This is a genomic window from Chitinophaga sp. RCC_12, assembly GCF_041360695.1.
Lineage (GTDB): Bacteria > Bacteroidota > Bacteroidia > Chitinophagales > Chitinophagaceae > Chitinophaga.
Genome location: NZ_JBFUPS010000004.1, coordinates 57,672 through 288,357 on the forward strand (window position 1 = coordinate 57,672; position 230,686 = coordinate 288,357).

Here is a 230,686-nt window from a genome sequence, read left to right on the forward strand (position 1 = left end):
TAGGGAAGGAAGCGGCATTCGTATGCTTCCGGGTGTGCGTGGAAGTCGGCCCGGCTGTATGTTTTATCATCTTTCCGCAGATAGAGTTCGCCTGCTTTCAGTTGAGTATATACCGGGTAGGAATAGGTATTGATCAGGTATTCTTCCGGCGGAAGATATTTGATACCGAGCAGGCCCATGATTTCCAGTGCGCCGGAGGCTACGCGTCCTGAGCCGGTGATTACAATTTTCAGCGGAGGCAGTTTGATGCCGAAGTAATGATTGATGAGTTCCTGGAAGTCGTGGCACGTATGTACCCTTTTAAAATGAAAGGACTGTGTTTTTTCCCCGTATGCCATCAGGCCGTTATGCGCGCCTACGATACCTGCAAAGAAGCCGAAGCCCAGGATGCGTTGTCCGTCGGGGTGTACGAGGCATTCATAATCTATCAGTGTGATATTTTTTTCCAGGATGGTTTGCAGCATGTGTTGATTATGCGGCTGTTTCTTTTTGGTGTGGCTGAAGAAGAGGTATGTTTTTCCTGCGATCAGTTTATCGGTGGGAACTTCTTTGATGCCCAGCAGGGTGGTGCAGTGGGAGAGGTCTTCCTGCAGGGGGACGCCTGCTTTTTCGTATTCATCGTCTTTGAAGCATCGTAACGGGGATGGTTGTACGTAGATTTGTACTTGCGGAAAATGTTGCATGATCCATTGGCATTGTTTGGGAGTAAAGGCTACCCTGTTATCATGCGGGTGTTTTTCTTCCCTGATAAGCCCGATGTGTATCTTGTTTTCCATCTTTGAATTTAGGGTATTTTAGTCATTTGTGAGCGTCTGAAACGCCCTGTTTATGCGGGGTGCGAAATTTTTATATACAAAAATGTAAAAATTATTTGCAGATTAAATAAGAGTTTCTATATTTGCATCCCGCAATTGACGCGGCGAAGTTCATTAGTAAGATTGCCCAGATGGCGGAATTGGTAGACGCGCTAGACTCAAAATCTTGTTTCCGAAAGGGAGTGCAGGTTCGATTCCTGTTCTGGGCACCTGGTTATCAGTTAGTTACAAAGGTTCATGAAAGTGAACCTTTTTTATTTGCACAAAATTTGCACAAAATCCCAATGTGGTAAGGTGTTAAAGAACTTTGATTACAAAAATACAAAAAATCCTGCAACAATTGCTAGTAAAGGATTTCACGGTTTTATAAGGACTTAACTATGCCTAAATTGTTGATTGAATTAATCTTGAAAGATACAGTTTTTTGACTTTGTTTAAGGTAGGCACAAAAGCAAGCGTGTCGATGGTGGCTTGGTCAGAGTCTACAGGTGCCGCCATAGTCTTTTCTGGGGCATCAAAGATTATCAGATAACCATCTCGTTTGGTTGGATCTGAACTTAGAACACCTAAGTATTTATGCATAAATTTTAATAATTTGCCGTTTCCTATTATTTTCCTCTTACAATCTCTGCCTCCCCTTCAATCCAGTCCCAGAATTGGTATTCATAATATTCATCTAATAAATCGATTGCTTCCTTCCTCATCTTAAGTGCTTGTGCAAGGTTATTATAGAAATGAACATTCCCTTTATGAAGGTCTGGATGAAGTTTGGCAAAGTCATTAGGATCACTAAATTCCTTGTGATTTGATGTGACAAAGATTAAATCAGTAGCTATTTCTGTTTTCTTTTTTACATGTTCAACCGCTCCAAAATAAAGCAAAGCGTCAGCCATATTGTTTTTACTGTTATGAAAAGGAGCTTGTTTAGCTAAGGCTCGATCTGCCATTTCAATCTTTAGCTCATTATCTATTTTAAATGTTTCGGAGCCTTTAAGTAATTTTTCCACTCTGTCGAAAAATATCATTGCCAGTCTCTCTTGATCAGCTTGTAAACTTGTATATTTTTCGATAATTCTTTCAAGATCCGTCTTGTCGCTTCCAGAAAGAAGCTCTGTCATTTTCATTGCACTTTTTGCGTGACTACGAAGGTTCCAAAAGCATTGCATTACCATAAAAATAATTCTGAATGTGAGTTTTTTGAAGTTTATGAAGATACAATATTTGCTTATTTGACTGGCTTATTCTAAAGGATTCATTGAATATTGGCAAAAATTGAATCTTTTGTGCTGGTTTAGCTAAGAAAGTATTTAAATCAGAATAGAGCACAGGGACGGAAATCGTTTCTGTTTTTAGAATAACTTTTGACCTCCAAAGACTATAATTTGGCATTAAGCTTTGTTCCATTCCAATAGTAACATCTATTAAATAATTTTCGTCTTGAGAATGATTGCCTTTAATTGATTCGATAACCGGTTGCAACTCTTTCCGCAAATACTCATACATGGATTTCATCCGTATGGGATCAAGATGCTCAATATCTTTAAAGAGATCATTGAAATCCATGATATTCATTACAGAAGAGAAGGCGAAATGTGGTTCCGTAACTGTCTTTAGAGTGTAAGAAGATTGTTTGGTGGTAAGGATATAAAAGACTATTTCCAAGTTAGTCTTTCATCGATTGTTTATTCGGTTACAAATCCAATCTCAATAAGTTTTTTCTTTATAGAATTGCAATATGGGTGAGTTACTTGTCCATTTTCAGCATTTCCGATTCCTCCATCTTCAATTGCTTGCCTATGGTCGATTTGGATAGAGTTCTTATGCAAATATCCTTGACAAATTCCACATTTTAGCGCATTAGCTACTCCTTGTTTCATGAAAACTTCGTTTTTACTTTCCGTAGAAAATGTTTTCCTGTATTTTGGATCAAGCTCTTTTATTGAAGGTTTATAAAAATTGTACTCTTCATGTTCATCCAGCAATTTTAAAATTTCTTCTTTCGTTTTATTTTCCCTCAAATTCGTGATTATAAAATCAAATAATTTTGAAAGATTTACATACCCTTTTGCAGCACTTCCCCATTTGGTGGTAGCTTGATTAACTATTCCTTTATGTTCCCATAAAAATTCTTCAAATAATCTACGTACCTGGGTGAAATAAGTTATTTGTTTCCTGTTTTCATAATCTTTAACTAAATAAAGCACTGCTAAAAAAGCAGTAATTTGATATCGACCTTGTAAACTATAAAAATATATGGCAGGGTGCAATCCTAATGAAGATGATTGAGTTCCAGTTATATTAGCCAGCATCTTTTTTGTATTCTGTAAGTATTGTATCGTTTCTTGCCCATCACTACTTTCTTCTTTTATATCATTTTCAGGAAAATCTTTTGACTTTTTTATCTTACTTGAATCAACCAGTTTTATGCCATTACTGAAATTGACAATATTCAAAATAAGTTCCATTGTTTGAGCAGAGTAATTTTTACCCGCTAGGGGAATATCTAAAGTTTTTACTGGACCGTCCAATTGAGGAGTAAATAACCAATCACTGATTTCTTTTGATATATCCTCTATTATTTTTTGATTTTCCGATGAAAATTTTGCCCAATATTTATGCCCACTACCAGCTCTCATTATGGCTCGTGACGCTATGGCATTAGGTTTGTTTCTTGCATTTAACAGTCTTTTCTCAGTTGTATCTAATGGAGAGGCAGCTTCATTAATTTTAAAGAATGATTTTTCTGCGTTAACTGCGTCCCCCGGGACCCATTGTAAGTGTATCGGTTGCGAAGATAGTCTTCTTGCAATAGCAAGCTTTTTAGTATCCGCTACATTCGGATTTTCAGCTGCCCAAGTAATTTCCTGATAACTTCCAATTTCATTTTCTATGAGTTTTCGGGCTTCGTCTGCAAATTTTATTTGAGCAGTCGAAATACTTTGTCCAAAAAAAGTATTGGATAATATCTTGTCACCATAGTCATTGCATACCCAGGCAATTAAAGCGCTAAGTCTGTGAGCACCATCAATTACAAAAGTGTTTCCGTCTCCTTTCCATAAGATAATAGCAGGTATAAGATCTCCACTTGTAAAACTTTGAACTAAATTGAAAACTTTTTCAGGCGTCCATTCACATGTCTCTCTTTGAAAGTCTGGCTTCCTTAAACTTTCAAAGAAAAAGTCTCCTTTTTTCAATGCTGCAATCGTTACCGAATGAACAGCAGTTACACTTTGATATTTTTCTTCTCTAACTTCTAAATCCTCTCTTCGAATTAAGGCGTCTAAATTGACTTTGGACATTTTATATATTTTACCTCTAATATAATCCATTTTGTTTAAAAATTATTTAGTTCGAATATTTATTATCTGACTTCCTTCTAGGATTTTTGAAATAAAAAAAGAGACATGTATTAACATGTCTCTAAAGGTATCTATCGGTCCTTAATCACTTTCCTGTGCAACTTGAATATTAGTACCAAAACTAAAACCTATTCTGGTTTTGTTTTTTGTTTTAGATATGCCATTACCTCCGAATATAAGAAGTAGACGCGACCACCTTGTTTGTATGACGGCAGACCGGCCTTTTTCCAATTGTTCAATGTAACCAGGGAAACTTTAAACATAAAAGCAATTTCCTTTCGGGACATTAACGGTTCTGAATCTGAATCATCTTTCTTTAGGGCATTTCCCGGAATGAATTCTAATAGTTCTTTTAAGGCTTCCTTTATCCAGCGTTTAAAATCATTTTCATTGGGAATAAAAAACGTATCCATTTTGCCTCCTTATCTTACCACACGTTTACAATAAAATACTCCTAAGTATCATCTAATCTAATCACCAGGTTTGAATGTTTTTGGATTTGTGAGACCATATTTGCGGAGATTATCCTTTAAATCTAGCCATAACCGGATATTGAAATCAGCAATCTCATGCATTTCTTGAGCTGTTAATGAATGCGGATTACTGACCGTACCAGTAGGCTTTTCGTGATCGCTTCCGGTGCCTGCGGAGAAAAGATTAGGGGCATATCCTTCTCCGATTTCAAGAGATTTTCCAATAGCAATACTATTACCAAAAAGTTTAATGGTCTTGCCGGTACTAAGGATTAATACACGCTTCTTTATATCTGCCATAATAACTAAATTAATTTCAGTTTGAAATAATCCCATAGTGGTTGTCAATAAAAGTTTTTTCTCCAATAACGGGAACAGTCTACGGATTTAAAGCCCTTGTCTCTGTTGCTTTGCGTTTTGCTGCCCCAGTTTTAGCTCCTGCCATGCCTGTAAGGTTACTGTACAATAGGATTTAGTGAACTCATTTTCCATTGCCTTTGCTAATGCAGACATAGGATTTTTCTTCATAATTTCTTTAATGATTTGCAAAATCTCCCGCTGTTGATTTGCAGATAGTAGGTCCAGGTCGTCATGAAGAAGATCCAGTAATTTGTTTTTCGGAAGCATTGTAGCCAAAGCATCTGTTTTATAATAGCCGGTGGTACCATCAATGAAACCCACAGTCACAACGTCTTCAGCGTAAGCTGAAGTAACTTTTCCGATCTTGCCTTGCATATTCATCGGATCGGTAGTCAGATCAGGGTATACCACAACGACCCGTTCAACCATCCTGTTGTCTTTTAATTTTGTTTCCATAATCCACAATGCAGTTTATCTCGGATCAGCCCTTTGGGAATGGGTAATTGGAGGTTAATAATTCTGTCTTAAGTTTTTGATTCCCGCTTTTTGTATTAACGGTTACTTTAAGCTGCTTTTGAATGGAATCCCATTTATGCTTTTTAATATACCTGGTAAGTACATCAGATGGGTATGAGCTCAGCAAAAATTTCCCCTTAATTGTAGAAAGTAAGTTTAGCAAAGCTTCATAATCGGTCGCTGTATAACCTTTGTAATGCCCACAGTCAGATCCAATATAGGGCGGGTCACAATAAAAGAATGCACCTTCATGGTCCCTACTAGCGATGACATAAAGGGCATCTGCGCATTCTATCTGGACATGGGCAAGTCGTTCCGGGATCTCTTTAGTAAAGGAAATTCGCTTGTTGGCAATTCTCTTTGAAGTTGTGTTCTGCGTTTTATCAAATCCAAATGGCCCGTCCAGTTTACTGGCAAATCCCTGGGAGGAAATAGTCCAGATAGCCCATGCCCGTTTGATTTCATCAAACATATCCGGATTCTTATAAATAACCGTTGCCTGCCGGTAGGCATCACGGCTATGCAGGGTGCTTTGAACCATTTTTTTTAGTTTCGGGAACTGATCCCGCGCGACCCTATAAAAGTTCATTAGTTCTCTATTGGTATCATTAATGACCTCACTCTTGGACGGTTCTTTATGGAAAAGAACAGCGGCTCCTCCAGCAAATGGTTCCCCATACAATACGTGCTCTGGAAATAACGAAACAATTAATGGTGCTAAAGTCTGTTTGCCACCATAATAGGTAAGTGGCGGTTTAATGGTTTTTTTTATCATTCTATCTCTTTTCTATCAATCACAATTATTACCAATAAGCACTTTGTTTTAATTCAAGGATATTGTTCATTTACCGGCAGACTGCCACTGTCTGCAGTCTGCCGGTAAATTCAATCCGCTCTTCAATCATATTGTCGTGTGTTAGTAAATTCATCAAGGTCTAAAACCCCTACTCTGGTTCCTCTTGCCCTGGCTTACCCTTTGGTCGAACTTTTTTTTTTGATCGGGCGCCTGGTTGTGAGGATCTTGTTTATTACTCTGTTGCTGCTTTGGCCGGGCGATTGCCTCAATAACAACCGCCTCTCTGTGATCAGGATGACGGTCCCAAAGTTTTAAGCCAGCATGCTGTGGATCTACCGTTAAATATCCTTTTTGTTCTGCACCATTGTGCAGGATGGTAACTTCAAGTATATTTCCTTTTTTCAAAGCCTTTTCGGCATTTTCCCTTTGCATAGGAAATTCGAGTTCTTTTACAGGCGTCTGAAGCTGTTTCATGGCGTCCTTAACGTCGAAAGGGTCACTACCATAGTAATTCTGATGAAATGTTTTTAACGGGTAATTTCCGTATTCATCCTTTGGGGCGCCGGTATCAACACTCATCCAGGTATTGTACTTTTCATGGTTTTTATTGTAAAGTGTTTTGTGAACAGCTACATTGGTACCATGTTTGACCATCCGGAAAGCTTCTGCTGCAGTAACAAGAAACTTAGCAGGAAAATTTTGTATTCTTGGTTCCTTAGTGGTATCCCCATTTTCATAATAAGCAATGTCAAAGCTGTTGAGGTATGCCTTGTTTTGCTCACCGCCCCTTGAAAAATTGATATCGTAGGCCGCCAGATCTTCCTTAACTTTTTCATCGTGTTCGATAGTAAAGACTGGCTCACCCGAATTCAGCTTTTCTTCCAGTTCTCCGCTATGATCCGTACCGAATCCTTTACGGTACATCACTTCCTTGAGTTCTTCCAGGTTATCTGTTTCCATATTATACTATTTATAGTTGCTAAACAATGATTTTTAAAGATGCGGTCCCTGCTTTTTATCAGCATCCCATTTGCGGCCACCGAGGTCCGGGCCATAACTCTTGGGTGATTGTTGCTGACCCATGTCTTGCCCTTGTTGCTCTGACTGGCTGGCCGTTGGGGATTTTTGGCGGGTATAGAATTCGTTCATGCCTGCCTGACGAGCCATATATGCTTCATTTCTCAGCTCTGCTGGTTGCCGCATGTTGCGGATGACCCTGCGCAGCAATCTTGTAAGTAATCCAGGGTATAATGATTTTTCCAGTTTGGCCCTTTGGTATTGTAAAACTTTGAACCATACTTTCTCATCCCTGGTCACGGCATTACCGGAATAAATACTGACGATGCGATCATATTCCGAAAGGGTCAGTTTTTTAAAATCTCTGTCATCCAGACCTTCTATTGCTCCCCGCTTAAAGATTTGGGAGAGGTCTGCCTCCAGTTTACTCCAGTCATGCAATTCCGCCATGATAGAATTAGCATACGATGGTCTTGATTCATGTTCCATATTCATTGGCCATTATCGGATTGGTTATTTAATACAGGCTTCGGGCCTTGAGCAGCTTTTTTTGTTTAAGCCGGTTGGAAGGATTGCGGTCACCATCCTTTTCCATAATTTCGATGGTAAAGAGTTTTCCTTCCGCAATAGTAAATCGGGCAAATGCTGCTATGATCGTTTGACCTTTACCGGACTGCGGATCACCTGACTGCAGCACATACAGCGGTTCAACTTCCTTGTCCTGGACTGCAGTACGTTTTGACTTCTTCCGGTCCCGGATAAAAAATCTTATCGAAGAAGCATCAAAGCCGATATGGGTTTGATTGCGCAGGTGGAATTGAAAAAACAACACATCGTTTTTTATGTAGATTCCTTCTGTCTCCAGTCCCATACCATACCGGGAGAATTTATCGCCCGAAAGAAACGGTACCTTACCAGTGATGGCCTTAGCGTAATCTTCGATCTCGGTGCTGTTCAGCGATAAGCCCCGGAAGGTAACAGGGGCGTAAGGTTTAACCTTAGCCATATCAATGGGTTGACCGCTGATATTGTCGCTGTACTTTACGGTAAAACAATAGACCTTACCTCCGTTGGTTACGACCTGTAGGTTGCTTTCTTCAAAGTTTTTCTTCCCTGCTTTTACTTTCAGGATATTATCTGCCTCTTTAAACGTCTCCGCCAGTACATAGGAATCGCCCCGGTCGGCATGTTTGATTGGCTCTGGAAAAATCAACAGTTGTGTCTTATGCCAGCTCAACTCAATCGGATAGCTTGGCAGGATAGCTGGATTTGCCGGCACAGTATTGCTCTGACCAAAAGAGTGAATTGAACCTGTAAAAAAAATCAGTAATAACAATAGATATTTCATATTATAAGTTTTGATTTTCATTTAGTAATTAGTGGGATTCCTGTCTGGTCTTCTCATCCATGAGCATTAGTGGATAATCAGCCTTTACGGTAACGCGGACCAGTTTAGCCTTCTTGCCGAACAGCCCTTTGGCCACTTCAACGCCAGCGCCGGCTGCCTGGGCTCCAATAGATGGATCAAGACTCATTAGTTGCATACTTTGTAGCGTACGATCCGCCCCTTCTTTCGCAGCATCCCTAGTTAAGGCACCGGGAATAGGAATGCCCTCGAGTGCATCCAGCGCAAATACAGTCAGCGACACCGGAAATATATTGTTGCTGTACCGGATACCGGGTATTTCAATTTTTAGCCGCTCCCCACTTACAGTACAGGTACCATAGATAAATGATCCTTCAGGGATAGTTACACCATTGATGAGGATATCTTCCAGGATACGCATCTTAACGGTTGAGCCACTAACCAGGGTCTGAGTGCCGTGTATCGCTGCGGGAATTGCTGTTTGTTGTGTGTAATCATTTTCAGTTACAGACAAGCCATAAAATGCATTCCTTTCCGTTGAAGGTTCGTAAATGGGAACAAGTCCGGAATCAATCACCTTAGTGCCATACGGCGGTTGTCCATTCGGCAGATAGTCTGCCGTTGTTTTCAGCTGCGGTTTTGAAACTGCATATACCCGTCCACGATTTTTAAGACTTTGCTCTTTTAACTTCTGTTCCGCCCTGCCGGGATTTTGAATGTCAAGTATATTCTCAAGCATCCCGTTAATTTGTTGCATTTCCTTATCAGGGCCGGAAGTTGCTGTAACGGATTGCATCATTTCTTCCAGCCGTTTAATATTTTCTTCTGTGGTATTATCCACCGGTAAATCAGGCTCCTCCCTTGTTTCTGGTAATGGGCGGTTTATTGCTTCTTCAAGCCGCTGCAAACCATTTCTCACTTTGGCCTCATTGGGATCTGGTGCAGTCGACCACTGTTTAATAAGTCCACCGGTATATGGTTGCATAGTGGGTGATAGAGAATCCGGCGCCGGTACCGCAAAGGAGTCCCGATCTATAAATGGTTCGAACGAAAGCTGGCTGCGCATGCCGGCAGAATCCTTTGCCGCCTTTTGATAAATACCCATTTTATCCTTCGGCTGTACTGCCAGGTGTGCGCCAGGCAAATTGGAATTGACGCCTAGTTCCTTTTTCGTTTCTGATTGTCCGGTTTTACCACCGCCTGCTGCCCAGAAGGCAAGGGTTGCAAAGGGTAATGCCATTAATGGCAACATGAGTAAAAACTTTCTTCGTTTATTAAATTGTTCAGTGTGTTCCATACAGGATTTGTTTAGTATGAAAAATGTTTCTTCTTCTGTTTGTAATCATGGAAAGGGATGAATGCCGGGCTTTTTCCCGATGGGAAGTGTGATGTATCTTCCGGTGCTTTAAGCCACTGCGCTTTAATGGCATGGGGCTGAGGTGCAGTCAGGGCTCTGCTTAGCATTATAGCCAGGTATACAATGGCTACAATGCCGATTGAGGCGTATAGCAGCTTTCTTTGCCTTGGAAGCAGGCGCCTGTCACAATTGCATAGCCAGGTTGCAATCTTATGCTGCCACGAAACGATAGCGGAAGCAATAGAAGCCGCTGCTTTATCTGAGAATTCATCCCTTTCTTTTTTGTTAATAAATCTCATGACTATCTGCTTTTTACTTCCAGGTCACGATTGTCGATGATGCGCCAACGTTCAATCAGAAAGCCGTGGGGATTGGCGTCTGAGCGGTCAACGTTGCGTAAGTAACCTTCGGTGATCAGAATGCGGTCCAGTACCGCAGTTGGCCTGATTATTCTTTGCTTTCCATAATACCTGAAGTAGTAAGGCATCGTATTCAAATTGATGGTTATAGAATCGGGTTCCACCTTCTGGCTAATATTGCCTGATATAATACCGCCGTAGTAGCCGCTTTCAGTTAAGTCATCATATTGCTTTTTCGCAGACGCATCTGCCAGGTACAGCGCTTTGCCGATATTGGTAGCAATTACTTTATCATCCGGATCGAGTGAGAAAAAGTAGTAATGAAACATCCTGATGTGATCGCGTGCCTCGACAGGTATGTTATCTTTACGCTCTGCTGAAAAGGCTTCGAGGGCTTTGCCGTTGGCAAGGATATAGATCCGCCGTTGCGTTTCGCTGACCATTTTATAGCTTTCTACGATTGCAAAACAAGTAATGGCCATGCAAGCAGCTATAAGCACAAATGAGAATAGACGTACATGCCGGAAAGCAGTTTCGATATTTTGAAATTGCCGGAACATTTACTATTGTTTTTAAAGGATTCAGATTAGCTTTCCCATCGCAGCGGCGGCACCTTTACCAGCCGTCTGGGTCATGTTGTTGATTTTGTGCAGGAGCGTATCTTTACCTCCAGCCTGAACGATGTAGCTGGCAACATTGGGGACTGTTGTATAGCCGACGATAGAGATGATCATAAAAATGATATAGGCAGTGCTGCTAAAAAAATCATGGTCAAGGGTCATCATGTTTTCCAGTATTTTGGAAGTAATGGCCCCGAATAGATTTGCAACCGGTAACCACATGTAGACATTTATATACCTGGCAAACCAGGATGATAGCGCGTTTTGAAAACCATCGAAAATGGAAAGGCCAAATACAAGTGGGCCAAGAATTGCCAATATCAAAAGGTAAAATGTCCGGATAGTATTAATGCAGAGGCCGATAGCAGTATAAATAATCTGGACAACTTCAACGATCAGCATTTTGATCATGCCTTTGATATTAAAAATCGAAAAAGCATTTTTCAATCCTGAAAAGGGACCTTCTTCGCTACTGCCGTCCGGTTGTTGATATTTGTCCATATCACTTCCCTGGTCGGGATAAATACCGGCAGGTACATCTTTTTTTAATGCTTGTTCCTGTTGATCAATGTTGTAAAGGATTGCTTTGCTGGCGTCACCGCTCATTTCGCGGGTCGCAGCCTCGACCGGTTTTAAAACCCCGTTTATAAGGGCAATGCAATCAGTAAACAAAAAGATTGCAAGGCCAATAGCAAAAGGACGCAGTAAAGGAAAAAAATCTATGCCTTCAGCTCGTGCAATATGTTTCCAGACACGGACACCAATATAGGAAAGCGCGGCAAAGCCACCGATAACACGACCTATATCCATCATCCGCTTGCACATAGGGAGCATTTCATCAAAAAGGCGTTCTAAAACCTTATGAAGGCCATAAATATTTGCACTCGGGGTTTGTGCATAGCTAGCAAACGGAATAATAATAATCACTAAGGCAATAAAAAGCCTGTACCCACACTTTTTCATAATCACATTTATTACCTGTTATCAATTACCTACTGAGCATAAATGGAACGGATTTCTCCGATGTCCTCCAATGCTTTTTTCCTTTGATTGTCAATTAAAGATGCATTCTTATTGAAGGCCCTTAAGAAAGAGAGTTTGTGTTGCATCTCTTCATGTAACCGGTCAATGGCCCGGAGCCTTTCATCATCTGTCATACGAAGCTGGGAGGCGGTTATTACCATCGTTAATTCATCAATATTTTCCATGCTTCGGTTAAAAAGGTTACTGTATACTTTCGAGATGTAGGATAGCTCATTGGGGGTAAATCGCCCACCCTGTCTAATCCGGTTCCAGGTATTACGGTACTCATTAAGGATATTGATCTGATTGTCTATTATCGCAGGAACCTTACTGTATTTGGCGATTTTTGGATTAACGGCCATAAGACCATCTAAAAAAACTTCATGGATTTTAAAATTACCCTCTGTGATATCTTTAATTTTTGTGTAGCCCTTACTGACAAGGTCGTAGCCCTTTTTCATATTAGAAAGTATCGACTTTAACTGGGCCAGTTTTTCTATATTGAGGGCTAACTGTTCTAACTCCGCCACTTGGGCGGAAGCCAGTTGTAGCTGCAGGCAGCAGCCTATGGTCAACAAAAGGGAAAGAAGAAATTTCATGAGTCAAACAGTTTTGGTGCGCAAAACGGAGCATCCGTTTTGCGCGGCATTTTAGGATCAGCCAAAATCAGATATGGCAGTTACCGGAACATTCACCCCAGGCTTGGGACTGCCTGGGATCAAATCCGACCTCCTTAAGCGGAGTACAACTACGGTGGAGGAAAACCGGGTTTTTAATCCCTTTATGGGAACTATCCCTTATGGCTTCATCAATGTTTACAGCAGCAGCAAAATCTTCGGGGGCAAATTCTCTCTGCTCGGCCCATGCTGCATCTGACTTATAGGGACAGAAAACACAGGCACTTTTTGTGGGAATGGGTAAATCATGTAAGACCAGCCACCGGACGACATCCTGCCGGCTCATTGGTATACCCCAATTAATATGGTTACACTCTCCTTTATGGGTAGTATAATAGCCAAGCAGCGGATAAGTATTGATACGCCAGGCTTCTGAGGGAAACGCCATCCTTTCCATTTCATCAGTAGTAATTCCCATCCAGACAGCAGTTGGTGGCCTTCTTGATCCTTTGGGGAGATTATAGATATGGTCACGGATGTAGTCGCTGGTAACCTGAATTTTGTATTTATGGGTGCATTGCCGGCGAAGCATACCTATACTGCCATCTTCGTTGGCGGTAAAAGCAGGTATGGATACTTCGTGTCCATCTTCAGCTGTGCGTAATAGATCTTCATATAGATTCTTATCCCGGCAGACGATAATGGGTATGCCACCGTTACTTTGCTGCCAGGTTAGCAGAAAGTCGAGGTATTTGTAAGTTGCTGCGGCCTCCATCCCGGTATCAGAAAAGATGGCGTAATCCGCTTTTGGTAATATGTCCATGCAGGACATAAAATATAAACCGGTGCTTTGAAGGCCCAGCCCAAGTGATATAATCCTCACCATAACATCTGCACATTTAATCCTGTTATATCACAGGCGTTATAAATACTATTCTAATTTTCGTTGCTGGTCTATGTCTCGTTTTAATCGCTCCAGATAGCTGATAAGCGATCGGGTACGGTTAAATAGTTCCCGTTGCCAGGCCCAGGATTTCTGTACCCGCTCATAAATCTTTCCAATCCGTTCGATCCTTTGATCCTCGGTCATTTCAATGCTGCCATCTTCCATAACCATAAGGATTTCGTCCAGGTCCAGTTTAGATTGTGCCGCAATAGATTGTAATACACCGGAAAGGTCTGTTGCCTGGGCTTCCGGTAATAATGGAGATAACGAAGAGAATTTGCCTCGCTGAATACTGATATCAGATAGCATATTATAAATAGCTGCTGCCTTAGGATGTTTTCTCACCGCTCCGCTGACGGTATTTAAGCTGCCGAAATAATTTTTATGAAGTCCGAATTCCCCATTTTTAATATCATTAATGAGTTTGGTGCCATCCTTCACAACTGAATAGCCCTTTTTGAGATAGTCCGTATACACTTTTAATGCAGCTATCTGCTGAAGCATATACTTTGTCTGGGTAGATTTTTGATTAAAGATGCTGATCTGCGCATGCGCCGCATTACTGCACAACAGCCCAATCATAATTGGGCAGATGAGCCGAAGTTTCCAGGTTTTTAAAAATTGTTTATAGGTCATTACCTTTTCTTTTGGAGGGCTTCCGTTTAGTGTTTATATTATTGGTACACTTCCGGTAATTAAGAAATTCTTCATAGAGTTCCTGACTGCTGGGAAAACTGCTGTTTATCAGGGGGACGACAATGCCATTTTCAAAAGGAGTTTGAATGGCAATTGATTTTAAATTGATAGTTTGTATTTCCCGGTTGTAATCAAAGGTGAACTTCATTTTTACATGCTCTTTCTCTAGCCCGAATTTTCCGAATATGGTAAATGAAACGGAATGCACGTCTTCGGAATTTACCAGCGAAGTAAAACCACTGCGGACCATCCGATTTAATGTACCATCTGGGACGTCGTTTTTCAATGCCGCTTCGCCATATCCTTTCTCATCAAATAAATCCTGAAAGGATTTTATGTATTCGTCAAGTCTGTTCTGTTCCATAATGTTTAGTTAAGGCCGAAATCTTTTCCCTTTAAAAAAATCGTCCCAGGGCTTCTTTTTTGGAAACAAACCATATAACGAGCTTGCTCCGGGGATTTGAAGATTGCTTTGAATCCCTTGATATTTGCGCTTTTGCCGGGATGCCAAATCCACGATCCGCATTGCCTTTATCAAAAAGCCTTTAACTGGATCAAATTGAAGGTCTAAACTGCAGTATATATTAGGTTCATAAGGTAGACTAGTACTAAGCTTGATCTGCACATGTTGCGAATTATCAGGATGCAGCTTAAAGAACTGTTTTAAGCATTCGCTGAGATTACCGCTAAAAAATATTCTTTCTGTTACAGTATGGACCAGTGCGAATTTTGCTCTATAACCCTTTTGATACATGAATGTGGTAAAATCCGAAATGGCTTGTTCAATCTGGTGTTCAGTCATACATTAGTAATTAATCCAGGCCGTAAATCTTCTTCAGAATCTGGACCTGATGTGCATCAGTGGTTCGGGAAATACTGATGCGAAAATTCTGATTGTTGAATTTTCTTAAGTCAACGAGATTTTGTTCCAGGTTGGCATCGGCCTGGGTGATGAGTTCAAGCCGTTTGCCGTCACTCATCTGTGTAGCAAAAGAATTAGCCACCAGTAACAGTTCATCAATGTTTTTGAGGCTTTCGTCGATGATGCCGGAATAGACACGGAACATTTGCCGGATTTCGCGCGGGGTGAAATTTTCATCCCGTTGCAATAAGGTCCACGCATTCTTATATTCCTCCACCAGCAGCAACTGCCGGTTAATAATACCTTTGATCTTCTGATAAGTGGCGATAGCGTTTTTTACTTTCCACAACTCCTGAAAATACTGATCATAAAGCTTGCGCTGTTTTTCTGACCACTCGGAAATTTCATTAAGTTTTAATTTTCCCATTGCATTCTCCAATGACTTCTGGGCGTTCTGTAACCAGATGACCTTGTTTTGTTGTTTCTGGATGGCAAGGTCGGCAGCTTTGATTGCTTTTTTGATGGCTGCTTTCGCCACCCACCACCAGATGGCATGGCTTTGCTGCGTGGGGGCAAGCGTTAACCCGATACAGAGAATCAACATCATCAATCTCTTCTTCATCGCTCTGCGTTTTGTTTAAAAGTATTTTAAGGTCTGGGGTTCAGCTACCAACTAAGCCGCAAGGTCTTTAACCAGCTCACGCAGCCCGCGGCGAATATCGCCGCCATACCGCTCCGTATATTCCTGTACTTTCATCTTATCCTTTTGTTCTGTGGAGTAGGCGTAGTATTCCTCTGGCGATGGCTCGAAGCGGTATACCTTCATCAGTGTGTTTCCTAACTCAATATATATTTCACGGTATTGCTTGCCTGGCTCATTGGCGCGGTTTAGTGATAGAACAAGATCCCGTCCCTTATCGGTCATGCCCATTGCAGATTGGATAGCATCGAATTTGTTGGTAAATTTTTTCAAGTCCAAAATGACCTTGCAGTCAGCATTATTAATGATCGATTCTTTAATAACCGGACTGCTGACCAGATCATCTATTTCCTGCGTAACGGTGATTGCCTCACCAAAGTGTTTCCTTACGGTCTTATACAAATACTTAATAAATTCCGCCATACCTGCTTTGGCAATGGCTTTCCATGCTTCCTCAATGACAATTACTTTGCGAACGCCTTTTAACTTTCTCATCTTAGAAATAAAAAGCTCTGCTATGGTAAGCGTTATTATACTGAAGAGGACGGGATGATCCTTTAATGCATCCAGTTCAAAGACCACCATAGGTTGCTGGAGTACATCCAGGTTTTCAGTAGCATTAAGGATATAATCAAATTCCCCACCTGCATAAAATGGCCGCAGCACATACAGAAAATTGTGGATGTCAAAATCCCGGTCTTTTACTTTATCTTTTTCTAATTCATGAGTAAAGTGCGTTTGTAGGAATTCATAAAAAGAGTTGAACGAGGGAAAGATTTGCGGGTGCTCAGATAGATAGTTATAATAGGATTGCAGGGCGTTACTTATGGCAACATATTCGGACCTGCGAAACGATTCATCCTGTTGTTTCCATAATCCTACCAGTAAAGTTTTTATGCTTTCCTTCTTCTCCGTATCCATGTAGTCACCATCGGAGAGATAAAAAGGATTAAATTTTATGGGTTTGTCTTCCCGGTAGGTAAAATAATAGCCACCAAGCAGTTTACATACACCTTCATAACTATGACCGACATCAAGAATTACGCAATGTGCGCCCTGTTGGACATAACTATGTACAAGGTGACACATGAACATCGATTTTCCAGATCCTGAGCCTCCGACCACCAGCTTATTGCGATTTGTGCACACTGTTTTCATGGGCTCATCACTAAGGTCGACGTGTAGCGGAACGCCTGTGAGTCGGTCGCCAAGCCGTATTCCGAAGGGGCTTTTAGAAGAACGGTATGCTGTCTCCATGTTCAGGAAGCAACTTGCCTGTTCGGCGAAAGTGTGAAAACATTCATTATCCGGAATTTCAGCTTCGTTGCCTGGAATGCCGCTCCACCATAATTGTGGCGCACCTACTGTTTCTTCATGTGCAATTACTTCCATAGCAGCCAGTGCGGAAGCAGTAGTGTTTCTGATCTCTTTGAGATCATCTTCCCTGTCCGTCCAGCAAAGGAGGTTAAAATGGGCGCGTATTGGCGTCCTGGCCTGGGATACGGCCTCGTTTAAGAAATCGGCTGTTGCATCGCGGCTTATGGTATTTTCCCGGCTATAGGTACTCAGGGATTGAAGCCTCCTGCGCTTGGCCTCCATGTCCTTTAAGGTTTTGGAAGTATCGCCGATAACCATGTACTGATTATAAATATGGTTAACCGGCAGGAGCTGGCCTACAGGAGAGCTGTAGCCAACGGAAAAACGGGTGCGGTCGGTCGTGTATTTTTCGTAGTTGACCCTGGGGGCGCAAACGGCAGGTAATTTATCAGCATCAGCCAATGTAAACAGCATGCAATGCTGGCTGCCGATTTTCAGGCTTGGTTTGAAAGTGATATCCTTTAAAACAGGCTGATGTCCCTCGGAGGAGAGGGTCAGGTACCTTTCAATGATACCCTGCTTATCTTCTGTGCCTAAAATATCAGCAGCCGGTAGTAAGGATATTTTAATAAAGCCGGAATCTGTAAGGATGCGACTGAATTGACCGATACAATCCTTTAACTTATGATTCAGTACTACGCTGGAAGATGTTGCCGGAATTATCGTTTTTCTCAGCAGGCTGGAAAACGCAGAGGTAGCGGCTTTCCTATCGCTTGCACTCAGGGTAATGAATACATAGCTCTGATGGGAAAGAAAAGGACGTTCATTGAAAAACAGGTCGCTGCTCCGCTTAAGAAAATTTTCACTGTCGGTAGCAAAATCCGGCTTGTATTTTTCCTGTATAAACCAATCCTGTTTATGGAACACAGTTCCGGGAGGTAGTACTTTTATGGCCTTCAGCCATGCAAAATGCAGCGCTTCATATTCCTCATCGGAAAGCGTAAAGATCTCTGGCAGTTCCAGCTGTAAGGCAATAGTTATATCGCCTTTTTTACTGAGTATCGCATTTTGCTCCAGCTTCCACAATGGAAAGATTTCAGCAAGATCTTTTTCCTTTTCTTTATACTCCCATTCTTTAAGCAATACGGCAGCAAATACTACCGCACACAGCACCAATATAATAGTCATCTGTTTTCACATTTTCAATTATCACTTTCCTTTCCAGATATTTTTTTAACAGTCTTCCTTGTAAGGCAAAAAATAGCAAAAGGTACCTGCCGGCGGGCGAGCGCTTTCATAAGCCCATGTTCGCCGAACCTGTGACTAAGCCGGTACACACCTGCAAACAAACCAAACCCTGCTATTCCAATTACCGGCAGCAGCAGGTAGACAGGCACCTTTGCTATATAGAGTATGGAGAAAGCAATAAGCAATACAGCCAGGCCGATGGCAAGCGTATAAATGTATTGCCCCTTAAGGCCGCGGAATTCTACGGGCCTATTTACTCCTTTGTTGATGGTATATTTTATCCTTTCCATCAGCGCAATAATCCAAATCCTTTTTTCCTTTTCATTTGATGTCGGGAGGTATTGGACCGGACAAGGTCCGGTATAATTGTCTGTTCCAGTGGCACTGTCCTTGCTTTCAAATTCAACTGTACAGGATGCAGATCAAACCAACCCATTTGCTGTTGCCAGCCATATTGCAAGGCCAGCGCATAAGGGTCAAGAAATTCAATGGCAGGGACCTCTATTCCTACTACATTTTCGGGAACTGTTGTCATCGCAGGATTTATTTCAATTTGTTGCCGTTTATTGCGGTCATAAAAAAAGAACATGCGCGTATAGGAACGGTCCAATACCATTTTTTCAATATCCAATCCAGGATGTCTATTGTCATCACATGGAAGTAACAAACGCCTCTGCCAATCAACGAAGAACCCGGAGCCTTCAATGGAAATAACCGGCAGCCTTCCAGCTTTACGTTGATCCAACAGATAACGGTCACAGTGAAGTAAGGCATCATTTTCTGGCAGGTCCTCAACAGTAAGGTTAAACTTTGCGGCCATAGCTTCGGGGTCAAGCTTTACCATGGAGGGAACCATTATTGTTTGCTGCCTGAGACTTCCCTTAACAAACTTTGTTGATTGAAAATTGCGAAGGTCATAAGTTACCGTATAAGTGCCGTCCTCATTTCTATTTCTGCCACTAAGGTTAAAGAATATGTTCCTATCCAAAGGATGCCTAAGTATACAGCATTGAACGTCCACAATGAAATCCACTTGCCTTATTCTGTATGTGGGAAGTCTATCCATGGCAACATTTCATTTTTCCAACAAATCTTTTTTACCGGTTCTTATCCAAATCCCTAATAAGGAGCTACTGGTTAATACAGGTCCTGCTCCGGCTCATCTTCATCATCGACATTAATCCCCGCAAGTTCCGGGCAAAGCACTTCCAGTGGAATATTGTATTTTAATGCTATACCGACCGGATCAAGTTCCATTAATGCTGGCAGCGTTACCCACACGTACCGATCTCCATATTCTGAAATAGTAGCGGGGTCTTCCGGCGTATTCAGCAGCTGCGTATCATAGAGGAAGGTATAACCATCGCCTTCCTGGTAGAAGGCATTAAAAGAGATGCGGTTTTTTTCATTGCCCTTCTGCCGCAAATCCTCATGCAGGACATCTACATAGAATGCAGTTCCTCTCACATCAACTACGGGCCTTTGTCTTTCCATTTGAACTGCATTTTATACTCCGAAAAAGCTTTTTAAAACTGTAGCAACAACAACAAGAAAAATACAAGCGCCAAACCAACTGCTGGCAACTTTTGCGGTGTCTGGCTCACCAGCACTCCATTTGTTATAAACTTTTATTGCTCCCACGAGTCCTACCACAGCACCAATGGCATACATTAGGTTGGTACCAGTAGCGAAATATCCTTTAACCTTATTTGTTGCTTCTGTAATTCCTGCGTTTCCATCCTGCGCATTGACGGTAATTGCTGTTACTGTTACAACCATTATAATAACCGCAACAGTTATATAATGCTTTCTTCCACATACTCTTTCCTTCATAAATGCACCTTTTAAAAGTTAGGTGCATGGCCATGCATATATTAAATTACTGTACAGTCTATGTTTTAAAAATTAGCGGGGTAGCCCCTCCAAGGCAACTCCAAGCTCCTGCTCACTAATAGCCACCCCACTAATACGTTCTGAATTATTAACGACATAATTTAAAAGGGCAATCCTGAAGGCAGTATTACGTAACCCGTCATAGCTTGCCAACCTATCGGCGAGCTGCCCCAAAAGCTCATCCTTGTTGACCTTGTTATTGCCTGCCTTTTCCAGGATTGCCCTAATATCAGCCACCACCGGTTTCAGGTCCTTTATTGTGGGACCAGCCAACCTTTCGTCCATTTTCCCCATCTTTACAGGTAGTGGCTTTACATTGCGCATGAGATGGAAAATCTCGGCGCGATAAAATATAATTGCTACGATTGTGTAGTAAAGTAAAAGCAGTAATATTGCTCCGATAAAGTAATCCGCCCAGGAGATATTGCTCAGCATAATTTTTAGTTTTGTATAGTATCAATGATGAGAGCAAAGTTGTATCAGCCACCTTTCTGTTTGTATATCTATCGTATTAGCTAATTAATTTTTATTTTTTGTTAATCTTCTTTTATGACCCTAAGTGAAGAATTGCTGATGATCGTCCTTGACTTCTATCCCGATTGGGGACATAGTCCTGAACGTTTTTTAGAGTTTATCAAAGTCCTGGCGGGCTTGTCTGTAGCGCACGGACACGCAAAGGACCTAATGGGAGTGGAGGTAAGCGAAGCAGAACTCGCGACAGTATTTATTGATGTTTTTAAGGTTGATCTCAAGCCTTACAAAAATTTTGAGCAGCTATCCAATGAAGCAAATATTTCATTTGACCTGGTCGCTATTTTTATGCGAATGAGGCAGCAAAATCAGGCCGAGGATGAATTCTATGACCTGGTAGATGAAGGTGGTCTGCAATTAAGTACAGAAACCATATTGGAGGAGGGCTTTACGGAATACAAATCCAGGACCATAGTTAATTTACTAAGACCCTATATTCATTTCCTCAAATAGTTATCAACCGAACTATGTCAATTTCGACATGATGTATTCGATACCAGCGCGATTGCTTTTTTTTCTTAAAGCAACTTTTTTTGTAACGGCATAAAAGGTATTATTGCTTGTTTCTGTTTTTAGCTCAAGCCATTCAATTTTGCGTATAATTTCATCTCTTTCCGATAACTGAGATTTATTTACTTTCAAGACCTTGCTTCGCTCTATTTGAATGGTAGCGTCTTTACTTTTTTTACGAGGAAATTTTGCTGAACCATAAGTTGCTGCCTTCGTCAAAAATGGCAGTAACCGCTGGTATGCCCATATTTTTGCGAGATTGTAACTGAAGAAATTAAAATACTCGGCGTAGTGGAAATTTATGTTGTCAGGATAAACAGAAAGTTCATCAGGAGGGAGACGGAAAAGGATGTGGTCCAGATAGGTGCATTTAAGTTTATCATAGGTGACGAAAGGCTGCCTTGCGGCAAGATAAACGTTTATTTGGTTGATGGCACGCTGGTAATATAATACCTGTCCATTATAGCTACCAGCAACCTTTTCACGTTCGAGTCGGGCAATGTAATGGTAGTAAAGTAGAGCACTGAAATACTCAGGTTGTATTTTTTTGAAAAATAGTATTTGATCACAAACATTATTTAGCGGAATGACCTTTATTGCCGCTTTCAGGTTTAATAAATGTCCTGCAGTTTTGATGAGTGCAAGATCGGCGATCTCTAAGGCTGAAAGGTTGTGGTTGGATTCTATAGCCTTCATATCAGCATGTAGCATACTGAGCAACGTGTTTGGGTCCTTTGCCATAATTTCAGATTTATAGGTAACGAAAGCCTACTTACGGCCTTTGGGATGTAGGTCTGTTTCTTCCCATTGGTGCAGCAGCGAGGATTTCATAAGATCTAGCGTTGGCGTCATGTTTTTTTTCCGCAGGCGCATGGCCTGTTGATAGGCATAATAATTTCCTGGTTTAATATCCAGAAAGAAACCAAAGTATTCCATGGCCGTTTTAATATCGCCGGAGATTAGCCTTGCTTCGTGAAGCGATAAAATTACTTCGTAGAACGATGCCTTATTGCCTTCCCAGCGTGCTTTTTTTATTTTGCTTTCTATTTCTCCGTGGGTATTTTCGCCTTTTTCCAGGGAAGCAATCCTGCCTTGAAGATAAACTGTAAGGTTTTCGAGCGCTTGGATTTTTGATAATTTGTAACTATAAATATTGGCAAATTTATCGTCACATTCCAGGTTGTACTCTGGCAAAAATGGTATTTCTTCAGGTTGTCTTATAAAAAGGGATTGGTCCAGATAGGTCTTCTCTGTATGATAATAAAGCAGCAAAAATTCATTTCTATCAAAGAAAATGTTAAGTTCATTTATTTGAGAGATATAATATTCTATCAGTAATTGTTTGGCGCCAATGGGTGTTTTAGCTTCAATTTCAAATAGTCGTTTGTAATAAATTAATTCCATTAAAAACATCGGTTTGGTTTCCTTAAAAAAGGCGACCTCTTGCTCCTTGTCCTCAAATTCAAAGGAAGAAATATAGTCCTTTAGTTTTCTTAGGTAAAGGTTGCATACTCCGATGGCTTTATCGGCCATCTGTATTATAGGGTCACCCTGTTCAGTTAGCGTCCTGAGCTGATGCTGAAATTCAGCATAAAGCGTTTTACAAAATTGCACCATAGGATACGATTTAATAATCAGATATGGTTTCGAAGGTTAACGGGATAGGACATTTGTATACAAAAGACGGGGAATCTCAAGGTCAATACAAATTTTCAGGGCTTTTATAATTGCGAAATGGTAAATTTCAGGGTTTGAATGTCAAGCTGCTTTCTGTAATGAGCCAGTTGGTGGGCTAATCTCATGCTCTTAAAAAATATTCCAAGTATCACGATGCAACCTTTCGGATTCTACTCAATTATAGTCTGTATTGTGTCAGTTATAAAGGCGACAAACCTAATTAAACCCGCTGTTTTTATTTTATTAAAATTTATATCCGTTGCCATTTTGCAGAAATCCGCTAGGAATTGAACCAGTTTTTGAATTCCCTGGCTTGGAGCTTACTTACGTTTAATTCCTCTTTGAAAGGCGGCTTGAGCTCAATACCTATTTTGCCGAAATTCAGAGGAAAATAGCGAACAATGGCTTTGTGATTTACGATAACATGCCTGGCAGCGCGGAAAAAACTTTTATTGTTTAGCATTTGCTCAATTTGATCAAGGCTTTGGGCGACAAGCTGATCAGTTCCCATAAAAGATCGAACATAGACCCGTCCGGAGGTTCGGTAAAAATAGGCAATATTGGAAACCGGCATTTGGAAACTTCCAGTTGGTGTATGAATGGTGATAGCGGCTTTGGCTTGTGTTTCCTGTGATGGCTGATTTAAATCTGGAGTTTCAATTGTATTCTGATTTTCAAGCTGATGCTTATAGGCAAGCTTATCGGCATGCAGGTACCGGACTAGGTAATAGATATTAAAAATGGCAATGAGGGAAACAATAAATGGAAATGCATAGAGGTGGTAGTTATAATCAAGGATATTTGCCCCGTATAAATAGAAATATAGCGCAGCCAGCAAAAATGTTATAACTGACGGTAAAACAAGACCTAAGAGCAATTGCATCATAAACCTGACCAGGGTCTTTTCATTCCAGTCAAAGCGTTGGTCAAGAAAGGAGGTGATTTTAAATACTAGATAAGTTATAAGGAAAGTTATAATTAAAGTCGATCCGAATTCCTGATAATAGTCAGCGGTGAATATTCTCTTATACCAAGATTCCCTTCCCCCGTACTCGGTTACAATATGGGCGGCAATTATAGAAATTGCAAACCTTATCCAACCATCCCTGTATTGATAAGGCTTTTCATAACGATGAGTTTCCATTTAGCTACTTGTAATGGGTTAATTAATGGTTTATAATAAATATAATTAAATAATATTTTTCTTGCAAGCCCACAATGGTTTTGGTATATTTATTTGCATTGATTGCCGAAGATTTTTAACCCAATTAATATATACCATGACCCAACAACCTTTTACCCAAGCGGGCGTTCAATTAAAGCTACAGGAACTTTATGCCTTACCGGACGCAGCTTTGCTGGCTATATCAAAGAGTATTAGTTTTGACTTGACAGCTTGGTTATCGGCGAATTTTATTTTTACCGCAGATCAAAAAAGTTATCTTGATACGGTGCCAGAACGAGTCCTCGTTTATTGGGCAGGGCTAATATCATCGACGGTAATATCAAAAGGTACTATTGTAGTTCCCAAGCCGGTAAAGTATGATCCACCAAGGAGGACTAAAGAATTGACTCTGGAAATAAATGGCGAGAGTGTGTTCATGCCACTACCCAATGGAAATTACTCATTCAGCGCCCTACAAACAATCAATATTGATTTCAGATCCATCGACCTTCCTTGATATTGCCTTAGCGTGAATAAGTAAAATAAACTGAACAATCAAATCCTATATTACACAGCCCTCAATGCTTTCAGGTGATTTTAAACTATATTGCCTGTAAGCATTGAGGCAATTATGTGCCTCTGGTTTATTGTACATTATAATCTGTATAATGAGTAATGGGGATATTATTTCGGGCTTTTCAATAGAGGCCCTAAGGCGTGGGGATGAATCATCCTTTCGTATGTTATTTGAGTACCTATATCAGCCTTTATGTTATTTTGCCCTAAAGATCACAGGTGATCTATCCGTAGCAGAAGAAATTGCCGGTGATAGTTTTTTGAAACTATGGCAGCGGCACAAAGGTTTTGATTCCTTGGTAGCCATTAAATCTTTTCTTTATATCTCAATCCGCAATGGATGCCTGAACCATATAAAAGGGGAACAGCGCCGGATCAGGCGGGAAACCGATTGGGGTAGCGCTCAGGGTAGCTACGAAGATCCCAATATCATCGGTCAAATAATCGCCACCGAAGCCTTGTTAGAAATCAGGACCGCCATTTCCGGTCTCCCGGAACATTACAAACGGGTGCTGCATCTTGCCTTTAATGAAGGGTTAAAGAATACGGAAATAGCCGCAAAATTGGGACTGCCCCAAAGCACCGTTGATAATCAGAAAGCAAGGGGAATCCAGCTGCTGCAGAAAACACTTTCAAAGAAAAATTTTCTCGCCTTACTCTATATTCTGCATTTGGGCAGTCTATAGTGGCTGGTATCATTTTATCCTGTTTGGGTCGCCTTTAATAAAATCTTGACTATTTAATACTGGTTCATAAATAATTGCGAGGAAACTTCCATCGGTGTTGTTTTCTTATTTACCCGATAGGGAAATCTGCATTATGAAGGAGAAGGACCAAATAAAACATACTTTGAAGTTAGGGACATTAATTGGCCGTAAAGCTCTCGGACAGGAGCTCTCGACAGAGGAGAAGTCACTGTTGGAGCAATGGGTAAATGATGATGAAGCTAACCGGAAATTAGTTGAGAAAATCTACAACGAAGACTTCCGGGAACGGGAGCTGGTACAGATGAACCAGATTGATATTGCAAACGGCTGGCAACGTCTATCAAAGAACAGGAAAGTTCGTATCCTTCCATTTAACCGCAGAACGATTTTATACAGCGTAGCAGCCTCGGTCACGATTTTAATAACCCTGGCGATAGGTTACCAGTTACTCCAACCGGACCTTTCCAACACCAGGCGCCTGTCCCAAACTGATTTAGCCGGCGCTTATATTGAACCGGCCACCAGTAAGGCCACACTTTCAATTGCTTCAGCTAAACCGATCCCTCTGGGCGATACTACCCTCTTTACCGAATCCGGAAAGTTAACCGGTAAAAATGGAGCGCTAATATTGGACAGGCCAGGTACTTCCGAGGGAGTGGCTACAAAGCTGATAGTGCAAACACCAAAAGGAGGGACCTATTTTGTGAGGCTTTCCGATGGGACGAAAATCTGGCTTAATGCGGATAGCAAATTAAGTTTCCCTGACCGGTTTTCTGCCAGCGAGCGTCAAATCAGCATCTCCGGTGAAGCTTATATGGAAGTGGCCGCAGATGCCGGCAGCCCGTTCACAGTCCATACTTCCAAAGGGGCTATCCATGTCCTTGGTACCGCCTTTAATATAAGGTCTTATCCGGGGCAGCAATACGAACAGGCTACTTTACTTTCAGGTAAGATAGCAGTGCAGGCAGCGGATAAATATAAAATCATAAGGCCGGCAGAGATGGCCAGCACCGGTAACGGCACAATAGAAGTATCTGTAGTAAATCCAGAAAATAGCTTAGCATGGAAAAGCAGCATTTTCCTGTTTAGGAACGCTCCGGTTACCGAAGTACTGGAAGAGATTGGCCGTTGGTATAACCTTGACATTGTCTATGATCCATCCTTTGCTGAAAAAACAGCGGGATTCACAGCACGTATAAACAGGAACGAGCGATTAGATAAAGTGCTGGCAGTACTGGAAAGTTCGGCTTTGGCAACTTTTAAGATTCAAGGTAGGAACCTGATCATTTTACCCGGCAAAATCAGGGCAGCAGAAAATCAACCATAACAGGCCGCAGAGGGCAGAAAATTAATTGTCATGAAAAATGTAGTCATCCCTACACCCTTTAATCGGAGGGTGGTGAAATTGTATTGGAAAAAAGTAAGACCATTTATAGTCTGGTTTTTACCACTTTTCTTGTATTCTACAGCAAGCGAAGCTCAATCCAGCCTCTATACACTTACTTTCAAAAATCATCCGTTTGGTAGTGCATTGGATTCTATAGAAAAGCAAAGCGGCAATACGATAAGTTTTATTTACAAAAACGAAACGATCCGAGGTGCGAGACCTGTTACCTTTTCGGTAAATGCCGTACCGCTGTATGGCTTATTGAATAAGCTTTTTGCCGGACAGCCATTGTCCTATGAAGTTAAAGGGTCTTATATCACTATTGTTCCCATAAAAACATCTTTGCCAAACCCTAAAACCAACCTGCCAGCGATGCCCGGCCTTGATACAATTTTAGTATCAGGTCGGGTATTTGCTGCTGATAGTAAAATGTCACTAATCGGGGCAACGGTAAAGATTAAAGGGACTGCCATTGGTGTAACTACAGGGCCTTCGGGAATGTTTTCATTATCTACTTTACCTAGGTATTCACTGGTCATTAGTAATATAGGTTATACTCCAAAGGAAATCGGACTGAGTGAGGTAGGATCGCAATCCCTTATGGTTAGTCTTGATCCATTGCAAACCCAACTTGAGGCTGTCAGTATTGTATCTACAGGTTATCAGACTATAGCAAGGGAACGGGCAACCGGTTCCTTTGCGTTGATTAAAAGCGACGAAATAAGTCGAAAGCCAACTACAAACTTTCTTGAAAGGATAGATGGCATGGCCAGTGGAGTTTCGTTTAACAATCAAGCTATCGGTACTATTGGCGGGCCAGATCCTCAATCTAAAAACCTCGGCTTAAATATTCGCGGACAGAGCACAATTAACAGTTCAAGGAACCCGCTCATTGTCGTGGATTTTTTTGCATACGACGGGGAACTTTCCAATATCAATCCCAACACCATTGAAAGTATAACTGTGCTCAAAGATGCGGCAGCGGCCTCTATATGGGGCGCCCGTTCGGCAAATGGTGTAATTGTCGTTACTACGAAAAAGGGAAGGCGTAATGAAAAAATGAGTGTGGAGGTAAATACAAACATTACTCTAAAAAATAAACCTGACCTTTTCAAAGATAGAAATTACCTGAGCACCCAGGATTACATTGATGTAGAAACCCTGCTGTTTAATAAAGGATTCTTTAATTCGGATCTTAACAATGTTACGGCAATGACACCGGTTTCTCCATTAGTAGACATCCTTTCCCGGCGAAAGGCCGGATTGATTACGGAAACTGAAGCCAGTCAACAGATCGAACGGTTACAGGGCAATAATGTCCGCCAGGATTTTTATGACTATGTTTATCAAAAAGCCTTTAACCAGCAATACGCTATTGCCTTAAGGGGTGGTGGCCAGAAGGTTTCTTATGCTCTGGCATTCGGCCACGATAATAACAGGGACAATGTTATCCGCAATGGTTTTGTCCGAACTACGGTAAACAGCCAAAGTACCTATTATCCGTTAAAAAATCTCGAAGTTTCAGCCGCCCTGAATTATAGCAGCAGCAGTACCCTACTCAATAATACTGAAAACCTTTATGGAAGCGACTTTTCGATTAATACAAAATACCGTAACCTATACCCTTATGCAAAACTCAAAGATGAAGTGGGCAGGAACCTGAACATAATAAAAGGATATAAACCTTCTTATATACAACAAACCGCGGACATGGGATTTCTGGACTGGAATTATAATCCGCTGGATGAGATTAAAAATGCTGATTTCAAAACCGCAGTCAGGGACATGGTGCTTCGTATTGGGGCTAAGTATAAAATCCGGCCCTTTCTCAATATGGAGGTACACTATCAGAACCAGGTGCAAAATAGTGATTCCAGGAACCTGCATAAGCTCCAGTCTTATTATACCCGTAACCTGATCAACCAATTCGCTCAGTATGATGATGCTACAGGTTCCATTAATTATATTTTGCCGTTAGGAAGTATTGTTGGTACTGAATCCTATCAGATGCGTGCCCAAAATCTTCGGGGACAGATCAATTATGATCAGAGTTTTGCTGGTCATAACATAACAGCGATTGCTGGAACTGAAATCAGACAATTAGAAACAGAAGGTTTTGCAAGGTCCCTATACGGCTACGATGATCAGTTTGGAACAGCAAACAACACCTTAGATTATATTTCTGCGTTCCCATTAAATCCATCCGGTTCAGCAATGATCCCTGCGCCAGAAAGCGGCATTAATGGTACAACTTACCGGTACCTTTCTTACTATGCCAACGCTGCTTACAGTTATAAGGGCAGATATACTTTTACCATAAGCGGAAGAAAAGATGGGGCTAATATTTTCGGTGCACGGACTAATGATAAAATAACACCGTTATGGTCAACAGGTATAGGATGGTTGGTAAGTGAAGAAAGCTTTTATAAGATGGGTTGGTTACCTTACCTACGGTTACGGGCCACCTATGGGTACAACGGCAACGTCAATAATGGTTCTGCATATCTTACCGGCGGATACTGGGTTGCCGAGCCAACAGGCTTACCTTATATCTCCGTTAATACGGCGCCTAACCCACAGTTGCGTTGGGAAAAAGTAAGAAATGTCAACCTCGGTGTTGATTTTGCTACCAGGGGGGACCTTATTAGTGGCTCCATAGAATTTTATGAAAAACAAGGTCTAGATCTGTTGCAAAAGACACCGCTTTCCCCGCAGACCGGTTTCCCATCTTTTATGAGCAATCGGGCAAGCACGCAGACGAAGGGAATCGACCTGACCTTGCAGACATCAAATTTACACGGAGCCTTAAAATGGAATACGATACTGCTGGCAAGTTTTATCACAGATAAGTTAACACACTATGATGTCGCCCAAACTTCAACTTCTCTGCAAACCAGCCTGGCAGCTGCTGTAGGTAAGCCACTGTATAGCATCTTCAGTTATCGATGGGCCGGCCTTGATGGCGCAACTGGTGATCCGCGGGGTTATCTTAATGGGAAGGAAAGCAAAGACTATGCGGGCATAATCAACAATTTCAATCCGGACAGTCTAGTCTTTAACGGATCTGCAAGGCCGAAATTTTTTGGTTCCATCCGTAATGAAATCAGCTTTAAAAGATTTTCACTGTCTGTTATAATTGCATACAAGCTGGACTATTGTTTCAGAAGGCCATCAATCAGGTTAAACTATGCTGATATGCTAAGTTATTACGGTAACGCTGATTATGCTTACAGGTGGCAAAAGCCAGGTGATGAGCGTACAACAGAGGTCCCGTCACTCGTATACCCGGCAAATGCCAGAAGAAACACATTTTATACCTATTCTGAAGTCCTGGTAGAAAATGGCAGCCATATCAGATTGCAGGATGTTCGCCTTAGCTATGATGTTGCTATTAAAGGCATACAGGTAAGCAAAGTCCTTGACAAATTGCAGGTGTATGGCTACGCCAACAATCTCGGTATAATATGGAGGGCCAATAAAAAGGGCATTGACCCTGATGCCTATGGCTCCGGGATGAGCCATGAGGTAGCGTCCCCTTTTTCATTCTCCTTTGGTATTAATGCAACCTTTTAAGTTTTTATCATGAAAACAAAATTAAACTACTATTCCCTATTGATTTTACATCTGGTGCTGATTTCATCTGCGTGTAAGAAGCAAAATGACTGGCTGGATGTAAAGCGTTCCAAAAGTGATGTGCGCCCTGAAACCCTAAAAGACTTTCAGGCGCTGATGGATAACTATGTTGTTATGAACAACTCAGCCCCGACCATCGGCCTTCTTGGCACCGATAATCTTGTTATACCAGATGAGAACCTAGGCTCACTATCTCAGATTGAGCAGAATGCCTACGTATGGGCAAAGGATATCTGGATCATTAACCAGTCCTATGACTGGAGCTTGCCCTATAAAACTATCGAATACGCCAATGTTGCACTCGATGGTATTATAAAAACTGACAGGACAGATGCATCATACAATAATGTATTGGGTCAGGCCTACTTTCATCGGGCGCTGGCATTGTACAACCTGGCGCAGCTTTTTTGCAAGCCATATGAGAGGCAAACGGCATCTCATGATCCGGCAATACCAATAAGACTTAGTTCTGATGTCAATATACTATATCCCCGTTCAACTGTAGAGAATCTTTTTGAGCAACTGATCCATGATGCCGGATTGGCAGCAGCGTTGCTTCCTGAGTTTCAAAAGACCAATTTTAGGCCGAATAATCGCGCTGCCTTTGGCCTGCTGGCTAAGATATATCTCAATATGGGAAACTATGGGCAGGCGATCGCTTTTGCAGATTCAGCCCTTAATAAAAACAATAAACTACTGGACTATAATAGCGATCTGGTCTCACTAGACCAGACCTACAGGTTTCCGGTCTTTGGCAGGGGCAATCCAGAAGTGCTGTTCTATTGCCAGGGTGGCTACCCATCCACCTGGCCCTCGACCTATTCCTTTCAATATATACCCAAAGAACTTTATCAAAGTTACCAACAGGATGACCTGAGAAGGCAATATTTCTTTGAGGATAATGAGGGTGCGGATAAACTTAAATATAGGGGAAGCTATAGTGGAGGAGATAATAATTTTTGTGGTATTGCTAATAATGAACTAATCCTTATCAGGTCGGAAGCATATGCGAGGACGGCTAAAATTTCCGAAGCTATGAAAGACCTAAACTATCTACTGGTCAACCGCTATAAAACCGGAACCTTTACCCCTGTAATTGCGAACAATCCTGATAGTGTGTTAACCTTGATACTCAAGGAGCGGCGGAAGGAATTGCCATTAACTGCTAATATCAGATGGGAGGATTTAAGGCGGCTAAATACAGAAAACCAATTTGCAATAACAATTGAACGTAAGGTAAATGGTAAGACCTACCGATTGTTACCCACCAGTCTTAATTACATATTACCTATCCCTGATGAAGAAATACAGCTTAGTGGGCTTGAACAGAATCCAAGAAATTAAAATCCGAAAGTATATGAAACCGAGAATAATCAGAACAGCCATATTAGCTATAATCTGCCTACAGATCTGGTACCACAGTGCTGGCGAAACACTTACTACGCAAGCCCCAACTGCGGGTTATATTAACCTTGTTGTTAATTTTTCGCAAGGCAACAAATACGATACGTTAGAACTTGTCCTTATTAATAGGTTTTATGTTTATAATACAGGTTCCCTTAAAATATATCCATCCATCAGTAGGGGTGATGGTAATTTCCAATTTCAAATACCTGTTAGTCAAACCTGCGGATATTGGCAATTGTACTTACGCACCCCTGAAGGCTATGGGGATAAAAGAGAAATAACAGAAAAGTTTTTTTGGGAAATTGGTGACAGTGTTACTTTAAAGTTATCGAATAAACAAAATTCAGCACTTACAGGAATAAATTCCAGCTATGACTTTTCTGGTAGAGGCGCTGAAAAATACAACCTGAGAAACATACTGATGTATCAGAAGAGCGGAGTTGTCAAATCAGGATTGAAACCAGGTGATTATTTTTTTACCAGGGATCTTGACAACAGGAAATCAGAGGTACTCAAACAAATGAAAGATAAAGTGTCAGGTCTTAGTTATGACGTAATGAAGGCTGACCTTATATTTCAGAGGGCTGCAAATAATCCCATGTTCTACGTTGGAGCCAAACATGAAAGCAATTCCAGAGCTATATCAGCAGGGTTTGATTTAAGTGATGCAATAAGCCTTTCAAGTGAGGGCATAACAGAATCTTATTTTTCCCTAGTGTATTTATATAAGAAATTTCGGTTTGATAGTTTTAACGCGACGTCCAAAATCGATATGGATTGGATTTTCGGTCACATCGGGGAAATTTCCAACAAAGCGTTAAGAGACAAATTGTTTGTATATACACTTTGTCAGGGACAAAACCCCAACCAAATGGATAGCTTAATCGCTTTGGCAGATAAAAAAATAACCGACAAGGAGTCCAGGGGGGAGTTGGACCACTTAAAAGCTAAATCAAAAAAGAGTATTTATAGCTATCAGTTGGAAACATTAAACGGGGCGACAAGGTCTCTGGCTGATTTTGCGGGTAAAGTTGTCATTATGGATTTCTGGACATACGGTTGCGGGCCATGCCGCGCATTGTATGATAGTGTTATAAGTAAAGCAGAGCTAAAATACAAGGGTAATAACCAGGTGGTCTTTATCTCGATAGGATGTGATTTTAAGGACCGTTCCAAAAAAGGGGTTAAGGAAGGGCTTTATGCTTCTGCAAGTACTACAAATCTTTTTACTACAGACCGATACTGCAAGATCATCGATGACTTTAATATTGGAAAAGTTCCGACAGTTCTTGTTGCCGATAAGAATGGGAAGATTGCATTATTTGATGTTGAGGCACTTTACCGCCTACCAACTTTTTTAACGAGCATTGAGGCTGTCTTAAACAAAACTGAATAAAACTACAGGGGTTGAAAACCCCTGTAGTTTTAGGATTATAACGTCCTTTTGGTATTTACAGTAACACCGACTCCATTGTCCACATCGCTTTGAGAAATTTCCATAGATGGATGGGCGAGTGTGGTTGTTATCTGGCAAGGATCGGGGCCGCTTAAACCACAACCAGGTTGAGAGGTTGTTGACAGTTGGTAAGTACCTTCATCATCGTCCCGGCTTACCACATAATAAATAAACGCTGTAGTTTGAGATTTGGCTTCTGAAGGCGAAATGGAGGTTTCATTCACAGTTTCATTCTCTTTGGTATCAGATTTAGGTCCGGCACCAAAAGCCAAGGAGGAAGCAGATACAAATACTGTGGCTAACAAAATTTTAATGGATTTCATAATTGGTTATATTTTGAGGTTAAAAAATGTGTTGGTCATCGCACTGCTGTCACCAATGCCTTTAAGAACCTGTGAATAAATTGGTTACAAATGAATAAACTATAGTAATGCAATTCGGATGAAATATGTAATTTCGTTTATGCGTATAGGTTATAATAATGAAGAGGTGGGTAACAATAGTAATATTTGAGGATAGGAATCAAGTGAGGGCCAAGTAAAGGTTTCCATTTATATTTCAAATCACGGTAAGCTGGTACCGATTTCAGCTTACCGCAGATTTGAATTTTTACCTTGCCAGTTTTAGTGGCTTGTGCAAGTGAAACTCACTGTAGGTTGAGTTAAAGTAATTGTTGGGTCACAAGTCAAGGAAATATCCGCTGTTTTTACCTGGCTCGATTTAAATTTAAATACTGGCTTCACTGCCAATTGGGACAAAGTCTTCGTTTGTTTCATGTTTTAAAGTTTGATTGGTTTTATGTTTAATTTATAGATGACTAATCAGTAAATTCTGTTTTTCTTAACCCCTTTAATTGCCAGTGCAAGTAAAACTTTGAGTGGGCAGCGTTAAAGTAATTGTGGGGTCCCAGGTTGTTGATACATTTTTAAAACTCGTCTGAATGGCTTTAAATTTAAACACCGGTTTTACCGCTAATTGAGATAAGATCTTTGTTTGTTTCATGAATTAAGGTTTGATTGGTTTACTGTCTATTCAATACTGGATTGTCAATAATTTCTGCTTTACCTTGTCAGGTTTAGTGGCTTGTACAAGTAAAGGTTGCAATTGTAAAAGTCAATGTTACTGTAGGATCGCACGTTGTAGAAACATCTGCTTTGGCTGTCTTATGAGTTTTAAATGTGAATATTGGTTTCACTGCTAATTGGGACAAAGTTTTCGTTTGTTTCATGATTAAAGGTTTTGATTGGTTCAATCTATTTCGAAGATAAAGCATGGAAATGGCCATCTGCGCTGATATTATGTAAACACCCATTATTGTTTTGTAAACGGGCATTATTTAACCGTCAACTGATTTTTGAATTGATGAGCAAGGCAAATATTCGCATTGTAGGGATACATATCGTAATAGTTATTACACTGATTATTTTTGAATTTTTTAGTCTTCATATCACAGGAGCGAACTTCAATCCTGTTGTCATTGGTGTTTTTTACTTCTATAATGTAATTTTTTTCTATTTTATCTCTTTTGGCTATTTACCCTATTTGGAGAAGAAATTTTCAGATATTTTGATAGTTATAGATCTCCTTCTGTTTATACTTCTTATTTACTGTTTTATATCTGGTGTTATAGCCCTCTTGCTAGAATATGTATTCTTTGATTTGTGGAATATTAAAGTCGCCATCCGACTGTCTATTTTATTGCTTTCTCGCGGGCTATTATTTTTTTGTGCTGCCTTGGCTTATTGGTTTGCGATGTACAGTATACGAAAGGCCAATGATGCCAAGGAACAAGAACTATTGAGGCATGAAGCCGAGAAAAGAGAAGTAGTGATGGAAAGTCAATTTCTCCGATCTCAACTTGATACGCATCTGATGGGAAACATGTTAAATACCGTGTATTCAGCTATCCAAAAGACGGTGCCGGATCAGGCTGAAATCATTTTACTTGCTGCTGATACTCTTACTTATTGCGCGCGCCATAACGATGAAAGTGGAAGAGTGACTTTGCATGAAGATATGGGGCAACTTAACCGCATTATTAAATTACGCCAAGCTATCGGGGATAACCGGCTACAGGTAATATTTTCTACCGATATCAGAGGTAAGGATAATGCGATAAGAATTCCTCCTTTGTTATTTTCAGACCTTGTCGAAAATGTTTTTAAGTATGGCAATTTGCATGATCCCGATAGCCCTGCCAGAATAAAAATTTCCGTCTTAAATCAGGTACTATATTTTAGAAGCTGGAATAAGCATGTACCCGGTTCAAAGCTTCACGGCAATGGTATTGGATTGGCAAACACCAGGCAGCGATTGCAAAAGCACTACGGTGACGCCCACAACTTATCTGTCGAAAATAATGAGGACTACTTTCTGGTTGAATTAAATATAAGATTATGAGAAGTCTAATAGTAGATGATGAGCCAGCGGCAGGTGAACTCCTTGAGCGGTATGTTCTGGAGAACCCCTACCTGAGCTTCGCAAGCTATGAACAAAATCCAATCAGGGCGCTTGAAAAAGTCAATTCTGGACAGTTGGCGGTTGATCTTATCTTTCTTGATTTTGAAATGCCCGGCTTGCATGGATCAGAGTTTGCCAAAGCGATAAAGTTTGAGCCATTAATTGTATTTACTACCGCCCATCGTGGATTTGGCCCGGAGGCATTTGAGGTAAACGCAGCAGACTATCTAGTTAAACCCATAAGTTATCCGGTATTTTCGAAGTCGGTTGAAAAAATAGTTCAACGATTGACGAATACACCTGATAAAGCAGACGAAGACCTACCGTATTTTTTTATAAATCGTAACGGCAAGTATGACCTGGTAAAGATCTATAAACAAGATGTACTCTGGATTGAAGGAAATGCTGCCTATATTACTATAAAAACCAAAGGCCATGATTATCTCAGCACTGACAAATTAAAGCAGATGGAGCGCCTGCTACCCCCGCCTGGTTTTATACGTATTCACAGGTCTTACATCGTTAACCTTGATGTGGTAGAAGAGGTTAAGGCATCAGAAGTTGTATTATCCAATAAAACCAGTCTGCCTGTTGGAGATGCGTACCGCGAAGCGCTATTTAGCATATTGAAGCGGTACAGGCCAGGGCGCTAAATCCCGGCCTGTTTTTCCTTGCTGCCTAAACTTCGCACATGAATGCCATGATACCAGTCCCGGATTAGCAAATAATAAATTACCATCTCATGCGCACGCTGGTTTTCAGAAAACAGGCGATTTACATGCATATGAAGCAGGTCAATGAGTAAGCGCCTCCGTTCCGGAACCGGCCTTTGAAATAAAGCATCGATAAATGACTCTTTAAATTGCTGAAGATAATGAGCAGTCCCAGGACTTAATGGAACGGCGGGGTGTTCGAGCAATGTGTCATAACGGACGGCGATCTTTTTTGTCGTTTCTGCATTGACATTAAATTCATTTCGGAAAGATTCATACACTGATTTAACTAAGGCCAGATACGGTTCTGCCTCCAGCACGCCTGCAGACTGTATATCTCTCATCAAATCCAGGCATAGGCCGTACTTTTGATCATCCGTTAATGAACATTGAAACAATGTAAAAACATATGTACTGTCGTTAAAAAAATGACATTCTATTTCCTCAATGAAATCCGGTCCATATCGTTCCATTTCCCGTTCATAAGTCCTAATTTGAATATCGGTAACTGTGCCCGACTCCAATTCCGGTCCAAGTAATTTGTGAAATTGCTCCATCAGGTCGCCAGAAAGTGTCCCTTCTTTTACCTGTAGCCGTAACCGGAGGTGATCCCCACCCTCGTTGTACCGGATAAAGAACCATTTATTGATCAGCTCGTTATTTTGATTCAAAAATGGTTGAATGTATTCAGTCAATATGTAGTCAGACCGCATTGGATGGGTATGGATCTGAAAAAACAACCATTGACTGCCGGGGTGAAAGCTCCTGACCTTTTCCGCGCCATTATATGCTCCGCTAACTGGAGGGTATATACTTTGTTTATGGAACAAGGTAATCAGAAACTGGCTATAGAAAGGGTTTCCGGATTGATCCTGTAATACTTGTGATTCATCAATAAAGGCTTCTTCCAGCCAGATTAGTCTTGCTTTTTTTAATTCGGCGTAGAGCATTTCTATATCGTCTGCGTTTTCCAAATTGATGACAAGCTTTTGGTCTGCCTTCCCAAATTTAGCATGGCGGGTCGTGATATGGCTTTGGATGTAGTTTAAAAGCTCCGCCCTGGACGAAAGAGCCTTGTCTTCTACTACCACAGATGCAGGGGTTACAACCAGGTTTTTAAATTGAATGCGGGGATAATAATGAAAACCAGGACAAATAGACCGGAGGTCCAGATTCAAGTTCCCCTGAATATCCTGGTAGGACAGATCGCAAAGAAAGCGGAATAAAGCCAGGTCTGAGCGACTGTAATTATACGCTGAAGCATGCCGGGGAATAACCCGTTTACTGCGCGATTTAGACCGCAGTATAATGTTGTTATTGCGCACGCACACCAATATATCATCTGCGGTTAAGGGATCATCTGTGGTATCATAATTCAAGATATTTAATTGCAACGGGTATATATTGTCTCTTCGGTTAACGTTGTCCACCTTAAGTTCCGAGGTATAACCAATATCAAAAAACAAAACATCACTGTTGGCATCTTGTTCAAGCCTTGCTATTTCTAAGGCATGCTTGTAAATAGATCCGTCTATCCTGGTAAACCTGCCTGCAAGAGCTGTTGCTGTGGCACTACCAATATGCTCTACAATAATATCGTTGCCACATTGGGTTAAAATAACACTTAAGGTATTGGGTAATGGAAGTAGCGCTTCTTTTTGAACAGGTTTAATATTTTCAAGATTAATAATTTGCGACGGGACTGTTAATTGACCCATAAATACCGATTTAAAATCCTGCTCAGATTGCACTTTTGCTTTTTGCAATGCGATAATTTGCTGAATAAGGTCGTCTCCCTGGCTGCTTTGGGTGGTATTGTTGTAACCAATTCCCAATTCCGGGTCAAGTGCTATCATAAGTGGCACTTCTCTTTGATCAAATTTTTTTAGAAACCTGGTTTTAAAATCTTCCAACGGAGCTAAAGTAGCTTTAGGACACAGGTGCTGCAGTAGCGAAACCAATTCAGGAAGATGTTTTAATAACCGGATATCGAGATTTCCGTATTCTGGCTGCCTTTCAGCTATGGTGTACCGATTATCCGGTAGTATATTACCGCTGTAATTCATCCGCTGGAAATAATCGGGGCCAATTATATTTTTGTCGAGTTCTGTAATGAGTAATCTGGCGGCAATCATTTCCTCAATGAGACCCATGGTAGACGTTTGGTCTTGTAAATCAGGCGCCGGCTCACCAATCAATAAGCTATAGGGCGTGGGCTTTTTGCAATTCTGTAAAATACATAATATCGAAGGGCTTGAAGGTAGTTCAGCTAGTTCATAACTACCATCCTGTTTTTGGCATATATACCTGATGTTTGTACCAACCGGGTACCATGTGCTGTTTGCAAATATTTTTGCATTCCTTGCCACAACTTCGTCAAATTCATATTCCAGTTCGTTAACAGAAGCCCAGTCTGCAAATGAGTGAAGGAGTGTCTCATTTTTAAGTAAAACTGGTGCTGTTCTTGAATCTAAATTGACAGTTCCGACAGAAGCAAATGAACCATAAGGTACCGGACGGAACTTTGCCCGGTTGAAATACTTTGCTATGGTGTGTTTAATCTTTTCAGGCTGTTTAGAATAATCTTTGTACTCCAGGTCCTTGATTACCTCATAAAAAGCTGGCGATGACTCCTCAATTGCCTGTTTTAGTACCGACCAATTATCTTCAAGCCTGGCATTGATAGGAAATTTAGGTATGCGGAAGATGGCCGTGGAAAGAATAGAAACCTTGTTTATGACAGACATTTTATACCCAAGATAATTGAAGAACAATTATGGATAAAGCATGACCTTACCAACTAACCTTATTCTTTTTTAAGTGGGTAGAAATTCAATATAAACCCAGATAGCTTGATAAGTTTACTGTGCAGGAATTAGGCCGAGCGTTATGCCCTTACGAACCAGCCCGGCACTATTTTTTACATGCAATTTTTGAAAAAGATCAGTTCTTAAGGTCTCGATTCGCTTCGTACTCAAATGCAGTTGGGTAGCGATCTGCCTGGTCGTCAATTCCTGCGATATCAGCTCCAGTATTTTCTGCTCGCGTTCGGTTAATAGGGGCAGGCCATCATCTGTTCCTAAGAAGATGTTACAAATTTCATCCCGCAAGGAAACATCTATATATTGAATGCCCTCGGATACGGTAACAATGGCCTCCACTAATGTGCTTTGATCGATGCCTTTTAAAACATATCCATCCACACCGGCAACCAGCATTGTCCTTGCTGTAAATACCTGATCCATATTGGTTAGCACCAGGACTTTTAAAGATGGTTTTATGGACTTTATAGTCTTTAAAAGCTGCACAGGATCTACACCAGGCAACTGGAGATCAAAGAGCAAAACATCTATTTCACTACCGGGTAGAAATTCAAGTAACTGTTGGTAGTCGCCAAATGCACCTGTGATAACAACCTTTGGATGGCCTTCCAGTAACTGGTGGAGTCCAGCTAGTACAATAGGGTGATCATCAATTATTGCCAGCTTTATCATAGTATATAAGTCTTTAAATCGATTTCAAAATAGATGCTGCTTCCTTTGCTGGGTTGCGAGGTTATCTCAAAAGTGCCGTCTAATTGTTCGATACTTTTTTGAACATGTAGTAAGCCCATTCCAGCAACAGATCGGTTCAGTTCTGCCGGCATGCCATTACCCCAGTCCTGAACGGTGACCATTATGAGCTGGTCGTGGCAACTTAGCTGCACCAGTATTTTTGAAGTTCCCGAATGCTTTACAGCGTTTTGTATTAGTTCCTGGATATTACGGTAGATTATTAGATCCAACTGTTTATGGCCAGAGGCCCATACACCCAGGTAACGGAACCCTACCTTTATTGCTGTGGAACGCTCCACATACTGACAATGATTTATCAATGCCGTAGGAAGCCCTTGATGTAAAATTAACTCTGGCGTTAATTGATGGGCCATCGATCTTACATCCTTTATTGTCTCATCCAGCTTGCTGAGCGGGCCGACATAATCTATGTCCTCCGGGGATTTGCTAAAATTGGTTTTCAGATTGCCCAACCATGACCTTATATTAGTCAATGCACCCGCAATGTGGTTATGTAGGTCACGTGCGACTTCTGATCTAATCTTTTCTTCTCCTTGGAGGGTTGCCAGCCATAGGGCCTTTTGTTGGGCTTTCTGCTGCCTTACCAGCCTGTTACGTAAATAAAGGAAAAGGAGCAAAGCGATAAGTATGCAACTAATGGCCGCAATTACAATCAGTAGTCGATTGCGATGGATTATGGCCTGCTGTTTGGTAATTACCAATTGCTTTTTAATTAGTTCGTTGTTATAGCTGGCATCCCTATTTATTGCCTCCAGTTCATTGATGCGTTCATTTGCTTTTTTTCCCCAAAGGCTGTCGCTAAGTTTAACGTATCGATCAAAATAATGTACAGCTAGTTTGAAGTTTCCTAATTCCTTATTTGCTTTGCCCAGGTAGCGATAAAAATCAACCAGGTAATCTGGCGGAGGTGTTATAGCCAGGGATTTAATCAATCCTTTATGCAAAATACTGTCCGCTTTCAAATACTTCCCTTGTTCTATGTATACTTGTCCAAGGCCAATGAGCGGTATCAGGTCATCATAGATGATTCCCATCCGATATTTTAACGCATGCTCATAATTTTGAACTGCCTCATCAAGCATACCTTTTTTTTCTGATATCACACCCAGGCTGTAAAATGCTTTATGGACAATGTCAGGCCGGTTTTTACTGCTGACTAATTGGATAGCTTGCCTCAGGTATTGCTCAGCAATTATCATATTGTCCTTGTCGTTCGCATGCAATGTCCCAATATTAAGCAGGACAGCCGCCAACATACCAGTGTCTTTTTCCTTCAGGGAAAAGCGCCTTGCCATTTGATACGCTTCTGTTGCCTCATCAGTCCTGCCAAGTCTCTGGTAGAGAAGCCCCAGATTAGTATAGGGCAAAGATTGTGAAGTTATTGATCCAAACTGCTGCTGACTGGTAACGGCACGCTGGTAATAAAATAGTGAAGAATCATAACGTTGCGTTGATTGATAGCAAATCCCCAAATTGTTATAGAGCAGCGAGATTTGGTTATGCTCGGCCTTACTGCGAAGAGCAATAGCAATGGCTTCATGCTCGCATGCGATCATAGCCTTGTTATTGCCTATGCTGAAGTAGCGCTGCCCAAGCAGGTTTAAGGCCCTTATTGTTCCATTGGTATATTGAATCTCCTTGCATTGCTTGAGCAATGGAATAAAAGCGGCAATGGCCTTTTCATTGTCCATAGAGCTAATACTGCGAATACGAAGATTAATTACCGCAGTATCATTTGTGGTAACGGCATTGAGCGTATAGAAACCAGAAAGCAATACGATAAATATGATCCTTGCTACAGTTGAAATGGGAGAGGAGCGCTTCATAAGTAACCGGATGATTTTAATAGTCAATGAGCAGGATATACAAAAATAGATTAAGCTTTCTGAAAAAATGCGACTGTTGAAAAAACAAGGGAAAACCCTTGCCAATAAGGATTTAATCCTGAAAATACAAGCTTTTTCCCCTCAAAAAAGAGGGTTTACCCTTTAGTATTTTCAGAATCACCATTCTAGTTTTGCACCGAACATGTTCTCACTTTTGCTAACCATTAAATTTCCCCAAAATGAAAATCCATATTCCACTAATACTACTACTTCTTTTAACCAATTCGCTCTCCTTAACTGCAAACAATGTCGTCACTTGGTCATCCTATTTTGGTGGCTCGGATTACGATGACCTGCGTAAAATAGCTGTCGGCCCCGATGGAAGTATATACGTTGCTGGTAGTACAAATAGCGCAGGTAACATAGCTACTCCAAGCAGTTTTCAGCAGGTATATAAAGGCGGTTCTAATTTCTCTGGCTCAGATGCTTTTCTGGCACGCTTCTCAGCAGATGGAACGCTACTCTGGTCAACTTATTATGGTGGTGAAAATTCAGATCTAGCTACAGCCCTGACCATCGCTGCCGATGGAAGCATTTACCTGGCGGGATGGACGGCCAGTGATACCGGCATCGTAACAGCAGGAGCCTACCAAACGATCCGGGCAAGTTCATGGGCTGGCCCGGATCGCTATGATGGCTTTATCGCCAAATTTGATTCCACCGGAAACCGGCTGTGGGCAACCTATGTGGGCGGAACGAGTGATGGCTTTATTAATAGCCCAATGGACATTGCCACCGATGCGGGAGGTAATATTTTCCTTGCGCTGACAACAGAATCTACAGATATGTCAGTTTCAATGGGAGCGCACCAGAGCACAAACTCAGGAGGACTGGACGGGTATCTGATTAGCTTCGCACCGAATGGAACAAGGCGCTTTGCTACATATTTTGGAGGCGATGCTGATGATCGCGCGACAGCTTTAGCTACAGATCCGGATGGTAACATTTTCCTTGCAGGCTATAGCTCAAGCACTTCAGGGATTGCTACTGCGGGTAGTTTTCAGACTGCATCTGCGGGCGGGCAGGATGCTTATGTGGCAAAGTTTGGCACCAATGGTAACCTTTTATGGGCCACATATTACGGGGGACTCGGCCTCGACCGGGCTGCGGGTCTTATAACTGATAGCACCGGTAATTTATACCTCGGCGGATTGACCACAAGTACCTCGGCAATAACCACTGCCGGAACCTTCCAACCTGTTTATGGTGGCGGCATAAACGGTGACGGATTTGTTACCTCCTTCACTCCATCCGGAATAAGGAATTGGTCTACCTACATCGGTGGTACAGGTAGCGATCAGGTTAATGCCTTGAAGTGGCAAAGCGGATGGCTATATATTGCAGGGTCAACAGATAGCGAGGATAGTATTGCTACCAGCAACGGTCCACAGCAAACCTTCGGTGGTACGTCGGACGGATTTATGCTCAAACTGAACGATGTAGGTACCAACCGGGAATGGACAAGTTACTACGGCGGCGTTGACGCAGATAACATCAGGGCGGTTTCTTTAAACCCGGATGGAGATATTTTCTTCTGCGGCAGCACAACAAGTGCAACCGGTATTGCTACCGGCGTAGCACATCAGCCAAATTTCGCAGGTGGTGGCAGCGACGGTTTTTTGGGTAGAATAACGGATTGTCAGCCCCTTGCCCCTATCATCGTACAAAACGGCAATATCTTATCTACAAGCCTTCCCTATGCAGGTTATCAATGGAATAAAAATGGCGTACCTATCGCTGGCGCCATTGGTGCAACCTATACAATTCCTGAAAATGGTTCTTATTCAGTTACCGTTACCTCGTCAGCAGGATGTAGCGGAACCTCTGCCGCATTACAAGTCAATATTACAGGATTCGACAACCTGGCCCCAGATGGAATTTATGTATTTCCCAACCCGGTATCAGATAGGCTAAGCATTATATTACCAAAGCCGGCCCTGATTACTTTGGCTACTTACGATGGGAGGACTTTATTACAAAAGTACAGTTCTGGTACCAATGTGGAACTGAGTCTCGGCAAGTTCAAAAATGGCCTTTACTTATTGCGGGTACACGACAATAAAGGAAATATAATTCTTAGCCGAAAAATTGAGAAGGTAAGCCCATAGTCTTTTACCAACGTGAATATTCCCAAAGTATAACCTATGAAAAAACTGATTGGATTGTTGATGATGTTTTGGCCGTTACTGATACGGGCGCAGGGAGAAAATAATATCTGGGCTTTTTCAGAAGTCGGTGGAGCGGGAATAAAAGTTATAAATTTTAACTCATCTCCACCTGGAATTTCAACTTCATTCATAACAAGCTCGAATTACCTTGATGTCTATAGTTCAGTAGTTTGTTATCCTAGTGGCCAACTTCGATTTTATGTTAGACTTACTGAGTATGCACCCTGGGGACCGCCGCAAATGAATATCTTTAAAGCAGATGGAACGCCAATTCCCAATAGTAACCTGTATTGCGGCATAATGAACGAAGGTGCGCATCCTGTGGTAATACCCCACCCTGGAAACCCGGACCAGTATTATATTTTTTATGCCTATAGTCGTGGGATATTATATTCCTTACTGGATATGAGCATAAATGGTGGAAACGGCGGCATAGTAGCCGGACAAAAAGATGTCGTACTGGCGCCATACGGAACGGTAATTTCCCAGAAAATGGTCCCTGTGATTGGTTGCGATGGTGTGTGGCTGGTGATCCGGTCCAGAATTATGAACGGTTATTATAGCTACCACATTACCCGCAATGGGATTGATATGTCCGGGGTAGAATCCCATGCCGGGCTTTTTTCCCATTATGATGATATGGGATTTATCAAGGCATCACCGGATGGCAGGCTACTGGCGCTCAGCAGCTACTATGGTCTTGAATTATACACGTTTGAAAAGTGTAGTGGAAGATTAAAAAGTTTCGGAATTATTGACAGCACCCATAACGCACTGCCATATACGCAGTCATTTTACAACAATGAGCGTTTTACTGGCGTAGGCTTCTCCCCGGACAATTCTAAATTATATGCAACATATAACGGCAATCATCCTTACCAGACAGGGTATACGAGTGATTCAGGTAAGCTATATCAGTATGATGTAAGTATATTAAACCTATCGTCCATCTCCGCTTCAAAGGCCATGGTTCTGACCAATATTCATTCCATAATAGGTGATATCAATTCCTGTCTCGCCCACACGTCAAATCCTTTAGGGGAAATCAAAACCGGTCCGGACGGGAAACTATATATTGACAATGGCAGCACGACCTGCCGGACACCGGGAAATGTCCCACCAGGATTCAATCCCGGCCCAGGGTTTCACTGCCTTCACTTTCCCAATCTTTCAGGCCCTGCCTGTGGCCCTGAGTTGAATGTACTGGATGCTAGTTTTCCAAACTATTATGGTGGTGATTTCTACAAGGGAGGTGAAGGTGGCGCATCTTACTTACAACAGGAAATTGTTATTGGGCCACCGGTTCCGGATACAGTGGCCGGGACTACTAGAAACATCTTCTTTTGCTTTATGGATACAGGAAAGGTTTGCGCAAATGAGGATGGCGCCTGTTTTACTTGGGATGATAATACCGGGGACCGATGCAGAAAAGTAACTAAAGATGGCAAGTATTATGTTCGTTATTTTAAGGGTTGCTCAGTTACCACGGATACTTTCTACGTCAGTATGGTAGAAGCGCCGGTACTAATCTCATCTAAAGCCTGCCCCGGAATGTTTACCGGCACCTTGATAGCCACTGTTCCGACGGAAGCGAACTTGTCATTTAAATTTACCTGGCTTTCTGAAGACGGTTCGATACTTCGTCAGCAGGAGAACAAAACATCGGATACGATAACAGGTCTTAATACCGGCAAATATAGTGTTACAATATCCGGTAATGGATGTGATACGACTTTAGTAGCTACGGTCGAAAATTATCCTGCGGCTGATATCTCAGTCCTTCCTCCCAACGCCACTATTAACTATGGCGATAGTATAACCCTGCATGCCTCCGGTGGCCTGTTGTATGTTTGGAGCCCATCCGGTTCGCTGGATACTACGACTAGCCCGAATCCCGTGGCTCGACCATTACAACCAACAGAATATATGGTAATCGGCTTCAACGAATATGGTTGCAGAGATACCGGATACGTTAGGATAGATGTTGATTATAACATGAATGAAATGATCCCGAACGCTTTTAGCCCAAACGGGGATGGGCTAAATGATATTTTCCGGATAGAGGGCATAAAATACCAACGCATTAACCAGTTCAGCATATTTAACCGCTATGGTCAGCCTGTATTCTCATCAACAGATCCTGGCGCTGGATGGAATGGGATGCAAAATGGAATACCATGCGATGCCGGCACTTACTTTTATAGCATCACTTTATCCTATCCTAATGGTAAGACAAAAACATACAAGGGAGATCTCCTGCTAATCAGGTAATAACAAAGGGCCGGCCCTTAAACAAGGAGGCCCTGATTTTTTCTTTGATTGTTAACCTATAAGTCTAAGCCCCATGTTAGTTGCAATAAACTTTGTTCTGAGCACACCAATCTGTCCAACCCTGCAACCAGTCTGTTGCGCCAAAGGCCCCTCTATAAGTTGGGTGGCTAAATTGGCCTCCGATATCCCAGGAGTAGTTTGCACTGGCCAGTGTAGTGGTTCCGAGGGTAAAGTTCTGCGAGAACCCGGAACAGAAGGTGGAACAAAAACTGGTGTTATACCCCAGGGTACTTACAGAGAATTGATTACCTGTTTCATCGCAGGGAAGACCACCAGATCCCGTGATCCATAATGGCATATTAGCTTCGCAAGCTAATGCCCAACCAGGGTTATTACTGTATGGCGTAGCTCCCGCATTATGAAATGAATTGTATGAGAACTCAACATCGTTAGTGGTAGTCTTAGAAATGGATTGTGTTGATTCAATTCTGAACCCAGATGCCGTTGTCGTACCATGCCATGAAGAAAGTACACTATTAAATACTTTACCAGCACCCTGATCGAATATTCGAACGGCATATTGATAGTTGATATTTACTGGATTACTATTGCAGTAATTTGGCCCGATGGCTGTAAAATTTGAGATCACTGGCTGAGTAACTAATGTGGCTCCAGAGCTATTCCTATTATTTCTTATTTCAATTCCATATGCATTGGCTGAAGGAATAGCGGTATTATTTAGTCTCATAGCAGCAAGGAACTGGGAGTTACCCTTATAACCGAACTCGTAGCGAAAATCAGTCCTGTCCGTGTTATAGCTGGCAACATTAGTGAGTTTAACCAATCCACCGAATATGGCCATTGCGTCATTGAGGGAACTACCGATCTGTACATGATCAAAGGTAGTTCCAGTACCGACAGAGTTGAGCATAATGGCAGCCTGGCTAAAGTCGTTTACTCCAGCTACTCCACCAGCAAAATGTACCTGAAAGTATTGCATGCTACCGGAATTGTCCGCTGTAAGGGTACCGCCTCCGGTATATATAGCGCAGCCCAGGTCGAGGTTGAGTGCATTGGCGTTGTTGTTAGGGGCCTGACCAAAAATCCGGATACCTGCCCAATCACCGGGGAGCCGGAAGCCTGCACCCTGGTCAGAAGTGAAAATTACAGGCGCTGTTGCGGTACCATTAATGTTAAGTTTGGCACCCCGTTCAACAATAAGAACACTTTTACCTCCTGCGCTCGGGGTTTTCATGCCCTGGATCAGGGTATTTGCTGGAATGGTCAAGGTTGCCCCGCTTTTTACCGTGACACAACCATCCAATTTGTAGACAATGGCTGATGAAAGTGTTCTGTTTGCTGTGATGTTACCAGAGAGCGTTTCAAAGACGCAGGCTTGCAAAGCCCTGGCCTTAGACAGATTGTTTAAATCCCGGTTTTGGGAGTCCTGCTGAAAACTTTTTTTACAGGCCAGTAGCGACATACAAATAAATGCCGCAGCGCCCAAATTGATCAATAGTTTTTTCATACAACGTGATTTTGGGTTTGTTAAAAAGGGTATCCAGGCTAAGGTAAAGAGAGCCAGTAAACAGGAAGGAAATTGGATGCCCAACATTAGCTAAGATGGTAAACCTCAGTGTTTAAATGTCAAATGCCACCTGAAATGCCATGTGAAATGGATGGCTTTAAATAGGAATGTTGAGGCTTGGTCAAGATGTGGTTATGAATTGAAATTTCAGACAGGGGAAATTTCCCCTGGAAAGAATCCGGGATTCCCCCCTTGTATTTGGATTGCCATTCCGCAATCTTTGTCTCGTGAGAGCTAAGACCATAATGTATCGGAATGAAAAAGTCTTTTTTCTTAATCGCTGCCCACCAACCATTGGGTGGCAAACATTAATAACATGAAAATTTTCTTTATAGGAATATGTTCATTTTTTCTGCTGCTTATCGTATTGATCGCTTTTGCAATCCAAAAAACAAAGCAAACCCCATTAAGCGTAGAACCTATGATTAAGGATTCGTTACATTGCCCCAACCAGGTATTTTTACGTGTATTCAAATATAAAATTTAACATAAGTTTGCAGCTGTTTTATCCGGCCCCTTCTGTTCCCTACCCGTTCCCGATCCTAATAATTGATTCGTCTTTTTATACCATGAATTAGTGAAAGCAATACTATATCAGTTTAGCCTGTCTCTTATGCTGTTTCTCCTGTTTCCCACAGTAGGAGCCAATGGGCAACAAGAATCGGCTGATGAACAGGTTGCAGAAAGCTATTTAAATACACGCACATCAGCCTTGGACAAATACCTGAAACGTTCCCAACGGATACAGCAAAAACTGCTGCACCGCCTGAAAAAGCAGGAAGCGCGTATGATGAAACAACTAGCTGCGAAAGATTCTACACGATACAAACAATACCTCGATATGCCGCTTACCTATGATCCTATTGCCAGCTTATCGAAAGATACGGCAGTACTGAATCAAAGAATAGGAAGGCGGAATGCTACTATCGATAGTTTGAAGGGCATTCAGCAATTTATACAAAAGCAAAGTGGTAAACTGAATTCGGTAGCCGGCCTTGCCGGCAAAGAGTTGCCGGGTAGCGACTATACCTCAAAGATTTCGGAGCTTCAATCCAAACTGAATGCAGAACAACAGGTCAAAGACCTCATCAAACAACGCAGCAATGCCCTGGAACAATTGGCTGGTGGTAAAAATATTGCAGGCCTGAAAAACATACAAAAGAACGTTTACTATGCCCAGGAAAAAATGAAAGCCTGGCGCGAACTGGCGGACGATCCGGATGAAGCGGAAGAAAAAGCAATGGAATATTTGCAAGGGATAGAAGGCTTTGACAATTATCTCAACACCAATAAAAATGCCTTTGGCGGACTCGGCAATAATGCTACAGCCGCAGATCTGCAAAGCATGGGTTACCAGACCAAAAGCCAGATGGGTAAAATGTTGCAGGACAAGTTTGGCAACAACCTGCGGGCCGTACAACAAAGTATGGGCGAGCAGGTACAGCAGTTCAGTGAAAAACTGAATGGCATAACCGATAAAGTAAAAGAAGCAAAGAATGCTGCAAACGAAGCCAAACAAACCCTTGTGGAAGCGAAAGCAGCGAAAGACAAATTAAAACATATTGAGAAACCCGCATTCACAAAAAACCCGGAACGTGGAAAACCTTTCTGGCAAAGACTGGAAACGCAGTATAACTTCCAGACCATGAGGGCTATGCCCGATGGCCTGCGCCCGGCCATGCTCGAATTGGGGGCAGCTGTAGCTTTTAAACATACACCAAAACTCAGCTATGGTATAGGCTTAGCGGCCAGTATAGGCCTGGGGCAGAACTGGCAAAATATTAAGCTGACCTATGAGGGCATCAGTATACGGGCCTATGCAGACTGGACTGTCCTTTATGGCTTCAGTGTGCAGGCGGGTTATGAACAAATATTCCGTCCCCTAAACCGTCCTTACCTGGAAGAACAAGCAGACCCTAATAATCCACAGCCACAACAAAGCGATAATGCCTTGAAAGCCGCTTTCGGCGGCGGGCAGCAGTCAGCTTATGTGGGTATTATGAAACGCTACCGTTTGAGTAGCAAGTGGAGCGGCACTTTTCTTATTGGCTATAATGGCCTGTGGCAGCAAAATAATTTGAGAACACCCTTTTTGATCCGGTTTGGATGGAATAAATAAGAATTAATAATAGAGTCGGCCAGATGTTGGCGTAGACAAAATTGACCTTTGTAATATCTTAAACAATTTGTGAAATAATCACTTCCTACTATCTATGAAACACTTTATTCGATTATTGGGTGCTGCTGTTATACTAAGCGGTCCAACCGGAAACGCGCAACCAGGCGCTCCTACAGCGGATGCCAAGTTTGTCCCATCCATTACAGGAAAGAACAGTAGCATTGGCAATATTTATAGCCCCAACCTGTTTGATGGTAGCGCCAATATAAATATTCCTATTTACCAGTTCAGCAACAACCATGGTAGTTTTGGGGTTTCATTTAGTTATAATACTAAGGGAGTGAAGGTCGATGAAATTGCCGGAAAAGCAGGCCTACACTGGACTATTAACGCTGGAGGTGGAATTAGTAGAGTAATGCGCGACTTGCCCGATGAATTAAATCAAGTGCACCAGTTACCTGCTTCACCAAATGGGACGATCATGACTTCGGTGGGCAGATGGGGGCTGTATAATATGACTTCTATTCCCGGCAATATACAAGCCGACGGGGAGAATGACGATTTTATCGTGTCTGTAGGTGGTCTAAATTTCACATTTAAAATTGGTAAGGACGGTTATGTCTTTACACATCCCAACAGACGTGTAAAGATAGAAAAATTATTGACAGGAGAATTGAATTTCAAGATTACCGATGAATCTGGTAATCAGTATTTTTTTCGCCCTGGCGATTTTAATCAGGGGCGCGTTCAGAATAATGCAGCTACCAATAATACACTACTTAGTTACAGCTATGTTTCACGGTGGGTAATAGAAAAAATCATTTTTGCTGAGGGCAATCAGATTACCTATGAATATGATGAGACATTAACTCCGAAAACCACGCTTTACCGAAAGTCTCAATGGCAAGAGCGCCTAACAGACGGTGCAATTATTTATATCCCTAGTTCTTGGGTAAAAGCAGACCAGGTTACAGGTGATCTTGTGCAGCTGAAAGCTATACGTTATCCAAATGGAGTTACCGCATCATTCGTATATGACACCGCTTCTCCTGGAATCGGCCAGCCAGTTTGTGCGACTGCATTAAAAGAGGTTGTCATAAGCTCGGGTTCGGAGAATTGTACTCGTTTCTCCCTTTCCAAGGCATACCATGTTGCCAGTCACGATCCAAATCCCGCTGTTATTGTGCCCTATACCCCGACTTGCGATTTTAACAATGATACCAAACTACGAATGATTCTAACAGGTATTGAAATCAAAAGTTGTGATGGCACCGTTACAGAGCCATATTATTCTTTCGAATATTCCTCAAATAAACTCCCCTCCCGAATGAGCGGAGGCATGGACCGCTTTGGTTATAATAATGGTGCAGCGCAAGGTATTGAGGATGGTTATTCAGTACCTCAACATACCTTTGCTGGCGCTAGCTTTGGTGTTAATAGAGAGGTGACAGCCGACGTCAATACAATGGCTGCGGCTAATCTCGTTAAGGTAAAAAATGCATTAGGAGGAAGCGTAAGCTTTGCTTATGAATTACATTCAGGCCTGCAGAATACCAGGTCTGTTTCCCCAGAAGATCCAGCTTTCTTTCTTGGTGTAAACGATAATGATGGCCTTCGAATAAGGTCGATAACCGAAACCGACAAATTCCACCCTGGCAACTCCAGGATACAGAATTTCATCTATAGCGGTGGACAGCGATTTCTAACCGGTGGGTATTTTCATTACTTAAGCGATGTTGGTGGTTCCTCCAGTACTGGTAATCTTGATAAAACAGCTTACACGGTTGGGGGTTATAGTATAAGTCCTCGCCAACTAATCAATGGCTCAAATCACGGATACTCCGAGGTGAAGGTAGAGAGTCGGGATCAATCAGGAAATTTAATAGGACGTACGGAGTACGTGTTTACAAATATAATTACCGGTACTGACACTTGTTATTTGAAAAGCGGGTCAAGAGATTATCTTCAGGAGCCTTTTACAGACAAGCAATACATCAAAGACTGGCTTGTCGGCCTACCCTTAAAAACAACACAGTACGACCAGTTCAACCATATGGTTACCCGCACTACCAATACATATTCTGGTACTGTTGATATGAGCTCTTCAGCTCTATTACAACCGAACGTAAAGACGATGCGCGCCCGCACAGGTCAAAGCATAAATCCCTTTTTGGATGTTATTGTTGCTACGGATACCTTCTTGCCATATACAGGAAAGGTATTCCTCCAAGAAACCCTAACAGAAAAATTTCCCGATGGAAGTCCAGTAATTTCAGATAAGGTGTCATTTGGTTATGATAGTAGAGACAGGCAAAAATGGATCAAAACCAGAAATAGTAAAGGAGAATATATCCTTACCGAATATGTTTACAACTACGATGTTGTAGAAGGAAGTGGATCTGGTCCATTGTATGACATGAAAAATAATGGAATTGAAAAGGTAATAAGTACAGAAAGGTGGAGCTTAGGAACATCAGGCCTTAATAGGCCAGAATACAAACGTCTTTTAGATGCCTCAATTAATGGCTTAGAATATTCTAATGGTACATTGCGTTCAAAAAAACTTTATACCTTAAATAATGGAGCACCAATAGATTATTCTACCTATACAGGTATTCTGGCTACATCACCTCCCTCATATCGTTATAATAAAATACTTTCTGCTTATAGCGGTACAGAAGTACCCTCCTTCAAAAAGACGACTGAAGTAATGCTGTTTGATGAAAAAGGCAATCCCTTAGAAGCTAAATTGCGTGACCTGAATAGCTATAAAGCAATGCTTTGGGATACAGTTACCGGCGATAAGCTGGCTGATGTCAGTAATGCACGTTACAACGAGATTGCCTATACTAGTTTTGAGATACTTTCGACCGGTGCAACTTATCCTGCCGGTACTTTTATCACTGATGGTCGATTTACTTATCAGAACAGCGGTTTGGCTGCCGGTGCAATTAGCGGGCGTTTTTCTTATAGCCTCACCCCAACAGGAGTAAATATTTCAGTATCTGGTCTTACTCCTAACAAACCGTATATCGTCAGTTTTTGGTCTAAAAACGGAATACCCAATTTTTCCGGTGCTGGTGCGACCGTAACCTTGGCGGCCCTCTATGCAACTAGCGGATGGACATTCTACCAGGGTAAATTTATACCTACTAATAATGGAACAATGAGTTTTTCCTCGAACAGCCAGATTTTTATGGATGAGATCAGGCTCTTCCCAGCAGATGCTATGATGCAATCCTGGACCTATAAACCCTTATGTGGGGCGACTTCTACAACAGATGCAGCCGGAAGGATAATATATCTGGAGTATGATAAACTCGGCCGTCCTGTCCTTAGTAGGAATCAGGAAGGGCATATACTTTCCAAAACTGAATTCTTCAGCAACTAAACTCTTAATTCCGAAAACAAAAATATTATGCACTCAAAATATGTAAGCCTGTTGCTTTTTGTTGTGGTGTTAGCATCAAACGTAGGAGCGCAGAATGTGCCACAGCTTAGTCAAACACTTCCTCAAGGAAATGTTACGACGATTCAAGTACCCCAAGCGCCAACTACGACACTTGGAGTAAATTACATAAAAAGCAGTTCTCCGATGGTTCCAATTTCGGACCCATCTACAATGAATTCCATTGGTTCGCAAAACCTTAAACAGAACTACACTTATGTAGATGGCTTTAACCGGGTCATTCAGTCTGTTCAAAGTAATGTATCGCTGGAGAACAATATCTATAAGCATCAGGTCCAGATAGCTGATACCAGGTTTCAGAATGATCAATATAGCTTCCTGCCTTATGCCAGTGAGTACTTTGGACTACAACCGAATGCTTTTGAGGCACAAAAGAGCTATTATAACGGGATCTATCCGGACGAAGGGTATACTTCTTATTCAAAATCCGCAGTTATATCTGATGCGTCAGGAACGCGCAACATAAATTACGGCCCAGGTAAAAGCCAGGTAGGCCAAAACAGAGGTGCAATAACAACGGGAATAAGTAACATTACTGGAGAAGTAAGGATGTGGGGTATTGACGCCTCTGGCAATCCTGTAACTACTGGAACTTATGCAGCCGGAGAACTGTTCGGGCAAATAATATCTGCTCCGAATACAAACGCAACGAACAGCTTTGGTGCGCTTTCCTCAAAGGCATTTAAAGATAAAGATGGAAGGATAGTGCTTAAAATGGTTGCAGACTCTAGCTATGTGATAGGTGGCGGTGTCCCGCAGAATATCACAACTTACCTAAGCACCTATTATGTCTACGATGAATTGGGTCAACTACGGTATACTCTACCACCTCGAGCCGTACAACTGATCCAACAAAATAGTTGGGTAGTGAACTCCACTGTATTGAATAACCTATGTTTCCAGCACCAATACGATAACACTGGTCGCTTAAAGGCCATTCAATTTCCTGGTGAAAGCGGGTTTACACATTATGTATATGACAACAAAGATAGGGTTGTCATGCTGCAGACACCAAAAGACGAACAGGCCCATCGATATCAGCTAACCTATTATGACAAGCTAGATAGGGTTGTAGCTACGGCACTGTATAATATCGGCGCTACGCCGGAACAGTGGCAGAGCTCCTTCGATATGCCTTTGAGTACCGTGTTTCCGGCCAACGATATCCGCTATTATATGGGTTTTACCACAGAAGGAGTAATACCGGGCGACAATGCTATTGTCGGGCATCAGCTTCTGAGTTACCACTTTTATGATGATTACGAGGATACCGACCCGAACAATACAAACTATACAACCTATAATAATCAACTGCAGTTTACTGAACTTGAAAACACGCCGGCAGCCGAGTTACCCGTACGAAGTTTGCGGACTCATGGGCTACTGACAGGCAGCAAGAGCAAAATTTTTCGGTCCCCGGGTGCTGTTCAAATATCTACTGGTGATTGGACCTGGAATCATAATTATTATGATGATAAAGGCAGGTTGATTCGAAGTTTAGAACTTGACTTTTCTGATCAGGGCGGGCAGATTCATTACTACTATTCAGGTACCCAGTATGATTTTTTGAATCGCCCCCTGATCAGTAAAAGTATTTTTCAAAACTTATATGCTTCCAGCTCGATCTATACTGAGTTCACTAAAAATGAATACCAGGTTGGAACCGGAGCATTGCTACAGACCAGTCACAAAATAAATAATAGCCCATGGTCAATAAGTGTTAAGTATCTCTATGATGCCTTAGGAAGGGTTAAGCGCAAAACCCTTGGTAGCTACGGGGAGGTTCAGGACATGTCCTATAATATCCGTGGGCAGTTAACGGGCATTAATGCAGTGTATGCAGAAACTGGCTATAAAGGCTACGAAGCCAGAACATTTGGTGAGTCAATCAAATATGATTACGGGTTTAGCCAACCTCAATACAATGGTAAGATCGCGGGCACCATATGGCGAGGAAGCGGCAATAGCCATGCCTATGGCTACGATTACGATATGGCTGGTCGATTAAAAAGTGCCGAATATCGCACCAATGGCGCAACAGGCTGGAACAAAATTGATCTGGATTATACCGTTAGCAACATTCATTATGATAAAAACGGGAACCTGCTTTCCATGGATCAGCGCGGCGTGTCGCCGACTGCAGGAGTACAGACCATCGATAATTTGCGCTACAGTTACGAAGAAAATGAACTGAGTAATCGCTTAACCAAAGTTGTTGATGCTGCAATTGACTATCAACTCGGTGACTTTGTAAATACCAATGGCGTTGCTAAAGACTATGAATATGATCTTCATGGCAACCTGACGAGGGACGAGAATAAAGGAATTAGCAGTATTACCTATACGCATTTTGACAAGCCACAGGTGATTTCTTTTGCAAATGGTAAAAGTATAGAATACAGTTATGACGTATCCGGCAAAAAGGTTCAAGAATTAGTATTGGAGCCAGGGAAGCCAAATAAGCAAATCGACTATGTAGGTACCTATATTTATGAAAATAACGTCCTGCAATATATTCTAAATGCTAATGGTCGTACAGTGCGCGACGTCGTAACCGATGCATTTAAGGAAGAATATTTTGTGAAAGACCACTTGGGTAATGTCAGATCTACAATAGATATAACCCAGAAACCCCTTTTACAGTATCTGGCAACCTATGAGCTAGCGAGCGCTAATTTAGAAGGTTTATTATTTGAGCAGCTCAACGAAATTAGGGATGACAAACCTGCAAGTACTGACCCGGCAGACCTGAAAGCGGGCAGATTGAACGGAGAAGATCAGCGGATAGGTACTTCCTTGTTGATGCACGTAATGGCAGGAGACCAGGTGGAAATGAACGTAAACTCGTTTTACGACAGTTATGACCACGAGGATGATAATCCAGTGGTTAGTGATCAGATGTTGGTGAGTATCGTTGGTACCTTAACAGGTGGCGTTGGCGGTTTTGAGGGTAGTGAAGGTCACAATCCCGATATGGTACAACAGTTGTTCACGCCCGAGAATTATTTAGATCAATATGACAATATCATCAATAGCGTTACAGACCCTATCCGACCAAAAGCTTATTTGAATTATGTACTCTTCGATGAAAATATGCAGATTGACCGAAGCTTTAGCAATGCCTTTCAGGTTAATAGTAACGGGAGTTGGGAACAAATAGGAACAAGTAGTGCTTTAACGATACCTGCAAACGGTTATCTAGCAGTTTACCTGAGTAATCAGAGTCGTGGCATAAGCTGCTATGACTGCGCCAACGTGAACTTTGACCAATTGGTAATAAAACTCCAGAAGGGGCGGCAACTGGAAGAAATGCATTATTATCCTTTCGGTTTGCCAATGGCAGGGCTAAGTAGCGCTGCAGATAATAATACAAAACCTCAACGGCACAAATATCAAAGCAACGAGTATATCAAGGATATAGGCCTGAACTGGATGGATTTCCATGCAAGGCAGTATGATCCCCAAATAGGCAGGTTCCTTAGTGTAGATCCATTGGGATCTATGGGCGGGCAGGATATATATTCTCCTTATGTTGCGATGGGAAATGCGCCAGAATGTATGATGGACCCTAACGGGGAGATGTTTAATCCATCCTTAGCTTCCTTCGCCTATGCGGGGCAAAGCTTGGAAAACTCGGCAGATCTCTACTCAAGTGCTTCAGGGCCAAGTAATTTCAAAAAACACGGCGATTATTTTAGTGTCGGACTTGGTGGAGGTAGTGGCTCAAGTATTAGTAGTGACGGGGCAAGCGGAGAAACAGAAGGTCTTACCTCTCAACAGATGGCAGATATAGCAGCGGAGCAAGCTGGAAAGACTGCTTACTTTGAAAATAGAGTTTTTCTCGGTTGGGGAGTCATGCTTCCTGAAATTGAAGTTGTGGACCATAAACCCAATTTCTGGAAATGGGGAGAAGACGTATACTCAACTTTAGGGTCTAGATCACCATTAGGAGATGGATTCTATGACTTCGCCTATAATAAAGCCATGTACAATGCTTCATTTCGAGCAGCTGAATTGGGATATATGCCGCCAATGGGCACCGTTCATGATGCTCTAGAGACAGGCGGTATGCTTCCTGTTATTGGAGAAGGCTTTGACATAGTCAATGGCATTTACTATTCGTTGGAAGGTGACCATAGCAACGCGGCATGGGCCTACGCATCCGCAATACCATTAGCTGGAAACTACATTACCGGTGCCAAATGGGGAACGAGGATCATAAAAGCAGTACAAAAACATCATGTCGTTCCGCAAGCTGTGTATAAAACTTATAAAGCAGAGTTAAAAGCAATGGGATGGATTCAAAATAATGCTGCGAATTTGAAGAATCTACCAGCGCCTTTTCATGGATGGCATCCATCGTATAATAATAGAGTAAAACAAGGAATTGAAGAATTAAAAAGTATGGGTAACTTTAACCTTGAATCCATGAAAGATTTACAACGTACACTAAGAAATGAAATCAATGGAATTCTTCAAAATCCGAACGTTGAAAGAATGAATCATTATTATAAATCACTTGGCTATTAAATATGAAATATTATCGCTTAAACCTTTCGTCGGAGCCAAAAATTATTGGCGTAAAAAACGGAATTTACCAGGTAGAAATTGACAAAAAAAAATATTCTAGTCCTAAAGACTATGATCGTTTGTTAAATTTCTTTTCGAGTCAAGGCTGGTTTGAAAAGGATCAAACGCCTGATTTTGATGTGCAAATACACGCAAACATGTTAAAGTCGGCAATTATGACTGATTTTTTGCAGTTTTCTCCAGCATTAATGGCTTGCGATTTCATGGTAAATAACAAGGTTCTTGATGTTTTTAAAGATTTTAACATCCAGAAGCATACGCTCTTCCCTGTTACCATTTATCAAGGGAGTAGGGTAATTGATGACAATTACTCTTTATTTTTTATGCCCCATCTCGAATACGATGTTATTGATTTTCCGAAATCCACCTTCTTTTCGGGAAATAGGATTTTGGGGAAACAGCATCATCAGTTTGAGGATCTTACTCAATTCCGAACTGCTTTAAAAGAAATCAGTCCATTGATTGGCGTCGAAGTACTTCACTTAAATGAAAAATTCGACAAAAAATTGGATCTGTTTCGAGGAAGGCTTGGCAGAATGAACATTTCTGAACACCTGAAAGATGCAATTGTTTCGGCTAACCTAACGGGCATAAAACTTACCGAAACCGAAGAACCCAAAATAGTAGTGCCGTAAACGCGAGATTAGAGAAATCTTATCAAAAAAAATCAATCAGTGTAGGTTATAATTTAAGTTGAGAGTTGAATTTTTAAATAAATTGAAGCTTAGTGCAGTACTATTTAAGAAAGGCTTATTTAGTACTGTACTTCTCAATTGTTGGCTTAAAATATATTGGCAAACTAAAACATGAATATTTTTCCTTTATTGAGACAGAGAAGGCTGAGAACTAATCTCAATGTAGTGTTTATGCCAGACGAAATTTCTATTCTTGAGCTTAAAATAAATATCGGGATACTTCCTGATTGGCAAGTTGCGGGAAAAGATGTGTTTGAGTTTCTAAAGAAACACTACGAATTCAACCTCTTTGATGATATATCTCCTCGTGATATCGCAAAGTTTAGAAAGTCGCTTTTTCCTCCTGTATTCCTACTTCAAAAATCTGCGGTTCAGTCAAATGGCGCTCACCCTTATATTGCCGGTTATATCTTTCCTCGTAATATCTTAGAAGGCGGGGCCAACCTTCATCAGGTAAGCCTCAATAAATATGAGCAAATGTGGGCATTTAATATAGTCAATAAAACGAGTGGAAGATACCAAGACGTTAACTCATTAATTATTGGTCATTCAGTAGCGACGTTATCTAATCCTATTAGTTTTAGCAGTGGATTTACCAACACCGATGGGATTACGCCAAACGAGAGGTTAAGAATTCTTATGGTCGATATTGGACAATTCGTTTTAACCATGTATATACTTGACAATAGTATAAACAAAATTACCACAGATGAGCTACAATCATTTTTACAGACAATTCAAATAGATGTTTAAATCTATGCTACTTAGGGCTAGGATAATTATAAAAAAAGGAGATATTTTTTCCGCTAAAATAGACGATAGGAGCAAAAAATATTTTCAATACGTCTCAGATGATGAAACACAACTTGACAGTAATGTTATCAGAGTGTATAAAAAGGTGTATAAGGTTGATGAAAATCCAAGCTTACCTGATATTGTTAAGGATGAAATAGATTTCTATGTCCATTGTCTTATAAAACTCGGACTTCAGCTTGAATTCTGGACCAAAGTGGGAGCTATAAAGGACATTGGAATTGTAGACGTGATTTTTAGGCATACGGAAGACTATGGGCGTGCCGTAAATCAAGCACCTGTTAGAATTTCAAACAAATGGTATGTGTGGAGGATTAATGATCCTGAGATTACACGAGTCGGTAAGTTGATTGGTGAAAACCGAAATGCCGAAATTGGCCTTGTAATAAATCCTAAAAGCATTGTTCACAGAATGAAAACAGGCCAATACGATTTTGAATTCTATCCAGAATTTGAATGGTTATTGTTGGGAAGGCCATATAATTCAGATACTTGAGAATTAGATACCGAACTATTAGATCATATTGACTTCGATTCAGAAACCGAAAGATTTTATTGTTCTTGTGATAGTTCAGAAACTCAGCAAAAGTTCATTACACTGCTATCACCCATTTTCTCTGAATTTGATATATTGCAATCGTGGGTATCTATTGCAGAAAGAGACAGAATAGATGATTAAATATTGGATTCAGGCACTAATCGATTGGTGCCTGAATCAATCTTACCGCCATATTAAATAATAGTTTAAAATCGCAGAGGTTGTACCCAATCTTTCCGTATAAAATAATCAAATATGACCTTATTTAAAAGAATATTTGGGGGCAAACCTCAATCTCACGAGGCAATCATTTTTACGTCAATACCTCAAAGTTGGAGTGTTTTGAGAAGCGAAAATAATGGCATGCCGATGATAGTTAGAAAAAATTTAGGATGTGAAAAAATTGCAGGACACAGTGAGTACACTACTAGTTGTGGGATCGCATTTAAAATTTTATTGCCCTCTGCAGAGGGACTTCCCAATTTCGATTTGGAGCCTTCTTTAAATGAGATGGAAGACGATATCTTCGATATTCTTGAATCTGATTTGAACTCTATAGTTCCAATAGTAATAACTACCTCCAGGTTCAGAGAATTCGTTATTTACACGAAAGACTTAAATGAGTTTCAAAAACGACTTGAAAGTTTAAGATCGAAATACAGCCAATACGAGTTAACAAGCTTTAGTAAACCCGATCCCAATTGGAGGACGTACAAATCCTTCAATTAATAACGCTTGAAGAGCCGATTTGTTTTCAATTTTACACTCTGTATTCTTGTTCAAATTTGGTTGTAATACCTCATAGCCAACCATTAAGTCAAATATAAAGCCTACAAATCGTAGATCTAACTGAGCATGCTCATCATGCTGGTCGTCTCACAATGATGCTAGTGATATAAGTAATTAGCCACTTCTTTATGAAGCGGTATTCATACCGACATCGGTTTATACCAAAATTGAAGTTGATATCCATAAGCCTAATTTCAGGAAGTAGGGTGAATACGTAAACTCACAATTAGGGGCGAGAATGCCACTTTTAAGGTAGAATATACAACTAAAACGAAATGACACATAAGCTTATAACTTCAAGAGAGGGACTTGAGTACTTAGAACGAAGCAAAAAACCACTTCAAGATTTTAGTCGCAGGCTTCAAATCCCAAGCGGATATGGTACAATTTATGAGCTGCCAAATGAGCAAATCTTATTATTTAACCCGAGTAGTGGTAGCGAGTATCCTGGTTTCATATTTTACGGATACAGTCCGTTTAAGGAATGTTGTGATGCTGATTTCTTCCCAATTCCAGAAAAGGATATGACTTGGTTGGAAGCGCATGCCCGTCAAATGTTGAGCTATCTTAAAAATGATTCCTTTTATTTAAATCCACTTTCTGAAAAGTTAGGTATTTCGATACCGATTAAAACTGAAAATGAATGTGAAGCAGCTTATGATAAGCTTGTAAAATATAGCAGTAGCCCAAAAAAATCAGGACCAGATAAGATAGAGATTGCACATTGTTATTCACTTGCTGTTACCAAATTCCTTATTGAAGAGAAAAATTTTAAGTGGGAGTTAAGAAGGATGTATCAGGTGTATAATCCATACTACTATCCAGTCGTTTCAAATGAAGAGAAAAAAAATGTAGATGTTGTTTCTAAATTGTCAATCGCAGTTGGAAAACGTAACAAAATTCCCTTTCGAGATTTTTATTGGTACATTACAGGATTATCTATAAATACAAAAATCGAATAATAAATGTTTCGCATAATATCAATGATTTTAGCCCTCACCCTCCTTTCATTTCCTATCTATGCCGAATCATGGTATAGACTTGTACTATATGATGAAATTTCAATAGAGGTGCCGAAGAATTCTGATCATAAAGTCATTGACTTGAAGAATGAAGCTTATTTGAGTACTGTAGATGGCTGTAGTTTTATGATAGGTATTGTCAAGGGAGCTTTTGATAATCGAGGTAATTATTTAAGCTGGTCAGAAGAAGAGCGGGTTAATAATACTCTTAGCCTTTTTGAAGGAATTCTTCAAGGCAAGCTAACAAGAGGGAATCAACAACTTATCTCAAAAAAGGCATTTCAAACGGGAAAATACATAGGCATGGATATAGTGTATAGAACTAAAGCCTCATCTGATCCTGACAGCCGGAAACGATTTGTTACATTTATTGCTATAGAGAACACCCTTTATATGTTTGAATGTTGGTATATGGATGGCAAGGATCATACAAAAGAAAAAGAAAAGTTCTTCGGCTCCATGAGAACCAAATATAGGCATTAATTATTTAGGTAATTTGTCTTAACTCAATGGTACCGGCCTATGAGGCTGGTACCATTGAGTTAATTTTTTCTTACTGACATAGAAATACCAAAGTATGGATCTCGCCTTTATACTGCGAGGGGAAATTCTGATAGTGTGAAACCCGAATCCGGTAATAGTGGTTACCGTGGTGCTTATTATTTTTTTCGAATGTCCATGCACAATATCAAAATTATAACAAAATGGCTTATAAACTTATAACTTCAAAGGAAGGGCTTAAATACCTAGAGAATAATAAAAAACATCTTCAAGATTTTAGCAGAAAACTCCATATCCCGAGTGGATATAGCACAATCTACGAAATGAATAATGGTGAAATTTTATTGTTTAATCCAAGTAGTGGTGATGAATACCCTGGTTTTATATTTGATGGATATCAATCCTTCAAGAAATGTTACGACGCTGATTTTTTTCCGATTCCTGAAAAGAATATGACTTGTTGAAGGCACGTGCCAATCAAATGCGCAACTTTCTTAACGATGACTCTTTTTATTTAAATCCGCTGTCTGAAAAATTAGGAATAACTGAATTAGTGAAGGATGTAACGGAATGTGAAATTGCCTATAGTAAGCTTATAAAATATATAAGTTGCATGAAAAATGATTATTCGGATAAGACAGAACTTGTACATTGTTATGCATTAACAGTAGATAAATTTTTGATTGAACAAAAGGGATTTCAGTGGACCTTAAAGAAAAAATATGAACCTTACAATCCATACTATTATCCTGAGATTTCAAATGACAAAGTACAGGACATTGATGTTATCTCTAACTTGTTCATGGCAGTTGGCAATAAACGAAAAGCATCATTTCGGGAATTTTACTGGCACATTACCGGAATACCTGTAGACGAAAACATTGACTAACGAAATGCGAAACAAACTATTATTACTTTTATTGCTATAATGACTTCATTGGCAAAGGGGAAAGTTGCCCGTGGCAATCAACATCTAATCTCCCAAATGGTATTCAAATCTTGGAGAAATGTCGGGATGGCCATTGTGTACGAATCAAATGAATCGGACGGAACAACAACTAGGAAAAAATTCTCAACGCTGCTTTTAGTTGGATACAGAAGAAATCTATTCTTTACTCAATTCGGACGAGAATTGGGATCTCGCGGAAGTTGAGAATAAAGTTGTATTTTTTCTGTGGTTAGCAAAATTAAATATAGTCCTTGATTATCTGGAACGGAGACTTTCCTTCTTTATCAAAGAGCTCTTTGCCACAGTCCTGGCATACATCCTCGGTGATGATCTCTCCACGTTTGACCTGCCAGACATTCATACTTCCACAGCTACAGTTCACCGTGTAAAGTACTTCGCCACTTAAACTGCCAAAAACAACAAATTTCCCATCCAGATCCGTTTGTTTTTTCAACTCTTTGGTGTCACTTTGTTTCATCAAACCTATATAGTAGCTGTCATTTCCCCGGTCCAGTAGAACCACAGTTAATCCGGTCGTCTTTTGTTGTGCCTGAAATTTTTTCAACAGGAAAGGTACACTGTCTCCGGTCTGGATATTTCTTCTATCGATCTCGTCTTTTAATTTAGCATAGGGAGTTTCAAGATCAAGAGTAGCCCCAGGCGAGAGGACCGCTGCCCTACCCTGAAGGAACCTGCCGATCTGTTGCTCATCCTCTTCGCCCTTCCAGTCCACAAGAAGCAATATCTGGTGCTTTAATAAATAGTCCAATAACTCCTGGTCATTGGTAAATGGACAAAGGGTGAAAGCCTCCTGCTCGCCGGCCCCCATAAGTAATTGACTGAATCTGGTGTTCATATTTTTAGTAGGGTTTGCTTAAGTGTTATACATTTCTTAGTTGAATACCTGTTCTTCAAGCTCAAGGTGTGATCAGGGAAAAGTAAACAATACAATTGCAGTAAAAAAGAGCGGTTTCATCTTTTTTGTCTCGGATAAAATCCACTTTACACTTCCGTCTTGCGAAACTTATCCAGGTCCAACATAATATCAATAGCCATCAGTTTTATGAATGATCATATTGTGGTCGAAGGCCGTTCTTTTTCCATTGATATCTGCGCTATCAATTCTACATCCGTTTATAATAGCGCCACCCATATTATAATTGGCAGAAGCCGTCATAACAAAATTGCTCAAGATATACCTTTTCTTACCGACCCTTATCTCCAGGACATCATCGGTCCGGAAAGTTTGACGATAAGAATAACTGGAAGATAGGGAACCGTCATATAATTTCATAGTATCCAATTGCTGATTATTACTGTCCAACAATTTACCACCCGAATTCTTATGGATTGTGAAACAGCCCAATGAGAACTCCCTTTCTGTATACCCGTTAAAAATAAGCCGTAGTCCATGAATCATTTTACTTTGCCTGCATTCGGCCTGTGCCTTCATCAGTTTCTCTTCTCGATTATTCCAGCCCCATCGAAACCAATACAGCATTGACACTGGGATTAGTATGAAAAGTACCAGCAAGAATATTGATCTTTGCTTCCAGTTTTTAAGCTTAAAGCATATCCAGATTATAATACCAATAAATAATAAGCCTGGGAGAATAAAATTGAACATAAACTTTGAGTTTATTTACCTGATAATTTCTAATGGTGCTCCCGGTTTTGGACGGAAGAGATAGAATGCATAGTAAACATAATCCTCCTTGGTTTCTGCGGTGATTGCCGGGAAATCTCGGTCTTCACCGTTCTGTTGTAATAGCGCAACTACCTTGCTCCCGGCGAAATATCGAAGCCCGGCCTTATCGGCTATCTTTATGCTTACCATGTTATCAGCTTCCTCTTTGAGCTTTTCCCAGCCGTTATCATAGCTTTTCGCTTCACCTGACTTAAAGAAAAATGCCTGTGCTACTTCCTTTTCCCGATTATATATCGATGAAGCAATCTTTCCTATATCCTTGTGTTTACTGGCATTTACAAACCGGGTATATACCTCTAATACTTCCTTGGTTAACGTGGTCTTGTTTTCCTTGCCAAGGTCAACCCCAGCTTTCCAGCCGGCAAGCACATAGGGGACCTGGGCCTCAAAGGAGACCTTATATTCAACAAATGGTTTCCCTACCACAACAGGCACTTTTAAGGTTGCTACCTGGGTGAAACTGTCCCAGTCCGTTTTACCGTATTCGCCATGGACAACCCGGCCATTGAAAACAGCATCGCTACTAAGGCCTTGTTCTAACTTTCCATCCTCAATAGCCTTTGGATACACCTTCACTTTTACCTCCTGAGGGCCGCTTTCCAGGATATATTGCGGGATGTCCACTTGCAGTTCGCCGGCACTATTTCCGGTAGTAAATGAAAAATTCGCCAGCATATCGTTTACATAAATTTCGTAGGTGCAGTGTACCCTTGTAAACCGTATCTGGTAGGTAGGATTGTAATCGAATGTTTTAATTTCTTTTGATATAGCGTTATACTGCTCTTTGGTGACAGGTTTTAATTGGTCGTTATTCTCCTGTTGTCCACAGGCTGTATTTAAAATAGCAGCTAGGAAAAAAGTGGGGATTGTATATTTTTTGTTCATCGTTTATTTTTTTGTTCGAAAAACGTTTCAATAAACAGTTGTCCAGCCATTTGTCTTTGCCATCTCGGCAAATGCAAGATCTTCTGGTTCTGTTTTAAAAACAATATTGACTCTTTTAAGGTGCCTTAAATCTTTTAGCTCTTTGAAGTCGGGCAAAGGGACCTGTGTAGGCTCTGTAATCCGTAACTCTTCAAGGTTTTCAAATTGCAGGATACTATCGAGGTGATCGAACTGCTTGGTGCTAATCAGGCTAAGGTGTTTCAAAGTAGAAGGCATTTGCATCTCTGGGAGTCGCCTTAATTTTGATGAATAACCTATTTGCAGGGACTCCAGACCTTTTAGCTGAGCAATAAAATCAAAAGTATCTATCCCCTTGGCATAATTTATAGAAAAGGATTTAACACCGGGTAATACAGAAGAAAGCAGTTCCGGGCTTTTTAAAGTATTAGATACAGTTAACTCCGTTAGTACCGAACTCAAATGGACCTGCTTTAAATCCAGAACCGATACTTTAAGGCTGCGCAGCCGGTGTAAATTGTTTACAAAGAAGGCCTGTTTTGGGCCAGCTAAGCCATATTCCATCTCCAGCTCCTCAATGTTGGCAGCTGTTGCCAATGGTCTCAAGTCTATGTCTTTCTTATATGCTCCTGATAGCCGAAAGGTTTTCAGCTCTGTTAAGCCTTCCAGTTGGCTTATGTTATCGAGCGGTGTTGAAGCAAATGCAAGAACGGAAAGGTGTTTCAGATTACCAATAGCCGCTGCTATATCCAGGTTATTGTAGCACCCGTTGCGTTCTTGAATGGCGGGATCAACAACCAACACGATCCGCAGATCTTGATTTGCCTGCAGGAGCTTCTTCATCGGTCCGATTTTTCCCTTTTCAATACTGCTCTCAATGGTGATCGATCTTACGCTGCTTGCGTCAATCTCAGTTAACTGCTCTGCACTGTATTTATCGGCTTTTAAGAACATCTGGCTTTTTGCATTTAATTTTTGATGGGCGATTGATTGGATCGCTGCTTAAAAGCAAAAATTATACCACTACCACCTGAGGGTATAGGCTATTCATCTCTTGAGATCAGAATGTGTGCAAGTTTGTCTTAGCTCAATGGGACCAGCCTCATATGCCGATACCATTGAGCTAATTTTTTCTCCCAGACATAGAAATACTAAAGTAAAGATTTCTCCTTATACCGTGATGGGGAATGCACCGAGTTTCTTGGGTTACCTTAACTCACGAAATTTTGGTTTTGCTATTAATTGGGTAGCCTCACACGATTCTTTCCCACAAATAGCCTCCCGCTTTCCCTGAATTATTACGGATAGCATTACCAATTGTAGAAAAATGAATTCCGGTTGCACGCGCGGCCTCATTAATACTGGAAAAACTCGCGATCTTTTTACCTTTAAGGCTATATTGGTTGATTTGTCCCCTCGGATTGTAACGGAGCGGCCTTGGTGTTTTAGGAATTTTCAACCTGGCTTCTCTTGATCCCTTGCGCCATAAGTAGCCAGCGCAGGTTGCTTTGTACCCGTTTACGGCCGCGCGAATCCGGGTGTCTGATATCCCGGTAAAAGAGACAGCTTCTTTGACGCTTTTAAATGTTGCTATGCGCTTACCCGCCAGGTCATATTGTGTCACGGCCTGGGATGGCTGGGCAGTAAGGCTCTTTTTTATCCTGGCCAACTCCTCAGCGGGTAGCCTTGCCCCATCCCCGTAACGCCAAATGACATTATCGAGTAGCATGTCATCATGGGTGGCCATCGCATTCAACCGTTCCTGGTCTATATTCAAAGCTTTTGCAGCATTAGCCGCACTTTCAAAGGTTTTAACCTTTTTGCCTTTCAGGTCATAGGAGCTAAGTGGAAAAAGTCCTTTGTGCAGCCGTGTGCGCCTGTAAATGTCGGTAGTATCTATCCGGGGTTGGTCTCCTTTCCGCCAGACTGTATTTGCGTAGGAATGGACTTTCCCATTAACCACGTCGCTCAGGAATTTGCGTTCTACTTTCAGTTCTCTCGCCGCCCGAGTTATATTATAATAAGTTTCTATTTTAACACCCGTTTTCAGATCGTAGCTGCTTACCTCAGTACCCTTATTAGCCCTTCGTGCTTTGTTAATTCCTTCTACAGCAATTTTTTTTCTCTTGGCCCCGGAGCGCCAGATATAATTGCCGGCAGAGAGGGTACGCCCATTCGCAGCAGCGCTGATGGCTGCAAGGCTAAGCCCAAGCACTGACGCCGCTTCTGAGAGGCTATCATAAGTTGTAATATAATTTCCATTCAGATCATATTGATGAACCTTTTTACGTAGGAGTTGCCGGCTCCTTTCGGAGCATTCAATCTGATTTTCCAAGCTATGGCCGAAATGAAGGTCTTTTCTACCAGAACGGATGATCTTTTGTTGTAGTCCCGATTGGTCGACCAGCTCTAAATTAGTGTAGACAGGATTCAATCCATTTCCATCTTTGTAAGTGACATACAGGTTATAGTTGGATAAATCGAATTTTTCAACGAACTGGTGGTAAACGATCCGACCGACTGATATTGAATGGCTAACGCCTTCCACCTGTATACGGCAGTTAAGATGGATTTTATAATCTTGTTTAAAACCGTTATAGTTGCGGGTTTGTTTGAGGGTCTGTATACGCTCCCCATAGTGCATTTCCCGGTCATTAGTGCTCAGCACTGAGAACGGAAGCCGTTTCACCCTGCCCAGGTTGGAGATCATACCATAGCCCTCTAGACCTGGAATGTCGGCCCAGCGCTCACCTGGAAGTGATTGAAGCGTCATGTTCTGATATGGCTCTATGTCTTCAGCGGTATAAAACCATAAAGATAATGCAAGGTGAGTTACAGAACCTCAACACAATATATTCTCTATCCTAGAATTTTGTTTCTTTCCGAAAACGTTGTTGGTTTCCCGGCCTTCTTACGGACCAATGGACCAAAATTTTGTTCTTGTGTTTCAAGGTTCTAGCCAAAAATATTTTTAATACAATTTAAACCCACCAGTATAATATCCGCATACTATTGACATATCAATTGATGATTCAACCATTTCAAAGAAGGTTGCTCTTGTAAACGCATAGTATAGTGCAGATGTCCCGTCCGCTGCAATCCCTGTAATGACTCCTGCAATCTTTCTTAGCAGACCCATCGTCACCGCTTTCTCGTTTGTCCTGGCAAAATTCAACCAATAGAATGCGGAAAATCGTATTATTGAGGAAGTTGACAGGAGGGCCCTTTTTTCTTTTTCGTCTATTGATGCTTTAAGAATCTGCTCTTCAATCTTGGCAATATCTGCTTTGAAATATGCAAATTCATTTAATGATTTTATAGCATCAACCCGGATGTAAATCATTTCTAAATACTTCTTCGCTTGGGAAGATAATGAGAGGGCCTTATAAACCGCATGATAATCATTTAATATTTGTGCTTCCAGGATCGTATTGGATCGTAGTATTATATCGACTGAAAATTGCTTCTGGAAGAAGCTCTTTAAAAACCTATCCTTACCTGCGCGGGTAGTATCACCTGTGGTTTGACTATAGGTAACGAAGTCTTGTAGTCCCCAGTTATGGATTATGCCAGCGCTGTCCAAAGGGTTTCGTGGATTATCAGGTTCTGATGTTTGTCTTGAAGAGGTAATAGGAATGGATTGTTCTGATACCAAACGCGGAAACCGGTAGTCATCATTCGTATTATCTCTACACGCCACTAGAAATAGGAAGATGGAAAGAAATGCAATGAAGTCTTTCATACTTGTTGGATTTAATTTTAGATAATCTGTCCAACTAAGGTCAATTCATTGCTTTTTTATTTCAATTACTATTATATTAGGTAATAAATATTTTCTAATTATTTTCGGGATACTTCATTGGATATCTATGCTGCCGATTTCATCTGCGTCTTGATGAATCTGTCTTGTCTTTTTTAAATGTTTCACTATTATCGAATATTCCGGTTGCGAAGCAATAAATTCACCTTTAACCTCGACTTCTTGGCAATTGTCCAAAATTATTTTTTTAATTTTCTGGAATTCTTCTTTCGCTTCCATTGATAGAGTCGACAAACTTACATTCTCCAGGCGGGTTATGAAAGAACGTATATCTCCAAATATGTCTTTAACCATTGGGTGAAATACAAAGGTATTGTTGATAGGGCGCGATGCATATTTTGAACGAACGAAGTTTTGTACAAAAGAAATAAATGCCGATTCGTTTGTTTCGAGAAATTCCTTGTAAAATTTAGCAGTTTCCGGATACATTGAATAATTACTTTCTGGTTTTAAATCGTCATTACTCATCATGATAAACTGTTCAGTTGTGCCGGAGTATTCTGTATTTCCAGCCGTAATAAACTGCCTAAAGAGCATACTTAAAATTTCTTTAGTCCTATCCTCTGAAATAATATAGACTCCTCTCTTAAAAGATGTTTTTGATAGGTCAAACACTAGTTTTGCCCGATTATATATTGGAAGATTTTTGTCGTTCAAAATAGTATCCAGCATGTCTGATCTCTGTTTAGCTTCTCCAGTAGTCCAAAATTGAGCATTATTTATCAGCTCAAGTGCTCTGGTTAAATAATGCTCATTGGCTTCATCGATTCGTAGATAGGTATATAGGAATTTCTCAATTTCGTCTAGGTCTTTTGGGAAGCGAAAATTGTCAAGGATTCGAACTAGTTCGGCATTAAATTTATTGTTCCAGTCAATAAAGAGTGTGGCCATGTCCTCTTTTGATCCAGCAATTGAAGATTTGAAATTTTTAAAAGTAATGTTGTTAAATAATTGAAATGAAAAGTAGATCCAAAAGTAATTTTTATCAATTAAAACTTCTTCTCCCTTATCTTTATTTTCAGTAAGTAGGAGGTTTAATGCCATTTTTAGAATTTTGTCATCATTTGTTTTACCTTCCCGTGCAGTTGTCTCATTTACCCATGCTTGCTCATCATATTCGAAAGTTTGCCTGGCTTCATCTTGATTTTTGAAAAGCACATGTTCGCTGATCAACTGGTAGGTCATGAAATGTTTTGTCTGAATTAAAGCCAATAATATATAGTCCGACATAACGACATCGAATTTCAATTGGTTGAAGTTTAGCTTTATAACATTAGCGAACCTTTTTACGTCCCTCAGGTTATCTAGCATGCTTTCAAGTAATCCATTAGTGACATTTTGCTGCTTTAAATCGTCATCTTGAGAGCTTATAATTTTAAGGGCAGAATCAATAATGTCTTTGTCCATAAAATCCATTTCATTGTATCCTATGTATTGCTTGACTTCTGTAGCAAAAAAATGGGAATTTATCTTCGGAAGTGGAACTGTAAGTTGAAATATCTTTTTTAAATATTGCTCCTCTTTTGCAAAGGCCGCGGTTTTCTTAATGGATGAGACTACATAGTCATAGTCTATGGCAACTACAAAAAAAGTATTTGAAAAATCTGCTGTATTCCGGATGATTTTCAGAATAAAAACGATTTCTGCTCCACTCAGCCTATCTAAATCATCAATAAAAATGATTAATCTTTTGCCAGTTTGCTGAATTTCTTGATCGATTTTGTCATACTTTGATTTAAGCGGGTCAGATTCAGACAGATCATTGATTAGGGTATCGATTAATCTATAGTGTATTTCTTTTCCAGGCTGAAACAGTTTTTTTGAATAATCCAGTATTTTCGATGATATTGAGGGATTAAATTTCTTAAGCTCTTTTGAGATAGAAATAAAAAAATCTTCAACAATACTCTCCGCGGTATTTGTTTTCCAGGCATTAAAATTGATTATTACGTTATCTGCATTGGTTTTTAAGGTTTCGCTTAGTAAATGCAGGAAATATGTCTTTCCGCTTCCCCAATTGGCGAATACACCTATTGCAAAGGAGTTGCTTGTAGTAGTATTGTTAATGTGTTTGGCTAATGTATCTACATAACTTCCATGATTTAGTTTGTCGTTATTTTTATTTTTATCTGGTTTGGGTGAATCCTCGATGAATGAAAAATTATTCTTTACTTTCAGTTTGTTATTATAGGTTCGAAATTCAACGAAGGCAAATGTTCCAATTAATATTAGATCCATATTAACCAGAAAATTTAATCCCCATGATTCAAAGGTGTAGAAACTATAATCACCGTTTGCTCGCCCAAAATAAATATAAACGAAAAGGAGTACGATTATTAAAAGGAGCGAATTTAAGGTTGGCAGCATTCCTCTGCCTATCTTGGGGGCTAACTTGCTGATTGCAAATACCATGAATACTATGGTAGCTAAATTAAAAGCACCACCGTCCGGAATTTTAAAAATAATTTTTTCCAGTATAACAGATTCCCAAATTGGTAATAAATAATCTTTGCCAATTGATGCAGCAATTATAATAAAAAGATACTGCCAGGCCCTTTTTGTTGTTATACTTTTCTTATAGGCATCTGCCGAAATATTTCTGTAGGGATTAGTGCATTTCATAGTTAGAGGGGTTGTGTTGGGAATATTTTTGGACGGTACTTATTAAGTCTATTCGTCCCAATACATAAAATTGAAAAAACTATCAATCTCTAAAAATGTTTCCATCTTGAGATCCGTCTTTATAAGATTTAATATGTGTAGATATCTTTCATAAGTTTCTCCCTTGAAACTTGAAGGGGAAGGAAAAACGCAACCTGCCTTCCTCAATGCGTCAACCGGATTTACGTTCAAATTTGCAAACTTTAATGGATTGTATGTCATCATAATTTCCGTTAGAATATTTTCACTCACACCAAATAATTTCTTGTCTTTTTTCATTTTTTTTAGATACATATAGGAATCTTCGAACGCTTGACCAGCAGGCAAATTAATCGTCTGTTTTACAAAACGGATTAATGAGCGAAATCCCTCCTTATGAAAATTCAACGTTTCATGTGTATGTCTATGAATACTTCCTGAATGCCAAAGTTTAGTATATCCTGAGTGTCCCATTAAAGGTTTAAATAAATTTTCAAACTCAAAATCCGACAATGAAACATCGGAAGCTAAAGTTTCCAAATTTAATTTGGCCGTTTTATATTCAAGCACCCGTTTGGAAGGATCTACGTAGTATTTTCCTGAATATGGGTACAGTTGATAGTTATGTCTAAGCATTTCTATATCAACTTCATTATTTGAATTCTTGTGCCGTCTAAATTTGAATTTTTGACTTCCTTTATTCTTCTCTTTATATTGCTTAGCTGCAGCCTCGTAGTCGGACAGTAGTTCAGATAGATTCTCACAGGAATATTTTGTTTCAAGAATTGAAAAGTAGTCGAGAAGTTGCTTTAGTTCTGCAGCATCAGAATTTATGGTTATACTCAGTGAAACTTCATCGTTGTTCAGAAAACCCGCTGTGGTTAAATTTGCAGATCCAATAACAAGTGTTTGTTTGCCTTCTGATTTAAATAGATAGATTTTTGAATGGAAAATACCATCATCCGGCGTACAAAGAAACATTTGGTGTTTTTTATGTTTCTTTATTGTATTGTAAAGCTCCTTTAAGGCCCTGGGGTCCGTAATTGCATCCCCGGTTCCGACAAAAAACTTTAATTGACCTTTTTTACTATTTACATGATCCTTGATTATCTGTTTAATTTGCTCCCACCCAGAATAACTCATAAACGCTACCGCGATAACCGCTTCATCAGCCTTCAGTAGGAGGTCTGTTATATGATTATTATGTAAAAAAGTTGTTTGAGAATCAATAGTATTGGAAATGATTTGAAACATATTAATATGAATGCACCTGAGTAGTATATTGCAACATAATAAAAGTTTCTGATGTTTTAAAATCATTCCATCTTAATTCGATTTGGCGTAGTGTAGAATTTACTAAGTCCCATTATTTATTGGTCGATATAGCTTCGATTTTAGTATGGAGATTATTAATGGCAGTTAATATCGCATCAGTACTAGCTTGTGGTTCCAACTTTGAGTTTGTCCAGTAGCTGTTGTATTTCCAAATTTCAAGTATCTCTATAACAGGAACTTCATAAGGCTTAAATGAAGGATTCAGTGAAACAAGAGTGAGGGCCTTATCTTCACCAATCCTATTATATACAACTTTGAACACTAATCCGTCATTTTTGGTGACTACGATACATGCTGTCCCATCTTTTATCTCTGTCCAGTCCTGAATATACTCCACAATTACATAAGATCCCTCTGGTACTGGTAGCATTGAATCCCCGCTCACCGGAAACATTCTAAATTTCTTATCCTTCGGTAATTGGGGCATATGAAATACGGGTAGTGACGCCACAAAATCCGGATCGCCGTAACCTAACGCATAACCAGCCTTTGCTTTTTGCGTAACCATTTCAACCTGGTCTTTATTATCAGGGCTTACTGTAGTTGCCAGCACACGCAATTTCGCCCCGGAACTATAAACGTCATTACCCGCTTCAAGTTCCCGCAATTTTAGCTCTCCTAATGTTGAAAGATCAATGCGCACCATTGCATCGATACTAATTTTGAAAAATTCTGAATATCGCACCAGATCGGCAGGGGAAAGTGTACTTATTTGCCCGTTTTCATGCGCGCTTAACGTGGATCGTTTAAGATTTAATTTACCGGATAATGCCTCCTGGGTTAGCTTTTTACGGTTTCGCAAAAATTTTATGTTTTGCGCCCAGAAATAATTTTCGTTGTTCATAATTAAAATGATATTATTGTTATCAGAGTAATGACATTAATAATGTCAAAGATAGTAAATGAAAATGAATTTCAACCATGGACCGCAATATCGTGCATATGGACATGGACACATTCTTTGTTGCCGTAGAACGGTTAAGGGATAGTAGTCTGGAGGGAAAGCCCGTACTGATCGGCGGTGGAAGTGATCGTGCCGTTGTGGCGTCCTGCAGTTATGAAGCGCGGCAGTTTGGTGTTCATAGCGCTATGCCTATGGTACTGGCAAAGCGGTTATGTCCGGAGGCAATTGTTAGGAAAGGAGATATGGATGAATACAGTAAATATTCTAAAATTGTTACAGATATTCTTGTATCAAAAGCGCCAGTAGTAGAAAAAGCCTCTATCGACGAACATTACCTTGACTTGACAGGCATGGACCGCTTTTTTGGATGTAAGAAGTGGGCACACGAAGTCAGACTTTATATCATGAGAGAAACGGGGCTGCCTATATCCATGGGTGTTTCAGAAAACAAAACGGTATCGAAGATCGCTACCGGGCAAGCTAAGCCCATGGGAGAACTTGAGGTCTGCCACGGTGTAGAACGAAACTTTTTAGCTCCACTGCCGGCAAATAAAATACCCGGTATTGGTCCGGAGACCTATAAAATCCTATGCAAAATGGGGGCCTCACATATCTTCCATCTGCAGAAACTACAGGTTGAATTGTTGGAGTCTGCATTTGGGAAAGTAGGTCTAATGATTTTTAACAAAGCAAACGGTGTTGATACAACCCCGGTGATTCCCTATGAAGAACAGAAAAGCATTAGCCGCTCCTCAACTTTTGAAAAGGACACAACAGATATGAACCTGCTGCGCAAGACTTTTATCTCCTTTGTTGACGAGTTGGCTTTTGAACTGCGGAGCGAGGGAAGAATGGCCGGTTGCGTGACGATAACAATTCGATATGCCAACTGGGAGACCCATACCAAACAGAAAAAAATACCCTATAGTAGTACCGACGATGTCTTTACCGAAGCTGTCTTGGAGCTATTTGCCAAGTTATACGACAAAAGAATGCTGATAAGGTTGGTCGGGGTAAAATTGTCGGATTTTGTGACCGGAAGTTACCAGATCGATCTATTTTCTGACAAACAGGAAAAAATTAACCTGTACCAGGCTGTTGATAGCATAAAGAAAAGATTTGGCAGTCAATATGTGAAAAAAGGAATCTGTTTTTAACTACCCAATACTACCCCAGCCCAAACTAAGACGTAACACTGTATCCTGTGTGCCCGGTTTTGTGTTCAAATATTGTGTTATGCTAATTAACCTACATAGTTATTACTCCCTTCGGTATGGTACCATGCCGATTGAAAAAATCGTGGACCTGCTTATGGACCAGGGTTACGATACCGCCGTCCTAACGGATATAAACAACAGCACGGGCGTGCTGGAGTATATTAAATATTGCCGGAAACGGGGTTTTAACGGCCTTGCCGGCCTTGAATTCAGGGACGGCGACCAAATCCTTTACATAGGCATTGCACGCAACAATTCGGGCTTCCAGCGCCTAAACCAGTTTTTGACAGATCACAACCTGGAATCAAAGGCCTTGCCAACGGAAGCACCAGACCTGGATGATGTATTTTTCATCTACCCATTCGTTGCAAACCAGCCACGGACCCTGAAGGATAATGAATACATTGGTATTAAGCCCACACAACTGACCAGGATAGTTATCCAGCCACGCGCAGTACAGGAGCGTCTGGTGATCTGGGCGCCTGTCAGCTTTGAACAGCTCTCGGATTTCAGGCTGCATTGCCAGCTTCGGGCCATCAGTCATAATATCCTGCTTTCGCAGCTTAAACCTGAGCAGGCTGGCGGACGGGACGAAGTGTTGCTGTCCCAGCCTGAACTTATGGCACGATATAGTAGTTTTCCGCAAATTATTGTTAATACCAGTAAGCTTTTGGAACAATGTTCTTTCAGCTTCGATTTTGATACAGTAAAAAATAAAAAGACCTATACCGGCAATCCTTATGATGATCGTCTGCTTTTGGAAAAACTTGCTTTAGATGGCTGGAAATACAGGTATGGCGAAAACAATAAAGTTGCCCTGGGGCGTGTCCGTCAGGAATTAGAAGTAATAGATAAGTTAGGTTTTTCTTCCTATTTCCTTATCACCTGGGATGTAATCCGCTACAGCATGCATAGAAACTTCTATCATGTTGGGCGAGGGTCCGGCGCCAATAGTGTGGTCGCCTATTGCCTCCGGATTACAGATGTTTGTCCTATTGAGCTGGACCTATATTTTGAGCGATTTCTTAATCCTAAAAGGAAAGCGCCGCCGGATTTTGATATTGATTATTCCTGGAAGGAGAGGGATGATGTATTTGAATACATATTTATGCGCTACGGGAAACAACACACGGCATTGCTGGGCATGATGAGCACTTTTAAGGATAGGTCAATCATACGGGAAATTGCTAAAGTCTATGGTTTGCCGAAGCAGGAAATTGATCGTCTGATTGAGTACCCCGCTTCATTTCAGAATAGAAACGAGATTGTTCAAAAGATAATGGATACTTATGAATCGTTACCAAAGGACTTTCCAAACATGCGGTCTATTCATGCCGGCGGAGTACTGATTTCAGAGTTGCCGATTACTGCCTATGTAGCACTGGATCTACCTCCCAAGGGAATACCTACAACCCAGTTTGATATGTATACAGCAGAAGAAATAGGTTTTGAAAAACTGGACATATTATCTCAGCGCGGTATCGGGCATATTAAAGAAGCAGTCGATATTATCCGGGAGAACCAAGGAAAAAGCATTGATGTCCATGCGACAGAACTTATAAAGAGAGATAACAAAGTGAACATGCAGCTCCAGTCGGGAGATAGCATTGGTTGCTTTTATATCGAAAGCCCAGCCATGAGGGGGATATTAAAAAAGCTGCGTTGCAGTGACTACCTCACTTTAGTAGCTGCCAGCAGTATAATCCGTCCGGGTGTTGGTTCCTCAGGTATGATGGATGAATATATCCGCCGGTTTCATAACCCGGAAGGCTTCGAGTATCTTCACCCTATTTTGAAAGAGCAACTGAAGGAAACGTTCGGCGTGATGATTTATCAGGAGGATGTGCTCAAGGTTGGCCACCATTTTGGGGGACTGGATCTTGCAGACGCCGATGTCCTTCGCCGGTTAATGTCTGGCAAAAACAGGGGCAGGCACCACCTGGAAGAAATAAAAGAAAAGTTTTTCACAAACTGCACTGCCAGCGGGCATGATCCTAAGATTTCTATGGAAGTCTGGAGACAAATAGAATCCTTTGCCGGTTATTCCTTCAGTAAAGCCCATTCTGCAAGCTATGCTGTGGAAAGCTATCAAAGCCTCTATTTAAAAGCTTATTTCCCCATCGAATTTATGACTGCGGTTATAAATAATGAAGGTGGTTTTTATTCCCGATGGCTTTATGTAACGGAGGCGAGGAAGGCAGGAGCGACGATAAATCTTCCATGCGTTAACCGTTCGGAACTAAATACAAAATTGTACGGCAAAGAAATCTTTCTCGGATTTAATATGGTACAAAGCCTTGAAGCAAAGATGATCGACATCATTATCAAGAACCGCAGGCAACGGCCATATTCTTCAATGGAAGATTTCGTAGAACGATGTAATCCTGGTCTGGAGCAATTGCTCTTACTTATAAATGTGGGGGCTTTAAATTTTACCGGTCAGAGTAAGAAATCTTTGCTATGGCAGGCGCACCTTATCTTATCGGGAAGGAAAGTCAACAAAACAGATGGAAGTGGAATGGACTTGCTTTTTGAGTCAACCCGAATACTTCCTGTCATCCCAAGATTTGATTGGGCACCGGACGAGGATTTTTATGATGAAATGGAGTTGTTGGGGTTTTCCGTTACCCTTTCGCCCTACTATATGCTGCAAAAGGAAGTCCAGGGGGAAATCAGAGCTTGCGAACTTATGCAGCATATTGGCAAAACAATTGAGATAACCGGACTTTATGTTACAATGAAACCTACCCGGACAAAGAAAGGAGAGCCAATGGCATTCGGTACCTTTCTGGACGTCGACGGGCAATTCTTTGATACCGTACACTTCCCTGCGTCCTATCAAAAATACCCGTTTCAAAAAGCAGGGATATACCGAGTTTATGGAAAAGTTACTTCCAGTTTCGGTTTTCCATCTTTAATTGTTGAAAAGATGGAAAAACTGCCCATTAAGCCAGATCCCCGTTTTAATTTGCATGGACCAGGCTTCAAGTTGGAGTTGACGACTGGTAGCCCATAAGAATATGGCATAAATTTCTTAAATTCATCTTCGGGTTAAGAATGCATGGAAATGAATGAATTTAAGCAATGCGAAAAGTAATTTATAACCCCTTTGATAAGCTAACAGAAGCTATTATGCTAAGCTGTTTGAAGTCCGGTAAGTTCTTCTGGATTGTTCAAAGGTTTTACTGGCCGGATGTTCCTGCTGGCAAGGGGTTTATTGCCTGCCCTTATGATGATTTTGCTGATGCGTCTGCACATGAGATACAATTAGCTAGTAGGGAAGGCAAAAGACTTGACATACGGTCTGAAGGTGATAAAATAACCAATCTCCTTAAGCCGGAACAGGGCTTTCAGGTTTATATAAACACGCTGCGCCAGGATTGGGAAAAGAAAATGAAAGGTTCTTTTCAAAAACAGTTTATCGCTTACATACGAACAAGGACTGCTCTTGCTGGCAAAGGTCCAGTCGCAATTGAAATAAACCTCAAGATGCGATATGGCGTAATGGTTGCAGAATTGTCCAATGGAGAAAAGAGCGAAGACCACGACGTCTATTCAATAATAAAATAGTATATTATGTGTATTGACATTTCATTTCATTCAGATATTCAACTTACCAGGGACGCCTTTCCGGGCTTAATTGACAAGTCGAGTGTTCAGTTAAGTCCCGAGTTTTCAGAACAGATTTTTGGGATAGTTTTTCCTCCCTATAATGTAATCGCAGGCACTGAAAATGGGCTGGAGTTATTGTCTATGGAATGGGGCGTGGTTCCTTCATGGATAAAAGATCCGGTAGAAATTAAAAAGCGACGGATGAAAATGCTCAATATACAGTCAGAGCGGATCTATGATGATAAAAAATCCGTCTGGTACAGAATTAAGAAGAACAAAATCCTTATTCCTGTGGATGGTATTTTTGAACATCGGGAAATCAAGGGCTGGAAGAAAAAAGTTCCATATTATGTCCGTCCGAACGGTAGCAATCCCTTTTATATACCTGGCCTTTACCAGGAACTGGAGATGGTTGATGAGGACGGCGTTGTCCATACCAGTCAAAGTTTTGGATTAATTACTCGCCCGGCGAATACCAAAATGTGCAATATTCATAATTCTGGAGATAACAAACACAGGATGCCATTGTTTACCGGGTTTGAGATGTCCCAGGCATGGGTATCTAAAAGTTTACAGGAAAATGAAGCGAAGGAGATACTCTCTTATGAGATACCAGATGATGATCTTGAGTGCCACTCGGTTTATTCAATAAGGGGAAATGCCCATCGTCCGGATGGAAAACACAAATATGATCCCTGGGATTGGCCGGGACTACCACCTTTGGGTGACGATATAGCTTTAAGCCCACAGAAAAACCTGTTTTAAACTAGTGCAGTAGAGATTTGCTAATGTGCAATAAATTTATTTTTACTAAACAATTGAAATGTATCAAGAGGACATAGATAAAATCAAGAAAAAATGCATTTGTCTCAATTGCATTTCAGAAAAGCATGTAAAATCAGTAATTGGACTAACTGGGAAGAAGCGAAAATGTTCTTATTGCAATAAAAAAGAATTGACTATTGGACTTGGAGCCTTTGCAGAATGGATTGGAGATGTGTTTGATAACTTCTTGTATAAGACTAGCGAAGAATTAGACTATTTACAAAATAGAGAAGGTGATCCCATTCTCTATGTCATACAAGAAGTTGCAGATATAGATATCGAGGCTGCTGGAGATGTAAGACAGATACTTGAAGTTGATCGCTATTCCCATGAGTTTGCGGAAATGGGAGAAGAGCAGGAATTTGACGAGAACAGTCATTACGATTATCTCGAAATTGATGGTAAGGAGTGGAATGATGAATGGTTGAAAAAATTTGTGTTTCCACTTAAAAATGTATCAAGATTTTTCAATAAAGATGTAGCAGAACATCTCAATAATCTTTTTCAGGATATTAATAGACTGGTAACAAAAGATAAGGCAAAAATCATTAGAAGAATTGGGCCTAAAACAGATATCAAACATTTATTTCGGGCGAGATTATTTTTTAATGATAGTAACCTATTTCATGCTTTGAAATGCCCAGATAAAGAATTAGGTCCACCTCCTGCAAAATTTGCATCCGCTGGCAGAATGAATGCAAGAGGAATATCGGTATTTTATGGTGCAAGTAGTGCGGAAGTTGCTATTTCCGAAGTAAGGCCAATTGTAGGAAGTAATGTGGCGATTGCCAATTTTGAAATAATTAGACCATTACAAATATTGGATCTTACAGCACTTGATAACGTCTCCATCAAAGGCAGCTATTTTGATCCTGATTATAAGACCAAGAGTAGTAAAGTACAGTTCCTTTCCGGTCTTTCACACATTCTGTCCAAGCCGGTTATGCCAGGAGAGGAGGAATTAGATTATCTAATAACCCAATCTATTGCCGATTTTCTTGCAGTTGAAAAGGGCTTGGATGGCATATTGTTTCCATCGGTACAGACAGGAAAAAAAGAATGGAACATTGCTTTATTTCACCATGCTTCAATTGTTGAAGAACTGGACGAAGGTAATTCAATTCGGCGGGATGCACATAGGTCTTTTTTTGGCAATCCAGAAGAAGCTTCGCCGGAAACGGAAATCACTATTTGGGAAAAAACTGAAAAGTTGATTAAGGTAGAAATGGCAGGTGGTGATTTAATTGACAGAGGATCTTCAACGAATCAGGTAACACCAACTTTACGCCTTGAGAAGGAGTCTATATTTATCGCAGAAATTGAAAGCGTAAAATATGTTACTCTTAAAACTCCAACAATATGGATGCAAGATTCGGAAATAACAGATGATTAAAATAATCAACAAAATGAATTTTACCCAGGTACAGGTAAATACAAAAAACTATTACTTACGAAGAATTAAACACTTAATCGACAAAGTAGGTCACAAATAACTCATGTGTCTATTACTGAGAATTGTAGATATGTTGACATTACCGCAGAGAGTCATTCTGGTCTTGCCGATTTTCATGTTCAATACGAGATTGTAAATCTTTTGATTCATTTTCTGCAAAAAGCCTCACCTGCTCAGATGAATGACCTTTCAATATTTCAACAAGCCGAAGTCTTTCTTCTAAATGCGGAACAAGACTGCCGCTCCATGAATAGCTATGGATTTGACTGGATAGCTGACTGATAAAGGAGTAGTTCTGCGAATAGCGATCAAGCATATGTAAAACTATTGGAGTCCATGTTACATTTTCATCAATTTTTGATTTCCAAGGAACAAGCTGAATTACAATTTGTGGTACAGTATCCGGATTTTGAGCCATCCATTGCTCCAGCTGATTGTCCTTTATTTTAGTGTATCTAAATATCGGTTTTAAGTTATACCATCCATAGAATTCAGGGTCAATCATTTTCTCGGATATAATGGGCCAGCTTAGATCAAAATAAGTGGATAAAAGGATTTCTAAAATTTGTCCTAAAAAATATTCGTCCACTGAAATTTCTTCCGTTGCTTCCAATAATTGCGCTGTGACTATTTTTATAAAATCATCACTTGGACTTGTTTGAGGAAGTTTCTTAAATAGCTGTAGATAAGAAAATGTCAACAACCCCTGATATTTGTCTTCGCTTTTTAATAAACCATTTTGACTCAGCAAGATTTCAAAAACACTTAACATCTTTTCAGTAACGGGTAAATTTTCACTTACAGTACCCGAATATATATTAATAGCAGCCCATTTTCCATAAGGCGTAATATTAGAAACCCATAGAACAAAATCCGCTAGATCATTATCTGGCCAATGAGTAACAACTAACTGGTCTAATTCGACAACGTATTCAGGTTTATTTTGAATTAGTGGTTTTAGTATTTCAACGTCCTCTTTTTGTACAATTAATAACGCTGTTAACCGAGTACAAAAAGGTGCAGTTCCTTCATTTTCAAGAAACTTTTTTATTACATATCTTGTAAAGGCATCATCATTGCCACCAGCAAGATATCCAGTAATTAAATTAGGATTTCTTTCCTCTGGAGAAATTTCCATTAAGAAAGTAATTATCTTATCAATTAAGTCTTCATTTGGCCCTATAATTTTGGCCACCGCATAACCAAAGTTGTAAGTCTGATGTTGATCACCTACTAAAAGTATTTTAACATCATTAAACCAATCAGTGTTTTGGCATACAATGGCTGCAAGTTCCACTGCTTTTTCTTTTGATTTATTGATTAAATTTCCATCGTTATCTTTATAGGTGGAATATGGTGCCAATGCTACTAGAAACTTTAAATTTTCGGCAACAGTTTGGTTATTATAATTGTTCAGAATTCCCGTTGCCCATGAACTAATACTGTGTGAGAAGCTATTCGGATCATTTGCCAATGATTGCAAAAGTAACCTCATGTCTGTTGACATATTACCCTGAATATTAATTATTTTCTCAACAGCATTTTTAATAGCTTCCGTATTGCCGAAAACAACATGGTTCGCTAACCTTGATGTAATTACATCAAACATTTCCTGCTTAACTAATAAGTCTATAATTCCAGCCTGATAAGCTGAAATTTCTTTACTTTTTGGAAAATAATCTGTAAATGATTGGCCATCTTGTTCACCAGCTGAGCCCATACGAATAAAACCATTAGTTGCAAGTGCTTGATAGAGAGTTCCTTTAAAGGTTAATATCTCATTCTCAGAGTTTAGGTTAATTGAGATGGTAGTTAAGAAATCAAGTCTTTCTTCTAATGTTGCTTCAGTTCCAGCAAGGAGGAAGTGAAAAAGATGTTGAAATATGGAAGTGGCGTTGTTAGAAATTGCCTCATTCTCCGATGCAGCCAGGTTAAACAAGATAGAAGCAGCTCGGGTGAAGAAATTCTTCCTAAAAACGATTTTTTCCAATGTCCAAACCAAGTACCTTCTTCCTGACACTGAAGTGATAAGCTCCTCGGAATTATCTGAAGCTAGAATCTTTTCTAAATTATTCAATATAAATTCAGGCCTGGTTTCAGATAGGACCATTTGCAATTTACCACCTTCGGATGTTGTGATAAACTGAATATTGGAAAATATTCCGCTTGTCTCAATGAGGTCAATAATTGGATATTTATAACTTCTCTTAGTATGTAGTTCCAATATTCTGTCACTAAATTGTTGAGACATTTTATGCTCAGTAATCTTTAGTAAATATTCATCAATATTTCCTTCTTTCAATTGTTGAATTCGCGTTACTGATAACTCCTCAATGAAGGTTTCTAAAACAATGAAATCACCAATGACCCGAATTAGGCCATTCTGAGAAAGATGATTTATAATATCACTGTAAACTTCTTTCGATGGGACTTTTGCGCCCAGTCTTATTAACTCAGATTCATCAGAGAACTGCCCAGAATAGCCAACATGTGTAAATAATGACAAATGCTCTAACACAGATAATGCCCCATTGTTCAAGTATTTGGCTCCAAGAATTTGCGACCATTTTTCCATATAGTCTTCAGGCAATTTTACTTGTCCTTTTTGCAATGCATGGATAATCGCAAAAGCATTTCGCAGATTTCTACCAGACTCTTCAATGACTTCTGATATAATTTCAGGACGTCCTAACAACGCGGAAAAACCCTTTATAATTTCATCCGTTGTTGTTACATCCAGATAAACTGTTCCCTGGCCATTAGTACTATGTTTTTCAATTGTCAATAAACTTACGTTTGTTTGGGCTGTGAATTCATTCCATATCTTTTTGTGAATGTCATGAGGACAATTGTCTATAATTAGAATTTTCTTTTGATTGGCAATCTTTAATTCGAGTAGCTTTCCCTCTATTTGTGGATAACTGCCATCTTTCAAGTCATAGTAAAGTACCTGATTTAAATTGTCTTGTAGTTTAATTGAATTGTGATTTTTTTTATAGAGCTCATAGGCAAGGCGGGTTTTCCCAGAATTACTTGGGCCAACGATGCGTTGAGGATTATTGGGATTTTCTAAAGCCGTCCTCAATTTGGGAATAATACTTTTGATAGTTGGCGTAACAATATATTTGTTCCGAAAGTCTTGAGGCGTCCAGTCTGCCCATAAGCGCAATGGGGACCACTTTTCTCGTTGATAATCTGATTCGGATTGAATAGCATTTGTAATTGCTTCATAGAAACTATTAGCTAAGCGATTTTTCTGTCTTTCTGCATCTTGGAAATTATGCCTATTAAGGTTGTACCTTATTGGCCATCGAAATCCTTTAAGGTCAACGGGTAATTTTTCGGCACTGCCATATGCTTCATTCATGACCAATATGGTCCTGAATGATCCTTTTAGTGCCCAAGCATATCCCGTTTCCAGCAAAACATTAGGGTTAGGGGACACTTTGTCTTCACCTTTGTTCAGTATCCGGATTTCTTTCCATTTTCCAATTGGTATGATTCTCCCTTGATTCCATATCTTAGAGGAAGTGATGGTAAGATCTACCAATACTATATCTGCGTCACGACTTCTTCTTAGCATCTCGTCAATTAATACAGTATTTCCAGGTGTATCTTGAAAGCCTTTAATTACCTCTACTTTTATTTTCTGCTCTTTTAGAATCCGTTCAGTAGCTTTATCCAGTGCACCTTCGATGAAGGCGTCTCCATATTCTTTGGGAATATCGGATTGGTAAGCGTAAAAAATTTTGTACTTCATTTCTCGCTATATAGGGAATAATTATAAATTGAATAATCTTTCAAGAGAAGATAAGAAATTAGTTTTAAAAATAACGGTTCATATTCTCAATTGCAGTTTCCAAAAATTTTGCTTCTTCTCTAAGATGGTCCGGATAGAAGATAAGAGAAGAATATTTTGCTCCCGTCGTATGATATTGCCTTCTTAGGATAATCAAAATTGCCTTTAGAGATAATTTATCGTAGATCCTATGTATCTCTTTTACATCTAAAATATTGTCATTTGGAAATATGGGCATATTGAATTCGGGAAATTCTTCATTATCCATAAATATTATCTGATTTTGAAAAGAAGAATTTTCATGTTGTTTTTTCTTTGATCTGATCGCGTTTTCCAGCTTCTTATAAATTTTAGTCCGATAAACACCGAAGTTACCGGTAATATTCAATTTGAAATGGCCATGTTGGGTCCCTGGTTTTTGTGTTACTATTATATCAAATTGTTTCATATTCTGGATTTCGAAATGATTTGCTTCAGAATAATTTTGAGCACTAAAGGTGCCTTCGTCCATATCATGCTCATATTGTATATCAGGAATACCTTCAAAGGTATTCAATCGTTTAATAAACAAATCGACACAATCACTGAATTTAGTAACATACTGACCTGGTTTAAGTAAAATCGGTCTTTTGAATGTTATTGACCAAATCATACCTCCAGGAATATATTTTGAAATATTCGGAATTAACTGGTAGAGTGTTGTGATTAGTCTTCGTACTATATCCAGTTCATCTCTTTTCGGTATAAATGTTTTGCGACATTCATAAAGAAATACATTATTGTTGATTGTCATTGTGCCTTCAAGTTCCTGACCATTTTCCCATACTTTTTTGTCATTTGGGATCTTATTTTTATCGCATAAATGAAAGATAAAAAGTTCGAAAAAGAAGGTACGCAAATTTTCCGGGCTGTTTATCAGACTCCTAAACTTCTTTTGAATTTCATTGTCAAGGCCTTCCAGGTAGTTGATCAATTGAGTTAAATGGTATAGGCCTTCCAAGCAACCTATATGATCTTTATTGGCAAAAAGTGAGAATAACCATGGAATTTTTTCATTCTGCATATCCAGACCAACGGTTACATCGAAAAAAGATAACCCGAAACTTTTTGACAGACCAGTGTAGATATATTCAATATTAGCTATTTCGACATGCGGCGTTATTTGTAACGGGGAGCAAGTATATAAAGAGTGCTTGTACCAATTTGTTAAGAGATTTGTTTGCATTCCGCAATTTTTTACGATAATTTTTGAATTAAATATACATTTTTTTGGGGCTCGTTCAATTTCGAGTTTCTCTTGGCCTGTAGGAACAAGTCAACTTTCTTTGAATACCTAAGTTATCAAGCTATAGCTGATAGTTAATTTCCTTACAATAGATAAGGTGTGTTCTTCAGAATAAAGAGATCAGCGATCCCTTACACTATTGATGGTTCTTTATTAGATAAGATACTTGCTGTCAAAACAGATCTAACGGATAGTAAAAATTAAAAAACAACACTGAGGATACCCGCCGTAAGAACATGCCTTTGAATTGAAATCATAATCATTACCATCGCTGAAATCATTTGCAAGAGCTTTTAACTTTACAATGATTGGATTAATGCCTTTTATGGTAATCAATCTGTAATTATTAAAGCTGTAGATAAGTACAATCCAAGTTATGGGACGGAACTAACTTATTTCTTGAAGTAAGTGTAGGAATCATCCTCGTGATTATGCTCCGGGCGATTTTAAGTTTCTCCTCGTTATTTAAAGGCATAAATTTTAAACAATCATGATTGCATCTATTGAGAACAATAGAGTTGACAGACTTTCAGGAAAACTCAACTCCTGTGATTCTTTTCATACAATTCCCCTAACGGATCGGATTGCCAGTATTCCTTGCTGTTTATATCCATAATGGTCAATTTCCCTTGATGGCCGGCCCCCGTATCGAGGTTGGTAATATTTAGTACAGTCATAGGTTTGTCAATATTCCAATTTGTTGTTGGTGTATGGCCGATATAAATTTCCTTGAATTTAGTCTCCATTTCAAATTCTTCAGCCGATGCACCGCTGCCGCTAAAACTCATAGCATCCAGCCATAAGTCCCTGTCCCAATAGTATACACTTTGTGCCTGTTCTAAAAATGGCATGCTCAGATTAAAGCCGCCATGTACAAAGCATCTTTGTTCCTTATCAATATAAAACGGCTTCTGGTACTTGAAGAATTCCCTATGAGCGAGCGGTATGTCTGAAGCATTAAGGGAAGTTTTGAACCCGCTGCCGGTTGGTATTATTACCCCTTTGTTGCCCGTATGCTTCAGATAGGATAGGAGCGTTCCCTTACCGCCATAAGTCCAATAAAAAGGGTGAAAATCTGTCGTTAAAAAATCATTGAGCCAGGCATCATGATTGCCTCGAATGGCAATAAGGTTTTTTATTTTTAACAGCTCCTCTACGCATTCGAATACCTGATCGTAACCATCCACAACATCGCCAAGTTGTATCAACACATCGCTGCTGTAGTCAAGACCCGCCCTTTGCAGACATTGGTCTAATGCCTTATAAGCGCCATGAATATCCCCCATGACAAATGTTCTTGCCTTCTGTTTTCTTTTCAAAATATTAAACAATATTTAATTCTGGTCACCTCAAATCACTTCTCGCAGATCCGAGTAATAGATACTCCTTGCCCGTTAGGAAATACCTTACACAGCAGCTTGCTTCTGTGAACATTTTATCTTATTAAGCCCTCTCGAAGGTAAACAAAGCATTCTCAAAAAACTCCTGAAATGCAGGGAAAATAGTATTCGAATTTCTTTTTGTTTCAGAATTATGGTTTTAATTTCGGTGGATTTATATTGTAGAAGGAGCAGGGCTTTGTTTGTTGTTATTGAAAAGTAAGTGCTATGAAAAAGCAATATTATGATGACCCATTTTCCAAGGTTAACTCCTGGGAGATTGAAATGATGGAGAAATATGGCTGGTATGTTCATTTCGTTATGGATGATGATACCTGTCCAAATTGCATAAACTTTCATACTCATGGGCTGCTAGAAACCTTTAACCATCCGGACTTACAGATTTGCTTCCCGATTTCAAAAGAGTCAGCTCATGCAATATTCAATACTATCGTTGAACAAATAAAAACCGGCCTGCAATTTCAAACAGCAGTAAAGTACGACCAGATTATCGGTGGAGGATTTAAGCTGGAGTTTATAAATGCTACCGAGTCTAACAGAAAAGTGCTTCGTATCGCTTTTCCCAATAAGGATGGGGGTTATGAAGGGGGAATTTTCAGTCGGCAGTTTGATCAGACCTAAGCCAGCGTAACCTTCGGAATTCTTATTGTGGTAGCCGCTAGGCAAAAGATATAGCGATAGTCGTAAACAAAAAAAATCCATTTTACCGTGAACTGAGTTGTTGATAAAATGCCTCATAGTTATTGAGTTGCAGATTGTGGTTCTTTGCTTCTCTTACTACATAACCGGTTAATGTTTCTACTTCAGTCTGGCGCCCGTTGGAAAAATCGTTGTGCAATGAGGATGTGGTTTCAAAAGGAAGTTTTGCCATCATCTCAAAGTTTGCGTCAATACTAACTGCTTCCAATGGTATCCCTTTACTTACTGCAAGCATAATTACTTCGCTCATCAATTGCTTTAACGCTGCGCTGTGCACGGGACTTTCCAGTATTTCGCCAAAACAAATATTGTTGGCGGAAGTGTAGGTGGCCAAAGGTGAAACAAAAGCGAATTTTGTCCAGACGCGCTTTAGAATATCACTTTCATTTACCGCATGAATATCAGCATCGCTGAACAACGTATCCAGGAACGAAGATTGTTCAGGAGGTAAAATACTACCTCCAAAATGCAAAGCATAGAAGTTGCCGGCTTGCTTTACCACACCGGACGACAGCAATTTGGATGCCAGATAAATACAACCATCAAGTACCTTAGCCTGGGGTATAATTTTTTTTATCTTTTCCGCATTATCCACACCGTTAAACAAGGGTAAGACTATGGTATTGGAAGTAATGTTGTTGGCCATAGCACGTACGCTTTCTTCCAGATGATAGGTTTTGGTGCAACATAACACAAGATCAACCGGTCCGATTTGCAGTGGATCATCCGTAGCCAAATCCGGATGCACGATCATTTCCGTTTCGGCGATTATTACCTTCAACCCGTTTTCCCTGATCGCCTTCAAATGGTTGCCCCGGGCGACGAAGATGACTTCAACATTATCTGAGTTTCTATAACGGGCGGCCAGTTTGCCACCGATAAAACCTCCGACACCACCAATACCGATGATGGCAATTCTGTACTTGTTGTTCATAAAAACTATGATTGTCTGTATTCCGGTTATGGTATAAAATTGGTTATAAATGTACAAAGAATATAAGCTACGCGGCACATTTATGAAAGTCTGGGTTTTGAAAGACAACATAAGTTTGTTGTTTATGAAAAGACATACCGGATTTATAAACTCAACTTAGCCCTCCCCCCAAATTTACCTAAATAACTCAAGTTGCTAGTTAAAAGTGTTAAAAAGAAAGCATTGTAATGCTTTTTTTAAGCTTACTAAAACAGGTATAGAAATTGCCGTGCATTTCTGATTTATTACCCATATTCTTATAAACTTTTGTAGTGAAAAATATTTCTTGCCTATTTGACGGCTTCGAATGGACTGTAACAACCTCAGTCATTATTATTCCCTTGCTATGAGTAAATGGGACAGCTCCGGCGTATCGTATATCCTTTCCATTTCCGATTCAATCAAGGCCAGCACTTCTTCTTTTATCCGGATATAATTACTATCGATTTCCGATTGTGTAATTTCCCGGATTTTAGGAATGGGCTTGTACCCATCCATTTCTGCCTTCAATGCAGCATGATCATTTATAATTTCTGCATGGAAATTTTTAAGTTCAATTTTTTGATCAGGATCATCGGCAACAGAGCCGACAAATTCACCAGAGGATAAGGAAGAAATAGTTGAAGCCGGTATGGCAGCTTCTAATTGTGTTGATTTACTTACAGAAGTTTCCGAACTATTTATCGAATAACTCTCCCTATCCTGCATGATCCTACCGAATCGGTCGGATAAAGTTTTAGCAGTATCCCCCAGAACCTGGCCGCTGATGATGTTACCGACAATATTAAATATAACATCGGCTATTTCCTTTCCATAATCTTTGCGTAACTGGCTTATGTCCTGGACTGCCAGTGTGGTTGCCACACGATTTCCGCGGGCAGTTGCGATAGTAGATTCGATGCCGGATGCCCCGCCAATATATATCGTTGGGAATTCGTCGAAAATGAGTGATGATTTAAGCTGGTCTTTTCTGTTTACAAGCTTAAACATCCTGGTTACAAACAGAGAAAGAACGGCCCCATAGACCTGCTGCTTCTGGGGGTTATTTCCCATACAGACCAGCTTCGGAGCCGTGGGGTTATTTATGTCAAGCGTAAATTCATTTTCAGTAAGTACATAGTATAATTGGGGCGAGGACAGTCGTGCAAGCGTGATCTTCGCACTGGCAATTTGTCCCTCCAGTTGTTCCATGGCCCCATTCACATAGGCCGTTACAAAAGGATTGATCAACACTTCGATCTCCGGCTCTGTCCTGAGCACTGGAAACAACTTATCATATGGCATCTGCATCAGCTCGATGCAATGAGGAAGGGTACAGTACTTTCCATTTTTAAATTTTCTCAGGTACCAGATTATGGCCGTGAGAAAATTGATTGGGCTTTCGACGAAAAAATCTCCAGTCTTTTGGGGGGTGACCGGGCCATTTAATTAAAAATGGCCCGGTCACCCCCGCTTTTCTTTATCCATTCGCGGTTGAGCCCTAACATGATGGTACGGGAGGATTCTGTAGCATCCGTAATATCAGTCATGGAATCCGGGTCCAACGGATTGCAGCGATTGGAGAATTTAAGGTCTTCAAAATTGATTACATAAAACTTCGTCTGTTTCGGGTACAGGTGTTTGTACTTCAAAAAAGTGTTGTATGCAATTATGGATAGGTCCGGAAATTTAAAATCATAAACAAATAAGGTAAATGCTTTCGCTATATGTTGAGTGATCACATGGCGGATAACAAAATAGCTTTTACCTGACCCCGGTGTACCTGCGACCAGTAACGCCCGGAAAGGGTTTATTATATTGATAAATGACTTCCTGATTTTCCCTTTCAACCGGTACCTGGCAGGCAGGTTGATGGAATACTCGTTTTCCAGTTTCCGCTCTTCTTGGGGGAAGGTCTCCTGTAATTTGTTGAAAATATCCCCCTGTAATTTATTTTTTAGTAGCCTGGTCAGCAATGCACCGCCATGCAAAACGTAAAGGAAGCCTACGGTAGTAACGACAATATAAATCCCAGCTATAACATTTATTGCAGCCTCCAGGTGTAAGAGCAAATGGCTTAGGCTATAAATAATAAGGCCGGCAAACAGGGGGCGAATGGCGCCCGACAATTTTAGTTTATCATCCTTTTTACCTTTGGTACCAATCATGGAAACCAGAAGCAGTAAAAGGGCTAATGATTTTGAGATCAGCAGATGACCAAAAAGACCGGTCTTGCTGATATTGGTCAGCAACTCGGCAGAAATCTTATGGGTAAAGCCCCATAACTCGAAGGCCCCGTAACAATAATAATAAAAGTGCAGGCCGAGGATTATGATGCTACTTTTACGAATCAGGTCTGTAATTTTTCTTAAAGCTTCACTATTCTCTCCAGTATTCATGCTACACAGCTTTTATGGTTAATCTTTATTCTATCCCAAGCCACTTACGTTTCTTGCGGCGCGGTTCCGGCGTATTTTCTTCATGCCTATCTGATAAGGCGATATCCCATAGGTGCATTATAACCGGAAGGTTGGCGGCAGGGATCGTTGCTTGCGGGAGTTCTGCAGTGCTTATTCGTTGCTCACTAGTTGATGGAAGTTTTTCTGTTCCGGAAGGGGACGATGACGGAAACGATGTTAATTTTTCCAAGCGTTCAAGGAATGGGCCGACACTATATTGTTTACCCAGGTCAGAGCCTTTAAAGCAACAGCGGGTGGCATTGTCGATAAGCGTAAGGCCGGACGCGTTGCCCTGAACGTTGTAGCGGATAAGGGCGCGTACCCCATTCTTTTGAAGTTGCACCTCAAATTCCTGAAGGCTCTTCGAGGTATTAAAGGCTTTATCTATCAGGTGTTTTAGTCGCTGCCCATAAGGTTTCCGGTCGCTCTCATTGGGCTTGAATTTTATCTCAATGTTTTTTAAAGTCGGGGAAGAAAAAATGCTACTGGCCTTAATAGGTATCCCTGCTTTGTTCCCATCTTCATCCAGCAACCTATATACAAGTCCGCCGTGTTCGTACATAGCTGATCCGGGATCTCCGCGGTCCGCGTAAATATTAAATTGACGAAGGATGGCATTATATTCCGGTAGCGATGTGAATTTATAAGTGGCCATCACCTCCCTGACATGTTCGGAAATTGCTGCCTTAGTTTCAGATTTTCCGTAGATGACAGCCTGCAGATCGACAGGCTTTAAACTGTACTGGTTTTCTTTTTGTTGTTCCTCTGCCTTTATAAGATTATATAACTGCTCAATTTCTTTCCTGGCCCGTTCAGACTGGTTTTTGCCGATATTGTGCGTTTCCATCCGCTCCCCATGCCTGTTTATATTGGTGGTCACCAGGTGGACATGGGGATGGGCCGCATCGAAATGCTGGTACAACAGAAATGGTTGATCGCCCCACCCGATGCGCTCCATATAATCCAGGGCTATGGCCTGTAGCTTTTCATTGTCCAGGATGTCCCGCCTTGAAAAATTAAGGCTTATATGCATCGCATTGGTTTTCGTCCGTTCATTCAGGCTGGTCAGTTGCCGGAACCTGTCCAGCTTTTGCCGGAAAGAAAGACCATTACCATCCTGAAGGAAACCGGAAGCATACATAAGTTCAGCGGCAAGTTTTCCAACTTTGTTTTCGTTATAATAAAGGACCTTGCGGATGCTTTTGCCGCAGACTACTTTGGCGACCATTGCTCAGCAAGTTTTGAAATGATCGTAAAGAGCCGGGTAACTTTCTGGTCGGTTTGCTGATAAAGCCGGGTAATATCCATGACCTGTAACAGGCGCTGCTCCGGATATTTTTCAGAATGAAAACTGCGGGTTACCTGGTTAATATTTACGCCGATGGCATGAATTTCTTTTCTTACGAGCCCAAGTTCTTCGGTAATATCCTGCAAGGTAATATCACGCGTCTCGATAATAATTTTGCGGTTGTCGAGTATCTTTCTGAGCATCTCGCTCATTGACCGGCACCGGCTGGATGCCAGCAGGGACTTAAACTCCGTAAATTTGGTTTCTGAAATTCTTATGGGAATGATATGGGGTAATAATTCCTTACTTTTCTTACTCACATTTTCCATACTGCACTTCTTTAAACTACGATACCGATGATAGGCCAGGTCCGGAGCTTCCTTACCAGCACTGCGATTAGAGCTTTGAGAACAAAACCGGAATGTATACTTCTGGTTCCTTTCCAGATATTAGGAGGGGCAGCGAACTGGTCTACCAGCCTTATTTCGGCAAATTCACCCTGTTATAGCCGCCTACCCTTATGTTTTCTCTCGAATTTTGATTTAGTTCCTATTTCTTTTGCATCCGGCGCCTGCTGACAGAGGTTCCCATACATGTCCCGTACAGCCGTCCAATTAGCATCCATATTAAAATTGAAAGGGATTTCTTTTTTATCACTGTCAAAAAGCTGGATACCGGTAGCCGTATCATTGACGCTGACATAAAAGGCGGCCCCTGATTTTGCCACTGTCTGTACCCTATCTCCGGTAATTAGACCGTGCTCAATGTCGGGTTTGCTGAAATTATCTACAGGAAGGACATTGATAAGGTTTTGCAGTTCTTTAATAGAAATTCCAGGAAGGACAACCAATTGCTGGTATCCTTTTTTTGAAGGCTTCAACCACAGCCAGTTACTGGCAGTGTTCTGGTATTCTTTTTTATCTTCCAGGACAGGCCTGTCAAGCAGAAGATTTTTTGCTTTTCCAAAGGTAATATCAGAAGAAAACGTATAAGTTTTCATTGGAAGGCCGCTAAGTAACTCCAAGGCGCTTGGATTGATAAAGTCCTTAAATACAGGTGCGCACAGCCAGTACTTGAGCATCAGCTGGTCGGCGACAATTTTACCCTCCGGGCTTAAAGCCATTCTAAACAACTCTTCCTGTAACAATTCGATGTCCCTGGGAAATGTTGATCGATTGTCGCTGGCCAGGAAAAAAATATCTTCATCATTTCTCCAGTCCACCGTACCCAACTTTTTGTCCAATCGTGTTGAGTCGATACCGTTATAAGTACCAGATTCAATTTCCGGGAAAGAGGTGAGGGCAAGCTCATATTCATCCACCTTGTACCAGCCTTTGTTCCATTTTAAGGGGATGCTGAGCGAAGCATAATAATTTTCTGTGGCGAAGGCAAACTTCAACTCTTGCTTACCAGGAAGGTGCTTTAGTGCTTTATGGATTTCACTTGGGACTGCAGATTCCTGCATATGCGGCAACCCTAAATCCGCGATCTGCATTTCAAGGGCATCGACCCGTCCAGATATCATAAGATAGGCTAGGTCCGCTGAAATATCAGCATAGGATTTAAGGGTAAAGGCGAAATTGTGCTCATACAAGCCGTGGATCTTTTCCGGGGCTTTTGAAAATAAGGCAAATACTTCCGGCGGCCAGTGCTTATACATCAGCTGCTCACCGACAAGGTTTACGTCCGGGCTTTCATATAAGAGCAGTTGGGAAATATTATCGATACAACCGGCAGCCTGAGCGGAAATATCCATTGCCACCTGACCCTTCAGCATACTTTCCCAATATTTAATCCAATCAATTCCAGACATCTGCTTGTCAAGCTCGATAGAATTTACACCATTGACCACCTTTTTATCGATGTCCACAGGCATCCGGTGGTTGGCATGGATTGTCGTTAATTCAAATCCGAGGATGCTTTCCGTCCATTGAAAAAACAAACGGTAAAACATACGTTCTTCTTCGAATTTTCTTTCTCTTTTTATTGAGAAGGCCGGCAGGCCCAGGGCCTCTTTGTTTTCAATCTCGCGCCGAAGCTGGTCGTCATTAAATCCCCTGTCTGCAAGGTCTTCCAGGATGCGCTGCATGTCCTCTTCGTTCATAATCCTTGTGTTTAGGTAATCAAATAGCCTTTTCTGCTTGAAATTATCTGACTGACGAAAAGGCCGACTCCGGAGGCCTTTTCCCCGCCCCAGCCCATCAGGCTGCGGCGGCAAGATGGATTGTATACAATCCTACATCTTGCCGCGCCATCGCTGGCGTAAAATTTTCATAGGAAAACTTCTTTCATGCTGAAGAAGTTTCCAATAGAACCCGGACATTAAGGCAGTTTTAAATTTGATTGGGGAGTTGGTAATGGTTATCACTGCCGAAATATTTATGATACAGAGGCGGCAGAAAGCATAACGGTCCCCAAAATTTTGCTTAAAGGCGAGGCCCCTTTTTGTTTTTGCTGCCAGCTATTTTTGAATTTTGGGATGGAATTTCAGGGGCATTTATTTTTTTTTCTAGCCGAGAACCCGGTGGTTTCCAATCGGGATCGAATTGAATATTAACCGGAATGGGTTCCATTTTGTTGGAATAAAAGTTTAAACTTTTCGACTCCGGATCTACTTCAATAAGAATCTTTTTACCGGATATGGTGGAACCTTGAATCAATTCTCCTTTCTGAAGCTCATTAACTGCATGATTATGCTTCCACTTAATCATCGGTAACATGACCAGAAGTTTATCAATCTGTTCAGCAGTAGGACCGGTCGTATGTATATAATGATAGGTACCCGGATCTTCCAGCTTATCGAGCTTTAGCCGCACCCAGTTACCAGGCGTAGCGGCCTCCGATAATAAAAATTTCTCTGCTACCGATTTTCCCAATAGAAGATTACAGGCCACTTTTGCATCCACGGATACCGGGAATTCCATCATACGTTTTGGTAGGCTATCAAGATAGTCCCAGGCCTGTGGCCGGATCAGGTCTTCAAAAAATGTTGCATCGATCCAATATTTAAGACTAAGCTGGTCTGCAATAACAGCACCGGCTGGGTCATCATAAAGGATATTCATTTGCCTTTGAATATTATTAATGTAGTCCAGGAAAACAGGCTCACCATCATTACTGAACTCAAAAAGTTCCCTATCCCGGTGCCAGGCAACAGCACGCATCGACTCTTCAAGTTCACAGGTATCTATTCCCTTAATATTGGCATGGGCAATTTCGGGTAATGGGGTTAGGATCGCTTTATAGGTATCAATATGATACCAATTCTCTTTGCTGGCAACAGGAAGAATAAATTCTGCCTGGTATTGCCAGGTGTTATGGTATTTTTGGATTTGGAATTGCTCCGGGTTCTGACTAAGTTCCTGTTCCAATAAACGGTAAAGATCAACACCTGGATACTGATCAATACCAGTTTCCCTTATCTTTTCGTATAGATCGTCGAGCCTTCCGGAGAGGATATGATAGGCCAGATGGGCATTGCAGCAACCAAATTCAGAAACGGAAAACTCCCGGTTATGTTCGTAAATAGGAAGTAGTTGCTGATAAATCTGTTGATCTACATATTGCTTCGGCCAATGTTTAAACATAAGCTTCTGCTGGATACCCGCGCCAATATGATTATCCTCTTCTGTAATTTTATGTAATTGCTCAAAGGTTTCTTTCATGAATATTTTACCCTGCTCATTAAGTAATTTGTCCGGGTCTTTAAAATACAGGTCCCATTTCCAGCCAGCCATACGCTCGTCAAGATCGGCAGTGTTGATACCATTAATTTCCTGATGATCGATAAAAACCTCTGTCCGGTGGGTGGCTTTATAACTACTTAGGCGATAACCGCCCTTTTGATGATCCTTTTTAAAATTGAGCTCAAAAAACATGGTTTCGGCGCCATATTCCATTCTGTGGTCGATCTTAAAAGAGGGAAGGCTTAATGCCATATTTTTTCGAAGGTCCTTTTCCAGCTTGCTTCCTTTGAATTCCAGGGAATCCAGATATGCGATTAATTTGGCCCTTTGCTCAATTTCTTTTTCACTTGCCATGTGTTCTATATTTTAAACTTTTTTATCAACAGTATGCGGATAAACTATATTGGAATCAATAAGCATCAAAAGCGCTTTCCTTTGTTTTTTTTATTCTTTTTCCGGGAAGGAATAAATTTATTTGATGCTACTTTTTCGCTTTTTTCGGGTTGAATGTCCTTAGTGTCGGACAAAAAATTAAGCCCTGGGGTAAGGAGCAGGTTGGTGTAAATAGGATCACCATTGAGTGAAGATAACCTGAGCGTATTTTTTTCAGGATAAGCTTCAACCTGGATTACTTCCCCATTATTTAATAATACTTCTACCAGATCCCCTGCCATCAGGGCCTGAGTTGTATGGTCAAAATTTATGTTTTCGGCAGGCAACATCTTAACCAAATCATATATTTGGTCTTCGTTGAAGCCGGAAAAAGTATTAAAATGAGCGGATGAAGTACCCAGAGTTTGGTCGTCTATCCTGCGCCAATACTGAATTTCGGTATCTTGAGTTAAGGCTACGGCACGCCCACATAACAGGTTGTAAGCTGTTTGGGCCGAGATACTTTCCGGAAAATAACCGATTTTCTGAATTTGTGAATGAAGATAATCCCAGGCTTCTTGTCTCATTATCCCACTGAAATCTGGACTTTCTACCCAATATTTGGCTTCCAGCTGCGAGGCAACATGCGCCCCTCGACTATCGGTCGTTAAATCATACTGAAGATCGGTTACTATCTGCTCTATTTCCGGGACAAACTGAAAATCATCCTTGGATTCCGGGTCCTTTTGATAATGATCCTGTTCAGCATTCCAATCAACAGCTTTCATTCTCTGCTCCAGCTCACTGCTATCAATCCCCATAAAAGTACCATGCTTAATTGCTTCATAAGGCATCAAAATAGCACCGTAGTCGTTTACATGATAGGTTTGGTTCCCATCCCGGCTTAAGGGAATCGATAACCCCAAAATACCATCCCGAAAGCTTTTATAGCTGATTAATGACAAATGATCTTCATTACGGCTAATAGCTCGTTTAAGTAGTATTTCCGCGTCTTTTTGAAAGATCAGATTTAAAGAAGCCAATAAGATGTCCAATTTCCCAGATAGCATTTGATAGCACAGCGCTGCACTATAGTCCATGTTTGGGTATGGGGTGTGGATGAAGGTTTGACTTTTTTCAAAAAGCGCCCAGGGCTTTTTTAGGTCCGGATCATCCCACTCCGTACCCGCCATATATTTATGCCGGAGCAGATTCTGTATAAGCATGCCATCCTGATTCCCATTTTCCGATAACTTCCATAGATCATTTAAAACATGCTGTACTTGGTCCTTTCGGGGCAATGATGCAACATCGGGATTGTTGGTTTGCGCGATGACCCTATGCCAGTCAATTTGTCCCATCCGTATATCCAGGTCGCCGGTGTCGACACCATTTATCACATCATCATCAATGGTTATTTCTTTTTTGTAGTGGGCATCAATTTTTCCCAGGTAATAACCTTTGCCGTCTTCGGCGCCTTTTCTGATATGTAGATCGAAGTGAATATTTTCCTGGCCATAGCTCATATCTAACTTTTGTTGGAAATAAGGTAGACCCAAATTGGTTTTGGATATAATAGCTTCCTTTACGCCTTCGGTAAGATATCCCAGGCGTTCCAGGCTATTCAATAGACTATAATATTGTTCATTCTCCATACATTACCACCATTTCCAATTTTTATTGTAAATTTTTAGCGTTGTTTCCTCCGGGAATTTTGTTTGTTTTTACTTAACCGCGGCTTCTTTTTTTGGTTTTCCTGGGCCGGCTTCTGCTCTAAAGTAGCAGGAGGAATTGTTTCACCAGCGGGGAGAAGGTCTATGTAAATCCTTTCGCCTTCAGGATTGTAAAGGTTGATCGATTTTTCCTCTGGGTTGCTTTCCAAAAGAACAACGTTTCCGTCAGTTAGCTGAACTTCTACGAGGTCGCCGGCATGTAAATCATTTATAATTATTTCATGACCCGGACTGAAAATTGGAAGTTTGGTCAGGCTTTGTTCGATTTCAGCTTCAGTAAACCCGACAATCCTTTTGAGCTCGGTATCCTGGTTGTCATCCTCACCCTGAGATGGATCTATTCTAACCCATTTACCAGAGTTTACGCTGGTAAATAATATGAACTCCTCCGCAACAGCTCTTCCTGATAATAAATTTATAGCATAGGTAATTTCGATATTAGGGTCAAACGTTCTAGTTTGGACAGGAATGCTTTCCAGCAGATTCCAGGCACTCTGCCGTATATGATCTTCAAATGGTGTACCTAACCAAAATTTTAAAGTCGGCAAATCTGTGATAGAACATGCGTCAACTTCTTTTTCTGCATTTGCTTTTTTAATTGTTTTTAAAACATCTAATACCTCTGGCTGGAATTTCGCTTTGAGGCCAAACCGTTCAACCTCTGGTATATTCCAGTCGATCATTGCCATTTGCTGTTCCAATGCCCGATCTGTACTCTCATTCAGGTTTAGGTGGGGGATACTGGAAAAAGATTTGTAATCAATTTTAGTGGAATCGATGTTATAGTAGCCATCGCATAAACTGATGGAGAAATTAACCTTTGCTGTTCCGTCTTTATCGCTATACCAGCGCACTAAATCAAAGTCGGTAGGATTTTTCGACAAAATATGCCTTAATTTTTCCTTTAGGGCTGCACCACCGAATCGTTCAACACCTGTCAGCAGAACCTTCTCAAATAAGTCATCAAGTTTTCCGGAAAATATATTGGCTGCCAGTCGAACGGTAAAAATATCCTTACCGGGATAAAATACTTCCTCGCGCTCAAAAGGTTTAAGGTATTCGCCATATTGAGCATCTGCAAGAAGGTTTTCAGATATCCAGTATTTAAACATCAGCTTTTCCTGTATTACTTTCCCTGCTTTATTATTGCCAATGGCCAGGTCGGCGAGCTCGTTTAATATTTTATGGTATTTGGAAATTAATACTGGATCGTTTATTTCCCCTTTAGAAAAGGAATGCCAATCCAGGTCTTTAATCCGGTTTTCAAGCTGATCGATACTTATATTATTTATGGTATCGTAATAGACTGGTAATTGACGGCGGCTATATGCTTTTATTTCATTTAATTTTATGCAACCGTCTTCGTTGTCTTTATTAAAAGAAAGTAAAACTTTGAATAGCTCATTATCCATTCTGGGAAAAGCAGCTATAGCAAATTGGGAATATCCCTTAATAATATTGGATGTTAGTTCCTGATGCAGCAGTGCACTACTCAACCCCATTCCCAGCATTTGATACGTCAGGCGTAATACTTGCTCCATTTCTGTTTCCATAGTATAGTATTGATTAAGATCAGAGTTTTTATAAACCTTTGCCCTTCCTGGGTTTAGTTGTGATTTTAGGTGCCTTCAGCAGTTGCTCCGGTTTGGTATACTGATCTTCTGAAAAACCAGCACGTTTGATTATATCTTCCGGGATATTTTTGTTAAGAATTTTCTCGCCAGGTTCAATCTTTGGTAGTACCCGTTTATTAAGTGCCCATTCAATCGTGGAAATACCTTTATCCGTTTTGAGCAATTCAGAAACAGGATTTGAAAACTTTACAAATCGGTAACTGATCTTACCGCCTCCGTAAGCAATTCCATTTTTTATGATGGTATTAAGCTTCCTTTGATCCAATCTTTCGACATGGGCGCATAATAATTCATACAGATACTGGTCAAGCGCATAATGAGCAGGTAGTGGTTCGTTCGATTTGGACGGAGCCTCGGTTTCTGTGGATGTTTGTAATGACTTTACATGCTGTTCTGCATTATGAAAAAGTAGCCTATTTTCCGGTTCAATATTTTCATAGCGATATTCAGAACCCATACCGTCGTCTATTACGGTAGCTACTCTTTTATGCTCCACATAAAGATTTGCTGTAAAAGAAAAGGAGTCAAAACTCAAATCATCATTTAACCGGATGCTCTTTAATTCAATCTTCATACTATCTCCTTATTTAGATCAAATGATTATTTTGTTCTGGCCCCTTTTTTAAAGCTTATTTTACTGCGCAGATACTGCTCTGAATCATTTTAAAGATGTAGTATGCAATCTGCGGTGTGATGGCATTGCCAAGAGCCTTCAGGCTTTCGGTATGCCATTTTTTTGCAGAAATGGTTGCAGTGTCCAGTTCTTGGGAAACCCCTTCGCCCACGTTACAAACTCGGTCCTTGGGTAACGACCATCGGTCGAACATTCCCGGATGGATTCCTTGAAGAAGCTGTGGTGCTCCGGAGATGTTCTGTACCGGCTTCGCATTGCACCACCTGAGTCGCTCGCCAGTGGCCGATGCAATAATCCAGATGTGCCGTTCCATCGTTGGTACTCCGCAGCTCGCAGCGTCAATATCAAACGTTTGAACATCGTATCCCATACGCTCCAATTGCTGACAGAGTAGATCGTGTTCACCGGCAAATTTTTTAGTAATAAACCCACCAACGTTTTCAAGTACTGCCCATGCTGGCTTGATTTCAAATACTGCTCTAAGCAACTCTTCTTTGAGCGGTTCGTTTCCCGCCCTCTTCCCTGCAACCGAGTACTTCTGGCACGGCCATCCGCCGGAGAGCACATCAACCTTTCCTTTCCATTTTTCCCAGCCATAACCTACAATGCTTTTAATTGCGGTTGCTTTAGGCCAGTAGTAATCCAATACACGGTTGCAGAATTCATTTACCTCACAATGAAATACGGTCTGCCAGCCACACCAGTCTGCTGCCAGGTCAAAGCCACCGATCCCGCTGAACAGCGAACCGTGCCTGATAATTCTTTTCTCAGCCATTTAAACCGCTTTGTATAAACAATACAGAAGTCCGGTTTGTCCTGGAACAGGTGCTATTATGGGAACAAAAGTCCTTAAGGGAAGAATGGGAATGTATTACTATCGTATTAGGTAATAAAAATTATTTTCTGAATCTGTTAAGATGGGGGATCGAAAGTTTAAGAAATAATTGCTGAAACGAAAAATGTTTGATGATTAAAAAGCATTTTTTCTTCTGAATTATAGTCCTAGCTTGTATTGGTGATCTATTATTAACCCGCTAAAATCAAATACGATGAACACCTATTATTTAGCCGGAGGTATAATACTGGTATTAGGAATCCTATTGGTTCGTTTTGTAAACCGGCGCCGGTTTAATAGGAGGGGACCAGGTGGTTTACAACATTTCGATTCCTATGATAGCTCAGTTGTAATACGCATCTTCGAATGGATCGTAAAAATAGTGGCATATATCATGATAATCTGCTCTCTGGCATTATTGGTTAGTGGTTACAAGCAAAGCCACCCGGATTCTTACATTTTCAAAAATAAATAGCATGGAACGATTTTAAAGTGTAAGCTAATATGAACCCCTTTTGCCATCCTATCCCCATTACCCGGCTTTTGCTTTTTGCAAATGGTCCCTGATTTTGTTACTTGATAACTTGCTGATAGAAACCTCTCAATTCCTTTTTAATAAGCGCAAATTATTCCTTGCTTACTGTTACGCAAATCCAGTGCGTGGACACTGCCTATTTTTATTGGGTACTAATAATTTGATATCTAGTATAAGGATCAATACGTATATCTACGTACCGCAACCGTAGAAGTACGCATTTTTATATGGTTAGTGAAACTTATGGATTTGTATTCTAATTTACATGCAGTATGTGATTGTTTGTTACAATTATAGGTCCTTCAGGGTGTTATCCCATGCCTGATTGATAGTGATTGATATTCTATATCTGTGAAATGTTAGTTACCTATACTGTAAAAATCCATAAAATCCTTTAATGGATGGTCAACAGAAGCTAAGGAATTTAATGGCTTTATGACGTTTCTATTACCTGCATATCCCAGGCCCAGTTATAGTAAGACAGGTCATACTTTCAATATTCTCCAACACATAATAAATAATCAATGTTCAATGCTATATCCATGAAAGGAATTTATTTACTCTTGTTTTTATTCTTTTTTAGAATTACCCTGTTCGCGCAGTTTGGCCCCTCCATGATGGATATTCCCAAAGTGGTTCCACCGTCTCCCAATGCTGCGTCATTGGGTAAGTATGGGGACATTCCGGTAGGATTGTATACCGGTATTCCAGGGATAAGTGTTCCATTGTACACAGCTTATATCGGCAAAGTCCCCCTACCCATCTCTCTTAGTTACTATGCCGCGGGCCTTAAAGTAAACGAACTGGCTTCTCAAGTTGGCTTTGGATGGACGTTAAATGCTGGTGGTGCAGTTACCAGAAGCGTCAATGTGAAACCCGACGAACAGGGATATATGACCGATGGAAAATTAGCGGTATTCGATTCCATTATTAAGACGGGCGACAGGATTAGAGAAGCAGCCGTAGGAATATTGGATCTACAGCCGGATAATTTTGCCTTTAATTTCAACGGTAGAAGCGGAAAATTCATTATTGATGCAACCGTTGACAACAAGGCTCATATAATGCCGTTCCAACCACTTCAGATCACGTATCCAAAACGGTTGGACAGCATACAGATCGTTGATGAGAGCGGGATTATTTATCAGTTTTCAGCAAGTGAAACGTCTTATACTGAAGGAGCTATCCTTTTTAATCCCTTTAAATCCGCATGGTATCTATCCCGGATCATAACCCCTTATGGAAATGCAACCTTTACATACGCAGATGATGTTGATGATGTTATCAGCGAGCAATACAGTGAAATTGACTATAAACGGGTCGCAGGAACATGTGACCTTATGAGTGCAGGAAACTCCTATACCCAGGTACGGGCCGCATCCAAAGTCCTAAAGAGTATCACTACCCCTTCCTGTATCATCAATTTTCACTCCTCTGCCAACAGGAGGGACGCGCAATCAAGAAGCAAGCTTGATTCCATAACCGTTTTTGATAAAAAAGGCAAAAGAATCAAAAATTTTGCACTTAAGTACAGCTACTTTGGATCAGATACTCAAACCGACTTAAAATACAGGAGATTAAAGCTTGACAGTGTTTCAGAGGAAGGTAACAATGTAATAGGCAGAAAATGGCATTCCTTTGAATATAACACACCACAATCAGTTCCAGCAACAGATTCCAAATCACAGGATACCTGGGGTTTTTATAACGGTCGAAATAACTTTACCCTGCTTCCTTATGTGGATACTTTTATCAATAATATTCATATTACTCTATCCGGTGCCAACAGGGAACCTAATCCGACCTATGCACAAATTGGAATGCTGAAAAGGATCACCTATCCAACAGGAGGCAATAGCGAATTTATCTATGAAGGAAATGACTACGGTTTAAAGAACGGGAGCCAGGTGAGCTATCGTCCCCAAATTATTAACACAAGAGGTGCCCTTGCATACAGTCCAACCAGCGGTACCAGTATAGTTGACCATCAGGTGGACCTTGATTTGAAGAATAAGCAGGAAGTAAAAATTACCTATGGTTCGTGGTTTGACGGCCCTGCTTCGAGGGAGGATAACCCTTCCTTGTATCTCTATAAAGTTGGAGCAAATAATGTGCTCACTACTTTATTGGAATATCATAACATGCGAAATGTTGAATATATCCAGTTATTAGAACTGGATTCCGGTCTGTATCGATTAAGGGCGACCGTAGATAGCAGAAGTGGCCAGCGGGCGGCTATTGGAGCGGAATATTATACTTATTCCGATTCGGTAATCATTATTAAAGCAATGGCCACAGGCGGACTCAGAATCAAAGAAATCGTTAATTCTGATGGATTGACCAATGTTCCCGCAAGGCGTAGATTTTATTATAAAACTGATTATGACCCCAACCGTTCCTCAGGTAATCTGATCAGTGATTTTAATTTTACGGAGCGAAAGCTCACCAATAGAACCGGGGCTACATGCGAGTTTTTCATCAGATCAAGTTTTCCGGTTGCCAGTCTCACCAATACCCATGGCAGTAACGTAGGGTACTCAACAGTAACGGAGGTAATGGGAGAACCCCAATCTGGAAGAAAGGTTTCTGAGTTTTCATTTTCAGCGACCAATATGCATTTACAGGAGTATCACGCAGGGGTAACTATGAACTATTATAACATTGGTGCCTCAGAGAAATATACCTCCGATATGGATTACCTGCGTGGCAGTTTGCTTCGTGAAACCCTCTATGATTCGTCTGGAAGAAGATTATCCCGTACAGATTACGCGTATAATACAGGTAATCTTCAGAACGGAAATTACTTTGTGGCGAAAATAATTTATGGATATACCTGGCAATATTGCAACACTATCGCATGTTCGGTTTGTTGCACAGACGAATTTTTTAATAAAGGATACAGGCTCATTCCATCACAGATTGTTTGTCCCTGGATTTATGAGGTACAGCGGACAGATTCCGTATTTGATGTAGATAATAACCGAAATATTGTAAAAGTTGTCAACAGCTATTATGATAATGCTGCTCATGCCCAGTTAAGCAGGCAATCTGAAACCAATTCCGTAAACCAGGTACAAACCACTTTTTTTAAATATCCCCTGGATTACACCATTACCGGAACTCCCGCAACTACCGAAGTATCGGGTATCAAATATTTACAGACAAATCACTACATCAGTAATCTGGTAGAAAAATATACGATGGTGGGATCAAACACGGTTTCAGCAACAGTCACTACCTATAAAAGTGATAAACCTTTTCCTGATGTTGTTTGGGGTTTTGATTATTCAGAACCTGTAGCCAATTACGGTCCAGTGGGTATTAGTGCCGCTTCAATGGTCAAGGACACTAGGCTTAAACCCTGGGTTACCTTCAACAATTATGATAATGTTGGAAATATACTGCAACAAGGCAAAATCAACGATGTCTCTGAAGTTTATTTGTGGGGGTATGATAGTCAATATCCTGTTGCCAAAGTTGTAGGAAGCGACTATGCTACCGTTGCGCCGATTGTTAATGCAGCGATTCTAAATGCACCTTTAACTGATCAACAGCTAAGGGACGAACTAAATAAAATACGGACATCACTCCCCAATGCCCTAGTAACGACCTATACCTATATTCCATTGTTAGGTGTAACATCGGAAACAGATAACCGGGGCTCAACTAGCTATTATGAGTACGATATACACGGTCGTTTGAAATCGGTTAAAGATCAGGATGGTAAGATTCTGAAGTTAATAGAATACCAATACCATGTGCCTTTTGCACAATAATTAGGATCTTAAAATTAAGTTATGTCAAAAGCCTTATATACTTCTCTATTATTGATTATGGCAGGTGCCATCAACGGGCAGACCCCTGTTGATATCCCTCGAAGTCCGGCTTCACCGGTAGCACTTCCCGGCATCTATAACAATGTACCGATAAACTATGTCAGATCTTGGGAACCAAGCATGTCGACATCGGATTCTGCCACTGTAGCTTCCCCTCTTCGGACCGTCACAGAGGTCAAACAGTCCACCGATTACTTCGATGGCCTTGGAAGACCGGTTCAGGCAGTAGTTAAAGGTCTTAGTCCTACCGGAAAGGATTTGGTCGCAACCAGAATTTATGACCAGTACGGCAGGGAACAATATAAATACCTCCCATATTCATCACAGATTACAAGCACCGGCAAATTCCGGTCAGATCCTTTTACTGAACAAAAACTCTTCTTCTCCAATTCAACATTGATGCCTGGTAGTATCGGAGAAAGCATTTACTACGGCAAGGTGGACTTTGAAGGCTCACCATTAAATAGACCGTTAAGATCATATGCAGCTGGTAATAGCTGGGCAAAGAAGGATGTTGCAACAGGAGAGAACGGTGGTAACCGGTTTTTAAAGAATAGTTATGAGATTAACAGCTCCACAGATTCTGTTAGAATATGGACCATTGCTCCCGGAGGAGTAGTTCCTACAAGTACGGCTGTTTACACTGCAGGTCAGTTATATAAAAACTCGATCCTAAACGAAGCGGGAAACCAGGTGATTGAGTACAAAGATAAAAATGGGCGTGCCATACTTAAAAAAATCCAGCTTAGTCCTACGCCTGGTACGGCGCATATAGGTTGGCTTTGTACTTATTATGTTTATGATGATAAGAATAATCTTCGGATGGTTGTTCCTCCAAAAGCTATACAGGCAATTAACGCAACTTGGGTTCTCAGCACTGATGTTGTTAAAGAGCTGTGTTTCTTGTACAGGTATGACGGGCGTGGACGATTAATTGTAAAAAAAGTACCAGGAGCCGATTCAACAGAGATGGTGTATGATGTGCGTGACAGGTTGGTGTTTACCAGGGATGGTAATATGAAGGGGACTTCGTGGCTGGTCAATTACTACGATGCTCTAAACCGGCCAGCTCAGGTTCAGCTTTATGCTGCTGCCACTGACCGTGCTTCACTACAAACTTCTATGAGTTCAATTGTTACCGGGAATCCATTACCAAATTTACCTGCGGCTGCTTTAACTCCGCTGGTTCTTACTTTTTATAATGATTATTCCTTTGCAGGTAAACAAAATTATGCTACTGAGGATATAGGGAAGCTACAAGCAGGAACGAATCTATATTCCGAAGCACTGCCGGCTGCACCGAGCAGTAAAACGCGGGGGATGGTTACCGGGACCAGAGTTCGGATATTGGGAACCAATCAGTGGTTAACAACAACAAATTATTACAATGACAAAGGGAGACTGATACAGACCGTTTCGGATAATATATCCGGTGGTATTGATGTAGTAAATAATCTTTATGACTTTAGCGGAAAATTATTGAGTAGTTATGTTAATCATAAGAATCCTAAAAGTATAACGGCGCCGCAAATCAGGATTCTGACCATGATCAGCTATGATGCTGCCGGTCGGGTTATCAATATAAAGAAGCGACTCAATGATGTTGTTGCCAGCGAGAAGACCATTTCAGTTTCAACTTACAATGAACTGGGGCAGCTTCAAACCAAAAGATTGGGGGTCACTGCAACGGGACAACTGGAAACGCTCAAATTCGATTATACGATTCGCGGATGGCTCAAGGGGGTCAATAAGGATTATGCTAATACGGACGGTAGCACTTCAAACTGGTTCGGAGAGGATTTAGTTTATGATTATGGATTTACATTGGCCGCCCAGTTCAATGGTGATATTGCGGGATCAAGGTGGAAAAGCAAATCCAATGGTGTAGCAAGGCTATATAGTTTTGGATATGATAAATCTTCACGAATGACCTCTGCGGATTTCCTGGAACGCAATGGAACGGTATGGGGAAAAACAACAATGGACTTTACGGTAAGTAACCTGACCTATGATGTGAACGGCAATATTGCAACGATGAACCAAATGGGTAAGAATGGTTCCGCAGCTCCGGCGCTCATTGACCAGCTCACTTATACGTATCGCAGCAACAGCAATAAGCTGGCAAAAGTAGCCGATCCCATTAATACCGTTACTGCGAAGCTCGGTGACTTCAATAATGGGGCAAACACCACTGATGACTATGATTATGATGCCAACGGAAATCTCATAAAGGATGAAAATAAAAAGATTACCTTAATCCGGTACAATTACCTGAACCTGCCCGATAGCATTGTCTTTACAGGGAAAGGGAATATTGTTTATAGATATGATGCGTCTGGCAATAAGGTAAAAAAGATTGTAACCGATATTTCCGGTGGTGTCCCCAAAATTACTACTACAGATTACATAGGGAACTTTGTATATCGAAATGACACCTTACAGTATACAGGCCACGAGGAAGGGCGTATTCGTGCTGTCATCAAAACCGGGCAGCCTGTTAGCTATTGGTACGATTACTTTGTAAAAGATCATTTGGGAAACATAAGAGTTGTACTCACGGACCAAACTGATTTAAGTGTATATTCTGCAACAATGGAGACTGAAAACGCTCCGACTGAAACGTCGTTATTCAGTAATATTGATAATACCCGTGCTTCTAAGCCTGTTGGATATCCATCAGAGGGAGATAGTACCCAGAATCTGTCTGTCTCAAAATTAGCAGCACTTAACGGAAGCAAGAAAATAGGGCCGTCCCTAGTCTTGCGGGTTATGGCCGGAGATACTTTCAGGATTAAGGCTAAGGCCTTTTATAAGTCTATTGGTCCAGTTGATAAAAATGAAGATGTTCCATTATCCGAGAACATGCTGGCGGATTTGGTACAGGCATTCGGAGGAAACTCACAATCAGAAGGTACCCATGGAGTATCAGGATCTGCTCCCACCACACCTTTTAATACTGATTTTTACAATGACGATTACCAGCGTCTTAAGCAAAAGGATGCTGATGAACCAAATTCAAATAGGCCAAAAGCTTATTTAAATTTTGTTTTATTTGATGATCAGTTTAAATTAGTGGATGAGAATAGCGGGGTAAGGCAGGTTAAAGCTGCACCTGATGAGCTTCAGGCTCTAGGTCAGGCTGAAATGGTGGCTACTAAATCGGGTTTTTTGTATGTATATACCAGTAACGAAAGTGCTCAGGACGTTTTCTTTGATAATGTGGCGGTTGCTCTGGCCTCCGGCCCCCTGTTGGAAGAGACTCATTATTATCCCTTTGGCCTTGCAATAGCATCCATCAGCTCGAATGCATTAAGGGGTACGAATTACCCTGAGAATAAAATAAAATTCAATGGGCGAGAGTTACAGGATAAAGAATTTGCAGATGGAGTGGGCCTCGAATGGTATGATTATAAGAACAGGTTTTATGATACCCAATTAGGGCGGTTCTTTGTTTCAGATCCGTTGGCTGACAAATTTCCGTATTATTCTACCTACCAGTTTGCGGGTAACGAAGTTCCCAACGCTATTGATGTCGATGGATTGGAACCCTGGTACACTAGAGACGGCAGTTTAGCTACAGGAATGAGTGGTCCTTATGATCCCGCGGTCATGAATCAGCGGGGATTATATACAGCGGCACAAATTCAGCAGATGAAGAATGCGCCGCCGCCAGATCCGAAACAAGCCACATTGAGGCAGATGATGGATTGTCCCCAATGTGCAGTGAATGCAAAGAAAAAAGCAGACGAAGATGAGTATCAACGTCGGTTATGGGAAACGCAGGAAGGTCAATCTTTTGGAATAGTCAGTGCAGGTGTCGAAATGGCGGCATGGGAATATGCAGGAGTGAAGGCAGCTAAAGGAATTGGCTATTTGGCTTCCGGGCTGGGTAGAGGTTCTGTATGGACTATAGCCCCCTCAGCAAGAGGTTTTACAATAGAACGTATTCTTGGTGGTAACTTACCTGAAAATTTTCCGGTCATCGATAAGTTATCTGGTGGTGTGGCAACCAGTATCAAAAGTATTGACCTGACAATGCCGAGTTATCAAAAATCGTCAAGTTTGTTTAGCAAATTGAAAGGATATATTAATCAGTTGGATAATTTTACCGATGCCCGATGGGATGGTGTTGCTGTTACCCAAGGAGTTGATTATACGAGTAAAACTCTGGAAATTGCAATACAACCGGGTAAGGCGACTCTTGATCAATGGGAAGCTATAGGAAAGGCAATTGAATACGGGAATAAACAAGGCGTAGGCGTAAAAATACGATTCTTACTATAAATTACAATTTAAGCTAATGAGAAGAGCAGCTATTTTTAAATTTGCAGATAGGTATGTTATCCATAGTGATTCTACATCTGTAGACGGATTTGGAATTGCAACAGATCCATACATAACAATAAGCCAGGGTTCAGCGATGGAAGATATTGCAAGAAGTCTTTTGTTTGCAATGGATGCAAGCAAAACCAATGTTACTATTGATGTAAGGTCTAAAGATTTTTTAAAAGAACACTTGAAGCTAATGGGCTTGAAAAACCGTAACGAATTATATAAAGACACTATTTGCTGTTCTGTATATGAAAAGGATAATAAGATAGTTTTGATGCCTTCAAATAATATGGGACCTACAGGTGGATTTACATATCCCCCTGAAAAAAGGGTCGAAATAGCCTCGACAGCAAGTACTGAAGAAATATGTACTGCGTTGGTTGAAGCATTAAGCAGGTGCGAGTAAAAACGGAATGTGGTTATTATAATTTAAATCAATGAGAAGCGCAGCTATTTTTAAATTTGCAGATAGGTATGTTATCCATAGTGATTCTACATCAGTTCACGGATTTGGAATTGCGTCAGATCCGTATATAACATTAAGCCTGGTTTCTGCAATGGAGGATATTGTAAAAAGTCTTTTGTTTGCGATGAATGCAAGTAAAATCAATGTTATTGTTGATGTAAGGTCGAAAACTTTTTTAAAAGAACATTTGAAGTTTATGGGCTTGAAAAACCGTAACGAATTATATACGAACTCTATTTGTTGTTCTGTATATGAAAAGGATAATAAGATAGTTTTGATGGCTTCAAATAATATGGGGCTTAGCGGAGGATTTACCTATCCATCTGAAAAAAAAGTGGAAATAGCCTCGATTGCAAGTATTGAAGAAATATGCAGTGCATTGGTTGAGGCATTAAGCAGATGTGAGTAAAAATTATAAGTATGACAATAGGTTTAGTATCCGTGCTTCGCTTTTCTTATATATCTAAATTCAGTTTAACCATTGGTAGTGCAATTTCCGTTGTATACTTCCTGGGTTGTCCTAGACGGATAAGATATTTACTGACCAACAATCAATGCCTTTGAAAGAGATCACCGCAAAATGACTTTTGATGAGAAGTTGCAGTTTAGATCCCGATGGATGATTTCATCTTTTGTAAAGAGAATGAGAATAATAAAGAAAATAAAAATTACCGCCGCCATTAGTAAGTGGATAATTATAGGTAGTACCTAATGGCAGCCCAATTTCACTCTTATGGAAATAACTACGGAAAATACATTCATAAAAACTTTGGACTGAAACAAACATTGTCTTCTATTTACATTTTCAAGATGGAATTGCGATTAGACAAATAGAAAGATGATATTTAGCAATCTGTAAGTGCCTTTTGGACGCAACTATATGAAAACGGATGAACTACAGCAACAAATCAGATTTCAGATAGCGCAACTTTCAGCCAGAAACGGTCAGGCTGATTTTGAGAAGCTATGTTTATTCCTTGCAAAAAATAGGATTCATCCTAATGTATTGCCGGCCACCGGACCCGTTCAGTCCGGCGGTGATCAAGGGAGAGACTTCGAGACATTCCATACTTACCTGGGAGAATTGTCCTCCCCATCGTCCTACTTTGTGGCGAGTGCTTCGGAGCTGCCTGTCGCGTTTGCTTGTTCCCTAGAACGAGACCCTGCAAAGAAGAACGGAAAAATCGAAAAGGATGTGCAATCAATACTTGGTTCTGGGAGCAATGTAGAGCGCATATATTTTTTTAGCGGTGAAGACATCCCCGTAGCCAAGAGGCATAAAGTAATTGATGGAGTCCGAAGTCAATATAATGTTGAACTGGAGATTCTTGATGCAGCAGCTATTTCTCTACAGCTTACAGACGGTGATGTTTTTTGGATTGCGGTGCAATATCTTAAAATCCCCTCTGAAGCTTACCCGGCTATAACAACTGACTGGTATTCCTCTCTATTGGCAGAATACAAATCACGTGAAGAAATCCAGTCCACTTATGAAGAATTTTGTGACGTCAAAACCGCATCCAGGTATATTTACAAGAATAATGAACTGAAAAAGGATCTTCTCTTTTGGCTGCCTTTGTTCGATTTATTTGTTGAGAATCCACAATCTCCCCGTCGGATTGTGAGGGCAGCCATTTATGAAAAATTTGTTGCTTCGCTGGTTGGATTAAAAGACGTGACCGACCAGGAGGAAAACATTAAAAATTACTTTTCCGATTTTTCATCTTTTCTGGAATTACCGGACTTGGAGGATGCGCAGGTGCTATATTCCTTCTCAGCGACAGCCACTATGGCTGGAGCATTGAGTCTTCCTGTAAAATATTTCAATGGATTGGCTGGTGAAATAGAGAAGGTTCTCTCAAAAAGATTTAGGGAAAGTCATAATGTCGATGTTAAAGCTGCACTTCTGGAAATACAGGCAAACTTTACCTTTCAGGATCTACGATCCAAGTCACCTCTTGCCACACGTATCGAACGGTATGTTGCAAAGCTAAAGCAGATTATAAAGTTGTTGCCGCGCACCAACTATTATTCTGTGGAAACTTTATCAGACAGAGTCGATAAGTTTATTAGTATCATTCTTGATGGTGGTGCACAGTTGGGAGAACTTGAAACAATTCCCAACCTGATTGCTCCTGTTTTGGCAAAGTATGGCGGCAAAGAGCTTGTTGCTCAAAAGTTGAGAACGAGAGCTATACAATATTTGAAACATAAAGAGACCTATAAGGCCATCGATTGCCTACATGAGCTGAAGATAAAATGGTTCAACTCGGATTCCATTGAGGGAAGTATTTATTCGTGTTTTTTGTTGGCAGACACCTATCGGTCTGTTGACCTATACTATGCAGCTAAATATTACGGTTTGATTGGTGCTTTTATTGCATTTAAACACGACCCAGTTCAACTTCATAAGCAGGTTTTGCGGGGGCTTTCAATTGCAAGTGACTGTGATTACGCCTCCGGCGGCTGGCTTTCCTACGTTGACTTTCTTGACCTTCTCATCGTGACTCATTATTCAATGACCAAGGACTTCAATGTCTTCGATCACGATGATATGCACCGAATTTTATACTACCCTGCATTGATTATGCATTGTGCGGAACAATACTTCCCTCAAGTAGTTCCTGCTCTGAAGGAAAGATATAACTGTTGGGGATTTATAACAGAGGAAATAAAAGAGCTACAAGGCCAAGTTGCAAACAAATTTGACAAGGTGGCCTTAGAGAAGAGTTTGGAGGAACAGATATATGGGAGAATTTTCAATGATGTAGGGGAGTCGAGAACCGTGATCTTTAACGGGCTAGGTTGCAATTGGAAGTTTAGGTATTCAAACGATTGGGAAACCAACGGTCTTGCTGAGGAGCTGATTGCTGTATTCCAAATTTTGATGTTTGACTTTAGCGAAACCGAGCTATATATTATTCCAACGGACGTACAAATCAATATCTCTCTTACTGACAATGAACGTCCAAGCTGGAATGAGATTGATTCTAACACCGATATCCAATGGAACTTTAAAATCCCAAGGTTAGATCTGACATCCCTAGACTCTATCCGTGATCATGCCATTCGTTACTTTGTTGCCGCACAAGAAATTATTAGAAGTGTATCTCTTTTGCCGATTGAAAAGTACAAGAAGATCATCGAGATCAAATTAAAAAGAGAGGATATCCTTGGTAAAGTGAGCTTTGGCAGGCCCTACTTTGATTTGTACAAAGAATTCGTTTCCGAAGATAGCTTCTCCACAAAGTGGAAGAACCTGAACAATGCAGTCCAGATTGAAGAAGGCTCAATACAAGTAAATAACAATTTAGCTTGGAGATCCAAGAAGGCACCCATCTATAGTCGCGATAAGGAAATCAAAGCAATCAATAAACGAATTGACGGTTGCAAAAGGGCTTTGTCGATTTCAATGCCCCAACTTTTAGGCTCAGACAAAGTAAAACATCTTGTTGGCCTTCTGAAAGATGAAGGATGGTTGGAATGGCAGATACTATATGCTATTACAATGCTTTGGGTAAATCACAAGGCTCAGCCGTACTATAGGGAGTTGCACACATATGAAGACATGCAAAAATTTGCATCCCAAAAATTATTTGCTGATGAAAGAGAATGGTATGTGCCATTCGATGAGAACATCCTGGACAAAGAACGTTTAAGTCAGGAGTTAAGTACCATCATACCGGTAACCTTTCTGCCTTCCTTTGACTTGGAGTACCGTGGGCGAACGCCAAATGGTTCAGCGATAGTGGCACTATTGAAAGATCGGTTCGCATTCTTTGAAGACGGAAAAGACATCACAATTTTTCGATAACATAGTTTGTTCCATTAGTAATTGATCATTTTGGGTCTACTATTGTCTAATTATATGAATTTTGTCGTCTTTCGTTGAAAATTCTAGGATATAGTTGTTATTCTTAAGAAAGTTCAGGATTTCCGTATCAAGCTCTCCATCTTCAAATTCATTGTGTCCACCAAATAACCGGTCATACGATGAACCTAAATTTGGTAATTGTTCAAAAAGTACAGCAGGTTCGGTACTCAACATTAATCGCTTAAACAAGGCGACTTTTTTTGGCAGGTCTGCTCCACTTTCCAATAATGCAAATGATATATCTGGATTAATAGTGGTTAGATTTTTATTTACTATTTTAGTAAGAGCTATCTCTGCAATTTTTGAATTGGTCCTGAAATCCGAAGTGTCAATCATTTCGATTATTTTCAACTCACTTTCTGACGATAGTCCATTTTGACTTAGTATACCGATAAAATCATCTACTTGTAGGTCATAATTATCACTTTCCTTAAAAAAATACTGAATCTCTTTAATAATTAGTTCATAGGCTAAAGCTCTATCAATTTGCTTAATGATAGAAACATTTTGGGGTTTAAATATTACTAGGTTCTTTTCAATTAGTATCTTTAGTTTAACAGGGTCAGGGGATAGGTACCCAACGTCGTCGATAAGGGAGAATGAATTAGAAAGTTTCTCAAATGTATTTTCCGTTACTTCTGTATTAAGAGATAACTCACGAACAAATTGTCTCAATAAATCATTCTGTCCAGATAAAGCACCAATATAAAGTTTGTCTACTATTTGGCCTGCTTCCATTGAATCTATCAACCCTATCAGAAAACTATCTAACCCAAAGTGTTCATGATAATATAATATATTTGTCCAGTCTAATTTTATTTTTTTATTCGTTAGGAGCTCTTGGGGAATCTTTATGTCCAGTTCGCCCTCTGAACTTTTCACCGGTATAGATGATAAATCTTGCAAAAGAAAATTGAGTTCGACAATGATTGTATTTTTTCTGTCAATAGAAATATTATCGCTGTTGAGTAGATTTATTATTACATCCTCATCTTCAATAACTGTATGCGGGCCGCTGAGAATTAAATCTAATCCATAGTTAGAATATATGTTTAGATAGTTAATTAATGCCTCGCATCCCGACTGCAAAATATCCGAAATCGAAAACTCTACTTCGGTTTCGGCTCGTAATTTTACTTTTGATTTTTTGAGTAATATAGTCAATATATTGTCGTAACGCTGTTCATAACTGTTGTTTTCGACCAAAAAGTCCAATGCCTCTTTAGATGAATGTTTTTCAATGGTACTGATTTTCAAGTTCCTTTCCTGAATATATAGTTGGAGTTTTTTAACAACATTAAGATCCTTACTGACTTTAGTGTTTATATTGAAATACCATTTTTCAATAAATAATGATATAGAATTTTCAAAATCCAAACTCGAAAGATTCGCAATAGTGCAAGATCTCAAGATACTTATAAACCATTCAATTTGTACCTCGATGGAATCTGAGAAATAAAGCACTGTGCTTTTCCAAAATTCTAGCCAGGTAATGCACACATAATGAAAGAAAGATCCTTCTGCATCGCCTTCCATACGAGAAGCTTCAAGGAATTGCCAAGTTTCCGGATTTGGTAATCGAAGTTGATCCAACACAGCCTGAAGTTGGTGTTTATAACTGATGTTATGTTGCACCATCCAATTTATTAAGCCGAAATTTAGCACATCCTTATGCATATAGTCGTCTAAACTTAGCCTTATAGTTATTTCATTATAATTTGAAAGTGCAAAACTGTAAGGAGCATTAGTAGTATTGTTATTTCTGTTTTTTACACCAATGAGAAATAGTTGATCATTTTTCTTTAATGTACCTTCGTAAAAGTTTGAAATATAGAGTGGATAAAGTTCGTCGATTGACCCACGCTCCAGCAGATATACCAGTAACTTTTCATTGCCTATATTTTTGCTAAACTTATCAATTGAATATGATTTTAATAACTCGGAAATCGAAAGTCCTTTGAGTTGCTGGTTTTCTGTTGATTTTTTTCTGTGGAGTTCTTTTGAGTTAATAATTTTCAACCCTTTTTCTTCGACCATTTTTGCCCGTTGTTCGTAGGTGTTTTTTGAGTCTACCTCATTTTCAATATTCTTAAAAGTGATATCGGAGCTTCTTGTATGACCATTAGTATTATAATAGATGATTGGATTTGCTCTCATTAATTGAAGAAAATTTTCGTCTAAACACGCCGATGAAATCGTTACACGACCATTAATGTAAAAGGCATCAAAATCTGTAATTTTAGAAAGGATTTTTAATACGTAAATAGCATTGAGTTCGTTCTTGTTTTGAGCAACTTCAGTTTCTAGTTGGGTTATTTTTTCTTCGAATTCAGTTATTTCGCTATCAATGGTTAATGATATATCCTTTAAGGACTCCTGTTTTTTTGAGAATACATCAAAGATCATTCCTTTTCCCAAATGTAAATCTGAAAAATCTACGGGATATATATTTTTGTAGGCGATTATTCCCATAAGTTTGTGTTGGGCATCTATACTCAATTTTTTCCGATAAACGCAGTATTCGTTGTAAATATTCTTTACCATTCTCATGTCATTTATAAACAAACCGATTGTATAAATGAAATCCTGTTTAAGATGGCCAATTATATTATTGTCAGCAAGCATTTGAAAAAGATAATCGCCTGCATTCGACGAATTGACAATTGGGACAATTGGTATAATAAAATCAAAAAACTTTGTTCTATCTCCGACGATGAATAGATCATCTTTAATTGCATAAATGAAGACTATCGGTTTTTTTGTAATTTGCTCAGAGTGATTAAGAAGTTGATTTAATTCACGTAGTTTTGAAAAGATTTCAGTATCTCTAAACCTATCCAGGTCTTCAATTATTAATCCATCATATTTTGTGGCTTGAAAGAAATAAATTAGCTCGTCAAAGTGGGCATTTAAAACGGATTGACCGCCTTCGCCCTCAACTTCGAGGTTATTTGACGATAGTTTTATTTTGTTGAAATTGAATCTGCGAAAAATTCTAATTCCTTTACTAATTATAAATATGGTGCCAATAAAGAAAATAAGATAAGATAGCACGGAAAACAAAAAATCATATTTAAATAAAAATCTGTCAACAACATCAATCCTCTTTTTTAAGCCTATATCATAAAGGAACGTAATGGCTGCAACCCAAACGACAAAAAGGGTTAAATTTAAGAATAGCCGGTTTCGGCTTAAACCGACTATCCTTTTGAATCTTGAATCAGGTATGGCGTTTTGCGGTTTGTTATAGAAGATTTGTTGAAGTATACTTAGTTCAATGGCTGAATGGTCAATAGGAATTCCATTTGTATTACCCCCATTGGCAACAGTTGCATTTCCGAAGGTAGCAAGTGAAACATTTAAGAATTTGTATTCTGGGTACTTGCTTTGAAAACTCAGTAATACACTACTTTTTCCTGAACCGTACGGACCCGTTAGGGCGATATTTTTAATCGTCTTGGAATTTAACGCCCATTTTAGGGCGTCAAAATAATCTTTGCCATCTGCGTCAGATATAGTGGAGTTAGGGGCTAAAGAGGCATATGATATTTCAGGTATTTCTATTGGAGAAGCCTGCTTATTCGACAGTTTAAGAAAGTATTTTGATAATTCTGATAACCAATTTGATATTCTCAAAGTCAGTTTGTTATCATTCATGGTAAAGAAGTGTTTTAGAATGAAGACAATTTAAAACTTTAAACTATGTTTTTTAGATTTTAGTCTTGATAGTTTATTTTGGATTTTTATCCTTTCTCATTGGATTTTTCTTTCCAGCTATCAAGCATCTCAAAGATGAAGTCTAAATCCAAATCCCGACTACTACTTTGTTGCCCGGATTTAATTATTTCGTCAAATAATCCAGCTTTAATAATATTATAGTTTCTTTCAATTCTAGTGCTAATTATTTGGTTTTGGGAATCTTCAAAACTCAATTTTCCTTTAGAATTTTCATTTACCATTCGCCTAAAAGTTTCTGGATTAAAATCCATATTCAAAATCTCGGGATAATCACAGGTTCTTATGTAATTAAAATGATCGAATACAGACTTCTTCAAATTTTGAAGTTTTTCGTCCACGACTTCCAATAAGGCAGAAAGCCTTGATAAATCTCTTTTAATCGTATCTGGAATACTCTCCTCATTTTTATAAAATAAGGTATGCGACGTTTCTGCCCAAATATGCTCTGCCAATGTTCTTACTTGTATTTCAATTCTTTTCTCTCCATGATCCCTCCAATCTGGTGTGGCGAGCCATTCTTTTTTGACTCCAACAATCAAATGGACCGAATTATATCCAAATTTATCATAGTCTCTTCTCCTCGATTTAATAGTAGTTTTGTCATCAAATTCGTCTTTGATAATAGAAATTACTTTTTCTCTATCTTCAGGAAATACTACTACTATTCTTATCCCAACTAAGTCGTTCAATTCTAATATAGACTCTTTAATTCTATATCTGGTTGATTCATGTTTATCTTTTATAGAATCGAGACTTTTCAATCTTGCTGAGATCTCGAAAGCTAATGGTATACCTTCCACCGAAATAATGTGTTCAACTGTTCTCTTAAATTCCTTCAAGAAAGCCTTGTATCCAATTTCATTTTTTTGATATTGTTCTTCAAATAATTTATTTAAAGCGATATAATCCATTAGATAGCCTTTTAGTAAAGATATTATTAGTACGTAAGATATAAACAAAATAAGGTTTAAAACTATATCTTTACGAAAAAAGTAATGGGGAAATTTTCAATATCCAATAGCAGTAATGGAGAATATCACTTCTTTCTAAAGGCCGGCAATGGCCAAGTGATCTTAGCCAGCGAAGGTTATAGTACTCGGGCAGCCTGCGAGAATGGTGTTGAATCTGTAAGGATAAATGCACCTGACGAAGCTCGTTACGAACGGAGAACATCAAAAAACGGCAAGCACTATTTCAACTTGAAAGCCAGAAACGGTCAGGTCATTGGGACAAGTGAAATGTATGAAAGTCAGGCTGCGATGGAAAACGGCATTGAATCTGTCAAGAAAAATGCTCCAAATGCTATTGTCGAAGATCAAAATTTATAGTAATTATTGGAAATGGAAGCTTTACTCGGTTTACTTTATGCTTATTGAAGAAAGCATGATTTAAGTGAATGCTGACAACTAAATCAGCTATTTCAGAGCCAATAAACAATCCTTTCAGACCAACAATTTTTCGGAGACCGTCCTGAGTTTGGAAAGAGATACGACGATTATCAGCATAAAGTGTATTCCCTGATTTTCATCCTGATGTGGTATAACGATCAAATATTACAGTTTTCTCATCTAACAAAATCACCGAAGCATCTACTGTGTCTGAAGGTGAACAGCAATATGATCTTTTTTGTTCTTGGTCGCTCCGTTAAGATGTTCGCATCCTTCACAATTCAGTATCGAACTCCCAAATTGATTGACAGTATATCTTCCCTTTTGTAATTTTTGATATAAAAGCCAGTGGGTCGCTATATTAAGTCATTACCGCGAGGAGTGCTTAGGTATCGGGATCTTGGCTCCAATCAATTTCCTTATTTAGCCATCCGACCCCATTACATCAAATTTCGAAGTCTTTTATAAAGCCAGCGCCCATCAGCTCCGTGAAGTTGTATTTAGAAATGGCATCAACAATATTATGATAAAGTGCATGGCCCAATTCGTGACGTTGTTCTACCTTCAGCAAGCTTTTATACTTTTTGTAGCTTAATGAGATATCGATTGTAAGGTATCGATCCTTTTTGTCATAGCGTTTAAAGGTTTTCCTTTCTATATCTTCCGGCAGGCACCTTAATGCTATTCCGATTACTGCTGGAGTGTCTATTGTATCATATTTTTCAGTAACGCGCTCACAAACCGAATCTAATTCGTCTCTCAAACTTAAAATTGAATGCAAATAGGTGTCAACATTAAGGGATAGCTCCATGAATACGTAAATTAATACAATAGCAGTAAGCTTTTGAGTCTGCCGGTCTGGCCGATATTTAAATCTAAATGGTTGATAATCAGATCTGGCTATTTTTCGTTAGCTGATCAAATTTTCAGCTACCTAAATTACAAGTATTTTGTTTTACTACTCTGCCGAATTTATCCTCATTTCCTCGCTCGTCAAAAAAGCCTGCAATAGTTAAGGTAGATATTTCTCCTTTAATGACTATTTAAATTGTGTAAGCTTTTTTGCAAACTGTTTTTTAACATCATTTTCAAAGCTATCCAAATAATTTTCGGTAGTGTTCTTGTTATGATGGCCTAATATCTCCTGGATAAATTCTGTCGTGGCTCCAGACCGCTTCAGAGTGGTAGCCGTAGTATGGCGGCATTCAGCATTGCCTGCCTTTTTTTTAATGCCCAATGCCTTGACAACATTTTTCATTCCGTCGCAAATAAATTTCGCAAGGGAGCATACCCGCATGTGTTGCTTTAGTAAATCCTCGCCGGGAACAAGTACCGGGAATATATAGCTATTGGGATTTCGGTCTTTGTTACCCCATTCGTTAATAATTCGGTGCATATCTTCGGTGATGTAAGCTGTTATTAACTTAGGGTCATTACGGGTTTCCCGCTCGGTTTTTGCCCTCGTAAAGATTATGTAATCCTCGTCTATATTCCTGTACTTAAGATAAGCGAAATCTTTGGGATTAAGACCATTACACAGATAACTGAAAAGCCAGTAATCACGTGCTTTTCTATCGAACTCATTTTCCGGTTTGAATTCATAGATGCTCTGAACTTCGCTAATATCCAGAGCCTTTTTAATATTACGCGAGGTCGGAATTTTGTATTTCCTTTTTCCGAAAGGGTAACATTTATCCCCTTTAATTATCTTGTCTTCAATAGCTTCATTAAAGACAGATCTAAGTGAACGAAGTTTGATTCCTACTGTAGTTTTTGAACGCCCTTTGATATCGATCATCATCCTCTCATACTGATGTAGATAGCTTACTGTAATTGTTTCAAATTGTACGTTACCCCTAAACCGTTTAAGGGAATAATATGCATCTTGATAATTTAGCGCGCTACCGATCCGTCCCTCGGCCAATAGCTGTTTAATGTATTTCTGGAAAGTATATGAAATGTAATCAGTACCTGGGTGGGGCTCTTTTAATATTTTAAATCTTTTTCGATAGGGGTTAAGCCAATCTTCTTCTTCCTCTGAGGCTTCAGGTCTCGTTGTAGTTCTTCGCTTTTTAAAATGTGGGTTATCCTTGATAAAATCCCTTTCAAATTCCTGAAACGTGATATCGCCATAGTCGCTAATAAATTTTCTCGAATCCGTTTCAATTTCTTTTATTCTCTGTTTTATTTCTTTTAGACTATCGCTTATCCTTGGGGCTGATAACTTATTATAGTCTTCTTCTGAAAGGTCGTAAATTGTTGAATACATTTCTACCTCATTCCCATCCAACCTGACGCGTAATTTTAACGGATATTTTTCATTAGTTTTGATTCTTCGTTTGTCTAAAACGATACCGATGCTGTTTGACATTATTAACTGCTTTTTTCAGTTTCACAATTCCTTTCCCCCATTAGTTATTTGCACAAAAAATTGCACAAAAAACGCGGTTAATCATCATAAAAGAATGAGCAACTAAATTAAGCAGAAATACGTAAATAATTGATAATTAAACAATTAAGTTAAAATACATTAACTTAAATAAAGATAAGAAAACCAGAATACGGGACTCAAAATCTTGTTTTCGAAAGGGAGTGCAGGTTCGATTCCTGTTCTGGGCACCCAAAAGGCTTGTAAGTAATTGACTTACAAGCCTTTTTTTGTTTGTGCGAATGCCGTTTTTCTGCTATCAACCACTATTGTTGACAAGCATTTGACAAGCAAAATGACAAGCAGAAAACTTCACTATTTAAGCCACCGTACGACATTTTACCGGTAGTTGTCTTTAAAAAAGGCAAGCTGATTTTTGGACCGAAACATTTGACAGTGTTGCTTGTCAAAATGTACCTGACACCATTGGGATGTTCAAAACTTCAGAAAAATTCATTTTCCCGTATTTACACGCTTATTCTTCAAACCTTTCACTGTGGCGGATATTACCTGTCACAGGCATCTTGTTTGACTGAATGGATTACATCACCTAAAACCATGTGTGTATGAATTTCATTGGGATAAAGAACAGAAAAGGTATAAGATCTATTATTATTACGACTTAGGACGTGGAAAAGGTCAACGCCCAGCAATGGGAATTTTTACATATGTCAATCCTAAAACCCAGATAGAACGAAATCATAACAAGGAAACCAAACAGCTTCTGGAAGTAAAAAAAGGACAGGCTACTCTTGATAGGCAAGCGATAGGTACGCCGTTTATCCCTAAGCATAAGTTGCGGGAGAATTTCCTGAACTATTATGCTGAATATGTAAAAAAAAATAAAAGGGAAAACAATAAGCATCTCTATTATAGTCTCTACACTTCCGGAATTTTATCAATTCGGAATATCTATCTCCAATAGACATCACTGAAGATTTATGTAAAGACTTTCGGCAATATTTACTGGACCGGCTAATCGGAGCACGCCCCGCCAACTATTTCCGGCCATTTCGCAGAATGCTCAGAGCTGCAACCAAAGCAGGATACTTTATAAACAATCCGGTAGAAGATGTACTGAGTAAAGAAAAAAAGAATAAACCCAGAAAGGCCAATTTGGAAGCAGAAGATTATCTTAATTGCTTAGCACGTTACACTTTAATGAAGAAATCAGAGATGCGTTTATTGTGTTTTGCTATCAGGGCTTCAGATATTGTGATGTTAGCATCTTTTTCTGGGAATATATCAATCTTGATAAAAATTTTGCAGAAATCATCCAGGAGAAAACTGATGTGCCTGTGTTAGTAGCGCTGCACCCTATCACACGGAAAATACTCTGGGATAGATATAATCGGTTGAAACCGGAAGGGCGCAGTTTTTAATCTACCGTCGCTGCGGGCCTGTAATTATGCGCTGGAGGTCTGCTGTAAAAATGCTGGTACTACCAGTCATATTACCTGGCATTGCGCGAGATTAAGTTTTTCTGTGCTGTTGCAGGATAACCAGGTAGAGGCTGGATGATCTCCCAATGGGCATTGCGATGCCGGAAGCCACTGGTAATATGCTTAAACCCGATGCCGACCACATATAATACTTCCGGTTTTTTTGGATGGCGCAGTTCCACTCCCAGTCGCCATAGTGACTTGCTGAAAGGGTGTGCCTGAAAGGAAGCGCCGCGATATTGTTGTCGTAGTGCGTTAGCGGCATTGATGTCAGTGATTAATTTCATCGTATTTCGCAATTATAGTGATGGGGAAGCCATTCACCAGTGTAAATCGATAGATGAATAATAATGATCAAGTCGTTCAAAGTCCCCTTCTTCATCACATTCCAATATATACTCCAGGGCTTTGGGGGCATCCAGATCCCCACTGGTTTGCAGGTAGGGGATCGTGGCAGGCACGTCCATAAAGAGAACCAGCTGTATGTCTACGCCGCAGAATGTATCAAAATCGGTATTTTTTGCTTTCCAGATGAGCAAGCAATCTTCAGTTTGCCGGTGAAGCGCCACCAGCAGGCAGGCAAACATGATATCTTCGATACCTGCATCATCTGGTTGTGCCTTACGCAGGTCTACCAATGAATCAAGCAGTGCAATGGCGAAATCGCGGTGGGGGTAAAGGAGCAGGTAATCGTATACCTGGCGCTTATTACTGATCATCCATGCAATGCAGGCAGCAGGGATATTGTGGTGTTTGTTAAAATGATTTATTATGGTTACAATTTCCATTATCGGTCCTATTTAAAAGGGCGGTTGTTTTCAGGGTCTGGTTCTCTTATTACCTCCGACAGACATATTACTTTGTCTTTTAGCAACAGGTCTATCATGGACAAAATAGTAATGTCCAGATCGGCAGGGATTTCCTTTTTATATTTGCTGACCACGTAATAGGCATACTCACCAATCGTCAGCTTGCCTGAAGCGCCCAGAAAAACCATCTGCGGCCAAGGATCCAGGGTGATCATTCGGGGAGCATGGCTATCGATGATTGTTATTATATCGTTGTTAATCCAATGCCACTTTGCGGTGCGGTAAAAGTACAGATCCTTTAGCGGAGACTTTTTCAACGCCTCAAAGTCTGGAACGACCGGTTTGGACGGGTTAAAGAAATTGAATTTCATAAGTATCGGATATGTAAAGTTAACCGGATAAAATGAATTATCATAGGTACCGTCTAGGATAGCAGGTCAGATTTCTTTTTAGCGCCAAAAGTTCCCTTATCGACATCGGCGAGGAACTGGTCTGTACTATCAATGAAAGGACCGTATCAATCGGCGTTCTGATATTTCTTCTTCTGTAGATATATAGTTGCGAAGGTTATCCGCTTTATGTCACATGCGGTGTTGGATGAGAGATCCTTGTTTGTGGTTTTGCTCATATTTTATTGTGTGATTGTTGGCGGGGAAAAACCTTTGGTTTCCATACAGTGAATTTGGCATTCTTAATTTAGTTAATTTGTAGGGTTATTTATTGTTTGCTATGAAACAAAGACAACCTATCATCGATGATATCCGTAGGCTAGAAGCAAAGGTTAACTTGCTCAACGATAAGTTGGATAGACTAATGGAGGCCCAGGGTATTAAACTGGAGAAGACGCCTGAGCAGGTAGATAAAGAGGAGGAGAAGAAACGTAAAGTTCGTGAGCGTCAGCAGGCTAAAGTATTACGAGAGCAGCAATTCAAAGTGAGGACCAGTAAAATTGTCGAAGATCTACGTCTTTGTTTACTTGTTGGCTACGAGCTGCAGGCAAAATTTAACCTGCTTACAAGACCATCTGCTGATAGAATACGGCAATATCAGCAGACAAATAATCCCAGGGCATTTGATGGGTTGAAAAGGAGGAATAATGGATAAATTCGTAAGGGTAGAAGGGATTGTATCAAAGAGTGTTGAGAAATTGCTGATCTCTAGCTTGGGCAAATGGCCTATTTATTCAAATAGCCTTATTCTTTTTTTCAATTATTCAGATTTTGATATCCCAATGGGAGTGAAGTTTCTATACCTGGTTGATAATGAGTCCAGGAAAGTAATGTATCCTATCCAGGGAGAACTGGTACAGATTACACAATCGTTTCTTAAACCCTTTGATGAAATCCCTCATGGGCACAAGACAATTTGCGAAATTAAATTGGATGATCCCTCGTTAAGATTACTTCAGTCAAAATTGCCGGTGATAAATGCGTGGGGAGGCGTGAGAAAAATGTTTTTGTTGGCTACTGGAAAAGAAATAAATGAAGATGGAGAGCAGGGTAGTGATTGCTTATAAAATCTGGATGTTTACGATTCGTATCCCCCCAGATGTTATAAACAAGATCTCGCCGATGGTATGACTATGCCGCATGGAAACTGGAACATGTTCGGCGGCGCAGCGGCGATCATTTCCAACAGTCATGATATGGTGAATTATGTAAAAGCAAATATTGACGAGACGCTGCCTTCGATCCGGCTTTCCCATAAACAGACCTTTACTGATGGTGATTTTACACTGGGCCTGGGCTGGCAGATTACCGGCAGTACTATCAATGGCACCCGCATATGGAAAAGCGGGGGAGCGCTGGGCTTCCGCAGTTACTGCGCCGTGTTGCCTGATAAAAAGACCGGTCTGATCTGGCTTTCAAACCGGTCAGACCTTGCAGACGATGAAATCGCAGTAATGGTCGATCAGATATTGTCGGCCGCTAAACAATAGTCTAAATTCGGATTGACCTATCCAAAGGGTGGATATGGCTTCCGGGACTTGAGCAGTTAAATATAATCCTTGATCACCTGAAATGAGGAGTTGCCTTCTTCATCAAAAATCTGTTTTCCGCAATCCTGACATACATCGTCGGTTATCTTTTCTCCCCGTTTCACCTGCCAGATATTCATACTGCCACAGTCGCAGTTCACCGTGTAAAGAACCTCGCCACTTAAACTGCCGAACGCAGTAAATCTCCAGACAGGATCTGATTGCTTTTTCAATCCGGCAGCGTCACTTTGCTTTATCAAACCAATATAGTAGCTGTCATTCCCGATATCCAATAAAACAACCGTTAAACCGGTCTTTTTTTGTTGTGCCTGAAAACTTTTCAACAGAAGGGGTACGCTGTCTCCGGCATTGATACTTTCCTTCTTAACAGCATCTCTTAGTTTACCATATGGAGTTTCAATGTCAATACTTGTTCCGGGTAACAGGACCGCTGCCCTGCCCTGAAGGAATTTGCCGATCTGAAACTCGTGTTCTTCTCCCTTCCAATCCACCTGTAGCAATATGCCGTGATCCAATAGATAGGCGAGTAAATCCTCATGACTGGTAAACGATTGCTGTGCCATAGCTTCCTGTTCTTTAGGATCCATAAGCAATTGGCTAAATTTCGTATTCATATCTTTATGCGCGTTTTTTTTGTCAGTGTTCCCCTTTCCTGAACTCAGATCTATTTTAATTCATTTTTTGCGCCGGGGCTAATCATTTTAAACTGTTCTATATCCTCAATATGCGACAGGATAATTGATTCTGTATACATGATTTATTCTTAAACAGGTAAATAGATCATAAAGGCCCATCAAGGGGTAACCTATAAGGGTGCTGACTACAGCAATATACTAATTGTTTCGAAATGAATTAAGTTGTTTTCAAACAAGGGAGAAATGTCTTCAGGTGGTCCTGTTATGGGTTGCAAAGCTGCAAGAATTGCCGCCTGGCACATCATCGACATGATTAATTGGGTTATATCTTAGCGCACGGAAAGAAACAGTTCCCCGGTTCCAACATCCCACTCCCGGCAGACGCCCATCGCCCCAATATCACCTCAAAATAAAAAATTGTCATTTTGACAATAATTACTATTATGCACTCTGAATGATGAGAATACACCTTAATCACGTAGGACATGGGGTAAATTCGTAATTCAGCCAATCAACCAGATTATAATAGGAAGATAGAAGGAATTGTTGGTAATTCTTGGATACTATTTTCAATTTCACGGGATGAGAAAATTTGTACTGCACTGTTTGCTGCTTATGGTGGCAATATTCCACGCACCGGGTTCCCAGGCCCGGGACAATCGTTATCATGTTATATCATACCTGGGCATAGAACAGGGTTTATCGAATAATGCTGTGCGCTGTGTATTCCAGGACCACAAAGGATTTATGTGGTTTGGCACCTATGATGGGCTGAACAGGTACGATGGTAACGTATTTAAGGTATTCCGGAACAGGTTCAGCGACAGCAGCTCCCTGGTAAATAACTGGGTATTCACGATTAATGAGGATTTGCAGTATAAACTGTGGATAGGCACGCGCCAGGGACTTAACATATACGATCAGGTAACCGGAAAATTCAGCGGTATACGTTACCAGGTAACCGGTACAACAAGATATGAGCCGATCACGGCAGTTGTGCGCGATATTAAAAAAGATGCGAAAGGAAATATGTTGATTGGGACAGAGGGACTCGGCCTGCTGTTTTGCCCCGCCGGAACCTATACTGCTGTACCGTTACCATTGGATGCTGATGGGTTGCGCCTCATTTCATACGATGCCGGAGCCATTGAAGTGGCCGCTAATGGCGATGTATGGTTGTTTGTGCAGGGAAGGGGATTGTGCCGCATGGATAAAAGCGCTGCCCGGGTTAGTCTTATTAACGGAACTAATCCAACGGGCGACTGTATAAAAGCCGACAGGGACCTGCTTTGGATAGGTACACCAAATGGATTGCAGAAGTACTCCATTCCCGCTAACCAATACCAGGAGACCTATACGGAAGAAAACGGGAAACTCTCCTACAACAAAGTATCCGGCCTGTTCCTCGACAAATGCGGCAAGCTATGGATTGCCACTAATGGAGGAGGTATAAATATCATTCATACAAAAGACGGAACGGTAGCGGAGAACATCCCCTCGGGCAATAGCAACTACACGCTTGCAAGTGGCTCCGTAAGCGCAATTTATGAAGATGCGGACGGTAGAAAGTGGATCGGAACACTAAGGGGCGGCGTTAACATTATAGATCCTAAAAAAGACAGGTTTCAGTCTTTTCTCCACGACCCACTGAACAGGAACAGTCTTGTCAGCAATTTCATTTTCACCTTCTGCGAAGAGGGCGACGGAACCATCTGGGTAGGTACAGATGGCGGTGGGCTAAGCAGGTGGCAACGAAAATCAGGACTGTTCACCAACTTCGTTCATCAGGCAGGTGTACCTGCATCTCTCAGCGATAATTTTGTAACGAATGTGCGATGCGACAATGAGCAACATATCTGGGTTTCTACTTTCTGGGGAGGCATTAACCGGTTTGACAAAAAAACAAATACCTTCCGGCATTACCGCCTGTTTTATAATAACACCCAAAAGGAGAGTAAAACCGTTTACCTGTATAAAGACAACAAGAATACGATATGGGCGGGAACCTTTGGCAGAGGCTCATTATATAAGGGCGCACTGTATAAATATGACAGGCAGCAGGATTCTTTCAGGCTCTTTGACGACAGGATCAGAGATCTGTTTACGATGAACGAGGACCGGTCCGGACAACTGTGGGCGGGGGATCTTCGCAGCCTGATAAAGATTGACCCGCAAAACAAAATGCATACATCCTATACACTGGGCAACCCGGTAAGAGCCATTCACGAAGACAGTAAAGGGCGTTTCTGGATCGGTACCGAAGGAGGGGGCCTGATTTTATTTGACCGTGCGCACGGTAAAATACTGGAACGCTATACTACAGCCGAAGGGCTTTGTAACAACGCAGTACTCAATATCCTGGAAGACGAAGCCGGAGACCTGTGGATAAGTACTTTTTATGGCCTCTCCAGGTTCAGTGCCACCCGGAAAAATTTTACCAATTTCTACCAGGGCGATGGCCTTTCCAGTAACCAGTTTAATTATAATGCAGCGCTCCGGCTTAAGTCGGGCGAATTGATGTTTGGAGGGATTAAAGGGCTGAACATCTTCCGGCCATCAAATATTATAGCATCAGGCGAAAAGCCCAGAATGCTTTTCACCGATATCCATATTAACAATATGCCTCTGGGCCAGCGACCAGGTTACATTGCGGAACGGCTGGGTGACGACATACGGAAAATCCGGGTGCCCTACCGCGATGCTGTCTTTTCTTTCGACTTCACCGCGCTTGATTATTCTACTTCCGATAAGATCTCCTATGCCTACTATATGGATGGTTGGGATAAAAACTGGATCCAGGCAGGGAATACAAGAACTGCCACCTACACACATCTTGCTGCGGGCCATTACACATTCCGGGTAAAAAGCACCAGCGCCGAAGGTCAGTGGATCAGTAACGAAATAAGCCTGGAAATAATAGTATTGCCTCCCTGGTATGACACCTGGTGGGCATACTTGCTATATCTATTCATGGTGCTGGCGGTGACGGCCATTTATATTACCTATAAAACAAAACAACGCAGGCTCAGGTACCAGGTTGCCATGGCAAACCTGAATACGGAGAAAGAAAGAGAACTCAATGAAAAGAAGATCGCCTTTTTTACCAACGTATCACATGAATTCCGCACACCGCTCACGCTCATTATTAATCCTGTGAAGGACCTGATGACAGAGCAGGAACCCGGCGGAAAGCACCATCGCGAGTTGACTACCATATACCGGAGTGCCCGCCGGCTGTTGCGGTTGCTGGATCAATTGCTATTGTTCAGGAGGGCAGACAGTGATATAGACCGGTTGAAACTGGCTCGTTTTAATTTCACAGAACTATGCCGGGAGGTGTTCCAGTACTTTGAACAGCAGGCCCAGTCGGCCAGTCAGCACTATTCATTTGTTTGCGAAAGCGAGGCGCTATGGATATCCGGTGACAGGGAGAAGCTGGAGATAGCGTTATTCAATTTATTATCGAATGCCTTAAAGTATACTCCTGCCGGCGGCAGCATTGAAATGAAACTCGTTTGTGCCGGCGACCAGGTGGAAATAACCATTGCGGACACCGGTTATGGAATAAGTGCCGACAGTGCCCATCACGTATTTGAGAAGTTCTACAGGTCGGAGGGCAGTGGCCATACACAACAACCGGGATTCGGTATTGGCCTGTACCTGGTAAAACAGTTTATAGCGCTGCACGGCGGTAACGTCAATTTTGAAAGCGAAGAGGGCAAGGGCACTGTATTCAAAGTTGTTTTGCCCCATAGTACGGAGGAGGTTCATCCAGATCCTCCCCATAGTGTTCCCGTTGACAGAACCAGTTTCCTGACCGCAATGGCAGATGAAGAGCCCGAAGAAATACCGGACGGGCCGTCTGATGAAGAAGCGATCGGTACCATCATAACGGCCAAACAAACCATGTTGATAGTAGATGATGACGCGGAGATACGCCAATACATTTCAGGCATGTTCCGCTCGGCATTTAACATAGAGGAAGCCGGCAATGGGAAAGAAGGCCTGGAAAAGGCAATAGCCATACTACCGGACGTAGTGGTCAGCGATATCAGGATGGAGACGATGTCAGGGCTGGAGCTCTGCAAAGAAATCAAACAGCATGCATTGCTGAATCATATCCCGGTTATCCTGCTCACTGGCTCCTCCTCTGAAGAGGGAAAGCTGGAAAGCGCAGAAGTTGGCAGCGACTATTACATCACCAAGCCATTTGACAAGGAGTTGTTGGCGGCGGCAGTGCAGGGGGTACTGCAGATGAGGGATAACCTGCGTAATTATTTTCTGAACGAAGTGACCCTCCGCAAGAATGATTTTAAAGTGTCAGGTCAGTATAAGGAGTTTGTTGAAAAATGCATTGCAATAGTGGAGGCTAACCTCGATAATGACGAATTCAATATAAAGGTACTGGCCAGGGAAATTGGCATGAGCCACTCTTCGGTTTATAAAAAAATCCGGCAGGTTTCCGGGGAGTCGCTGAGAGGGTTCGTACGTTTTATACGGCTTAGAAAAGCCGCTGAGCTCATGATAAATACAAGTTTGAATGTCAATGAAATAGGTTTCCAGGTCGGCATTAATGATGTTAAATTTTTCCGGGGACAGTTCAACAAGGTATTTGGCGTGAACCCTTCGGAATATATAAGGCGTTACCGGAAGGTATTCGAAGATAAATACAACCTGGAACAGACAGATACACGGAAAAAGAGGGCCGGTCGAAAGAAAGTCTGACCCCCGGATATGTTAACCCCTGGTTCCCCTTCCCGGCAAATCCGCCCGGGGAGGGGTAAATTCTCCCTAAATTTCACACTACACCCCCCTTTTTATGCGAATACTCCCCCTTATAGTTGGGAGTGCTTGGTGTTTACTTTGCATACTGGCCAGTAATACTTATCAATCAAAATTGAATCTACCCGTTATGACAATCATTCTACGTTTTATGAATCACCAGCGTGATTTATCCCTGATTTTTTGTCAGTAAAAAACAGTTCTCAAGATTTATTATCCACGTTCAACGCCACTTAAAAAAACTGGTATGCGTAAAATCAGACTATTACCAACATGTGCCGCCATCCTCGGAACCATGTTATTGCTATTAATTGTAAACTCCTTGCCGGCACAGGTTAAAACCGGGAGAACCGTTTCCGGCAAGGTGGTAAATGCCGAAACGGGTGAGCCATTAATTGGCGCCACCATTTTGGTTAAAGGACTCAAGGTGGGAACAACCGCCGACCAGAATGGACTCTTCTCCCTGCCGGTATCCACCTCTTCCTCCACACTGACCGTGAGTTACCTGAATTTTGAAAAGCTGGAAGTTCCTGTCACAGCAGGTTTCCTGGATATAAAACTCAAGCCTGCCGGAAATATCGACGAAGTGATCGTAGTGGGCTATGCCAAACAAAAGAAGGCGACCCTCACCGGCGCGGTAGAACAGGTGTCCGGCAAAATATTTGAAAGCCGGGCGGTCACCAATATCGCCCTGGCACTTCAGGGGCAAACGCCGGGCCTGCTGGTTACAAGAAGTTCTCCCCGCCCGGGCAACGAAGGAATTTCCATGCGTATCCGCGGCGCCTCGTCTGTAAATGGGAGTGATCCGCTGATTGTAGTCGACGGCGTGCCTGTTCTCAACAATTACTCTTTTCAGAACCTCAACCCGGATGATATTGAAAGTATCTCTGTGCTGAAAGATGGATCTGCGGCCATATACGGATCCCGTGCCGCCAATGGAGTGATACTTGTTACTACCAAAAGAGGCAAGGGCAAACTTAAAGTAGACTACAACGGCAATATGCGTTTCGTTACAAACGGTATCACCGGTTATTCCCCCTCCATGCAGGAATATGCCACCATGTGGGTGGAAGCCAACAAGGAGGAAACCGTTCCCAACTGGTGGGTATGGGGCGAAGACAACGTGAAGAAAATGCAACAGGGCGTTGAGGGTGCGTATCCCCTGTATGGTACCGAGTTCTATATATACAATGCCAACAGGATCAAGGAAATGTTTGCACCGAGATATTCCTATCAGCATAATCTGAGTATTTCCAACAGTACGGAAAAGTCGTCCTATCGCCTGTCTTTCGGCTATGCCGATAACCAGGGCAATCTCGCTACCGCCTACGATGGACAGAAACAATATAACGCCAGGTTTAATTACGACTACAACCTGACAAAGGACCTGAAGCTGGAAACCAATATCAGCCTGATCGATGCGAAAACCAGCGAGCCATCTGTCGGACTGGATAATACCCTCTATGCATATGACATGCCGTTCTTCCCCGCAAAGAATCCCTACGGCAACTGGTTTGCTACCTTTAACGGTATCGATGGCGGCGCCAACAGGAATGCAGCAGCGATGAGTGCAGCAGGCGGGCGAAACAACAGGAATTCACTGACAGGCAGAGTGGATGTAAAGGCAACCTACCAGATCACAAAAGACTTGTCGATGGAAGGCCTGGTTTCTCTTCAGAACGAGCGGTTCAACCAGGAGCGTTACGTATTACCGGTGCAGTTATACAACTGGTATAATATACCTACCGGTATTGGTCTCAACACAGGGGGAACCAATAATACTTATTATACCTATGCCTGGCAGGGTACCTACCAATACTATTCAGGATTACTGCGCTACGATAAAACCCTCGCTACGAAGCACCATATCGCAGCAATGGCCGGTATCAACGCGGAAAAGAATAATGCACAGTGGGTGTCGGCACAGCGTATAGGCTTTACCGATATGGGCGTGTATGACATCGGCCTGGCGTCTACCACCACCCAAACCAATTCGGGGTCTAAAAGTCTGAATGGCCGCTATTCTTATCTTGGCCGACTGAATTATAACTATGCGGAAAAATACCTGTTGGAGTTAGTGGGAAGAAGAGATGGTAATTCCAGGTTTGCCCCTGGCTATAAATTCAAAAACTTTGGTACCGTGCAGCTGGGATGGGTATTTACCAACGAAGGTTTTATGGAAAGATTTAACTCCATTCTAAGTTTTGGTAAGATCCGTGCTACCTACGGTACTACCGGTAATGAAGCATCCGGGCTGGGTGCATTCGACTATTTGTCTACCGTCAATATCGGAACCACGGCGCTGGGATCTCCCGTTACGCAGCAGCAGTCGACCGGACTTAATAATAATGGCCTGATCAGCTATAACAGGACATGGGAGAAAGTAAAGCAGCAGAATATCGGAGTGGACCTGAACTTCCTGTCCAACAGGCTGTCGACCAACGTAGATTACTTCGTAAAAGAAAATATCGGCATGCTGATAGACGTAACCTATCCCTCCGTGCTGGGTGGATCGGCTCCGAAAACGAACAGCGGCAGGTTCAAAACCAAAGGATGGGAATTTATACTCTCGTGGAAAGATTCGAAAAAAGACTTCAGTTACAGTGCCACATTTAATATCAGCAATACCAACACCGTGGTTAGCGGCGTGGAGGGGAGAGATAGTTATGGCCCCGGAAGAAACGATATTGTGAATGGTTATCCGTATCAGTCATGGTTCGTTTTCAAAACAGACGGTTACTTCCGCGATCAGGCTGATGTAGACGCTTATTATGCCGCCTATGGAGGCAGTACTTTGCTGGCGAATATGCCTCAGAACAACCAGGCGGTTGCATTGCGCCCCGGCGACACGAAAAGGGTAGATGTAGCAGGTACGAAGAATATTACCAACATTGGGAATGAAAAAAGTTCACTGGTATACGCAGGCGACGGCACACCTCATCTCACCTTTGGTCTTAACCTCGGCGCCTCCTGGAAAGGTATTGATATCTTCACCACTTTCCAGGGACAGCTTAAACAGAATATGATGCGTAATGGATATATGGCTTATCCATTTGGCGCGGTATACACTAACCAGAACCCCGTATTTCTCGGTAAAACCTGGACCACCAGCAACCCGGAAGCGATGTACCCGCGTTTAACGGTTAATCCAACCCGTGCAGGCTGGAACTATGCCAATAATGATTTTATGCTGCAAAACAACCGTTATATCCGGTTGAAATCACTCATACTCGGTTATACGCTGCCACAGCGATGGACTGAAAAAGCAAAACTGAACAGGGTCCGTGTATACTTCTCCGGTAACGACCTATGGGAATCGACTTCCATTAAAGACGGATTTGATCCTGAAATGGGGGAAGCTTCCATCAACAGTGGTTATCCATTCGGAAGAACCTGGTCCTTTGGTTTAAACCTGGGATTATAAGGGATTCATCTTTCAATACCGGAACTTATAAAAACAGAACTCATGAAATCTATACTTAATAATATTATCATAGGGAGCCTTTGTTTGGGAATGGTTGCCTGTCAGAAGAATTTTATTGACCTGGAACCGAATGCCCAGTTTACGGACGCGGTGTACTTTAAGAAGCCGTCGGATTTCAAAGACTTCGCCACAGGGTTCTATGGTCAATTACCCGGATGGAATTTTGGTTCCATGGACAATGGCTCTGACCTTTCCGCCAATGCAAATGGCAATGGCTCGGACATTGGTACTGGTACTATTGCTGTGGGCAGCACCAATTGGAATTACAACGGTATAAGAAGTTGTAATATCCTGTTATCAAAGGCATCTGCGTATACCGGTGGCGGTGAAATCGGTCAGTATGTTTCAGAAGCCTATTTTTTTCGCGCATTTGCCTACTTCAACCTGCTTAAACTCTATGGTGGGGTGCCCATTGTAACAACGGTACTGGGTGTGGAGTCGCCTGAACTCTACGACAAGCGCAGCAGCCGCTACCAGGTAGTTTCCCAGATATTAGCTGACCTTGATTTGGCTATTGCAGGATTGCCTACCGAGCAGAATATCGGTACTGCCGATAAAGGCAGAATAAGTAAGTGGGGCGCCATGGCGCTGAAGGCGCAGGTGGAACTATATGAAGCTACCTGGGAAAAATATGTAGGCAAGGCGCCGGATGGCGATGGCAGCAGCGTTGGCGCAGGCACTGCGGGATATGATCCTGCCAACGCCGGCAAATACCTCAATGAGGCCGTGAGCCTTTGCCAGCAGATAATGGACAACGGCGGTTATGAGTTATGGAACAAGAACAGCGATTCAAAAATGGCTAATTCAAGTTCCTGGTATTTATTCAATCTTGAAGATGAAGGCAGTAACCCAGGCGGTTACAATAAGCAGTCCAATAAGGAATTTATTCTCTATACCGTATACGACTATACGCTGCGGCAATCCGGCATCAACATCACCTGGACCGTAGGGCAGTTGTACCCCAGCCGCAAGTTTGTGGATATGGCGGTTTGTACAGATGGTTTGCCACCGGCAAAGTCATCCCTGTTCCAGGGCTACCATACCGCTGCTGCTGAGTTTCAAAACCGCGACCTGCGTTTACTGAACTACCTGTATGCTTCCGCTACAGCGCCGGCAACCGTAACGCTGGACTTCGGCGGCCTGGGATCCAGTGGCTATGGCAACAACAAATATGGTGTTTACGGTTTCGGCGGCCGCAGGACTGATCGTACAGAATCTGCCAACTGGCCTGTCATCCGCCTTGCGGAAGTATACCTCACGTATGCGGAAGCGCTGGTGGAATTGAACGGAAACATGTCAGACGGACAGTTAGATGCATCCATCAATAAACTGCGTGACCGTGCCGGCGTAGCCCATCTCACCAATGCACTGGTGGCTACAAACGGCTTGGATATCAAGGAAGAGATCAGGAGGGAACGTACCGTGGAGTTGTATCGTGAAGGTAAACGCTTTGACGATCTGAAACGCTGGGGCATACTGGAGGCGTCACTGAACCCGTCACGCCTTGGCAGGGTAGTAGGAGATGCGTCTTATGAAACACCGTTTAAAGATGCCGCAGGCAATCCAACGGCTGCCTATAAACCATCCACCTATGTGTTTGGAGAGGAAACCGTGGCAACACCGGCCGGCATGTTGAAATGTGTGGTGGTCGCCAGTTCGCGTAATAACAGTGTTGCAAAGAAACATTACCTGTACCCGGTTCCAACCTCGCAGATGATCTTAAATAAAAATCTGCTGCAGAACCCTGGATATTGAAAACATTCAATTCACTATTAACAGAGCACATTTTATATGACTAGCAATATTTTTAAAAACCTGTTCCTGCCGGGAATGATATTGGTTGCCGGCATATTTCTCCCTGCCTGTGAGAAGGATGCACAATTCAGGGAATTCAATTATCCTGCTCCCGTGGTGACAGACTTCTCACCTAAACAAGGATATGCATTGTCCAATGTAACGATAGACGGACAAGATTTCGGGGAAGTGGTTGGTGCAGTGAAAGTATATTTTGGTAACGTGCGCGCAGATAGTGTCAGAAGCGTTACCGGCAATAAGATTGTAGTGCAGGTCCCTCCAAAAGGCATCACGGGTGTAGTCACCGTTGAGATATTTGGCAAGCGCGATTCCATACCGCAGGTATTTACCTTCAAACCCTCTGCCCGTCTTATTTCCATGAGTAAGGATAAAGCACAGGCAGGCGATGAAATTACGCTCACAGGAAATAACTTCGGAACAGATAAATCCCTTGTTCATGTGTTTGTTGGTGCAAAGGAAGCAGAAGTGCTGAGCGTTGCATCGGAACAGGTAAAATTCAAGGTGCCGGATGCGCTTCCCGGATCCGTAACACTGGTTGTTGATGGTCAGCGTCTCATTGGACAATACCTGTTGATAAACGCGGAGAAGCTTACCGGTATACTGTTTGGACATTCAGGCTCCTGGTCCAATAACCCGGCCACCATGATTTCCGCTGCTGTAGACGGTAATCTGAATACCTACATAGATGGACCTACCGCAACCGGTTATGTGGGATACGATATGGGAGAAGGGAAAGCGGCATTACTGAAATCGGTACGTTACGTACCCAGGAGCGGCAATGCTGCCCGGATGGTGGGCGGACAGATAAGAGCAGCCAATGATCCGTCACTGTCCGACTACGTAGTGCTTTATACCATTGCCACTGCACCGCCTAGTGGTGTGTATACGGATGCGCAAATTTCAACTGTCAATAGTTATCGCTATATCTATTATTACTCTCCGGCAGGCAACTGTAACATAGCGGAAATTGAATTTTACGGCAAGTAATTTTATTAGTGTTTTCAATTTTACAATGATGAATTTCGATCGGATATTGACGAAGCTAACCGGTATTATTATTTGTGTGTTGTTTTCAGCAGCATGTATGGCACAGCAACAGCAATTGGTAGCTTATCCTTTCCCCGGACCAGAGACGGGAAATCCTGTGCATAACGCGGATTTTGTTGTGAAGGTAAGGCAACCCGGCGGCAAGTGGCAGGACTTATATGAGTATAATGTAAAGGTAGATGAGGTACGCGGAGTTAATCATCATGTGGAAAACGCTTCCATGACATCCTTTGATTTTTCGGGGGAAGTAGAAGTTGCCATCACCAGCAACAGGGAACCAATACGACAGGTGGCAATACGCCCGCTTTCATACAGGATAGGTCACAAGGTGGTAAACAATACGATTTATTTCCGCCTGCTTCAACCGAAGCATCTTTCCATTGAAGTCAACGGGGATAAATTTCATAATCTTCATTTGTTTGCCAATCCTGTACAGGCAACTGTCCCGGATCCGAAAGCAAAAAATGTTATTTATTTCGGTCCGGGTATCCACGAAATCAAAGGCGGGGTGCTGAAGGTGCCGTCCGGAAAATATGTGTACCTCGCCGGTGGTACTGTAGTAAAGGGCCATTTTGTGGTGGATAGTGTACGGGATGTGAAAATAGGCGGCAGGGGAATTATTGATTCTCCCGGCCAGGAAGGGGTGAAAATTTCGCATTCAAAAAATGTATTGCTGGAGGGAATTATCCTCACACAATGCCCGGTGGGTAGTTCAGATAGCGTGATAGTCAGGAATGTAAAAAGCATCAGTGCTTACAAATGGGGTGACGGCATGAATGTATTTGCCAGCAATAATGTATTGTATGATGGTGTTTTTTGCCGCAACTCAGACGATTGCAGTACCGTATACGCCACAAGAAAGGGTTTTGTGGGTGGCTGCCGGAATATCGTCATGCAACATTCCACACTCTGGGCAGATGTTGCTCATCCCATTCATATTGGTCTCCACGGGAATACGCCGCATCCGGATACGATCGAAAATGTGCGTTATACCGACATCGATATCCTGGAACACCGGGAAATGCAGGTGGATTACCAGGGATGCATGGCCATTAATGCGGGTGATAATAATCTTGTGAGAAATGTATCCTTTGAAGATATCCGCATAGAGAATATCAGGTGCGGCCAGTTGGTGCATCTGCAGATCCCGTTTAATAAGAAATACTGCACAGCGCCTGGCGAGGGCATAGAAAATATACTATTCAAAAATATCACCTACAACGGCGATAACCCGGAACTTTCCATTATTACCGGCTACAGCGAAGCGCGAAGGGTCAGGAACGTTGTATTCGAAAACCTGAAAATTAATGGCACACTCATCTTCGATAATATGAGCGGAAAACCAGGATGGTATAAAACAGCAGATATGGCGCGGATGTTTGTAGGTGAGTTTGTAGATAGCCTGGTATTCAGGAAAACAGAATAGGGGCCGTGGCGAAATACCCTGCTGAAGCCACTCTTTTCCGGAATTACCTACAATTAATTTTATAAATTGATAAAAATTGAAAATGAGTCAAAGATTCTTTTGGTTGAAATCACTTGGAATGCTGGGCCTTATACTTCTTTTGCAGTATGGGCAACTAGCTGCACAAAAAGTATACTCCATTGCATCTCCCGGTGGAACAACAGTGTTGGAATTACATGCTGAAGATGGGAAGCTCAGCTATCAGCTCTTTTTTAAAGGGAAAACGATTACGAACAGGTCTTTACTTGAGATTACAGTGGATGGCGTGTCTTTCAACACGGCAAAGATCAGCCGGTATGATAAGCCTGCATTGCACCGGGAATCTTTTGCGAGCCCGTTGGGCGAGCAGGACTCTTTGTATAACAATTACCGGCAGGCAAAATTGTTTCTGAAAACCAATAACGGTAACCAGGTAAGGCTCGATTTCAGGGTGATGGACAGCAGTGTTGCATTCCGGTATGCCGTATCTGTTGCCGACGCCGTGCCGCATCAGCTCCGGGAGTTGACTACCTTCTCTTTCCCATCTTCTCCACTCATCTATCAATACAACCAGGAGTCTGTTTTTACGCCAACCTTGGTGGATACCTTCCACACTACTACCGATTTGCCGGTTACGCTCCTGGCAGATGGAAATTATTGCCAGCTTGGAGAGGCCGCGAACCTTCATTACACGAAAGCGGAACTAGCCCGTGGAGTTGATGGAAATACCCTGGTAGTAAAGTTTCCACGTGACACCGCTGTACTGTTTAGCAAACAAATTGAAACGCCATGGAGAACGGTGAGTGTAGCCGGTTCTGCTATTGCACTGAATCATTGCCGCACCTTGAATTTGAAGCTGGCAGATGCGCCTGCGCCAGGCGATTTGTCGTGGATCAGGCCCGGGAAACTTATCCGTGCACAACTGAATACACAGAGCGGACTGGATTGTATTGATTTTGCTGTAAAGCATCATTTTCAATATATCATGTTTGATGCAGGCTGGTATGGTGCGGAGTTCCGTTCGTCTTCCGATCCCTGCCAGGTAATCCCGGCGATTGATATGCCGAAGGTGATAGCATATGGCAAGGAAAAAAATATTGGGGTTATCCTGTATGTAAATTACGTAGGGCTGAAAAGCAAACTGGATACCATTCTTCCGCTTTATAAGCAATGGGGCGTAGCAGGTATTAAATTCGGTTTCGTGGATGGCCTTAGCCAGGCGGGTCTCAGCTGGCTGTCGCAGGCCATTAAAAAAGTACAGCATTATGGTTTTGTACTGAACATACACGATAATTACAAACCTACCGGTCTTAGCCGGACCTATCCGGCATTATTAACGCAGGAAGGCATAAGAGGAGATGAAAACAGCCCCGATGCTTTTCATAATACTACGCTGCCATTTACGCGCTTTTTCGCCGGAGCTGCTGATTTTACCTATTGTTTCCCGAATTCGAAGAATAGCTTTTCAAAAAATATAAAAGTTTCAAAAGCCCAGCAGCTGGCGCTCAGTGTGGTTTACTACAGCCCGCTGCAGGCCGTTTTCTGGTATGGTCAGCCCAACGACTATATCCACGATGAAGAGATCGCGTTCTACGACTATGTACCTACTACCTGGAATGAATCGCATTACCTGTCCGGAGATATCGGGAAGGGTATAGCGGTGGCGAGAAGGAAAGGAGATACGTGGTACCTTGGTTGTGCAGCCGGTCTGCAGGACTGGGAAACTATGCTGGACCTTTCTTTTCTCCGGCCAGGCATTACTTATACTGCCACTATTTATGAAGATGGCGATAATCAAGTCATCAATAAGCGAACCGTTACGCTCAAGAATAGCGACAAGCTGCCGGTAAAGCTTTTAGCGAAAGGTGGACAGGCCATCATTTTCAGATCAGGTACCAACGGCCCCGAAAAATAGAAATCAATAGATGATGAGTCGCACGAAAAATGTGATACTAATAATCGTATCGTTTGTGGCAAATATATTTTTGTTTAATGATACCGCTTCCGCACAAGCGCCTGCTTTTTTACACCCGGGCCTGCTGCACAGCCAGGCTGATTTACAGCGCATGAGAAACGGTGTGGCACAGCAACGGTCGCCCATATACGAAGGTTACCTGGTTTTCGGGAAAAGTCCTTTTTCACATTATGATTACAAGATAAAGGGACCGCTGACGACCGTGGGCAGAAACCCGGGTATTGGCCAGTCGGATTACGACAGTGATGCCAATGCTGCTTATCAGAATGCGTTGATGTGGGCCATCACCGGTGATAAACGTCATGCCGAAACAGCCATCCGCATCATTGACGCATGGAGTAATACGCTGAAGGCGGTTACCGGAAAAGACGCGGTACTGATGGCCGGCCTGGGGCCATTTAAGATGGTTAACGCCGCAGAGATTATAAGACACAGTAATGCGGGGTGGCCGGAAGATGCCGCAAAGCGTACAGAGAAACATTTTCGCCAGGTGATTTATCCTGTTCTTGCGGAGTTTGCCCCTTTTGCAAATGGCAACTGGGACGATGCCGCGCTTAAAACGGTGATGGCTATAGGGATTTTCTGCAATGACCGTGAAATTTTTGAAACGGCAGTCCGCTACTATGTAAACGGGTGGGGGAATGGAAGCCTTACGCACTATATTATTAATGACGCCGGCCAGGTACAGGAAACAGGAAGGGATCAGGCTCACACGCAGCTCGGTATTGGCATGCTGGCCGAATGCTGCGAAATGGCCTGGCACCAGGGACTGAACCTATATGCCTATGCTGACAACCGTTTACTAAAAGGATTTGAATACACCGCAAAATATAACCTGGGGTATAACGATATCCCCTATACGCCAATGCTTGACCGCACCGGTAAATACAACCATACGCATCCATCGGAGGTGGCACGGGGCAATCTGCGTGCTGTGTTTGAACAGGTGTATAATCACTATGTACACAGGATGGGGATGGAGGCGCCGTTTACAAAAGCGGCGGCTGATAAACTCCGGCCTGAAGGCCCCGGTAATCCGGGGGCAGATCATCCCGGTTACGGAACCTTATTCTATTCCATTGATCCGGGGGAGGACAACAGGCGTGCACAAAATATTGTCGCTGAAAGTCCCGCCGGGCTGGTATTGACAGCAACGTCTGACGCAAGTACGCTGAGCTGGGTTGGTCTGGTAGATGCTTCGTCTTACGTAATCAAACGGGCAGATAAAAAAAATGGTCCGTATCTAACAATAGGAACTACTAAGGGAAATTTCTTCCCGGATGATCATGTAAAAAAAGGAGTTGTATACTATTACACTGTTGCCGGGATAAGTAATGGAAAAGAATCAGCCGCATCAATCCCCGCATCTCTTGCTGGTGGAGGGCTTCCCGGCGGCTGGCGTAACAGGGATATCGGAAATACAGGAAAGACCGGTTACGCACAGTATGATGGCAATCTGCTCAGGATAGAGGCAGGGGGTGTATTTACAGACACTTTGCAGGAAGCTTTCAATTATACTTACAGGAAGCTGTTAAGCAATGAAGAGATGATTGTCGGGGTGAGCCCGCAGCCGAGTTCACAATTTACAACGGTGGGACTGATGATCAGGTCCGGGCTGGAACCAGACAGTCCTTTTGCCGCGTTGATGTTGTACCCTGGCAAAACAAAGGAAATAGAAGCGCCCACGTGGATGATGCACTTCCTGCAACGGAAGGCTCACAGGATTAATGCATCTGTTATTGCAAGGGAACTATTAACATCGCCAGCCGTAACCTATGGCCGCCTTACAGGAGGTTACTGGTTAAAGCTTAAGCGATCAGGCAATACCATAACAGGTTCCGGATCCTACGATGGTATAACCTGGCAACAACTGGCAACAGTAGAATGGAGCGCAGACCTGCCCGCACTGATTGGTGTGGCTGCAGCATCCAATATTTCAAATACCACAACGGTACGTGTTCGTCTGCATTAAACTCAAGGAAAGGATGAAAACAAGTTTTGCAATTGCAATATTTCTTCTCATTGCATACGGGTCTGCTGCGCAGGTTTGGCAGTGGAGTATTCCGGTAGATAATATTATTTCCGGTGAGACGAAAGCACCTCCGCAGGCATTTCTCTGGATACCAGAGAACTGTAAAAAGCTAAAGGCGGTAGTTTGGGGGCAGCATAACATGACGGAAGAAACGGTGCTGGAACATCCTGCATTCCGTAAAACATTGGCTGAACTTGGGGTGGGAGAAATATGGGTTACTCCTATTACTACGCAGATGTTCGATTTTACCAAAAATGCGCCTGCTGATTTTGAGATGATGATGAGCCGGCTGGCAGAGGTATCCGGATACGCGGAGCTAAAAACAATTCCTGTTATTCCTATCGGCCATTCCGCCCAGGCCAGTTTTCCCTGGAACTTTGCGGCATGGAATCCGGCACGAACGCTGGCAGTGATATCCCTTCATGGCGATGCGCCGCTTACAACACTAACCGGTAGCGGTAAGGCCAATCCGGATTGGGGCAACAGGGACATAAATGGTGTGCCTTCTCTTTTCATCATGGGGGAATATGAGTGGTGGGAAGACCGGATTGTCCCGGCATTCTCCTACATACAATCACATCCGCGTAGCGTCATCTCCTTATTTGCAGATGCCGGTCATGGGCATTTTGATGCATCAGATGCTTTGGTCGATTATCTCTCCCTGTTTATACGCAAAGCAATGAAATTCCGTTGGCGTGCAAAGGGTTTACATCCGGTGCAGCCGGAGGAGGGATGGTTAATGGACAGATGGCATAAAGATAGTCTGCCTAACGCAGCTGCGGCGCCTTTCAACGCATATGCCGGAAACAGGCAATCCGCTTCATGGGTATTCGACAGGCAAATGGCGGATGCCACCGAACACTATTACCGCATGGCAAGAGGAAAACAGCAACAGTTCATCGGGTTTATGCAGGATGGCAAGCTGCTAATACCTGGTAAATCTCATGCCGTATATGCCATAGACATTCAGCCGCCGGGCGACGGCACTTTTCGTATCAGCGCATTTTTTAGCGATTCGGCCAGAACGAAGCAAGTTGCTCAACATGCATCAACGCCGCTGCAAATTAATCGTATATGCGGCCCCGTTAAGAAGATAGATGATACCACTTTCAGATTGGATTTTTACCGTATGGGCTTTAATAATGCCAAGAGAAGCAACGATATCTGGCTGGAAGCGGAGAATAAGGGAGATGATACGTTTAAGAGCGCAGTACAACAGCTGAATATTAAAATACCGCTACCCCAAACTACCGGCGAAGCGCAGCAGGTACATTTCAAATCACTGCCGGATCAGCGAAAGGGGATAAAAGCTGTGCTGCTAGCAGCACAGGCTACCTCGGGGCTGCCTGTGAATTACTATGTAAAGGAAGGTCCCGCATATATTGACAACAATAGGCTGGTTTTTACAAGCGTGCCACCACGCGCAAAGCTGCCGTTAAAAGTTACTGTGGTGGCCTGGCAGTATGGCATTCCAGGGAAGTTCCAGTCGGCAGTACCTGTTGAACAGTCGTTCTACATTCGTGCTGTTGAAACTGTCCTACCAGCGAAAACCGGAAGGACCCATTAGGGATTGAAGAAAACTATTCTGTTTTGTTTTCTTTAATCAGATTGGCCATATTAGCATTGAAAGACACCAGATCACGGCCCAATTTTGTGAAAAATTCCAGGTCAGCATTTTCTACGCTGATAATAGCTTTTTGTAAGATCTTTTCCCCTGTAGTTGTAAGCCTGATCGTTTTGGCCCTCGTATCCGTCGGATGCTCGTGACGGGTAATAAACTTCTTATCTTCCAGTGTTCTTAACACCTTCGATACCATCATCCTGTCCGCATTCCCCTGGTTTGCAATATCGACCTGCGTTACGGCATCGCTCTCCCTGGAAAGCCAGGCCAGTGCGCAGAGCAGTATGAACTGGGTGTGTGTCAGGTCCAGAGGATCTAAAACACGCTTTATTTTTCTCTGCCATAACATGGTCAGCTGTCCCAGCAAATAACCCGGACTGTCTTCGGGCTTTTTAAAATGAAACTCAATTTTTTTGGGCATGGTCTTTTTGTAGCATCTGTGAAGAAATCAGTTCAAAGTCGTGCCGGTTGATTTCGAAGAAACCAAAACGGAATGGATAGCCCCAGCTTTTCTTGTTGGGAATAAAATCCAGTTGGGGAATCAACGGCAAAATGGAAACATCCTTACCTGGCAAAAATTCAATATTACGCCTTGATGGGCAAAAGTTCGCGGACACCTGCATCTGATAGACTTCATCATCTATAACTTTTCCAATAGCGGTAAATTCCTGGCAGGCCTCAGGTTTTCCCAGTGTCTGCTTTCCCGAATAGTAGATAATGAAATCATCCTTACGCATTCTTTTCAAAGGCGATGCCTTTCCATGGCAGGCCTGGGCAATCCCCTCTGCGATGCCGGTTTTGACATGGTCTTTCGATGCCACGATGACCCAGTATTTTGTATCCCTGTTCATATAATTAGTTTGATTTTAGAAAAGTGATGTTGTATCCGTCGGGGTCTCTGGCAACGAGGATTTTCCCGAAAGGCGTTACCTGGACCGGTCCCAACAGGGTCACATTCTTTGCTGATAACCGGGCTTGCAACTCCTCTATTTCCTCATCGATTGCAAACCAGAGTGAGGCGCCGATGCCAAGTTCTTTTCCTTCGAGGTTACCGATGGGCGTTCTGATGGCAAAGCTTGCTTCGCCTTTGTTATATTTAAAAACACAGGCCCCTGGGTTGGATATTCCTGCTTCTTCAAACCCTAGTTTGGTGGTGTAAAATTCTTTCGAGGTTTCAAGATCCCTGACTTGCAGGGATGCAAATTCCAATTTTCTCATTGTGTATGTATATTGTTGTCGCAAATATAGTATATACGACAACAATAAGCAAATTTTATTATGATTAGTGTAAGAAACGACGTGGGAATCCCTACTATGACATTGACGCTCACCAAAAATGGCATTAAAATGGCGGGCCTTCCGGTATGAAAAATACATTTCTCGTTTTTATTATCACTCTGGCTGCTATAGCCATTGCGGACAAAGCAGATGGACAAAGCCCGTCCACAAATACCACTGATACTGTTTTGGAAAACAAACGAAAGGACATCGACTCGCTTGATAGAAAGCTTTTCGAGGTGCTAGGGGCAAGAGAACGGGTTGTCCGTGAGATTGGTGTTTATAAAGCCCGGCATCATATTGCTCCCTTACAGGCAGCCCGCTTTCAAAAGGTGCTGGAAAGAGGGATTGAGGCGGGCAAGAAAGAAGGACTGTCGGCCGAATTCGTCACTGAAATGCTCAATGCCATCCATAAGGAAAGTCTGAGGATAGAGGAGGCCATTTCGGATGATAAGCCCTAAAGTGATGGTACCTGTCTAATCTCCCCCGCCTTTTAAACAAAGCATAATGCGCCTTTTAAACAAAACAAGCTATCTTCTTTAAACCGAATTTTGGTTCATCAAAAGAATATGAGATGAACATGAACTCAAGTAAAGAAGAATTGGTGCTGGTTACCGGTGGCACCGGGTTTATTGCAGTGCATTGCATTGCTCAATTATTAAATGCCGGTTACCATGTAAGAGCGACATTGCGTTCTCTGGACCGTGAGGACACTGTGAGAGCCATGTTGCGCGAAGGCGGCGTTGACGCTGGTGACCGGCTAAATTTAGTGCAGGCCGATCTTGCTTCAGATGCCAACTGGAGTAAAGCTGTAAGTGATTGCACCTACGTTTTGCATGTGGCTTCACCTACTCCAAAAGTTAATTACAAACATGAGGATGAAATGATTATTCCGGCACGGGAAGGCATACTGCGTGTATTGCGCACAGCGAAAGATGCCGGGGTAAAACGCGTAGTGCTGACCTCCGCCATCGGAGCGGTTGTTTACGGACATCCTAACCAAACAGCACCTTTTGATGAAAATACCTGGACGAATACAGCAAATGCACCAGCCTATCAAAAATCAAAAACTCTGGCGGAAAGAGCAGCCTGGGACTTCATCAAAACGGAAGGAAACGGGCTGGAACTTGCTGTTATTAATCCGGTAACGGTTATGGGGCCGGTACTAGGACCTAATTATTCGCATTCCATTCACCTGATCAAAAATCTCCTGACCGGAAAGATGCCGGGTTGCCCTAAGATCAACTCGTGTTTTGTAGATGTGCGTGATGTGGCGGACCTGCACCTACGTGCAATGGAAAATCCTGCAGCAAACGGTGAGCGTTTTATTGCCACTGCCGGCGAAAGTATCTGGTTGGTGGCTGTGGCGAAAATATTAAAAGAGAACCTTGGTGCTGCTGCGGACAAAGTTAAAGTGAAAGAATTGCCCAATACTTTGTTACGTATTGCCGCGTTGAACGACCCGATGGGTAAATCGATGATCCCGCTGTTGGGTAAAGTGATGAACGTAACCAGCGCAAAGGCCATTCGTCAGCTCGGCTGGTCTCCGCGCCCTACAGAGGAAGCGATACTGGCCGCCGCGCAAAGCCTGATCCGTTTGCAATTACTCGATCAATAAAGCTAACTTTATACCGATGGAAGTAGCCGAAGTATTTATTGCCTGCAAGAAAGAGACCCATTACAGCCGTGAGCTAATTTTACCGCAACCAGCGCTGGTACATATAGTTTCCGGCGAAATGAGGATTGTTACTGCGGAACGTCACTATCAGTTTTTTGCAGGCGATACGATCTTGTTACCTCGTAACCAATTGGGCAGGATGAGCAAACTCCCTTTGGCGGGGCAGCCCTGCATAGCCATATCAGTTGTGTTCCGTAAAGAAAAGCTACAGCAATATTATACGGAAAATCAGTTGGCCACTTCACAACGCCATGGTGCTGAGCTCATGGTTTTAGGAGAACATCCCTTATTGAAAAGTTTGTTCAATTCTTTACAACCTTACTTTGAGCTGGCCGATGCTTTGCCGGGGGACATCGCTGCCTTAAAAGTCGAGGAAGCCATTCGTGTACTCCGGGTAATTGACCCTCAGGTGGATCTGCTCTTAGGGCATTTTGAAGAGCCCGGCAAACTGGACCTGGTTAGTTTCATGGAGCAAAACTATTGTTTCAATCTTCCGCTGGAGAAATTTGGTTATCTGACCGGGAGAAGCCTGACTACCTTTAAAAAAGATTTCAGAAAAGCTTACAACAGCACACCCGGCAAATGGCTCACCCGAAAACGCCTGGAACTGGCGCATTACCAGATCTCTGAAAAAAAACGAAAGCCATCCGAGGTTTACCTCGATGCAGGTTTCGAGGATCTGTCTCATTTTTCCTATGCGTTTAAAAAACATTTCGGATACAGTCCCGGCAGTTTGTAGAATAGCGATGCTTTATTAACCACCTTACTAAACGAAGATCTATGAGTTATGAAATATTATTAATCCAGGGAGCTGGCCTCGTAACCACAGAAGAAGAACAGGTAATTGCAGACGCCCTGAAGGCTGCACTTGGCAATGAGTTCAGGATTATATACCCGCCTATTCCGGATGCTGACAATCCCAGTTATCAAGCCTGGGATGCTGTTTTAACGGCCAGCCTGAAAGACTTATCGGGAAAGGTTATCCTGCTCGGCCATTCTTTAGGAGCCTCTGTGATATTAAAGCATTTTTCCCAGGAGCCTGTTCCGGATAAAGTAATCGGAATGATCCTGTTCGGTGTTCCTTATTGGAAGGATCAGAACTGGGATGTTTCAGAGTATGTAATAGAAGATGATTTTGTAGCTAACCTCAGCGAGCTGGATAATATTTATTTTTATTACTCAACAGACGATGAGGTGATCCCCCGTCAGCAATTTGAAACCTACCAAAAGTTATTGCCGCAGGCACATTACAGGGTGTTCTCAGGTATGGATCATTCTTATCATAAGGCTATACCGGACATGGTTGCTGATATTAAGGAATTGGCGACTAAGTGCGCAGGGGAAAAATAGCCACCAATGATATAAAATGCCGTAATAATTGCGACTATTTCACAAGCTAATTTTGTGACACTAAAGAAGTAAAATATGAAGAAGATATTTCTGGTCGTTGGCATATTGGCTTGTTGTTTTAAAGTAAATGCACAACAAAATAAAGATGAATATAAATTAATGGTAGATTCAGCCATTAGTACTATGTATACCCAGTATCTGGATGTAATTAAGAAACAGCGTAGTGATTATTATCTTAACAACCTGTATTTATTAAACGAACAAGACCAGCCATTAAATTATGTGCCATCCAGCAGTAAGTTTAAGCTTATAAATATTTATGATACCCGAAATAGGAAACTACTCTCAAAAGGCATTTATGCCTGGAAAGTATTCACAACATTAAAGAAGAATCAGTTTACAATCAATATTGTGAATTTTTACATCACCTGTAAAAAACGCAATTATGATTTTTCTAATGGAGGAGGCTCAACAACAGTATTCGAATATTCTTGTGACAAAGATAATTGGCAGTTAATTACTTTCAAGAACTGGGGTATTTAGTATTGACTATTAGCAAGAGAACATTAAGATAACCAAAGTAAAAGAACAGCGCCTTTCTCAAAGCGCTGTTCCTTTTTAACTAGTATTCCTGGAAGTCATAATACGAAACGGGGCCACCGTTTACAGCCACCTGTACATAGGTGTTTGCATTGTCTACCGCATTGCAATAAACCGGGGTCGATGGTGTAAGGAATCCATATCCGTTCGCGGAATATACTATGTAACTGCCGGAAGAAACATACAAATAATTGCTCGACCAGCTTAAGCCGGATATGGGGCCATTGCCAAAAGCATAGATGAAATTCCAGGCGAAAGCCGGTGCCTTCACGCCTGGGATGGAAGCTGTTTGTTTTAACGCGGAAGTGGCTTTCATGCTAAAACCGCAGCTAAGAATGATGGCTGCAGCTAAAAGTAGCGTCCTTTGGGTCATAAGATAACATTTAGAGGTTAATGTGATTAAACTTTCTAAAAGTTAATGAGACTTTCTTTAACCGGTTCATCAATTTGTATCATATTGTTGCCAATTTGTATCATTATAACTATCACGACAAGTTAGTCCTGCTTTTTAGGGGTAATGAAAATTTATTTTGTTTATTGAACACCGTTCAATAACTTTGCATCATCATAATTAAAAGCAATGGGTATCATCGAACGAAAACAAAGTGAGCGGGAAAAGATGCACAAGCTGATTTTAGACAGCGCCCGTAAGATATTCCTTAAAAACGGGTACGAGCAGACCAGTATGCGGAATATAGCTACGGACATTAATTACAGTCCGGGTTCCATCTATTTTCATTTTAAAGATAAAGGGGAGATTTTTAAGGAATTGCACCGGGAAGGTTTTCAGTTACTGTTAGGCAAACTGAAAGTACTTGATAATGTGGCCGATCCTTTCGAGCGCCTGAAGGCTGTTGGCCGCGTTTTTATCCAGTTTGCACAGGAAAATAAAGACTATTATAACCTGATGTTTATTGTAGATGATCCAGGGAAAGAGAGTGAAGGCGCAGGCTTTAAAATCGCACAGGAGGCGATCGGTCATCTGTTGAATATCGTTAAGGCCTGCCAGCAAAAAGGCAGGTTTAAGGATATGGATGCCGAGTATTTCACCTTTATGATGCTCTCTGCCATGCACGGGATTTGCGCATTATTCTGCAAAGACCGTACAGCCAGCTTTGTCGGCAAAACCAACGAGCAGTTGATGGACCATGGCTACGAGTGTTTTGTTGCGCTGCTTGAAAAAGCATAGCATTTTTTTTGCCCCATTATTGAACAGTGTTTAAATTTAAAACAGTGGTTAAATTACATGTTTTCTCGTCTTCGGTTGTCCGTCTTTTGTTAGTGGCGGCAGTCCCAATTGCCTCAGTCAGTGGATTGAGCGCCCAGAGCCGCCTGGATGCGTACATCATCTCCGGCCTTGACTCTAACCAGAGCATCAGGCAACAGGACTTCTTATTTGAAAAAAGCGTCCTCCAGTTACGGGAAGCAAAAACGATGTTCTTACCCAACGTTGCGTTTTCTACAACCTACACTAAGGCTGCCGGCGGCCGGACGATAGACTTCCCCACAGGTGACCTGCTGAACGGAGCGTATGCAACACTTAATCAACTTACAGGAAGCAAAACTTTTCCACAGCTGAAGAATGAACGCATCCTGCTCAACCCGGACAATTTTTATGATGCTAAATTCCGCACCAGCCTGCCCATCTTAAACGCAGAGCTGATTTATAACAAGCGGATAAAACAGCAGCAGGTGGCGTTACAGAAGACAGAAGTACTCCTCTATAAACGGGAGCTGGTGAAGGAGATTAAAACGGCCTACTATACCTACCTGAAAGCCGTGAACGCAATGAAGATCTATGAGTCGTCCGCCCGGCTTGTGGAAGAGAACCAACGCATCAACGACGCCCTCTATAAAAATGGTAAGGTAAATCGTACTGCCACACTCCGGAGCAGGAACGAAGTGTCGAAAATAGCAGCTGCGTTGACAGCAGCCACCCAAAACGCAGTATCCGCCCGCAATTACTTTAATTTTTTGTTGAACCGACCACTTACAGACAGCATACTGGAAGACACCATCCTTCAATTGCCTGCACAGGATTATTTACCGGGTAACGATGTGATAAACCGGGAAGAGCTCACCAAACTAAAGATAGGCCAGGATATCAATACCAATCTTACCGGGCTCGCCAAGTCTTACCTCATTCCTAAAATAGGCACCTACGTGGATCTGGGATCGCAGGCATTCGACTGGAAATTTGATAATCACAGCCGCTATTATTTCTGGGGCGTTTCCCTGGAGTGGAACGTGTTTTCGTTTGGCAGGAATTCCAATAAAATAAAGCAAACCATAATAGACCGGCAAGCCATTACTTCCCAGACAAGCTATGTGCAACAACAACTGTTTACGGAACTCTCCGTACGCCGGAATGAGATGGAAAACACCATTGCGCAATATAAGGCGGCGCAGTTTCAATTGGCGACCAGCCAGACTTATTACAGCGATATCCTGAAGCTATACAAGCAGGGAACGGCCCTGTATATAGAGTTGCTGGATGCCCAAACCCAATGGATCGATGCTCAGTTGCATGCCAATATAGCCTTGTTCGATGCCTGGATAGCTGCTACCGCAGTGGAACGGGCTAATGCCACTTTTAAAATTCAATAATCAAAAAAGATGAAAAAACTTCAATTTATAAGCGGCATCGCTGTAATAGCGTTTTGCCTGCTGGCCGCCTGCAAACAAGGGCACAAGGAACATCATCCATCAGGTGAACAGGAAATTATTCCTGTCAAAGTTTCGGCGGCATCTTCCATAGAAATACCGGGTTTGATCAATGCTACGGGATTGGTTAGTACGGAAGAGGAAGCTAAATATTCTTTTAAGATAGGAGGCGTCATTACCAGGATCATGGTGGAAGAAGGCCAGTTTTTTAAGAAAGGGCAATTATTGGCCATGCTTAACTCCACGGAAATCTCCGCCGGCCTGGAACAGGCGGGCTATGGCCTGGAAAAGGCACAACGGGAATATCAGCGCGCGGAGAATCTTTACCGTGATAGTGTATATACCCTGGAACAATTACAAAATACCAGGACAGCTTTGGATATAGCTAAGAAGTCCAAAGAAGCCGTTGCATTCAATGAACGGTACTCAAAAATATACGCTGCCACCAATGGATTCGTAAGTAAGAAACTTGCCCACGAAGGAGAAGTAATAGGCGAAGGAATGCCGGTGCTTTTAATAAATGCAACACAGCCAAACAACAACTACCTGCTTAAAATAGGGGTTACCGACCTGGAATGGGCCAGTATCAAAGAAGGACAGAAAGCTACTGTTACCCTGGACGGCTATACGGGGAAAACATTTGATGCAACGGTGTTCCGTAAGTCCCAGGCTGCCGACCGCGAGATAGGGTCATTCCAGGTAGAACTGAAACTTGCACTCGGCAGTACTGTTCCCGCTGTGGGCATGTTTGGCAAGGCCGAAATCGCCACCAGCAAAAACGATAGCGTGATGGCCATATCCTACGAATCGCTGGTGGAAGCGGATGGAAACAACGGGTTTGTTTTTGTCACCGTTGGCGACAACAAGGTGAAGAAAGTACCGGTAGTCATTACCAGGTTCGATAATGATAAGGTGTATATCAAAAATGAATTGAACCGGGCAGAAAGGATAGTAATATCAAACAGCGCTTACCTCAATGAGCAATCAACTATTAAAATAATCAGATAAACAGCGCCATATGAAGATTACAAATTTTTCTGTCAGGAACTATCAGTTCACGCTTATCATATTCATGCTGGTGGCGATAGTTGGTGTGCTTACGCTTTTTACCATGCCGAGGTCGGAAGACCCAACAACCCATCCGCCACAATACCTGATCACAGTTATCTATCCCGGCACCAGCCCAAAGGATATGGAGGAGCAGGTGGTGAAGCCGATCGAGAACAAGATCTATGGCCTTGAAAACATAGACAAGATCCTTACATCTGTGGAAGATGGCGTAGCGGTTATCCAGCCGAAATTTAAGTACGGCGTTGATGTCGATAACAAATACCAGGAAATTTCCACAGAAATAAATGCGCTGAAAAACAGCGAACTTCCCAGGGACATTTACCTGATTAAGACGGAGAAAATTTCATCCTCAGATGTAAAGATCCTGCAGGTTGCATTGGTGTCCGATAATGCCTCCGGCAAATCGCTGAGAGACCAGGCCGATATTCTTAAATCACGCCTGGAGAAGATAACGAACCTCAAAGAGGTGAAGTACTTTGGAATGCCTGAACAGGAGATCCGGATCGATATGCAGCTGGACAAACTGGCCCAGTTGAAAATACCGCTCAATATCGTGGTGGGCAGTTTGCAGAGTGAAGCGGCCGATATCCCGGGTGGAAGTATTCATCTGAATAGCAAGGTTTTCAACGTAAAAACAAGCGGGAAATTCAAGGACGTGGATGATGTGGCCAACACCGTTATCTATAATGCCAACGGAAAGATTGTTTATCTGAAAGATGTGGCCAATGTGAGTTATAAAGATGGAACAGTGAACCATATTGTCCGTTTGAATGGACACCGGTCAATATTGGTGACCGCGGCGATGAAGGATAATGTCAACATCAGTAAAGTGCAGGAAGAGTTCCTGCCGGTGCTCGATGAATTTAACAAAACCCTGCCGCAAAATATTAAGATGGTCAAAAATTTCGACCAGGCGAATATGGTGTCGGAACGGCTGGGCCATCTTGGTTTTGATTTTGTGCTGGCCATTGTGCTGGTAATCGTTACCTTACTGCCATTGGGATTCAGGGCATCGCTCATTGTCATGATCTCCATTCCGCTGTCCCTGGCCCTGGGATTGATCGCGTTAAACTTATTGGGCTATTCATTGAACCAGTTGAGTATTGTTGGCCTGGTAGTGGCCTTAGGCCTCCTGGTGGATGACAGTATTGTGGTGGTGGAAAATATTGAGCGGTGGCTCAGGGAAGGGCACTCCCGGATGGATGCGATCTTAAAAGGCACAAAACAGATTGGTGTGGCGGTTGTTGGCTGCACTGCCACTTTAGTCATTGCATTTTTACCCCTTGCCTTTTTGCCGGATGTAGCAGGTGAATTCATCCGCAGCCTGCCTATGGCAGTGATGACCAGTGTGCTTGCCTCCATGATCGTAGCGTTGACGCTTGTTCCTTTTGTTGGAAGCAGGATATTGAAAACACATACGCACGGCGAAGGTAACTTCTTCCTGAAGTACCTGCAGCGTTTCCTTACCAATTCATACCGCCGTGTAATGCCACTGGCATTGAACTGGCCCAAAACAACCATCGGCATCTCCGTAGGATTAAGTGTACTGGCGTTCTTTTTATTTACACAAACCGGCTTTAAGCTTTTCCCTACTTCCGAAAAACCGATGTTCCTGATCAACATCAAAATGCCTTTACAGGCAGACATCCCTGAAAGCGACCGCGTAACCAAACTGGTAGAAGCGGAACTGAAAAACCATAAAGAAATCGTGTACTATACGGCCAATGTCGGCAAAGGCAACCCGCAGGTGTATTACAACGTGCACCAGCAGGATGTGAAGCCTGATTTCGCCCAGGTATTCGTACAAATGGAAGAAGAGGCCACTCCCGGCGCAAAGAATGCATTGATAAAACAGTTACGGCAAAAATTCAAAGATTTTCCTTACGCCAGGATTGAAGTCAGGGACTTTGAGCAAGGCACGCCTATTGAAGCGAACATCGTGGTCAGGGTGTTTGGCGACGACCAGGAAAAACTGCGGGGGCTTTCGTTTAAAGTGGAAGAAATACTGAAAAAGCATCCGGGCACCTTCTTTATAAATAATGAACTGAACACTTATAAATCGGACGTAAAAATAAAGATTGACAAGGAGAAGGCGCGCACCCTGGGCGTACTTACCAGTGATATAGATAAAGTTATACGCCTGGCAGTGGCAGGACTTACCGTTGGCGATTACATTGACGACCGTGGTGATGCACGCAATGTGGTTATTACTTTGCCGCGTGACAAATTTTCAAATCTTGATGCCTTCCGGAATCTTTATGTCAACAATATACAAGGTGTTCCGGTACAGGTAAGTCAGATTGCACAGATAACTTTTGAAACTTCACCAACAGCCATCAATCATTTTAACAAGTCGCGTTTTGCGAAGGTAACCTCGCTGACTAAAGAAAATGTGTATGCCAACGATATCCTGAAAGATATCATCCCGCAATTGAATAAAATAAAAATGCCTCCCGGGTATTATTATAAATTATCGGGTGAGGCAGAATCAGAAGGCGATGCACTGGGAGGTAATTTCTTGTCGGTTATATTACTGAGCAGTTTTCTTTTTGTCGGGGTTTTGTTGCTCCAGTTCAAGACTTTCAAAGGCATTATCATCGTACTCTCCATTATACCACTGGGCATATTGGGCGGCGTTGTCCTGCTGTTGCTGACAGGCAACCCGATGTCACTCGTATCCATTATCGGTTTTATCGGCCTTTCGGGCATACAGGTTAAAAATTCACTGCTGCTGGTCGATTTTACCAACCAGCTGCGGGCAGAGGGATACAGCATCGATGAGGCCATCGGCAAAGCCGGCGAAACGCGTTTCCTCCCGGTTGTACTTACATCCATAACCGCTATTTGCGGGTTGCTGCCCATTGCCTTGAATCCCAACCCGCTTATTGCCCCACTGGCCATTGTATTAATCGGCGGCCTGATCAGTTCAACCATCCTGTCCAGGATTGTAACACCGGTGATGTATAAGTTGATTCCGCCGGCAATAGAAAGCAACGAGGCGGTAACCGCAAATAAGACTTCTGAAGAATCTAATTAAATCAAACAATTCAATTTTAATCTATATGAAAGAAGATACTTTTTATTCTGCTAAGATCAAAAAGAATCTGGCGAGTCAACAACAGCAATAATTAACTTAAGTGAAAAAAAAACTGCTGATATTCCCCCACCTTTGCCTAAAAATATTCAATTATGGGAATATCACCTTTAGGCATCTTTCATACTATTATTGGTGTGGTAGCCATTATCGCAGGACTAGCATCTTTTTTTAAATTTGGAAAAATCAGCCTGGCCCACCAGTCAGGTAAGGTTTACTTTCTCGGAACACTGGTTACCTCCCTGACCGCGCTGGGCATCTCCAGGCATGGAGGGTTCAATCCCGGGCATGCACTTAGTTTGCTGGTGATTGTATTGATTGGTATTTCATATTTCCTGTTTAAAAGAAAGCAGGAAAGCAAAAAAGCACGCTACTGGGAGAACTTTGCTTTTTCATTCAGCTTTTTTCTTTCTATGATCCCAACTGTCAACGAAACTTTAACAAGGATTCCGTTGCATCACCCGTTGGCAAGCGGACCAGGCGACCCTGTGGTGGGCAGAACGCTGTTAGTGGTACTGGTATTATTTATTGCGGGTGCCGTTTATCAGTTTATCAAACAGAAAAAAATCAACAAATCTGCGGGAATAGGGTAACTTATTTTACATTAGTGTAAAATTGATGCAGATAAATGATTACTACTGATGAAACTTATTTATTAAGACAGGTAATAACAGAATTTTCAGGACTGACAGAGGAGGATCTCTCTGTTAGTCTTGCTTTTTGGCATAAACGGAAAATTGCTAAAGGAGATTTCTATAACAAGCAGCATGTTGTTTGTAAAGATTTGGGAATTGTGGTCAAAGGGATGTTCAGAGTTTATTATTATGACCCTAAAACCGATGAGGAAAGAAACATTTTTTTCTTTTCCGAGCATCAATTTATTGTTTCTTTCAGGAGTTTTATTTTTCAGTATCCCTGTGTGTACTATATAGAGGCATTGGAGGATGCAGAGATCCTGTGCCTGAATTACCCCGATCTGCAGGATTTATACGCATCTCATAAAGGATGGGAGAAATTTGGGAGAATTCTTGCGGAGCATTTTTTTAATCATTCTCAGGGGAGAACAGAAGAACTGTTGTTTTTAACCCATGAACAAAGGTATCTGAATTTACTACAAGAACATCCCAACATGGTGCAGCGTGTACCTTCGTTTCATATTGCGTCTTATTTAGGTATCAAAAATCAATCGCTGAGCCGTATAAAGAAGAGGATTTCGGAAAAGAAGCATTAAGGTATCCGTCATCCCAGCCTAACTGTCCTGCATCAGCGCTGATCTTCCTCCATCTATCAAATAGGTGATGCCGGAAGCAAATGCCGCAAAGTCACTCGCCAAAAATGCGCACCATGCGCCTACTTCCTCAGGTGTACCCAATTGCTTTACCGGATGAAGGTCTTCCGTTCTTTTCCTTTCGGCGGCAGGATCCGGAAAAGAATCGAACCAGGTTTGATTCCCCGGGGTGTCAATAAAACCAGGCGCAATACCCACGGTGCGGATGGCAGGCGACCATTCAATAGCCAGGCTGCGCACCAGTCCGGTCAGCGCTGTTTTGGCGATGTTATAAGGAAAGCAACCGGGAATAGTATTAAATGCATGATTGGAAGTAACAATGATAATCACGCCATTGCCTGATTGCTCCAGCCAGGGCTTGCAATACTTTGCCAGCTGCCAGTGGGCGGTCAGGTTAAGATCTATATTCCGCTGCCATTCAGCAGGCTGCGTGTTGGCGGCTCCGGTAAATATGTTGGCTCCCGCGCAGGATATCAGGATATCGATACGACCATGCTTTTGTGCCACCGTTTGCACAAAATCCTGCAGTTGCCCGCTATGCGTTACATCCACCGGTGTGATTGATTGGCTGCCCTGAATATCGCAGCCTTCCACGATGGCGCCTGCCTGCTCCAGCATGCGGAGAATGCCTGCGCCAATGCCCGAAGCCGCACCGGTCACTATTGCAACTTTGTCTTTTAAATTTATCTCCAACGACATACGCTATTCAGTTAGTTTTCTTCATAGGTAACCCACCGGGTTACCATTCGCTATACATAAAATCCTGGTTTGGGCTCCAGGATGCCAGGATGCTTTTCCATTTCAGCTTCTACGAGGTCCACGCCCAGGCCCGGACGTTTACTCAGGTGCAGATGCCCGTTTTGTACCATCTCTGCTATAGGATGGGTGATCACGGTATCTCTCCAGGGCACATCAGTAAACATAAACTCCTGGCGGAAGAAATTCGGAACGGAGGCACACACCTGTGCAGAAGCAAGGGTAGACAATGGTCCGTTGGGATTATGCGGCGCCAGTAAAACATTGTAAGCCTCCATCATGGTAGCCATGCGTTTCATTTCCGAAGGGCCGCCACAACGGGTAATATCAGGCATCATAATATCACATACATGCTTTTCCAGCAACGGACGGATACCATGCCTGGTATAATGACGTTCGCCCACACAGATGGATACGTTGGAAGGAATCCGTTCTCTCATGGCCCGCAGGGTATCCGCACTTTCCGGGCCTGCCGGTTCTTCATACCAGGTGATATCCAGGGTGGCTAAGCGCTGCGCCATTTTCACCGCTACCCGGTAGTTTAACATCGCATGTGTTTCGATCATGATGTCGAAATCCGGACCTACCGCCTCCCGCACGGCCTTGCTCACTTCAAAAGCAAGGTCCTGTTGCGCAGGGGTAAGGGCGAGATTGGAAGAAAGATCTTCTCCATAGAGATAGTTGGTATGTGCAAAAGGATCAAATTTTAAACCGGTAAACCCGGCATCCTTCACCTTTTTGGCCTGAGCGGCATAGTCGGCCACATTATGCCCGCCACCTGTAAACCAATAATTGGCATACAGCTGGATTTCCTGCCTGTAAGCGCCTCCCAACAGTTCATAGCAGGGAACGCCCAGCACTTTCCCTTTCAGGTCCAATAGGGCCATGTCTATGCCACTGATGGCACAAAGCGATGCACCGTAAGGTCCCATCCAGTTGAGATCCCGGTAAAGTTTCGTCCAGATGAAATCCGTTTTCATCGGGTCCAGGCCAATAATACGCTCGCCTACATGTTTGGCAGCATGGTACACTATCGGACTTCCGGGCCAGTTAGTGGCTTCCCCCACACCAGTATGCCCGGTGTCGGTATATATTTTTAATAAAGTCCAGTTGTATTTCACACCTTCTACTAACCACACCTTTACATCAGTAATTTTCATGATTCACAAACTTTTATTCGATAATAACTTTTAAGGTACCTGTTATTGATGATATATGATCAAGGCAGGCTAATGGTTAGCTTCCCTTCCAATGTTTTGTTTTTTATATTGATACGGCCATCGCTATGCGGTGTACCATAAAATGGTTCAGAACCATTGTTGGTGTAATCGGCCAGCAGCCAGTGAACGGTGGCGTCCTGCAGCCAGGAGCGGGAATGTTGATGGCCATCTGCCAGTATCCTTACGCTGTGTCCATTTTTATTTGATAAAGCAGCCTGGTAAACATTGCGTTTGGTAGATCTGAAATCGTTGGTGCCCAGTTCGTTGGCATCGTCTTTCCATGATCCGGCAGGCTGCACGCCATGCTCTTCCACACCCTGTATATAACGGGAATTCATATACGCAGTACCTGCGGTTCTGGCGATGTCCGTGGAGTCATAACAGGAAAACTCCCCTTTACGTACCCATGTCAGCTGGTTGAAGCTGGCAGGAAGTTCCATTATCAGGCCGTATTGGTAAGGCAGCGTATCGTTGCCTTTATAAGTAAGGCTGTAGGTGGTAATAAGATCGCCACCGGGCGTAATCAGGTACGACTGTTTTCCTTTCCCATCGGTATAAGTAACGTCCATGTCTATACGTACTCCTTCAGGCAATTGCCTGGTTTGGAGGTGTTGGGCAAAGAGGGTATAGAGCGGATAATTTTTTAACGGGTATATGTTATTCTGATAAGTTTCTCCTGCTACATTCGGTTTCCCGCCATCTTCACTGTTTATTGGTACCACACTGAATACGGGGCCCTGGTTCATCAGGGTGTCATTACCTTTCCTAATGCTGGTAATAATACCTTTTGTTTTGCTGATAGTGTAGCTATACGGACCTTGCTGTACGAATACGGCGCCGGCATTTTCAGTAACAGTCACCCGATAGTTCCTTGGAGCCGGCGACGCCGGCGGCTTTATGCCTAATAACTCTTCCGCACATACGAAACCGCGTGGGTCGGTGAAAGTCAGATGAACCGTGCCCTCCGTACTTTTGGGGACCTTCAGTTTACCGGTTTTACCGGGCAGGATGGCGGAGGAGAGATGTTGCTCACCGGCAGTGATCTTAAGATCTGCAAAAGAAAGCTGGTCGTAGCGGTTTTCCACTGTCAGCTCATAATAGGCGCCTTCTTCAGTTACCTTTGTCACACGTACAGGGCTATACGCTCTTTTCACGCCGGTGTATTCGGGTTTGGGTCTGCGCCATCCATCAATGGGTCCCCAGGGACCGTAACCGGCTATCTGGCCATCCGGCAGATGGAAAATATCATCAATACCGCTCCAGATAGCGCCGCCCAGGCAGCCTTTGTAGTGATAGATGGAATCGTAGAAAGTTACGAGGGGTGCATTGTAGGCGCTTCTGATACCTGGATCTGTCAGCAGTTCCCTTCTGTTGTAACAGGAAAGATGTGCATATTCACCAAAGAGTACCGGGCGCGTGGAGCCAGCTGCCTTAGCCGGACCATTGATGCCGGGATAATGATACACGGCGATATCGGCCTTGCTGTTGGCATTGTTAAATCCGCCCCAGCACTGATCGTGAAAGGTAGTTGGCCGATGAGGATCGGTGGCTTTTACGAAAGCCTGGACCTTTTCCCAGAGCGGGCTCCATAGGGATTCATTGCCGAGTGACCAGATAATTACCGAAGGATGGTTTTTCCCGGCCTGGATATTATCTGCATTCGCCTGGATCATGTAAGGAAGGAATTTTTCATCCTTGTAATCCCACAGTTTCCAGATAGGAGAGGCGCCATGTTGAACCCAGGTGATGGCTGCTTCACTTTCCACAAACAAACCGAGACTGTCGGCGGCCTGCAGGAATTCTTCTGACGGCGGGTAGTGGGAGGTACGAATGTAGTTACAATTGGCATCCCTGAATAATTGCGCATCTTCCCTGGTCAGTTGCGGACTCACACTTCTGCCGGAAAGCGGGTGGGTATCGTGTTTACATACACCGCGGAGTTTCACCGGCCGGCCATTTACCAGCAGTTCGTTTCCTTTTACCTGTACTTCCCGGAAGCCAACTTTAGCGGTGTTGGACTCCACAATTTGTTTATCCCGGATTAAATCTGTTTGGAGTGTATAGAGATAAGGCTGTTCTGCACTCCACTTTTTTGGGCTGCGCACTGCGATCGTACTTTTTACAGCGGCGGTACTGTTGGCATTTACAGTCCCTTCCGGATTTTCGGAATGCTGAAAAACTACATGGCCATTGGCGTCGGTCAGCGTATAACGGATTACAGCATTAGCTGCTGCGGCCGATTCGTTGGCGATACTGGTGTTTATTTGTAGCGTACCATTTTTATACTGTTTGTCGAATGTGGTGTTCAGCCGGATATCCGCCAGGTTTACTTCCGGAACGGCAAACATGGTTACTTTCCTGAGCAGACCGGCTACATGGTGTACTGCATATTGAGAAGCACAGGCCAGGTAATCACTTACCGTGAGTGTTTGTATGGCTACAGTGAGTGTATCGTTAGCGCCGTGGAGGGCTTTTGTGATATCGAGTTCAAAAGGTACAAATCCGCCTTCATGTTCGCCAACGGTGATGCCGTTCACTTTTACCAGTGCATGGCTGCTGGCCGCATCAAACCTGATTTTAATGCGTTTGTTTTTCCAATGGGCAGGGATGGAGAGCGGAAGGGAGTACACGGCTGTTTCGCCTTCGTCAATATTGAACCCCTGCATCACCAATTCTCCCGGAACCTTTACCGGGTACCGGCCCTGTAATTGCCATACTCCATTGAGGGAAATGACTTCCTCCGGGCGGGGCGACAGGCGCTGTGTTTGCGCCATGCTGCCGGTAAGCAGCAGGCAACCGAATATTGTTAGTAATTGCTTTTTCATGATTACATTATCCCATATTTTGCAAATGCCTGGCCGGCGCTCATGCCTTCCAGGATTTTCTGTTGTACCATTTTCTCGCCTCTTGCTTTTTCTATCGCCCGTGTAAATACTTCGGCGGCTGCTGCCTGTGGCACAATGCATACGCCATCCATATCACCGAGTACAATATCTCCTGGCAGAATGCGTACGCCACGGATTTCCAAAGGAACACGAAAATCAATCACTTTTCCTCTTGGCGCCTGGTCCTGCGCATATCTTCCATAGGAAAAAGTGGGGAAATTCAGATCCAGGATACCTTTGGTATCGCGGGAATAGCCATCTACCACTGCACCGGCGGCGCCCAGTATCATCGCCCTGGTGCTCATCAGCTCTCCCCACAAGGCATACGTAGCCGACGCCCCGGTGCAAATGTATACTTCATTCTTTTTAAGATCGTCCAATGCCTCCAGCATCAATCCGAAAGGCTTTTTAAGGATTTCATTGTAGCCCATATCCGGGTCCTCCGAAAACACGTCTGCTTCCAATACCGTCATAGCGCGGCCTACTACAAACATATCCGTACGCAAAGGTTGTATTTGCGGAGGAAGAAACTGATGCAGCAGTCCCATTTTATCCATAATATCACCTACTACCGCAGTGTATAATTCCTTCCTGACAATGGCAAACAGCTCATCGTCGCCCTCCCATAAAGGCGTTACTGGTTTCTGGCTATTTTTTTCGTGTATCATTTCTTTGTGGTATTACCTGATCCATAGGCTGTTAAGCCGCAAATGTATTTTATGCAAGTTAAGCCTTCACTAAGCGCCATTCTTAACTATCCTAACCCGGATATTAACGATTTTAGCAATCTTGTTTGTTTTTTTGCAGAAATGGGTAATAATATTTAATTTTCAGGCATGAAAGCCAGATTAATCGATACTGGACTACATGCCAACCGGCAATTTCGCCTAAAAACTGTTGATGAATATTATCTCAACTCGCCTTTCCATTTCCATGAAGCCTGTGAAATTGTATTAATTGAAGAAGGCTATGGGAAGCGCATTGTAGGAGATCATATTGATGATTTTGAGAAAGGAGACCTGGTATTAATGGGGCCCAACCTTCCGCATATCTGGCAGAATGACAATGTTTATTTTCAGAAGCGGAAAACCATGCGGGTAAAGGCGACGGTCTTATATTTTGATCCTTCCCTGGTATTAAACCTGATCGCCGGTTCTGAAGCTGCAGTGATCATTCAATCTTTATTTACAAAGGCCCGCAGGGGAGTGGTCATCAAACATGCCACACATTCGCTGATGTTACAGCGGTTTGCTGAAATAAGGGCGGCAGAAGGATTGAAAAGAATGTCGGTTTTCCTGGATATGCTGGATATGCTTTCCACCAGTAATGATATTGAATTCCTTGCCAGCGAAAATTACCACAATGCTATGACCATAAAGGATACCGGTCGTTTTAACGCGGTATACCAGTTCCTTATTACCAATTTTCACCAGGAGATTTCTTTAGATGAAATTGCCGGTGTGGCTAAAATGTCGCCCACCGCCTTTTGCCGCTATTTTAAGGCGCGTACCAATAAGTCTTTTGTCAGTTTTTTACAGGAAATCCGTATCTCTCATGCCTGCAAGCTGCTTCGCAGCAACGACCTCTCTATTATGGATGTAGCACTGGAAAGTGGCTATAATAACCTCGTGAACTTTAATAAAAACTTCAGAAACATCTTATCGCTTAGCCCCTCTGAGTATCGCAAAAAAGTGCGGGCAGAGGTAGAACCATCTGCCTGAGCTTATTTATTTAAATGATATTGGTGAAATGTGTTGACTTATTTGTAAAATATGTCAATATCGTTAATGTTCCGGATAAGATCGTTTAACAGACGGTGAAAGGGTAGTCTCATATTGCAGCTATTAAAATTCACCGTATGAGAAACACAAGTAAACTAAGTATCTTGATGTTTTCCTTCCTTGTGCTTTTACAGTTTAAAGCCGCCTATGCCCAATCCCGTAGAATAACGGGTGTAGTTAGAGGAACAGACAATCAACCAATTCCAGGAGTGACCGTTTTTTTAAAAGGTCAGCAACAAAATGCCAACACAGACGAAACAGGACATTATGCTATCCAGGTAGGCAATGCCGGTAAACAGGAACTTGAATTCAGATTGGTAGGATACCTGCCAAAAACAGTTCAGATTGGTACACAATCCACCATTGACGTATCACTTTCTGCTGATGTAAAAGGTTTGGGAGAAGTAGTAGTGGTAGGCTATGGTACCCAGAAGAAGGCCACCATGGCGGGCGCCGTTGGCGTCATTAAAGCGGAAGCGATTTCCAACCGACCTATTACCAGCGCCACCCAGGCACTCAGCGGACAGGTACCAGGCGTATGGGTAAACCAGAGCAGCGGTCAGCCCGGCAACGACGATGCTACCATCCGCGTGCGTGGTATCGGTACCATCGGCAACAGCAATGCATTGGTTATTGTAGATGGGATTGTAGGATCCCTTCGTTCGGTAAATCCAAACGACATCGAATCTATTTCCGTGCTGAAAGATGCATCGGCAGCTATCTATGGCTCCAGGGCCGCCAACGGCGTAATCCTGGTACAAACAAAATCAGGCAAGAAAGGCAAGGTGGTAGTGGACTTCAGCACTTCTTACGGTAAGCAGCGCGCCACCGCATTGCCGGAAGTGACTACTAACTCGGTCGACTATATGCAGCTGTACAACCAGGCGTTAATCAACCAGGGCTCGCCGGCATTCTATAGCCAGGCTACCATTGATGAATACAAAAATGGTAAAGACCCCATCGTTTATCCTAATACCGACTGGAGAAAAGTGGTGCTCCATGATGCCGCCATTCAAACCAATCAGCTCAGTGTGGCAGGTGGGCAGGATAAAACACAGTTTAATATGTCCCTTGGATATACCAACCAGGATGGTATTGTGAAAAACGGCAATGCAAAGTTGTATAATCTTCGCGCCAACATCACTTCAAAGATTAATAATAAGCTGGAAGTAGGGCTGCGCTCCGGTTTCAGGTATGAAACATCCAGGCAATCCTTTAACGGCGCAGGCAACCTGTTTACAGAACTTAACAGAACACTGCCATTTTATGGTACCTATACAGCCGATGGAGAATATGCCGGAACCTGGGTGAATTCCATCAATACACAGTTCCGTAATCCACTGGCTATGATTAATGAAGGAAAGAATGATGCAGCCATCAATGTTTTCAACGGCAACGCCTTCCTGAATTATGAAATTATTGATGGATTGAAGTTTAATTTAACGGGTGGCATCGACTATAGGAATGCGGACAACGAAATCTTTACCCCCAAAACGGATATTTACAATCCCAAAACCAACCAGGTAGCTTCCACCATGAATGCCGGAGGTGCCAAGGCACAGAACAGCTGGGAGAAAAATTTGTATGCTACTGTTTTTACCAGCCTGACTTACCATAAGGTGATTGCGGATGATCACGACTTTACCCTGGCTGGTATTTATTCACAGGAGAAAAACGATTACCGTTCGCTTTCCGGTTCTATCATGGGTTTTGTAAATAATTCATTAACGGAAATCAACGCCGGATTGGAAACACCATTGGTTAACGGTACTTCAAATGGTTGGGCATTGCGTTCCTATATCGGCAGATTCAATTATGCCTATAAGGAAAAATACATGCTGGAAGCTATTGCCAGGTACGATGGTTCATCCCGGTTTGCGCCCGATAGCCGCTGGGGCTTCTTCCCATCAATATTAGCTGCATGGCGTATTTCAAAAGAATCGTTTATGGAGTCGCAGCAGGTGTTTAATGAACTGAAAATACGTGGTTCGTGGGGGCGTTCGGGTAATGATCAGATTGGGTTGTATGCCTATCTGCCCACCCTGGCATTTGCCCGTTTTTATCCGTTCAATGACCTGATCATGACGGGGATTGCGCAGATGTCGATTGTAGACCAGAACATTCAATGGGAAGTAGGTACCAAGAAAAATATAGGGTTTGATGCCTCCATGCTGAAAGGCAGGATTAACGTTAATTTTGATTATTTCCAGGACGACCGTGATGGTATTCTTCGGACGATACAGCTGCCCGGTTTTATCGGTATCAGGAACGCACCTACGAAAAACCTTGCGAGCGTGAGCAATAAGGGTTGGGAGCTGTCGGCCGGTTACAACCAGGAATTTGGCCAGGTGAAATTCTCCGCCGGGATTAACGTAACGCATATACGAAATGAAGTGGTAAGTATTCCTGATCCGCAATTAAGCCTTAATGCGCTCATTGCGGGGCAGCCAATCAATGCGTATTATATGTGGAAAGCACTCGGAATTTTCCAAAGCCAGGAAGAAGTTGATAACAGTCCGAAACAAAACGCGGTTCCCACCAAACCAGGAGATATCAAATTCGAGGATATCAGCGGCCCTGCCGGGAAGCCGGATGGCGTAATTGATGCAAACGACAGGCAGGTAACGGGCAAACCGATTCCTACGTGGACCTACGGTGGTTACCTCACTGCGGCCTGGAAAGGATTTGATGCCAGGATAAATGTACAGGGCGTATCCGATGTAGATGCTTATGTTGGCAGCGAGTTATACTTCCCGTTCCTGAATGGCGCCGGCGTACTTAAACGCTGGGAGCCAGGCAATACCTGGACACCGGAAACCCCCAATGCAAAACTGCCACGCTTATTGCAGTACAGCGCTTCTTCCAGTCAAAACTACGCCAACAACAGCTTCTGGCTGCAGGACGCCTCTTTCCTGCGTATCAAGGATATACAAATTGGATTTACCCTTCCTGAAAGGTGGTTGTCGCGCGTGAAAATACAAGGCTTAAGGGTGTATGTGGATGCGCAGAACGCATTTACCTTCACCAGGTTTGAAGGGCTTGATCCGGAAAAAGATTTTTCCACTACATCTTCAGCACAGTATCCTAACGTAAGGATTCTTTCTGCCGGATTAAATCTGAAATTCTAACACGCTTATTGCTCAATTTGAAGAACATGAAAAAGTATCTCTTATATATTGGCGCCACAGCACTGGTCTTTAGCAGCTTTTCCTGTGGTAAGGATTTCCTGGATAAATACCCTACAGATGCTATCTCTCCGGAAGTATTCTGGAAAACAGTGGAGGATGCCAAAGCGGCAAATATCGGTTGCTATTCTGCTTTATGGGATGTTACAGAAGAAGTGCTCCCGTACCTGGATGTATTAACGCCAAACGCATTTAGTAATTATCCATGGGAAGGATGGAAGAATATTTCTCTCAGTGCGCAAACTCCTTCCGATATGGGCGGGATGGCTGGTCTCTACGATGGCGCCTATGGCGGTATTTCGGCTACCAACAACTTCCTGTCAAATATTGATAAAGTCAATATGGACGAAACATTAAAAAATACGATGAAAGGAGAGGCCCATTTTCTCCGCGGATACTATTATTCCCTGTTGGCAAACTATTGGGGTGGCGTGGTAATGATCCTCGATCAGCCGGATCTTGAACAGGTAAATGCTACAAAAAGTACAAAAGAAGAAGTGTATGCCCAGGTGGAAAAAGACTTGCTGGAGGCGACCGGACTGCTGCCTGATACACCTGCCGACAAAGGTCGTGTTACCAAAGGTGCTGCATGGGGTTTACTTGCACGGGTATATCTTTACCAGGAAAAATGGAAGGATGCGGCGGATGCTGCCAAAAAAGTAATGGGAATGAATTTTTCGTTGTTCCCCAGCTACCGTGGCCTGTTCCTGGAAGCAAACGAAGATAACAGTGAAGTGATCTTTAACGTGGAATTCCTGCAACCAAAATATCCCACCAGCTGGGATATTTACCTGGGCATTTATAATCCGGTAAATTCCCCCGGATGGAGTTCTATCGAACCCACACAAGATCTCGTCAATGAATATGAAATGAAAGATGGCTCCCTCTATAACCCGGATGATGCGGTACAAAATCCCAAAAATCCAAATAATGCCAACAGGGATCCGCGTATGGACCAAACCATTTTCCGGAGAGGTGTGTCATACAATAGCGTACCTTATCCGGTAGATGCAGATGGATGGCCAGGGGTATACACTGGTTACAGTTTTAAAAAGTATACTGTGTATGACAACAATACCAGTTTGTCAAATGCAATTGGTGGCACCAGTCTTTCGCAAATCAATGGGATCGTTCTCCGCTATGCTGATATCCTGCTGATGTATGCAGAAGCGCAAAATGAAGTGGGTGGCCCTACGCAGGATGTATACGATGCCATCAATGCAGTACGTGCGAGACCCGGCGTAAATATGCCGGCGCTGCCAGCGGGATTGTCAAAGGAAGATATGCGTCAGCGAATCCGTCATGAGCGCCGCGTGGAATTTGCGGGAGAGGGATTGTATTACTCAGATGTGCGCAGATGGAAAATTGCAGAAACGGTATTGAACCGGTCGATCGTACTCAATGGCAGCCAGATGAAAGGTGCAGTGGAAAAACGTGTATTCAGAAAGGACAAAGATTATCTGATGCCTTTTCCGCAGGGCGATATTGACAATGCGCCCAATATGAAAGGACAACAGAATCCGGGTTACGAGCAATAGTTCACTGGTATATAAAAAAGGGGGCTGTATTCTTACAGTCCCCTTGAATCACTCCTTCTGGCAATAACTAATAAGATGTAAGCTTTCTCAATGGATTCTTAATAATGCTTACTGAATCCTCATTATTGCTTACAATAGCCAGCCCTTCATAAAATTGCCCGGCCTCGGTAAATTGTGGTGGTATGATCCATTTACCTTTTGTGTCAACATAACCCCATAAATCATCTTGTCTTACGGCCAGTAGCCCTTCGCTAAAATTGCCTTCAGTGCCGGTAATACGTTTACCTGCGGCATACAAAAGTAGTTTGCCTGTTTCTGTAAAATTGCTGTCCAATAAGTACAGGAAGCCCTCTTTGCTGTCGCCCGCCTTTCCACGTATGATGCCCCAAAGAGGCCCGCCACTGTAATCTGGTGGTAACCTGTCAAAACGGGGAGCTAACCTTATTGTACCTTTCTTATCCACTAATCCACAATGCCCATCTGCAAGAAACCTGGCGATACCTTTTTTAAATATTGTTACATCATTTATATTGCTGGCAATGGTAAACAAGGTATTACCTTTCTTATCAATTATTGCATGGTATTCATCTCCTTCGTTTTGGTTCCCTGATTTTTTTGTTCCTGTTACAACCGCCACACTATCTGAAAAATAAAAGGTATTGCTATACTGATAGGGGATCACCAGCCGGCCGGCCGTATCCGCAAATCCATGACGGAAATTATTATCTTTATCTGCCTGGAAAACTTCCAGCAGACCTTCTTTAAACATATAGGGCATACTGGTAGGTTCGGCTTTTATACTTTCCGCCGTAAATATTATTTTACCATTAGTATTGATACAGGCCCAGCCTTTGCCACCTGGGATCCACACAATGGCGCGTCCACAGGAAAAAGGTCTTGTGTCCTTAAATCCTGGTTCAATAACCAGTTTTCCTGTTTTATTAATATAACCATAGAGATCAGCACCCGCTGGTACTACCGATGCGAAGCCTTCACTAAACGGGGATGACAGATTATATTGGGCGGGTATTTTCCACTCACCTGCCGCATTGATAAAACCATATAGTCCATCTCTTTTTGTTTTTACGCTCAGGAGTCCCTCGCTCATAGGTTGTATCCGGCTAAACTGTCCCGGTGGGATGGCATATTCCATTTCCTGCGCGCACGAAGTAAAATAAAAAAAGCTGCTTATTAGCAGCGATACTATCTTAAATAGATTATTTTGGTTCATCAATTATTTCATTTTGATAATTTCTGCAAGCGTATATTGGTATTGACTTTTCATGACAATTAAAAGTAGTACAGTTTTACCGGCAGATAAATACCTGAAAGCAGGTATTTATTATGGCCCGTGTGATGGTTACTTTGAGATTTAAAACAGCGCCGGTATATAAACACTGCCTGCTTTTGCAAAGAATATGGAACAAATAAACATCAGGGAATACCTGCAAAAAGTGATGGATTTCGCGATTTACGGAAACACGAAGTGCATCATTACATTTGAGCACGCAACAGCTCCTCAGTACTGGTTACAGCTTACCTGGGATATGTTGAATGTATATTATCCTTTTACCAATGATCCCGTTATACAATTAAAGCAATGGGATCTGGATACGTTTGAAAAAGACGGCATGAGCCTGGTAGATTGGAAAGCAAGCGAGTACTGTACCTGGGAGCATGATCCGGAAAATCTGGACGCCCTGGCTGATTTCATTAAGCAGTATTTGAAAAAAGCACTTGGTAAAGATGATAGTGTTACATCCTGGAAAATTATTGAAGCATAACTATAGTTTTCCGGAAGCGCTGATGCATGAACCGGAAGCAAATTAAACTCAAGAAGACGTTATGAGAAAAATAAAGACGATTGCAGTTATCATTTTATTGTTACTAGGCAGAAGTACCTTTGCCCAAAGCTTTAGTCTTGAAAAGTTAAGGCAGATGAATAAAATGAGTATGGACGCTTTCAGGATAGAGATGGAGGATCAGCAGAAGTTTGTTTTGGCCAATAAAAGAATGCCGCCGGAGGAGCCGTATACATACCATGCTTATGAACTGAAAAAGGAGGGTGGAACATTAACTATGGAAAAAATATTGTATTCTGACAGGCCTAATACAATAACCTACAACACTATCTATAAAAAAGACCTGGAAACCGTTCAACAACAATTATTGAAAGAGGGGTATAAGGTGAAGTCGACCAGTAAAGTATTCGGTAACACGGTATATATTACAGACTATACGCTGAATGGAATGGAAGTGCAATTGGTTGTACCGATGGCCGGTAATGGTATGCGTTATGGCATTACCGTGCGTTAGCTTTAATAACATGTAACTTTATGCAGGATAAAAACGTTTAATGAAAAAATGCAACCCTATGAGATTTATCTACTGTATTTTAGCTGCAGCATTGTTAGTAGCAGCCTGTAAGAAAGACAGGAAGAAGCCAACCGCCTGTAATGTGGAAAACCCTGTGGCGAATTTACCCTGGCTGAAACATGCCATCGACAGCTTTGTATCGCTTAAGCAGGGCGGGAGTGTAACACTGGTCAGCTACAGGGGAGAGGATTACATCAATATCCAACAGAACATAATTTCCTGCTGGCCCTGTGGGTTGCATACCTGCGCCGGGAAGCGCTTATTTTATCCCGGCGACAGCGCATTGATCAGCGACATTACGAGGAATGGTGAGCCGAAGGTGATCCATACTTTTGGCGAGTAAGAAGGGGCTCCCAGCCCTGAAACCATTCATTTATTACCAGGAACTTTACCATTTCTTGCGCCTGCCAGTGACAGGAGTGCGGGTTGGAAAGCACCTGCTTCAGCCATGCCTGATCCCTGCGTATATCCTGCGTTATCTATACGGTTATCATGCACTCCCCATGCACTCCTCATGCCCTTCCAATGGACTTCCCATGCACTCCCCATACACTATGCCCCAACCATTTCCGGCAAAATGTGACAAAAAGCGGCAAAAGCGGCGGGTTTGTTTTTACGTCTGCCCGCCGGTAAAGAACTTCGCATAGTACCTGGTTGATCAACAGGCGCAGCTTGACAGGCATAGCTACCTAAATTGCCTTTCTTCTAACGAAAACACTTTACTATGAGCAAACAAGATGGATTGTTGCAATTTACTGGCCCACTCGAAAATTTATCATTTTATAAAACCAAACATGGTTACGTGGTCAGAAAAAGATCCGGTGTGCCGGGCGCCCGGGTGGCCACAGACCCTGCCTTCCAGCGCAGCAGGGAAAATAGTTGGGAATTTGGCAGGGCTGGCAGGGCCGGGAAACTGCTTCGCACCGCTTTCCGTAATATGATAAGGAACGCAGCTGATGGTGGCGTTACACCCCGCCTCCTCCGGGAATTCCTGAAGGTGATAAAGGCTGATGCGACCAGTGAGCGCGGATGGCGCAACGTGATGGATGGCGATATAAAGATCCTGGAGCATTTTGAATTCAATACGGAGCGCGTGATGAATACTTCTTTTTATGCACCTCTAACGGCCGCCATTGATCGTGATACCGGCAAGGGAACCATTGTAATACCACCTTTCCTGCCGGCAAAGGAGGTGCAGGCTCCCCGCGGCGCAACACATGTCATCATTACCTGCGGAGTGAGTGCGATTGATTTTGCCGGAGCGCGCTTTGAAAGCGACGAAGTAAGCAGTACCCCATTGCTGCTGGATAGCCGCTTTACCGCGCCGTTGACGCTTACCGCCAGCGTTTCTCCGCACAGCCCTTTCCCGTTGTTCCTGGCGCTTAGTATTGAGTTTGTGCAGATGGTAAACGAACGGCCGTACCGGTTGTTGGACGGGGCATACAGCTCCATGAAGATGATGGTGGTAGCTGCTCCAGGTTTAGAACGACTACTTCACCAGTAAAATGCTTCCTTTGAATTCAAATTTTTCTCCGTTTTCGCAGATGGTTTGCATGTAATAAATATAGCTTCCAAAAGCGGCCGCTGTATTGTTTATCCGGCCATCCCAGCCCGCGGAAGGTATATTGATCTGGAAATGTGTTTTTTCAAATACCAGTTTTCCCCAGCGATCATAGATGCGCAGGTATTCAATTTCTTTTACGCCTTTTCCCTTAGGATAAATGCGGTCGTTCTGACCATCCTGGTTGGGCGTAAATGCGTTGGGCATAAAAACGGCGGACTGGTTACACAGAACGTGTACGGTAACATCATCTGTTGCTTTGCAACCATAGCGGTTTTCCACTTCTACGGAATAGATGGTGGTAAGATTGGGAATCACCTGTATGCTGCCACAGCCAGGGCAATTGAGGTCCTGTTGCGGCGACCACTTATAGCTGACTACATCGTTACTTGCGGCGGCGGTCAAATGTACCGGAGTGCCCGCCGGAACATTCCTGTCGGGTCCTGTATTTACCGATGGGTGGGGCGCTACGGTTACCTGCAGGGATGATTTATCGGAGAAGCATCCTTTGCTGTCATAGCCTGTTACGGTGTAGGTATAGTTGCCTGTATTCGTTAAGGTAGCCGTGGTGGCATCTGCATTTGGATTTGCCAGGCCGCTGCCTTCCCATTTGTAATAGTCGGCCCCGGAAGCGTATAATGGCAGTACTGCGCCAAGGCACAGGGAGGTATCCGGTGTGGCCGTTACCTTAAAGGGTTGGATTACCTGCAGCGTTAATTGATCTGTGTTAACGCATCCATTGCTGTCTGTTACTTTCACGTGGTAGGTGGTATTGGTATCAGGACTTGCCGCAGGGCTGGCGGTCAGCGGGTTGCTAAGCCCTGTTACGGGTGTCCACTCATAACTGGTGCCTCCGGAAGCCTGTAGCACAGTGGTATTATGTAAACAGATAAATTCACTCAGTGAGGTGGCCTTTGCATTGGGTAAAGGCTGCACGTTGAGCAGGTGGTGGGCCGTATCTGTACATCCGTCTTTATTGGCAACAATAAGCGACACATCTACCGGACCAGGCTGAGAGAACACCTGTTGCGGAGGTTTACTGCCGGCAGGGGTTTGCCCGTTATGAAAGTTCCATTCCCAGGTGAGACCATTATCGTTGGCAGCACTGCCGGTGAAGCTGGCCGGCGATTCCACACACACTTTATCAGGTCCGGCAATGCTGGCTTCAGGCTTCGTATATACGTTTACGTTTGTAGTTACTGTTTGTTTACAACCATAGGCGGTAGTGGTAGTAAGACTAAAATCATACTTACCCGGTGCGGGGATAAAGAAAGACGGTGTGGCCGTAGTTTCATTGGAGGGCACCAATGTGGGATGGAAGTCCCACTGATAGGTAGCCGGCTTCCCTAATTGATCAATCGAAAAACTGTTGAATACAGGATTAAAAGTAACCGTTCCTTTACCGCAAAGGATAGCCGGCGTGGGTGATAACTGCACATCAAGTTTATCAATAACAATCGGGTTGCGCAGCAGTGCGCTGCCCCTGCAACCGGCTGCATCAGTGAGGAGCAGCCTCGGCTGATAAATGCCTGGCGTTTTAAAAACATGCGTCACCACCTGGTCGTTGGTATGAAGGATAATACCATCTGTAAAATCCCAGCTGAAATCCTGTGTACCCTTGCTAACCACGTTAAACCGGATCTCCTTTTCCAGGCAGCCGCCGTCAGAACTGGCTATTATAGCGGCATAGGGGCCTTTAACTTCTATGGTATCAATGTATTGATCTGTTACACCGGCTTCACCCCGGGCGGTTAGTATCACTTCATAACGTCCGGGTTCCGTATAGGTATGAATGGGATCCGCTTCTGTAGAAGTGGTGCCATCACCAAAACTCCAATGGCTGGAAATATAGCTGAGGGAAGTATTGGTAAAGAAGAAGATCATAGGTGCGCAACTGCCGCCATTCGCAAAAATAGCGCTATGGGTAAAGGCTGCACCAACAGCAGACACTCTTACCTGTTTCCTGGCACTGTCTTCACAACCATTGTTATCCTTCACGCGCAGTACTACCTGGTGGGTTCCCGACAGCGTGTAGTTGTTTACCACTGTTCCGGTGGCGGCAGAAGTATGCCCGTCTCCAAAGCTCCAGTTTACACTGGTAATAGTGCCACCGGTTTCATTGGATTTGTTATAGAAGAATACATCTGTACCTGGTTTTACAAGATAACTGCTGGCGTCGAATACAGCGTGGGGGCCTTTTACCTGGAGGGTGTTGTCATAACCATAGCTTACACAACCCTCTTTATCTGTTACCTTCAGCATCGGGTTGTAATTGCCCGGCTGCCCGTAGGTATGTACGAAGGGTCCTTTTGTAAAAGTTGCTACCGGGGTGCCATCGCCAAAATCCCATTGCCATTGACTGATACCTGCACTGTATTTCGTAGTGGTAACATCCGTGAAAGTGAGTTCGGTGCCGGCGCATTTTGCGGCCGGCAGTTTAAACCCGGCAACAGGTCCGCGAACGTTTACGGGTATAATGTTACTGAGGTCTATACAGCCCTGCAGGTTTTCGGCTGATAATTGTATCAGTTTTTTACCTGGAGGAAGATCTTTGTAGATGAATGTTTGCTGGTTGTCGGGATCGCTCTGGTCGATGCCATCCGCCAGCCATTTGTAGCCTGACGCTTTATATATAGCAGGGTTGTAGCTGGTAATAGCCGCATTCAGCAACTCATTGCTGCATAAAGTAGTTTTATCTGTGCTGATAACTACGGGAGATGGCGCGATCACGGTTACCATCAATCCTTCATGCGTGGTACAGTGACTGTCTTTCGTCGTCAGCACTACCTGGTAAGTACCGCTGCCCGGGTAAACGTGTGTTAAAGTAGCCGTAGCCTTACGATAGGCCGTATCGGTACCGTCGCCCCAATCCCATTCCCAGGATTCCGCTCCTAAAGAATGATCCTCGAAAACGATGGCGGTGCGCTTGTCACAATCCACCGGCCGTATCGCATACCGTGGGAATGGATTGGTAGCAGTAATGTATTCCTTTTTCGCAATAGTATCATAGCAGGTGTGATTACCCACTACCAGCTGCACATCATACGTTCCGGGGCGTTGATAGCTATGCGTGGTGTTTTTGCCGGCGCCGGCTGCTCCGTCTCCAAAGTCCCAGCGCCAGCTGTCGCCAATATCTGACTGGTCTTTAAATGCAGCGGGATTATTACCGCATATTTTCGGCGCATCTGGTGAAACGAAATCAGGAACCGGTTTCTTATATACTTCTACCTTATTCACGGTCTGTACCTTTCCCGTGCAGCCATTGACGGTAGTATAGGTTAAGTAAACTGTATAGATGCCTGCATTATTGTATTGATGGGCAGGAGTTGCCAATGCCGATGCGGGACTGCCGTCGCCAAAATCCCACAGGTAGGTTTTAATGACGTCTGCATTGTTGGTAGCGGCGCTGAAGCTGGCCGTTAGTCCTTCGCAACCGCTGTTGTCTTTTGCTGTTGCGGTTATTTTTACCGGAGATATATCGAAGCTGCTGCTGGTGGTAGCCATACAGCCATCTTTGCTGGTGGTTAGCAATGTAGCGGTGTAGTTGCCCTCTGCAGCATAGGTATGTGCGGGGTGTTGCGTGGTAGCGGTTTGCCCGTCGCCAAAATCCCATTTCCAGGCAGCGGCCGCAGGGGCGTTATCGGTGAACGTGGCGGTAGCCGGCAGGTTGCAGAAAAGGGGAACGGTTACAGCGATGTTGGCAGCTGGTGATGGTTTAACATCCAGTGTTTTTTCTGCTACATCCACACATTTGCCGTAGGTAGCGGTTAGTTTAACATGTAACGGACCGGTAGCAGGCGGGGTGTAGGTGGTAGTATTATCCGGGTTATTTAAAGCCGGTTGACCGTTGATCTCCCAGGCTACACTGAGCTGACCGGTAGTAGCAAATACACCGCTGTAAATGCCCGGCGTATTGGAACAAACGGGAGATGGAAAGGTGAAGTCGGTAGTATAGGCGGCTACGTTAATATCGGCTGCTTTTTTAACCGAGCTGCAATGCAGTTCGTTGGTCACCGTCAGTGTAACCGAATGAAGGCCCTTGCTGGTAAAAGTATGTGTGCCGGGATCTTTTAAAGAAGAGGTGCTTCCGTCGTCAAAAGTCCAGTTATAGGCCAGTTGGCCGGGACCAGTGGAGGTATTGGTGAGCTGCACAATGGCGGGTGCGCTGCAGAATATTTTATCGGCGACCGTAAAACCGGCCACAATAGGAGGGGATGCCCTTACCAGCGTATCTACCAATTTAAAGCTGGTGCATTGATAGCTGTTGGTAACGATGAGTGTTACGGGATATTTTCCTGCCTGCTGATAAGTATGTGTGCTGGTGCTGCCGGTGCCGGTAGTTCCATCTCCGTAGTCCCAGGTATAAGTGAGCAGGGTGCCGCTTACCGGGTCTGATTTATCGGTGAAGGTGGTTTGCAAAGGCGCGCAGCCGGTTACATTGGTAGCCGTGAAGTCCACTTTGGGCTTAGATCTTACTGTAATAAATCCTGTTTTGGTGATGGTAGAAGATTGTCCGGCTGCATCTTTCACGGTGAGGGACACGGTGTACACACCCGGTTTGACATAGGTAGCCCCTGGGTGCTGTTCAGTAGAGGTATAACCGTTACCAAAGTCCCATTGCCAGGATACAGGCTGGCCTGTCGATTTATCACTAAATGTTGTTAGTAGCAGTTCGCAATCGCTGGTTGATGAAGCATTGAAGTCTGCTTTGATTTGTGCCTTTACTCCCGAAAAAATAAAACAATCCGCTAATAGCAATAAAAGTAGTGATGGACCCAATTTAAGCTTTGCCAGGCTAAAAAGGTGCATTCATAGATATGTTATGTACCCTGAAATTACGGTATTAACAGCAATGTACCATAATGTTTTAAAGTTATTTTATCTTCATAAATATATGCACAAGAGCTACCGTATATCTTCCCTGGGCGACCGGGCTGTTATTATCGAATGGGAACAACAGATCGGCGGGGATATTCATGGCCAGGTGATGCAGGCGTTCCGGCGGCTACGGGAGCTGCATCTGCCTTACATCCTGGATCTCATTCCGGCCTATGCCTCGCTGACGGTGGTATATGATGCGGTGGTGCTGTATCGTCAACAGCATAGTTACGCCGGTGAAAAGATCCGGGAATTGATTGCGGCAACGCTGGACGGGGCAGCGGAAATCACTGCCAGCCCGCCACCCCGCCTGTTGGAGATCCCTGTATGTTATCATCCTTCCCTCGGACCTGACCTGCATGCGATGGCGGAGAGCAAAAAAGTTTCCCCGGAGCATGTCATCGAACTGCATACGGAACAAACCTATACGGTGTATATGCTGGGATTTCTGCCCGGCTTTCCCTACATGGGTAGCGTTCACGACTTGCTGGTTACGCCCCGGTTAAAGCAGCCCCGGCTCAGGGTACCGGCAGGAAGTGTAGGTATTGCCGGTGTGCAAACCGGTATTTATCCGCAGGAATCGCCGGGGGGCTGGAATATTATTGGTCGTACCCCTTTGCGGTTATTTGACGCCGCTGCGGAAACCCCTTGTTATTGCGAACCTGGCGACCAGGTGAAGTTTATGCCGGTATCACTGGAAGATTTCCGGGAGATGACCCATTATATTTGACACATTAAGACCAGAAAACATTGATACAGGTAATACAACAAGGATTGCTGGATACCATCCAGGATGCAGGGCGGTACGGTTATCAGCACCTGGGCATTAACCCGGGCGGGGCTATGGATCGCGTTGCACTGGCGGTTGCCAACAGCCTGGTGGGGAACGACATTACCGAAGCGGCTATTGAACTGCACTTTCCGGCATCTGCTTTCCTGTTTGATACAGAAGCCATGATCGCCTTATCCGGCGCTGATTTCGGCGCAATCGTCAATGGCAGGCCCCTCGATATTAACCGGCCGGTGCTGGTCAGCAAACAAGCGGTGTTGCGTTTTAACAAGCCTGTTTCCGGTGCGCGGTGCTATCTGGCAGTACGGGGAGGATTGGCATTGACGCCCTGGCTGGGAAGCTACAGCACCCATTTAAAGGCAGGCGCCGGCGGGTTTGATGGCCGGCCGCTGAAAAAAAATGACCGCCTCCACCTGCGGCCGGGCAATATTTCCCCGTCGTGGTTCCAGGGCAAAGAGTTTGTAGCATTGCCATGGACCGCTGATGTAAGCCATCTTTATACCAAAAACGGCATTATACATGCATTGCCGGGCACTCAATGGAACCTGTTATCCGAGAATACCCGTCAGCAATTTACCAACGCCGCCTTCACCTTAACAGAACAAAGCGACCGGATGGGGTTCCGGTTAAGCGGACCGGCACTGGCTACTGAGCCGCTGGAGGAACAGCTATCTGCCGGTACCACCAGGGGCACCATCCAGTTATTGCCGGACGGGCAACTCATTATACTGATGGCCGACCATCAAACCACCGGTGGATATGGGCGGCTGGCGCACGTGATAACCGCGGATATGCCTTCCCTTTCGCAACGCATGCCATACCAGGAGATTCATTTCAGCATGACGGAGGAAAAAAAGGCGTTGGCCTTGTTGTGGAAACAGGAGCAGGACTTGCTCTTTCTTCAAAATGCCTGTAAATTACGACTGGAGGAGTGGTTGCAACAGCAGCCTGTTTAATCATCATCACTATGCACTATATAGATCTCAACTGCGACATGGGAGAGGGTTTGGACAACGATGCCGCTATTATGCCTTTTATCAGCAGCGCCAATATTGCCTGCGGCTACCACGCCGGCAATCATGATACGATGCTGCGAACGGCAACGCTGGCGCTTGAACATAACGTGGCTATTGGCGCCCACCCGGGGTTTGCAGATAAAGAGCATTTCGGCAGAACAGAACAGCAGCTTTCAGATCATGCATTGTATGAATTGGTTACCACGCAACTGTATGCCATGCAACTGGTTTGCAAATCGCTCGACACCACTATGCGGCATGTAAAGCCGCATGGCGCATTGTATAACATGGCGGCTAAGTCTCCAGCTATGGCACGCGTGATTGTTAAAGCAGTGAAAGATGTGGACTCCCGGCTTTGTTTTTTCGGTCTTAGTAACAGCTGGCTTATTACCGCCGCCAGGGAGGCCGGACTTAAAACAGCCAGCGAAGTATTTGCCGACAGGACCTACCAGGACGACGGTTCACTCACTCCCCGCACACAGCCCAACGCGCTTATTGAAAAAGAGGAGCAGGTAATAGCCCAGGTATTGCAGATGGTCGCTGACCAAAAGGTAACTACCGTTAACGGGCATACGATTCCGATGACGGCTGAAACCATCTGTATTCACGGCGATGGCGCACATGCTGTCGAATTTGCGCGCACCATTCATGCTGCATTACATCATCATCAATTAACTATACAACGGCCTTGAGTAAACAAAAATCTTCCGTGCTGCTTGGCGCAGCCTTTCTCATGGCTACTTCCGCCATTGGTCCCGGTTTTCTGACACAAACAACGGTATTTACGCAGCAACTGGCGGCGTCTTTCGGATTTGTAATATTGATATCGGTGTTGCTCGACATCGGTGCGCAACTGAATATCTGGCGTATCCTCACTGTTTCCGGGTACCGCGCGCAGGATCTTGCCAACGCGCTGTTGCCAGGGCTGGGATATGTACTGGCGGCTTTGGTGGTAACAGGCGGACTTGCCTTTAACATTGCCAACATAGGCGGCTGTGGATTGGGGTTACAGGTACTCACCGGTATGGATACTGTTTATGGTGCGTTGCTGAGTTGTGGTATCGCGCTGTTTATTTTCTGGATGAAGGAGGCCGGCAATGTGCTGGATCAGTTTACGCGCTGGCTCGGCATCCTGATGGTGCTGCTTACCTTGTACGTAGCCATCAGTTCCCATCCGCCAATGGTGGAGGCGGTGCGGCAAAGTGTATGGCCCGCAGTAATTAATACCAAAGCCATTGTTACGCTTGTGGGTGGAACCGTTGGCGGTTACATTAGTTTTGCCGGCGCACACCGGCTGCTGGACGCTGGCGTCAGCGGAACATCACAGGTACGGTTTGTTAACCGCAGTGCCGTAAGCGGCATTGTTATTACCGCTGTTATGCGCGTCTTATTGTTCCTGGCGGCATTGGGTATTATCACACAGGGCGCGGTGTTCGACAGTGGTAATCCTCCGGCGTCTGTATTCCGGATCGCGGCAGGGGAGATCGGTTACCGTTTCTTTGGTATCGTAATGTGGAGCGCTGCTATTACTTCTGTGGTAGGCGCGGCTTATACTTCTGTTTCTTTTCTGAAAACATTTCATCCTTTTATTGCGGCGAATGAGCGTTGGTTTATCAGCGTTTTTATACTTTTTTCCACTGTTGTTTTTGTAATAGCCGGCAACCCTGTGCAGCTGTTGCTGATGGCAGGCGCGCTTAACGGTCTTATATTGCCGGTGGCGCTTGCGGTGGTATTGGTGGCGGCAGGCAGCGCAAGGTTATTGCAACATTACCGGCATCCTGTATGGATGCAGCTGGCAGGGTGGCTGGTGGTCCTTGTTATGGGGTATCTTGGCGGGGTTACGATTGCGGATTGGGTGAAGTAGATAAGTTGACAAGAGGCTTGAATTTATGCAATGAGGTGTATAATTTGAAAAGTATTAAAAGAGATTTGAACATTCGCAAAATTGCACTATTTTGTATTGTGCTTTCTTTATACCATATTTGAAACATTTATGAAAATTCGTTCCTTACCGTTCGAAATATACCTGGAAAAGTAAAGTGTTACCCGTAAGAGTTATAACCCGGATTTTCCCGTTTTTTGAGGTATACCTGTTTGGTTTGATAAGTTACTGTGCGATGTTATACCCATTCTGTGCCTTGATTTCACAATGTTTTACCCGGACAAGAAATTAAATGTTAATGCTTTTAATATAATGTAATTTAATCCCTATGACCAGAGTTTTCCTCAGTTTTTTGATTTTGTTATGTGCATGGTTTCCTGTAAAAGCCCAAACAGATACATTCAGTACATTGAATTTCCCAAACGCTTACGCCAATACGATCACTACCGGGTTATACAGCGGCAATTTCAGGTCCGGGTTTATTTACCAAAGCAGCGCCTCCATCAATTTTGGCATGACCGGTTTAAAGACTACCAATTTCAGATTTCGCTGGCTCGCTCATGATAATGGTGCAATAGATTATGCAACCGATACAGACCAGGTGATGTTTTTGGATGGCAATGGCAACCTGAATCTGAAAGGGACATTCACCAGCAATGGTAATGTTGGAATTGGAATGGCGCCTATCGCAGACAAGCTGGCGATAGATATGGGCGCCACGAGAGGAGGCGTAAACTTTTTGAGCGATGGAGACGCCAACGCTTATATGGATTTAAAATTCACTGTAAAAACTACCACCGGTATTGCAACTGGTAAACCCTTTCTCTGGGAAGCGTCTTTAAGGAAGGATGGTTACTTTAGCGGAGATGCTACCGGGCCTACACTGGAATTTTACGCAGTGAGGCAAGGTTCGGGGTATTATGCGCCGTTATTGTTCAAATCCAATGGAGATATTATCCTGGCCGGCGCTCAGAACGCCACTAACGGAAATGTAGGCATCGGCACCACTGATACGAAGGGATACAAACTGGCAGTGAATGGCGACGCTATTTTTACCAGGATAAAAGTGAAGGCCTATACTGCCTGGCCTGATTTTGTGTTTGCACCGGATTATGATTTACCGGCTTTGTCTGACGTAGATGCCTTTATTAAACAACATAAACATTTGCCGGATATGCCTTCAGAAAAAGAGGTAAAAGAGCAGGGGCAGGATTTGGGTGAGATGAATAGGAAACTACTGCAGAAGGTAGAGGAGTTGACTTTGTATATTCTTAAACAGGATGCACAGCTAAAACGGCATGAACAGGAGATTCTGAAATTAAAATCGGCTGTTGAAAAGCGTTAGTTGAAAAGGCAGCAATTAAAGCCAGGTAATCGTTTAGAGATACCCGGCTTTAACCAGTTTTTTTACACCCTGTATTGTCTAATCAGCCTTTCCATTTGTCCGCTTCACCTCAAATTACCTGGACTATTCCTTCTTCCTGTTACAACTTTGTGTCATTGATAACATAAACCAAATTCTCATGACACAGAAAACTGTAACAACAATTTATTGGATAGGAACCGTGCTCACTTCGTTGTGGTTTGGAGCAAGCGGATTTTTTGAAATCACCGGAAATCCAATTGTATGGGGAATAACGCAGCAATTGGGATACCCCTCACATTTTATATACCTGCTTGGTATTTTCAAGCTGTCCGGTGTAGCCGTTCTTTTAACTCCTGGTAAGCTGCTCCGGTTAAAGGAATGGGTGTTCGCCGGGATCTTTTTTGATATCGTCTTTGCCTTTGCATCAAAACTAAGCGTACTTGGGTTACCGGCAACCGTAGACGCTGTTGTGGCGTTTGTGATGGTAAGTGTAACTTATACAATGTTCCGGAAGATGTATCCGGGTTTAAATGCGGAGTTTTCAAAACGGACGGGCTTTGCCAATGAGATGTAAAAATTTGAAACCATTTGCATAAAAAAAGCGGGTGTCTCAAAAGTAATTTTGAGACACCCGCTTTTTTTCTAAATGAAAATTGATAAATTAGCATGCTGTTGTCGCTTAGTTGACCTATTCTGCGCCGAAAAAGGAGTATCTGTATGGAGAAAATGAATCCCACCATGAAAGTTTTATTAGCCATTATGGTGATGGCACAAGCTATTTTAGGAACTATTTTATATAGAAATTTTACCCGGTTTAAAGCTGAAATGCATAGTATTCATGAAAATAAGCTGTCAGGTATTATTACCGCCTATGAATTTCAGGGAAGAGATTCTTATGATCTGACAATTGTTGATAAAGGCGTTTCGAAAGTAATACCTTGCCCAGCCTTTGGAACGTCTATTAAATCTATTAAAATCGGGGACTCCATTTATAAGGCATCGTTTTCAGACTCCGCCTATATTTTCAGGAAGGAAAGCAACGGCGAATACCGGTTTAATATGGCGGTGACAATCAGCTTTTAAAACAGCAGGTATAAGTGTTTAAAAACAAGAGGGCGTCTCAATTATTTTTGAGACGCCCTTGTTTCTTTTGAATGAGCGTAATTACAGGGAAGCACGCGTGACCGCTTCAATAGCTCCTGTTCCTGAATGTTGGATCATACCAATCAGTTCCCACTCCTGTGTATTAAAATCGCCGGATAAATTAACCTGCACAGTGCCCTGCCTGGCTCCGAGGCCGAATGAGTGAAGGTCCCGTACTATCTGCACATGAGAAAGCACGCGGCCTTCGTTTTCTCCCCTGGTTACTTTACTGACAGCATGTTTTTGCACTACGGCGACCAGCAGGCGGCTGTTGGCGGCATTGTCTGTAAATTCGTAAGCAAGACTTGCCTTGCCGGATTGCAGTTGCCCTTTTATAGTCAGGGTTTGTTCAGCAGCGCTGGCCAACGCGTCGCCTACTGCGTTAGTTACTGCGGCTTCATCTGATCCTATGCAGGATGATTTGCCATTCACCACCAGCTGCGGCGTGTATACCTGGCTGTTTAGCTGTTCACTGTATTGATATTGCCGCTTTGAATACCGGGAATCGCTGAATACATCTTTCCAGCCAAGCCGGTTCCAGTAATCCACATGGTAGGCCAGCATATAGATAGGCTTATTTCCGGCTTCCTCCTGGATACGGGCTAACAGGGCATCAGCAGGTGGACAACTGGAGCATCCCTCCGAGGTGAACAACTCCAGCACGGCAAAGCCGTTGCCGGCCGGAGCTGTTTTTTTGTGAGTAGTATTCCTGTTTGCACATACCGCGGAAACCAGTGTGAGTGCCATTGCGGCGCCTAGCGCCGACATCATTATTGTTTTCATCTTTTGAATTTTTATTTTATTCAAAAGTACCGGCCGCTGATGGCTTAAGTAAGCAAAAAAGCTACCAGGTGGACATTTTCGGCTTTCAACCGGGAACATATGGCCGGGAGAAAAATAAGGTTAGCGTTCTTCCATCCAGCTGAGAAAGCTATGCGATTTTTCTTTATTTACAAGCAGTTTTTCTGGTGTTTCAATCACCAGTTTCACATAAAGTTTACGGAGGAAATAGGGCTCCACCTCTTTGATGGCCTTGAAATTAATAAGGTACTGGCGGTTAAGGCGAAAAAACTGCAGGGAAGATACCGACTGTGTGATCTGGTCCAGTGATTGGCTGATGACATACTGCTGCTTATCAAAACACATAATCCAGGTGGCGTCATGGCGTATATAAAAGAACGCAATGTCTTCCACATTTATCGTTTTGTACTTTTGGTTTTGAAAGATAAGAAAGCTGGTCTTGCCGCTGGGTGGCGCCAGTTTTGAAAGCAGGTCACTGAGATCAGGAACTGCTTTCTGCTGGAAGAAATTTTTCAGTTCATCCACCTTCCGCAATGCGTCCTGTATATCCTGTTTGGAGAAAGGCTTCAGCACATAATCTATTCCATTATTTTTAAAAGCGTCAAGACTATATTCATCATAAGCTGTACAAAATATCACCGGGCAGGTGATTTTTACGGACTTAAATATTTCGAAGCAAAGACCGTCGGCCAGCTGGATATCCATGAAGATAAGGTCGGGCATGGGGCCCTCAGACAACGCGCTGACGGAACTTGCCACACTCTGATACTGGCCGGTAATTTTATCGCCGGGTTTTAATCCAAGTATAATATTCGCAAGTGATTTTGCTGTTTTAAGTTCGTCTTCAATGATGATAATGTTCATGAATAAGCGGAAGTTTGATTTGAAAAACTTTTTCATCGGCCACAATATCGATATGCTGGTTCAGCAGGTGCTGATATCTCAGGTCAATATTTTTTAATCCTACACCAAGAGAATTTTGTTCTCCCGTTTTCTGTTGTACCTGGTTCTCTACAATTATTTTGTCATCTTCCTCATAGATCCTGATACGCAGCGGCTTCTCCAGGGAAACGATATTGTGTTTGATGCAATTCTCAACCAGTAACTGCAACGTGAAGGGAGGAATCAGCGTTTTCAATATGCCAGGGGTCAGCGTGCTTTCAAAGGTAAAGCCATCCTCGAACCGCGCTTTCTGCAGAAAGAGATAGGCGTTGAGTATTTCCATTTCTTCACTCACATGGATCAGGTCAAGTTTGCGGCTTTCAAGCGTGAACCGGTAAAAGTTGGACAGCTTGATGATAAAGTCAACAGATTCCTGCTCTCCGCTTTCTACCATAGCCTTCAGGGTGTTCAGGCTGTTGAACAGGAAGTGGGGGTTGACCTGCTGCTTCAGTAGTTCATACTGCGCGCTGAGATTATCACTTTTAATACGTTCCAGTTCCATCGTCACATGCTGGTTTTCATAATTCTGCTGCAACAGGTGCAGGAACATATAAAATACCAGGTTGATCAGGATACCTCTTACTTCCACCATCAGCATCACCGGTCCAAAATTAATATGCGACAGGATCAACTGCTGTATACACGCAAGGCCCAGCATCACTACCAGACCAAATAACAGGCTGCTTATCAATTTTGAATACGAAATGCTCTGCTTCCGGGGAGCATCCGGCTGCCGGGAGAGCATGAAAATATTGAAGTACCACATCAGCACGGCGAATGTGGCTGTTATACCTGCATTAACAGCTGCTTCCGCTAAGTGAAAATGGTGCTCGGCAATTTGCGGCACGGACGACAACAGTCCGAGAACAATGGAGCTGACCCATATCGTTGCATGTGATATTTTAAGCCCTGTTTTTTCCATTTGTAAGAAATCAATCTAAATGCTAAATTAAAAATATTGATTTTTAACTTAGCATTTAGGAAAGTTAGTTGCCCTCTTTTATTCCTGCCCGTAAGCATCACGGGAAAACAGAGGGCCTTTGGGAAAATATATCGTTGATCCGGACGGCTGCATCTACTTTATCACCGGCGTTATTGACCAGCCAGTGGCCACGTTCCAGCTTATAAGTCAGTTTGTCCGCATCACCGGATACCATTTCCACGGTTTGAACTTCGCCATTGATATAACTGCCGTACCAGTATTTATTACCGGCCTGTTTGTAGGTTACCAGCCGGAATATTTCACCGGGGGTATGTGTTTTGTAACCGGCAAGCGCAGATTGCTGTGCGGCGGTATTGCCATACAGCACAGACATGGTTTGTTGTTGCCTGTTGGCAAACGATGTGATCACATGCAGGTTTCCTGCATCAAACATCTCCCGTGCAGGCTTAGGTGCGTTATTAACTAACGGAAGGTTGAATACATAATCATTCGCACTGGCTATTTTATGGCAATTGAAACAGGTGGTATTAAACATAGGCGTGCTGCCATAAGGCTTCAACGCTATTCCGTTGAATTTTGCGAAGCCCCAGCCCTCACTATCCGCGAAACGCTGGTTGTCTTTGGTCATAATCTGCACGCTGTTTAAAGAACCGGGGATAATATCACCGTTCTTTTCCTCTATGCTGTTCCACACCACTTTTACGATGGTACTGCCTTCCGGGAAAGGATTGATCCGGTTATCGCGGATGGCTTTTGCCGCAAGGGCATTGCCATACACTACCCGGATACTGTGGTTATCGAACCGGTTGGTGGTACTGATCACCTGCCATTCCCGGTAGCCGGGCGTATAGGCTACCCCGTTGGCGGCAACCGGGTTCCCTGTTGGTGGGAGGGATTGTTGCCGGAATTGTTGGAACTCCCGGGCGGCTTCACTGATAATGGTTGTATCGTGGTATTTTGAGGGGCTGATATCCGTTACATATTCCTTTAAAACAGTGATATCTTTTGCAGAAAGTTTGGATTGGGGATGTGTAGCGGTATAAGTGCTCAATGGCATTTTTCCTGTCAGCACCATATTCACCATTTCCCAGAGGCGCCCCTGCTGGTCGGCAGACGAGAGTGTATCCCAGGTGGAAAAATTAAACCGGGACCTTGCTTCCGTAACATCGGCAGCTACCAGCCATGAAACCGGCGCAATATGATCATACCAGCTAAGCTTAGTTTCATTGGAGTGGCAGTCGTAGCAGGCACGTTTAAGAATGCCCAGTACTTCCTCCGGCGCTTTAATAGGCGCCGTAACCGGGTGGTTTTGAACCGGCTGACCAATGAATTGCATGGCGGTTACCATTAAAATAAACAGGGCTATTACCAGGCCGGATCTGGTTTTCCAGAAAGATAACTTCATAAATTATTTTTTTGCTGAGATGTATTTCCAGTGTCAGGCATAGCTGTTCGCCTCGATGATCGCTTTGGCGAATGCTTCCGGCGCTTCCTGCGGAAGGTTATGGCCTGCTCCTTTGATGATGCGGTGCACGTGTTTGCCGGTAAACATGCGAGCGTACGCTGAGCCATCACCGGCGGGAACAACGCCGTCGGCATCACCATCCAGCGTAACCGATGGAACTGTAATAACCGGTGCTGCAGCCAGTTGCTTTTCAATGGCGTCATATTGTTCTTCACCGGGTTCTATGCCCAGCCGCCAGCGGTAGTTATGAATAACAATGGCAACATAGTCGGGGTTATTGAAAGAGGTGGCCGACAACTTATAAGTGGCATCATCAAAATCCCATTTCGGAGAAACATTTTTCCAGATCAGCTGGTTGAAGTCGTACCAATTGGCGGTATACCCCAGTTTTCCACGGTCGGTAGCAAAGTAATACTGGTACCACCATCCCCATTCTGCTTTAGGAGGCAAGGGCTGTTTGTTTTTTGCCAGGTTGTTAATGAGATAACCATTAACAGAAACCATTGCTTTGCAGCGTTCCGGCCATAGTGCCGCGATAATATTGGCGGTGCGCGCTCCCCAGTCGAACCCGCCGATGACGGCCTTTTGTATATGGAGTGCATCCATCAGCGAAATGATATCATTTGCTACGGCCGCCTGCTGCCCGTTCCTGAATGTGCCGGCAGAAAGGAACTGTGTGGTACCATGACCACGCAGATGAGGCACGATCACCCGGTAGCCTTCAGCAGCCAGTATGGCCGATACTTTTGCATAGCTGTGAATATCGTAAGGCCATCCGTGCAGGAGGATAACGGGCTGGCCGTTTGCCGGGCCGGCTTCAGCGTAGCCAACGTCCAGCAGCCCGGCCCTGACCTGTTTGACATCCTGAAAGGATGCAGGGGGCTGATTGGTTTTCCGGTCCTTTTGACCCGTAGTGGCCAATGCCTGCAGGGGTGAGAGTTTGGTTGCTGCGAAAGTTAAAGCAGCAGCGCTTAAAAAATGTCTGCGGTTAAATTTTTTTGTCGGTTCCATAATACGTTCCTGCAGATGCTTTTGTGCTCCCAGGCGAAACAAAGGTACCAGCCGGACCAGGTAACGGGAACCGGTTTCAGGGTGAGTTAGACAAAATGGGGGCTCATTTAGACATAGGGCTGGCCGGGGTTTATTGCTTTGCGTGCATCAGGCGATGCTATTTTGATTAATTAACTTGCCGGTCCCGGGAGTTTTAGGATGAAAGAAAAGGGTTCTGAAGACGGAAATCCAGAGTGTTGAACATAAGAGGGACAACGCGGTGATGGCGAGCCCGGTTTTATAAAGTTCGCTTCCGATCAGTTTCAGATTGAATGCTACGGAAAGGGCCAGTAGCCCGAACTCTCCTGTTTGTGAAAGCATGGCGCCACCGTAAAAGCTGCTCTTCCAGTTGTATTTCAACAAGCGGAATACGAGGGCCGACAAAACGCTGTTGCTGAAAAGGACAAACAGGGTACCGGTGAGGATCACCCTTGCATGATCCGTAAAAAAAGGCACATCGAACCGGAGGCCGATGGAAATAAAAAATAGTGCGACAAAGAAAATCTTAAATGGTTTCAGCGATTTTTCAAGCCAGTTGAACGCTTTTAATTGCCCGATCAGTATGCCTGCAATAAAACTGCCTAATGGGCTGCTTAACCCGGAAAGCGATGCCAATGCGCCAAAGCCGAGGCAAATGAGCAGTCCGGCGAAAACCTGCAGCTCATGATCCTGTTCCATATTCTTTATGAAGTAAGGATTTATCAGCCTGCGGTTGTTCCTGATCCGTCGTAAGATAAGCAGCAGGAATATGGTCAACAGCAGCGGGATGATCAGACGGGAGGTGTTGCTGTTGTGGTGGGCCGCCAATTGCAGTAATGTGAGCACCGGGGCAAGCAGGATGTCTTGCAGCAATAAGATATTAAGGATTGTTTTTCCGAAGAATGTATGGAGTTCTCCGTTTGTCCGCAGGTATTCACTGACAACTGCGGTGCTGTTGAAGATAAAGAGAATTGCCAGCAAGCCTGTATTGATCATAGGCCATTGAGCCATCATCCCGGTCATCAATGCGAAGAAGATGCTCAGGGTTATTTTCATGCCCTGGGCAATCATGGGCCGCATCAATAAGCTACGCTTGTCCGGGATATCTATTTCCATTCCCAGGAAAAACATCAGCAGTAAGATCCCGATTTCGCCGATCGCTTCAATTTCGTCGATCCGCGTAAACGTTTTACTGACGTAGGGACCGAGCAGTATCCCGGCAAAAATATAGGCGATTAAATAAGGTTGCTTTAATCTTCTTAGTAGCAGCAGTAGTGCCAGTATGGTCAGGCACATTTTAGATATGGACAACAGCAAATCATTCATATCAGGTAACCTTTATCACGCTGTTTACTCAATATTAAAATAACGGAATACCTCCTTAGTGATCAGGCGGCAGTTGTCAGTAAGTTCTGCGAGGGTGCAATACCGGACAACCAATACCTCGTGTGGCGTATCATCGAGGTTTACGAGGCTCATCCGCAGGAGTATGCTTTCAATGACGATGCTGCCATGCAGGGAGTCGAAGAGCGCCCGCGCCCTGCTGCGGTCTTCCCCGATATAGAACCGGCAGTATTCCGTGTAGCCGGCCTGTACCCTCATGTCGACGATAATACAATAGCCTTTTACCATATATTAACGGAGATTTTAATGAATGCTTAAAACGCTTTCCCTGCACCCGGCAAAGGGTATACCAGGCGGAATCTGCCGGAAATTTTTTCAGGAAAATGACATTTTTTCCATTCATCTTTCTCCTTCTATGCCCAGCTTTTGTAAAACATTACGGGTAATCCGGTCGCAGCGGGTTAAATGAAAATGATAGACATGATCTTTCATATAGGCGGTCAGATCTTTCCTGAGCATGGCCTTAGCCCTGTTCAGGCGTACCTTTACATTGTTTTCTTCAATGGCCAGTGTTTCGGAGGTTTCGCGGACAGACATTTCCTCGATTTCGCGCAGCATAAAAACCAGCCGGTATTTTTCCGGCAGGCGGGTAATGGCGTCTTCCAGTATCTGGTTCAATTCCTTATTCGCTAAATCTCTGGCCGGAGTTTTCATGTCTATGAATTTATCTGAAGATAACTGACTACTAAAAGGGAGGTTATTTTTACGTTTCAGTTCGTAACACTGGTTGAGCATAATCCGTGTAAGCCAGGTGCCAAATGAAGCGCGGTGTTGAAATTGTGACAGGTGACAATAAGCATTGAGATAAGTATTTTGCATGGCATCTTCAGTTGCGGAATCATTTTCCAGGATAGACATGCCGATCCGGTACAGCCGCTGGTTATACCGGTTGATAATTACACTGAACATCTTCTTTTCACCTGCCAGTATTCTTTCTATTGCTTCCTGGTCAGGAACCTGTGCGGCTATTGCTTCTTTTTGTATGGTCATGTTATTTAGATGAAGTAAGAGGAGAAAGGTTACAGAAAATTACTATTGATTTCCTGTAACCTTTTTGTCAATAGCCTCTCTAATTATTACACTAAACATATGTATCATGGCAACCATAAAACAGCTTCAAAGCACCTTACGCCTGACCTTTGGCATTGTGCCCATTGTAGCCGGGCTGGACAAATTCACTAACCTGCTTACCCACTGGGAAAACTACCTGGGCAGTAATGTAGATATGCTCCCGTTTGCCGCCGCCACCTTCATGAAAATCGTGGGTATTATTGAAATTGCCGCCGGGATACTTGTATTGGTGCGTCCCCTGGTCGGCGCGTACGTTGTAATGGCCTGGCTGATATGCATTGCATTGCAATTGCTTCTTGGCGGTCAGTACTTCGATGTGGCGGTCAGGGACCTGGTGATGGCAATCGGCGCCTATACGCTGGCTCAACTCACAAAAATGAAGGAAGCACATTCGTAACGGACCGGTTAACCAGCACGCCGCTGGTTAACCGGTTACAGTTTTCTGAAGTCCGACGGCCTCGCATGCAGGAATCCCCTGAATGTATCGCTGAAGGAATTGATGCTGCTGTAACCTACCGCAAAAGCTATTTCATTGATAGGCTTACTTGTTTTTAAGATCATTTCAATAGCTTTTATCATTCTTATTGTTTTAAGAAATTGCAAAAATGAAATTTTAAGGTTAGCCTGAAATAACCGGGAGAGGGAGCGTTCCCCGATATTAAATTGCTTACTGATACTGGTCAGTGTATGTCTTTTCCCGATATTTTTTTCCAGGTAATCAATGATATCCTGCATCTGTTCATTGTTGGTAGCAGGTAAAACTATAGGGAGCGATTTCCTGCTTTTTTCAGGAAGGATCTTTTTCAATGCTACCAGGAATTCAAAGTTGGGATCTGTGTTATCAACATGTTTCCCATCCCACCGCTCCGTGTAATTGATCATCTGGATCACTAATTCGCTGGCGGGGTAAATTCCCAGCCTGTTATAAAAAGGATCCCTGGTATCATCGTGGGAGTAAAAATAGAGCGACCGCAGTACAGTGGCCTTATAGCCGATCCGCAGTATGTGCGGCATTCCCTGCGGAATCCAGAAGTAGTGCCTGGCTGGAACTATGTAAGTAAGGCTTTCAACGGTAATATAGGCGATTCCTCCCTCCACATAACTTAATTGTCCCTTATTATGCCGGTGCAGAGGGATCAGTTTTTCCGATTTCTCGTGCATGACAAAAACGGAATTTTTCTTTTTCTCTATATCCGGTAATGAAGCAATTAAGCCCATAAGATTATTTGAAATGTAAAATAATAAGGTGAGAGAACAAAAGTAGCATTTGTCCGGAATCATGAAAATATTGACTAATACGGTGAAATTAACAATAGCTCAGTTTGTAGAGAAATAACCTTAAATTAGCGCTCTGACAGATCATATGAGCGCATCCATCACCACTTTACAGCAGTTATTATTTGACCTGGCCGGCGTGCTGCCGGCCGACACTGCGCCTTTATTTACCATGACGCGGCAGGTAAAGCTGGCGGCCAATGAAACGTATATCCATGAGGGTGATACCGAACGCCGTCTTGCTTTTATAGAACAGGGCATCATGCGGGCCCATATTATTAAGGATAATGGTGATGAAGCCACCTTGTTTCTCCGCTGGGAAAAGCAATTTATCGCTTCCCATGATACTATCATTCACCGGCAGCCTTCCCGTTTTATTTACCGTGCACTGGAGCCAACCACATTGCTGGAAATAGATTATGATGTGTTGGAAGAAGTACTGAAAACGCACCCGGAATATGAACCGCTGCGGAATTTCTTCCTGATGCGCATGTTGTCCGAGTCGTTAAAAATCATGGAATCTTTTGTCACGCTGTCGCCGGAAGAGCGGTACCGTAACCTGCTGACAGAACGTTTCGACCTGGTGAACCGCGTGCCTGATAAATATATTGCCTCCATGCTGGGCATCACACCCGTGTCGTTAAGCCGTATCCGCAAACGGATGCTTGATAAGGGGAAGTGATAAATTATCCTTTGTTAAGCAGCGAAATTATCTTTTGTTAACTACTTCTGCCACAGCGGTTCTCTAATTTTGAGAGATAAATTTCTCAAGGCCATGGAACCGATCATTGAAGCTACCGTTAAGATCTTTAGCATGTCTGCCCTCCGGTATTTTGTGTTGGCGGGTATTCCTTTTACATTATTCTACCTGCTGTTACCAGACAGGTTTAAACATTTCAAGATCCAGCAGAAGCTGGCATCAAAGAAAGATTTTCTCCGGGAGATCTGGTATTCCATGCAAAGCACGCTGGTGTTTACCGCCATTACGATTATACTGCTGTTTACGCCGGTGAGGCAGTATACCATGATCTATACCGATATACAGGCGTTCCCGGTGTGGTACATCGGCGTAAGCCTGGTGGGGAGTCTCGTTATACACGATACTTATTTTTACTGGATGCATCGCCTGCTGCATCATAAGCAGCTGTTTAAACGCACGCACCTGGTACATCACCAGAGTATCAATCCTTCTCCCTGGACTTCCTACAGTTTCCATTTCCTGGAAGCAGTATTGGAAGGCGGAGTGCTGGTGGTGATTACGAGCGTAATGCCTATGCATCCGGTTACAGTGTTGTTGTTTACCGTATCCGGGTTTATTATCAATGTGTATGGCCATCTCGGCTATGAACTAATGCCACGGGGATTCCGGCATACCTGGTTGTTTGAAGTGTTCAATACGTCTGTTCACCACAACCTGCATCACAAAAAGTTCAGGGGTAATTATGGGTTGTATTTCCGGGTGTGGGACAGGGCGATGGGAACTGAGCATCCCGACTATGTAAAGGAATATGATCAGCTGCAGGAGCGAAGGTTTGGGGAGAAGGCAGTATGGAGTAATTAAATAAATATTTTTAAAAGCGGATAGTTTACCATTCGCTTTTTTTTTAACCGGATTTTTTTTCACTGTAGAAATATCGCAGTGGAACCAGATAGTTTTGTCCCTACGCGAAATAACCATATAACCATATACCACGATTTTTGTAAGAACCTTTAACCCAGGGGAAGCAAACGCCCCTTTTTCTTAATTTCTAACTATTATTCTATGAAGCCCAAACACGCTCGCGTGGAGCAAAACTATGCGTATGAAAATCCGGAAAATTTTATGCTACAGGGAGAGCAATGGCGCTATGACCGCTCCGCCACTGTTATCTCTCTTTTCAATCAGCAGGCGGTACTTAACCCGGATCGCACTGCGGTTGTATTTGAATCAGCTGTAGTCAGCTACGGCGCCTTACACCGGCGATCTAATCAAATGGCGCATTACCTGCTGGAGCAGGGTGTGAAGCCAGGCGATATCATACCGGTGTGGATCGACAGGTCCATTGAATGGCTGGTAGCGGTAACAGGCATCTTAAAAACAGGTGCGGCCTATGTTCCCATTGATCCTTCCTATCCGCTTAAACGGGTACAGGTGATACTGGAAGACACCGGAACCAGCTGCGTGGTCACGACCAGTAAACATACATTGCCGGATGCCGGTAAGTATAACTATGTAATGCTGGATGCGCCGGGTAGTCTTGATGAATGGCCCGATACCCCGCCGGATGTACCGGTGACCGCAGATGACCGGGCATATATCATCTATACATCCGGTTCTACTGGAACGCCAAAGGGCGTGATGGTGGCGCACCGGTCTTTACAACACCTGGTAACCTGGCATCAGCAACGGTTTGAGGTAACTGCGAACGACCGGGTTACCCTGGTGGCGGGAATTGCTTTTGATATTTCTGTTTGGGAGATATGGACAGCACTTACTACCGGCGCCACGCTGGTGATAGCCGGCAACGAAGAAAGAACGGATGCAGCAGCGTTGTTGCAGTTCTATACCAGGCATGGCATCACGCATGCATTTGTTCCTACCGTGCTGGCGCCGGAAGTGGTAGCACTTAGCCGCTCTGCTCCCCATCTTCACCTGCGCTACCTGTTTACCGGCGGCGAAAAACTGAAGCCGGTACGCACACATGGCCTGGATTATCAACTGGTGGATTATTATGGTCCTACTGAATACAGCATTTTCGCTACCTGCCGGATTGTGCACGATGAAAACGGGGAATATGTACCGTCCATCGGGCAACCGGTTGCCAATACACAGGCATATATTTTAAACCAGCACCTGCAGCCCGTGCCTGCCGGCGGTATTGGGGAACTCTATCTCGGCGGGGAAGGACTGGCACTGGGATATTGGAACAGGCCTGCGCAAACTGCAGCATCATTTATCGACCATCCGTTTATACCTGGTGCGCGATTGTATAAAACCGGTGATCTCGTCTCCTTACTGCCTTCAGGTGAATTAACCTTTTCAGGGCGGGTCGATAACCAGGTGAAGATCCGCGGGTTCAGGATAGAACTGGGGGAGATAGAAAAAGCGCTGCTGCCAATCAATGGTATCAGAGACGTTGCTGTGATTGCCCGCGACGATGAAAAAGAGCATAAATATATTGTTGCCTTTTTAGTGAAAAACTGGGAAGCAGCAGCGCCGGAAATCGCTGCCATCAGGGCGGCGCTAAAAGAGGCGCTGCCAGGCTATATGATCCCTTCGCAATTTATTTTCCTGGATAAAATACCCGTAACTCCCAATGGGAAAACGGACCAGGAGAGGTTATCGCAGCTGGCCGCTGCTTATGAAGAAGAAGCAGTGTATGAACCGCCAGTAACAGATATGGAAATGACGGTTGCTGCTATCTGGGAAAGTGTATTGGGCCGGAAGGCCATCAACAACACGGATAACTTCTTTGATATCGGAGGCAACTCTGTTCGGGTGGCGCCGGTAGTTACTGCGCTGGGAAGAAAGTTATCTTTGAAAGTATATATGAGAGATGTATACCAGTTCCCGGTGCTGAAAGCCCTGGCCCAAACCCTGACGGCCCGGCAGGCACAGGCAGATACCATTGTAATGGAGGAAGACGTGGAACCCTATGTTGCATTACAGCAGGATGTGTACCTGAAACCTGGTACGGTGATCCGTAAGGATTTTGACAACAGCCGGCTGCAAAACCCGGGGGCAATATTACTCACCGGTGTTACCGGTTTTGTAGGCATTCACCTGCTGAAAGACCTGCTGCTGGCTTCCAATGCAAAGGTATACTGTCTTATCAGGGCCAGCAATGAATATTACGCGATGGAACGGATCAATGGATACCTGAACAATTATCACATCCACCTCGATGAATCGCTGCGCAAGCGTATTATACCGGTAACGGGCGATTTCTCCAAACCGGATATGGGATTAACGGAAACCGGGTTTAAAGAATTAGCTGATACCATTGATGTGATTTATCATTCGGGCAGTTCCGTCAATTTCATCGAGCCTTATTCTTATATGAAGTCGGCCAACGTGGAAGGGCTCAGGGAAATTATTGCCTTTGCCGCTGCCGGCAAAACAAAATGCCTGGTATTGCTGTCCACTATTTCTGTATATAGCTGGGGGCATGTGTTCACGCATAAAACCGTGATGAAGGAAACAGACGATATTGGCCAGAACCTGCTGGCGGTGAGTAAAGATATCGGCTATGTAAGAAGCAAGTGGGTGATGGAAGGCATTGCAGACCTTGCGGCTGCGCAGGGATTGCCGGTGATTACCTACCGGCTTGGCTATGCGATGTGCCACAGCGAAACCGGCGCCAGCGCACCTTATCAGTGGTGGGCCGGATTGGTAAAAAACTGTGTTGAGTTTAATGCGTATCCTGCATTAAAGGAGTTAAGGGAAGGACTGATTACGGTAGATTACATGACAAAGGCCATCGCTTATATTTCAAAAAAGGAGACAGCCCTGGGTCTAAAATTTAACCTGATTGCCAGCCCGGAAACGAACCTTACGTTGCAGCAGTTTTTTGACCTCTTGAATAAATACTATTCTTTTGATCTGCGTGGACTGCCATATAAAGAATGGAGAAAGATCTGGGAAGATGATCCTGCCAACAGGTTGTATGCACTCACCAGTTTGTTCAAAGACAATATGCACGAGGGGCTGTCGACCGTAGAGTTGTACCAGGATACCTACGTTTGGGATAACACCCATGTGGCTACTTTCCTGGAGGGGAGTGGTATAGCGGAACCTGTGTTTGATAAGGCGTTGCTGGACCGTTATCTGCGATACCTGGGCGTGTTACCGGGACGCTATTCAGAAAAGGCGATTTATCAGCAGTGATTTATAAAAGATGCCCGCCAGCAACAACCGGCGGGCATCTTTATTATATTATTTTAATGTCCAGAGACCTGTGCTGCCAGGCTTTCTTTCGTCTGTTGCTTTTTTCAGCAAGGTATCGCCGGCAGAGAGGTTGCCGAATATTTCAATGCCTGCATCTACCGTCATGCCCTGGCGTACATCCACCCATTCTGCCTGGCCCTGGTGTACTCTTATCACAAACTTCCTTTCCTGCGTAGTGGCTACGGCCGCAAATGGCACGATGAAAGAAGTAGTGCCGCGTTCCAGCGGCAGCTTTACATATGCAAACGATCCTGCTTTAAGTAAGTGATCACTGTTATCTACCTGGAACTCCCACAACTCCGTGCGGGTGCCGGGATCGATGGTTTCAGACTTACGGGTGAGCATAGCTTTAAAGCGCTGGGTAGGGTAGGCATCTACGCGGAAGTCGATGTTTTTTGAGGGGCTTGCGGCGGCGGTGTATATCTCGGGAACGGCTGCACGAAGACGCAACGTGCGGTTATTCTGAACGGTGAGCAGCATGGCATTGGTGCCTACGAGCGCACCGGGATCGGCTTTACGTGCGGTAATGATGCCATCAAAAGGCGCGGTGATATACAGGTAGCCGGAAACTTCTTTGTAGGACTGCGATTGTTTGCTGGCCGCAATGTAGGTGGAGCTGTCGGCCAGCATCAGATTGCGGCTGCGCTCCAGGTCTACCGGGGCAACGATGCCCGGTGTTTTCGCCTGTGATGCCCTGTAGAGGCGCTCATAATTATCCCTGCTGGAGGCCCATTTCGCTTTGGCGGATTGTAAAGCAGCTTCGGATTCGGCCAGGCGGCTGTTGATTTCCGGGGCTTCAATTACCGCCAGTGTCTGTCCTTTTTTTACGCGGTCGCCCAGGTCCACTTTCATGCTGCGCACAAAGCCCTGTACTTTGGCAAATAATTCAGCGGTTTCGTAGGGGATGAGTTCTGCCGGTAATTCAATTGTTTTTTTAACAGTGTCCTGCTTCAATAGAAATACCGGCACAGTATCCGCTGCGGTGCTGTCATTTTTATGCTCCGGTTGCTGCGGTGCGTTGCCGCAGGCTGCCAGTGTTATAACCAAACTGATAAACGCGATAGATCGCATATGATTAAATTTATTTTTTTAAGATTGTTTGTTGTGATGAATACTGTTTACATCATCCGGATCTAAAGATACCGCCACAAATTTCCTTCTTCCAACAATCAGCTGGTATACCTGCGGCAGGAAAAATAATACGCTGATGGCTGAAAACAATAGTCCGCCAATTACCGCGATGCCCAGTGGTGCGGTTTGATCGCCTCCTTCTGAAAGCCCTGCCGCCATGGGGATCATGCCTGCTATCATTGCGGCGCTGGTCATCAGGATGGGACGCAGGCGTGTTTCCGCTGCGCGGAGATGACCTGCCTCGATCCCTTCTTTCCGGTTATACTCTGCGCTGGTGATGAAGAGTACGGCGTTTGCAATGGCCACGCCCACCGCCATGATAGCGCCCATATACGACTGGATATTCAGCGTGTTACCGGTAATAAAAAGGAACAGCAGGGAACCCGCTACCACCGCAGGTATAATGGACAAGGTAGCCAGTGCCACGCGGAACGATTGAAAGTAAACGGTCATCAGCAGGAAGATCACAACGATAGCAATTAACAATCCAAACTGAAGACTGGTAAGCGTTTGCTGTAACAGCTGTGGTTGTCCGCGCAGCAGGATCTTTGCTCCATTGGGTAATTTACCCATGCCGGATATGATGCTGTTTATCTTATTAAAAACGGTTCCGGCATCCTGCCGGTGAATGTTTGCCGTGATGGTGATATAACGTTGCTGGTTGAGACGGTCGTATTCACCGGCAACAACGGTGCGTTTCCACGTAGCTATTTCACTGAGGTAGTGGGTGTTGCCAATACCGCCGGAGATGGGAATTGCTTCCAGTTGCGCGGTGCTGTTCATCCGGTATTCGGGGTATTGCACCTGTACCTGGTAGGCCGTTCCGGTGGTTTTATCGAGCCAGTAATTAGGCGAGGTAAAGCGGCTGGAGGAAGTAGCGGTAACAACAGAGCGGGCGGCCTGTTCGCCGGAGATGCCGAGCTGTCCGGCTTTTACGCGGTCTACTTCCAGCCTGATGGCCGGGTAATCCAGCGGTGTGGCAATTTGCAGATCACGCAGTGAAGGAATGGCCGACAGCTGATGTACCAGTTGCTGCGCTGTTTTCCTGCCCTCTGCGAGGTTGCGGTTTACTACGGCTATTTCTATGGGGTTGGTGCTACCGAGGTTCAGCACCTGTTCCACGATATCGCCCGGTTCAAATGAAACCGTGGCTTTCGGAATTTCTTTTGCAACGGCTGCGCGTAATTTCTCCCGGAAAACAGCAATCGGAATCACATCTTTATTCAACTTTATTTTTGTTACTGATTCATGCGGTCCACCTGTCCACAGGTGAATGTAGTTGACCGGGAAGCTGGAAGGTTGTGTGCCAATAAAGGCAGAAGTAATGTCGGTGTTCCCTTTGCCGGCAATGCTGTCGGACAGTCGCAACAGTTTCCTGGTTGCATCTTCCGTCCGTTCAAAACGGGTGCCTACGGGCATGCGTAAACGAACCTGCGTTTGACCGCTGTCGGTTTGCGGGAACAGTTCTGTGCCGGTAAAATAGAACAACACTCCCACGAGCAGCAATGACACTACCAGGAACAGGGTGGTAAGCCATCCGAAGCCGGTTTGAAAGCGTTGCCCGGTGGTGGTATATCGCTGTTGCAGACGATGATAAAAACCGGTGTCCTGTTGGGTTTGATGATCCTTTAGCAACCAGTTGGCCGCTACCGGCACAAAAGTTTGCGATAGCAGGAAAGAAGCTATCATGGCGAAGCCTACTGCCAGTGATAAAGGCAGGAACATGGCTTTGGGCACGCCGTTCATAAACAGGGAAGGGACAAATACCGCGAGGATGCTCAGGAGGATCAGCAGTTTTGGCGCTGCTATTTCCCGGCAGGCATCTGCAATAGCGCGTGCTTTATTTTTACCCGCTTCCTGGTGGCGGTGAATATTTTCAATGGTTACCGTGGCTTCATCTACCAGTATACCTACTGATAGGGCCAGTCCTCCCAGGGTCATGATATTAATGGTTTGACCGGCGAGGTACAACAGCGTAGCTGCGGAAAGCAATGCGAGCGGGATGGTCATAACCACGATGAGCGCGCTGCGCCTGTCGCCCAGGAAGAACCATACCATCAGGCCGGTGAGCAGTGCGCCGAGTCCGCCTTCAAACAACAGGCTTTTCAGGGAGTTGATTACGTACCCCGACTGGTCAAATTCGTAGGTTACTTTTATATCTTCCGGGATGGCCGCCTGCATATCGGGCAATGCGGCTTTCACCCGTTGCACTACCTCCCAGGTGGAAGCGTCGGCGCGTTTGGTTACCGGGATATAAACAGAGCGTTTACCATTGACCAGCGCATAGCTGGTTGTTACATCAGATCCCAGCGTAACGTTGGCAATATCTTTCACATATATCGCCGGTCCTGCGCCGGATTGCAGCGGTGTATTCTGCAGGTCCTGTAATGTTTCGATCACGCTGTTTTGCGGTGTGATGTAAGTAGTATCGCCGATGCGCACATTGCCCGCAGGAGAAATAGTATTGTACTTTGCGATGGTTTGTACCACCTGGTCCGGTGAAAGGTTATGCCCGCGCAGCTTTTCCGGATCTATGGTGATCAGCACTGTTTTCTGGTTGCCACCAAATGGTGGAGGGGCAGATACGCCTGGTAGTGTTGAAAACATAGGCCGCACGCGGAACAGCGCCAGATCTGATATTTCTCCCAGCGAGCGGCTATCGGAGCTGAATACGAGTTGTCCTACCGGCGCGCTGCCGGCATCAAAGCGTGTAATAAACGGCGGCACGGTGCCGGGAGGCATAAATGCCCTGGACCGGTTCACATAGCCTACTACTTCTGCCATTGCCTGGCTCATATCAGTGCCTTCGTTGAATTCTATTTTGATGAGGGCCGCGCCTTGTATACTTTTTGACTCCACGTATTTAACACCGGTGATGTATAGAAAATGGTATTCGTAATAAGAAGTAACAAAGCCTTCTACCTGCTCTGGCGACAAGCCGCCGTAAGGCTGTGCAACATATACCACCGGCAGTCCGAGGCGCGGGAATATATCCACCTTGGCGTTGCGGATGGAGAGGAAGGAAAAAAAGAGGATGGCAATAACAGCTACCAGTATGGTGACGGGATGCCTTAATGCCGAAATGATTAGTTTCATAAAGAATGGATCGTTATTTCAGTTTATCTGTAAAAACATTCAGGTTGCCATTTGCCGCAGCCAGCTCCAGTAAAGCATGCCATGCCTGCAGGAATGCGCCGGCTTCGCCTGTTTCTGCTTTCAGCAGTTCATATTGTCCCTGCATCAGGCGTGTAAAATCTACCAATCCGCTTTCATAGCTGAGTTTCAGTCCGTCGAAAGCGTACCGTGCGGCCTGCGATTGTATTAGAGCCTGGCGTGCAATCAGCAGGTTCTGGTCGTAATTAAACTGTGCGGTTTCCTGTTGCTTTTGCAGGTTCAGTTTTACCTGGTCCAGTTGTGCTTCATCGGATTTTAACAGTGACCGGTATTGTTTTTTCTGAAGATTTACCTGTGAAAACTGTAGTATCGGGAAGCTCAGCTGGATACCGGCGCCGTAGTTTTTATGGGAAAGCGACCAGCCGTCGGCCTTATTGATATTACCGGCGGCATCCACACCGGAGCCGCGGGCATAGGCATTTGCCCATAGATCCAGTTTAGGGCGCCATGCGCGTCCGGCTTCTTTCAGTGCTGCTTCACTTACTTCTTTTTTTGTTTGATAATACTGGAAAGAAGGATGTGCTGTAAGGTTGGTGGTAGTATCGGCGCCGGAGGGGAACTGGTTTATCAGCGATGTATCTGCCAGTAAAATGTTATCCGGTTTACCCGGCAGGTCTGCCAGGCGGCTGAGTTCCGTGAGTTGTGCATAGTATTGCCGTTGCGCGGTCATCAGGTCCATCCGGGCCTGTGCCAGCACCGACTGGAACTGTGTGGTATCAATACCGGGGCGTAGTCCCTGTTGAGCCAGCACCAGCGATTGCTGCAGGCCGGCCTGTGTGCGTTCAATATTGGACTGGTAGCTCAATAATAATTTCTGCAGGTATACCGCATCCAGGTAGGTGGATATAGCTAAGTACTGCTGGCGGAAGAGCGCTTCATTGTAATAGCTGCCTGCCAGTTTGTATTGGGCAGTGGCTTTTTCAACGGCGGCCTGGCGCTGGCCGAAGGTGAGCGGGTTCCATTTTACCAGGGCGGTTAATGCCGTACCCGGAACCGGGTCGTAGGTATTTCCGGCGGATGGCGGGCCGCTGATCGGTAAAAGCAAACCGGGATAACTCATGCCGGTAATATTGTTGTAGGTGGCGTATCCTGCCTGGTATCCTGCGGTAAGCTCCGGCATCAGTGAATTCCGGGCCATACGCACATTGTATTGTGCGGCCTGGGATTGCTGTTCCGATGCTTTCACCTGTGGCTGCGATTGTACCAGTGATAGTAACTCTTTGATGCGGATAGTTCTTTGCTGTGCTATACCAGATAATGACAGCGTGATGAAACAGCCGCTGATCAGCATCTTTTTATGGTAAACGTTCATTTATCAAACTGTTTAAAAGTATGGTGCCGGTCTTTCTGGTGGGAATTCTCCCGTTAAGATATTATAATCATTGGATATTTTTCAGCAAAAGTCCGATGCCTGCTGCTGCGAGGATGATCAACGGCTCCGGTACTTTTTTAAACCGCCATATTATCACCACTGTAATAATGGCAATAGCGATGGTATAGGCATCGGTTAAAGATCTTTTACCCAGCACAATCACTGCGCCCGAGATAGCGCCGATAGCAGCTGCGGTAACGCCATCTACAAATGCTTTGATACCGGGATGTTTCCCGTATTTCCTGAAATAGGGCGCCGGTACCACTGTAAAGATATAGGAAGGAAAGAAGGTGCCTAATGCGGCTATGCACGCGCCGGCAAAGCCGGCCACCAGGAAGCCAATGAATGCCACGGTGATCACTACAGGTCCGGGAGTGATCATGGCAACGGCTACCGCGTCCATAAACTGTTGCTCATTCAGCCACGCATGTTCCTTCACTACGCCGCCATAAAGGAATGGAACGATGGCCAGGCCGCTGCCGAAAACCAGCGCGCCTGCTTTCGTAAAATACAGCAGGAGTTGCCAGAGGGTGTTGCCCGATGTGGTGAGAGATATATTGAACAGGAGTGGAAATGATAACGATTTGATAAGATCTGCCGGCTTCTTTTTCAGGAAGGATATTTTTTTTCCGGGGGATTTCAACCACCAGTAAATAATACCCGCGCCGAGGAAAAGCCATACATTTTCATTTTCTTTCCAAATGGTGTAAGCAGCTGTAAGGAGATAGATGCCGGTCAGCCATTTATCTGCACCGATTGATTTACGCGTTAGCTTCCAGGCGCTCATGGCGATGATGCCTATGACGGCCGCTCCCACGCCATAGAATACGGCCTGCATCCAGGGGATTCCCTGCCATTGGGTATAGATATAACCCAATATCACTACGATGATAAATGATGGCAGCACAAATGCCAGTCCGGCCAGCGTAGCACCCAGGATGCGGTAATGAACATACCCGATATAAATGCCCAGCTGGGCTGCCAGTGGTCCGGGGGCGAGTTGCGCCAGTGCCAGGCCTTCTTTATAATCTTCTTCACTGATCCATTTGCGTTGCTCTACCAGGTCGCGGTGCATATAGCCGGCCAGGGCCACCGGGCCGCCAAAGCCCAAGGCGCCAAGCCGGAGAAAATAAAGCACCAGCTGTCGAAGCGTATAAGGTGTGGTATTCTGATCCATGCAGCTCAATTTGGCTGCAAAGTGCGGCAACGGGGTAGTAAAAAATAGAACGAAAACGAAGGTTTGGTATGGATTTTACTTTTTGATGAAGTTTTTTTGAGCGTTGGCGGCAAGGACTTTTAAACCGTTGACAGATAAGATGCTTTCAAAAAGGTGAGTATCACACTTAAAAGTGTACATACCAATAACATTGTTATGGTCCTGCAAATTTGCATAAAAATTTATACATGCAAAGCAGGATGAAACGCACCCTTTATTTATTGGCGTTAGGGGTATTTGGTATTGCTACCACGGAGTTTGGCGTAATTGGCATATTACCGCAGATAGCCTCCCATTTTCAGATCACGGCAGATAAGGCCGGTTGGCTGTTGAGTGCTTTCGCACTTGTAATTGCCGTATTCGGACCGTTTATGACCTTATTGTTTTCAGGCGTGGACCGGAAGAAAGCGATGGTGTTTGTATTGATGATTTTTACCATCTCGAATATCTTGTCGGCGCTGGCAACTAATTTTCCTTTATTGTTGTTTGCGAGAATATTACCTGCATTTTTGCACCCCGTATTCTGGTCTATTGCTTTGTCTGCCGCTGCGGGCGCAGTACCTGCAGCAGATTCGCCCAAAGCAGTGGGAATCGTTTTTGGCGGTTTTACCATAGCGAGTGTATTGGGCGTGCCGTTGTCCACATTCATAGCGGATGTTTTTAACTGGCAGGCCTCCTTTGCTTTATGCGCCATAGTAAACGGATTTTCCCTGCTTGGTTTATGCTTATGGTTGTCGCCAATGCCGGTAAGTGTAAAGGCAACCTTTGGTGACCAGGTAAAGATTTTAAAGAAACCGGTATTATGGATACAATTGCTGCTGGCTTGTTTGATGGTATCTGCCATGTACGCGAGCTATGGTTACCTGGCCGTTTATCTGAACAGCATCACCGGAATGAATGGCCGCGAAATCAGTGTTATGTTGCTTATTTTCGGAATCGCGGGCGTTGGCGGCAACTGGCTGGCAGGCAAAATGTTGAGCAGGAATATTCCTCTTACCACTATTGTGTTTATATTGTTGCTATCGCTGGCTCATTTGCTGTTGTATATAGCCGGCGGCTTCTTTATCCCGATGGTGATGGTTATTATTGTATGGGGATTTATTCATACCGGTGGTTTCCTGATCAGTAATATCAATGTCACATCCGCGGCGCCGGAGTCACCGGAGTTTGTCAACAGTATTTTTACTTCCTGTGGTAACCTGGCGGTTACTATAGGCGCCACGCTGGGAGGTATGACTATTGCCAGGGCAGGGGTACAGTATGTAGCGTATACGAGTATTATTTTGCTGGGGCTGGCCGGGGTGGTATGGGGTTTTTCAACATTTAAGTATATAGAGAAGAAAGGAACTGCAACAGAAAAAAAGTAAAAAGGTATGAAACTTTTAATTGTATTGTTTAGTCTTACAATATTGATCAGCTTTTCTTGTAAGCCGGCCAAGGAAAGTAAATTGGGGAAAGAGCTAGTGACTGAAAATTGCATCTCATGTCATAATTATTCAGAAGCGAGGTCAATGTATGGTCCATCCATATTTGGTATGAAGGAAATGGGCACTGTATTTAAAAAGATATATGAGAATATGCTAAAAGATACCAATCATATAAACATGTCGAAAGACTTTACATTGAGAGAGAAGGATAGTATTTATAAGTTTATCATGTCTCAGGAACGTAGTGTTAGAAAGTATTAAGAATATATGAAAAGATCTTATTTCATCATCATGTCGTTGTTTTTTGTCTATTGTCTTATACACTGCAATTAATATTGAAGGAGCGGGCATGAATCTTTATCCTTGTTCATGTTGCGGGTTTAAGAACAGATAATCCGGTCAGCCGTAGTATCCCCGGGAAGTGTCTAACTTCCGTGAGTACCACAAACCGACCGAATAAAAGATGCAGTATTTTAGCGTGTACAAGATCGCCTCATTCCTCTCTCTCCTCCAAATACTCCCTGTAAGCTTTCGTCGCCACAGCATTAAGCTTCGTCTTATCCACTATATTCTTTCCCTCCATCCAATACATAAACACCGGCTCAAAATTAATTTTAGCAGGATCCACGGAATAAGGTCCGTTCAAAACATATTCCCAGTCGTCGCTGCCATCAGTTTTGAAACGGTACAATATCAGCGACACGGTAGGTTGTACCTTCACGCGCGATACCTGTTCAATAGCTGTCACGGTATAGTCGTCGGTCAGGTAATTGGCGATGTAACTGCGCCCTAGCAGCTCCTGGGTAAGCAGAGGACGGATGTATGCCAACTGTTTTTGTTGCTTTAATTCCCCGATGAACGAATAGCCTGCGCTATAATCCGAGAGAATATTGCGAAGGATTTTATCGTTTACTTTGATGCCACGGCTTATTAACCCGCGTGCGCCGAGGGCGCAGAGCGACATCGTGGTATCTGCCAGGAGTTCGCGGAAGCTTTCAGTGGCGGAAGCAGGCATTCCCGGTAGAGCAAGTATCCGGCCTGTATACAGCAAGTCGTTTTCCCAATACCAGCTGCTATCTGAATCAGCCTGGCGGGTTTTCCATTTTTGCAATTGTTGTTTAAACAGTTGTGTTGTCCCAGGCAGGAGACGTTCAGGCTTATATTGACTGAACCGGGGAGCGTACCATAAGGAATCATCGCTGGTGTAGGCGGTAAAGGCGTACAGAAAAGTCTCCGACCGGCTGGCAAGATTAATCATGGCTGGAAGGTACTTTTCATACAGACTGTCATTCCTGAATGAAAAAGCAAAGATATTCCGGGGAAAGGGTGTATTGGCCGGCAGTTCGGGAGCCAGGCGCAGAAAGGTGAGGACAGCCGAATCTGAAGGAATACTGTTTATAAAGCGTAGTATATTTTTGCGTTGCTTAATGCTCTCTGTGGTAGCAAATAGTTTCTCGGCTGCATGTACGACGGTATCGCCGGTTGCATTTTCCAATGAAAGCAGCAACCGCACCTTTGCATTGCTGGCGCCTGTATCTGCAGGAAAAGGCTTGTTTAATGCACTTATAATAGGTCCAATGTCCGAGCTGTCGGGATGCAGGTTGTTCAGGTAGTCACTGGCTTGATAGAATACCGATGTATCGGAACTTTGCAGATCCTTCAACAGCATGGACAGCTTCTTCTGCTGCAGGTGGAGGGTATCTACCCGTTCCCGGCTGCCCGGATGAAAAGAAGCAAAGTATTGCTGGGCATATCCTGTGGCAGCCAGTTCTTCCGGTACAATTGCTGACAACCGGTAAATGGTATGGCCGGCAATCACTGCCTTCCGGTAAAACCGCAGGCCGGTATTCCGGTGTTTCAGATCAACTTCGTATACAGATAAACCATCCTGCGAATACTTCCGGCTGCCCATCACAACAAAGGTCGTGTCTATGCTATGTATGTAAGTTTTCAGAAGACTGTCAGGCTTGTTGTGATAATAAGGAGCATATTTTTCTATCTCTATCAGGTATGTCGAAAGAGAAGCACTATCCATCGATGTATAATAGTTGCCATCAACAAACGATGCACCATATTGGTGTTCGAGAGGTCCACCGGTAAACTTATCTGGTCCGGCTACTGTAAAGCTGCTGTCTGCAGGTGCAAAAGTCACGATCGGGGCGTGTGGTTGCAAAGGAAGAATATGAAAGCCGTGGAGGAAATGTTGCCAATAGCTGCTATCAGTGTGAGCGGCATCATAAGTTGTGAGCAGGCAATATGCTAAATTCCCTCTGGGAATATAATGTAAGCGGGAAATAAAACCGTTGTTATGCTGATAGGTAAGCTGGTACTGCGGAAGGCCATTCTTTTCCGTTAAAACAGAGTCGGTCAGCTGTAATGTGCTGTCCTGCTGCAATATCGACGTTCGCAGGTCTTTCAGCACCTGTTTATCATCTGTATTATAATATCCCCTTTGCATTTTTTCCACCCGCAGCACATAAGAGATATTATGAGCGTTATCCAATGCAGAATACACTTCTTCGGGCCGCATGCCTTTCTTGTTACCAATATTCAGGTGATTGTGCTCCGATGGCAGAAATACGGAAAATCCCAGTTGAGGTTGATACAGCGTATCATATCTGGTTTCTGACCGCACAATATCATAGAAACGCACCGACCGGAAAAAATCTTTTCTATTACTACTGTCCGCTATCTCCGAGCTGTGCATAAATAAAAATGCCCTGTTGTTGATAATGAAAACCCGTACATAGAAAGGGAGGTTCTTCTGCAGCAGGATGGCCTCTGTGCCTGCGATGTTGCGGTAGGTGATGGGATAGGATTTCTGCAATACCGCATCATCCTGCGCTGCCATGTTAGCGATCATAGATTGTACCAGCTGTCGCCGGTCTGTCCCCAGTTGGGGAATGTCCATCGAAAAGGCAAATCCGGCTTCCACGTCGTTGCCTCCAACGAACATTTTACCGTTTACACCGGGCAAAGGATATACCACAGGCACACCCGGTAACACAATGCTGTAACCATTTGCCATCCTGTTTAGTGAGTATCCTTTCAGGCTGTCGAGCTGTTGACGCTGGCGACGTGTTTCGCCGGTGAACTTAGCGCTTACCGGGGTAACAGTATATCCTTTTTCACGAAGTAAAGATAACATGCCTTTTTCACCGGGTAAATGGGCTACGCCTACTGCGGCGAAAACGCTGTTTTTATTGAGCATCGACACAAGGTTGCTCACCATTTCCTTGTTCCGGACTTCCAGGCTGGGGCCATCCTCCGGATCTTCCCAACCATTCACGAGCTTTGATATCTTCTGCAAATCACCCTCGTAATACAGGTCAGCGAGTTCATTAAGGTGGGTTACCCGTGCTTCGAGCCGGTCGGTTCTGTCTTTCGCATCAGCCTTACCGGAAGGCTGGTAGCCAATGCTCCACAAAAATATTTCCTTCTGTGCATCTGAAACATTAGCGCTCATAACACCCAGCTGGTTTTGTACCCTTTCAAGGCTATGTACAGGTTTATTAAGCCTGGTTGCTTTCTGATGTAACCATCCGTCCAGGAAGATGTTCTCCGGTTTTTGGTTAGGACCCGCATTTTTATTGAGTTCCCCTTCTTCATCGACGAGCAGTTTTTCAAGAAACCATAAGCGTTTTAACTTCAGTTGCTCAAGGGGAGAACCCGTCTTTTCCCTTACCAGGCTATCTACATAGTGGTACTCCTCGTTGTTCAGTAAGTGCCGCATATGGTTAACGGTATCCTGCAAGGGGCCTCCGGGTGATAACATATACGCCAGCATTGAATCCATATCCACTTCCATGGCAAAAGCTGAGGCGTTACGTAATGCCGTAAGCACGGAGTCACTAAACTCAAACACGCGCCTGTCAGTAAGGTGCATAGTGCCAAAGAGGTACGAGGGGGCATGCAGGCCGGGGCCATCAATGCGCCAAAGCAGTTGATAATTTGCCCTGTTGTTGGATTGGGCATGTAAAAAGGCTGTTTGCATAAGCAGGGCTAACAGCAGGGTTATTGCTACGGGTACAAAATGCCCGGCATTTTGAGGCCGGCGCCGGGTACAGGAATTAAACATGGCGCAAATGTAATAATGTTGCAGCATGTTTAAAATCGAATAAAAGTTGTATTTAGAAGATGCTATTTCTATCACCGTGCCACATAAATAATAAGTCCCCGGCCAGCAGCCGGGGACTTATTATCTCAATACAACGTCCTCATACTCGCCGCATCAAACGGCTTCAGCTGATCAAACTGCTGCTCCCTCACCTTCTTCACCCAGTTAGGATCATGCAAAATTGACCGGCCAACCGCTACCAGGTCAAAATCGCCCCGTTCAAAACGACGTTCCAGTTCGCGCATATCCGTAACCACGTCTGAGTTCTCACCGGAGAAAGCGCCCATTACATCGCCGGAGAGGCCTACGGAACCTACTGTGATGGTAGGCTGACCGCTCACTTTTTTAATCCAGCCGGCGAGGTTCAGATCGGACCCTTCAAACTGGGGTTCCCAGTATCTTCTTTGCGAAGCATGGAAAATGTCTACGCCTGCTGCTGCGAGTGGAATGATCCAGTCTTCCATTTCTTTTGGATTGTGCGCCAGCTTTGCGTTATAGTCGGTGGCTTTCCATTGTGATACGCGGAGGATGATCACCAGGTCGGGGCCTGCAGCGGCCCTTATGGCTTTCACGATGGCTGTTGCAAAGCGGCTTCTCTCTTTGATGGTTTTGCCGCCGTAGTCGTCGGTGCGTGGATTGGTTTTGTCCCAGAAGAATTCGTCGATGAGGTAGCCATGTGCGCCATGGAGTTCTATGGCGTCGAACCCGGCTTCTTTGGCCGATTTGGCGGCGTTGGCAAATGCGGCGATAGTAGCTTCAATATCGCTTACCGACATGCTAGAAGGGTTTTCTATCGGCGCAGCCGGTGTCCATCCGCTCATGCCGGGAGCGTCGCCGGTATGCCATAGCTGCGGTGCAATAACGCCCTGTTGTGCATGTACGTGCTCCACTACATTTTTCCATGCTGCCAGTGCGGCGGTTCCATAAAAATTGGGAATGTCTTTTTCATTCTTCGAGGCCGGCCGGTCGATCACGGTGCCTTCGGTGAGGATCAACCCCACTTCTCCGGCGGCGCGGCGTGCGTAATAATCAGCTACTGCCTGGGTGGGTATGCCATCCGGCGACGCCGCGCGTGTCATGGGCGCCATCACAAAACGGTTTTTCAGGTGAAGACCTTTGTATTGAAACAGTGTAAAAAATGATGCGTAATTCATTGAATATTTCTTTTACGCAAAGCAACAACCAAATGCTTAATTTTACAGCGGCTTTGAATCAATACCAGTTACCTTAAGGTAAGTACAAATGAAAGATAAGATATTAACGAAATACAGCGATTGCCCGATCAAACGGTCAAAATCAATCATCGGATCACGGTGGAAACCTATTATAATTTACGCATTGCGCAACCGCAAAATGCGCTTCGGTCAACTGCATGCTATTATAGGCGATGTATCTGCAAAGGTGTTTGCGCAATGTTTAAAGGAACTGGAAGCGGAGGAGATCATTCTCCGTGAAACATATACAGATACCCAGGCCCATGTAGAGTACAGCCTTACATCAAAAGGCGAGGGCCTTGTGCCGATTATTGTATCCCTGCTGCAGTGGGAATGGAATAACTATGAAGTAAGGCCTGTATAAAGAACATATTAGTAATTATCACCCTGTTTTAACGTTTGGCAGAAGCTGTCTGTACCAGAAATTATTGTTCCCATCTTTCCCATAAATCCCGAAAATCCCTGCCAGCCAATGTTTTCACTGCTCTCTACCGGTGTGTAATAATTTATAATTATAGCTAATACGAATTTATTTATAAAATAATAATATTTGTTACTAATTTATGCAGCAAAATAGATGGCCATTGCCTTTGGGAGACCTGGCTTTTTTCTAGCCATATAAATTGTATTCCACGATATGATTTATATAAAAGAAGAGATATGAATATACCAGATGCTGAATTAGTAGTGCGGTTACAAAACCACGAAGTAAGCGCCTTTGATAGTTTGTATTGGAAGTATCACGGGGCTGTATACCGGAATATTTTCAAGTTTGTGAAAGATGATGTGGTAACAGAAGATATTCTCCAGGATGTTTTCGCACGCCTGTGGGAAAAACGGCAGGATATCGAGCCAGACCAGTCTGTAAGCGGTTGGCTGTTTGTGATCAGTTTTAATATGTGTGTATCTTTTGTAAGGAAAAAGCTGCGTGAACAGGCTTTCCATAAAAATATCTTCCAAACCGATACGGATGATGCGGTAGCCATTGAGCGTAAAAATATCGATGAAGAACAATATCATTTACTGGAACAGGCGATTTCAAAACTATCTCCTAAAAAAAGAACCATCGTAACCCGCTGTAAACTGGAAGGTAAAACCTATGAAGAAGTAGCCAATGAACTGAACATCTCCCGTAATACAGTAAAAGAACACCTGTCTGCCGCCATGATCAAGCTAAACGACTATATGCAGCGCAATGGCGACCAGAAATATATTGTGCTCCTGATGCTGTTCCTGAGCTATCCTGATTCATAAGCAGATGAACCTATTTCATATTATCTTTTAATTAATATTTTGTTTTTTCAAAAAAAGTTCAAAAACGACCCACCCATTTTTATTAACTGCGCGTATTTAGATTAAACCATCACGCTAGTGCCCAACAGAAAGGAATATCTCAAACAGCTGTTAAGTAAAGATCAATGGACTGCCACAGAGCAGGAGTGGATGGTAGAATACCTGGATGCCAATGATTTTTCAGAACTGGAAACAGTAGCCGCCGAATATTTTGAGGCCGACCTCCTAACGGCAAAGCATATATTAGATAAACGCCTGTCGGACAGAATGTTGAATAACCTTCATAAACGTATAGGCGTTACAGATAGCTCTTTCAAAGGAATCTTCCGGTTGCTTAAATATAAAGCAGCAGCGGCCGCCGCCGTGCTGTTACTGGCAGGAGCCGCCTGGTACATGCTACTGCACGACCGCGTAAAGCAAAAAGTGTTTGCCACCACATCAGAACGGCAAACCGTGAAACTGCCCGACGGTTCAGTGGTACACCTGGAGAAAGGCTCCAGCATTACCTACCCGGAAGTGTTTGATAAAAAGAACCGTGAAGTAATATTAAAAGGAGAAGCTTTCTTCGAAATCAACCACGATGCAAAGCACCCTTTTATCATCTCCTCTTCGCTGATCAATACTACCGTATTAGGTACCTCCTTTAACATGGAAGTACATGAAGGCAATACCGCCAGGGTAGTAGTGGTATCAGGAATGGTGCAGGTGAATACCCGTGAAGGTAAACCGCATAAAAATGGCCAACTGGTATTAACAGCCAACAAAACCGCGGTATACAACCGGGCCTCACAGGACCTGCTGTTACAGGATGGAACGGAAGATGCAAAATTCTTTGCCCAGAAAACGAGCGGCAAATTTATTTATAAGGGAGATCCTTTGTCCAAAGTGGCAACAGACCTGCAGAGATATTACAATGTGCCGGTAGTAACCGACCAAAGATCGGCACAGTGCAGGTTTTACGGATCTTTTAATACAGTGGATGATTTAGATAAAGCACTTGCGTTGATTGCTTTTTCATTAGATGCCAGAGTCAAAAAAGATAATATCAGTAAAGGATATATCATCGTTGGTGGAAATTGTAAGTAAAATAACGACCGCTATATCGTTAACCAAACTATATTCAAAATGAGAAATTGCTATCAACAAAGCTGAACCAAAATTTAAGAGAATAGAAATTTCAGTCTGGTATACTATCCTGGTGGCCTTTTAGCCTGAATGAACTTCATGCTGGTTAGTTAACTGGTGATCACGAAAATTGATCACAGGGCCGTCTGTTGCCAATACTTACCGTGAATAAACCGTAGAATTATTTTCAACCAAACTAAACTGTACATGATACAAGTAATACCCTTACCGCCCGGCTAACATATTGCCATGATATAGTTGATTGAAAAACACCCTGCTTACGCAGAAGGCCCTTTATTGCCCGGTTTTATCCAAAAACCGGAACGGGGAACCTATGGCCGAACGAAACCAATAAAAAACAATTATGTTCAGAAGAAAACTATCATTCATCTATTGCTTACTGCTCCTGCTGGCAGTAACGCAAGCCCACGCCGGCAACGGTTTGCAGGACGCTCTTGATAAAAAAATTACGATCGAACTAAAGAATGTCATCCTTAAAGATGCACTGGAAAAAATAGGCAGCCTCGCCGAGGTATCCTTTGTATACGTAGGCAATGAAGCCCTGGATGTGAATAAGGTAAGCGTAAATGCACACAACGAGAAAGTAGGCGACCTGCTTAATAAACTGCTTACGCCTTATTCCCTTTCCTATAGCGTGATGTACGACCGTGTAGTAATCAAACACGACAGCGGCAAAAAACTGAATCAACTAACGGTAACGAATACACTACTAAAGCTCAATGTTCCCGTTACAGATGTAAAAGGAGTGGTGACCAATGAAAAGAAGGAACTGTTACCCGGCGTAAGCATCATGATCAAAGGAACTTCCCGCGGAGTCACCACCAACGATAAAGGCGTATTTGAACTGAAGAAGATCGCCAACGATGCTATACTGGTATTTAATTTTACCGGGTATAAAACTGAAGAAATCAGCGTGGCGGAATTCAGAAGCGGCACGCTTACCATCATACTGAAAGAAAAACCTACCCGCCTCCAGGAAGTAGTGGTAACCGGCTTCCAGAGCATCGATAAATCTAAATTCTCCGGCGCCGCCACCCGGCTGAAAGGAGAAGATGTGAGGATCGATGGTATGACAGACGTTAGCCGCATGCTGGAAGGTAAAGTAGCCGGCGTTGCCATCCAGAATGTATCCGGTACCTTCGGCTCCGCCCCCAAAGTGCGCATCCGCGGTGCTACCTCTATTAATGGCGACAACAAGCCATTATGGGTGGTAGACGGCGTAGTACTTGAAGACGTTGTGAATATTTCCAATGATCAGCTTTCCAGCGGCGACCCCACCACTTTACTCGGTTCCGCAGTTGCCGGCCTCAACTCCAACGATATCGAAAGCTTCGACATTCTGAAAGATGCCGCAGCTGCTGCATTATATGGCGCCCGCGCCATGAACGGGGTAGTCGTAATTACCACTAAAAAAGGGCGTGCAGGCAAGCCCGTTATTAACTACAGCGGCAACTTCAGCACGCAGCTGAAACCCAACTACAATAACTTCAATATCATGAACTCCGGTCAGCAGATGTCTGTACTGGCAGAACTGGAAAGAAAAGGAATCCTTAACTCAGATATCCTTTCACGCGCTGATATCGGCGTATTCGGAAAATTATATGAACAACTGGATGCTGATGGAGATGGCAACTTCCCGGTAGAAAACGATCCGCAAAGTAAGAAGGCGTTTTTACTGCGTTACGCGAAAGCCAATACCGACTGGTTCGGACTGCTCTTCCGCAACAACTTCGTACAGGAACATTCGCTCAGTATTTCTTCAGGTACAGATAAATCACAATCTTATTTTTCTACCAGTTTTTACAGTGATAACGGCTGGACCCTCGCGGATAAAGTAACCCGTTACACACTGAACTACCGTAATACCTATAAACTCTCAGACCGGTTATCTGCCGGATTTTCCTCACTGGCCTCTGTGCGCCGTCAGAAAGCGCCCGGCGCCCTCACCCGCAGCAGTAACCCTGTAGAAGGACAATACGACCGCGATTTCGATATTAACCCATTCAGCTACTCGCTGAATACAAGCCGTACACTTACTGCCTATGATCAAAATGGACAATTGGAATACTTCAGAAGAAACTATGCTCCCTTCAATATCATCAATGAACTGAAAAATAATTACCTCGACCTGAACATGATGGATTTGCGCCTGCAGGGCGACCTGACTTTCAAGCTGACAAAAAATATCCGCTACGAATTTACCGGGGCTATCAGGTATGTAAAATCATCCCGTGAACACCAGATTACAGAGAATGCCAACATGGCCAATGCTTACCGCGCTGCCGGTAACGCTACCATCGCGGACAGGAATAAATTCCTTTACCGCGATCCGGAAAATCCCGACGCACAACCGGTAATTGTTTTGCCCGCCGGCGGTTTCTATAACCGTACGGAAGACCAGCTGCTGAACTATGATTTCCGCAATGGCCTCAACTACTCCGACACCTTCGCCCAGAAACATAATATTAACGTACTGGTAGGTCAGCAGGTAAAGTATGCCGACCGCCAGAACGCTTCCAATACCGGCTACGGCTACCAGTACGATAATGGCGGCGCGACTTTTACCGACTACCGCATCCTCAAACAAACCATTGAAAGTAACTTTCCTTACTTCGGCATGAGCAGGGACTATGATCGCTTCGCCGCTTTCTATGCTACCGGCACCTACGCCTATAACAACAAGTATAACTTTACGGCCACCGGCCGCTACGATGGTTCCAACCGCCTCGGACAATCCCGCAAGGCAAGATGGCTGCCCACCTGGAGTGTAGCCGGTTCCTGGAACATCGACAGGGAGCCTTTTGCGGCCAGTATCCGCCAGCTGGACTATCTCACGCTGCGCGCCAGCTATGGCTTAACCGCCAGCATGGGACCCGCCACCAATTCAAACATCGTATACCAGACCGTTAATACCAACAGACCTCACCTCACAGAAGTAGAGTCAGTGATCCGCCTGTCGCACCTGCAGAATGATGAACTCACCTGGGAAAAATTATATACCACCAACATCGGTGTTGACGGAGGCTTTTTCAATGGTCGCCTCAACTTCAGCATAGACGCTTACACCCGTAAAAGCTTTGACCTGATCAGCCGCATCAAAACTTCCGGTATCGGCGGTGAAATGTTTAAAGCGGCCAACTACGCCGATATGGATTCAAAAGGGGTGGAAGTGATGATAGGCGGAGATGTGTTCCGTAGTAAAGACTGGGGCTGGAAATCGAACGTTACGCTCGGATACAGCGTCAATAAAATTACCAATGCAAAAAATATCCCCGGCATTTTCGACCTGGTGGTAGCAGAAGGTGGTAACACCGAAGGCTATCCTGTACACAGCCTTTTTTCCCTGCAATACACCGGGCTTGATCCTAAATCAGGCTCCCCGGTGTTTATCAACCAGGACGGTGCTGTCAGCGGCGATGTAAACCTGCAATCATTAAATACAGCCCACCTGGTATACGAAGGTCCGGTTGATCCACCGGTTACCGGCGGGTTCTCCAATACTTTCCGCTATAAAGCGCTATCACTGAATGTATTTTTCACTTACCAGTTTGGCAATAAAATCCGCCTGTACCCGGCTTTCAAAACTTCCTATTCAGATCTCGATGCGATGCCTAAAGAATTTTATGACCGCTGGGTAATGCCGGGAGATGAGAGCAAAACAGGTGTTCCCTCTATGCTGGATGCTTTTGAGCAGATATTGCTGAGAGGCGCTCATCCTTACAATAACTATAACTACTCCACCGAAAGAGTGGCGAAAGGAGACTTCATCCGACTGAAAACAGTGTCACTTACTTATCAGCTGCCGGGTGAACTCATCAAACGCGCAGGATTAAGCAACGTGGCTGTAAGTGCTGCTGCCATTAATCCCTGGCTGATCTATGCAGATGAAAAACTACAAGGTCAGGATCCCGAGTTTTTCAACGCTGGTGGTGTGGCACAGCCTATCCAGAAACAATTCACTTTTTCATTAAAAGTAGGTATTTAAAAAGAAGCGCTATGTCAATGCACTATATAACCTCCGCGAATAAACGAAAAATAAAGCCTGCCATCATCGGGGCATTTGCACTGATGGCCCTTGTCACCGGCGGCTGTAAAAAATACCTTGAGCAGGTACCGGACAGTACCTGGACAGATCTCAGCACACCGGTAAAGGTGAGCAGGCTGCTGGGAACTGCTTATCCGCAGGCCAGTTATATCACAATGTGTGAAGCCATGTCGGATAATGTGGGCGACAAGGGAGTAGGAGAGTACTACCGCCCTAACGGTGACGCCTATCTATTTAATGACATTCAATGGATAGAGGAAGACTCCCCTGAAGCGTACTGGAGAGCATGCTACACCGCTATCGCCGCCGCCAACCAGGCGCTGGTGGCCTGTGAAAAGGCCGCCGATCCGGCCGCTTATACACGTCAGCGCGGCGAAGCACTGTTAGCAAGAGCCTATGCCCACTTTATGCTGGTAAATATTTTTGCCAAAACCTACGATGCTGCTACCGCTGCAAACGATCCGGGCATACCCTACGTAACAGTGCCGGAAAGCGTGGTAATGAAACAATACGAACGCAAAACAGTGGCGTATGTGTATGACATGGTGGAAAAAGACCTGCTCTCCGGGATGCCGCTGATCAGCGACGACGCCTACAGCGTACCCCGTTTCCATTTTAACCGCAGCGCTGCCTATGCCTTCGCCACCCGGTTCTACCTGTATAAAAAAGATTATGCGAAAGTAGTAGCCTATGCCGACAATACTTTTTCAAACAATGATGTGGCTTCCAACATGCGCCTGTGGAATACCACTTATGGCAGCATGTCGCCGGCGCAGATCTTTGACATCTATGCCAATGCCAATGAAAAAGCCAACCTGCTGATCGTGGAAGCGCCTTCCCTGTGGGGACGCAATGCAGGCCGGCTCCGGTATGATCTCGACTTCCAGCATGAAGCGCTCATCCTGGGCAGGAATGTTACCGGTGGCGTTTGGTCGTACCCGTTATACTACTACGGCTCACAGGATTATTTTGTGCCAAAGCTCTCTGAGTACTTTGTAAAGAACTCCGTGAACGCCACCATCGGTCAGCCCTATGTAATGACACCGCTGTTCACCACGGAAGAAGTATTGTTTAACCGCGCAGAGGCCAATGTATATCTCAACAACACCAGCGCAGTATTAAAAGATCTCAACCTGTTTGCCAGCAAACGTATCCGGAATTATAATGCCTCCCTGCATAATATTTCCCTGGCTGCCATGCAGAATTTCTACGGTATCAGCGATGCGAGAACGGTTTGCATCCGCACCATCCTTGACTTCAAGCGTGCGGAGTATGTGCAGGAAGGCCAGCGCTGGTTCGATCTGCAGCGGTATAAGATCCCCGTGGTGCACACCACCCGCGAAGGAAAAGTACTGGAGCTGAAAGCAGACGATAACCGCCGCCTGTTCCAGATACCCGCATCCGCCACTACCTCAGGAATAGCATTAAATCCAAGATAATAATAGCGATAGTACCAAAATTAATACATACACAAATGAAAGCATTCTTACTCATCATCCCTCTTTGCTTGCTGATGGCCTGCAGCAAAAAAGAAGACCTGGGCAATGTGGAAGATATTCCCGGCCTCGGCGGAGATACCTGGGCCGCTTCTCCATTGGATAAATGGCTGCACGATACCCTTACCGTGCCTTTTAATATTGCAGTGAAATATAAATGGGACCAGTTCGAGTTTGAACTCAACAAAACATTGGTACCCCCTAAAGAAGAGAAAATAATCCCGGTGATGTCGGCCATCCGGCAGGTTTGGATGGACACCTACATTGCGGAAGCGGGCGCTCTCTTCTTTAAAAAGTACTGCCCCAAGTATTTTATTCTCTCCGGAAGCGCCAGCTGGAATGAAAACGGCACCATCACCCTCGGCACCGCAGAAGGCGGCCGGAAGGTAGTGTTGTACCTGGTTAACGATTTCCTCACAAAGTCGATGGAAGGCTACAAACCTTCCGACTCCGCCAATGTGAAGCAGATGTTCCATGTCATAGAGCATGAGTTCGGACACATCCTGCACCAAACGGTGATGTACCCGGTGGAGTTCAAACGCATCTGCGCGGGCTTTTATACGGGCAACTGGAACAACATCTCCGATATGGCTGCACGTCGCGATGGCTTCGTAACGCCCTACGCAATGTCGGCCTTTGACGAGGACTTTGTGGAAATGGTATCTACCATGCTGGTAGAAGGAAAACAAGGTTTCGATGCCATTGTGAACAGTATCCCGGAAGGAACCAGCATCAATGGCGTAACCAAAGCAGAGGCACAGTCGAGGTTGCGCCAGAAGGAGGCAATGGTAGTCAGCTATTTCCTCACCGTATGGCATATCAATTTTTATAGCCTTCAAACCCGTACCAGGAAAGAAATTAATCAGTTACTCTATTAAAACGAAAGACTCCGGAGGAGTAAAAATAATAGTATGAGAAATAATCTGATCTGCTTATTCTTCATCATCACCGGGATGTTTGCCTGTAAAAAGGAAACAGATCCGCTGTTTGATAAATCGCCGGACGAACGTATCAATGATACATTGGCACGGTACCAGCAGGTGCTCACAACGGCGCCTTATGGCTGGAAAGCTTTCGTATATCCTGCCGGCGTTCCGGGCAGTGTATTTGGCTTTTACTTTAGTTTCTCGGATGCTAACCGTGTGCAGATGTTTTCCGACTTCGATGCCGCCAGCACCGGAACCATGCGCGAAAGCAGCTGGCGCCTGAAAGCATTGCAGCAACCCTGCCTGCTGTTTGATACCTATTCCTACCTGCACGTACTTTCCGATCCGGATGCCGGCCAGAATGGCGGCCAATACGGCCAGGGCCTGGGCTCCGATTTTGAATTTGCTATTAATGGCGCCGCGGGCGATACCGTTTGGCTGACCGGCCGCTTTCATGGCAGTAAAGCCATATTGGTGAAAGCTACGCCACAGGATAAGGATAACTATTTCCAGCACCGCATTAACCGGTCTGTCGACAGCATTAGCGCTATACTTACCTATTTCCACAAGTTCACCACAGCTGGTAACCGGTATGATATCCGTATCAATCCATACCTGCACCAGGTAAATTTTACCTGGATCTCTAACGGCAAAGTAAAACAGGCATCTACCGGTTACGTATACACGGCAACAGGTATTTCCCTGATGCCCGCGTTTACCGACAGCACCATTACTATTAATAGTTTCGACCAGGTGAAGTGGGAAAATGGCGCCATTACTTTTACGGTAAACGGTAAACCCGCAGCCATCGCGGAAACGGTAACACCATTGGCAATTGATGCAGCAGCTCCCAAAAGATGGTACCAGTATGCGTTGCAGAACGAAAGCTACTGGGCTACCTATTATGGCTTCCATGTAAATGGAAAGGACGACGCCTGCGGTATCACCGGCCTGCCAGCTTATGCTTTCCTTACTTACTATCCCCAGATAGACGGTCCCGGTACTTCCCTTGACTTACTCGGTTTTGTTGTAAAACAGGAAACGGGCGGGAACGTGATCTCTTATGGCCCTGGCTACGACGCACCCACCTTTACTTCGGATGGCAGGATCATTTTTAATGATAACGGCTTATATGGCAACTTACCTGCCGACAGAACCGCTATCAATAAAACAAGGTCGCTAATGGCCGATCCGATGGGCTTTTACCTGGTACAAACCAGCTCCCTTACCTACGACATGGTAAGCGCCCGGGATGGTAAATCATGGATCAACTGGCAGGGATTCTAAATGCATTCAACCAAAATTCAAATAACCTCATATGAGAAATTGTACTGTTCATTATCTATATAAAACAACATTACTTGTAGGAGTATTGCTGATGCTGGCCTGCCGGTTGTCGGCACAAACGGATATCAGCATTGGCCAAAGTACTTCCGGTAACACCAACACGGGATATCCGTGCCCGTTACAGGATTATTATGAAGGCACCAGGACGCAATACCTGTACCGCGCTTCAGAGCTGCATGCCGCAGGGATGAATGCCGGTGTTATCAGCGGACTGAAATACAAGGTGCTCAACCTCAACGGTACCGATACGATCGAGCAGTATACCATAAAAATTGGCACTACTACTGATACGGCGCTGGACAATAGCACCTGGGTACCTATTACCAACCAGGTATTGGGTCCGGTTAATTATCTCCCGAAAACAGGTGTCAATGTTTTTCCCTTTGGCTCCGCTTTTTTCTGGAATGGCACAGATAATATCGTCGTGGAAATATGTAATGGCGCGCCTGATTCCGATAACAATCTCACCTATACGAATAACCCGGAAGTACCTTATACAACAGGACTTCCTTTTAACGCGTCACATACCTACCGCTCCGACGGACTGAATTATTTATGCGGTACCACCAGCACTACCAATACCGGTACCATGACCACCCGCCCGGATGTGATCTTTTCCTGGACGCCCGCTGTGGCCTGTACCGGTACGCCCGCTGCAGGAACTGCTACCGCCAGTTCATCAACCGTTTGTATGAATGGGCAGGTAACCATCACTTTGTCAGGCACTACTATTGCCTCCGGAATTAAATATCAATGGCAGAAATCCACTGATAATACTACCTGGACCAATATTCCCAACGATACTACCAATCGCCTGGTAACTACACAACCGGCGACTACTTACTACCGCTGTAACGTAACCTGTGTCACCTCCAATATAACTGTTACCTCCAACGCGGTAACAGTTACTTCTCCGCAGGCGGTGTCAGGCGTCTTCAATATTAATAAGGCCCTGCCCACGGGTGGTAACAACTTTGCCTCCTTCAATGATGCCTACAGTTTTATTAAGTGTGGTATCAACAATGCCGTTGTATTTAACGTAGCTCCCGGCAGTGGTCCGTACACCGAACAACTGCTGATCACACCGGTACCTGGCGCCTCTGCTACCAATACCATTACCTTTAACGGTAACGGCAACACGCTTACTTTTGCGGGTACCTCTTCAGCGCCGGCAGTGATCCGGTTGTCGGACGCCGACTATTTTACTTTTAGCAACCTGGTGATTAAAACCAGCGGCACCAGCAACGGATGGGGTGTACATCTCACCAACGATGCGGATTATAACACTATCAAAAACTGTACATTCCTGCTGGATTCTACCGCCAGTTCCACCAGCAACGCAGGTATCGTTATCAGCAGCTCGCTTACTTCGGCTACTACTACCGGAGAGGCGAAATGCGATTTCAATATCTTCTCTGATAATATTATCAATGGCGGTTACTATGGAATCGCATTAACCGGCAGCAATACCTTTGCAAATGGCAATAATAAAGTTACCGGTAATAAGATCAGCAATTTCTACAGCTATGGTATCTATGTAACCGGCTCTTTTAATACGCTGTTAGAAAATAATATCATCAGCCGGCCGGCGCGTACCGGCGTAGGCACCTTCTATGGTATCTATTTCACGAATCTCAGTACAAAGGCAAACGTTACCCGTAATATCATCAGCAATCCTTTTGGAGGAGCGCCCAACAGCACGAGCGCGGCTTACGGTATTTATTTCAGCAGCACCGATGCACTCGCGCAGCTGGAAAACGTGGTAAGCAATAACCTTATGTATAATTATACCGGTAAGGGAGATGCTTATGGTATTTACAATTCAGGGTCCGACAACGTTTGGTATTACCATAATACCATTGCGCTGGATGGAAGTGCCACCACAGGTACTACCTATACCGCCCGCGGCTTTTATCAGACATCCAAAGCCGATGGCATCGAATTTTTAAATAACCTCATTGCTGTTACCCGCGGTGGTGGCGGCAGCAAGTATTGCATATACTTCGCAGCAACTAACGGTACTATTCATGCCAACAGGAATGATTACTACCTGGCTGCCAGCGGTGGCACCAGCAATGTGGGCTACTTTGGCGCTAATAACGCTGCGCTGCTCGACTGGCAAACCGCTTCTGCCCAAGATAGCAACTCGGTAAGTTCCAATCCGCTGTTTGTATCTGTCAGTACCGGTAACTATCAGCCGGCGAATGCTTCTATCGATAACAAAGGTGTACCGGTAAATATTACTGTAGATATTAATAATGCAGTAAGAAGTACCTCCACGCCTGATATTGGTGCATATGAGTTTACACCCGGTCCCTGCATTAACCCGCCGCTGGCAGGTAATGCACAGGTAAGCCCATCCGTGATTTGTGTGAACCGGAAAGTGGCGTTATCACTCACCGATAATTCTATCGGGCTGGGACAAACCTACCAGTGGCAGCGGTCAGCTACCGCTACCGGCACCTACACCAATATTGGCAATGTGCTTACCAACCCGGATACAGTGATCACAGCGGTTATAACGTCTTATTATCGTGTAGCCGTTACGTGTAGTGGTAACACGGCTTACTCACAGCCAATACTCCTTACTGTAAACCAGGCATTCCCTGGTGGCGGCTATACCATTAATAAAAATGCACCAGCCAGCGCCACCAACTTCGTCAGCTTTAATGCTGCCAAAGCGGCTATGGAATGCGGTATACAAGGTCCGGTGGTAATGAATGTAGTGGCCGGCTCCGGTCCGTACCTGGAACAGCTGATCCTGGATTCTATTGCAGGCACCTCTGCCATTAACACTATCACCTTTAACGGTAACGGCAATACGATAAAGTTTGCACCTACCGATGATAATGAAAGGGCGGTGATAAAGTTGCGTGGTGCTGATCATATTACCTTCGACAGCCTTACCATAGACGCTACCAGTGATGATTATGGCTATGGTGTGCAGATGCTCAACAACGCTGATAGCAATACTATCCGCCGCTGTAACCTCATCATAGATCAAACCGGTACCTACAATGAGTTTGCCGGTATCGTGATCAACGGTAGTGAATCCAGTCCAACCACTGGTTCCAACAACGATTGTGATGGTAATATAATTACAAAAAATACCATTACCGGTGGATATAACGGTGTGCTTATCTATGGCGCTACTGCTTCTATCCCCACACGTAATACTATCAGTTACAATATCATAAAAGACTTTTATGAAACAGGTATTACGGTAAGCTATACCATTAATACCCTGATAGATCATAATGATATTTCCAGGCCGGGCCGTGACAATGACAGCTACTCCCTGTATGGTATCAGCGTTGAAAACAAAGCAGCTGATGTGGTGGTAAGCAATAACCGTATCCATAACCTGTTGGGCGGTGCACCAGGCAGTACTTCTACTCTTTATGGAATGGAGTTCTCTTATGCAGATGCAACCGCCACCAACCCGGCAAAAGTGTTCAATAATGTGATCTATGATTTCCGTGGTCAGGGTACGCAGTATGGATTCTCCAACTACAGCGCCGACTATGTGTACTATTATCACAATACAATTGCGCTGAATGATCTTAAGAGTACCTCTTCCGATGAAGCTACCGGCTTCTATCAGTCGGGTACTGCTACAGGCATCCAGTTCTTTGATAATATTCTTGATGTAAGCAGGTCCGGTAAAGGAAATAGAAGAGGTTTGAGCATAGGTACCAGCACGGTGCTTACATCTAATTACAATGATATTTATGTAAAAAGCAATTTTAATACAGCTTATATAGGCGGTACCTATCCTACGCTTGCAGCATGGACTGCCGCCACTAAGCTGGATAGCAACTCTTTGTCTATTCAACCTGTGTTTGCAGATCCTGTTGCCGGTAACTACGCAACGGTTATCTCTCCACTGGATAACACCGGTAAGCCGGTAGGCATTACTACCGATATCCTTGGAGTAACCAGGAGCACTACCAAACCAGACATGGGCGCTTACGAAGTGAGCGTGCCTAATTGCAGCAAACCAGTGGTACCGGGTACTTCCACCGTATTCCCGCTTACACCGGTGTGCATGGGTACCGACATAAAACTGGATCTCACCGGCAACAGTACCGGTGGCACACAAACCTACCAGTGGCAGCGTTCTGCTACCGCTACAGGCCCGTGGGTGGTTGTGAGCGATTCACAGTATGTGAGCGTATTTAATACTACCATCGGGGTAGAAAACTACTACCGCTGCTTAATCATATGCGGAGGCACCGACAGTGCTTACTCTACCGTGGTAAAGGCTAACCTGAACCCGCCATTGCTGGCAGGTACCTATACCATCAACCCTGCGGCGCCTTCCAGTATTACTAACTTCCAGTCGTTCAGCAGCGCTGCATCCAAACTGGAATGCGGTATAGCCGGTCCCGTTACCTTCCTTGCAAAGGCAGGCACCTATACAGAGCAGGTCACCATGCATCATATCCCCGGCGCTTCTGCGGTAAACAGGGTCACCTTCCAAAGTGAAGCCAACAGCGCAGCAGCTGTAACGCTTACCTACGCCGGTACATCTGCATTGAATTATGTATTGCAGCTGGATAGCGTAGACTATGTTACCTGGAGAGCTATTACCATTAAACCGGCAGGCACCACCAACGCAAGGGCAGTGGTATATGCCAACGCATCTTCGTACGACAGCATCGCTAACTGTGCTATTCCGCTGCCGGTTAGCACCAGCACCGGTACTGCCATAAGTGGTGTATATGCCGATGAATGTATCGGCACGGGTAACGTGATCACCGGTAACACCATCACCAACGGGTCGAATGGCGTTTACTGGGTGGGCAGTTACAGCGCAATTGCACGGGGACTTACAGTGGATAGCAATATTGTGGAGAAACCATACTCAAACGGCTTGTATGTTGAGTATGCCGACAGTGTGATGATCCGGCGCAACCAGGTGAACCTGGGCGGTAACATGGGAGCTGACGCCTATGGTATCCATACAGATAACACTAACGGCTACTCGATTTCAGCCAACAACATTAAGGTAACTAACACCACCGATGATGTTCACGGGATATACCTTTACTACGCGACAGCTGATGCCGGCGTAAAAGGCATTGTATCCGGAAACAGGATTACCGCAAGAGGAAATATTACCGGGGAAGTCCGCGGACTGGAAGTTTACCAGGCAGACGGAGCTACCATCTCCAATAACGTGATCAGTCTAAAAGCCAATGGTGTAAATGCGTACGGTATTTACAGTGAAAGCAGTTCCAACCTTAACTACTATAATAACTCGGTACTGAACAGCTCCACTACCACCGGCGATAACTTTGCCGCGTACTTCAGGCATACGGCGTCTTATTATGGTAATATCAAAGTAAAAAATAACATCTTCGCTTCAGATACCAGCGGTATCGCCATGTATATTGCGAACCCGCTTTACATGAAGAGCGATTATAACACGCTGTATACAAAAGGTACCGTGCTGGTGAAACAGCTTACCCCTGCGGGCAGCTATGCTACATTGCATGACTACATCACCGCAGATACACTGGATATAAACTCAATTGTATACAAACCAGCATTTACAGATGATACCACGCTGCAACCAGCCATTGCAAAACCCGACGTATGGGCTATCCATGGCCGTGGTGTGCAGATAGAAGGTAATGATAAAGACATCAACGGCGTTGCCAGGGCGGTTAAACTCACCGACGGTGTGCCGGATATGGGCGCTTACGAATTCCTGCCCACTTCCGTGCCACCGGTGCTCCCGGCATTCCCGGCTACACCGGCTCCCGGCGTTACCCAAACATTTATGTTTGGTACGGACACGGTAACAAAAATTACCTGGAACCCGGGTACGGCCATACCCAATAACATAGCCGTAAGACGCTACTCCGGTATCAAGCCGCCAAACCTGGCTACAGGCAGGGACTTTATGTATTTTTATACCGATGTGGATGTAACACCGGCCAATGGTCAGTATAACTTCAACATCGATCAGTTCTATATCGATCCATGGCAGGGTTATATCAGGCGCCAGAAGGATATCCGGATGGGCCGCACGGACAGTGCCAACACATGGATCGTGGATTCGCTGAGCCATGTATATGATATCCCGAATGTGATCAGGGATAGCGCAGTACACTTCCTGGATAAATTCACCGGTCTCAATGGTGGTACGGCTACTTCTCAATTGTTGCAGCCGGCCGACAGCTCCAACCGTGGTACCCGTTTCTGGGTGGGCTATGGTCACCACCAGTTCTTCACCGGGGACAACTCGCAGAACATGGTGCTGTACCTCAATGCACAGGATTCTTCTAACGTAACCGTGCGCATTAATGGTACCAGCTGGGAAAGAGTGTATCACATTCCTGCCAATAAAACCATCACTACGGAGATAATACCAAAAAGTGGTCTGAACGATGCCCGCCTGATAGAGGAAGGATTATCAGATAAAGGTATCAGCATTGAAAGTGATGTGCCCATTGTTGCCTATGCGCATATTTATGGCAGTGCCTCTTCCGGCGCCACCATGCTGCTGCCGGTAGGTACCTATGGTTATGAATATGCCACGCTGTCGTCCAGGCAGAATTACAGCACAGATACCTATTCCTGGTTCTATGTAATAGCAGACTATGATAATACAAAAGTGGAGATCACACCATCTGTGCCCACGCTGGCCGGTAAACCTGCCAATACAACGTTTACGGTTACACTGAATAAAGGAGAAGTGTACCAGGTGCTCGGCGCTATGATGCCTGGCGGTGGTAGTGAAGGATACGACTTGTCTGGTAGCCACATCAGGTCTGTCATCAATGAAGATGGGAAATGTTACCCGATGGCGGTGTTCTCCGGCAGCAGCCGTACCGGTATTGGTTGCGGTATCGAAACCGGTGGATCGGGCGATAACCTGATCCAGCAGAACTTCCCGTCGCAGGCATGGGGCAGAAAGTATCTTACTGCACCTACCTCTACCAGCGGTTCGGCCAGTTCTTTCATGACCAACATTTACCGTGTATTGGTGAAAGATCCTGCTACCGTAGTGAAAATAAACGGCGCTACGTTGACGGGGCTGATCAACAACCGGTTTTACCAGTTTGAAAGCAGCACCGCCGATAATATTGAGGCCAATCAGCCGG

The 230,686-nt window shown here is 43.3% G+C and carries 175 protein-coding genes, 1 tRNA gene and 1 pseudogene (2 of these 177 only partly in view); 85 read left to right on the forward strand and 92 right to left on the reverse strand.

The genetic code is table 11. From position 1 onward, the window contains the following. Window positions 1-776, reverse strand: the 5' portion of a protein-coding gene (locus AB6805_RS13465; RefSeq protein WP_370909941.1) for an NAD(P)-dependent oxidoreductase. It extends 439 nt beyond the left edge of the window; the window shows 776 of its 1,215 coding nt (coding positions 1-776); the start codon lies at window positions 774-776; its stop codon lies off the left edge, out of view. A gap of 164 nt (window positions 777-940) precedes the next feature. On the opposite strand from AB6805_RS13465, the gene AB6805_RS13470 reads away from it, so the two are divergent. Further along, window positions 941-1,024: transfer RNA gene (locus AB6805_RS13470), tRNA-Leu, on the forward strand. Window positions 1,025-1,199: 175 nt separating this feature from the next. Here the strand turns inward: AB6805_RS13470 and AB6805_RS13475 are convergent. The 27 genes from AB6805_RS13475 to AB6805_RS13605 all read right to left on the reverse strand — a co-directional run bounded on the left by AB6805_RS13475 (window position 1,200) and on the right by AB6805_RS13605 (window position 20,775). After that, window positions 1,200-1,397 (reverse strand): hypothetical protein, encoded by a 198-nt coding sequence (locus AB6805_RS13475; protein WP_370909942.1) that lies wholly within the window; start codon window positions 1,395-1,397, stop codon window positions 1,200-1,202. Between the two features lie 26 nt (window positions 1,398-1,423). Then, the gene (locus AB6805_RS13480) at window positions 1,424-1,933 is read right to left on the reverse strand and encodes a PIN domain-containing protein (protein ID WP_370909943.1); all 510 of its coding nucleotides are present in this window, start codon (window positions 1,931-1,933) and stop codon (window positions 1,424-1,426) included. 22 nt (window positions 1,934-1,955) lie between these two features. Beyond that, on the reverse strand, window positions 1,956-2,378 hold the full coding sequence (locus tag AB6805_RS13485) for a hypothetical protein (RefSeq protein WP_370909944.1): 423 nt from the start codon (window positions 2,376-2,378) through the stop codon (window positions 1,956-1,958). A gap of 119 nt (window positions 2,379-2,497) precedes the next feature. Further along, entirely contained in the window at window positions 2,498-4,114 is a 1,617-nt protein-coding gene (locus AB6805_RS13490; RefSeq protein ID WP_370909945.1) for a DUF262 domain-containing protein, read from the reverse strand. A 188-nt stretch (window positions 4,115-4,302) separates the two neighbouring features. Further along, entirely contained in the window at window positions 4,303-4,587 is a 285-nt protein-coding gene (locus AB6805_RS13495; protein ID WP_370909946.1) for a helix-turn-helix domain-containing protein, read from the reverse strand. Between the two features lie 57 nt (window positions 4,588-4,644). Then, entirely contained in the window at window positions 4,645-4,947 is a 303-nt protein-coding gene (locus tag AB6805_RS13500) for a hypothetical protein (RefSeq protein WP_370909947.1), read from the reverse strand. An 87-nt stretch (window positions 4,948-5,034) separates the two neighbouring features. Continuing rightward, a complete protein-coding gene (locus AB6805_RS13505) occupies window positions 5,035-5,463 on the reverse strand; it encodes a hypothetical protein (protein ID WP_370909948.1) in 429 nt (142 codons plus the stop codon). A gap of 25 nt (window positions 5,464-5,488) precedes the next feature. Beyond that, window positions 5,489-6,298 carry a DNA adenine methylase gene (locus AB6805_RS13510; protein WP_370909949.1) on the reverse strand — a complete coding sequence of 270 codons (810 nt, stop codon included), beginning with the start codon at window positions 6,296-6,298 and terminating at the stop codon, window positions 5,489-5,491. A 153-nt stretch (window positions 6,299-6,451) separates the two neighbouring features. After that, window positions 6,452-7,279 carry a hypothetical protein gene (locus tag AB6805_RS13515; protein ID WP_370909950.1) on the reverse strand — a complete coding sequence of 276 codons (828 nt, stop codon included), beginning with the start codon at window positions 7,277-7,279 and terminating at the stop codon, window positions 6,452-6,454. A 33-nt stretch (window positions 7,280-7,312) separates the two neighbouring features. Next, window positions 7,313-7,825, reverse strand: a complete 513-nt coding sequence (locus tag AB6805_RS13520; RefSeq protein ID WP_370909951.1) for a hypothetical protein — start codon at window positions 7,823-7,825, stop codon at window positions 7,313-7,315. Between the two features lie 28 nt (window positions 7,826-7,853). Next, entirely contained in the window at window positions 7,854-8,684 is an 831-nt protein-coding gene (traN, locus tag AB6805_RS13525; RefSeq protein WP_370909952.1) for a conjugative transposon protein TraN, read from the reverse strand. Between the two features lie 28 nt (window positions 8,685-8,712). After that, window positions 8,713-9,999: a conjugative transposon protein TraM gene (gene traM, locus AB6805_RS13530; protein ID WP_370909953.1), complete on the reverse strand. Its 1,287-nt coding sequence runs from the start codon at window positions 9,997-9,999 to the stop codon at window positions 8,713-8,715. An 11-nt stretch (window positions 10,000-10,010) separates the two neighbouring features. Then, entirely contained in the window at window positions 10,011-10,358 is a 348-nt protein-coding gene (locus AB6805_RS13535; RefSeq protein ID WP_370909954.1) for a hypothetical protein, read from the reverse strand. 2 nt (window positions 10,359-10,360) lie between these two features. Next, window positions 10,361-10,978: a conjugative transposon protein TraK gene (gene traK, locus AB6805_RS13540; RefSeq protein WP_370909955.1), complete on the reverse strand. Its 618-nt coding sequence runs from the start codon at window positions 10,976-10,978 to the stop codon at window positions 10,361-10,363. 21 nt (window positions 10,979-10,999) lie between these two features. Further along, window positions 11,000-12,001 (reverse strand): conjugative transposon protein TraJ, encoded by a 1,002-nt coding sequence (gene traJ, locus AB6805_RS13545; protein ID WP_370909956.1) that lies wholly within the window; start codon window positions 11,999-12,001, stop codon window positions 11,000-11,002. A 29-nt stretch (window positions 12,002-12,030) separates the two neighbouring features. Beyond that, complete coding sequence (locus tag AB6805_RS13550; protein ID WP_370909957.1) at window positions 12,031-12,660, reverse strand: TerB family tellurite resistance protein; 630 nt, start codon at window positions 12,658-12,660, stop codon at window positions 12,031-12,033. Between the two features lie 67 nt (window positions 12,661-12,727). Continuing rightward, the gene (locus AB6805_RS13555) at window positions 12,728-13,501 is read right to left on the reverse strand and encodes a hypothetical protein (RefSeq protein ID WP_370909958.1); all 774 of its coding nucleotides are present in this window, start codon (window positions 13,499-13,501) and stop codon (window positions 12,728-12,730) included. A 108-nt stretch (window positions 13,502-13,609) separates the two neighbouring features. Next, complete coding sequence (locus AB6805_RS13560) at window positions 13,610-14,260, reverse strand: hypothetical protein (protein ID WP_370909959.1); 651 nt, start codon at window positions 14,258-14,260, stop codon at window positions 13,610-13,612. After that, entirely contained in the window at window positions 14,250-14,684 is a 435-nt protein-coding gene (locus AB6805_RS13565; RefSeq protein WP_370909960.1) for a hypothetical protein, read from the reverse strand. Before AB6805_RS13565 ends, AB6805_RS13560 begins: the two co-directional genes overlap by 11 nt. 9 nt (window positions 14,685-14,693) lie before the next feature. Further along, on the reverse strand, window positions 14,694-15,122 hold the full coding sequence (locus AB6805_RS13570; protein WP_370909961.1) for a hypothetical protein: 429 nt from the start codon (window positions 15,120-15,122) through the stop codon (window positions 14,694-14,696). Window positions 15,123-15,132: 10 nt separating this feature from the next. After that, window positions 15,133-15,804: a conjugal transfer protein TraI gene (locus tag AB6805_RS13575; RefSeq protein WP_370909962.1), complete on the reverse strand. Its 672-nt coding sequence runs from the start codon at window positions 15,802-15,804 to the stop codon at window positions 15,133-15,135. A 51-nt stretch (window positions 15,805-15,855) separates the two neighbouring features. Then, window positions 15,856-18,387 carry a TraG family conjugative transposon ATPase gene (locus AB6805_RS13580; RefSeq protein WP_370909963.1) on the reverse strand — a complete coding sequence of 844 codons (2,532 nt, stop codon included), beginning with the start codon at window positions 18,385-18,387 and terminating at the stop codon, window positions 15,856-15,858. A gap of 14 nt (window positions 18,388-18,401) precedes the next feature. After that, window positions 18,402-18,737 (reverse strand): DUF4133 domain-containing protein, encoded by a 336-nt coding sequence (locus AB6805_RS13585; protein WP_370909964.1) that lies wholly within the window; start codon window positions 18,735-18,737, stop codon window positions 18,402-18,404. After that, window positions 18,737-19,291, reverse strand: coding sequence for a hypothetical protein (locus AB6805_RS13590; RefSeq protein ID WP_370909965.1), 555 nt, complete (start codon window positions 19,289-19,291; stop codon window positions 18,737-18,739). Before AB6805_RS13590 ends, AB6805_RS13585 begins: the two co-directional genes overlap by 1 nt. A gap of 293 nt (window positions 19,292-19,584) precedes the next feature. After that, window positions 19,585-19,941: a hypothetical protein gene (locus AB6805_RS13595; protein ID WP_370909966.1), complete on the reverse strand. Its 357-nt coding sequence runs from the start codon at window positions 19,939-19,941 to the stop codon at window positions 19,585-19,587. 12 nt (window positions 19,942-19,953) lie between these two features. After that, the gene (locus AB6805_RS13600; protein ID WP_370910407.1) at window positions 19,954-20,226 is read right to left on the reverse strand and encodes a DUF4134 domain-containing protein; all 273 of its coding nucleotides are present in this window, start codon (window positions 20,224-20,226) and stop codon (window positions 19,954-19,956) included. A gap of 126 nt (window positions 20,227-20,352) precedes the next feature. Continuing rightward, the gene (locus AB6805_RS13605) at window positions 20,353-20,775 is read right to left on the reverse strand and encodes a hypothetical protein (protein WP_370909967.1); all 423 of its coding nucleotides are present in this window, start codon (window positions 20,773-20,775) and stop codon (window positions 20,353-20,355) included. 114 nt (window positions 20,776-20,889) lie between these two features. Here AB6805_RS13605 and AB6805_RS13610 point away from each other — a divergent pair, with 114 nt between their 5' ends. After that, the gene (locus AB6805_RS13610; protein WP_370909968.1) at window positions 20,890-21,324 is read left to right on the forward strand and encodes a hypothetical protein; all 435 of its coding nucleotides are present in this window, start codon (window positions 20,890-20,892) and stop codon (window positions 21,322-21,324) included. A 12-nt stretch (window positions 21,325-21,336) separates the two neighbouring features. Here the strand turns inward: AB6805_RS13610 and AB6805_RS13615 are convergent, their stop codons facing one another. The 3 genes from AB6805_RS13615 to AB6805_RS13625 all read right to left on the reverse strand — a co-directional run bounded on the left by AB6805_RS13615 (window position 21,337) and on the right by AB6805_RS13625 (window position 24,202). Then, entirely contained in the window at window positions 21,337-22,122 is a 786-nt protein-coding gene (locus tag AB6805_RS13615; protein WP_370909969.1) for an RteC domain-containing protein, read from the reverse strand. 27 nt (window positions 22,123-22,149) lie between these two features. Then, complete coding sequence (locus AB6805_RS13620; RefSeq protein WP_370909970.1) at window positions 22,150-22,998, reverse strand: RteC domain-containing protein; 849 nt, start codon at window positions 22,996-22,998, stop codon at window positions 22,150-22,152. Between the two features lie 340 nt (window positions 22,999-23,338). Then, entirely contained in the window at window positions 23,339-24,202 is an 864-nt protein-coding gene (locus AB6805_RS13625; RefSeq protein WP_370909971.1) for a LytTR family transcriptional regulator DNA-binding domain-containing protein, read from the reverse strand. A gap of 136 nt (window positions 24,203-24,338) precedes the next feature. Here AB6805_RS13625 and AB6805_RS13630 point away from each other — a divergent pair, with 136 nt between their 5' ends. The 6 genes from AB6805_RS13630 (at window position 24,339) to AB6805_RS13655 (ending at window position 33,329) form a co-directional block, all read left to right on the forward strand. Then, window positions 24,339-24,740 carry a hypothetical protein gene (locus AB6805_RS13630; RefSeq protein WP_370909972.1) on the forward strand — a complete coding sequence of 134 codons (402 nt, stop codon included), beginning with the start codon at window positions 24,339-24,341 and terminating at the stop codon, window positions 24,738-24,740. Between the two features lie 151 nt (window positions 24,741-24,891). Next, window positions 24,892-25,485 (forward strand): RNA polymerase sigma factor, encoded by a 594-nt coding sequence (locus AB6805_RS13635; protein ID WP_370909973.1) that lies wholly within the window; start codon window positions 24,892-24,894, stop codon window positions 25,483-25,485. 94 nt (window positions 25,486-25,579) lie between these two features. After that, on the forward strand, window positions 25,580-26,833 hold the full coding sequence (locus tag AB6805_RS13640; protein WP_370909974.1) for a FecR family protein: 1,254 nt from the start codon (window positions 25,580-25,582) through the stop codon (window positions 26,831-26,833). A gap of 30 nt (window positions 26,834-26,863) precedes the next feature. Further along, the gene (locus AB6805_RS13645) at window positions 26,864-30,466 is read left to right on the forward strand and encodes a SusC/RagA family TonB-linked outer membrane protein (RefSeq protein ID WP_370909975.1); all 3,603 of its coding nucleotides are present in this window, start codon (window positions 26,864-26,866) and stop codon (window positions 30,464-30,466) included. Window positions 30,467-30,475: 9 nt separating this feature from the next. Next, window positions 30,476-31,870: a RagB/SusD family nutrient uptake outer membrane protein gene (locus AB6805_RS13650; protein ID WP_370909976.1), complete on the forward strand. Its 1,395-nt coding sequence runs from the start codon at window positions 30,476-30,478 to the stop codon at window positions 31,868-31,870. Window positions 31,871-31,883: 13 nt separating this feature from the next. Further along, window positions 31,884-33,329: a TlpA family protein disulfide reductase gene (locus tag AB6805_RS13655; RefSeq protein ID WP_370909977.1), complete on the forward strand. Its 1,446-nt coding sequence runs from the start codon at window positions 31,884-31,886 to the stop codon at window positions 33,327-33,329. 35 nt (window positions 33,330-33,364) lie between these two features. On the opposite strand, the gene AB6805_RS13660 is transcribed toward AB6805_RS13655, so the two are convergent. Continuing rightward, the gene (locus AB6805_RS13660; protein ID WP_370909978.1) at window positions 33,365-33,712 is read right to left on the reverse strand and encodes a hypothetical protein; all 348 of its coding nucleotides are present in this window, start codon (window positions 33,710-33,712) and stop codon (window positions 33,365-33,367) included. Window positions 33,713-34,628: 916 nt separating this feature from the next. Here AB6805_RS13660 and AB6805_RS13665 point away from each other — a divergent pair. Together AB6805_RS13665 and AB6805_RS13670 are read left to right on the forward strand one after the other, a co-directional pair. Continuing rightward, entirely contained in the window at window positions 34,629-35,789 is a 1,161-nt protein-coding gene (locus AB6805_RS13665) for a sensor histidine kinase (RefSeq protein ID WP_370909979.1), read from the forward strand. Then, a complete protein-coding gene (locus AB6805_RS13670) occupies window positions 35,786-36,502 on the forward strand; it encodes a LytR/AlgR family response regulator transcription factor (protein WP_370909980.1) in 717 nt (238 codons plus the stop codon). The genes AB6805_RS13665 and AB6805_RS13670 overlap by 4 nt, the downstream gene beginning before the upstream one ends. Here the strand turns inward: AB6805_RS13670 and AB6805_RS13675 are convergent. The 3 genes from AB6805_RS13675 to AB6805_RS13685 all read right to left on the reverse strand — a co-directional run bounded on the left by AB6805_RS13675 (window position 36,499) and on the right by AB6805_RS13685 (window position 41,963). Beyond that, window positions 36,499-39,309 carry a thiopeptide-type bacteriocin biosynthesis protein gene (locus AB6805_RS13675; protein WP_370909981.1) on the reverse strand — a complete coding sequence of 937 codons (2,811 nt, stop codon included), beginning with the start codon at window positions 39,307-39,309 and terminating at the stop codon, window positions 36,499-36,501. The genes AB6805_RS13670 and AB6805_RS13675 overlap by 4 nt on opposite strands. A 114-nt stretch (window positions 39,310-39,423) precedes the next feature. Continuing rightward, entirely contained in the window at window positions 39,424-40,056 is a 633-nt protein-coding gene (locus AB6805_RS13680; RefSeq protein WP_370909982.1) for a response regulator, read from the reverse strand. Further along, a complete protein-coding gene (locus tag AB6805_RS13685; protein ID WP_370909983.1) occupies window positions 40,053-41,963 on the reverse strand; it encodes an ATP-binding protein in 1,911 nt (636 codons plus the stop codon). Before AB6805_RS13685 ends, AB6805_RS13680 begins: the two co-directional genes overlap by 4 nt. A gap of 239 nt (window positions 41,964-42,202) precedes the next feature. On the opposite strand from AB6805_RS13685, the gene AB6805_RS13690 reads away from it, so the two are divergent. Then, window positions 42,203-44,131, forward strand: a complete 1,929-nt coding sequence (locus AB6805_RS13690) for an SBBP repeat-containing protein (protein WP_370909984.1) — start codon at window positions 42,203-42,205, stop codon at window positions 44,129-44,131. Between the two features lie 36 nt (window positions 44,132-44,167). Further along, window positions 44,168-46,462 (forward strand): gliding motility-associated C-terminal domain-containing protein, encoded by a 2,295-nt coding sequence (locus AB6805_RS13695; protein WP_370909985.1) that lies wholly within the window; start codon window positions 44,168-44,170, stop codon window positions 46,460-46,462. A gap of 76 nt (window positions 46,463-46,538) precedes the next feature. Here the strand turns inward: AB6805_RS13695 and AB6805_RS13700 are convergent, their stop codons facing one another. After that, window positions 46,539-47,990, reverse strand: coding sequence for a hypothetical protein (locus AB6805_RS13700; protein ID WP_370909986.1), 1,452 nt, complete (start codon window positions 47,988-47,990; stop codon window positions 46,539-46,541). Window positions 47,991-48,762: 772 nt separating this feature from the next. On the opposite strand from AB6805_RS13700, the gene AB6805_RS13705 reads away from it, so the two are divergent. The 11 genes from AB6805_RS13705 (at window position 48,763) to AB6805_RS13755 (ending at window position 63,475) form a co-directional block, all read left to right on the forward strand. Further along, entirely contained in the window at window positions 48,763-50,169 is a 1,407-nt protein-coding gene (locus tag AB6805_RS13705; protein ID WP_370909987.1) for a hypothetical protein, read from the forward strand. 94 nt (window positions 50,170-50,263) lie between these two features. Further along, on the forward strand, window positions 50,264-53,560 hold the full coding sequence (locus tag AB6805_RS13710; protein WP_370909988.1) for a hypothetical protein: 3,297 nt from the start codon (window positions 50,264-50,266) through the stop codon (window positions 53,558-53,560). 27 nt (window positions 53,561-53,587) lie between these two features. Beyond that, window positions 53,588-58,168 carry an RHS repeat-associated core domain-containing protein gene (locus AB6805_RS13715; RefSeq protein WP_370909989.1) on the forward strand — a complete coding sequence of 1,527 codons (4,581 nt, stop codon included), beginning with the start codon at window positions 53,588-53,590 and terminating at the stop codon, window positions 58,166-58,168. A 2-nt stretch (window positions 58,169-58,170) separates the two neighbouring features. Continuing rightward, window positions 58,171-58,863 carry a hypothetical protein gene (locus AB6805_RS13720; RefSeq protein ID WP_370909990.1) on the forward strand — a complete coding sequence of 231 codons (693 nt, stop codon included), beginning with the start codon at window positions 58,171-58,173 and terminating at the stop codon, window positions 58,861-58,863. A 231-nt stretch (window positions 58,864-59,094) separates the two neighbouring features. Further along, window positions 59,095-59,676 carry a hypothetical protein gene (locus tag AB6805_RS13725; RefSeq protein ID WP_370909991.1) on the forward strand — a complete coding sequence of 194 codons (582 nt, stop codon included), beginning with the start codon at window positions 59,095-59,097 and terminating at the stop codon, window positions 59,674-59,676. Next, window positions 59,669-60,232: a hypothetical protein gene (locus AB6805_RS13730; RefSeq protein ID WP_370909992.1), complete on the forward strand. Its 564-nt coding sequence runs from the start codon at window positions 59,669-59,671 to the stop codon at window positions 60,230-60,232. Before AB6805_RS13725 ends, AB6805_RS13730 begins: the two co-directional genes overlap by 8 nt. Window positions 60,233-60,529: 297 nt before the next feature. Next, window positions 60,530-61,003: a DUF695 domain-containing protein gene (locus AB6805_RS13735; RefSeq protein ID WP_370909993.1), complete on the forward strand. Its 474-nt coding sequence runs from the start codon at window positions 60,530-60,532 to the stop codon at window positions 61,001-61,003. Window positions 61,004-61,338: 335 nt separating this feature from the next. Further along, window positions 61,339-62,025 (forward strand): hypothetical protein, encoded by a 687-nt coding sequence (locus AB6805_RS13740; protein ID WP_370909994.1) that lies wholly within the window; start codon window positions 61,339-61,341, stop codon window positions 62,023-62,025. Between the two features lie 3 nt (window positions 62,026-62,028). After that, entirely contained in the window at window positions 62,029-62,568 is a 540-nt protein-coding gene (locus AB6805_RS13745; protein WP_370909995.1) for a hypothetical protein, read from the forward strand. Window positions 62,569-62,789: 221 nt separating this feature from the next. After that, window positions 62,790-63,050, forward strand: a complete 261-nt coding sequence (locus tag AB6805_RS13750) for a hypothetical protein (RefSeq protein ID WP_370909996.1) — start codon at window positions 62,790-62,792, stop codon at window positions 63,048-63,050. Next, on the forward strand, window positions 63,044-63,475 hold the full coding sequence (locus AB6805_RS13755) for a hypothetical protein (protein ID WP_370909997.1): 432 nt from the start codon (window positions 63,044-63,046) through the stop codon (window positions 63,473-63,475). Before AB6805_RS13750 ends, AB6805_RS13755 begins: the two co-directional genes overlap by 7 nt. A 298-nt stretch (window positions 63,476-63,773) precedes the next feature. On the opposite strand, the gene AB6805_RS13760 is transcribed toward AB6805_RS13755, so the two are convergent. The 8 genes from AB6805_RS13760 to AB6805_RS13795 form a co-directional block, all read right to left on the reverse strand. Beyond that, on the reverse strand, window positions 63,774-64,391 hold the full coding sequence (locus tag AB6805_RS13760) for a hypothetical protein (protein WP_370909998.1): 618 nt from the start codon (window positions 64,389-64,391) through the stop codon (window positions 63,774-63,776). 786 nt (window positions 64,392-65,177) lie between these two features. Next, on the reverse strand, window positions 65,178-66,128 hold the full coding sequence (locus AB6805_RS13765; protein WP_370909999.1) for a hypothetical protein: 951 nt from the start codon (window positions 66,126-66,128) through the stop codon (window positions 65,178-65,180). 27 nt (window positions 66,129-66,155) lie between these two features. Next, window positions 66,156-67,100, reverse strand: a complete 945-nt coding sequence (locus AB6805_RS13770) for a hypothetical protein (RefSeq protein ID WP_370910000.1) — start codon at window positions 67,098-67,100, stop codon at window positions 66,156-66,158. A gap of 298 nt (window positions 67,101-67,398) precedes the next feature. Continuing rightward, window positions 67,399-68,919, reverse strand: a complete 1,521-nt coding sequence (locus AB6805_RS13775; protein ID WP_370910001.1) for an NUMOD1 domain-containing DNA-binding protein — start codon at window positions 68,917-68,919, stop codon at window positions 67,399-67,401. Window positions 68,920-69,117: 198 nt separating this feature from the next. Further along, entirely contained in the window at window positions 69,118-69,888 is a 771-nt protein-coding gene (locus AB6805_RS13780; RefSeq protein ID WP_370910002.1) for a hypothetical protein, read from the reverse strand. 114 nt (window positions 69,889-70,002) lie between these two features. Further along, on the reverse strand, window positions 70,003-72,588 hold the full coding sequence (locus tag AB6805_RS13785) for a P-loop NTPase fold protein (protein ID WP_370910003.1): 2,586 nt from the start codon (window positions 72,586-72,588) through the stop codon (window positions 70,003-70,005). A 48-nt stretch (window positions 72,589-72,636) separates the two neighbouring features. Then, window positions 72,637-73,860 carry a restriction endonuclease PLD domain-containing protein gene (locus AB6805_RS13790; protein ID WP_370910004.1) on the reverse strand — a complete coding sequence of 408 codons (1,224 nt, stop codon included), beginning with the start codon at window positions 73,858-73,860 and terminating at the stop codon, window positions 72,637-72,639. A gap of 112 nt (window positions 73,861-73,972) precedes the next feature. Beyond that, a complete protein-coding gene (locus AB6805_RS13795) occupies window positions 73,973-74,785 on the reverse strand; it encodes an XRE family transcriptional regulator (protein ID WP_370910005.1) in 813 nt (270 codons plus the stop codon). Between the two features lie 77 nt (window positions 74,786-74,862). Here AB6805_RS13795 and dinB point away from each other — a divergent pair, with 77 nt between their 5' ends. From dinB to AB6805_RS13820, 5 genes are all read left to right on the forward strand, one after another. Further along, window positions 74,863-76,002: a DNA polymerase IV gene (gene dinB / locus AB6805_RS13800; RefSeq protein WP_370910006.1), complete on the forward strand. Its 1,140-nt coding sequence runs from the start codon at window positions 74,863-74,865 to the stop codon at window positions 76,000-76,002. Window positions 76,003-76,081: 79 nt separating this feature from the next. Continuing rightward, a complete protein-coding gene (locus tag AB6805_RS13805; RefSeq protein WP_370910007.1) occupies window positions 76,082-79,078 on the forward strand; it encodes a DNA polymerase III subunit alpha in 2,997 nt (998 codons plus the stop codon). Between the two features lie 68 nt (window positions 79,079-79,146). Then, entirely contained in the window at window positions 79,147-79,632 is a 486-nt protein-coding gene (locus AB6805_RS13810; protein ID WP_370910008.1) for a hypothetical protein, read from the forward strand. Window positions 79,633-79,638: 6 nt separating this feature from the next. Beyond that, on the forward strand, window positions 79,639-80,439 hold the full coding sequence (locus AB6805_RS13815) for an SOS response-associated peptidase (protein WP_370910009.1): 801 nt from the start codon (window positions 79,639-79,641) through the stop codon (window positions 80,437-80,439). Between the two features lie 58 nt (window positions 80,440-80,497). Then, on the forward strand, window positions 80,498-81,892 hold the full coding sequence (locus AB6805_RS13820) for an RES family NAD+ phosphorylase (protein ID WP_370910010.1): 1,395 nt from the start codon (window positions 80,498-80,500) through the stop codon (window positions 81,890-81,892). 139 nt (window positions 81,893-82,031) lie between these two features. On the opposite strand, the gene AB6805_RS13825 is transcribed toward AB6805_RS13820, so the two are convergent. From AB6805_RS13825 to AB6805_RS13835, 3 genes are all read right to left on the reverse strand, one after another. Then, window positions 82,032-85,712, reverse strand: coding sequence for a hypothetical protein (locus tag AB6805_RS13825; RefSeq protein WP_370910011.1), 3,681 nt, complete (start codon window positions 85,710-85,712; stop codon window positions 82,032-82,034). Window positions 85,713-85,776: 64 nt separating this feature from the next. Continuing rightward, window positions 85,777-86,976, reverse strand: a complete 1,200-nt coding sequence (locus tag AB6805_RS13830; RefSeq protein WP_370910012.1) for a hypothetical protein — start codon at window positions 86,974-86,976, stop codon at window positions 85,777-85,779. A gap of 599 nt (window positions 86,977-87,575) precedes the next feature. Then, window positions 87,576-88,355 carry a metallophosphoesterase gene (locus AB6805_RS13835; protein ID WP_370910013.1) on the reverse strand — a complete coding sequence of 260 codons (780 nt, stop codon included), beginning with the start codon at window positions 88,353-88,355 and terminating at the stop codon, window positions 87,576-87,578. A 288-nt stretch (window positions 88,356-88,643) separates the two neighbouring features. Here AB6805_RS13835 and AB6805_RS13840 point away from each other — a divergent pair, with 288 nt between their 5' ends. After that, entirely contained in the window at window positions 88,644-89,057 is a 414-nt protein-coding gene (locus AB6805_RS13840) for a DUF4262 domain-containing protein (protein WP_370910014.1), read from the forward strand. Between the two features lie 82 nt (window positions 89,058-89,139). On the opposite strand, the gene AB6805_RS13845 is transcribed toward AB6805_RS13840, so the two are convergent. The 11 genes from AB6805_RS13845 to AB6805_RS13895 all read right to left on the reverse strand — a co-directional run bounded on the left by AB6805_RS13845 (window position 89,140) and on the right by AB6805_RS13895 (window position 102,668). Then, entirely contained in the window at window positions 89,140-90,069 is a 930-nt protein-coding gene (locus AB6805_RS13845; protein WP_370910015.1) for a ketopantoate reductase family protein, read from the reverse strand. Between the two features lie 372 nt (window positions 90,070-90,441). Beyond that, window positions 90,442-91,398, reverse strand: coding sequence for a type IV secretory system conjugative DNA transfer family protein (locus AB6805_RS13850; RefSeq protein ID WP_370910016.1), 957 nt, complete (start codon window positions 91,396-91,398; stop codon window positions 90,442-90,444). Window positions 91,399-91,532: 134 nt separating this feature from the next. Continuing rightward, entirely contained in the window at window positions 91,533-92,486 is a 954-nt protein-coding gene (locus AB6805_RS13855; RefSeq protein WP_370910017.1) for a YWFCY domain-containing protein, read from the reverse strand. 25 nt (window positions 92,487-92,511) lie between these two features. Next, window positions 92,512-93,774 carry a relaxase/mobilization nuclease domain-containing protein gene (locus AB6805_RS13860; RefSeq protein ID WP_370910018.1) on the reverse strand — a complete coding sequence of 421 codons (1,263 nt, stop codon included), beginning with the start codon at window positions 93,772-93,774 and terminating at the stop codon, window positions 92,512-92,514. After that, window positions 93,759-94,163 carry a hypothetical protein gene (locus AB6805_RS13865; RefSeq protein ID WP_370910019.1) on the reverse strand — a complete coding sequence of 135 codons (405 nt, stop codon included), beginning with the start codon at window positions 94,161-94,163 and terminating at the stop codon, window positions 93,759-93,761. Before AB6805_RS13865 ends, AB6805_RS13860 begins: the two co-directional genes overlap by 16 nt. A gap of 173 nt (window positions 94,164-94,336) precedes the next feature. After that, complete coding sequence (locus AB6805_RS13870; protein WP_370910020.1) at window positions 94,337-95,938, reverse strand: hypothetical protein; 1,602 nt, start codon at window positions 95,936-95,938, stop codon at window positions 94,337-94,339. A gap of 322 nt (window positions 95,939-96,260) precedes the next feature. Then, entirely contained in the window at window positions 96,261-97,874 is a 1,614-nt protein-coding gene (locus tag AB6805_RS13875; protein WP_370910021.1) for a hypothetical protein, read from the reverse strand. 65 nt (window positions 97,875-97,939) lie between these two features. After that, window positions 97,940-99,547, reverse strand: a complete 1,608-nt coding sequence (locus AB6805_RS13880) for a hypothetical protein (RefSeq protein ID WP_370910022.1) — start codon at window positions 99,545-99,547, stop codon at window positions 97,940-97,942. Between the two features lie 35 nt (window positions 99,548-99,582). Next, entirely contained in the window at window positions 99,583-101,178 is a 1,596-nt protein-coding gene (locus AB6805_RS13885; RefSeq protein ID WP_370910023.1) for a hypothetical protein, read from the reverse strand. Window positions 101,179-101,206: 28 nt separating this feature from the next. After that, window positions 101,207-101,833 carry a hypothetical protein gene (locus AB6805_RS13890; protein ID WP_370910024.1) on the reverse strand — a complete coding sequence of 209 codons (627 nt, stop codon included), beginning with the start codon at window positions 101,831-101,833 and terminating at the stop codon, window positions 101,207-101,209. Between the two features lie 55 nt (window positions 101,834-101,888). Continuing rightward, a complete protein-coding gene (locus AB6805_RS13895; RefSeq protein ID WP_370910025.1) occupies window positions 101,889-102,668 on the reverse strand; it encodes a DNA cytosine methyltransferase in 780 nt (259 codons plus the stop codon). Window positions 102,669-103,805: 1,137 nt separating this feature from the next. Between AB6805_RS13895 and AB6805_RS13900 the strand changes: the two genes are divergently transcribed. The 5 genes from AB6805_RS13900 (at window position 103,806) to AB6805_RS13920 (ending at window position 115,711) form a co-directional block, all read left to right on the forward strand. Beyond that, window positions 103,806-107,039: a hypothetical protein gene (locus AB6805_RS13900; RefSeq protein ID WP_370910026.1), complete on the forward strand. Its 3,234-nt coding sequence runs from the start codon at window positions 103,806-103,808 to the stop codon at window positions 107,037-107,039. A gap of 21 nt (window positions 107,040-107,060) precedes the next feature. After that, the gene (locus tag AB6805_RS13905) at window positions 107,061-111,383 is read left to right on the forward strand and encodes a DUF6443 domain-containing protein (protein ID WP_370910027.1); all 4,323 of its coding nucleotides are present in this window, start codon (window positions 107,061-107,063) and stop codon (window positions 111,381-111,383) included. 16 nt (window positions 111,384-111,399) lie between these two features. Then, a complete protein-coding gene (locus AB6805_RS13910; protein ID WP_370910028.1) occupies window positions 111,400-111,837 on the forward strand; it encodes a contact-dependent growth inhibition system immunity protein in 438 nt (145 codons plus the stop codon). A gap of 31 nt (window positions 111,838-111,868) precedes the next feature. After that, on the forward strand, window positions 111,869-112,306 hold the full coding sequence (locus AB6805_RS13915; RefSeq protein WP_370910029.1) for a contact-dependent growth inhibition system immunity protein: 438 nt from the start codon (window positions 111,869-111,871) through the stop codon (window positions 112,304-112,306). 471 nt (window positions 112,307-112,777) lie between these two features. Then, window positions 112,778-115,711 (forward strand): hypothetical protein, encoded by a 2,934-nt coding sequence (locus AB6805_RS13920; protein ID WP_370910030.1) that lies wholly within the window; start codon window positions 112,778-112,780, stop codon window positions 115,709-115,711. Window positions 115,712-115,750: 39 nt separating this feature from the next. Here AB6805_RS13920 and AB6805_RS13925 read toward each other — a convergent pair whose 3' ends face one another. Continuing rightward, entirely contained in the window at window positions 115,751-119,428 is a 3,678-nt protein-coding gene (locus tag AB6805_RS13925) for a hypothetical protein (RefSeq protein WP_370910031.1), read from the reverse strand. An 86-nt stretch (window positions 119,429-119,514) separates the two neighbouring features. After that, window positions 119,515-120,420: a GTP pyrophosphokinase family protein gene (locus AB6805_RS13930; protein WP_370910032.1), complete on the reverse strand. Its 906-nt coding sequence runs from the start codon at window positions 120,418-120,420 to the stop codon at window positions 119,515-119,517. Window positions 120,421-120,504: 84 nt separating this feature from the next. Here AB6805_RS13930 and AB6805_RS13935 point away from each other — a divergent pair, with 84 nt between their 5' ends. Then, on the forward strand, window positions 120,505-120,837 hold the full coding sequence (locus tag AB6805_RS13935; protein WP_370910033.1) for a YegP family protein: 333 nt from the start codon (window positions 120,505-120,507) through the stop codon (window positions 120,835-120,837). 505 nt (window positions 120,838-121,342) lie between these two features. Here AB6805_RS13935 and AB6805_RS13940 read toward each other — a convergent pair. After that, window positions 121,343-121,708: a hypothetical protein gene (locus AB6805_RS13940; protein WP_370910034.1), complete on the reverse strand. Its 366-nt coding sequence runs from the start codon at window positions 121,706-121,708 to the stop codon at window positions 121,343-121,345. Between the two features lie 228 nt (window positions 121,709-121,936). Then, entirely contained in the window at window positions 121,937-123,268 is a 1,332-nt protein-coding gene (locus AB6805_RS13945; RefSeq protein ID WP_370910035.1) for a tyrosine-type recombinase/integrase, read from the reverse strand. Window positions 123,269-124,219: 951 nt separating this feature from the next. On the opposite strand from AB6805_RS13945, the pseudogene AB6805_RS13950 reads away from it, so the two are divergent. After that, window positions 124,220-124,630 (forward strand): annotated as a pseudogene (locus tag AB6805_RS13950) (phage integrase SAM-like domain-containing protein); the annotation flags it as partial. Window positions 124,631-124,778: 148 nt separating this feature from the next. On the opposite strand, the gene AB6805_RS13955 reads toward AB6805_RS13950, so the two are convergent. From AB6805_RS13955 to AB6805_RS13965, 3 genes are read right to left on the reverse strand one after another with little or no spacing between them, the layout of a single operon-like run. Beyond that, window positions 124,779-125,054 carry a hypothetical protein gene (locus tag AB6805_RS13955; protein ID WP_370910036.1) on the reverse strand — a complete coding sequence of 92 codons (276 nt, stop codon included), beginning with the start codon at window positions 125,052-125,054 and terminating at the stop codon, window positions 124,779-124,781. A gap of 33 nt (window positions 125,055-125,087) precedes the next feature. Further along, window positions 125,088-125,555 (reverse strand): hypothetical protein, encoded by a 468-nt coding sequence (locus AB6805_RS13960; RefSeq protein ID WP_370910037.1) that lies wholly within the window; start codon window positions 125,553-125,555, stop codon window positions 125,088-125,090. A gap of 8 nt (window positions 125,556-125,563) precedes the next feature. Continuing rightward, a complete protein-coding gene (locus tag AB6805_RS13965; RefSeq protein ID WP_370910038.1) occupies window positions 125,564-125,947 on the reverse strand; it encodes a hypothetical protein in 384 nt (127 codons plus the stop codon). 358 nt (window positions 125,948-126,305) lie between these two features. Here AB6805_RS13965 and AB6805_RS13970 point away from each other — a divergent pair, with 358 nt between their 5' ends. The 3 genes from AB6805_RS13970 to AB6805_RS13980 are packed head-to-tail and all read left to right on the forward strand — an operon-like array spanning window position 126,306 to window position 127,515. Continuing rightward, on the forward strand, window positions 126,306-126,680 hold the full coding sequence (locus tag AB6805_RS13970) for a hypothetical protein (RefSeq protein ID WP_370910039.1): 375 nt from the start codon (window positions 126,306-126,308) through the stop codon (window positions 126,678-126,680). Further along, on the forward strand, window positions 126,673-127,092 hold the full coding sequence (locus tag AB6805_RS13975; protein ID WP_370910040.1) for a hypothetical protein: 420 nt from the start codon (window positions 126,673-126,675) through the stop codon (window positions 127,090-127,092). Before AB6805_RS13970 ends, AB6805_RS13975 begins: the two co-directional genes overlap by 8 nt. A gap of 3 nt (window positions 127,093-127,095) precedes the next feature. Continuing rightward, complete coding sequence (locus AB6805_RS13980; protein WP_370910408.1) at window positions 127,096-127,515, forward strand: serine hydrolase; 420 nt, start codon at window positions 127,096-127,098, stop codon at window positions 127,513-127,515. 56 nt (window positions 127,516-127,571) lie between these two features. Here AB6805_RS13980 and AB6805_RS13985 read toward each other — a convergent pair whose 3' ends face one another. After that, complete coding sequence (locus tag AB6805_RS13985; RefSeq protein ID WP_370910041.1) at window positions 127,572-128,189, reverse strand: hypothetical protein; 618 nt, start codon at window positions 128,187-128,189, stop codon at window positions 127,572-127,574. Window positions 128,190-128,792: 603 nt separating this feature from the next. Here AB6805_RS13985 and AB6805_RS13990 point away from each other — a divergent pair. The 8 genes from AB6805_RS13990 (at window position 128,793) to AB6805_RS14025 (ending at window position 146,356) form a co-directional block, all read left to right on the forward strand. Beyond that, a complete protein-coding gene (locus tag AB6805_RS13990) occupies window positions 128,793-132,935 on the forward strand; it encodes a two-component regulator propeller domain-containing protein (RefSeq protein WP_370910042.1) in 4,143 nt (1,380 codons plus the stop codon). 304 nt (window positions 132,936-133,239) lie between these two features. Beyond that, window positions 133,240-136,416 (forward strand): SusC/RagA family TonB-linked outer membrane protein, encoded by a 3,177-nt coding sequence (locus tag AB6805_RS13995; RefSeq protein WP_370910043.1) that lies wholly within the window; start codon window positions 133,240-133,242, stop codon window positions 136,414-136,416. 42 nt (window positions 136,417-136,458) lie between these two features. Next, window positions 136,459-138,231: a RagB/SusD family nutrient uptake outer membrane protein gene (locus tag AB6805_RS14000; protein WP_370910044.1), complete on the forward strand. Its 1,773-nt coding sequence runs from the start codon at window positions 136,459-136,461 to the stop codon at window positions 138,229-138,231. A gap of 36 nt (window positions 138,232-138,267) precedes the next feature. Then, on the forward strand, window positions 138,268-139,278 hold the full coding sequence (locus tag AB6805_RS14005; protein ID WP_370910045.1) for an IPT/TIG domain-containing protein: 1,011 nt from the start codon (window positions 138,268-138,270) through the stop codon (window positions 139,276-139,278). 28 nt (window positions 139,279-139,306) lie between these two features. Further along, entirely contained in the window at window positions 139,307-140,764 is a 1,458-nt protein-coding gene (locus tag AB6805_RS14010; protein WP_370910046.1) for a glycosyl hydrolase family 28 protein, read from the forward strand. A gap of 82 nt (window positions 140,765-140,846) precedes the next feature. Further along, entirely contained in the window at window positions 140,847-142,697 is a 1,851-nt protein-coding gene (locus AB6805_RS14015) for a glycoside hydrolase family 97 catalytic domain-containing protein (protein ID WP_370910047.1), read from the forward strand. A 55-nt stretch (window positions 142,698-142,752) separates the two neighbouring features. Continuing rightward, complete coding sequence (locus AB6805_RS14020; RefSeq protein WP_370910048.1) at window positions 142,753-144,729, forward strand: alginate lyase family protein; 1,977 nt, start codon at window positions 142,753-142,755, stop codon at window positions 144,727-144,729. Between the two features lie 13 nt (window positions 144,730-144,742). Continuing rightward, a complete protein-coding gene (locus AB6805_RS14025) occupies window positions 144,743-146,356 on the forward strand; it encodes a hypothetical protein (protein WP_370910049.1) in 1,614 nt (537 codons plus the stop codon). Window positions 146,357-146,369: 13 nt separating this feature from the next. Here the strand turns inward: AB6805_RS14025 and AB6805_RS14030 are convergent, their stop codons facing one another. Genes AB6805_RS14030 through AB6805_RS14040 form a run of 3 tightly spaced genes read right to left on the reverse strand, consistent with a single transcriptional unit; the run spans window position 146,370 to window position 147,628 of the window. Continuing rightward, window positions 146,370-146,831 (reverse strand): MarR family winged helix-turn-helix transcriptional regulator, encoded by a 462-nt coding sequence (locus tag AB6805_RS14030; RefSeq protein ID WP_370910050.1) that lies wholly within the window; start codon window positions 146,829-146,831, stop codon window positions 146,370-146,372. Beyond that, window positions 146,815-147,261: an EVE domain-containing protein gene (locus AB6805_RS14035; protein WP_370910051.1), complete on the reverse strand. Its 447-nt coding sequence runs from the start codon at window positions 147,259-147,261 to the stop codon at window positions 146,815-146,817. Before AB6805_RS14035 ends, AB6805_RS14030 begins: the two co-directional genes overlap by 17 nt. Window positions 147,262-147,265: 4 nt before the next feature. Next, window positions 147,266-147,628, reverse strand: coding sequence for a VOC family protein (locus tag AB6805_RS14040; protein ID WP_370910052.1), 363 nt, complete (start codon window positions 147,626-147,628; stop codon window positions 147,266-147,268). A 146-nt stretch (window positions 147,629-147,774) separates the two neighbouring features. Here AB6805_RS14040 and AB6805_RS14045 point away from each other — a divergent pair, with 146 nt between their 5' ends. The 5 genes from AB6805_RS14045 (at window position 147,775) to AB6805_RS14065 (ending at window position 151,259) form a co-directional block, all read left to right on the forward strand. After that, the gene (locus AB6805_RS14045; protein ID WP_370910053.1) at window positions 147,775-148,149 is read left to right on the forward strand and encodes a chorismate mutase; all 375 of its coding nucleotides are present in this window, start codon (window positions 147,775-147,777) and stop codon (window positions 148,147-148,149) included. 113 nt (window positions 148,150-148,262) lie between these two features. Continuing rightward, window positions 148,263-149,306: an SDR family oxidoreductase gene (locus AB6805_RS14050; protein ID WP_370910054.1), complete on the forward strand. Its 1,044-nt coding sequence runs from the start codon at window positions 148,263-148,265 to the stop codon at window positions 149,304-149,306. 16 nt (window positions 149,307-149,322) lie between these two features. Next, window positions 149,323-150,105 (forward strand): helix-turn-helix domain-containing protein, encoded by a 783-nt coding sequence (locus tag AB6805_RS14055; RefSeq protein WP_370910055.1) that lies wholly within the window; start codon window positions 149,323-149,325, stop codon window positions 150,103-150,105. Between the two features lie 41 nt (window positions 150,106-150,146). Further along, window positions 150,147-150,716 carry an alpha/beta fold hydrolase gene (locus tag AB6805_RS14060; RefSeq protein ID WP_370910056.1) on the forward strand — a complete coding sequence of 190 codons (570 nt, stop codon included), beginning with the start codon at window positions 150,147-150,149 and terminating at the stop codon, window positions 150,714-150,716. A 75-nt stretch (window positions 150,717-150,791) separates the two neighbouring features. Beyond that, a complete protein-coding gene (locus tag AB6805_RS14065; RefSeq protein WP_370910057.1) occupies window positions 150,792-151,259 on the forward strand; it encodes a hypothetical protein in 468 nt (155 codons plus the stop codon). A 79-nt stretch (window positions 151,260-151,338) separates the two neighbouring features. On the opposite strand, the gene AB6805_RS14070 is transcribed toward AB6805_RS14065, so the two are convergent. Then, complete coding sequence (locus AB6805_RS14070; RefSeq protein ID WP_370910058.1) at window positions 151,339-151,689, reverse strand: hypothetical protein; 351 nt, start codon at window positions 151,687-151,689, stop codon at window positions 151,339-151,341. 207 nt (window positions 151,690-151,896) lie between these two features. Between AB6805_RS14070 and AB6805_RS14075 the strand changes: the two genes are divergently transcribed. The 6 genes from AB6805_RS14075 (at window position 151,897) to AB6805_RS14100 (ending at window position 159,376) form a co-directional block, all read left to right on the forward strand. Beyond that, a complete protein-coding gene (locus AB6805_RS14075) occupies window positions 151,897-152,505 on the forward strand; it encodes a TetR/AcrR family transcriptional regulator (protein ID WP_370910060.1) in 609 nt (202 codons plus the stop codon). A gap of 44 nt (window positions 152,506-152,549) precedes the next feature. Further along, window positions 152,550-153,923, forward strand: a complete 1,374-nt coding sequence (locus AB6805_RS14080; protein ID WP_370910061.1) for a TolC family protein — start codon at window positions 152,550-152,552, stop codon at window positions 153,921-153,923. A 9-nt stretch (window positions 153,924-153,932) separates the two neighbouring features. Continuing rightward, window positions 153,933-154,988 carry an efflux RND transporter periplasmic adaptor subunit gene (locus AB6805_RS14085; protein WP_370910062.1) on the forward strand — a complete coding sequence of 352 codons (1,056 nt, stop codon included), beginning with the start codon at window positions 153,933-153,935 and terminating at the stop codon, window positions 154,986-154,988. Between the two features lie 10 nt (window positions 154,989-154,998). Continuing rightward, window positions 154,999-158,088 carry an efflux RND transporter permease subunit gene (locus AB6805_RS14090; RefSeq protein ID WP_370910063.1) on the forward strand — a complete coding sequence of 1,030 codons (3,090 nt, stop codon included), beginning with the start codon at window positions 154,999-155,001 and terminating at the stop codon, window positions 158,086-158,088. 152 nt (window positions 158,089-158,240) lie between these two features. Next, entirely contained in the window at window positions 158,241-158,738 is a 498-nt protein-coding gene (locus AB6805_RS14095; RefSeq protein WP_370910064.1) for a hypothetical protein, read from the forward strand. Between the two features lie 35 nt (window positions 158,739-158,773). Then, complete coding sequence (locus tag AB6805_RS14100; protein WP_370910065.1) at window positions 158,774-159,376, forward strand: Crp/Fnr family transcriptional regulator; 603 nt, start codon at window positions 158,774-158,776, stop codon at window positions 159,374-159,376. A gap of 18 nt (window positions 159,377-159,394) precedes the next feature. Here the strand turns inward: AB6805_RS14100 and AB6805_RS14105 are convergent, their stop codons facing one another. The 4 genes from AB6805_RS14105 to AB6805_RS14120 are packed head-to-tail and all read right to left on the reverse strand — an operon-like array spanning window position 159,395 to window position 164,962. Then, window positions 159,395-160,132, reverse strand: coding sequence for an SDR family oxidoreductase (locus AB6805_RS14105; protein WP_370910066.1), 738 nt, complete (start codon window positions 160,130-160,132; stop codon window positions 159,395-159,397). Window positions 160,133-160,182: 50 nt separating this feature from the next. After that, a complete protein-coding gene (locus AB6805_RS14110) occupies window positions 160,183-161,349 on the reverse strand; it encodes a mandelate racemase/muconate lactonizing enzyme family protein (RefSeq protein ID WP_370910067.1) in 1,167 nt (388 codons plus the stop codon). A 59-nt stretch (window positions 161,350-161,408) separates the two neighbouring features. Further along, window positions 161,409-164,234, reverse strand: coding sequence for a glycoside hydrolase family 2 protein (locus AB6805_RS14115; RefSeq protein ID WP_370910068.1), 2,826 nt, complete (start codon window positions 164,232-164,234; stop codon window positions 161,409-161,411). A 2-nt stretch (window positions 164,235-164,236) separates the two neighbouring features. After that, window positions 164,237-164,962, reverse strand: a complete 726-nt coding sequence (locus tag AB6805_RS14120; protein ID WP_370910069.1) for an RraA family protein — start codon at window positions 164,960-164,962, stop codon at window positions 164,237-164,239. A 168-nt stretch (window positions 164,963-165,130) separates the two neighbouring features. Between AB6805_RS14120 and AB6805_RS14125 the strand changes: the two genes are divergently transcribed. From AB6805_RS14125 to AB6805_RS14135, 3 genes are all read left to right on the forward strand, one after another. After that, window positions 165,131-166,015 (forward strand): helix-turn-helix domain-containing protein, encoded by an 885-nt coding sequence (locus tag AB6805_RS14125; protein WP_370910070.1) that lies wholly within the window; start codon window positions 165,131-165,133, stop codon window positions 166,013-166,015. Window positions 166,016-166,152: 137 nt separating this feature from the next. Beyond that, entirely contained in the window at window positions 166,153-169,203 is a 3,051-nt protein-coding gene (locus AB6805_RS14130) for a SusC/RagA family TonB-linked outer membrane protein (protein ID WP_370910071.1), read from the forward strand. A 26-nt stretch (window positions 169,204-169,229) separates the two neighbouring features. Then, on the forward strand, window positions 169,230-170,798 hold the full coding sequence (locus AB6805_RS14135; protein ID WP_370910072.1) for a RagB/SusD family nutrient uptake outer membrane protein: 1,569 nt from the start codon (window positions 169,230-169,232) through the stop codon (window positions 170,796-170,798). A gap of 67 nt (window positions 170,799-170,865) precedes the next feature. Here AB6805_RS14135 and AB6805_RS14140 read toward each other — a convergent pair whose 3' ends face one another. Beyond that, window positions 170,866-171,951, reverse strand: a complete 1,086-nt coding sequence (locus AB6805_RS14140; protein ID WP_370910073.1) for a WG repeat-containing protein — start codon at window positions 171,949-171,951, stop codon at window positions 170,866-170,868. A gap of 265 nt (window positions 171,952-172,216) precedes the next feature. Between AB6805_RS14140 and AB6805_RS14145 the strand changes: the two genes are divergently transcribed. From AB6805_RS14145 to AB6805_RS14155, 3 genes are all read left to right on the forward strand, one after another. Next, entirely contained in the window at window positions 172,217-172,582 is a 366-nt protein-coding gene (locus tag AB6805_RS14145; protein WP_370910074.1) for a hypothetical protein, read from the forward strand. 61 nt (window positions 172,583-172,643) lie between these two features. Beyond that, the gene (locus AB6805_RS14150; RefSeq protein ID WP_370910075.1) at window positions 172,644-173,114 is read left to right on the forward strand and encodes a hypothetical protein; all 471 of its coding nucleotides are present in this window, start codon (window positions 172,644-172,646) and stop codon (window positions 173,112-173,114) included. A 58-nt stretch (window positions 173,115-173,172) separates the two neighbouring features. Continuing rightward, window positions 173,173-173,517: a hypothetical protein gene (locus AB6805_RS14155; protein ID WP_370910076.1), complete on the forward strand. Its 345-nt coding sequence runs from the start codon at window positions 173,173-173,175 to the stop codon at window positions 173,515-173,517. A gap of 26 nt (window positions 173,518-173,543) precedes the next feature. Here AB6805_RS14155 and AB6805_RS14160 read toward each other — a convergent pair whose 3' ends face one another. Next, the gene (locus AB6805_RS14160; protein ID WP_370910077.1) at window positions 173,544-173,723 is read right to left on the reverse strand and encodes a hypothetical protein; all 180 of its coding nucleotides are present in this window, start codon (window positions 173,721-173,723) and stop codon (window positions 173,544-173,546) included. A 175-nt stretch (window positions 173,724-173,898) separates the two neighbouring features. On the opposite strand from AB6805_RS14160, the gene AB6805_RS14165 reads away from it, so the two are divergent. Further along, window positions 173,899-174,678 carry a hypothetical protein gene (locus AB6805_RS14165; RefSeq protein WP_370910078.1) on the forward strand — a complete coding sequence of 260 codons (780 nt, stop codon included), beginning with the start codon at window positions 173,899-173,901 and terminating at the stop codon, window positions 174,676-174,678. Here the strand turns inward: AB6805_RS14165 and AB6805_RS14170 are convergent. Further along, window positions 174,664-179,544: a PKD domain-containing protein gene (locus AB6805_RS14170; RefSeq protein WP_370910079.1), complete on the reverse strand. Its 4,881-nt coding sequence runs from the start codon at window positions 179,542-179,544 to the stop codon at window positions 174,664-174,666. The two genes, AB6805_RS14165 and AB6805_RS14170, sit on opposite strands and share 15 nt — an antisense overlap. Before the next feature lie 85 nt (window positions 179,545-179,629). On the opposite strand from AB6805_RS14170, the gene pxpB reads away from it, so the two are divergent. The 7 genes from pxpB (at window position 179,630) to AB6805_RS14205 (ending at window position 185,750) form a co-directional block, all read left to right on the forward strand. Then, window positions 179,630-180,343 (forward strand): 5-oxoprolinase subunit PxpB, encoded by a 714-nt coding sequence (gene pxpB, locus AB6805_RS14175; protein ID WP_370910080.1) that lies wholly within the window; start codon window positions 179,630-179,632, stop codon window positions 180,341-180,343. Between the two features lie 20 nt (window positions 180,344-180,363). After that, window positions 180,364-181,359, forward strand: a complete 996-nt coding sequence (locus AB6805_RS14180; RefSeq protein ID WP_370910081.1) for a biotin-dependent carboxyltransferase family protein — start codon at window positions 180,364-180,366, stop codon at window positions 181,357-181,359. 11 nt (window positions 181,360-181,370) lie between these two features. Next, window positions 181,371-182,111, forward strand: coding sequence for a 5-oxoprolinase subunit PxpA (locus tag AB6805_RS14185; protein WP_370910082.1), 741 nt, complete (start codon window positions 181,371-181,373; stop codon window positions 182,109-182,111). Beyond that, on the forward strand, window positions 182,108-183,283 hold the full coding sequence (locus AB6805_RS14190; RefSeq protein WP_370910083.1) for an NRAMP family divalent metal transporter: 1,176 nt from the start codon (window positions 182,108-182,110) through the stop codon (window positions 183,281-183,283). Before AB6805_RS14185 ends, AB6805_RS14190 begins: the two co-directional genes overlap by 4 nt. 346 nt (window positions 183,284-183,629) lie before the next feature. Continuing rightward, window positions 183,630-184,646, forward strand: coding sequence for a hypothetical protein (locus AB6805_RS14195; RefSeq protein ID WP_370910084.1), 1,017 nt, complete (start codon window positions 183,630-183,632; stop codon window positions 184,644-184,646). A 178-nt stretch (window positions 184,647-184,824) separates the two neighbouring features. Continuing rightward, window positions 184,825-185,241: a DoxX family protein gene (locus AB6805_RS14200; protein WP_370910085.1), complete on the forward strand. Its 417-nt coding sequence runs from the start codon at window positions 184,825-184,827 to the stop codon at window positions 185,239-185,241. A gap of 143 nt (window positions 185,242-185,384) precedes the next feature. Next, window positions 185,385-185,750 carry a hypothetical protein gene (locus tag AB6805_RS14205; RefSeq protein ID WP_370910086.1) on the forward strand — a complete coding sequence of 122 codons (366 nt, stop codon included), beginning with the start codon at window positions 185,385-185,387 and terminating at the stop codon, window positions 185,748-185,750. Window positions 185,751-185,831: 81 nt separating this feature from the next. Here the strand turns inward: AB6805_RS14205 and AB6805_RS14210 are convergent, their stop codons facing one another. The 8 genes from AB6805_RS14210 to AB6805_RS14245 all read right to left on the reverse strand — a co-directional run bounded on the left by AB6805_RS14210 (window position 185,832) and on the right by AB6805_RS14245 (window position 193,384). Then, the gene (locus AB6805_RS14210) at window positions 185,832-186,593 is read right to left on the reverse strand and encodes a DUF1223 domain-containing protein (protein WP_370910087.1); all 762 of its coding nucleotides are present in this window, start codon (window positions 186,591-186,593) and stop codon (window positions 185,832-185,834) included. 120 nt (window positions 186,594-186,713) lie between these two features. Next, entirely contained in the window at window positions 186,714-187,475 is a 762-nt protein-coding gene (locus tag AB6805_RS14215) for a LytR/AlgR family response regulator transcription factor (RefSeq protein ID WP_370910088.1), read from the reverse strand. Further along, window positions 187,456-188,475: a sensor histidine kinase gene (locus AB6805_RS14220; protein ID WP_370910089.1), complete on the reverse strand. Its 1,020-nt coding sequence runs from the start codon at window positions 188,473-188,475 to the stop codon at window positions 187,456-187,458. The genes AB6805_RS14215 and AB6805_RS14220 overlap by 20 nt, the downstream gene beginning before the upstream one ends. A 97-nt stretch (window positions 188,476-188,572) precedes the next feature. Next, on the reverse strand, window positions 188,573-189,901 hold the full coding sequence (locus AB6805_RS14225; RefSeq protein WP_370910090.1) for a heme-binding domain-containing protein: 1,329 nt from the start codon (window positions 189,899-189,901) through the stop codon (window positions 188,573-188,575). A 33-nt stretch (window positions 189,902-189,934) separates the two neighbouring features. Beyond that, window positions 189,935-190,972, reverse strand: a complete 1,038-nt coding sequence (locus AB6805_RS14230; RefSeq protein WP_370910091.1) for an alpha/beta fold hydrolase — start codon at window positions 190,970-190,972, stop codon at window positions 189,935-189,937. Between the two features lie 147 nt (window positions 190,973-191,119). Then, a complete protein-coding gene (locus AB6805_RS14235; RefSeq protein ID WP_370910092.1) occupies window positions 191,120-192,316 on the reverse strand; it encodes a cation:proton antiporter in 1,197 nt (398 codons plus the stop codon). 24 nt (window positions 192,317-192,340) lie between these two features. Then, window positions 192,341-192,622 carry a hypothetical protein gene (locus AB6805_RS14240; protein ID WP_370910093.1) on the reverse strand — a complete coding sequence of 94 codons (282 nt, stop codon included), beginning with the start codon at window positions 192,620-192,622 and terminating at the stop codon, window positions 192,341-192,343. A 111-nt stretch (window positions 192,623-192,733) separates the two neighbouring features. After that, on the reverse strand, window positions 192,734-193,384 hold the full coding sequence (locus tag AB6805_RS14245) for a sigma-70 family RNA polymerase sigma factor (RefSeq protein ID WP_370910094.1): 651 nt from the start codon (window positions 193,382-193,384) through the stop codon (window positions 192,734-192,736). 106 nt (window positions 193,385-193,490) lie between these two features. On the opposite strand from AB6805_RS14245, the gene AB6805_RS14250 reads away from it, so the two are divergent. Further along, entirely contained in the window at window positions 193,491-193,862 is a 372-nt protein-coding gene (locus tag AB6805_RS14250) for a hypothetical protein (protein ID WP_370910095.1), read from the forward strand. 35 nt (window positions 193,863-193,897) lie between these two features. On the opposite strand, the gene AB6805_RS14255 is transcribed toward AB6805_RS14250, so the two are convergent. After that, on the reverse strand, window positions 193,898-194,626 hold the full coding sequence (locus tag AB6805_RS14255) for a helix-turn-helix transcriptional regulator (protein WP_370910096.1): 729 nt from the start codon (window positions 194,624-194,626) through the stop codon (window positions 193,898-193,900). Window positions 194,627-194,828: 202 nt separating this feature from the next. Here AB6805_RS14255 and AB6805_RS14260 point away from each other — a divergent pair, with 202 nt between their 5' ends. From AB6805_RS14260 to AB6805_RS14270, 3 genes are all read left to right on the forward strand, one after another. Beyond that, complete coding sequence (locus tag AB6805_RS14260; protein WP_370910097.1) at window positions 194,829-195,422, forward strand: Crp/Fnr family transcriptional regulator; 594 nt, start codon at window positions 194,829-194,831, stop codon at window positions 195,420-195,422. Window positions 195,423-195,515: 93 nt separating this feature from the next. After that, window positions 195,516-196,301 (forward strand): sterol desaturase family protein, encoded by a 786-nt coding sequence (locus AB6805_RS14265; protein WP_370910098.1) that lies wholly within the window; start codon window positions 195,516-195,518, stop codon window positions 196,299-196,301. A gap of 201 nt (window positions 196,302-196,502) precedes the next feature. Then, the gene (locus AB6805_RS14270) at window positions 196,503-199,607 is read left to right on the forward strand and encodes an amino acid adenylation domain-containing protein (RefSeq protein WP_370910099.1); all 3,105 of its coding nucleotides are present in this window, start codon (window positions 196,503-196,505) and stop codon (window positions 199,605-199,607) included. A 48-nt stretch (window positions 199,608-199,655) separates the two neighbouring features. On the opposite strand, the gene AB6805_RS14275 is transcribed toward AB6805_RS14270, so the two are convergent. The 4 genes from AB6805_RS14275 to AB6805_RS14290 form a co-directional block, all read right to left on the reverse strand. Then, entirely contained in the window at window positions 199,656-200,738 is a 1,083-nt protein-coding gene (locus AB6805_RS14275; RefSeq protein WP_370910100.1) for an efflux RND transporter periplasmic adaptor subunit, read from the reverse strand. 18 nt (window positions 200,739-200,756) lie between these two features. Further along, window positions 200,757-203,894, reverse strand: coding sequence for an efflux RND transporter permease subunit (locus AB6805_RS14280; RefSeq protein WP_370910101.1), 3,138 nt, complete (start codon window positions 203,892-203,894; stop codon window positions 200,757-200,759). A 13-nt stretch (window positions 203,895-203,907) separates the two neighbouring features. Beyond that, window positions 203,908-205,284 carry a TolC family protein gene (locus AB6805_RS14285; RefSeq protein ID WP_370910102.1) on the reverse strand — a complete coding sequence of 459 codons (1,377 nt, stop codon included), beginning with the start codon at window positions 205,282-205,284 and terminating at the stop codon, window positions 203,908-203,910. A 67-nt stretch (window positions 205,285-205,351) separates the two neighbouring features. Continuing rightward, window positions 205,352-206,521 carry a chromate transporter gene (locus AB6805_RS14290; RefSeq protein ID WP_370910103.1) on the reverse strand — a complete coding sequence of 390 codons (1,170 nt, stop codon included), beginning with the start codon at window positions 206,519-206,521 and terminating at the stop codon, window positions 205,352-205,354. A 227-nt stretch (window positions 206,522-206,748) separates the two neighbouring features. Between AB6805_RS14290 and AB6805_RS14295 the strand changes: the two genes are divergently transcribed. Continuing rightward, window positions 206,749-207,927 (forward strand): MFS transporter, encoded by a 1,179-nt coding sequence (locus tag AB6805_RS14295; RefSeq protein WP_370910104.1) that lies wholly within the window; start codon window positions 206,749-206,751, stop codon window positions 207,925-207,927. Window positions 207,928-208,480: 553 nt separating this feature from the next. Here the strand turns inward: AB6805_RS14295 and AB6805_RS14300 are convergent. Beyond that, window positions 208,481-212,092: a TraB/GumN family protein gene (locus AB6805_RS14300; protein WP_370910105.1), complete on the reverse strand. Its 3,612-nt coding sequence runs from the start codon at window positions 212,090-212,092 to the stop codon at window positions 208,481-208,483. 98 nt (window positions 212,093-212,190) lie between these two features. Next, window positions 212,191-213,258 carry an NADH:flavin oxidoreductase gene (locus AB6805_RS14305; RefSeq protein ID WP_370910106.1) on the reverse strand — a complete coding sequence of 356 codons (1,068 nt, stop codon included), beginning with the start codon at window positions 213,256-213,258 and terminating at the stop codon, window positions 212,191-212,193. Between the two features lie 88 nt (window positions 213,259-213,346). Here AB6805_RS14305 and AB6805_RS14310 point away from each other — a divergent pair, with 88 nt between their 5' ends. From AB6805_RS14310 to AB6805_RS14345, 8 genes are all read left to right on the forward strand, one after another. Beyond that, on the forward strand, window positions 213,347-213,682 hold the full coding sequence (locus AB6805_RS14310; protein WP_370910107.1) for a winged helix-turn-helix transcriptional regulator: 336 nt from the start codon (window positions 213,347-213,349) through the stop codon (window positions 213,680-213,682). Between the two features lie 296 nt (window positions 213,683-213,978). Beyond that, entirely contained in the window at window positions 213,979-214,572 is a 594-nt protein-coding gene (locus AB6805_RS14315; protein ID WP_370910108.1) for an RNA polymerase sigma factor, read from the forward strand. Window positions 214,573-214,689: 117 nt separating this feature from the next. Further along, window positions 214,690-215,697 carry a FecR family protein gene (locus tag AB6805_RS14320; protein WP_370910109.1) on the forward strand — a complete coding sequence of 336 codons (1,008 nt, stop codon included), beginning with the start codon at window positions 214,690-214,692 and terminating at the stop codon, window positions 215,695-215,697. Window positions 215,698-216,100: 403 nt separating this feature from the next. After that, a complete protein-coding gene (locus AB6805_RS14325; RefSeq protein WP_370910110.1) occupies window positions 216,101-219,742 on the forward strand; it encodes a SusC/RagA family TonB-linked outer membrane protein in 3,642 nt (1,213 codons plus the stop codon). 11 nt (window positions 219,743-219,753) lie between these two features. Beyond that, on the forward strand, window positions 219,754-221,241 hold the full coding sequence (locus AB6805_RS14330) for a RagB/SusD family nutrient uptake outer membrane protein (RefSeq protein WP_370910111.1): 1,488 nt from the start codon (window positions 219,754-219,756) through the stop codon (window positions 221,239-221,241). A gap of 35 nt (window positions 221,242-221,276) precedes the next feature. After that, window positions 221,277-222,176: a putative zinc-binding metallopeptidase gene (locus tag AB6805_RS14335; RefSeq protein ID WP_370910112.1), complete on the forward strand. Its 900-nt coding sequence runs from the start codon at window positions 221,277-221,279 to the stop codon at window positions 222,174-222,176. 33 nt (window positions 222,177-222,209) lie between these two features. Beyond that, window positions 222,210-223,511 (forward strand): DUF4302 domain-containing protein, encoded by a 1,302-nt coding sequence (locus tag AB6805_RS14340; RefSeq protein ID WP_370910113.1) that lies wholly within the window; start codon window positions 222,210-222,212, stop codon window positions 223,509-223,511. 31 nt (window positions 223,512-223,542) lie between these two features. Continuing rightward, a protein-coding gene (locus AB6805_RS14345) for a gliding motility-associated C-terminal domain-containing protein (protein ID WP_370910114.1) crosses the window boundary here: on the forward strand, window positions 223,543-230,686 show its 5' portion. It continues 1,778 nt past the right edge of the window; 7,144 of the gene's 8,922 nt are visible here — the first part of the coding sequence; the start codon lies at window positions 223,543-223,545; the stop codon falls past the right edge of the window.

What these genes read in the sequence shown, in the direction of transcription:
- AB6805_RS14280 (WP_370910101.1), bottom strand. Translation starts at nt 203,894, where the DNA reads ATGAAACTAATCATTTCGGCATTAAGGCATCCCGTCACCATACTGGTA.
- AB6805_RS13780 (WP_370910002.1), bottom strand. Translation starts at nt 69,888, where the DNA reads ATGAAAGACTTCATTGCATTTCTTTCCATCTTCCTATTTCTAGTGGCG.
- AB6805_RS13890 (WP_370910024.1), bottom strand. Translation starts at nt 101,833, where the DNA reads ATGAAGATTGAATTAAAGAGCATCCGGTTAAATGATGATTTGAGTTTT.
- AB6805_RS14155 (WP_370910076.1), top strand. Translation starts at nt 173,173, where the DNA reads ATGAGATTTATCTACTGTATTTTAGCTGCAGCATTGTTAGTAGCAGCC.
- AB6805_RS14095 (WP_370910064.1), top strand. Translation starts at nt 158,241, where the DNA reads ATGGGAATATCACCTTTAGGCATCTTTCATACTATTATTGGTGTGGTA.
- AB6805_RS13850 (WP_370910016.1), bottom strand. Translation starts at nt 91,398, where the DNA reads ATGCAGATGCCATATGATAAGTTGTTTCCAGTGCTCAGGACAGAGCCG.
- AB6805_RS13900 (WP_370910026.1), top strand. Translation starts at nt 103,806, where the DNA reads ATGAAAGGAATTTATTTACTCTTGTTTTTATTCTTTTTTAGAATTACC.
- AB6805_RS14115 (WP_370910068.1), bottom strand. Translation starts at nt 164,234, where the DNA reads ATGAAAAAGCAATTACTAACAATATTCGGTTGCCTGCTGCTTACCGGC.
- AB6805_RS13820 (WP_370910010.1), top strand. Translation starts at nt 80,498, where the DNA reads ATGTATCAAGAGGACATAGATAAAATCAAGAAAAAATGCATTTGTCTC.
- AB6805_RS14050 (WP_370910054.1), top strand. Translation starts at nt 148,263, where the DNA reads ATGAACATGAACTCAAGTAAAGAAGAATTGGTGCTGGTTACCGGTGGC.
- AB6805_RS14110 (WP_370910067.1), bottom strand. Translation starts at nt 161,349, where the DNA reads ATGAAAATTACTGATGTAAAGGTGTGGTTAGTAGAAGGTGTGAAATAC.
- AB6805_RS14060 (WP_370910056.1), top strand. Translation starts at nt 150,147, where the DNA reads ATGAGTTATGAAATATTATTAATCCAGGGAGCTGGCCTCGTAACCACA.
- AB6805_RS13625 (WP_370909971.1), bottom strand. Translation starts at nt 24,202, where the DNA reads ATGGAAACTCATCGTTATGAAAAGCCTTATCAATACAGGGATGGTTGG.
- AB6805_RS14005 (WP_370910045.1), top strand. Translation starts at nt 138,268, where the DNA reads ATGACTAGCAATATTTTTAAAAACCTGTTCCTGCCGGGAATGATATTG.
- AB6805_RS13610 (WP_370909968.1), top strand. Translation starts at nt 20,890, where the DNA reads ATGACCCTAAGTGAAGAATTGCTGATGATCGTCCTTGACTTCTATCCC.
- AB6805_RS13765 (WP_370909999.1), bottom strand. Translation starts at nt 66,128, where the DNA reads ATGAACAAAAAATATACAATCCCCACTTTTTTCCTAGCTGCTATTTTA.
- AB6805_RS14240 (WP_370910093.1), bottom strand. Translation starts at nt 192,622, where the DNA reads ATGGTAAAAGGCTATTGTATTATCGTCGACATGAGGGTACAGGCCGGC.
- AB6805_RS13895 (WP_370910025.1), bottom strand. Translation starts at nt 102,668, where the DNA reads ATGGCTGAGAAAAGAATTATCAGGCACGGTTCGCTGTTCAGCGGGATC.
- AB6805_RS14230 (WP_370910091.1), bottom strand. Translation starts at nt 190,972, where the DNA reads ATGGAACCGACAAAAAAATTTAACCGCAGACATTTTTTAAGCGCTGCT.
- AB6805_RS13725 (WP_370909991.1), top strand. Translation starts at nt 59,095, where the DNA reads ATGCCAGACGAAATTTCTATTCTTGAGCTTAAAATAAATATCGGGATA.
- AB6805_RS13860 (WP_370910018.1), bottom strand. Translation starts at nt 93,774, where the DNA reads ATGGTCGCCAAAGTAGTCTGCGGCAAAAGCATCCGCAAGGTCCTTTAT.
- AB6805_RS13605 (WP_370909967.1), bottom strand. Translation starts at nt 20,775, where the DNA reads ATGCTGAGCAATATCTCCTGGGCGGATTACTTTATCGGAGCAATATTA.
- AB6805_RS14090 (WP_370910063.1), top strand. Translation starts at nt 154,999, where the DNA reads ATGAAGATTACAAATTTTTCTGTCAGGAACTATCAGTTCACGCTTATC.
- AB6805_RS13575 (WP_370909962.1), bottom strand. Translation starts at nt 15,804, where the DNA reads ATGAAGAAGAGATTGATGATGTTGATTCTCTGTATCGGGTTAACGCTT.
- AB6805_RS14145 (WP_370910074.1), top strand. Translation starts at nt 172,217, where the DNA reads ATGGAACAAATAAACATCAGGGAATACCTGCAAAAAGTGATGGATTTC.
- AB6805_RS13940 (WP_370910034.1), bottom strand. Translation starts at nt 121,708, where the DNA reads ATGGAGCTATCCCTTAATGTTGACACCTATTTGCATTCAATTTTAAGT.
- AB6805_RS13495 (WP_370909946.1), bottom strand. Translation starts at nt 4,587, where the DNA reads ATGGATACGTTTTTTATTCCCAATGAAAATGATTTTAAACGCTGGATA.
- AB6805_RS14130 (WP_370910071.1), top strand. Translation starts at nt 166,153, where the DNA reads ATGAGAAACACAAGTAAACTAAGTATCTTGATGTTTTCCTTCCTTGTG.
- AB6805_RS13760 (WP_370909998.1), bottom strand. Translation starts at nt 64,391, where the DNA reads ATGAACACCAGATTCAGTCAATTACTTATGGGGGCCGGCGAGCAGGAG.
- AB6805_RS14015 (WP_370910047.1), top strand. Translation starts at nt 140,847, where the DNA reads ATGAGTCAAAGATTCTTTTGGTTGAAATCACTTGGAATGCTGGGCCTT.
- AB6805_RS14250 (WP_370910095.1), top strand. Translation starts at nt 193,491, where the DNA reads ATGGCAACCATAAAACAGCTTCAAAGCACCTTACGCCTGACCTTTGGC.
- AB6805_RS13710 (WP_370909988.1), top strand. Translation starts at nt 50,264, where the DNA reads ATGAAACACTTTATTCGATTATTGGGTGCTGCTGTTATACTAAGCGGT.
- AB6805_RS13865 (WP_370910019.1), bottom strand. Translation starts at nt 94,163, where the DNA reads ATGGAAAATGTGAGTAAGAAAAGTAAGGAATTATTACCCCATATCATT.
- AB6805_RS14070 (WP_370910058.1), bottom strand. Translation starts at nt 151,689, where the DNA reads ATGACCCAAAGGACGCTACTTTTAGCTGCAGCCATCATTCTTAGCTGC.
- AB6805_RS13870 (WP_370910020.1), bottom strand. Translation starts at nt 95,938, where the DNA reads ATGAACGAAGAGGACATGCAGCGCATCCTGGAAGACCTTGCAGACAGG.
- AB6805_RS14170 (WP_370910079.1), bottom strand. Translation starts at nt 179,544, where the DNA reads ATGCACCTTTTTAGCCTGGCAAAGCTTAAATTGGGTCCATCACTACTT.
- AB6805_RS13695 (WP_370909985.1), top strand. Translation starts at nt 44,168, where the DNA reads ATGAAAAAACTGATTGGATTGTTGATGATGTTTTGGCCGTTACTGATA.
- AB6805_RS13565 (WP_370909960.1), bottom strand. Translation starts at nt 14,684, where the DNA reads ATGGAACAGAACAGACTTGACGAATACATAAAATCCTTTCAGGATTTA.
- AB6805_RS13855 (WP_370910017.1), bottom strand. Translation starts at nt 92,486, where the DNA reads ATGAATACTGGAGAGAATAGTGAAGCTTTAAGAAAAATTACAGACCTG.
- AB6805_RS13590 (WP_370909965.1), bottom strand. Translation starts at nt 19,291, where the DNA reads ATGGTAAAGCTTGACCCCGAAGCTATGGCCGCAAAGTTTAACCTTACT.
- AB6805_RS14045 (WP_370910053.1), top strand. Translation starts at nt 147,775, where the DNA reads ATGAAAAATACATTTCTCGTTTTTATTATCACTCTGGCTGCTATAGCC.
- AB6805_RS13670 (WP_370909980.1), top strand. Translation starts at nt 35,786, where the DNA reads ATGAGAAGTCTAATAGTAGATGATGAGCCAGCGGCAGGTGAACTCCTT.
- AB6805_RS13735 (WP_370909993.1), top strand. Translation starts at nt 60,530, where the DNA reads ATGACCTTATTTAAAAGAATATTTGGGGGCAAACCTCAATCTCACGAG.
- AB6805_RS13875 (WP_370910021.1), bottom strand. Translation starts at nt 97,874, where the DNA reads ATGGCAAGTGAAAAAGAAATTGAGCAAAGGGCCAAATTAATCGCATAT.
- AB6805_RS13935 (WP_370910033.1), top strand. Translation starts at nt 120,505, where the DNA reads ATGGGGAAATTTTCAATATCCAATAGCAGTAATGGAGAATATCACTTC.
- AB6805_RS14085 (WP_370910062.1), top strand. Translation starts at nt 153,933, where the DNA reads ATGAAAAAACTTCAATTTATAAGCGGCATCGCTGTAATAGCGTTTTGC.
- AB6805_RS13510 (WP_370909949.1), bottom strand. Translation starts at nt 6,298, where the DNA reads ATGATAAAAAAAACCATTAAACCGCCACTTACCTATTATGGTGGCAAA.
- AB6805_RS13595 (WP_370909966.1), bottom strand. Translation starts at nt 19,941, where the DNA reads ATGGAAAGACAAAGGCCCGTAGTTGATGTGAGAGGAACTGCATTCTAT.
- AB6805_RS13845 (WP_370910015.1), bottom strand. Translation starts at nt 90,069, where the DNA reads ATGAACAACAAGTACAGAATTGCCATCATCGGTATTGGTGGTGTCGGA.
- AB6805_RS13960 (WP_370910037.1), bottom strand. Translation starts at nt 125,555, where the DNA reads ATGGAAATTGTAACCATAATAAATCATTTTAACAAACACCACAATATC.
- AB6805_RS14300 (WP_370910105.1), bottom strand. Translation starts at nt 212,092, where the DNA reads ATGCTGCAACATTATTACATTTGCGCCATGTTTAATTCCTGTACCCGG.
- AB6805_RS14235 (WP_370910092.1), bottom strand. Translation starts at nt 192,316, where the DNA reads ATGAATGATTTGCTGTTGTCCATATCTAAAATGTGCCTGACCATACTG.
- AB6805_RS13830 (WP_370910012.1), bottom strand. Translation starts at nt 86,976, where the DNA reads ATGCAAACAAATCTCTTAACAAATTGGTACAAGCACTCTTTATATACT.
- AB6805_RS14120 (WP_370910069.1), bottom strand. Translation starts at nt 164,962, where the DNA reads ATGATACACGAAAAAAATAGCCAGAAACCAGTAACGCCTTTATGGGAG.
- AB6805_RS13965 (WP_370910038.1), bottom strand. Translation starts at nt 125,947, where the DNA reads ATGAAATTCAATTTCTTTAACCCGTCCAAACCGGTCGTTCCAGACTTT.
- AB6805_RS14195 (WP_370910084.1), top strand. Translation starts at nt 183,630, where the DNA reads ATGACCAGAGTTTTCCTCAGTTTTTTGATTTTGTTATGTGCATGGTTT.
- AB6805_RS14140 (WP_370910073.1), bottom strand. Translation starts at nt 171,951, where the DNA reads ATGGAATATGCCATCCCACCGGGACAGTTTAGCCGGATACAACCTATG.
- AB6805_RS13480 (WP_370909943.1), bottom strand. Translation starts at nt 1,933, where the DNA reads ATGACAGAGCTTCTTTCTGGAAGCGACAAGACGGATCTTGAAAGAATT.
- AB6805_RS13560 (WP_370909959.1), bottom strand. Translation starts at nt 14,260, where the DNA reads ATGACCTATAAACAATTTTTAAAAACCTGGAAACTTCGGCTCATCTGC.
- AB6805_RS13775 (WP_370910001.1), bottom strand. Translation starts at nt 68,919, where the DNA reads ATGACGCTTCAATCACTTCCAGGTGAGCGCTGGGCCGACATTCCAGGT.
- AB6805_RS13945 (WP_370910035.1), bottom strand. Translation starts at nt 123,268, where the DNA reads ATGTCAAACAGCATCGGTATCGTTTTAGACAAACGAAGAATCAAAACT.
- AB6805_RS13910 (WP_370910028.1), top strand. Translation starts at nt 111,400, where the DNA reads ATGAGAAGAGCAGCTATTTTTAAATTTGCAGATAGGTATGTTATCCAT.
- AB6805_RS13785 (WP_370910003.1), bottom strand. Translation starts at nt 72,588, where the DNA reads ATGAAATGCACTAATCCCTACAGAAATATTTCGGCAGATGCCTATAAG.
- AB6805_RS14270 (WP_370910099.1), top strand. Translation starts at nt 196,503, where the DNA reads ATGAAGCCCAAACACGCTCGCGTGGAGCAAAACTATGCGTATGAAAAT.
- AB6805_RS14295 (WP_370910104.1), top strand. Translation starts at nt 206,749, where the DNA reads ATGCAAAGCAGGATGAAACGCACCCTTTATTTATTGGCGTTAGGGGTA.
- AB6805_RS14225 (WP_370910090.1), bottom strand. Translation starts at nt 189,901, where the DNA reads ATGAAGTTATCTTTCTGGAAAACCAGATCCGGCCTGGTAATAGCCCTG.
- AB6805_RS14200 (WP_370910085.1), top strand. Translation starts at nt 184,825, where the DNA reads ATGACACAGAAAACTGTAACAACAATTTATTGGATAGGAACCGTGCTC.
- AB6805_RS13745 (WP_370909995.1), top strand. Translation starts at nt 62,029, where the DNA reads ATGTTTCGCATAATATCAATGATTTTAGCCCTCACCCTCCTTTCATTT.
- AB6805_RS14100 (WP_370910065.1), top strand. Translation starts at nt 158,774, where the DNA reads ATGATTACTACTGATGAAACTTATTTATTAAGACAGGTAATAACAGAA.
- AB6805_RS13570 (WP_370909961.1), bottom strand. Translation starts at nt 15,122, where the DNA reads ATGACTGAACACCAGATTGAACAAGCCATTTCGGATTTTACCACATTC.
- AB6805_RS13880 (WP_370910022.1), bottom strand. Translation starts at nt 99,547, where the DNA reads ATGGAGAATGAACAATATTATAGTCTATTGAATAGCCTGGAACGCCTG.
- AB6805_RS13675 (WP_370909981.1), bottom strand. Translation starts at nt 39,309, where the DNA reads ATGTCTGTCATAAACAAGGTTTCTATTCTTTCCACGGCCATCTTCCGC.
- AB6805_RS14125 (WP_370910070.1), top strand. Translation starts at nt 165,131, where the DNA reads ATGAAAGCCAGATTAATCGATACTGGACTACATGCCAACCGGCAATTT.
- AB6805_RS13805 (WP_370910007.1), top strand. Translation starts at nt 76,082, where the DNA reads ATGCTAATTAACCTACATAGTTATTACTCCCTTCGGTATGGTACCATG.
- dinB (WP_370910006.1), top strand. Translation starts at nt 74,863, where the DNA reads ATGGACCGCAATATCGTGCATATGGACATGGACACATTCTTTGTTGCC.
- AB6805_RS13720 (WP_370909990.1), top strand. Translation starts at nt 58,171, where the DNA reads ATGAAATATTATCGCTTAAACCTTTCGTCGGAGCCAAAAATTATTGGC.
- AB6805_RS14040 (WP_370910052.1), bottom strand. Translation starts at nt 147,628, where the DNA reads ATGAGAAAATTGGAATTTGCATCCCTGCAAGTCAGGGATCTTGAAACC.
- AB6805_RS14325 (WP_370910110.1), top strand. Translation starts at nt 216,101, where the DNA reads ATGTTCAGAAGAAAACTATCATTCATCTATTGCTTACTGCTCCTGCTG.
- AB6805_RS13505 (WP_370909948.1), bottom strand. Translation starts at nt 5,463, where the DNA reads ATGGAAACAAAATTAAAAGACAACAGGATGGTTGAACGGGTCGTTGTG.
- AB6805_RS14330 (WP_370910111.1), top strand. Translation starts at nt 219,754, where the DNA reads ATGTCAATGCACTATATAACCTCCGCGAATAAACGAAAAATAAAGCCT.
- AB6805_RS14160 (WP_370910077.1), bottom strand. Translation starts at nt 173,723, where the DNA reads ATGGGGAGTGCATGGGAAGTCCATTGGAAGGGCATGAGGAGTGCATGG.
- AB6805_RS14215 (WP_370910088.1), bottom strand. Translation starts at nt 187,475, where the DNA reads ATGAACATTATCATCATTGAAGACGAACTTAAAACAGCAAAATCACTT.
- AB6805_RS13685 (WP_370909983.1), bottom strand. Translation starts at nt 41,963, where the DNA reads ATGAAGCGCTCCTCTCCCATTTCAACTGTAGCAAGGATCATATTTATC.
- AB6805_RS13485 (WP_370909944.1), bottom strand. Translation starts at nt 2,378, where the DNA reads ATGGATTTCAATGATCTCTTTAAAGATATTGAGCATCTTGATCCCATA.
- AB6805_RS13790 (WP_370910004.1), bottom strand. Translation starts at nt 73,860, where the DNA reads ATGTTTCAAATCATTTCCAATACTATTGATTCTCAAACAACTTTTTTA.
- AB6805_RS13810 (WP_370910008.1), top strand. Translation starts at nt 79,147, where the DNA reads ATGCGAAAAGTAATTTATAACCCCTTTGATAAGCTAACAGAAGCTATT.
- AB6805_RS13645 (WP_370909975.1), top strand. Translation starts at nt 26,864, where the DNA reads ATGAAAAATGTAGTCATCCCTACACCCTTTAATCGGAGGGTGGTGAAA.
- AB6805_RS14220 (WP_370910089.1), bottom strand. Translation starts at nt 188,475, where the DNA reads ATGGAAAAAACAGGGCTTAAAATATCACATGCAACGATATGGGTCAGC.
- AB6805_RS13535 (WP_370909954.1), bottom strand. Translation starts at nt 10,358, where the DNA reads ATGAGATTTATTAACAAAAAAGAAAGGGATGAATTCTCAGATAAAGCA.
- AB6805_RS13840 (WP_370910014.1), top strand. Translation starts at nt 88,644, where the DNA reads ATGAAAAAGCAATATTATGATGACCCATTTTCCAAGGTTAACTCCTGG.
- AB6805_RS13905 (WP_370910027.1), top strand. Translation starts at nt 107,061, where the DNA reads ATGTCAAAAGCCTTATATACTTCTCTATTATTGATTATGGCAGGTGCC.
- AB6805_RS14165 (WP_370910078.1), top strand. Translation starts at nt 173,899, where the DNA reads ATGAGCAAACAAGATGGATTGTTGCAATTTACTGGCCCACTCGAAAAT.
- AB6805_RS13795 (WP_370910005.1), bottom strand. Translation starts at nt 74,785, where the DNA reads ATGAACAACGAAAATTATTTCTGGGCGCAAAACATAAAATTTTTGCGA.
- AB6805_RS13615 (WP_370909969.1), bottom strand. Translation starts at nt 22,122, where the DNA reads ATGGCAAAGGACCCAAACACGTTGCTCAGTATGCTACATGCTGATATG.
- AB6805_RS13630 (WP_370909972.1), top strand. Translation starts at nt 24,339, where the DNA reads ATGACCCAACAACCTTTTACCCAAGCGGGCGTTCAATTAAAGCTACAG.
- AB6805_RS13650 (WP_370909976.1), top strand. Translation starts at nt 30,476, where the DNA reads ATGAAAACAAAATTAAACTACTATTCCCTATTGATTTTACATCTGGTG.
- AB6805_RS13475 (WP_370909942.1), bottom strand. Translation starts at nt 1,397, where the DNA reads ATGCATAAATACTTAGGTGTTCTAAGTTCAGATCCAACCAAACGAGAT.
- AB6805_RS13885 (WP_370910023.1), bottom strand. Translation starts at nt 101,178, where the DNA reads ATGGAAACAGAAATGGAGCAAGTATTACGCCTGACGTATCAAATGCTG.
- AB6805_RS13815 (WP_370910009.1), top strand. Translation starts at nt 79,639, where the DNA reads ATGTGTATTGACATTTCATTTCATTCAGATATTCAACTTACCAGGGAC.
- AB6805_RS13690 (WP_370909984.1), top strand. Translation starts at nt 42,203, where the DNA reads ATGAAAATCCATATTCCACTAATACTACTACTTCTTTTAACCAATTCG.
- AB6805_RS14210 (WP_370910087.1), bottom strand. Translation starts at nt 186,593, where the DNA reads ATGAAAACAATAATGATGTCGGCGCTAGGCGCCGCAATGGCACTCACA.
- AB6805_RS13585 (WP_370909964.1), bottom strand. Translation starts at nt 18,737, where the DNA reads ATGGAAAGGATAAAATATACCATCAACAAAGGAGTAAATAGGCCCGTA.
- AB6805_RS14030 (WP_370910050.1), bottom strand. Translation starts at nt 146,831, where the DNA reads ATGCCCAAAAAAATTGAGTTTCATTTTAAAAAGCCCGAAGACAGTCCG.
- AB6805_RS13920 (WP_370910030.1), top strand. Translation starts at nt 112,778, where the DNA reads ATGAAAACGGATGAACTACAGCAACAAATCAGATTTCAGATAGCGCAA.
- AB6805_RS13915 (WP_370910029.1), top strand. Translation starts at nt 111,869, where the DNA reads ATGAGAAGCGCAGCTATTTTTAAATTTGCAGATAGGTATGTTATCCAT.
- traK (WP_370909955.1), bottom strand. Translation starts at nt 10,978, where the DNA reads ATGTTCCGGCAATTTCAAAATATCGAAACTGCTTTCCGGCATGTACGT.
- AB6805_RS14245 (WP_370910094.1), bottom strand. Translation starts at nt 193,384, where the DNA reads ATGACCATACAAAAAGAAGCAATAGCCGCACAGGTTCCTGACCAGGAA.
- AB6805_RS14185 (WP_370910082.1), top strand. Translation starts at nt 181,371, where the DNA reads ATGCACTATATAGATCTCAACTGCGACATGGGAGAGGGTTTGGACAAC.
- AB6805_RS13635 (WP_370909973.1), top strand. Translation starts at nt 24,892, where the DNA reads ATGAGTAATGGGGATATTATTTCGGGCTTTTCAATAGAGGCCCTAAGG.
- AB6805_RS14025 (WP_370910049.1), top strand. Translation starts at nt 144,743, where the DNA reads ATGAAAACAAGTTTTGCAATTGCAATATTTCTTCTCATTGCATACGGG.
- AB6805_RS14010 (WP_370910046.1), top strand. Translation starts at nt 139,307, where the DNA reads ATGAATTTCGATCGGATATTGACGAAGCTAACCGGTATTATTATTTGT.
- AB6805_RS14000 (WP_370910044.1), top strand. Translation starts at nt 136,459, where the DNA reads ATGAAATCTATACTTAATAATATTATCATAGGGAGCCTTTGTTTGGGA.
- traM (WP_370909953.1), bottom strand. Translation starts at nt 9,999, where the DNA reads ATGGAACACACTGAACAATTTAATAAACGAAGAAAGTTTTTACTCATG.
- AB6805_RS14065 (WP_370910057.1), top strand. Translation starts at nt 150,792, where the DNA reads ATGAAGAAGATATTTCTGGTCGTTGGCATATTGGCTTGTTGTTTTAAA.
- AB6805_RS13655 (WP_370909977.1), top strand. Translation starts at nt 31,884, where the DNA reads ATGAAACCGAGAATAATCAGAACAGCCATATTAGCTATAATCTGCCTA.
- AB6805_RS13740 (WP_370909994.1), top strand. Translation starts at nt 61,339, where the DNA reads ATGACACATAAGCTTATAACTTCAAGAGAGGGACTTGAGTACTTAGAA.
- AB6805_RS14035 (WP_370910051.1), bottom strand. Translation starts at nt 147,261, where the DNA reads ATGAACAGGGATACAAAATACTGGGTCATCGTGGCATCGAAAGACCAT.
- AB6805_RS13550 (WP_370909957.1), bottom strand. Translation starts at nt 12,660, where the DNA reads ATGAAATTTCTTCTTTCCCTTTTGTTGACCATAGGCTGCTGCCTGCAG.
- AB6805_RS13930 (WP_370910032.1), bottom strand. Translation starts at nt 120,420, where the DNA reads ATGGATTATATCGCTTTAAATAAATTATTTGAAGAACAATATCAAAAA.
- AB6805_RS14255 (WP_370910096.1), bottom strand. Translation starts at nt 194,626, where the DNA reads ATGCACGAGAAATCGGAAAAACTGATCCCTCTGCACCGGCATAATAAG.
- AB6805_RS13515 (WP_370909950.1), bottom strand. Translation starts at nt 7,279, where the DNA reads ATGGAAACAGATAACCTGGAAGAACTCAAGGAAGTGATGTACCGTAAA.
- AB6805_RS14310 (WP_370910107.1), top strand. Translation starts at nt 213,347, where the DNA reads ATGAAAGATAAGATATTAACGAAATACAGCGATTGCCCGATCAAACGG.
- AB6805_RS13990 (WP_370910042.1), top strand. Translation starts at nt 128,793, where the DNA reads ATGAGAAAATTTGTACTGCACTGTTTGCTGCTTATGGTGGCAATATTC.
- AB6805_RS13985 (WP_370910041.1), bottom strand. Translation starts at nt 128,189, where the DNA reads ATGAATACGAAATTTAGCCAATTGCTTATGGATCCTAAAGAACAGGAA.
- AB6805_RS14135 (WP_370910072.1), top strand. Translation starts at nt 169,230, where the DNA reads ATGAAAAAGTATCTCTTATATATTGGCGCCACAGCACTGGTCTTTAGC.
- AB6805_RS13925 (WP_370910031.1), bottom strand. Translation starts at nt 119,428, where the DNA reads ATGAATGATAACAAACTGACTTTGAGAATATCAAATTGGTTATCAGAA.
- AB6805_RS13520 (WP_370909951.1), bottom strand. Translation starts at nt 7,825, where the DNA reads ATGGAACATGAATCAAGACCATCGTATGCTAATTCTATCATGGCGGAA.
- AB6805_RS14075 (WP_370910060.1), top strand. Translation starts at nt 151,897, where the DNA reads ATGGGTATCATCGAACGAAAACAAAGTGAGCGGGAAAAGATGCACAAG.
- AB6805_RS13825 (WP_370910011.1), bottom strand. Translation starts at nt 85,712, where the DNA reads ATGAAGTACAAAATTTTTTACGCTTACCAATCCGATATTCCCAAAGAA.
- AB6805_RS14205 (WP_370910086.1), top strand. Translation starts at nt 185,385, where the DNA reads ATGGAGAAAATGAATCCCACCATGAAAGTTTTATTAGCCATTATGGTG.
- AB6805_RS13770 (WP_370910000.1), bottom strand. Translation starts at nt 67,100, where the DNA reads ATGTTCTTAAAAGCCGATAAATACAGTGCAGAGCAGTTAACTGAGATT.
- AB6805_RS13955 (WP_370910036.1), bottom strand. Translation starts at nt 125,054, where the DNA reads ATGAAATTAATCACTGACATCAATGCCGCTAACGCACTACGACAACAA.
- AB6805_RS13580 (WP_370909963.1), bottom strand. Translation starts at nt 18,387, where the DNA reads ATGACTATTATATTGGTGCTGTGTGCGGTAGTATTTGCTGCCGTATTG.
- pxpB (WP_370910080.1), top strand. Translation starts at nt 179,630, where the DNA reads ATGCACAAGAGCTACCGTATATCTTCCCTGGGCGACCGGGCTGTTATT.
- AB6805_RS14265 (WP_370910098.1), top strand. Translation starts at nt 195,516, where the DNA reads ATGGAACCGATCATTGAAGCTACCGTTAAGATCTTTAGCATGTCTGCC.
- AB6805_RS14055 (WP_370910055.1), top strand. Translation starts at nt 149,323, where the DNA reads ATGGAAGTAGCCGAAGTATTTATTGCCTGCAAGAAAGAGACCCATTAC.
- AB6805_RS13750 (WP_370909996.1), top strand. Translation starts at nt 62,790, where the DNA reads ATGGCTTATAAACTTATAACTTCAAAGGAAGGGCTTAAATACCTAGAG.
- AB6805_RS14305 (WP_370910106.1), bottom strand. Translation starts at nt 213,258, where the DNA reads ATGAATTACGCATCATTTTTTACACTGTTTCAATACAAAGGTCTTCAC.
- AB6805_RS14290 (WP_370910103.1), bottom strand. Translation starts at nt 206,521, where the DNA reads ATGGATCAGAATACCACACCTTATACGCTTCGACAGCTGGTGCTTTAT.
- traJ (WP_370909956.1), bottom strand. Translation starts at nt 12,001, where the DNA reads ATGAAAAAGTGTGGGTACAGGCTTTTTATTGCCTTAGTGATTATTATT.
- traN (WP_370909952.1), bottom strand. Translation starts at nt 8,684, where the DNA reads ATGAAATATCTATTGTTATTACTGATTTTTTTTACAGGTTCAATTCAC.
- AB6805_RS13975 (WP_370910040.1), top strand. Translation starts at nt 126,673, where the DNA reads ATGGATAAATTCGTAAGGGTAGAAGGGATTGTATCAAAGAGTGTTGAG.
- AB6805_RS13555 (WP_370909958.1), bottom strand. Translation starts at nt 13,501, where the DNA reads ATGGACATATTACCAAAAGCGGATTACGCCATCTTTTCTGATACCGGG.
- AB6805_RS13620 (WP_370909970.1), bottom strand. Translation starts at nt 22,998, where the DNA reads ATGGTGCAATTTTGTAAAACGCTTTATGCTGAATTTCAGCATCAGCTC.
- AB6805_RS13490 (WP_370909945.1), bottom strand. Translation starts at nt 4,114, where the DNA reads ATGTCCAAAGTCAATTTAGACGCCTTAATTCGAAGAGAGGATTTAGAA.
- AB6805_RS13970 (WP_370910039.1), top strand. Translation starts at nt 126,306, where the DNA reads ATGAAACAAAGACAACCTATCATCGATGATATCCGTAGGCTAGAAGCA.
- AB6805_RS14335 (WP_370910112.1), top strand. Translation starts at nt 221,277, where the DNA reads ATGAAAGCATTCTTACTCATCATCCCTCTTTGCTTGCTGATGGCCTGC.
- AB6805_RS13660 (WP_370909978.1), bottom strand. Translation starts at nt 33,712, where the DNA reads ATGAAATCCATTAAAATTTTGTTAGCCACAGTATTTGTATCTGCTTCC.
- AB6805_RS13730 (WP_370909992.1), top strand. Translation starts at nt 59,669, where the DNA reads ATGTTTAAATCTATGCTACTTAGGGCTAGGATAATTATAAAAAAAGGA.
- AB6805_RS13995 (WP_370910043.1), top strand. Translation starts at nt 133,240, where the DNA reads ATGCGTAAAATCAGACTATTACCAACATGTGCCGCCATCCTCGGAACC.
- AB6805_RS13700 (WP_370909986.1), bottom strand. Translation starts at nt 47,990, where the DNA reads ATGAAAAAACTATTGATCAATTTGGGCGCTGCGGCATTTATTTGTATG.
- AB6805_RS13680 (WP_370909982.1), bottom strand. Translation starts at nt 40,056, where the DNA reads ATGATAAAGCTGGCAATAATTGATGATCACCCTATTGTACTAGCTGGA.
- AB6805_RS14260 (WP_370910097.1), top strand. Translation starts at nt 194,829, where the DNA reads ATGAGCGCATCCATCACCACTTTACAGCAGTTATTATTTGACCTGGCC.
- AB6805_RS14315 (WP_370910108.1), top strand. Translation starts at nt 213,979, where the DNA reads ATGAATATACCAGATGCTGAATTAGTAGTGCGGTTACAAAACCACGAA.
- AB6805_RS14340 (WP_370910113.1), top strand. Translation starts at nt 222,210, where the DNA reads ATGAGAAATAATCTGATCTGCTTATTCTTCATCATCACCGGGATGTTT.
- AB6805_RS14285 (WP_370910102.1), bottom strand. Translation starts at nt 205,284, where the DNA reads ATGAACGTTTACCATAAAAAGATGCTGATCAGCGGCTGTTTCATCACG.
- AB6805_RS13715 (WP_370909989.1), top strand. Translation starts at nt 53,588, where the DNA reads ATGCACTCAAAATATGTAAGCCTGTTGCTTTTTGTTGTGGTGTTAGCA.
- AB6805_RS13500 (WP_370909947.1), bottom strand. Translation starts at nt 4,947, where the DNA reads ATGGCAGATATAAAGAAGCGTGTATTAATCCTTAGTACCGGCAAGACC.
- AB6805_RS13600 (WP_370910407.1), bottom strand. Translation starts at nt 20,226, where the DNA reads ATGGTTGTAACAGTAACAGCAATTACCGTCAATGCGCAGGATGGAAAC.
- AB6805_RS14275 (WP_370910100.1), bottom strand. Translation starts at nt 200,738, where the DNA reads ATGCGATCTATCGCGTTTATCAGTTTGGTTATAACACTGGCAGCCTGC.
- AB6805_RS14150 (WP_370910075.1), top strand. Translation starts at nt 172,644, where the DNA reads ATGAGAAAAATAAAGACGATTGCAGTTATCATTTTATTGTTACTAGGC.
- AB6805_RS14105 (WP_370910066.1), bottom strand. Translation starts at nt 160,132, where the DNA reads ATGTCGTTGGAGATAAATTTAAAAGACAAAGTTGCAATAGTGACCGGT.